The sequence below is a fragment of the Methylobacterium carpenticola genome (assembly GCF_042748905.1).
GTDB lineage: Bacteria > Pseudomonadota > Alphaproteobacteria > Rhizobiales > Beijerinckiaceae > Methylobacterium > Methylobacterium carpenticola.
The window spans coordinates 6,286,237-6,509,136 of the sequence record NZ_JBHZEO010000001.1; the positions used below are offsets into that span (position 1 = coordinate 6,286,237).

General features: G+C 69.8%; 206 protein-coding genes, 1 tRNA gene and 3 pseudogenes (2 of these 210 cut by a window edge). 120 read left to right on the plus strand and 90 right to left on the minus strand.

Annotated elements, in window-relative coordinates:
- The 4 genes from ACE101_RS29085 to ACE101_RS29100 form a co-directional block, all read right to left on the minus strand.
- Positions 1-508, minus strand: partial view of an aldehyde dehydrogenase family protein gene (locus tag ACE101_RS29085; RefSeq protein WP_379137341.1) — the start only. 902 nt of this gene lie to the left of the window's left edge; 508 of the gene's 1,410 nt are visible here — the first part of the coding sequence; its start codon is at positions 506-508; its stop codon lies off the left edge, out of view.
- A 112-nt stretch (positions 509-620) separates the two neighbouring features.
- Positions 621-1,226, minus strand: coding sequence for a TetR/AcrR family transcriptional regulator (locus ACE101_RS29090; RefSeq protein WP_379137344.1), 606 nt, complete (start codon positions 1,224-1,226; stop codon positions 621-623).
- A gap of 127 nt (positions 1,227-1,353) precedes the next feature.
- Positions 1,354-2,586, minus strand: coding sequence for a cytochrome P450 (locus ACE101_RS29095; protein WP_379137347.1), 1,233 nt, complete (start codon positions 2,584-2,586; stop codon positions 1,354-1,356).
- 94 nt (positions 2,587-2,680) lie between these two features.
- Positions 2,681-3,562: an SDR family NAD(P)-dependent oxidoreductase gene (locus ACE101_RS29100; protein ID WP_379137350.1), complete on the minus strand. Its 882-nt coding sequence runs from the start codon at positions 3,560-3,562 to the stop codon at positions 2,681-2,683.
- A gap of 705 nt (positions 3,563-4,267) precedes the next feature.
- Here ACE101_RS29100 and ACE101_RS29105 point away from each other — a divergent pair.
- Complete coding sequence (locus ACE101_RS29105; protein WP_379137352.1) at positions 4,268-5,317, plus strand: phosphotransferase family protein; 1,050 nt, start codon at positions 4,268-4,270, stop codon at positions 5,315-5,317.
- A 132-nt stretch (positions 5,318-5,449) separates the two neighbouring features.
- Positions 5,450-6,751 (plus strand): acyl-CoA dehydrogenase family protein, encoded by a 1,302-nt coding sequence (locus tag ACE101_RS29110; protein WP_379139021.1) that lies wholly within the window; start codon positions 5,450-5,452, stop codon positions 6,749-6,751.
- Positions 6,752-7,317: 566 nt separating this feature from the next.
- Here ACE101_RS29110 and ACE101_RS29115 read toward each other — a convergent pair.
- Entirely contained in the window at positions 7,318-9,030 is a 1,713-nt protein-coding gene (locus ACE101_RS29115; RefSeq protein WP_379137355.1) for an AMP-binding protein, read from the minus strand.
- Between the two features lie 425 nt (positions 9,031-9,455).
- On the minus strand, positions 9,456-9,755 hold the full coding sequence (locus ACE101_RS29120) for a hypothetical protein (RefSeq protein ID WP_379137357.1): 300 nt from the start codon (positions 9,753-9,755) through the stop codon (positions 9,456-9,458).
- A 355-nt stretch (positions 9,756-10,110) separates the two neighbouring features.
- Between ACE101_RS29120 and ACE101_RS29125 the strand changes: the two genes are divergently transcribed.
- The 7 genes from ACE101_RS29125 (at position 10,111) to ACE101_RS29155 (ending at position 19,141) form a co-directional block, all read left to right on the plus strand.
- A complete protein-coding gene (locus ACE101_RS29125) occupies positions 10,111-11,319 on the plus strand; it encodes an acetyl-CoA C-acetyltransferase (protein WP_379137359.1) in 1,209 nt (402 codons plus the stop codon).
- 11 nt (positions 11,320-11,330) lie between these two features.
- Positions 11,331-13,481 (plus strand): 3-hydroxyacyl-CoA dehydrogenase NAD-binding domain-containing protein, encoded by a 2,151-nt coding sequence (locus tag ACE101_RS29130; RefSeq protein WP_379137361.1) that lies wholly within the window; start codon positions 11,331-11,333, stop codon positions 13,479-13,481.
- An 82-nt stretch (positions 13,482-13,563) separates the two neighbouring features.
- Positions 13,564-14,730, plus strand: coding sequence for an acyl-CoA dehydrogenase family protein (locus ACE101_RS29135; protein ID WP_379137364.1), 1,167 nt, complete (start codon positions 13,564-13,566; stop codon positions 14,728-14,730).
- An 11-nt stretch (positions 14,731-14,741) separates the two neighbouring features.
- Positions 14,742-15,518 (plus strand): SDR family NAD(P)-dependent oxidoreductase, encoded by a 777-nt coding sequence (locus ACE101_RS29140; protein WP_379137365.1) that lies wholly within the window; start codon positions 14,742-14,744, stop codon positions 15,516-15,518.
- Positions 15,519-15,541: 23 nt separating this feature from the next.
- Entirely contained in the window at positions 15,542-16,783 is a 1,242-nt protein-coding gene (locus ACE101_RS29145; protein WP_379137368.1) for an acetyl-CoA C-acetyltransferase, read from the plus strand.
- 2 nt (positions 16,784-16,785) lie between these two features.
- A complete protein-coding gene (locus ACE101_RS29150; protein ID WP_379137370.1) occupies positions 16,786-17,928 on the plus strand; it encodes a CaiB/BaiF CoA transferase family protein in 1,143 nt (380 codons plus the stop codon).
- 424 nt (positions 17,929-18,352) lie between these two features.
- Positions 18,353-19,141 carry an enoyl-CoA hydratase/isomerase family protein gene (locus tag ACE101_RS29155; RefSeq protein ID WP_379137372.1) on the plus strand — a complete coding sequence of 263 codons (789 nt, stop codon included), beginning with the start codon at positions 18,353-18,355 and terminating at the stop codon, positions 19,139-19,141.
- Positions 19,142-19,231: 90 nt separating this feature from the next.
- On the opposite strand, the gene ACE101_RS29160 is transcribed toward ACE101_RS29155, so the two are convergent.
- Entirely contained in the window at positions 19,232-20,311 is a 1,080-nt protein-coding gene (locus ACE101_RS29160) for an alpha/beta hydrolase (RefSeq protein ID WP_379137373.1), read from the minus strand.
- A 193-nt stretch (positions 20,312-20,504) separates the two neighbouring features.
- Here ACE101_RS29160 and ACE101_RS29165 point away from each other — a divergent pair, with 193 nt between their 5' ends.
- From ACE101_RS29165 to ACE101_RS29180, 4 genes are all read left to right on the plus strand, one after another.
- Positions 20,505-22,322, plus strand: a complete 1,818-nt coding sequence (locus ACE101_RS29165; protein WP_379137376.1) for a flavin-containing monooxygenase — start codon at positions 20,505-20,507, stop codon at positions 22,320-22,322.
- 41 nt (positions 22,323-22,363) lie between these two features.
- The gene (locus ACE101_RS29170; protein ID WP_379137378.1) at positions 22,364-22,660 is read left to right on the plus strand and encodes a hypothetical protein; all 297 of its coding nucleotides are present in this window, start codon (positions 22,364-22,366) and stop codon (positions 22,658-22,660) included.
- Positions 22,661-22,750: 90 nt separating this feature from the next.
- Positions 22,751-24,382, plus strand: coding sequence for a class I adenylate-forming enzyme family protein (locus ACE101_RS29175; protein WP_379137381.1), 1,632 nt, complete (start codon positions 22,751-22,753; stop codon positions 24,380-24,382).
- Positions 24,383-24,530: 148 nt separating this feature from the next.
- Positions 24,531-24,854, plus strand: a complete 324-nt coding sequence (locus ACE101_RS29180) for a 2Fe-2S iron-sulfur cluster-binding protein (protein ID WP_379137384.1) — start codon at positions 24,531-24,533, stop codon at positions 24,852-24,854.
- Between the two features lie 474 nt (positions 24,855-25,328).
- On the opposite strand, the gene ACE101_RS29185 is transcribed toward ACE101_RS29180, so the two are convergent.
- On the minus strand, positions 25,329-26,261 hold the full coding sequence (locus ACE101_RS29185; RefSeq protein ID WP_379137386.1) for a transporter: 933 nt from the start codon (positions 26,259-26,261) through the stop codon (positions 25,329-25,331).
- Positions 26,262-26,467: 206 nt separating this feature from the next.
- On the minus strand, positions 26,468-27,355 hold the full coding sequence (locus tag ACE101_RS29190; RefSeq protein WP_379137388.1) for an alpha/beta fold hydrolase: 888 nt from the start codon (positions 27,353-27,355) through the stop codon (positions 26,468-26,470).
- 237 nt (positions 27,356-27,592) lie between these two features.
- Here ACE101_RS29190 and ACE101_RS29195 point away from each other — a divergent pair, with 237 nt between their 5' ends.
- A complete protein-coding gene (locus ACE101_RS29195; RefSeq protein WP_379137390.1) occupies positions 27,593-27,985 on the plus strand; it encodes an exopolysaccharide production protein YjbE in 393 nt (130 codons plus the stop codon).
- 54 nt (positions 27,986-28,039) lie between these two features.
- Here the strand turns inward: ACE101_RS29195 and mutY are convergent, their stop codons facing one another.
- Positions 28,040-29,266: an A/G-specific adenine glycosylase gene (gene mutY, locus ACE101_RS29200; protein WP_379137393.1), complete on the minus strand. Its 1,227-nt coding sequence runs from the start codon at positions 29,264-29,266 to the stop codon at positions 28,040-28,042.
- A gap of 132 nt (positions 29,267-29,398) precedes the next feature.
- On the opposite strand from mutY, the gene ACE101_RS29205 reads away from it, so the two are divergent.
- From ACE101_RS29205 to ACE101_RS29245, 9 genes are all read left to right on the plus strand, one after another.
- The gene (locus ACE101_RS29205; RefSeq protein ID WP_379137395.1) at positions 29,399-29,887 is read left to right on the plus strand and encodes a DUF721 domain-containing protein; all 489 of its coding nucleotides are present in this window, start codon (positions 29,399-29,401) and stop codon (positions 29,885-29,887) included.
- Between the two features lie 208 nt (positions 29,888-30,095).
- Positions 30,096-30,740 carry a DsbA family protein gene (locus ACE101_RS29210; protein WP_379137397.1) on the plus strand — a complete coding sequence of 215 codons (645 nt, stop codon included), beginning with the start codon at positions 30,096-30,098 and terminating at the stop codon, positions 30,738-30,740.
- Between the two features lie 54 nt (positions 30,741-30,794).
- Positions 30,795-34,238, plus strand: coding sequence for a chromosome segregation SMC family protein (locus ACE101_RS29215; RefSeq protein ID WP_379137400.1), 3,444 nt, complete (start codon positions 30,795-30,797; stop codon positions 34,236-34,238).
- A gap of 158 nt (positions 34,239-34,396) precedes the next feature.
- Entirely contained in the window at positions 34,397-34,777 is a 381-nt protein-coding gene (locus ACE101_RS29220) for an AtpZ/AtpI family protein (protein WP_379137402.1), read from the plus strand.
- A gap of 90 nt (positions 34,778-34,867) precedes the next feature.
- Positions 34,868-35,623, plus strand: a complete 756-nt coding sequence (locus ACE101_RS29225; RefSeq protein WP_379137405.1) for a F0F1 ATP synthase subunit A — start codon at positions 34,868-34,870, stop codon at positions 35,621-35,623.
- A 111-nt stretch (positions 35,624-35,734) separates the two neighbouring features.
- Positions 35,735-35,962 (plus strand): F0F1 ATP synthase subunit C, encoded by a 228-nt coding sequence (locus ACE101_RS29230; RefSeq protein ID WP_012336551.1) that lies wholly within the window; start codon positions 35,735-35,737, stop codon positions 35,960-35,962.
- A gap of 180 nt (positions 35,963-36,142) precedes the next feature.
- Complete coding sequence (locus ACE101_RS29235; protein ID WP_379137407.1) at positions 36,143-36,706, plus strand: F0F1 ATP synthase subunit B family protein; 564 nt, start codon at positions 36,143-36,145, stop codon at positions 36,704-36,706.
- A gap of 19 nt (positions 36,707-36,725) precedes the next feature.
- Positions 36,726-37,211 carry a F0F1 ATP synthase subunit B family protein gene (locus tag ACE101_RS29240; RefSeq protein WP_379139024.1) on the plus strand — a complete coding sequence of 162 codons (486 nt, stop codon included), beginning with the start codon at positions 36,726-36,728 and terminating at the stop codon, positions 37,209-37,211.
- A 322-nt stretch (positions 37,212-37,533) separates the two neighbouring features.
- The gene (locus ACE101_RS29245; RefSeq protein ID WP_379137410.1) at positions 37,534-37,791 is read left to right on the plus strand and encodes a DUF6894 family protein; all 258 of its coding nucleotides are present in this window, start codon (positions 37,534-37,536) and stop codon (positions 37,789-37,791) included.
- Between the two features lie 3 nt (positions 37,792-37,794).
- Here the strand turns inward: ACE101_RS29245 and ACE101_RS29250 are convergent, their stop codons facing one another.
- Positions 37,795-38,559: an alpha/beta fold hydrolase gene (locus ACE101_RS29250; RefSeq protein WP_379137413.1), complete on the minus strand. Its 765-nt coding sequence runs from the start codon at positions 38,557-38,559 to the stop codon at positions 37,795-37,797.
- Positions 38,560-38,663: 104 nt separating this feature from the next.
- Between ACE101_RS29250 and ACE101_RS29255 the strand changes: the two genes are divergently transcribed.
- On the plus strand, positions 38,664-39,515 hold the full coding sequence (locus tag ACE101_RS29255) for an FkbM family methyltransferase (protein ID WP_379137416.1): 852 nt from the start codon (positions 38,664-38,666) through the stop codon (positions 39,513-39,515).
- Positions 39,516-39,732: 217 nt separating this feature from the next.
- On the opposite strand, the gene sfsA is transcribed toward ACE101_RS29255, so the two are convergent.
- The gene (gene sfsA / locus ACE101_RS29260) at positions 39,733-40,443 is read right to left on the minus strand and encodes a DNA/RNA nuclease SfsA (RefSeq protein ID WP_379137419.1); all 711 of its coding nucleotides are present in this window, start codon (positions 40,441-40,443) and stop codon (positions 39,733-39,735) included.
- A gap of 213 nt (positions 40,444-40,656) precedes the next feature.
- Here sfsA and ACE101_RS29265 point away from each other — a divergent pair, with 213 nt between their 5' ends.
- The 7 genes from ACE101_RS29265 to soxA all read left to right on the plus strand — a co-directional run bounded on the left by ACE101_RS29265 (position 40,657) and on the right by soxA (position 45,235).
- Positions 40,657-41,409 carry a competence/damage-inducible protein A gene (locus ACE101_RS29265; protein ID WP_379137421.1) on the plus strand — a complete coding sequence of 251 codons (753 nt, stop codon included), beginning with the start codon at positions 40,657-40,659 and terminating at the stop codon, positions 41,407-41,409.
- Positions 41,410-41,421: 12 nt separating this feature from the next.
- On the plus strand, positions 41,422-41,928 hold the full coding sequence (gene gpt / locus ACE101_RS29270; protein WP_379137423.1) for a xanthine phosphoribosyltransferase: 507 nt from the start codon (positions 41,422-41,424) through the stop codon (positions 41,926-41,928).
- A 100-nt stretch (positions 41,929-42,028) separates the two neighbouring features.
- Positions 42,029-43,027, plus strand: a complete 999-nt coding sequence (locus ACE101_RS29275) for an SDR family oxidoreductase (protein ID WP_379137426.1) — start codon at positions 42,029-42,031, stop codon at positions 43,025-43,027.
- Between the two features lie 79 nt (positions 43,028-43,106).
- Positions 43,107-43,679 (plus strand): sulfur oxidation c-type cytochrome SoxX, encoded by a 573-nt coding sequence (gene soxX / locus ACE101_RS29280; RefSeq protein WP_379137429.1) that lies wholly within the window; start codon positions 43,107-43,109, stop codon positions 43,677-43,679.
- The gene (locus ACE101_RS29285; RefSeq protein WP_379137432.1) at positions 43,676-44,137 is read left to right on the plus strand and encodes a SoxY-related AACIE arm protein; all 462 of its coding nucleotides are present in this window, start codon (positions 43,676-43,678) and stop codon (positions 44,135-44,137) included. Before soxX ends, ACE101_RS29285 begins: the two co-directional genes overlap by 4 nt.
- A gap of 4 nt (positions 44,138-44,141) precedes the next feature.
- Positions 44,142-44,462 (plus strand): thiosulfate oxidation carrier complex protein SoxZ, encoded by a 321-nt coding sequence (gene soxZ, locus ACE101_RS29290; protein ID WP_379137435.1) that lies wholly within the window; start codon positions 44,142-44,144, stop codon positions 44,460-44,462.
- Positions 44,459-45,235 (plus strand): sulfur oxidation c-type cytochrome SoxA, encoded by a 777-nt coding sequence (gene soxA, locus ACE101_RS29295; RefSeq protein ID WP_379139026.1) that lies wholly within the window; start codon positions 44,459-44,461, stop codon positions 45,233-45,235. Before soxZ ends, soxA begins: the two co-directional genes overlap by 4 nt.
- Before the next feature lie 259 nt (positions 45,236-45,494).
- Here soxA and corA read toward each other — a convergent pair whose 3' ends face one another.
- A complete protein-coding gene (gene corA, locus ACE101_RS29300) occupies positions 45,495-46,499 on the minus strand; it encodes a magnesium/cobalt transporter CorA (RefSeq protein ID WP_379137438.1) in 1,005 nt (334 codons plus the stop codon).
- Between the two features lie 121 nt (positions 46,500-46,620).
- Here corA and nthA point away from each other — a divergent pair, with 121 nt between their 5' ends.
- From nthA to ACE101_RS29315, 3 genes are read left to right on the plus strand one after another with little or no spacing between them, the layout of a single operon-like run.
- Positions 46,621-47,271 carry a nitrile hydratase subunit alpha gene (gene nthA, locus ACE101_RS29305; protein WP_379137440.1) on the plus strand — a complete coding sequence of 217 codons (651 nt, stop codon included), beginning with the start codon at positions 46,621-46,623 and terminating at the stop codon, positions 47,269-47,271.
- On the plus strand, positions 47,268-47,948 hold the full coding sequence (gene nthB, locus ACE101_RS29310) for a nitrile hydratase subunit beta (protein ID WP_379137443.1): 681 nt from the start codon (positions 47,268-47,270) through the stop codon (positions 47,946-47,948). The genes nthA and nthB overlap by 4 nt, the downstream gene beginning before the upstream one ends.
- Complete coding sequence (locus ACE101_RS29315) at positions 47,945-48,253, plus strand: nitrile hydratase accessory protein (RefSeq protein ID WP_379137446.1); 309 nt, start codon at positions 47,945-47,947, stop codon at positions 48,251-48,253. Before nthB ends, ACE101_RS29315 begins: the two co-directional genes overlap by 4 nt.
- An 84-nt stretch (positions 48,254-48,337) precedes the next feature.
- Here the strand turns inward: ACE101_RS29315 and rpsT are convergent, their stop codons facing one another.
- On the minus strand, positions 48,338-48,604 hold the full coding sequence (rpsT, locus tag ACE101_RS29320; RefSeq protein ID WP_379137447.1) for a 30S ribosomal protein S20: 267 nt from the start codon (positions 48,602-48,604) through the stop codon (positions 48,338-48,340).
- A gap of 275 nt (positions 48,605-48,879) precedes the next feature.
- Between rpsT and speB the strand changes: the two genes are divergently transcribed.
- From speB to recF, 4 genes are all read left to right on the plus strand, one after another.
- Entirely contained in the window at positions 48,880-49,884 is a 1,005-nt protein-coding gene (gene speB, locus ACE101_RS29325; RefSeq protein WP_379137450.1) for an agmatinase, read from the plus strand.
- 635 nt (positions 49,885-50,519) lie between these two features.
- Positions 50,520-52,019 carry a chromosomal replication initiator protein DnaA gene (gene dnaA / locus ACE101_RS29330; RefSeq protein ID WP_379137452.1) on the plus strand — a complete coding sequence of 500 codons (1,500 nt, stop codon included), beginning with the start codon at positions 50,520-50,522 and terminating at the stop codon, positions 52,017-52,019.
- 143 nt (positions 52,020-52,162) lie between these two features.
- Positions 52,163-53,284: a DNA polymerase III subunit beta gene (gene dnaN / locus ACE101_RS29335; protein WP_379137454.1), complete on the plus strand. Its 1,122-nt coding sequence runs from the start codon at positions 52,163-52,165 to the stop codon at positions 53,282-53,284.
- A gap of 439 nt (positions 53,285-53,723) precedes the next feature.
- Positions 53,724-54,869, plus strand: a complete 1,146-nt coding sequence (gene recF, locus ACE101_RS29340) for a DNA replication/repair protein RecF (protein WP_379137458.1) — start codon at positions 53,724-53,726, stop codon at positions 54,867-54,869.
- Here recF and ACE101_RS29345 read toward each other — a convergent pair.
- Positions 54,851-55,279: a type II toxin-antitoxin system VapC family toxin gene (locus ACE101_RS29345; RefSeq protein WP_379137461.1), complete on the minus strand. Its 429-nt coding sequence runs from the start codon at positions 55,277-55,279 to the stop codon at positions 54,851-54,853. The genes recF and ACE101_RS29345 overlap by 19 nt on opposite strands.
- Positions 55,279-55,521, minus strand: coding sequence for a type II toxin-antitoxin system VapB family antitoxin (locus tag ACE101_RS29350; protein ID WP_379137463.1), 243 nt, complete (start codon positions 55,519-55,521; stop codon positions 55,279-55,281). Before ACE101_RS29350 ends, ACE101_RS29345 begins: the two co-directional genes overlap by 1 nt.
- Before the next feature lie 102 nt (positions 55,522-55,623).
- On the opposite strand from ACE101_RS29350, the gene recQ reads away from it, so the two are divergent.
- From recQ to ACE101_RS29405, 11 genes and pseudogenes are all read left to right on the plus strand, one after another.
- Positions 55,624-57,483 (plus strand): DNA helicase RecQ, encoded by a 1,860-nt coding sequence (gene recQ / locus ACE101_RS29355; protein ID WP_379137466.1) that lies wholly within the window; start codon positions 55,624-55,626, stop codon positions 57,481-57,483.
- 204 nt (positions 57,484-57,687) lie between these two features.
- Positions 57,688-59,832 carry a TonB-dependent siderophore receptor gene (locus tag ACE101_RS29360; protein WP_379137468.1) on the plus strand — a complete coding sequence of 715 codons (2,145 nt, stop codon included), beginning with the start codon at positions 57,688-57,690 and terminating at the stop codon, positions 59,830-59,832.
- Between the two features lies 1 nt (position 59,833).
- Positions 59,834-60,976: a PepSY-associated TM helix domain-containing protein gene (locus ACE101_RS29365; protein ID WP_379137471.1), complete on the plus strand. Its 1,143-nt coding sequence runs from the start codon at positions 59,834-59,836 to the stop codon at positions 60,974-60,976.
- Positions 60,977-61,057: 81 nt separating this feature from the next.
- Positions 61,058-63,271 (plus strand): phosphoribosylformylglycinamidine synthase subunit PurL, encoded by a 2,214-nt coding sequence (gene purL / locus ACE101_RS29370; RefSeq protein ID WP_379137474.1) that lies wholly within the window; start codon positions 61,058-61,060, stop codon positions 63,269-63,271.
- Positions 63,272-63,294: 23 nt separating this feature from the next.
- The gene (locus ACE101_RS29375; RefSeq protein ID WP_379137477.1) at positions 63,295-63,531 is read left to right on the plus strand and encodes a BolA family protein; all 237 of its coding nucleotides are present in this window, start codon (positions 63,295-63,297) and stop codon (positions 63,529-63,531) included.
- Positions 63,532-63,549: 18 nt separating this feature from the next.
- Positions 63,550-63,720, plus strand: a pseudogene (locus tag ACE101_RS29380) (DUF29 family protein); the annotation flags it as partial.
- Positions 63,721-63,787: 67 nt separating this feature from the next.
- Positions 63,788-64,063, plus strand: a complete 276-nt coding sequence (locus tag ACE101_RS29385) for a hypothetical protein (protein ID WP_379139078.1) — start codon at positions 63,788-63,790, stop codon at positions 64,061-64,063.
- Positions 64,064-64,076: 13 nt separating this feature from the next.
- The gene (gene grxD, locus ACE101_RS29390) at positions 64,077-64,415 is read left to right on the plus strand and encodes a Grx4 family monothiol glutaredoxin (RefSeq protein WP_379137480.1); all 339 of its coding nucleotides are present in this window, start codon (positions 64,077-64,079) and stop codon (positions 64,413-64,415) included.
- 118 nt (positions 64,416-64,533) lie between these two features.
- The gene (locus ACE101_RS29395) at positions 64,534-65,433 is read left to right on the plus strand and encodes an NAD(P)/FAD-dependent oxidoreductase (RefSeq protein WP_379137483.1); all 900 of its coding nucleotides are present in this window, start codon (positions 64,534-64,536) and stop codon (positions 65,431-65,433) included.
- A gap of 98 nt (positions 65,434-65,531) precedes the next feature.
- A complete protein-coding gene (locus ACE101_RS29400) occupies positions 65,532-65,717 on the plus strand; it encodes a hypothetical protein (RefSeq protein WP_379137485.1) in 186 nt (61 codons plus the stop codon).
- A gap of 523 nt (positions 65,718-66,240) precedes the next feature.
- Positions 66,241-66,414: a hypothetical protein gene (locus ACE101_RS29405; RefSeq protein WP_379137486.1), complete on the plus strand. Its 174-nt coding sequence runs from the start codon at positions 66,241-66,243 to the stop codon at positions 66,412-66,414.
- Between the two features lie 97 nt (positions 66,415-66,511).
- Here the strand turns inward: ACE101_RS29405 and ACE101_RS29410 are convergent, their stop codons facing one another.
- Positions 66,512-67,366, minus strand: coding sequence for a hypothetical protein (locus tag ACE101_RS29410; RefSeq protein ID WP_379137489.1), 855 nt, complete (start codon positions 67,364-67,366; stop codon positions 66,512-66,514).
- 73 nt (positions 67,367-67,439) lie between these two features.
- A complete protein-coding gene (locus ACE101_RS29415; protein WP_379137492.1) occupies positions 67,440-69,497 on the minus strand; it encodes a M3 family metallopeptidase in 2,058 nt (685 codons plus the stop codon).
- 182 nt (positions 69,498-69,679) lie between these two features.
- Between ACE101_RS29415 and ACE101_RS29420 the strand changes: the two genes are divergently transcribed.
- Both ACE101_RS29420 and ACE101_RS29425 read left to right on the plus strand, forming a co-directional pair.
- Positions 69,680-70,423: an extensin-like domain-containing protein gene (locus ACE101_RS29420; protein WP_379137494.1), complete on the plus strand. Its 744-nt coding sequence runs from the start codon at positions 69,680-69,682 to the stop codon at positions 70,421-70,423.
- A gap of 56 nt (positions 70,424-70,479) precedes the next feature.
- Positions 70,480-71,517 carry a L,D-transpeptidase family protein gene (locus ACE101_RS29425; protein WP_379137497.1) on the plus strand — a complete coding sequence of 346 codons (1,038 nt, stop codon included), beginning with the start codon at positions 70,480-70,482 and terminating at the stop codon, positions 71,515-71,517.
- Between the two features lie 291 nt (positions 71,518-71,808).
- Here ACE101_RS29425 and ACE101_RS29430 read toward each other — a convergent pair whose 3' ends face one another.
- Genes ACE101_RS29430 through ACE101_RS29440 form a run of 3 tightly spaced genes read right to left on the minus strand, consistent with a single transcriptional unit; the run spans position 71,809 to position 74,622 of the window.
- A complete protein-coding gene (locus ACE101_RS29430) occupies positions 71,809-72,549 on the minus strand; it encodes an ABC transporter permease (RefSeq protein WP_379137500.1) in 741 nt (246 codons plus the stop codon).
- Positions 72,546-73,679, minus strand: coding sequence for an ABC transporter permease (locus ACE101_RS29435; RefSeq protein ID WP_379137502.1), 1,134 nt, complete (start codon positions 73,677-73,679; stop codon positions 72,546-72,548). Before ACE101_RS29435 ends, ACE101_RS29430 begins: the two co-directional genes overlap by 4 nt.
- A gap of 10 nt (positions 73,680-73,689) precedes the next feature.
- Positions 73,690-74,622, minus strand: a complete 933-nt coding sequence (locus tag ACE101_RS29440; protein ID WP_379137505.1) for a glycine betaine ABC transporter substrate-binding protein — start codon at positions 74,620-74,622, stop codon at positions 73,690-73,692.
- A 194-nt stretch (positions 74,623-74,816) separates the two neighbouring features.
- Between ACE101_RS29440 and ACE101_RS29445 the strand changes: the two genes are divergently transcribed.
- Positions 74,817-75,236: a response regulator gene (locus ACE101_RS29445; protein ID WP_379139029.1), complete on the plus strand. Its 420-nt coding sequence runs from the start codon at positions 74,817-74,819 to the stop codon at positions 75,234-75,236.
- Between the two features lie 274 nt (positions 75,237-75,510).
- On the opposite strand, the gene ACE101_RS29450 is transcribed toward ACE101_RS29445, so the two are convergent.
- Positions 75,511-75,900 (minus strand): YraN family protein, encoded by a 390-nt coding sequence (locus ACE101_RS29450; protein ID WP_379137508.1) that lies wholly within the window; start codon positions 75,898-75,900, stop codon positions 75,511-75,513.
- Positions 75,887-76,840, minus strand: a complete 954-nt coding sequence (rsmI, locus tag ACE101_RS29455) for a 16S rRNA (cytidine(1402)-2'-O)-methyltransferase (protein ID WP_379137511.1) — start codon at positions 76,838-76,840, stop codon at positions 75,887-75,889. The genes ACE101_RS29450 and rsmI overlap by 14 nt, the downstream gene beginning before the upstream one ends.
- A gap of 159 nt (positions 76,841-76,999) precedes the next feature.
- On the opposite strand from rsmI, the gene ACE101_RS29460 reads away from it, so the two are divergent.
- Positions 77,000-78,187: a penicillin-binding protein activator gene (locus ACE101_RS29460; RefSeq protein WP_379137514.1), complete on the plus strand. Its 1,188-nt coding sequence runs from the start codon at positions 77,000-77,002 to the stop codon at positions 78,185-78,187.
- Positions 78,188-78,216: 29 nt separating this feature from the next.
- On the opposite strand, the gene hemW is transcribed toward ACE101_RS29460, so the two are convergent.
- The 5 genes from hemW to ACE101_RS29485 all read right to left on the minus strand — a co-directional run bounded on the left by hemW (position 78,217) and on the right by ACE101_RS29485 (position 80,864).
- A complete protein-coding gene (hemW, locus tag ACE101_RS29465; RefSeq protein ID WP_379137517.1) occupies positions 78,217-79,380 on the minus strand; it encodes a radical SAM family heme chaperone HemW in 1,164 nt (387 codons plus the stop codon).
- A gap of 160 nt (positions 79,381-79,540) precedes the next feature.
- The gene (locus ACE101_RS29470) at positions 79,541-79,852 is read right to left on the minus strand and encodes a YkgJ family cysteine cluster protein (protein ID WP_379137520.1); all 312 of its coding nucleotides are present in this window, start codon (positions 79,850-79,852) and stop codon (positions 79,541-79,543) included.
- Positions 79,849-80,109: a hypothetical protein gene (locus ACE101_RS29475; RefSeq protein WP_379137522.1), complete on the minus strand. Its 261-nt coding sequence runs from the start codon at positions 80,107-80,109 to the stop codon at positions 79,849-79,851. Before ACE101_RS29475 ends, ACE101_RS29470 begins: the two co-directional genes overlap by 4 nt.
- A gap of 103 nt (positions 80,110-80,212) precedes the next feature.
- The gene (yciA, locus tag ACE101_RS29480; protein ID WP_379137524.1) at positions 80,213-80,632 is read right to left on the minus strand and encodes an acyl-CoA thioester hydrolase YciA; all 420 of its coding nucleotides are present in this window, start codon (positions 80,630-80,632) and stop codon (positions 80,213-80,215) included.
- Between the two features lie 91 nt (positions 80,633-80,723).
- The gene (locus tag ACE101_RS29485; protein ID WP_379137526.1) at positions 80,724-80,864 is read right to left on the minus strand and encodes a hypothetical protein; all 141 of its coding nucleotides are present in this window, start codon (positions 80,862-80,864) and stop codon (positions 80,724-80,726) included.
- Between the two features lie 231 nt (positions 80,865-81,095).
- Between ACE101_RS29485 and rpoZ the strand changes: the two genes are divergently transcribed.
- From rpoZ to ACE101_RS29505, 4 genes are all read left to right on the plus strand, one after another.
- Positions 81,096-81,509 carry a DNA-directed RNA polymerase subunit omega gene (rpoZ, locus tag ACE101_RS29490; RefSeq protein ID WP_379137528.1) on the plus strand — a complete coding sequence of 138 codons (414 nt, stop codon included), beginning with the start codon at positions 81,096-81,098 and terminating at the stop codon, positions 81,507-81,509.
- A 232-nt stretch (positions 81,510-81,741) separates the two neighbouring features.
- Positions 81,742-83,955: a RelA/SpoT family protein gene (locus tag ACE101_RS29495; protein WP_379137531.1), complete on the plus strand. Its 2,214-nt coding sequence runs from the start codon at positions 81,742-81,744 to the stop codon at positions 83,953-83,955.
- 119 nt (positions 83,956-84,074) lie between these two features.
- Positions 84,075-84,665, plus strand: a complete 591-nt coding sequence (gene pyrE, locus ACE101_RS29500; RefSeq protein WP_379137533.1) for an orotate phosphoribosyltransferase — start codon at positions 84,075-84,077, stop codon at positions 84,663-84,665.
- Between the two features lie 325 nt (positions 84,666-84,990).
- Positions 84,991-85,650 (plus strand): LabA-like NYN domain-containing protein, encoded by a 660-nt coding sequence (locus tag ACE101_RS29505; protein WP_379137536.1) that lies wholly within the window; start codon positions 84,991-84,993, stop codon positions 85,648-85,650.
- A 141-nt stretch (positions 85,651-85,791) separates the two neighbouring features.
- Here ACE101_RS29505 and ACE101_RS29510 read toward each other — a convergent pair whose 3' ends face one another.
- The 3 genes from ACE101_RS29510 to ACE101_RS29520 all read right to left on the minus strand — a co-directional run bounded on the left by ACE101_RS29510 (position 85,792) and on the right by ACE101_RS29520 (position 89,854).
- Positions 85,792-86,733, minus strand: coding sequence for an NAD-dependent epimerase/dehydratase family protein (locus tag ACE101_RS29510; protein ID WP_379137539.1), 942 nt, complete (start codon positions 86,731-86,733; stop codon positions 85,792-85,794).
- Positions 86,730-87,731: an MraY family glycosyltransferase gene (locus ACE101_RS29515; RefSeq protein WP_379137541.1), complete on the minus strand. Its 1,002-nt coding sequence runs from the start codon at positions 87,729-87,731 to the stop codon at positions 86,730-86,732. The genes ACE101_RS29510 and ACE101_RS29515 overlap by 4 nt, the downstream gene beginning before the upstream one ends.
- A gap of 95 nt (positions 87,732-87,826) precedes the next feature.
- Positions 87,827-89,854: an ethylmalonyl-CoA mutase gene (locus ACE101_RS29520; protein WP_379137544.1), complete on the minus strand. Its 2,028-nt coding sequence runs from the start codon at positions 89,852-89,854 to the stop codon at positions 87,827-87,829.
- A 336-nt stretch (positions 89,855-90,190) separates the two neighbouring features.
- Here ACE101_RS29520 and ccrA point away from each other — a divergent pair, with 336 nt between their 5' ends.
- Entirely contained in the window at positions 90,191-91,486 is a 1,296-nt protein-coding gene (gene ccrA, locus ACE101_RS29525) for a crotonyl-CoA carboxylase/reductase (protein ID WP_379137547.1), read from the plus strand.
- A gap of 124 nt (positions 91,487-91,610) precedes the next feature.
- Positions 91,611-92,009, plus strand: a complete 399-nt coding sequence (locus ACE101_RS29530) for a DoxX family protein (protein WP_379137549.1) — start codon at positions 91,611-91,613, stop codon at positions 92,007-92,009.
- A 147-nt stretch (positions 92,010-92,156) separates the two neighbouring features.
- Here the strand turns inward: ACE101_RS29530 and ACE101_RS29535 are convergent, their stop codons facing one another.
- Positions 92,157-93,266, minus strand: coding sequence for a helix-turn-helix transcriptional regulator (locus tag ACE101_RS29535; RefSeq protein ID WP_379137552.1), 1,110 nt, complete (start codon positions 93,264-93,266; stop codon positions 92,157-92,159).
- Positions 93,267-93,566: 300 nt separating this feature from the next.
- Here ACE101_RS29535 and leuD point away from each other — a divergent pair, with 300 nt between their 5' ends.
- Entirely contained in the window at positions 93,567-94,169 is a 603-nt protein-coding gene (leuD, locus tag ACE101_RS29540; protein ID WP_379137554.1) for a 3-isopropylmalate dehydratase small subunit, read from the plus strand.
- Between the two features lie 109 nt (positions 94,170-94,278).
- Positions 94,279-95,469: a lytic murein transglycosylase gene (locus tag ACE101_RS29545; RefSeq protein ID WP_379137556.1), complete on the plus strand. Its 1,191-nt coding sequence runs from the start codon at positions 94,279-94,281 to the stop codon at positions 95,467-95,469.
- A 101-nt stretch (positions 95,470-95,570) separates the two neighbouring features.
- Here the strand turns inward: ACE101_RS29545 and ACE101_RS29550 are convergent, their stop codons facing one another.
- From ACE101_RS29550 to ACE101_RS29575, 6 genes are all read right to left on the minus strand, one after another.
- The gene (locus tag ACE101_RS29550) at positions 95,571-96,797 is read right to left on the minus strand and encodes a CynX/NimT family MFS transporter (RefSeq protein WP_379137559.1); all 1,227 of its coding nucleotides are present in this window, start codon (positions 96,795-96,797) and stop codon (positions 95,571-95,573) included.
- Positions 96,798-96,974: 177 nt separating this feature from the next.
- Complete coding sequence (htpG, locus tag ACE101_RS29555; protein WP_379137562.1) at positions 96,975-98,810, minus strand: molecular chaperone HtpG; 1,836 nt, start codon at positions 98,808-98,810, stop codon at positions 96,975-96,977.
- Between the two features lie 74 nt (positions 98,811-98,884).
- Positions 98,885-99,556, minus strand: coding sequence for a 3'-5' exonuclease (locus ACE101_RS29560; protein WP_379137564.1), 672 nt, complete (start codon positions 99,554-99,556; stop codon positions 98,885-98,887).
- Position 99,557: 1 nt separating this feature from the next.
- The gene (locus ACE101_RS29565) at positions 99,558-101,375 is read right to left on the minus strand and encodes a DUF294 nucleotidyltransferase-like domain-containing protein (RefSeq protein WP_379137566.1); all 1,818 of its coding nucleotides are present in this window, start codon (positions 101,373-101,375) and stop codon (positions 99,558-99,560) included.
- A gap of 147 nt (positions 101,376-101,522) precedes the next feature.
- Complete coding sequence (locus ACE101_RS29570; RefSeq protein WP_379137569.1) at positions 101,523-101,993, minus strand: MaoC family dehydratase; 471 nt, start codon at positions 101,991-101,993, stop codon at positions 101,523-101,525.
- A 4-nt stretch (positions 101,994-101,997) separates the two neighbouring features.
- On the minus strand, positions 101,998-103,380 hold the full coding sequence (locus ACE101_RS29575) for an MATE family efflux transporter (RefSeq protein WP_379137572.1): 1,383 nt from the start codon (positions 103,378-103,380) through the stop codon (positions 101,998-102,000).
- Between the two features lie 157 nt (positions 103,381-103,537).
- Here ACE101_RS29575 and ACE101_RS29580 point away from each other — a divergent pair, with 157 nt between their 5' ends.
- Positions 103,538-104,044 (plus strand): MarR family winged helix-turn-helix transcriptional regulator, encoded by a 507-nt coding sequence (locus ACE101_RS29580; RefSeq protein ID WP_379137574.1) that lies wholly within the window; start codon positions 103,538-103,540, stop codon positions 104,042-104,044.
- A 231-nt stretch (positions 104,045-104,275) separates the two neighbouring features.
- Here the strand turns inward: ACE101_RS29580 and ACE101_RS29585 are convergent, their stop codons facing one another.
- The 11 genes from ACE101_RS29585 to ACE101_RS29635 form a co-directional block, all read right to left on the minus strand.
- Positions 104,276-105,808, minus strand: coding sequence for an acyl--CoA ligase (locus ACE101_RS29585; RefSeq protein ID WP_379137577.1), 1,533 nt, complete (start codon positions 105,806-105,808; stop codon positions 104,276-104,278).
- 149 nt (positions 105,809-105,957) lie between these two features.
- The gene (locus ACE101_RS29590; RefSeq protein WP_379137580.1) at positions 105,958-106,965 is read right to left on the minus strand and encodes a ketopantoate reductase family protein; all 1,008 of its coding nucleotides are present in this window, start codon (positions 106,963-106,965) and stop codon (positions 105,958-105,960) included.
- Between the two features lie 148 nt (positions 106,966-107,113).
- Positions 107,114-108,505, minus strand: coding sequence for an MFS transporter (locus ACE101_RS29595; protein WP_379139032.1), 1,392 nt, complete (start codon positions 108,503-108,505; stop codon positions 107,114-107,116).
- A 120-nt stretch (positions 108,506-108,625) separates the two neighbouring features.
- Positions 108,626-108,892: a hypothetical protein gene (locus ACE101_RS29600; RefSeq protein WP_379137582.1), complete on the minus strand. Its 267-nt coding sequence runs from the start codon at positions 108,890-108,892 to the stop codon at positions 108,626-108,628.
- A 137-nt stretch (positions 108,893-109,029) separates the two neighbouring features.
- On the minus strand, positions 109,030-110,886 hold the full coding sequence (locus tag ACE101_RS29605; RefSeq protein ID WP_379137585.1) for a S8 family peptidase: 1,857 nt from the start codon (positions 110,884-110,886) through the stop codon (positions 109,030-109,032).
- 264 nt (positions 110,887-111,150) lie between these two features.
- Positions 111,151-111,972 carry an aminotransferase class IV gene (locus ACE101_RS29610; protein ID WP_379137588.1) on the minus strand — a complete coding sequence of 274 codons (822 nt, stop codon included), beginning with the start codon at positions 111,970-111,972 and terminating at the stop codon, positions 111,151-111,153.
- The gene (locus ACE101_RS29615) at positions 111,959-112,564 is read right to left on the minus strand and encodes an anthranilate synthase component II (protein WP_379137590.1); all 606 of its coding nucleotides are present in this window, start codon (positions 112,562-112,564) and stop codon (positions 111,959-111,961) included. The genes ACE101_RS29610 and ACE101_RS29615 overlap by 14 nt, the downstream gene beginning before the upstream one ends.
- 104 nt (positions 112,565-112,668) lie before the next feature.
- Entirely contained in the window at positions 112,669-114,063 is a 1,395-nt protein-coding gene (pabB, locus tag ACE101_RS29620; RefSeq protein ID WP_379137592.1) for an aminodeoxychorismate synthase component I, read from the minus strand.
- Between the two features lie 290 nt (positions 114,064-114,353).
- The gene (locus ACE101_RS29625) at positions 114,354-115,370 is read right to left on the minus strand and encodes an ABC transporter substrate-binding protein (protein ID WP_379137595.1); all 1,017 of its coding nucleotides are present in this window, start codon (positions 115,368-115,370) and stop codon (positions 114,354-114,356) included.
- 59 nt (positions 115,371-115,429) lie between these two features.
- Positions 115,430-116,308, minus strand: coding sequence for an ABC transporter permease (locus ACE101_RS29630; protein WP_379137599.1), 879 nt, complete (start codon positions 116,306-116,308; stop codon positions 115,430-115,432).
- A gap of 26 nt (positions 116,309-116,334) precedes the next feature.
- Entirely contained in the window at positions 116,335-117,105 is a 771-nt protein-coding gene (locus tag ACE101_RS29635) for an ABC transporter ATP-binding protein (RefSeq protein WP_379137601.1), read from the minus strand.
- Positions 117,106-117,240: 135 nt separating this feature from the next.
- On the opposite strand from ACE101_RS29635, the gene ACE101_RS29640 reads away from it, so the two are divergent.
- From ACE101_RS29640 to ACE101_RS29650, 3 genes are read left to right on the plus strand one after another with little or no spacing between them, the layout of a single operon-like run.
- A complete protein-coding gene (locus tag ACE101_RS29640) occupies positions 117,241-117,918 on the plus strand; it encodes a response regulator transcription factor (RefSeq protein ID WP_379137604.1) in 678 nt (225 codons plus the stop codon).
- On the plus strand, positions 117,915-119,297 hold the full coding sequence (locus tag ACE101_RS29645) for a sensor histidine kinase (protein ID WP_379137606.1): 1,383 nt from the start codon (positions 117,915-117,917) through the stop codon (positions 119,295-119,297). Before ACE101_RS29640 ends, ACE101_RS29645 begins: the two co-directional genes overlap by 4 nt.
- Positions 119,294-120,367, plus strand: a complete 1,074-nt coding sequence (locus ACE101_RS29650) for an ABC transporter substrate-binding protein (protein ID WP_379137609.1) — start codon at positions 119,294-119,296, stop codon at positions 120,365-120,367. The genes ACE101_RS29645 and ACE101_RS29650 overlap by 4 nt, the downstream gene beginning before the upstream one ends.
- 84 nt (positions 120,368-120,451) lie before the next feature.
- Here ACE101_RS29650 and ACE101_RS29655 read toward each other — a convergent pair whose 3' ends face one another.
- Positions 120,452-121,543 (minus strand): methyl-accepting chemotaxis protein, encoded by a 1,092-nt coding sequence (locus tag ACE101_RS29655; protein WP_379137611.1) that lies wholly within the window; start codon positions 121,541-121,543, stop codon positions 120,452-120,454.
- 397 nt (positions 121,544-121,940) lie between these two features.
- Between ACE101_RS29655 and ACE101_RS29660 the strand changes: the two genes are divergently transcribed.
- The 12 genes from ACE101_RS29660 to ACE101_RS29715 all read left to right on the plus strand — a co-directional run bounded on the left by ACE101_RS29660 (position 121,941) and on the right by ACE101_RS29715 (position 137,387).
- Positions 121,941-122,234 (plus strand): STAS domain-containing protein, encoded by a 294-nt coding sequence (locus tag ACE101_RS29660; RefSeq protein WP_379137614.1) that lies wholly within the window; start codon positions 121,941-121,943, stop codon positions 122,232-122,234.
- Positions 122,235-122,247: 13 nt separating this feature from the next.
- Positions 122,248-122,613 (plus strand): response regulator, encoded by a 366-nt coding sequence (locus ACE101_RS29665; RefSeq protein ID WP_379137617.1) that lies wholly within the window; start codon positions 122,248-122,250, stop codon positions 122,611-122,613.
- A 200-nt stretch (positions 122,614-122,813) separates the two neighbouring features.
- Positions 122,814-124,058 carry an HD domain-containing phosphohydrolase gene (locus ACE101_RS29670; protein WP_379137619.1) on the plus strand — a complete coding sequence of 415 codons (1,245 nt, stop codon included), beginning with the start codon at positions 122,814-122,816 and terminating at the stop codon, positions 124,056-124,058.
- A 210-nt stretch (positions 124,059-124,268) separates the two neighbouring features.
- The gene (locus ACE101_RS29675) at positions 124,269-126,344 is read left to right on the plus strand and encodes a chemotaxis protein CheA (RefSeq protein ID WP_379137621.1); all 2,076 of its coding nucleotides are present in this window, start codon (positions 124,269-124,271) and stop codon (positions 126,342-126,344) included.
- Between the two features lie 74 nt (positions 126,345-126,418).
- Positions 126,419-126,829 (plus strand): chemotaxis protein CheW, encoded by a 411-nt coding sequence (locus tag ACE101_RS29680; RefSeq protein ID WP_379139035.1) that lies wholly within the window; start codon positions 126,419-126,421, stop codon positions 126,827-126,829.
- Positions 126,830-126,976: 147 nt separating this feature from the next.
- The gene (locus tag ACE101_RS29685) at positions 126,977-129,187 is read left to right on the plus strand and encodes a HAMP domain-containing methyl-accepting chemotaxis protein (protein WP_379137624.1); all 2,211 of its coding nucleotides are present in this window, start codon (positions 126,977-126,979) and stop codon (positions 129,185-129,187) included.
- Between the two features lie 136 nt (positions 129,188-129,323).
- Positions 129,324-131,417, plus strand: coding sequence for a HAMP domain-containing methyl-accepting chemotaxis protein (locus tag ACE101_RS29690; protein ID WP_379137626.1), 2,094 nt, complete (start codon positions 129,324-129,326; stop codon positions 131,415-131,417).
- A gap of 130 nt (positions 131,418-131,547) precedes the next feature.
- On the plus strand, positions 131,548-133,872 hold the full coding sequence (locus tag ACE101_RS29695; protein WP_379137628.1) for a HAMP domain-containing methyl-accepting chemotaxis protein: 2,325 nt from the start codon (positions 131,548-131,550) through the stop codon (positions 133,870-133,872).
- A gap of 127 nt (positions 133,873-133,999) precedes the next feature.
- On the plus strand, positions 134,000-134,470 hold the full coding sequence (locus tag ACE101_RS29700) for a chemotaxis protein CheW (protein WP_379137630.1): 471 nt from the start codon (positions 134,000-134,002) through the stop codon (positions 134,468-134,470).
- Between the two features lie 10 nt (positions 134,471-134,480).
- Complete coding sequence (locus ACE101_RS29705) at positions 134,481-135,326, plus strand: CheR family methyltransferase (protein ID WP_379137632.1); 846 nt, start codon at positions 134,481-134,483, stop codon at positions 135,324-135,326.
- 7 nt (positions 135,327-135,333) lie between these two features.
- Positions 135,334-136,440: a protein-glutamate methylesterase/protein-glutamine glutaminase gene (locus tag ACE101_RS29710; RefSeq protein WP_379137635.1), complete on the plus strand. Its 1,107-nt coding sequence runs from the start codon at positions 135,334-135,336 to the stop codon at positions 136,438-136,440.
- An 89-nt stretch (positions 136,441-136,529) separates the two neighbouring features.
- Entirely contained in the window at positions 136,530-137,387 is an 858-nt protein-coding gene (locus ACE101_RS29715) for an urea carboxylase-associated family protein (RefSeq protein ID WP_379137637.1), read from the plus strand.
- A 69-nt stretch (positions 137,388-137,456) separates the two neighbouring features.
- On the opposite strand, the gene ACE101_RS29720 is transcribed toward ACE101_RS29715, so the two are convergent.
- The 3 genes from ACE101_RS29720 to ACE101_RS29730 all read right to left on the minus strand — a co-directional run bounded on the left by ACE101_RS29720 (position 137,457) and on the right by ACE101_RS29730 (position 139,344).
- On the minus strand, positions 137,457-137,663 hold the full coding sequence (locus ACE101_RS29720) for a DUF3606 domain-containing protein (RefSeq protein WP_379137640.1): 207 nt from the start codon (positions 137,661-137,663) through the stop codon (positions 137,457-137,459).
- Positions 137,664-137,723: 60 nt separating this feature from the next.
- Complete coding sequence (gene gbd, locus ACE101_RS29725; RefSeq protein ID WP_379137643.1) at positions 137,724-138,860, minus strand: 4-hydroxybutyrate dehydrogenase; 1,137 nt, start codon at positions 138,858-138,860, stop codon at positions 137,724-137,726.
- Between the two features lie 97 nt (positions 138,861-138,957).
- A complete protein-coding gene (locus ACE101_RS29730) occupies positions 138,958-139,344 on the minus strand; it encodes a hypothetical protein (protein WP_379139081.1) in 387 nt (128 codons plus the stop codon).
- On the opposite strand from ACE101_RS29730, the gene ACE101_RS29735 reads away from it, so the two are divergent.
- From ACE101_RS29735 to ACE101_RS29750, 4 genes are all read left to right on the plus strand, one after another.
- The gene (locus ACE101_RS29735; RefSeq protein WP_379137645.1) at positions 139,267-140,532 is read left to right on the plus strand and encodes an ABC transporter substrate-binding protein; all 1,266 of its coding nucleotides are present in this window, start codon (positions 139,267-139,269) and stop codon (positions 140,530-140,532) included. The genes ACE101_RS29730 and ACE101_RS29735 overlap by 78 nt on opposite strands.
- A gap of 82 nt (positions 140,533-140,614) precedes the next feature.
- The gene (locus ACE101_RS29740; protein ID WP_379137648.1) at positions 140,615-141,490 is read left to right on the plus strand and encodes a branched-chain amino acid ABC transporter permease; all 876 of its coding nucleotides are present in this window, start codon (positions 140,615-140,617) and stop codon (positions 141,488-141,490) included.
- A gap of 6 nt (positions 141,491-141,496) precedes the next feature.
- Positions 141,497-142,423 (plus strand): branched-chain amino acid ABC transporter permease, encoded by a 927-nt coding sequence (locus ACE101_RS29745; protein ID WP_379137651.1) that lies wholly within the window; start codon positions 141,497-141,499, stop codon positions 142,421-142,423.
- 13 nt (positions 142,424-142,436) lie between these two features.
- The gene (locus tag ACE101_RS29750; RefSeq protein WP_379137653.1) at positions 142,437-143,945 is read left to right on the plus strand and encodes an ATP-binding cassette domain-containing protein; all 1,509 of its coding nucleotides are present in this window, start codon (positions 142,437-142,439) and stop codon (positions 143,943-143,945) included.
- 209 nt (positions 143,946-144,154) lie between these two features.
- Here ACE101_RS29750 and ACE101_RS29755 read toward each other — a convergent pair.
- From ACE101_RS29755 to ACE101_RS29775, 5 genes and pseudogenes are all read right to left on the minus strand, one after another.
- A pseudogene (locus ACE101_RS29755) lies at positions 144,155-146,799 on the minus strand (PAS domain S-box protein).
- A 428-nt stretch (positions 146,800-147,227) separates the two neighbouring features.
- Positions 147,228-149,213, minus strand: a complete 1,986-nt coding sequence (locus ACE101_RS29760) for a putative bifunctional diguanylate cyclase/phosphodiesterase (RefSeq protein ID WP_379137656.1) — start codon at positions 149,211-149,213, stop codon at positions 147,228-147,230.
- A 341-nt stretch (positions 149,214-149,554) separates the two neighbouring features.
- On the minus strand, positions 149,555-150,286 hold the full coding sequence (locus tag ACE101_RS29765; protein WP_379137659.1) for an amino acid ABC transporter ATP-binding protein: 732 nt from the start codon (positions 150,284-150,286) through the stop codon (positions 149,555-149,557).
- The gene (locus tag ACE101_RS29770) at positions 150,283-150,936 is read right to left on the minus strand and encodes an amino acid ABC transporter permease (RefSeq protein ID WP_379137662.1); all 654 of its coding nucleotides are present in this window, start codon (positions 150,934-150,936) and stop codon (positions 150,283-150,285) included. The genes ACE101_RS29765 and ACE101_RS29770 overlap by 4 nt, the downstream gene beginning before the upstream one ends.
- Positions 150,937-150,943: 7 nt before the next feature.
- Positions 150,944-151,711: an ABC transporter substrate-binding protein gene (locus tag ACE101_RS29775; RefSeq protein WP_379137665.1), complete on the minus strand. Its 768-nt coding sequence runs from the start codon at positions 151,709-151,711 to the stop codon at positions 150,944-150,946.
- A 112-nt stretch (positions 151,712-151,823) separates the two neighbouring features.
- Between ACE101_RS29775 and ACE101_RS29780 the strand changes: the two genes are divergently transcribed.
- Positions 151,824-152,453, plus strand: a complete 630-nt coding sequence (locus ACE101_RS29780) for a cupin domain-containing protein (RefSeq protein ID WP_379137667.1) — start codon at positions 151,824-151,826, stop codon at positions 152,451-152,453.
- 438 nt (positions 152,454-152,891) lie between these two features.
- Entirely contained in the window at positions 152,892-154,901 is a 2,010-nt protein-coding gene (locus tag ACE101_RS29785; protein ID WP_379137670.1) for a putative bifunctional diguanylate cyclase/phosphodiesterase, read from the plus strand.
- 10 nt (positions 154,902-154,911) lie between these two features.
- On the opposite strand, the gene ACE101_RS29790 is transcribed toward ACE101_RS29785, so the two are convergent.
- From ACE101_RS29790 to ACE101_RS29815, 6 genes are all read right to left on the minus strand, one after another.
- On the minus strand, positions 154,912-155,763 hold the full coding sequence (locus tag ACE101_RS29790) for an HD domain-containing protein (protein ID WP_379137673.1): 852 nt from the start codon (positions 155,761-155,763) through the stop codon (positions 154,912-154,914).
- 23 nt (positions 155,764-155,786) lie between these two features.
- A complete protein-coding gene (locus tag ACE101_RS29795; protein WP_379137676.1) occupies positions 155,787-156,002 on the minus strand; it encodes a hypothetical protein in 216 nt (71 codons plus the stop codon).
- 185 nt (positions 156,003-156,187) lie between these two features.
- Positions 156,188-157,105, minus strand: coding sequence for a DMT family transporter (locus tag ACE101_RS29800; RefSeq protein WP_379137679.1), 918 nt, complete (start codon positions 157,103-157,105; stop codon positions 156,188-156,190).
- 155 nt (positions 157,106-157,260) lie between these two features.
- Complete coding sequence (locus tag ACE101_RS29805; protein WP_379137681.1) at positions 157,261-158,568, minus strand: erythromycin esterase family protein; 1,308 nt, start codon at positions 158,566-158,568, stop codon at positions 157,261-157,263.
- A 94-nt stretch (positions 158,569-158,662) separates the two neighbouring features.
- Positions 158,663-159,241 carry an LOG family protein gene (locus tag ACE101_RS29810; RefSeq protein WP_379137683.1) on the minus strand — a complete coding sequence of 193 codons (579 nt, stop codon included), beginning with the start codon at positions 159,239-159,241 and terminating at the stop codon, positions 158,663-158,665.
- A gap of 247 nt (positions 159,242-159,488) precedes the next feature.
- Complete coding sequence (locus tag ACE101_RS29815; protein WP_379137685.1) at positions 159,489-160,013, minus strand: hypothetical protein; 525 nt, start codon at positions 160,011-160,013, stop codon at positions 159,489-159,491.
- 221 nt (positions 160,014-160,234) lie between these two features.
- Here ACE101_RS29815 and ACE101_RS29820 point away from each other — a divergent pair, with 221 nt between their 5' ends.
- Both ACE101_RS29820 and ACE101_RS29825 read left to right on the plus strand, forming a co-directional pair.
- Positions 160,235-161,053, plus strand: a complete 819-nt coding sequence (locus ACE101_RS29820; RefSeq protein WP_379137688.1) for an aldolase — start codon at positions 160,235-160,237, stop codon at positions 161,051-161,053.
- Positions 161,054-161,310: 257 nt separating this feature from the next.
- Positions 161,311-162,372 carry a PAS domain-containing protein gene (locus tag ACE101_RS29825; RefSeq protein WP_379137690.1) on the plus strand — a complete coding sequence of 354 codons (1,062 nt, stop codon included), beginning with the start codon at positions 161,311-161,313 and terminating at the stop codon, positions 162,370-162,372.
- A 96-nt stretch (positions 162,373-162,468) separates the two neighbouring features.
- Here the strand turns inward: ACE101_RS29825 and ACE101_RS29830 are convergent, their stop codons facing one another.
- The gene (locus tag ACE101_RS29830; protein WP_379137693.1) at positions 162,469-162,780 is read right to left on the minus strand and encodes a hypothetical protein; all 312 of its coding nucleotides are present in this window, start codon (positions 162,778-162,780) and stop codon (positions 162,469-162,471) included.
- A gap of 1,214 nt (positions 162,781-163,994) precedes the next feature.
- Here ACE101_RS29830 and ACE101_RS29835 point away from each other — a divergent pair.
- From ACE101_RS29835 to ACE101_RS29845, 3 genes are all read left to right on the plus strand, one after another.
- Positions 163,995-164,753 (plus strand): CDP-diacylglycerol diphosphatase, encoded by a 759-nt coding sequence (locus tag ACE101_RS29835; RefSeq protein WP_379137696.1) that lies wholly within the window; start codon positions 163,995-163,997, stop codon positions 164,751-164,753.
- A 279-nt stretch (positions 164,754-165,032) separates the two neighbouring features.
- Positions 165,033-166,193 (plus strand): tyrosine-type recombinase/integrase, encoded by a 1,161-nt coding sequence (locus ACE101_RS29840; RefSeq protein ID WP_379137698.1) that lies wholly within the window; start codon positions 165,033-165,035, stop codon positions 166,191-166,193.
- Between the two features lie 230 nt (positions 166,194-166,423).
- Complete coding sequence (locus tag ACE101_RS29845; protein WP_379137701.1) at positions 166,424-167,506, plus strand: hypothetical protein; 1,083 nt, start codon at positions 166,424-166,426, stop codon at positions 167,504-167,506.
- A gap of 42 nt (positions 167,507-167,548) precedes the next feature.
- On the opposite strand, the gene ACE101_RS29850 is transcribed toward ACE101_RS29845, so the two are convergent.
- Positions 167,549-167,767, minus strand: coding sequence for a helix-turn-helix transcriptional regulator (locus tag ACE101_RS29850; protein WP_379137703.1), 219 nt, complete (start codon positions 167,765-167,767; stop codon positions 167,549-167,551).
- A 465-nt stretch (positions 167,768-168,232) separates the two neighbouring features.
- Here ACE101_RS29850 and ACE101_RS29855 point away from each other — a divergent pair, with 465 nt between their 5' ends.
- Positions 168,233-169,123 (plus strand): hypothetical protein, encoded by an 891-nt coding sequence (locus ACE101_RS29855; RefSeq protein ID WP_379137706.1) that lies wholly within the window; start codon positions 168,233-168,235, stop codon positions 169,121-169,123.
- A 257-nt stretch (positions 169,124-169,380) separates the two neighbouring features.
- Here the strand turns inward: ACE101_RS29855 and ACE101_RS31705 are convergent, their stop codons facing one another.
- Positions 169,381-169,599 carry a helix-turn-helix transcriptional regulator gene (locus tag ACE101_RS31705; RefSeq protein ID WP_502361936.1) on the minus strand — a complete coding sequence of 73 codons (219 nt, stop codon included), beginning with the start codon at positions 169,597-169,599 and terminating at the stop codon, positions 169,381-169,383.
- A 269-nt stretch (positions 169,600-169,868) separates the two neighbouring features.
- On the opposite strand from ACE101_RS31705, the gene ACE101_RS29860 reads away from it, so the two are divergent.
- From ACE101_RS29860 to ACE101_RS29880, 5 genes are all read left to right on the plus strand, one after another.
- Positions 169,869-170,069, plus strand: coding sequence for a helix-turn-helix domain-containing protein (locus ACE101_RS29860; protein ID WP_379137709.1), 201 nt, complete (start codon positions 169,869-169,871; stop codon positions 170,067-170,069).
- The gene (locus tag ACE101_RS29865) at positions 170,059-170,334 is read left to right on the plus strand and encodes a hypothetical protein (RefSeq protein ID WP_379137712.1); all 276 of its coding nucleotides are present in this window, start codon (positions 170,059-170,061) and stop codon (positions 170,332-170,334) included. The genes ACE101_RS29860 and ACE101_RS29865 overlap by 11 nt, the downstream gene beginning before the upstream one ends.
- 67 nt (positions 170,335-170,401) lie before the next feature.
- The gene (locus tag ACE101_RS29870; RefSeq protein WP_379137715.1) at positions 170,402-172,594 is read left to right on the plus strand and encodes a phage/plasmid primase, P4 family; all 2,193 of its coding nucleotides are present in this window, start codon (positions 170,402-170,404) and stop codon (positions 172,592-172,594) included.
- A 168-nt stretch (positions 172,595-172,762) separates the two neighbouring features.
- The gene (locus ACE101_RS29875) at positions 172,763-173,254 is read left to right on the plus strand and encodes a hypothetical protein (protein ID WP_379137718.1); all 492 of its coding nucleotides are present in this window, start codon (positions 172,763-172,765) and stop codon (positions 173,252-173,254) included.
- Between the two features lie 125 nt (positions 173,255-173,379).
- Positions 173,380-173,658, plus strand: a complete 279-nt coding sequence (locus ACE101_RS29880; protein ID WP_379137721.1) for a hypothetical protein — start codon at positions 173,380-173,382, stop codon at positions 173,656-173,658.
- On the opposite strand, the gene ACE101_RS29885 is transcribed toward ACE101_RS29880, so the two are convergent.
- The 3 genes from ACE101_RS29885 to ACE101_RS29895 are packed head-to-tail and all read right to left on the minus strand — an operon-like array spanning position 173,630 to position 179,452.
- Positions 173,630-178,798 carry a phage tail tape measure protein gene (locus ACE101_RS29885; RefSeq protein WP_379137724.1) on the minus strand — a complete coding sequence of 1,723 codons (5,169 nt, stop codon included), beginning with the start codon at positions 178,796-178,798 and terminating at the stop codon, positions 173,630-173,632. The two genes, ACE101_RS29880 and ACE101_RS29885, sit on opposite strands and share 29 nt — an antisense overlap.
- A complete protein-coding gene (locus ACE101_RS29890) occupies positions 178,791-179,000 on the minus strand; it encodes a hypothetical protein (RefSeq protein ID WP_379137727.1) in 210 nt (69 codons plus the stop codon). Before ACE101_RS29890 ends, ACE101_RS29885 begins: the two co-directional genes overlap by 8 nt.
- 35 nt (positions 179,001-179,035) lie before the next feature.
- Entirely contained in the window at positions 179,036-179,452 is a 417-nt protein-coding gene (locus tag ACE101_RS29895; protein ID WP_379137730.1) for a hypothetical protein, read from the minus strand.
- Between the two features lie 362 nt (positions 179,453-179,814).
- Between ACE101_RS29895 and ACE101_RS29900 the strand changes: the two genes are divergently transcribed.
- Positions 179,815-180,495, plus strand: a complete 681-nt coding sequence (locus ACE101_RS29900; RefSeq protein WP_379137733.1) for a recombinase family protein — start codon at positions 179,815-179,817, stop codon at positions 180,493-180,495.
- Positions 180,496-180,642: 147 nt separating this feature from the next.
- Here ACE101_RS29900 and ACE101_RS29905 read toward each other — a convergent pair whose 3' ends face one another.
- The gene (locus ACE101_RS29905) at positions 180,643-180,900 is read right to left on the minus strand and encodes a helix-turn-helix domain-containing protein (protein WP_379137736.1); all 258 of its coding nucleotides are present in this window, start codon (positions 180,898-180,900) and stop codon (positions 180,643-180,645) included.
- A gap of 455 nt (positions 180,901-181,355) precedes the next feature.
- On the opposite strand from ACE101_RS29905, the gene ACE101_RS29910 reads away from it, so the two are divergent.
- From ACE101_RS29910 to ACE101_RS29925, 4 genes and pseudogenes are all read left to right on the plus strand, one after another.
- Entirely contained in the window at positions 181,356-181,616 is a 261-nt protein-coding gene (locus ACE101_RS29910) for a helix-turn-helix domain-containing protein (protein WP_379137739.1), read from the plus strand.
- 1,009 nt (positions 181,617-182,625) lie between these two features.
- Positions 182,626-183,144 carry a winged helix-turn-helix domain-containing protein gene (locus tag ACE101_RS29915; RefSeq protein WP_379137742.1) on the plus strand — a complete coding sequence of 173 codons (519 nt, stop codon included), beginning with the start codon at positions 182,626-182,628 and terminating at the stop codon, positions 183,142-183,144.
- 17 nt (positions 183,145-183,161) lie between these two features.
- Positions 183,162-183,698 (plus strand): annotated as a pseudogene (locus ACE101_RS29920) (IS630 family transposase); the annotation flags it as partial.
- Positions 183,699-183,980: 282 nt separating this feature from the next.
- Complete coding sequence (locus tag ACE101_RS29925; protein WP_379139038.1) at positions 183,981-184,739, plus strand: SDR family oxidoreductase; 759 nt, start codon at positions 183,981-183,983, stop codon at positions 184,737-184,739.
- 181 nt (positions 184,740-184,920) lie between these two features.
- Here ACE101_RS29925 and ACE101_RS29930 read toward each other — a convergent pair whose 3' ends face one another.
- Positions 184,921-187,416: an MFS transporter gene (locus ACE101_RS29930; RefSeq protein ID WP_379137744.1), complete on the minus strand. Its 2,496-nt coding sequence runs from the start codon at positions 187,414-187,416 to the stop codon at positions 184,921-184,923.
- A gap of 241 nt (positions 187,417-187,657) precedes the next feature.
- Here ACE101_RS29930 and ACE101_RS29935 point away from each other — a divergent pair, with 241 nt between their 5' ends.
- The 6 genes from ACE101_RS29935 to ACE101_RS29960 all read left to right on the plus strand — a co-directional run bounded on the left by ACE101_RS29935 (position 187,658) and on the right by ACE101_RS29960 (position 193,305).
- Positions 187,658-188,323, plus strand: a complete 666-nt coding sequence (locus tag ACE101_RS29935; protein ID WP_379137746.1) for a response regulator transcription factor — start codon at positions 187,658-187,660, stop codon at positions 188,321-188,323.
- A gap of 159 nt (positions 188,324-188,482) precedes the next feature.
- On the plus strand, positions 188,483-188,863 hold the full coding sequence (locus ACE101_RS29940) for a response regulator transcription factor (RefSeq protein ID WP_379139041.1): 381 nt from the start codon (positions 188,483-188,485) through the stop codon (positions 188,861-188,863).
- Positions 188,864-189,176: 313 nt separating this feature from the next.
- Positions 189,177-189,926, plus strand: coding sequence for a sensor histidine kinase (locus ACE101_RS29945; protein WP_379137748.1), 750 nt, complete (start codon positions 189,177-189,179; stop codon positions 189,924-189,926).
- 230 nt (positions 189,927-190,156) lie between these two features.
- On the plus strand, positions 190,157-191,134 hold the full coding sequence (locus tag ACE101_RS29950) for a DMT family transporter (protein ID WP_379137751.1): 978 nt from the start codon (positions 190,157-190,159) through the stop codon (positions 191,132-191,134).
- Positions 191,135-191,161: 27 nt separating this feature from the next.
- Complete coding sequence (locus tag ACE101_RS29955) at positions 191,162-192,178, plus strand: zinc-binding alcohol dehydrogenase family protein (protein WP_379137754.1); 1,017 nt, start codon at positions 191,162-191,164, stop codon at positions 192,176-192,178.
- A 14-nt stretch (positions 192,179-192,192) separates the two neighbouring features.
- Complete coding sequence (locus ACE101_RS29960; protein ID WP_379137756.1) at positions 192,193-193,305, plus strand: SMP-30/gluconolactonase/LRE family protein; 1,113 nt, start codon at positions 192,193-192,195, stop codon at positions 193,303-193,305.
- A 166-nt stretch (positions 193,306-193,471) separates the two neighbouring features.
- Here the strand turns inward: ACE101_RS29960 and ACE101_RS29965 are convergent, their stop codons facing one another.
- The 4 genes from ACE101_RS29965 to ACE101_RS29980 form a co-directional block, all read right to left on the minus strand.
- Positions 193,472-193,768, minus strand: coding sequence for a putative quinol monooxygenase (locus ACE101_RS29965; protein ID WP_379137759.1), 297 nt, complete (start codon positions 193,766-193,768; stop codon positions 193,472-193,474).
- A gap of 89 nt (positions 193,769-193,857) precedes the next feature.
- The gene (locus ACE101_RS29970; protein WP_379137761.1) at positions 193,858-194,736 is read right to left on the minus strand and encodes a LysR substrate-binding domain-containing protein; all 879 of its coding nucleotides are present in this window, start codon (positions 194,734-194,736) and stop codon (positions 193,858-193,860) included.
- A gap of 89 nt (positions 194,737-194,825) precedes the next feature.
- The gene (locus ACE101_RS29975; RefSeq protein WP_379137763.1) at positions 194,826-195,530 is read right to left on the minus strand and encodes a L,D-transpeptidase; all 705 of its coding nucleotides are present in this window, start codon (positions 195,528-195,530) and stop codon (positions 194,826-194,828) included.
- 384 nt (positions 195,531-195,914) lie between these two features.
- A complete protein-coding gene (locus ACE101_RS29980; protein ID WP_379137765.1) occupies positions 195,915-196,817 on the minus strand; it encodes a LysR family transcriptional regulator in 903 nt (300 codons plus the stop codon).
- Between the two features lie 90 nt (positions 196,818-196,907).
- Between ACE101_RS29980 and ACE101_RS29985 the strand changes: the two genes are divergently transcribed.
- Positions 196,908-197,744, plus strand: coding sequence for an SDR family oxidoreductase (locus tag ACE101_RS29985; protein ID WP_379137768.1), 837 nt, complete (start codon positions 196,908-196,910; stop codon positions 197,742-197,744).
- Positions 197,745-198,025: 281 nt separating this feature from the next.
- Here ACE101_RS29985 and rclC read toward each other — a convergent pair whose 3' ends face one another.
- The 8 genes from rclC to ACE101_RS30025 all read right to left on the minus strand — a co-directional run bounded on the left by rclC (position 198,026) and on the right by ACE101_RS30025 (position 204,753).
- Positions 198,026-198,661 (minus strand): reactive chlorine resistance membrane protein RclC, encoded by a 636-nt coding sequence (gene rclC, locus ACE101_RS29990; RefSeq protein ID WP_379137770.1) that lies wholly within the window; start codon positions 198,659-198,661, stop codon positions 198,026-198,028.
- A gap of 15 nt (positions 198,662-198,676) precedes the next feature.
- Positions 198,677-199,024: a carboxymuconolactone decarboxylase family protein gene (locus ACE101_RS29995; protein ID WP_379137771.1), complete on the minus strand. Its 348-nt coding sequence runs from the start codon at positions 199,022-199,024 to the stop codon at positions 198,677-198,679.
- Between the two features lie 134 nt (positions 199,025-199,158).
- Entirely contained in the window at positions 199,159-199,425 is a 267-nt protein-coding gene (locus ACE101_RS30000; RefSeq protein ID WP_379137774.1) for a hypothetical protein, read from the minus strand.
- Between the two features lie 858 nt (positions 199,426-200,283).
- Positions 200,284-201,036: an IS6 family transposase gene (locus ACE101_RS30005; protein ID WP_379137777.1), complete on the minus strand. Its 753-nt coding sequence runs from the start codon at positions 201,034-201,036 to the stop codon at positions 200,284-200,286.
- A 186-nt stretch (positions 201,037-201,222) separates the two neighbouring features.
- Positions 201,223-201,861 carry an HAD-IA family hydrolase gene (locus ACE101_RS30010; RefSeq protein ID WP_379137781.1) on the minus strand — a complete coding sequence of 213 codons (639 nt, stop codon included), beginning with the start codon at positions 201,859-201,861 and terminating at the stop codon, positions 201,223-201,225.
- A 17-nt stretch (positions 201,862-201,878) separates the two neighbouring features.
- Positions 201,879-203,108 (minus strand): dicarboxylate/amino acid:cation symporter, encoded by a 1,230-nt coding sequence (locus ACE101_RS30015; RefSeq protein ID WP_379137784.1) that lies wholly within the window; start codon positions 203,106-203,108, stop codon positions 201,879-201,881.
- Between the two features lie 85 nt (positions 203,109-203,193).
- Positions 203,194-203,586 (minus strand): RidA family protein, encoded by a 393-nt coding sequence (locus ACE101_RS30020; protein ID WP_379137787.1) that lies wholly within the window; start codon positions 203,584-203,586, stop codon positions 203,194-203,196.
- A 9-nt stretch (positions 203,587-203,595) separates the two neighbouring features.
- Entirely contained in the window at positions 203,596-204,753 is a 1,158-nt protein-coding gene (locus ACE101_RS30025; RefSeq protein ID WP_379139044.1) for an alanine racemase, read from the minus strand.
- Between the two features lie 122 nt (positions 204,754-204,875).
- Between ACE101_RS30025 and ACE101_RS30030 the strand changes: the two genes are divergently transcribed.
- On the plus strand, positions 204,876-205,829 hold the full coding sequence (locus tag ACE101_RS30030; RefSeq protein ID WP_379137789.1) for a LysR family transcriptional regulator: 954 nt from the start codon (positions 204,876-204,878) through the stop codon (positions 205,827-205,829).
- Between the two features lie 333 nt (positions 205,830-206,162).
- Here the strand turns inward: ACE101_RS30030 and ACE101_RS30035 are convergent, their stop codons facing one another.
- The gene (locus ACE101_RS30035; protein ID WP_379137791.1) at positions 206,163-207,134 is read right to left on the minus strand and encodes a LysR substrate-binding domain-containing protein; all 972 of its coding nucleotides are present in this window, start codon (positions 207,132-207,134) and stop codon (positions 206,163-206,165) included.
- Positions 207,135-207,251: 117 nt separating this feature from the next.
- On the opposite strand from ACE101_RS30035, the gene ACE101_RS30040 reads away from it, so the two are divergent.
- Complete coding sequence (locus tag ACE101_RS30040) at positions 207,252-208,574, plus strand: aspartate aminotransferase family protein (protein ID WP_379137793.1); 1,323 nt, start codon at positions 207,252-207,254, stop codon at positions 208,572-208,574.
- A 43-nt stretch (positions 208,575-208,617) separates the two neighbouring features.
- Positions 208,618-209,529, plus strand: coding sequence for a transporter substrate-binding domain-containing protein (locus ACE101_RS30045; protein WP_379137796.1), 912 nt, complete (start codon positions 208,618-208,620; stop codon positions 209,527-209,529).
- Positions 209,530-210,421: 892 nt separating this feature from the next.
- On the opposite strand, the gene ACE101_RS30050 is transcribed toward ACE101_RS30045, so the two are convergent.
- Positions 210,422-210,497, minus strand: a tRNA-Thr gene (locus ACE101_RS30050).
- Between the two features lie 165 nt (positions 210,498-210,662).
- Here ACE101_RS30050 and ACE101_RS30055 point away from each other — a divergent pair.
- From ACE101_RS30055 to ACE101_RS30070, 4 genes are all read left to right on the plus strand, one after another.
- A complete protein-coding gene (locus tag ACE101_RS30055) occupies positions 210,663-211,145 on the plus strand; it encodes a tellurite resistance TerB family protein (RefSeq protein ID WP_379137798.1) in 483 nt (160 codons plus the stop codon).
- On the plus strand, positions 211,142-211,876 hold the full coding sequence (locus ACE101_RS30060) for a glutamine amidotransferase (RefSeq protein ID WP_379137800.1): 735 nt from the start codon (positions 211,142-211,144) through the stop codon (positions 211,874-211,876). Before ACE101_RS30055 ends, ACE101_RS30060 begins: the two co-directional genes overlap by 4 nt.
- A 215-nt stretch (positions 211,877-212,091) precedes the next feature.
- Positions 212,092-212,463, plus strand: a complete 372-nt coding sequence (locus ACE101_RS30065; protein WP_379137803.1) for a CidA/LrgA family protein — start codon at positions 212,092-212,094, stop codon at positions 212,461-212,463.
- Positions 212,460-213,176, plus strand: a complete 717-nt coding sequence (locus ACE101_RS30070; RefSeq protein WP_379137806.1) for an LrgB family protein — start codon at positions 212,460-212,462, stop codon at positions 213,174-213,176. The genes ACE101_RS30065 and ACE101_RS30070 overlap by 4 nt, the downstream gene beginning before the upstream one ends.
- Before the next feature lie 45 nt (positions 213,177-213,221).
- Here the strand turns inward: ACE101_RS30070 and ACE101_RS30075 are convergent, their stop codons facing one another.
- Positions 213,222-215,015 (minus strand): ABC transporter ATP-binding protein/permease, encoded by a 1,794-nt coding sequence (locus tag ACE101_RS30075; RefSeq protein WP_379137807.1) that lies wholly within the window; start codon positions 215,013-215,015, stop codon positions 213,222-213,224.
- 241 nt (positions 215,016-215,256) lie between these two features.
- Here ACE101_RS30075 and ACE101_RS30080 point away from each other — a divergent pair, with 241 nt between their 5' ends.
- The 4 genes from ACE101_RS30080 (at position 215,257) to ACE101_RS30095 (ending at position 218,395) form a co-directional block, all read left to right on the plus strand.
- The gene (locus ACE101_RS30080) at positions 215,257-215,889 is read left to right on the plus strand and encodes a 2OG-Fe(II) oxygenase family protein (RefSeq protein WP_379137809.1); all 633 of its coding nucleotides are present in this window, start codon (positions 215,257-215,259) and stop codon (positions 215,887-215,889) included.
- Positions 215,890-215,991: 102 nt separating this feature from the next.
- Positions 215,992-216,744, plus strand: a complete 753-nt coding sequence (locus ACE101_RS30085) for a hypothetical protein (protein ID WP_379137812.1) — start codon at positions 215,992-215,994, stop codon at positions 216,742-216,744.
- Positions 216,745-217,041: 297 nt separating this feature from the next.
- Complete coding sequence (locus ACE101_RS30090) at positions 217,042-217,944, plus strand: ParA family protein (RefSeq protein WP_379137814.1); 903 nt, start codon at positions 217,042-217,044, stop codon at positions 217,942-217,944.
- The gene (locus ACE101_RS30095; RefSeq protein ID WP_379137816.1) at positions 217,934-218,395 is read left to right on the plus strand and encodes a hypothetical protein; all 462 of its coding nucleotides are present in this window, start codon (positions 217,934-217,936) and stop codon (positions 218,393-218,395) included. The genes ACE101_RS30090 and ACE101_RS30095 overlap by 11 nt, the downstream gene beginning before the upstream one ends.
- Before the next feature lie 140 nt (positions 218,396-218,535).
- Here ACE101_RS30095 and groL read toward each other — a convergent pair whose 3' ends face one another.
- Positions 218,536-220,176 carry a chaperonin GroEL gene (gene groL, locus ACE101_RS30100; RefSeq protein WP_379137817.1) on the minus strand — a complete coding sequence of 547 codons (1,641 nt, stop codon included), beginning with the start codon at positions 220,174-220,176 and terminating at the stop codon, positions 218,536-218,538.
- A 115-nt stretch (positions 220,177-220,291) separates the two neighbouring features.
- A complete protein-coding gene (groES, locus tag ACE101_RS30105; RefSeq protein ID WP_379137819.1) occupies positions 220,292-220,579 on the minus strand; it encodes a co-chaperone GroES in 288 nt (95 codons plus the stop codon).
- 174 nt (positions 220,580-220,753) lie between these two features.
- Between groES and ACE101_RS30110 the strand changes: the two genes are divergently transcribed.
- The 3 genes from ACE101_RS30110 (at position 220,754) to ACE101_RS30120 (ending at position 222,732) form a co-directional block, all read left to right on the plus strand.
- Complete coding sequence (locus ACE101_RS30110; protein WP_379137822.1) at positions 220,754-221,731, plus strand: CorA family divalent cation transporter; 978 nt, start codon at positions 220,754-220,756, stop codon at positions 221,729-221,731.
- Between the two features lie 142 nt (positions 221,732-221,873).
- The gene (locus ACE101_RS30115; protein WP_379137825.1) at positions 221,874-222,188 is read left to right on the plus strand and encodes a hypothetical protein; all 315 of its coding nucleotides are present in this window, start codon (positions 221,874-221,876) and stop codon (positions 222,186-222,188) included.
- 106 nt (positions 222,189-222,294) lie between these two features.
- Complete coding sequence (locus tag ACE101_RS30120) at positions 222,295-222,732, plus strand: CBS domain-containing protein (protein ID WP_379137826.1); 438 nt, start codon at positions 222,295-222,297, stop codon at positions 222,730-222,732.
- 4 nt (positions 222,733-222,736) lie between these two features.
- Here the strand turns inward: ACE101_RS30120 and ACE101_RS30125 are convergent, their stop codons facing one another.
- Positions 222,737-222,900, minus strand: partial view of a DMT family transporter gene (locus ACE101_RS30125; RefSeq protein WP_379137828.1) — the end only. It continues 739 nt past the right edge of the window; the window shows 164 of its 903 coding nt (coding positions 740-903); its start codon lies off the right edge, out of view; the stop codon is at positions 222,737-222,739.

Here is a 222,900-nt window from a genome sequence, read left to right on the forward strand (position 1 = left end):
GCGACGGCTTCAGAACGACGGTGCAGCCCGCCATGAGAGCGGAAGCGAGCTTCCAGACGGACAGCAGCAGCGGAAAGTTCCACGGCACCACCGCGCCCACGACGCCGACCGGGACGCGATGCACCTCGATCCGGCGGGCCGGATCGTCGTCGATCACCTCCACCGGCAGGTCGAGGCCGGCCAGTCCCTGAGCCCATTGCGCGGCAAGGGCCGTCACCGCCCCGGCCACCGCGCGGGGCTTGCCGCCCTCGCGCATGTCCAGCTCGGCGAGTTCGGCGGCGTTGGCGGTGATGACGTCGGCGATGTGCAGCACGAGCGCGCGGCGCTCGGCGGCGGGCGCGTCGCGCCAGGACGGGAAGGCGCGCCGCGCGGCCTCGACAGCCAGGTCGAGTTCGGCAGCGCCCGCATTCGGCGCCCGCGCGAAGGCCAGGCCGGTCGAGGGATCGACGACGGCGATGGTGGCCGCCGTCGTGACGCCTGCACCGTCGATCGTGAGGTCAAAGGTCATGGGGCCAGCTCCCTTCCGGCGCAGCATGGCCTGCAGGACAGCAGGACAGGTTGCCCGGTTCCTCTCGCGTGCCGGCGGGGAACCGCGGCCGCGCGAGCGGGCCGGCCGGGTCCTACCGCCTGTGCTTCTTCGGCAGGCGCGTGTTCAGCGCCCGCGTGTGCCAATCCCTGAGAACCTGCCGCTCGGCCTCGATGCGGTCGGGGGTGTGCGAGAGCGAGCGCCGCGCCGCGAGCCCCTGCATCGCGTCGTTCACGATCCCCACATCCACGAGATAGCCGGCGACATCCGTCATGCCGTAGCGCCGCGCCAGCGCCTGGATGCTGTTCTCGATCGTCAGCTCGGCTTCGAGGATCTCACCCTTCAGGCCCTCGAACAGCTCCTGATCCCAGCGCGACGCCATCAGAATCTCGTAGAAGGCGAGGGCCGGCGGCTCGGTCAGGACATCCCAGAGGATGTCCGGATAGTGGAAGAACCCTTCCAGCGGCCCGCCGGCCTCGGTCATCCTGACGGTGATCGAGGCGAGCATCTTGTGGACGGCCTCGTGGCCCGTGGTCACCATGAGTTCGTGCCGCGTGCCGAACTGGTGGAGGAGGGAGCCGCGGCTGACCCGGGACCGGTCCAGGATCGCCTGGGTCGTGGTATTGGTGTAGCCGACCTCGGCGACGAGTTCGATGGCGCAATCCAAGATCTTCTGCCGAGTGACCTCGCCTTTCCGCATCAAGGTCTTCTGCGCCTTCACGACCATCCACGCCTCCGCTTGTACACGCGGTGGTTTTAGGTCGGCGCGACCAATCTGACAAATCTTCCGTCATCCATTGCACGGGAAATTCAGAGCTGCCGGGGCCTCAGTTCTTTCTGAGCCAGAACGTATCCAGCCCGCGAAAGCCCGGATTGGGATCGTAGGCATGGGGCCGGTCGGCGGCTGACAGGTTCGGGAAGCGTGCGACCATGGTCTCGAGCAGCACCTCGCATTCGAGCTTGGCGAGCGGCGCCCCGATGCAGCGGTGGACGCCTCCGCCGAAGGCGAAATGCCTGATCTGACTGCGCCGGATGTCGAAATCGTCCGGGCGCTCGTTGAGGATCGGATCGTGATTGGCCGCGGTGAGCATGGCGGCGATCACGTGCCCCTTCGGAACCGTGGCGTCCTTGATTCGGTACTCCTCGGCGGTGATCCGCTCGGTGCTGAAGATCGGAGGCTCGAAGCGAAGGGATTCCTCGATCGCCTTGGGAATGAGCGCGGGCTCGGCGACGATCTGGCGGTAGCTGTCGTTGCGCGTCGTGAGATTCTTGACGAGCGTTCCCATCACGTCCGTCGTCGTCTGGTTTCCGGCGATCAGCAGGAGCTGGGCGTGCTGCGAGATCTCGTAGACCGAGAAACGCTGACCGTCGGAGGTCTCGGCATCCATCATGCCGGAGATCAGGTCGTCGGGCCGCTCGCCGGTCTCCAGGCGGCGCATGACCTCGCCCGTCACCGTGTCCTCGACGGCCGTCATCGCCGCGGCCCCGGCGATCCGGGTCTCCTCGTCGGCGATCGGATTCAGCTTGTCGGCGATGATCCTGTCCGACCAGACCTTGAAGTCGTCATGCTTGCTCTCGTCGATGCCGAGCAACTCGGTGATGACGATGGTCGGCATCGGCCGGGCGATGTGCTTGACGAAGTCGAACTCGTCCTCGGCTTCGACCGCGTCGAACAGCGCGTTGCAGATCTCGCGGGTACGGCCGCGGAAGGCTTCCAGGCGACGGTTGGTGAAGGCCTTCAGCATCAGGGAGCGCAGGCGCTTGTGACGGGCGCCGTCGGCGTGCAGCAGCGACGTCTCGACGGTGAGGTCCTCCCCGCGCATCATGCGGGTGGAGGTCGGCGCCATGCTCCTCGGATCGACCAAGAGCTTGGGATCGGACAGGACGTGCTGGACGAGGGTTGCGGGGAACACCACGTGGTCGCGCAACTGGGCGTCCTCCAGCACGGGCGCTTCGTCGCGCAGCCGGTTCAGGATCGCGTAGGGATCGTCGCGAAACAGCGGTGAGAGCGAGGTGAGCTCCAGCCCCCTGGGAAGCGCGTCGGTCTTGTCGTCATGCATGGCTGATCCTCGAAAGTTCTGGTGAGTCACGATCGAGCGAAGCGGGCTTGCTTCTGGATGCTCGGGAAAAATCTGGAAAAGTCCCGGATCGGCCCTAGGTTAGCGGCTTGAGCGCCAGCATCGCCCTGGCCATGGCGAGCAGCCCGACATCCGTCTCCGGCTTGCCCTTGATCGCGTCCTCGATCTGGCGGTGACGATGGATGATCTCGTCCCGGTATTCGGGATGGGTGATCACGTAGGTCCGCTTCTCCGCGAGAGCGGCGAAGGTACGGGCGGCAACCTCGTCCGGGGAGAGGCCCTGCGCGATGCTCCGGTTCGAGAAGGCGCGCTCGTCAGGGATGGCTTGGCTGATCGCGTCCGACGTCACGCCGCCCGGGAGGTTGCGGTCCGAGTTGCCGATGTTGGTGGCGACCTGGCCGGGGCACACCACCGCCACGTGGATGCCGTAGCTTCGCAACTCGTGCGCCATCGCCTCGGAGATGGCGACCACGGCGTGCTTGGTCATGGCATAGACGGCCGGGGTGCCGACGACTGTGATCAGGCCCGAGATCGATCCCGTATTGACGACATACCCGCCCTGATCGGCGTCGATCATCTTGGGGACGAGCATGGAGACGCCGTAGCCGAGTCCCAGGACGTTGACCTTGACCATCCATTCCCAGTCGCTCGCCGTCGCCTGGATCGCGGGGGCCTTCCAGGCCACGCCGGCATTGTTGAAGAGGAGGTAAGGCGCGCCAAACTCCGCGGTCGCGGCCTCCGCCACCGCCCGGTAATTCTCACGGTCCGACACGTCGAGCCGGTAGGCCCTCACCGTCGCGCCCGATCCGGATAGCTCGGCTGCCGCCTTGTCGAGGGCGGCTTCCTCGATATCGGCCAGCAGAACCGTGGCGCCGCGTCGCGCGCAATGCCTGGCCATCGCGAAGCCGATGCCACTCGCCGCCCCGGTGACGAAGGCGACCCTGCCCTGCAGGTCCATGCGTCTCTCCCACTGCGATCTTATCGCGCCGAAGCGCGGCCCCCTTGTTGGAGGCGTCGATGGGGCATCATGGCATTATTAGTACATGCTGACTAGTCTTATTCGACGGATTCATGCGAGAAATTTCGCCCACGCGACCGGCGGCCGGCGCACCCGGGGGCGTCGGAAAAATGGTCATACATGACTAAAAAGCAATGACAGGGCCCGGCGCGCATCCTAGGATGGCGCATGCCCGCCGGTGCGCTCGCGGAGGCCGGCGCCGCGGACCCGAGACGACCAACGGCCCGCGATGCCGAGGCATGGTCCACCGATCTCGGGCCGGCCCGAGATCGACGGGGCCCCTGGTCTTGCATCGCCGGCACCGCGCCCGGAGATCCGGGACCTCGGGCTCGGTGAGGATTCGCAAGCAGACCCTGCGGTCATCGGTGATGGCGGCCGCGATAGGAACGGGAGGCGCTCGGTGGGAGACGGCAATCGGCTTGAACGAGGGCGGCCGGCTGGCGGGTGCGGCGATCGCAGATCGTCCGCTCCGGCGGCGCCACGGAGCAAGGACGCCGCCCCGCCGGAGCGCATGGCGGACTGATCGACCGCGCCCGCCAGCCCCGAGATCCGCCTCGCCGAACCGGCGCCGGCCGCCGTGACGCCCTGCCTCGTCACGGCCGCAACCGCGCCGCCCGGGACGGCCCCACATTCATGCGAGGATCCATGTCGTCTGCCGAACCTGCCGTCGCGCGTCCCGCCGCCGGCCTCGACGCCGCGGCGCTCGAACGCCATCTCGCCGCATCGATCCGCGACTTTTCAGGGCCGCTCGCCCTGACGCGGATTTCCGGCGGGCAGTCGAACCCGACCTTCTTCGTCGACACTCCCACCCACCGGCTCGTCCTGCGCAAGCAGCCGGACGGCGCCGTCCTGCCGTCCGCGCATGCCATCGATCGCGAGTACCGGATTCAGGCGGCCCTCCTCGGCCGCGGCGTGCCGGTCCCGCGCGTGATGTCGTTCTGCTCCGATGCGACGGTCATCGGCACGCCGTTCTACGTCATGGAGCGGGTCGAAGGCCGCGTGCTGGCGGATTGCGGCCTCGGCCCGCTCCCCAAGGCGGAGCGACGCCACGTCTATGGCGAGGCGGCCCGCATGCTCGCCCGCCTGCACGCCGTGGATTGGCGGGCCGCAGGGCTGTCCGATTACGGGCGTCCGGACGGCTATTTCGAGCGCCAGATGGCACGCTGGACCCGCCAGTGGCAGCAATCCCGCACCCGCGACCTGCCGGCCATCGACCGCCTTCTCGACTGGCTGCCGCGCCATCTCCCGCAAGGCGGCGTCCCGGGCATCGTCCACGGCGATTACCGTCTGGGGAACCTGATGCTCCATCCCACGACGCCGAGGCTGGCCGCGGTGCTGGATTGGGAATTGTCGACCATCGGCGACCCCATGGCGGATCTCGCGCATTTCTGCCTCGCCTGGGACATGCGTGTCGATGAATCGGGGGGGCTGCTCGGACTCGACCTCGACGCGGAGGGCCTGCCGACCCGGGAGGAGGTGGTGGCCGCCTACGCGGCCGAGGGAGGGAGGACGGAGGGCTTCGGGCTCTTCCACCGCGTCTTCGCGCTGTTCCGCTTCGCCGTGATCCACGAGGGCATCGCCGCCCGCGCGAAGGCGGGCAACGCCGCGTCCGACGAGGCCGCGCAAGTGGGCAAGCTGTCGGAGAATTTCGCGCAGCGGGCCGTGGACGTCATCGCCGGCGCGGCCGCTCCTTGAGCCGAGCCTCGTGTGAGCGTGAAACGGATTCGGCGGCGGCTTCGCGCCTCTGCCGGTGTTTCCAGCACGATCGGCGAAAAGATATTCGCCAGACATGCTCCGGCGCCCCGTTTGCGACGAGGATCAACTGATATGGACTTCGCTTACTCACAGAAGGTCGAGGCACTGCGCGCCCGCCTGACGGAATTCATGGACACGCAGGTTCTGCCGGCCAATGTCGCGTGGCACCGCGCCGCCGAGGAGGGGCGCTACCCCCTCGAGATCATCGAGCGCTTGAAGGGGCGGGCCTTCGCCGAAGGCCTCTGGAACCTCTTCCTGCCGCATCTGCGCGAGGACGAGCCGGGGACGCGGCTGACCAACCTCGAATACGCGCCGCTGGCCGAGATCATGGGGCGCATCCCATGGGCGTCCGAGGTGTTCAATTGCAGCGCGCCCGACACCGGCAACATGGAGCTCCTGCACATGTTCGCCTCCCCCGCGCAGCGTGCGCGGTGGCTGGTGCCGCTGCTGGAAGGCCGCATCCGCTCCTGTTTCGCCATCACCGAGCCGGACACCGCCTCCTCCGACCCGACCAACATCCAAACCACGATCCTGAGGGAGGGAGACGACTACGTGATCAACGGGCGCAAGTGGTTCACGACCGGGGCCAAGCACCCGAACGCCCGGTTCGTCATCGTCATGGGGCTGTCCGATCCGCGGCCGGAGGCGGATGCGCATGCACGCCACTCCATGGTGATCGTGCCGCTCGACACGCCCGGTGTCGCGGTCCTGCGCGATCTGCCGATCATGCACCACCATTCCGCGGAGGGGCATTGCGAGGTGCTGTTCCGCGACGTGCGGGTGCCGGCGCAGAACCTCCTGGGCGAGGAGGGCAAGGGTTTCGCTCTCGCCCAAACGCGCTTGGGGCCGGGGCGGGTGCATCACTGCATGCGCAGCATCGGCCAGTGCGAACTCGCGCTCGAGCTGCTCATCGAGCGGGCGCTCGAGCGTCGGACGTTCGGGCGCCATCTGGCCGACTACGCCAACATCCAGGACTGGATCGCCAAGTCCCGCATCGAGATCGACCAAGTGCGGCTCCAGGTGCTGCGGGCGGCGTGGATGATGGACCAGGCGGGCAACGCGGCCGCGCGCATCGAGGTGTCGGCGATCAAGGTCGCCGCGGCCCGGCTGCAGACCGAGGTGGTGGACCGGGCGATCCAAGTCTTCGGCGCCATGGGTCTCACGCCGGACACACCGCTCTCGGCCTTGTGGACCTGGGGCCGGGCTCTGCGATTCGTCGACGGCCCCGATGAGGTGCATCTGCGCACGATCGCGCGCGACGAGGTGAGAAAGGCCAAGGCGCGGCGCGGCGCAACCGCCGCCTATCTGGTGCCGCCCCGGAACCGCGAAGCCGTGATTGCGCCTCGGAGGACCACCGCGGCTTCCTCCGACTGAGGGAGCGCGCCCGCCCCGCCCGATCGGCCTGCTCGCAGGCTGATCGGGGGCGCCTCTCCGTGGAAGGCCCCTCGCTGCATGAGCCGTCTGCCGTCCGGAGCCGCTGCGACATCCTCGGGCGCCGGGCTTCTCCCCGCATCGAGAAGGCGCATGGCGGTCGCGGAGGAGCGCGGCCCCCCGGCCCGAGCCTCAGCGCGATCCCAGGGGCGGCATAGCATGCGGCGGGGCGCAGCAAGAGCCGCGGCGCGGCCATCTCGCCCGTCACACCAATGGCCCAAGATGCCAACAGGCTGAGATACTGACGCATCGGACCCTTGGTCCATCTCGAATTTCCGTTTTCAAGCCAGAGGCTTGGCGGAGATTCGAGAACGGACCCGAAGGTCGTTCTCAACGGCCGTTGGCATCAGATAGGTCTTGGACAGGGGTGGACGCTGGTCGGGGGGATGGGGCTCGTCCCCGATCAGGGTGATCCACCCCGCGAGGCCCGCGCTCCGAAGCCGCGCAACCAGGGCGGCGCCCGCTTGGCCCGCACCGACGGCGAAACGGGTCACGCTCCCTCCGCCCCGTCAGGCGAGACATTCCACGAGGATCTGCTTGCGCTCGGCGGCTTCGCGAGCCAGCTCTCGGGCCCGTTCGCCGTATTCGGTCTCCACGCTGTCGCGCTTGATCTTGAGGGTCGTGGTCAGGAACCCGTTGTCGATGGTCCACTCCCGCAAGCTCACGATCACGCCGCCGAGATGGGCGTGCTTCTCCGCGCCCGCGTTGACCGCTGCGGCGCGCGCCTTCAGCGCTGCCGCCAAGCCCTCGCGGTCGGCGGTCCGGCCGGCGGGAGACAGAGTGCAGACCATGACGGTTTTGGAATAACCCCGGCCGAGAAGGCAAAGCTGGTCGATCTCGGGGAGGCCGGCGAAGGCGTCTTCGAGAGGAACCGGGGCGACGAACTTGCCGTGAATGGTCTTGAAGTATTCCTTGATGCGCCCGGTGATGTAGTAGAAGCCGTCGGCGTCGACGCGCGCCCGGTCGCCGGTATGGACCCATCCGTCGACGAAGGTGCGCGCGGTCTGCTCGGGATCCTTGAAATAGCCGGGGGAGAAGCCTTCGGCCCGGATCAGCAGCTCGCCCTCCGCGCTCAGCTTCGCCTCGACCCCCGATACCGGCTTGCCGATGGAGCCGAGGCGCCGCTCCTCCATGCTGTTGCACATGACGCCCATGGCCTCGGTCTGGCCGAATCCTTCCAGGATGACGAGGCCGATGCGCGCGTAGAAGGCGAGCAGCGCGCTGGAGATGGGCGCCGATCCGGACAGGAGGAAGTCGACGTCGTCGAAGCCGAGGAAGCGGCGGGCCCGCCGCGCGGTTTCCGCGGGGTCGTCCGCGAGCGCGGCCGCGAAGGCGTCGGGGCCGCCGAATTCGAGCAGGATGGCGTGCTGGAGCTGCTCCCAGATCCGGGGGGCGCCGAAGAAGAAGGTCGGCCGGGTCTCGCGCAGGTCGCGCAGCAGCGTCTCGCGCCGCTCGAGGAACCGGACGCTGCCGCCTTGCAACAGGCTCATGACGAAGATCTGCTCGCGCTCCGCGAGGTGAGACAGCGGCAGATACGAGATGAAGCGCGGGAACATCGGCATGCGCAGGGGCTCGCGCGCCCGGATCATCGGCACCACGAGGGAGCGGTGGGTGTGCATCACGCCCTTCGGCAATCCGGTGGTGCCGGAGGTGAAGATGATCGATGCGAGGTCGTCGGCGTCGGGGACATGGGCCGGCTCGCGCCCGCGATAGGCGCCGGCGATGTCGTCCCAGTCGAAGGCGGCCGCGATGGCGCGCGCCCCCGGGAGCCGCATCGCCGCGACCCGGTCGGGCAGCACGGCGCGGACCTTCTCCTGATTCTCCGCCGCGCCGAGAATCAGGATGTCGACCTCCGCGAAATCGAGGATGTAGCGGGCGATGTCGGCCGATTGCGTGGTGAAGATCGGGACCGTCACGTGGCCGGCCGCGGTGATGGCGAGGTCGGCGAGCATCCAGTGCGCACAGTTGCGCGACAGGATCGCCACCCGCTTGCCCCGGCCGCCCAACCGCTCTTCCAGCCACGCGCCGATCGCGAGCGCCTCCTGGGCCGCCTCGGCCCAGGTCCAGATCCGGATCCCACCGCCCTCCCGCTCGCTCAGCCAGATCCGGTCCGGATGGTCCCGGCGCCAGCGCTTCAGCAGGCCGGGCAAGGTGGCTGCGACGAGCGCCGGGTCCGCGCCGGTCCGCCCGGAATCAGGCTTGCTGGCATCCGCGTTCACCATGGCATCCTCCTCCGGCACGACGAGCGTCTCGACTCCGGCGCTCGCCCAGCGGCAGCCGTGCCGATGGGTGAGCGTTGAACGGCAGGGATTCCGGGCGCGGCCGCGTTCCCGGCAATGGGCCCGGCCGCCCGACGCGGGGGCCGCCTCCGCGCAGCACCGTCCGACATGCGCCCACGGGCAGCAGCCCCGCTCCCTGGTGCGGCCGCGATGAGCCAACGCCGTGCCGGTCGCGGGCGCGAAGGGGAGCGGGGCTGGTCCGCCGACGCCGGAGGAGGTGCGCGTCGGTGGAAGGGATCAGCGGACCTGCATCGAGCAGGTCTGCCGAGATCCTCGGTTTCGCATCACCGCCGCCGAACCGGCGACCGCCTCGGCCGGCGGAACGATGCTCAGGCCGTCCGTGACGATCCGCCGCCCGGCCCGAACCTTCAGATCGGCTTGCCCGTCATCGCGGCATTGCCGAACGGGCCGAGCTTGACGGTCCCGGACAGGGAGTTGTCGTCGGCGATGTGGGCGGTGAATTCCAGCGTCGCCGGCACGGGCTTGGTGACGTTGTTGGTCCAGGTCACCGTGGCGCCATCGACCTTCGGATTGTCCATCGGTCCGGTGCCGTCCGGGCTCGATATGGTCCCCGTGACGGAATCGCCCACTTGGCTGATCTCGATCACGGGCGTCTGAAGCCCGGTCGGCGTGCGGATCGACAGCTGCCACTTTCCGTTGATCGTCATTCGTTCCTCCCCGTCCGATTTCGCTGAGGACATTCGTCCTGGCGGAATGGTCAGCAATGACCAGTTTTTGTCAAGTGCCGAGATCGGCCGCGCGGTCCGCACAGACCGCATCGCATGGCGTTGACTAGTCACTATCGACTAATTATGGTCCGGGACACGACCCAGCCGCAGCCCGATCCGATGAAACGAGATCCGGGACGGCAGGACGATCCGTCGGGAGGAACGAAGGCGGGAACGGCCCTGGCGGCGCCGTTCCGCGAGGGCGGAATCCGCCCGAAGCCCCTTGCTCCGACCGCATCCGCAATCCGCAGGAGCCGGCGCGTCCGGATTCCGCGCTTCGCACGGGAGGCCGCCGATGGCGGAAGCCGCATTCGTCTACGAGGCGATCCGCACGCCGCGGTCGCGGGGCAAGCCCAACGGCGCGCTGAACGAGGTCAAGCCGATCAACCTCGTGACCACCCTGTTGCGGGAGATGCAGGGGCGCCTCGATCTCGACACCGCGCGGGTGGACGACCTCGTCATGGGCTGCGTCAGCCCGACCCGGGAGCAGGGCGGCAATCTTCCGAAGATCGCGCTGCAGAAGGCCGGCTGGGCCCAGCAGGTGCCGGCGGCGCAGCTCAACCGCTACTGCGCGTCCGGGCTCGACGCCTTCAACGCCGCGGCCGCGCGCGTCGCCTCCGGCTGGGAGGATCTCATCTGCGCCGGCGGCTTCGAGAGCATGAGCCGGGTGCCGATGGGCTCCGACGGCGGCCCCGTGGCCGAGGACCCGGAGACCAGCTTCGCCACCCGTTTCGTGCCGCAGGGCATCGGGGCCGACCTCATCGCCACCATCGACGGCAACGACCGCAGGCGCGTCGACGAGGTCGCCCTGGCGAGCCAGCGCAAGGCCGCGCACGCGCAGGCGGCGGGATGGTTCGACCGCGCGGTGGTGCCGGTGCGGGACGAGAACGGCCTCGTCATCCTCACCAAGGACGACTTCCTGAAGCCGGAGACCGACCTGTCGACGCTCGCCGCGCTGAAGCCGAGCTTCGAGCAGCTGGGCGCTCTGGGCTTCGACGCCGTCGCCCTCGCCCGGTACATGGGCGTCGAGCGCATCGACCACGTGCACACGCCCGGCAATTCGTCGGGCATCGTGGACGGGGCCGCCCTCGTCCTCGTCGGCAACGAGCGGGTGGGGCGGGACCTCGGCCTGGAGCCGCGGGCGCGGGTCCTCTCCGTCGCCGTCACCGCGACGGAGCCGACCATCATGCTCACCGGCCCCGGCCCGGCGGCGCGCAAGGCGCTCGGCAAGGCCGGCCTCACGGCCGAGGACATGGACCTCGTGGAGATCAACGAGGCCTTCGCCTCCGTCGTGCTGCGCCTCCAGAGCGACCTCAAGGTGCCCGACGAGAAGCTGAACGTCGTCGGCGGCGCCATCGCCATGGGCCATCCGCTCGGGGCCACCGGCGCGATGCTGGTCGGAACCGTGGTGGACGAGCTTCACCGCCGCAAGGCGAAGCGCGCGCTCATCTGCCTGTGCGTCGGGGGCGGCATCGGGATCGCCTCGGTCATCGAGCGCGTCTGAAGGAGGTCGGGGTGGCTGAATATCACTGGGACAAGGACGCGGACGGCATCGTCACCGTCACCTTCGACGCCTCCGGCAAGTCGGCCAACACCATGAATGCGGCCTGGGTCGAGGCGATGGAGGAGATCGTCGCCCGGCTCCGCGCGGAGACGAGGCTGGCCGGCGTCGTCCTCGCCTCGGCCAAGCCCACCTTCTTCGCCGGGGGCGATCTCTCCGACATCGTCGCCAACCGGCTCGGGGCCGATGGCCTGTTCGCGATGATCGAGCGCAACAAGGCGCCGTTCCGCGCCATCGAGCGGCTGCCGGTGCCCGTCGTCGCGGCCATCAACGGGGCGGCGCTGGGCGGCGGCTACGAGATGTGCCTGTCGGCCAACCGCCGGATCGTCGTCGATGCGCCCAAGGCCGTGGTGGGCCTTCCGGAGGTGACGCTGGGGCTGCTGCCCGGTGCCGGCGGCATCGTGCGCCTCACCGCCCTGATCGGGCTGGAGCGGGCTCTGCCCCTCCTGCTGGAGGGCACCGCCCTCGCGCCTCAGGCCGCGCTGGCCGCGGGGCTGGTCGACGAGATCGTCCCGACCCAGGCCGACCTCGTGCCGGCCGCCAAGGCGTGGATCCTGGCCCATCCGAAGGCGGGCGCGCAGCCTTGGGACCGCAGCGACTTCCGCTACCCCGGCGGCGACGCGACCTCGCCGAAGATCCGCCAGATCGCGATGCTCGCGCCGGCGCAGCTCGTCGCCCGGACCCGGGGCCTCCAGCCGGCGCCCGAGCGCATCCTCGACCTCGCGGTGAATTCCATGCGCATGGGTTTCGAGAGCGCGCTGCGGGCCGAGAGCCGCGGCCTTGCCGGGCTGATTCCCTCGCGCGAGGCGAAGGCGGCCATCAGCCTCGGCTTCTTCGGCATGCAGGCCGTCAAGTCGGGCCGGACGCGACCGGAGGGCGAGCGCACCGCCTTCGCGCGGGCCGGGGTGATCGGCGCGGGCATGATGGGCTCCGGCATCGCCTGGGCGCAGGCGAGCCGCGGCCTCGCGACGGTGCTGAAGGACGTCTCGCTCCCGGCCGCCGAGAAAGGCAAGGCCGTCTCGGCGCGCCTCGTGGCGAAGGCGGTCGAACGCGGGCAGATGAGCCCGGAGCAGGGCGCCGGCCGCCTGTCCCTCATCGCGCCGACGCAGGACGACGCGGATCTCTCCGGCTGCGACATCCTCATCGAGGCCGTGTTCGAGGACATCGACCTGAAGCGTTCCGTCATCGCCGAGATCTTCCCGCGCCTGCGCGCCGACGGGATCTTCGGCTCCAACACCTCGACCCTTCCGATCTCGGTCCTGGCGGATTTCGCCCCGGATCCGTCCCGCTTCATCGGGCTGCATTTCTTCAGCCCGGTCGACAAGATGAAGATCGTTGAGATCATCGTCGGCAGGAAGACGAGCACGATAACCCTGCGTAAGGCCTACGATTACGTCCAGCAGATCGGTTATCTGCCCATCGTCGTCAACGATTCCCGGGGCTTCTTCACCAGCCGGGTGTTCGGCACCTTCATGGACGAGGGCCTGCAACTGCTTCGGGACGGCGTCGATCCGGTGGTGATCGAGCGCGCGGCCTGGGCGGTGGGGATGCCGGTCGGCCCCCTCGCGGTGCATGACGAGGTCTCGCTCGAACTCTCCCGCAAGGCCATCGCCACCCACCGGACGCTCGACGCGATGCTGGGCGTCGAGAGCGGCTTCGGCGCGCAGAACACCGCCACGGCCTCCATCGTGCCGCAGATGTGCGAGCTCGGCCGGCGCGGCCGGAACTGGGACGGGCGCGGCTTCTACGATTACCCGGCCGGGGGCGCCAAGACGGTGTGGGGCGGCTTGTCCCGCTTCGTCGCGGCGGCCCGGAACGTTCCCGTCGAGGACGTGAAGGACCGGCTGATCTACCGGCAGGCGGTGGAGACCCTGCGCTGCCTGTCCGAAGGCGTGCTGCGCACCGAGGTGGACGGCAATATCGGCTCCGTCCTCGCCATCGGCTTTCCCCGCCATACCGGCGGCGCGCTCCAGTTCATCCGGGGCGTCGGCCGCGACGTCTTCAAGGCGCGCTGCGACGCCCTCGCCGCCGCCTACGGCGCCCGCTTCGCCGTGAGCGCCGCGGATCTCGACCGCCTGGACGGGAGCGTCAGGGCGGCGGCGTGAGAGCGCGTGAGCCCGAGCACGGGTGAGCGGGGCGGCCCCGGCCGGGACCGCGGCGAAGCTTCAGGGACGGTGGAACAGCCGCATGATCACCAGAGAGTTCACCGAGGAGCAGACCCTCTTCCGGGACGCCTATCGCAAGTTCATCGAGGCCGAGGTGAAGCCCCACATGCCGCGCTGGCGCGAGGAGGGCATCGTCCCGCGGGAGATCTTCCGCAAGGCGGGCGAGCGCGGCATGCTGATGGTCTGGCCCGACGAGCAATATGGCGGGCTGGGCGAGAGCGATTTCCGCTACGAGCAAATCATCATCGAGGAAACCGCCCGCGCCGGGTGCAGCGAGTGGTACAACACGCTCCACAGCCGCCTCGTCGGGGCGTATTTCAAGAATCTCGGGACCGAGGAGCAGCGCGCGCGCTTCCTCCCCGCCTGCGTGACCGGGGAGACGATCCTCGCCGTCGCGATGACCGAGCCGGGCGCCGGCAGCGATCTCGCCGGCATCAAGTCCACCGCCCGCGACGGGGGCGACCACTTCCTCCTCAACGGATCGAAGACCTTCATCTCCAACGGCATCAACGCCGACGTGATCGTGACGGCAGCCAAGCTCCACGGTGCCGAGGGGCGGCACGCCATGGTGCTGCTCATCGTCGAGCGCGGCATGGAAGGCTTCAGCCGGGGCCGCAACCTGAAGAAGATCGGCCTCCATGCCCAGGATACGGCGGAGCTGTTCTTCGACAATGTGCGGGTGCCGAAGGAGAACGTGCTCGGCACGCCCGGAAGGGGCTTCCACCACCTGATGGAGGGCCTCGCCGAGGAGCGGCTGATCGCGGCCTGCGGGTATCTCGCGGTCGGCCGGCGGGCTTTCGACATCACGCGGGACTACGTGATGCAGCGCCATGTCTTCGGCCGTCCGCTCTCCGAGCAGCAGAACACGCAGTTCCGGATGGCGGAGATGGATGCGGAACTCGATCTGTTCCAAGTCTACGTCGATTACTGCGTCAAGGAGCACAATGCCGGCCGCCTCACCGCCAACATGGCCGCCAAGGCGAAGATGATCGGCTCGGAACTCGAATGGCGCATGGCCGATCTCGGTCTTCAGCTTCACGGCGGCGCCGGATATATGGAAGAATACGAGATTTCCAGCATATTCACCAATGCACGCATGAGCCGCATCTACGCGGGTAGCTCGGAAATCATGCGATACATCATCGGTCGGGACGTCTTCTCGCAGAATTACCAGAGCATTCTTTCCTGAAAGGCAGCACGATGAATCTCGAGGGAGAAACCGCGGTCGTCACCGGCGGCGCATCCGGCCTCGGCGCCGCCACCGCGCGGCTTCTGGCCCGGCGGGGCGCGCGCGTGGGCATCTTCGACCTCAACGAGGCCGCCGGCACGGCCCTCGCCGCGGAGATCGGCGGCGCCTTCGCCAAGGTCGACATCACGCGCGACGCGCAGGTGGACGCGGCCTTCGCCACCATCCGCGCCGCCCTCGGGCAGGAGCGCGTGCTCATCAACTGCGCCGGGATCGGCAACGCCATCCGCACGGTGGTGCGCGACAAGGAGAGCGGCGCGCTCAGCCATTTCCCGCTCGCCGATTTCGAGACGATCATCCAGGTCAACCTCATCGGCACGTTCCGCTGCATCGCCAAGTCGGCGGTCGGCATGGCGGCCCTCGAACCCGTGGCCGGGGAGCGCGGCGCCATCGTGAACACCGCCTCCGTCGCGGCGGAGGATGGCCAGATCGGGCAGGCGGCCTATTCGGCCTCCAAGGGCGGCGTGGTGGGCATGACCCTGCCCGTCGCGCGCGATCTCGCGCGCGAGCTGATCCGCGTGAACACCATCCTGCCCGGCATCTTCAACACGCCGCTCCTCCACTCGGCGCCCGAGCCCGTGAAGGCGGCGCTCGCGGCCCAGGTGCCGAACCCCTCGCGCCTGGGCGATCCCGCGGAATACGCGGCGCTCGCCGTCCACATCTGCGAGAACGCCTATTTCAACGGCGAGGACGTCCGCCTCGACGGCGCCATCCGCATGTCACCCCGCTGACCGGCCGCCCGAGGACACCGCACATGAGCGAAGCCTACATCATCGACGCCTGCCGGACGCCGCGCGGCATCGGCAAGCCGGACAAGGGCGCCCTCGCGCACCTGCATCCGAGCTATCTCGGCGCGACCGTCCTGAAGGCCCTGGCGGAGCGCAACCATCTCGACACGGCGCTGGTGGACGACGTGATCTGGGGCACCTCCGCCCAGGTGGACAAGCAGGGCTGCGATCTCGGCCGGATGGCGGCGCTCAATGCCGGCTACGACGTGCGGGCCTCCGGGGTGACGCTCGACCGGTTCTGCGGCTCGGGCATCACCGCGGTGAGCCTCGCCGCCGCGCAGATCCGCGCCGGCTTCGAGGATTGCGTCGTCGCCGGCGGCACGGAGATGATGAGCTTCACAGGCACGATCGCCCTGCCGCCCGTCGTGGATGCCGGCAACACGGAGCTGCGCAAGCTGCATCCGCAATCCCAGCAAGGGGTGTGCGCCGACGCGATCGCCACGCTCGAAGGCATCACCCGCAGCGACGTGGACGCGCTCGCCGCCGAGAGCCAGAGACGCGCCGCCATCGCCATCGCCGAGGGGCGCTTCGAGCGCTCCCTGGTGCCGGTGCGCAATCCCGACGGGTCGGTGGCGCTCGATCGGGAGGAGTTCCCGCGCCCCGGCACCACCGTGGAGACGCTCGCCGCCCTCAAGCCCGTCTTCGACAAGGTCCGCGACCTAGTCGCCGACGCCGCGACGGGGGACACCTACGGGATGTTGATCCAGCGGCGCTATCCGCAGATCGCCGCGTTCGATCACGTCCACCATGCCGGCAATTCCTCCGGCGTGGTGGATGGCGCCGCCGCCCTCCTGATCGCCTCCGGGCCGTTCGCGGAGCGGCACGGGATGACGCCGCGCGCCCGCGTGGTGGCGACCGCGAACATGGGCGACGATCCGACGCTGATGCTCAATGCGCCGGTGCCCGCGGCGCGCAAGGTGCTCCGGAAGGCCGGCCTCGCGCTGTCGGACATCGACCTGTTCGAGGTCAACGAGGCCTTCGCGGTGGTGACCGAGAAGTTCATCCGCGACCTCGGGCTCGACCGCGACAGGGTGAACGTCAATGGCGGGGCCATCGCGCTCGGCCACCCCATCGGCGCGACCGGCGCCATCCTGATCGGCACCCTGCTCGACGAACTGGAGCGGCGCGACCTCCGGTACGGCCTCGCCACCATGTGCGCCGCGGGGGGCCAGGCGCCGGCCATCATCATCGAGCGGCTCGGCCACTGACCATGGGCGCGCATGCAGGATTGCCACTCGCCGGCTACCGTGTGGTCGAACTCGCCGGCATCGGGCCGGGCCCGCATGCCTGCCAGCTTCTGGCGGATCTCGGCGCGGAGGTTCTGGTGGTGCACCGGCCGGGCCCGGACGTGCCCGCCGTGGACAGCCGCGGCAAGCGCTCGCTCGTGCTCGACCTGCGCAGGGACGGGGCGGCCGAGGTCGTGCTGGCGCTGGCGGCGCGGGCCGACATCCTGGTGGAGGGCAACCGGCCGGGGGTGGCGGAGCGGCTGGGCGTCGGGCCCGACGCCTGCCGCGCGCGCAACCCCCGGCTCGTCTATGCCCGGATGACGGGCTGGGGGCAGACCGGCCCCTGGGCCGGGATGGCGGGGCACGACATCAACTATCTGTCCATCACGGGCGCGCTCCTCGCCATGGGGCGGGCGGACGAGCCGCCACCGCCGCCGCTCAATCTGGTCGGCGACTACGGCGGGGGATCGCTCTTCCTGGCGCTCGGCGTCGTCAGCGCCCTCCTGGCGGCGCAGGCGACGGGACAGGGCGCCGTGGTGGACGCGGCCATCGTGGACGGGACCGCCTCCCTGCTCGGCATTCTCCACACGCTCACGGCGGCCGGGCATTGGACGACGGCTCGCGGCGCCAACCTGCTCGACGGCGGCGCCCCCTATTACCGCTGCTATCGCACCAGCGACGGCCAGTTCATGGCGGTCGGCGCCATCGAGCCGCAATTCTTCCGGACGCTGCTGGAGGTGCTCGGCATCGAGGCCGCGGCCTTCGGCCTCCAGAACGACCGGGCCCGCTGGCCGCAACAGCACCGCCTGCTCGAAACCGCCTTCGGCGCGCGCACGCGCGCCGCATGGGCCACGCTCTTCGACGGCGTCGATGCCTGCGTCACGCCGGTGCTCGACTATGCGGAGGCCACGGCCCATCCCCACAACGCCGCGCGGGGCTCGCACGTCGTCTCGGACGGCCTCGTCCATCCTCGGCCGGCCCCGCGCTTCTCGGGTGGGGAGAGCGCCTGGACGCCCGGCCCGGTCCGCCCCCGTGGCGCGGACAGCCGGGACATCCTGGGCGAGGCGGGGCTCGACGCCGACGCCATCGAGGACCTTTTCCAACGCGGCGTCGTTTTCGGCGCCTGATGCCAGCGGTCGTTGAAGACGCCCTTTGGTTCCGTTCTCGGATTTCCGCCAAGCCTTTGGCTCGAAATCGGAAATTCGAGATGGATCAAGGGCCCGGTGCGTCGGCATCTTGGGCCGTTGCTACGAGCTTCGCCCGACCCTCACCTCGCGGGATGATACGGTTTCCGGACGATCACTTTCGGAAACCGTATCACGAGCCCGCGCGGCGCCTGAGCGAGGCCGGTTTCCGCATCGCGAAGCGATCATCCGGAAACCGTATGAGGCTGGGACGAGAGCTTTGCTGGGAGAGATGGCCGGAGAGCCATCAAACAGGCTCCGAGCCAAGCGGTCGATGGCAGCGCGATCGGGCGCTGCTCCGGATCCCCTTCCGTTCGCCGTGGCCGCGGGCCGCAGACCACCCCGCAAAGCCTTCAGGGAGACGCCCATGCCGGATCAGAACACGGTGCTCTACAGCGCGGACGGGCCGGTCGCCCTCATCGCCTTCAACCGTCCGGATGCGCTCAACGCGTCGAACCATGCATTGCGGACGGAGCTGTCGCAGGCCATGGACAGGGCCGAGATGGATCCCGCGATCCGCGTGGTCGTCCTGACCGGGGAAGGCCGTGGCTTCGCCGCCGGCGCCGACCTCACGGAAAGCTTCACCGCGCGCCGCGGGACCATCAACGAGCACATCCTGAAGGATCATGCCCGCCTGATCGACAACATCGTGCAGTCCGACAAGGCCTATGTGGCCGCGCTCGCGGGCGCGACGGCCGGCGTCTCTATGGCCTACGCCCTGGCCTGCGACATGATCATCATGGCCGAGAACGCCTTCCTCTATTCGCCCTTCGCCGCCATCGGCCTCGTCCCGGACGGCGGCACCACCTGGATGCTGGTGCGCGCCTTCGGTCACCAGAAGGCGTTCGAGATCGTCGCCGACTTCGCCCGGGTGAGCGCGGCCGAATGCCTGCATGCCGGCCTCGCCAACCAGGTCGTGCCTGCCGAGGACCTGCGCCGCACGGCGCTGGAGCGTGCCCGGACGATCGCCACGCGGGCCGCCCCGCTGAGCATCAAATACGCCAAGAAGCTGCTGCGCCACGCCGCGACCGCCGGCCGGAACGAGATCACCCGTCTCGAAGCGGACTTCCAGTTCGTCTGCGACCTGTCCGAGGACAGCAAGGAGGGGGTCCGCGCCTTTCTCGAGAAGCGCAAGCCGGTCTTCCGGGGGCGGTGAGGGCGACGCGGACCCGCACCCCGGCACCGGACCGGGCCTCGCGCGACGACGACCGGACGGCGCAGGCCGCCAGTCGCCGGATGGCCGGATCTACGCGCCGGCGCGCTCCTTCACGAAGCGGGCGATCGTGGCCCAGCCGTCCGTCGCCGCCTGCGCATCCAGATCCATCAGCAGCCAGACATGCGGCAGGCCGGTCCAGCTCTGGAGGCGGATGTCGGATCCGCTCGCGCGCGCCTTGTTGGCGTAGCGGACGCTGTCGCCGTAGAGCAGCTCCGAGCTGCTGGCGAGGATCAAGGTCGGCGGCAGGCCCGAGAGGTCGCCGAACAGCGGCGAGATCTCCGGATCGTTCGGCCAGACCTTGAACTGCGCGAGCGCCGCGAGACGCCAGAGCACGGGGTGCATCGTCAGCACCGGATCGAGCATGGGGCCGACGAGGAGGTCGTGCTCGCGGTTGGCGCGCGTGAGCGAGGCCATGGTCGCGTCGGTGGACGGTGCCAGCGCCACCACCCCGGCGGGGTGCGGCAGGCGGCTCTGCCGCGTCGCCCAGCGCGCGGTGACGAGGGCGAGATTGCCCCCGGCGGAATCGCCCGAGAGCACGATCGGGACGACGGTTCCGGCCCCCGGCACGCTGGCCTGCGCCAGCCAGGCATAGGCACGCCGGCACTCCTCGATCATCGTCTTGCGCGGGTTCTCCGGCAGCAGCGAGTAGCGCAGGGCGAAGACCGCGGCGTCGCAGTCGCGGGCCAGCCGGGTGGTGATCGCCCGGTGGCTGAGCGGACTTCCCATCATGAAGGAGCCGCCGTGCAGGTAGAGGATCTTGCAGCCCACGCGCCCGAACGCCGGACGCACCCACTCGCCCGCGACGCCGGGCTCGGAGACGGGAACGATCGTCCCGTCGAAGGGCTTGCTCGCGCCGATCCCGTCGAGGCCCTCGCGCACGGTCTTGAGGCGCTCGGCGGGCGGCAGGGCATCGAGCGCCCGGCCCATCTCCGCGAACGCCGTGGCGGTGGCGGTGTAGGCGGCGAGCGAGGCGTCGTCCGTGACGAAGCGCTGACCGACCTGATGATCATAGGCGTCGAGGTTTTCCGGCCGCGAGGCCACGACGAGATACGCACCCGCGAGGACGAGTGCGGTCACCAAGCACGCAAGAACCATGACCGGCATGGGCATCTGAGGTCCTCCCTTCCGTCGAGCACCGATCCCCGCAGCGCCGCTTGCCACGGTCTCGCTCTCGTCGGGGATCGCGGGGAGGATAAGCCCGAGTAGTACGCATTGACTAGTATGATGTGATCATTTAGCGTCCGGGAAACAGCAAGAATCCGGCCCGCACCGGGTGCCGGGCCCCATGCCGGAAGGAAACCCCATGCCGATCTCGGTCGAGGACAGCGCATCCGCCGCTCAGGCCATCGATCTCGATGCGCTCCGCCGCCGCTACGCGGAGGAGCGGGACAAGCGCCTGCGCGAGGAGGGCGTCGGCCAATACATCCCGGCCGAGGGCGATTTCGCGTATTTCGTCGACGACCCCTACGTGGAGCCGGTGAAGCGGGCGCCGATCGTGCGCGCGCACCGGGCGGCCGTCATCGGCGGCGGGTTCGGCGGCATCCTGACGGCCATTCACCTCAAGAAGGCCGGCATCGACGACGTCCTGATCATCGAGAAGGCAGGTGGGTTCGGCGGCGTCTGGTACTGGAACCGGTTCCCGGGCCTCGCCTGCGATATGAAATCCTACGTTTATCTGCCGCTTCTGGAAGAGGTCGGCTACATGCCGCCGCGCAACTACGCGAGCGGCGAGGAGATCCGGCAGCACGCCGAGCGGCTCGTCGACCATTTCGGATTGCGTGACCACGGCCTGTTCCAGACCGAGGTGACGCAGCTGCGCTGGCTGGCGGAGGAATCCCTCTGGCTGATCTCGACGGCCCAGGGCGACCGCATCAAGGCGAAGTACGTGGTGACGGCCACCGGCGTGTTCTCGCGGCCCAAGCTGCCCGGCATCAAGGGCATCGACCGCTACAAGGGTCACACCTTCCATTCCGGCCGCTGGGATTACGCCTATACGGGCGGCAGCCCGGAAGGCGGGCTCACGGGGCTTGCCGGCAAGACCGTCGCCATCGTCGGCACCGGCGCGACGGCGGTCCAGGTGATCCCGCACCTCGCCGCGGCGGCCGATCATCTCTACGTGGTGCAGCGGACGCCGTCCGGCGTCGACATCCGCGAGGAGAAGCCGACCGATCCCGAATGGGCGGCCTCCCTCGCGCCGGGCTGGCAGCAGCGCATGGTGGAGAACTTCACGGCGCTCACCTCGGGGGCGCCCGCGGAGGAGGATCTCGTCAATGACGGCTGGACCTTCCTCTTCACCCGCATGGGCGCCCTCGGGGCGGGCGGCGCCAGCCGCTCGCTCGAGGAGATGATGCTCGCGGCGGAATACGCCGATGCCGAGAAGATGAACGAGATCCGCGCGCGGATCGACGCCATCGTTCAGGACAAGGCCACCGCGGAGCGGCTCAAGCCCTGGTACAGGCGCTTCTGCAAGCGGCCGGTCTTCCACGACGGCTATCTGGAGACGTTCAACCGCGACACCGTCACCCTTCTCGACACCCACGGCAGGGGCATCGACGAGATCACGGAGAACGCCATCGTCGTCGCCGGCCAATCCTATCCGGTGGACTGCATCATCTTCGCCTCGGGCTTCGAGATCGGCGCGGATTCGGTCCTGCGGAACGGGTTCGGCATCATCGGCCGTGACGGACGAAACCTGGCGGAGAGCTGGTCGCGGACCGGCATCCGCACCTTCCACGGCATGCTGGTGGCCGGCTTTCCCAATCTGTTCATCCATCAGGTCGCGCAGGGCGCCCTCTCCGCCAATTTCTGTCACGGCCTCAATGAGATGTCCCAGCACATGGCCCATGTGATCGGCCATGCGGAACGGGCTGGCGCGAAGGAGGTCGAGGTGTTGCCGGCCGCGGAAGAGGAGTGGGTGGGGCATTGCGCGGCCGTGGGCGGCCTGATCATGGATTTCCTGAAGAGCTGCACCCCCGGATACTACAATGCCGAGGGCAAGATCGATGAGGAGGGCATCAAAGGCTACGGCTACGGCCTGGGTCCGGTGATGTTCTTCAACATCATCAAGAGCTGGCGGGATGACGGCGGCCTGCGGGGCCTGGACTTGCGAAGCGCCGCCTGACGGCGCCCACCCCCGTCCGCATCACAGTCCAGGAGCCAGCCATGCTGCGCATCACCGTCGCCTACGCGGTCGGTCCCGATGGGAGGTTCGACCTCGACTATTATGCCAGCGCGCACGCGGCGCTCGTGCATCGGCTGTACGATCCCGTCGGCCTCAAGCGGTTCGAGATCGATCGCGATCCGAAGACCAACGACGTGGCGGCCCATCTGGTGTTCGCGCCGTCCGCCACGCTCATGGACCAGCTGGAGGCGGCCGCCCCCGAACTCATCGCCGATGGCCCGAACTTCACCGACATCACGCCCCGGATGACGATCGCGACGATCGTCCATCAGAGCTGACGCACGGGGGACGAGATGGCGAAGACCAAGACGGCGCGTGATGCCGTCGCCTCGGATCGACCGTGGGAACGGATCCATCATCGTCTCGGCGTGTCCGCGCCTGAGCCGGACGACGTTCCCCTGGGCCAGCGGATCGCCGAAGCGGCCACGCGGATTCCGGACAACGCGGCGCTCCGCTTCGAGGGACGGCGCCTGTCCTATGCCGAGCTCGATCGCGCGGCCAACCGCCTCGCCAACGCCCTGGCCGCCGCCGGGGTGGGGAAGGGGGACGTGGTGGGGCTCTATCTGCCCAACACGCCCCAGATGGTCGTCGGCCTGGTGGCCGCCTCGAAGCTCGGCGCGGTGGCCTCCGGCTTCTCGACCCTGCTCTCGCCCCGGGAGCTGCGCGACCAGCTCATCGATTCCGGGGCGACGGTGCTGCTGGCGCTCGACAGCTTGGTGCAGCAGAAGCTGGCCGCGATTCCCGATCTCCCGCCGAGCCTCATGAGCGTCGTGGTCACCGGCGCGATGGACTTCGTCGCGTCGGCGGCGCCAATCGTCCCGTCGCTGAACGGGCCGGCGATCGTGCCGCTGTCCGATTTCGTGGCGGGCCACGCCGACGTCTTCGAGCAGGTGCCGGTCTCCGGCGACGACCTCTTCCTTCTTCAATACACGGGGGGGACCACCGGTCATCCGAAGGGCGCCATGCTGACGGTGCGGGCCGTGATGACCAATCCCCGGATGACGAACGTCTACCAGCCCTACGTGTACGGCGCGGAGCGCATGGCCTCCCCGTTTCCCTTCTTCCACATCGGCGGCGTCGCCGGCCTCGCCGGAAGTCTGGCGATGGGCGCGGAATTCCTCGTGGTGCTCGACCCCCGCAACATCGACAAGTTCATCGACCACGTGATCGACATGCAGCCGACGCGGCTCGGCGCCATTCCGACCTTCTACCAGATGCTGATGAAGCATCCGCGCGCGGGGGAGATCGACTTCAGCGTCCTCAAGCTCGCCATCACCGGGGGCGCGCCGATCACGAGCGCGGATCGGGAGCGCGTGGATGCGCTGCTCGGCGCAGGCAAGCTCGCCGATTATTTCGGCATGACGGAGACCGCGTCCGCCTATGTCTGCAATCCGCCTGCCGCCAGCAGGCCCGGCGCCTTGGGTATCCCGGTGCCGGGCGCGGATGTGCGGATCGTCGATGTCGAGACCGGCCGCAGGTCCCTTCCGGCCGCGGAAGCGGGCGAGATCATCACCGCGGGCCCCCACCTGACGCGCGGATACAAGGGCCGCGCGGAGGAAACCGCGAAGGCGCTTCGACCGCTGGACGGCAAGACCTGGATGTATACCGGCGACGTCGGCTACATGGATGAGGATGGATACATCTATCTGTGCGACCGCTCGAAAGACATGCTCATCGTGGGCGGGTTCAAGGTCTTCTCGCTGGAAGTCGAGGACGTGGTGCGGCAACTGCCCGTCGTCGCGGCCGCGGCCCTGGTCGGCACGCCGGACACCGAGCGGCCGGGCAACGACGTCGTCCATCTCGTCGTCCAGCCGAGCGAGCGCGGGCGGCTCCGCGACGAGTGCGAATTGCGGCGCTCGATCCTGGCCTTCTGCCGGGACAATCTCGCGCCCTACAAGGTGCCGAAGACCATCTCCCTCGTCGCTTCGCTTCCGCTGACCAGCGTCGGCAAGATCGACAAGAAGACATTGAGGACGATGGTCGGGCGCGACGCGCCCTGAGCATCACGACGCGACTCGGCCTGGGGTCGGTTCGACGCGGCGCGCGGGCGACTGCGAAGCCACTCCTCGTCCGCTGCACCGCGCGATGCCGGGAGATGCGGGCTCCAGCCTACAGCCCACGGACACGCGGCAACGGGATCAAGCAGCAATGCCGAAGATCATCTACATCGAGCACGGCGGCAGAACGCACGAGGTCGAGGTCGAGACCGGGCGCACCCTCATGGAGGGCGCGCGGCAGAATAACGTGCCCGGCATCTTGGCCAATTGCGGCGGCGGCTGCGCCTGCTCCACATGCCACGTCTATGTGCGCGTCGACTGGGTGTCGAAGCTGCCTCCCATGGACGACATGGAGGCGGAAATGGTCGACTTCGCGTTCGCCCGGGACATGGAGCGCTCCCGCCTCGCGTGCCAGTTGCGCATCACCGACGAGATGGACGGCCTCGTGGTCGAGCTGCCCGAGCGGCAGGCGTGATACGGTTTCCGGAAGATCACTTTCGGAAACCGTATCAGGAGCCCGCGCGGCGCCTGAGCGAGGCCGGTTTCCGCATCGCGAAGCGATCATCCGGAAACCGTATGACATCGCATGACCGACGAGCCCTGGGACGGCTTCGACCTTGGATGTCGGCCGGCCGTGACGGGCTCGTGGGCTATCCCCACGGCGGCACCTTGATGCGCCTGCCGTCACGGCGACGACGGGGGTGCGCTGGATTGGAGGTCGCGCCAGCAGCCCCTGCCGCGGCGGATCTCCTGCCCTGGCCCGCGGCCCGGCGATGCCAGCCGAGGCGGTCCGGTCCCGGGTGAGCGCCGACCGGCCCTGTCCTTCACCTCGCGCAGGGCCGATGCCAACGGCAGCCGCGTGGCCTCAACCGAGACTCCGATCGTCCACGATGCGCGAAGCCGGGTCGCGCATCGGGTCCGGGGCTTTCCAGAAAACGAACGGAAATTTCTAGAACACCCACACGAACCGGGTTTGGATGCGAAGCTCCTCGAAGGATCCGCCCTTCACCGCGATGTCGCGCGAGACTTCGACGAGGGCCTGCGTCGTCGGAGAGAGCATCTGAGCGACGGAGAAGCGCAGCATGTGCTCGTTGGTTTGCAGGCCGTTCCGGATGCCCGACACGTACTGATTACCGAAGAAGTGGCCCATATACCCGATCGAGATGCGGGTCCCGTCCATGGGAAGGTAGGACAGGAAAGCCTGCAACTGCAGGCTCGGATCCTGACGCAATGTCAGATGATAAGCGCTGTAATTCTGATTTTCTGTGTAGAACAAGCCGGCCGCAAACAGGTCGACCGAGAACTTGTCGCTGATGATGTTCTGGGTATAGGCTGCCGTGATGTCGAACTTGTAGCGGTTCGCCCCGATATTGATCGCGTCCCGCGCGTCGTAGGTGCCGAGGGGGACGTTGACGAAGCCGTAGAGCGAGAAGTAGCGCCCTTCCGTTGGATCCTTGTAGAGGTAGACTTGGGCGCCGACGGAGGGATCGCCGAAGCCGGTGGCGCCCGGAATCCTGACTCCTCCCAGTTCGACATCATATTGGCCGGCGACCGGGATGAAGAAGATCGGCACGATCGTGAGATCGCCGACCTCGTAGGAGCGGAAGCAGCTCAACACACCGGCCTGGACCTGCTGGCCCGTTTTCGTTTTGATGTCACCGATACCTTTGATGTTTATTTTGCCGAATTTGCCATAATAATAGTAAGTTGCGCATCCGGTGATGCCGTCCGGGATGGCAATATTGTCGCCTGCGTCCCGCTCAAGAGCAGCTGCAGGCCGGCCCAGCAGGAATAACCCCGCGAGGACATGGCCGATCTTCCAAGCCTGGCTTTTCATTTTCCTCACCCCTTCGAGATCACGCTTTCCTCTGCCGTCCGGCATCGGACGGTGGTGCGCGTTTCGTTATTCAGGTGAGCCTAGCATATTATGGTCGAAGCATACTAGTACGTGAATTGCGGAAGCCGCTGAATCGGTGCGGGCTGGTGCGCACCCGATCGTCGACCGGGCGGACAGCGCGGACCGCGTCACGCAGAGGAAGCACGGGCACGGATCGCGATCGGGGGAGCGCCGCGCGGTGGGAGCCGCGCTCAGCCCAGGAAGTCCCGAAGGGCGGCGAGCACCGCGTCCGGCCGCTCCTCCTGCAGGGTGTGGCCGCAATCGAGGGCATGCCCGCGCACATCGAGCGCCTTCTCGCGCCACGTCTCCAGGACGTCGTAGGTGCGCCCGACGGTGCCCTTCGCGCCCCACAGCGCGAGCAGCGGCACCGCGATCCGCGCCGAGGCATCGGCGGCATCGTGGTCGAGGTCGATCGTGGCGGCCGCCCGGTAATCCTCGCAGATGGCGTGCCGCGTCGCCGGATCGCGGTAGACGCGCAGATATTCCGCGAACAGCTCCGGGCTCGGCGAGCCGGGCGTCTTCGACTGGCCGTCGACATGCGTGCGCAGGAAGAATTCCGGATCGCCGGCGATCAGGCGCTCCGGCAGCGGCGCGGGCTGGATCAGGAAGAACCACCAGAAATAAGCGGTGGCGAAGGCCTTGTCGGTGCGCGCGTACATCGTCGCGGTCGGCGCGATGTCGAACAGCGCGAGCCGCGTGACGGCCTGGGGATGATCGAGGGCCATCCGGTGCGCGACCCGCCCGCCGCGATCATGCCCGACGACGGCGAAACGCGCGTGGCCGAGGCGGCGCATCACCGCCACCGCGTCGGCCGCCATGGCACGCTTGGCATAGTTGGCGTGGCCCGGACCGCCCTCGGGCTTCGCGGAATCGCCGTAGCCGCGCAGGTCCATCGCCACCACGCTGAAGCGTCCCGCGAGCGCCGGGGCCACCGCGTGCCACGTGGCATGCGTCTGAGGATGGCCGTGCAGCAGCAGCACCGGCGGTCCCGAACCGCCCACCGCCGCCCGGATCCGCGTGCCGTCCGCATCGATGTCGTGCAGGGTGAAGCCCCTCAGGAACGGATCCGGAATGGACATGGCGGCCTCCAGGGCGGGGCTTCCCGGTCGGCTCGCCCGACGCGGGCGACGGCCCGCCTTCGATCTAACGCAGGCGCGGCGCGGGACGAAGGCGGCACAGGCGGCGGGAGCCTGCGCGTCGACCCGCGTTTCGGACCAAAGTCCGGTTCCGAAGCCTGCGAGTTATGGTTGCGGCCAGGAACCGCAACCACGGTTCATAACTTCTCCTTCCCGACCAAGATGGGAGGAGATTCCACCATGAAGGCTTCCACTCTCTTCACCACGGCCGCGATGCTGACGTTCACCGCCAGTGCGGCGCTCGCGGGCCCCTGCGACACCGGCTCCACCAAGGCCAAGAGCCCCGAGCAGCACGCGACGAACACCACCCGCTCGGACGTCGACCAGGGCAGCAAGAACCTCGCGGGTGGGCAGCAGCCCGCCTCCCCCGGCACCGTCGGCGCGATGAACAATGTCGGCGCCAACCAGATGGCCGGCGGCCAGGGCGGCTCGACCGACGGCAGCCGCGCGGGTCAGACCGATCCGGCGGCCAAGAACCTCGCGGGCGGCCAGCAGCCGGCGGCCCCGGGAACGGTGGGCGCGATGAACAATGCCGGCGCCGACCAGAAGCTCGGCAAGAAGGACGATTGCTGAGCCGTCGGGGACGGATGAGAGGCCGGCCGCCGACGCAAGGGCGGCCGGCCCGCCTCACCGGCGCCGCGGCGCGCCCTTGCGGATCGGCGCCGCCGAGGCCGGGCGGCGCGACAGCACCTTCGGCAGAGGGGCCCGTCGCGCCGCGGGCTCGGGCTCGGGCGGCGTCGCCAGATCCGGCTCCGGCCGCGGCTTCGGCGCGACCGGTACGATCGGCAGCGCCGGCTCGAGGGCGTGGGCCAGCACCTTCTTCATCGCGCCGGGCAGCGGCTCCGCGTCGAGTTCGGCGCGCGGCGTGAAGCGCATGCCCTCCGGGGCCACCGTGCCGGCCGCGACCCGCGCGGAAAAGACCGTCAGTTCCAGCGGAAAATGCGTGAAGGTGTGGCGCACCACGCCCGGCAGGCGCTTCCAGCGCGCGTCGAGCGGCGCGTCAAGAAGGCCGTGGGCCGGATCGTAATCCGGGCTCCAGGGGCTGGTCGGCGGCTCCGCCATGCTGCCGAGGAGCCCCTCCGGCGGGCGCGTGCGCAGCAGGATCGCATCGTCCCCGGCCCGCACCGCCACGAAGGCCGCGCCCCGCCGCAGCACGCCCGGCTCCTTGCGCAGCTTGCGCGGAAAGGTCTCCTGCAACCCCTCGGCCCGGGCGCGGCAGGGCGCCATCCAGGGGCAGAGGGCGCAGGCCGGGCGCTTGGGCGTGCAGAGCGTGGCGCCGAGATCCATCACGGCCTGCGCGAAATCCCCGGGCCGCCCGGCCGGAACCAGCGATTCGGCGAGGCGTCGGATCTCGGGCTTGGCCGCCGGCAGCGGCGTCTCGATGGCGAAGAGGCGCGTGACCACCCGCTCCACGTTGCCGTCCACCGCCGCCGCCCGACGGTCGAAGGCGATGGCCGCGATGGCGCCCGCCGTATAGGCGCCGATGCCGGGCAGCTTGCGGAGCCCCTCCACCGTGTCGGGGAACCCGCCCGCGGCCACCACCGCCTTGGCGCAGGCGTGCAGGTTGCGCGCCCGGGAGTAGTAGCCGAGCCCCGCCCAGGCGCTCATCACCGCCTCCTCGGGGGCCGCCGCCAGGGCCGCGAGGGTCGGGAAACGCTCCAGGAAGCGCGCGAAATAGGGTTTGACCGCAGCGACGGTGGTCTGCTGCAGCATGATCTCGGAGAGCCAGACCCGGTAGGGATCCGCCACGACGCCGGGCTCGGCGCGCCAGGGCAGCGCGCGGCGATGGCGGTCGTACCAGACCAGGAGGTCGGCTGCGTCCGGCCTTGAGTGCGACGCGGCGGGCGCTACCATGGCCCTCCGCTTAGCCCGTTTTCAGGCCGCTGAGGAGCGGTCTCGCGCAGGCCGCCTCGGTGAACGGGACGTTAAGCCGGCTGCGGTGTTCTCGCGCAACGCGCCCCGCACGTTCTGAGGACGACAGCCCCGATGGCCCGCCCGAAACCCTTGAGCGAACTCATCGAGCGCTCCCTCGGCCCGGTCTTCGCGGCGCAGGGCTTCGCCTCGACGGACATCCTCGCCTCCTGGCCCGAGATCGTGGGCGAGCGCCTCGCCCGTTTCTGCCAGCCGGAGAAGTTCGAGTGGCCGCGGCGGCGCGGGCGCGGGGGAGAGGCCCGGCCCGATCCCGGAACCCTGATCGTGCGCGTGGAGGGGGCCTTCGCCCTCGAACTCCAGCACCTCGCGCCGCTGGTGATCGAGCGGATCAACCGCCATTACGGCTGGGCCTGCGTCGGCCGGATCAGCCTGCGCCAGGACCGGGTCGGGCGCGGCGCCAAGCGGGCGGTGCCGAAGCCGGTCATCGACCCCACCCGGCGGGGCGAGGTGGCGCAGGCCGTGGCGGATATCGGCGAGGAGGGCCTGCGGGACGCCCTCGACCGCCTCGGCGTCGCGGTGATGACGACGCGCGGGCGAGGGTGATTCGGTTTCCGGACGATCACTTTCGGAAACCGTATCACGAGCCCGCGCGGCGCCTGAGCGAGGCCGGTTTCCGCATCGCGAAGCGATCATCCGGAAACCGTATGACACGGCATCCTGCGGCGACACCCCGGCGGCTTGCCACGGAGCGGCCGTGATTCTACCGCTCCACCTCATGAACTTCCGTTCGGCTCGTCTCGGAGTACGTCCCATGATCACCCGGCGCGACGCATTGACGCTCACCGGTTCGGCCCTCGGCGCCGCCCTCCTCCTGCCCCGCCTGTCCCTGAGCGCCCTGGCCCAGAGCCCGTCCGTGGACGCCCTGCTCCAGCCCGGCCCGCTCGGCGACGTCTGGCTCGGCCCGGCGGATGCCAAATGCACCATCATCGAGTACGCCTCGATGACCTGCTCGCATTGCGCGGCCTTCCACAAGACCACCTGGCCGACCCTGAAGGAGCGCTGGATCGACACCAACAAGGTGCGTTTCACGCTGCGCGAGTTCCCCCTCGATCCCCTCGCCACCGCGGCCTTCATGCTGGCGCGGGCGGACAACTCGGCCCGCTACTACCCGGTCACCGACCTGCTCTTCGACCAGCAGCCGGCCTGGGCCTTCGTGCAGAAGCCCCTCGACGCCCTCGAGCAGATGATGCGCCAAGCCGGCTTCTCCCGCGAGAAGTTCGAGGCCACGCTCAAGGACCAGACGCTCTACGACGCGATCAACACGGTGAAGGAGCGCGGCATGACCGTGTTCAAGGTCAACGCCACGCCGACCTTCTTCATCAACGGTCAGAAGTTCCAGGGCGAATTGTCGATCGACGGGATGGAGAAGGTGATCAAGCCGATCGTCGGCGCCTGACGGCGGCGGCGCGGCCGCCGCGCCCTGCCCGGACCCGCGACGGGTGCGCGTCCCATGAAGCTCACCCGCCTGCGCATCGTCGGCTTCAAGACCTTCGTGGAGCCGAGCGAGTTCCTGATCGAGCCGGGCCTCACCGGCATCATCGGCCCCAACGGCTGCGGCAAGTCGAACCTCGTCGAGGCCCTGCGCTGGGTCATGGGCGAGGCCTCGCACAAGAGCCTGCGCGCCTCCGGCATGGACGAGGTGATCTTCTCCGGCTCGGCCGGGCGGCCCGGCCGCAGCCACGCCGAAGTCACCCTGACCCTCGACAATGCCGCCCGGACGGCGCCCGCCTCCTTCAACGGGGCGGACGTGCTGGAAGTGATGCGCCGCATCGACCGCGGCGCCGGCTCGACCTACCGGATCAACGGCCGCGAGGTGCGCGCCCGCGACGTGCAGCTGCTGTTCGCGGATGCCGCGACGGGCGCGCGCTCCCCGGCCATGGTGCGCCAGGGACAGGTGGCCGAGATGATCGCCGCCAAGCCCCAGGCCCGCCGCCGCATCCTGGAGGACGCGGCCGGCATCGGCGGCCTGCACGCCCGGCGCCACGAGGCGGAGCTGCGCCTGCGCGCCGCCGAGGAGAACCTCGCCCGCGTCGAGGACGTGCTGGGCGCGATCACGGCGGGCGTCGAATCCCTGCGCCGGCAGGCGCGGGCCGCCCAGCGCTACCGGGCGCTCGCCGCCGAGATCCGCCGCCACGAGGCGCTGCTCTTCCTGATCACCCACGACACCGCGCGCGGCGAGGCGCGGCAGGCCGAGCGGGCGATGGCCGACGCCCTCGACCGGGTCGCCGCCGCGCAGACCGCGCAGAGCGCCGCCGCCACCGCGCAGGGCCTCGCGGCGGCCGCCCTGCCGCGCCTGCGCCAGGAGGAGGCGGAGGCCGCCGCCGCTCTCCAGCGCCTCACTCATGCGGCCGCCGCCCTGGAGGCCCGGGAGCGCCGGGCCGCCGAGCGCCTGCGCGACCTCACGCGGCTGATCGCGGATCTGCGGCGCGACACCGCCCGCGAAGCGGCCTCCCGGGCCGATGCGGCGGCGAGCCTCGCGCGTCTCGACGAGGAGGCGGCGATCCTCGCCACGGAGAGCGAGGACTTTGAGGAGCGCGGCGAGGCCGAGGCCCGCCTGATGGCGGCCGAGGCGGCGCTCGCAGCGGCGGAATCCGCCCTCGCCGCGGCGCAGAACGCGGCGGCCGAGCGGCAGGCCCGCCGCGCCGTCCTGGAGCGGGACCTGCGCGACGAGCGCGCCCGGGCCGAGCGCCTAGCCACCGAGCGGGCCCGCCTCGCCCGCGACCGCGCGGCGCTGGGGGGCAGACCGGATCCCGCCGACCGGCGCGCCGCCTTCGCGGAGGCACAGGCCGCCGCCGAGGCGGCCGAGGAGGAGGCCGCGGCCGCCCGCGAGGCCCTCGATGCGGCGCGGGAGGCGGAAGCGCGCGAGCAGTCCGCCGCCGCCGCCGCGGAGCGCGCGGCGGCCCGCCTCGACACGGAGGCCCGCACCCTCGCCACGCTGGTGGCCCCGGCTGCCGAGGCGGGCTTCCCGGCCCTGGTCGATGCCCTCGCGGTGGAGCCGGGCCATGAAGCCGCCCTCGCGGCGGCCCTCGGCGATGACCTCGATGCCGCCATCGATCCCGCCGCGCCTGCGCATTGGGCGGGAAGCTTGGCGGCGCCCGACGACCCCGCCCTGCCTCCCGGTGCCCGGCCCCTCGCCGAGGTGGTGCAGGGGCCGGACCGGGTCGCGCGCCGCCTGCGGCAGATCGGCATCGTCGCGCGGGCGGAGGCTCCGGCCTTGCGCGACGGCCTGCGCCCCGGTCAGCGCCTCGTGACGCCGGACGGCGATCTCTACCGCTGGGACGGCTTCACCCGGCTCGCCGACGCGCCCTTGCCGGCTGCCCGGCGGCTCGCCGAGCGCAACCGGCTGGAGGCGCTGCGCGAGGAGACAGCCCTCGCCCGCAAGGGCGCGGAGACGAGGCTCGCGGCCCTGGCGCGGATGCAGGATCGGGTGCGCGCCTGCGCGGCGGCCGAGACGCGGGCCCTCGACGGCGCCCGGCTCGCCCGCAGGAGCCTCGACGCGGCCCGCGAGGCGCTCGCCACGTCCGAGCGGCAGGAGGCCGAGGCGGCGGCGCGCCGGACGGCCCTCGCCCAGGCGGAAGACCGCCTCGGCGACGAGGCGCAGGAGAGCGCGGCGCGGATCGAGGCGACCGTGAAGGCGCTCGATGCCCTGCCGGAGGATGCCGCGACGGCGGAGACGCTGGCCGCGGCGCGCCGCGAGGCGGAGCTGCGGCGGGCCGGGATCGCCGAAGCGCGGGCCGCGAGTCTCGCGCTCGCGCGAGCGGAGGAGGAGCGCCGCCGCCGCCGGGAGGCCGTCGCCGCCGACGAGGCCCGCTGGCGCGAGCGTGCCGCCCGCTCCGAGGCGGCTCTGGACGATCTCGCCGAGCGGCAGGCCGCCGCCGAGGCGGAGCAGGCCGAGCTCGCCGAGGCGCCGGACGGTTTCGTGCTCGAACGCCGCCGCCTCGCGAGCGCGACGCAGGCGGCGGAGGCCGCGCGGCGCACCGCCGCCGACCGCCTCGCCGCGGCCGAGACGGATCTCTCGGAGGCCGACCGGCGGGCGCGGGCGGCGCTTGAGGCGCTCTCGGCGGCCCGCGAGACCCGGGCCGCGGCCCAGGCCGCCCACGAGGCGATGGCGCGCCGGCTGGCCGAGATCGTGCGCGGCATCGCCGACGCCCTCGGCACGCATCCGGAGGGGCTGTTCGCGATGAGCGGCCTCGCGCCGGGCGATCCCCGGCCCGCCCCCGGCGCCGTCGAGGAGCGGCTCGCCGGTTTCAGGGCCGACCGCGAGCGGCTCGGCGCCGTCAATCTGCGCGCCGAGACCGAACTCGCCGAGGCCGAGGGCCGCCGCGACGATCTCGGTCGGGAGCGCGACGAGCTTCTGGAGGCGATCCGGCGTCTGCGCGGGGCGGTCGCCTCCCTCAACCGGGAGGGGCGCGAGCGCCTGCTCGCCGCCTTCACGGCGGTGAACGGGCATTTCGAGCGCCTGTTCACCACCCTGTTCGGCGGCGGCACCGCCGCGCTCACCCTGGTCGATTCCGAGGACCCGCTCGAAGCGGGCCTGGAGATCCTGGCCCGACCGCCCGGCAAGAAGCCCCAGACCATGACGCTCCTCTCCGGCGGCGAGCAGGCGCTGACTGCAACCGCCTTGATCTTCGCGGTGTTTCTCACCAATCCGTCGCCGGTCTGCGTGCTCGACGAGGTCGACGCCCCCCTCGACGACGCCAATGTCGAGCGTTACTGCGACCTTCTCGGACGGATGGCGCAGGACACCGACACCCGCTTCCTGGTGATCACCCACAACCCGATCACCATGGCGCGGATGGACCGGCTGTTCGGGGTCACGATGGCCGAGAGAGGGGTGTCGCAGCTCGTCTCCGTCGACCTCGCCGGGGCCGCCGCCTTCAGCGAGGCCGTGTGACGCCGCAAGGCGTAGCGGTTCCTATTCCATAAGGCAGAACAACGACTTATGGCGAATTCACGGATCCTTGACTCCCAAGGTGGGCGAAACTATGGTGCGCCCGCTCGAAGGGGGCACCCGGGCTGGAACTCTTCGCCCAACCGACGCGGGGTCGCGCCATGACCGGCACCGACCCGCGGGACGAGGGCGGCATCGGCCGGGACCCTGCCTCCGACAGCGATCTCTCCGCGAGGCTCAGGCGTCTCGAAATGCAGATCGACCGGAAGCGGCCCCCCGCTGCTCCCGATCCTTCGTCGCGTTCCGGAACGTCCAGCGAACCCTCGCCCCTCGGCCGCGCGCTGCGTCTCTCGACGGAGTTCGTCTCGGGTGTGGTGGCGGGCGGCCTGCTCGGCTGGGGGTGCGATCGGCTCCTGGGCACCAAGCCCTGGGGGATGATCGTGCTCATCATCCTGGGTTTCGGGGCCGGAATTTACAACGTGATGCGCGTGTCGGGATTTTTTCGGCCCGCGGACACGAAGAAAGACCAATCGGGGACTTGATCATCCGGTGGATGCCGTGCATCCGCCAGCGCGGATCAGGCGCAACGCGAGACCCGCGGGCGCCGACAAGGATAAAGGGGCGGGACCGGCATGGCCGTGAAGTTGGATCCGATCCACCAGTTCGAGCTGAACCCGCTGGTTTCGTTCGGACATATCGGCCATCAGCAGATCGCCTTCACGCAGTCGGCGCTGTACATGTTCGCCGCCGTCGGCGTGATCGCGCTGATCACCATCGCGGCGACGAGCCGCCGCTCCCTCGTGCCGGGGCGGATGCAGTCCCTCGCCGAGACCTTCTACGAGTTCATCGCCTCGACCGTGCACCAATCCGCCGGCCACGGCAGCGAGCGCTTCGTGCCGCTCGTGTTCTCGCTCTTCATGTTCATCCTGGTCCTCAACCTGTTCGGGATGATCCCCTACACGTTCACGGTGACGAGCCACATCATCGTGACCTTCATGCTGGCGCTGATCGTGATCCTGACCGTGGTGATCTACGGCTTCATGGCGCATGGCACCCACTTCCTGAACCTGTTCGTGCCCCCCGGCGTGCCGGGCTGGCTGAAGCCGCTGATCGTGGTGATCGAGGTGGTCTCGTTCATCTCGCGGCCGATCAGCCTCTCGGTCCGTCTCTTCGCGAATATGCTGGCCGGCCACATCGCGCTGAAGATCTTCGCGGGCTTCGTGCCGGCCCTCCTCGCCGCCGGCGCCTGGGGCATCCTCTCGCCGCTGCCGCTCGCCCTCTCGGTGGCCGTCACCGCCCTCGAGATGCTGGTCGCGGTGCTGCAGGCCTACGTCTTCGCGACGCTGACCTCGATCTACCTCAGCGACGCGCTGCATCCCGGCCACTGACGGCCGGGGCGCCCCGGCCCGGCGCCGGGGCCGCCGCCTTCCCACCCCGGTTCGCCGTGTCGCGGCCGGATCCCACCCGCCAGACGACTAGACGACCTCAGGAGTACTCAGATGGATCCCGTTGCTGCGAAGTACATCGGCGCCGGTCTCGCCTGCCTCGGCATGGCGGGCGCCGCGGTCGGCCTCGGCAACCTGTTCGGCCAGTTCTTCGCCGGCGCCCTGCGCAACCCCTCCGCGGCCGACAGCCAGCGCGCCAACCTGCTCCTCGGCTTCGCGCTGACCGAAGCGCTCGGCATCTTCTCGCTGCTCGTCGCGCTGCTGCTCCTGTTCGCGGTCTAAGCGCCGCGCCCTGAGGGCGCCTCGGCCTGGCGCGCGGTCCGCCCGCGTTCCATCAGGCGCCGCTCACCGCCGCGGATGCCGCGCCCCGAGACAAAGGGGTGCGGCGATCCACTGCCCCCTCGCCGGCCGATGGCCGGCGCGGTGGTCTCAATCCCGGCTCCCGCACACCCGGACGACACGATGGCGCAGCCCACCCCCCATGCCAACCTCCAGGAAGGCCTGATCCACGAGCCGGCCTCCGAGCACGGCGGCGGGTTCCCGCCCTTCCAGAGCAGCACCTTCGTGGCGCAGATCCTCTGGCTCGCCATCGCGTTCGGGCTGCTCTACTACCTGATGTCCCGCGTCGCGCTGCCGCGCATCACGGCCATCCTGCACGACCGCCAGACGCGGCTCGCCGGCGATCTCGATGCGGCCACCCGCATGAAGACCGACGCGGACGCCGCCCGCGAGTCCTACGAGACCTCCCTCAAGGAGGCGCAGGCCAAGGCCAAGGGCATCGCCCAGGCCACCCGCGACAGCCTCGCCGCCGAGGCCGAGACCCGGCGCAAGGGCCTCGAAGCGGACCTCGCCGCCAAGCTCGCCGATGCGGAGACGCAGATCCGCAGCCGCACCGTGAGCGCGATGAGCAACGTGCGCGAGGTCGCCGCCGACGCCGCCACCGCCATCGTCGAGCGCCTCACCGGCCAAGCCCCCGAGCGGGCCGCCGTCGAGGCCGCCTACGACCGTACCCAGACCGCCCACTGACCCGGAGAACCGACCGATGCTGATGACACCGGAATTCTGGGTCGCGGTCGCCTTCGTGGTGTTCTGCGGGATCGTCTGGAAGGCGGGCGGCTTCGACCAGATCATCAAGGGCCTCGACGGCCGCGGCGAGCGCGTGCGCCGCGAGCTCGAGGAGGCCCGCCGCCTGCGCGAGGAGGCCGCCGCCGTCCTCGCCGACTACCAGAAGCGCCGCGCCGAGGCGGAGCGTGAGGCCGAGGCCATCGTGGCGAATGCCCGCGAGGAGGCCGAGCGCGCCGCCGCCGAGGGCCATGCCCGCCTGAACGAGTTCGTGGCCCGCCGGACCAAGGCCGCCGAGGCGAAGATCGCCCAGGCCGAGGCGCAGGCCGCCGCCGAGGTGCGGGCCGCCGCCGCGGAGGCCGCCGTGCGGGTCTCCGAGACGATCCTGCGCGAGAAGGTCAGCGGCGAGGCCGGCCAGGACCTGATCCGCCGCAGCCTCGGCGATATCCGGACCCGTCTGCGGGCCTGATCAGCCCTCGGACGTGGGAGCCGATTGAGAAAGCCGCCTTCGGGCGGCTTTCTTTTTGCTTGGAGGGCGGGACGCGAACCGGAGAGCATTCGACTTAGGCCAGATGACCGGGATTGCAGGAAGACAGTCCTACGCAATTGATTGGAATAGACTTTTCGGGTCGGAAACGACCCGCCGGCCGAGCGGCGCCAATCCCCGCCTCGCCTTGTCGGCGGTTAACCTATGGTATAAGACCTAAACAACCACACGATGATCAACCGGAACGCGAAGCATCACCGTTCGCCGTGCCGTACGGATCCTTCAATGAGGCCTAAAAAAAGCAATGGCCCTCTACTTCTTTCATTTCCAGAACGGCTCCCGGCTGGTGCGGGATGTCGACGGCGTCAATCTGGACAGCCCGGCCGATGCCCTCGAGCGGGCGGCCCGGCTGGCCACCGGCCTGCTCGGCGAGCGCAAGATCGTCTGCGATCTGCGCCATAGCGCGATTCAGGTCGAGGATCTGCACCACCGCCGCGTGCTCAACCTGTCGATGACGAGCGTTCAGGCCCGCGAGAGCCGGCAGCGCGCCCGGGCGCAGTGAGGATCAGGGGCGCTCGGCCAGGAAGGCCAGCACGCCCTGCTTGTGCACCTTGTCGCCGACGGCGAGGTTGTGGTCCCGGTTGGGAATGTCCAGGGCGCGGGCATTGGGAATGAGGGCGGCGAGCGCCGGTCCCGACCCCGCGATGTGGTCGGTGGTTCCCACCGCGACCAGCGTCGGCACCTCGATCTGCGCGACCTCTCCCCGGGACAGGGTCTGCCGCGAGCCCCGCATGCAGGCGGCGAGGGCATGCAGGTCGCTGCGGGTCTGCTCGGCGAAGATGCGGAAGGACCGGGCGACCGGATCGGTGACCTCGGCGCTCGACGGCGCCTCCATGGCGTCCGAGATGCCGCTCGGCAGCCCCCTCCCCTCGACCAGATGGATCCCGAGCCCGCCGAGCAGGGCTGAGCGCACGCGCTCGGGGCGCATCAGCGCCAGGAAGGCGGTGATGCGTGCGCCCATCGAGTAGCCCATCACGTCCGCCCGGGGCAGGCCGAGATGGTCGAGGAGGCGGCAGGCATCCTCCGCCATCAGGTCCGACGCGTAGGCGTCCGGCTCGTAGAGCTTGCCGCTCTCGCCGTGCCCGCGATTGTCGAGGGCGATCACCCGGTAACCCGCCTCCGTCAGCGTGCGGACCCAGCCGGTGCTGACCCAGTTCACCTTGTGGTTCGAGGCGAAACCATGGATCAGCAGGACCGGATCGCCCGCTCCGCCCTCCGGCGCGACGTCGATATAGGCGATCGGCACGCCGGCGGAATCGAAGGTCTGCATGGGCGAGCGGCTCCGAAATGGCTGCCCCGCCTCTATCGGGCCCGCACCCGCACCGCAATGCCCGCCCGTTGCGGGCGGCCCCCGCGGATGGCATGAGGCGCGCGATGGCGACCACAACCGATGCGATGACCCAACCTCCCCAGCCCTTCGGGACCTACGCCCCCACCGGCCTCGTCCGCTGGATCGTGGCCCGAACCCAGCGCCTGCCAGACGAGGATTGGGGCGCGCGCCGCCTCGCCCTGATCCTGCGCCGCTGCGCGATCCGCCTCCTGCGCGGCCGGCCCCTCGACGTGGAGCGCTACGGCGCCCGCATGCGCCTGCACCCCTACAACAACAACTGCGAGAAGAAGGTGCTCTTCACCCCGCAGTTCTTCGACCCGGCGGAGCGCCGGCTCCTGGCGGAGCGGCTGCGCCCGGACTGCGTGTTCATCGATGTCGGCGCGAATATCGGCGCCTATGCGCTGTTCGTGGCGGGCCTCAGCGGCCCGGCGGCGCGGATCCTCGCGGTGGAGCCGCAGCCCGACATCTTCGACAAGCTCGCCTACAACATCGCCCAGAACCCGTTCGGCACCGTGAAGGCGGTGGCCTGCGCGGTGGCCGACAAGGCGGGCGAACTCACCCTCTTCGTCGATCAGCGCAACAGCGGCGAATCGAGCCTCAAGGTGGTCGGCACCAACGAGGGCGCGGCGATCCGGGTGCCGGCCGTCACGCTCCTCGACCTCGTGCGCGGCGAGGGCATCGACCACATCGACGCGATCAAGCTCGACGTCGAGGGCGCCGAGGACCTGATCCTGGAGCCCTTCCTGCGCACCGCGCCGCGGAGCCTGCATCCGAGCCTGATCATCCTGGAGGACGGCACCGACCTCTGGCAGACCGACCTCTCGGCCCTGCTCACCAGCCACGGCTACCGCCAGGTGGCGCGCACCCGCCTCAACCTGATCTTCGAGAAGGCGTGACGGCGTCTCATACGATTTCCGGTTGATTGCTTCGCAATGCGGAAATCGGCTTCGCTCAAGCGCCGCGCGGGCTTGCTGATACGCAATCCGCTTCGATCAAGCGGATTGCGTCTCATACGGTTTCCGGATGATCGCTTCGCGATGCGGAAACCGGCCTCGCTCAGGCGCCGCGCGGGCTCGTGATACGGTTTCCGACAGTGATCTTCCGGAAACCGTATCACGCCGTCACGATCGGGATCTCCCGGTCGATCGCGACCTCGGCCGGGTCCAGGCGGCACGCATAGGCGAGCGTCCGGACGCCGGCCGCCCGGGCCCGCCGGAAGGCGGCGGCGAAGGCCGGGTCGATGTCGCCCGCCACGTCGAACCGCTCGGCCCGCATCTGCACCACCACGATCAGCAGCGCCCGCCCGCCGCCCCGCACCACTTCGGCGAGTTCGTCCATGTGGCGGGCGCTGCGGGCCGCCGTGCAGTCGGGGAACTCGGCGAGGCCGGGCTCCCGCATCATGTGGCAGTTCTTCACCTCCACATGGCAGGGGCCGGCGGGGCCATCGGCCAGGAAGTCGACCCGGCTCGCCCGTCCGTAGCGCACCTCCGGCCGCAGGGTGGCGGCCTCGCGCAAGGGCGGCAGGCGCCCCTCCCGGAAGGCCTCCGCCACCAGCTGGTTCGGCCGCAGGGTATTGATGCCGACCCATTGCGCCCCGCCCGGCAGCTCGGCCTCCACCATCTCCCACGACCATGCGAGCTTGCGGGCCGGGTTGGTCGAGGCGGAGAGCAGCACCGGCCGGCCCGGGGTGACGAGCCCCACCATCGCGCCCGGATTGGCGCAATGCGCCGTCACCACCCGGCCGTCCGCGAGTTCGACGTCGGCGAGGAAACGCTTGTAGCGGCGCACCAGCCGCCCCTCGGTCAGCGGATGGGCGAAGCGCACGGGTCAGGGCTCGGCTGCGGCATCCCGCCCGCTTAGAGCAGGATCCGCTCGCGTTGCAATCGGATCCCGCTCTAGACCTTTGTGTTTGCCGCATTTTCTGCGACGAACCGGCATCCGCTTCGTCGGACGATGCTCTCGCGGGTAACGGCGCGCGGCGCGACGCTTGAGCCCGGCAGATGGTCACGATACAGCGGGGCGATGGCCGGAGGCATGATGAGCGACGAGATTGCGACCCAGGTGACGGCCGCCGTTCTGGTCATCGGCGACGAGATCCTCTCCGGCCGGACCAAGGACAAGAACATCGGCTACATCGCCGAGTATCTCACGGCCATCGGCATCGACCTGCGCGAGGTGCGCGTGGTGCCGGACGTGGCCGAGGAGATCGTGGGCGCGCTGAACGCGCTGCGCGCCCGCTACACCTACGTGTTCACGACGGGCGGCATCGGGCCGACCCACGACGACATCACGGCCGATTGCGTGGCCGCGGCCTTCGGCGTCGGCATCGACGTCGATCCGCGCGCGCGGGCGATGCTGCTCGAACGCATCCCCGAGGCCGACCTCAACGAGGCCCGCCTGCGCATGGCGCGCATCCCCTTCGGGGCGGAGCTGATCGCCAATCCGATCTCGAAGGCGCCGGGCTTCGTGATCGGCAACGTGATCGTGATGGCGGGCGTGCCCGCGATCATGCAGGCGATGCTCGACAACGTGGCACCGACCCTGCGCACCGGCGCGCGCATGCTCGCCGAGACCATCGAGGCCGGCGCTCTGCCGGAGGGCGCCTACGCGGCCGACCTCGCCGGGGTCGCCGCGCGCTTCCCGGGCGTGTCGGTGGGCTCCTACCCGTCGATGACGCCGCAGGGGTTCCGCAATCAGATCGTGGCGCGGGCCAAGGACGCGGCCGCGCTCGCCGCCGCCAGGGCGGAGATCGAGGCGCTGGTCGCCCGGCTCCAGGCGGCGCGCGGTTAGGGAGGAGCCGAGATGGCAACGGCAGGCGAGAAGGCCTTTCCGGTCTCCTGGGACCAGTTCCATCGCGACGCCCGGGCACTGGCGTGGCGGCTCGCCGGGGCAGGCCCGTTCGAGGCGATCGTCTGCATCACCCGCGGCGGCCTCGTGCCGGCGGCGGTGGTGGCGCGCGAACTCGGCATCCGGCTCATCGAGACCGTCTGCATCGCGAGCTATCACGATTATCAGGAGCAGGGCTCCCTGACCGTGCTCAAGGACGTGGCCCCGAGCATTTGCGCCATCGGCGACGGCAGCGGCCGGGGCGTGCTCGTCCTCGACGACCTCACCGATACCGGCAAGACCGCGCAGGTGGTGCGCACCATGCTGCCGAGCGCGCATTTCGCCACGGTCTACGCCAAGCCCGCCGGCCGGCCGCTCATCGACACCTTCGTGACCGAGGTGAGCCAGGACACCTGGATCTACTTCCCCTGGGACATGGGCCTCGCCTACCAGGCCCCGATCCATCCGGGCACCTCCGGCTGACCGGACATGGATGGATGCAGCGCATCCATCCACGTGAACGGAAGCGTCCCACGATCGTTGGGGAGGGCGAAGCACACTCCCCAACAGTATGGAGACGCAGATGGCTCACGCCCACAAGCCCCTCGATCAGCAGGTGATCGTGATCACGGGGGCATCGAGCGGCATCGGGCTCGCGACGGCGCGCATGGCCGCCCGCCAGGGCGCGCGGGTGGTGATGGGCGCCCGCAACGCCGAGGCCCTGGCCGCGATTCAGGAGGATATCGAGCGCCAGGGCGGACAGGTCACCCATGCGGTCGGCGATGTCGGCCGGCGCGAGGACGTGCAGGCCCTGGCCGACAAGGCGATCCAGCGCTTCGGCGGCTTCGACACCTGGGTGAACGACGCCGGCATCTCGATCTTCGGGCGCCTGGAGGAGGTGAGCGACGAGGACAGCGAGCGGCTGTTCCAGACCAATTTCTGGGGCACGGTCTACGGTTCGCTGGTGGCGGTGCCGCACCTGAAGCGGCACGGCGGCGCGCTGATCAATGTCGGCAGCATCGCCTCCGACCTGACGATCCCGCTCCAGGCCATGTACTCGGCGAGCAAGCACGCGATCCGCGGCTTCACGGACGGCTTGCGCGCGGAGCTGGAGATGGACGGCGCGCCGGTCTCGGTGACGCTGATCAAGCCCGGCTCGATCGACACTCCCCTGCCCCAGCACGCCCGCAACTACATGGACCGCGAGCCGCAGCTGCCGCCGCCGGTCTACCATCCGGACGAGGTCGCCCGCGCCATCCTGCACGCCGCCGTTCACCCGCACCGCGAGATCTATGTCGGCGGCGGGGGCCGGGCGATGACGGGCTTCAAGAAGCTCGCGCCGGAGGCCTTCGACCGCCTCGGCGCGGTGGCGGCCCGGGCGCAGCGCGCCGCGGAACCCCCGCGCGACCCGCAGGGCGCGCTGCACCAGCCCGGCTCGGACGGCCATGTCCGCGGCGTCTATCCGGGCTACGTGCGCCGCACCAGCACCTACACGCGGGCGCAGCTCCATCCCCTCACCACGGGCGCCGTGATGGCGGGCGTCGGCCTCGCCGCGGCGGCGCTGATGAAGCGGCGCGCCTGAGGGCTGCCGATCGTCGCACCCGGCTGCGCGGCCCGGCGGCTGCATCATGTATCCGCCGAGCCGCCGGTTTCGATGCTGCATGTCGATCGACGCCCACCCCGTTCGGGAATCGAACCACGGGAGCCCCGTTCCGGTGCGGGCGGCGATGGTCGCGGGGTGGCCGGGCTCCCGGATCCGGTTCCTTGGCGAGGGTGTCCGACACCCCTGCGCGGAGCGCGGGCGCCGCGTCCTCGCCGCCGTCCTGATCCTCACCCTGCTCCCGGCCCTCGCCCCCTATGCGATCGTCGGCGACGCGATCCCGGTCCCCCTCGCGGGGGCGCAGGGCGATCCCGCCCGCGGCCGGGCCATCGCCAGCGATCCCCGGCGCGGCCTCTGCACCCTCTGCCACGCGGGCCTCGGCGGCCGGGCGGAGGGCGATGTCGGGCCCAACCTCGCCGGCATCGGCGCGCGGCTCTCGCCCGGCCAGATCCGCCTGCGGCTCGTCGACGGCCGCGTCTTGAATCCCGACACCATCATGCCCTCGTATTACCGCGTCGAGGGGCTCGACCGGGTCGGCGCGGCGTGGCGCGGCCGGCCGATCCTGGAAGCGGACGAGATCGAGGACGTGATCGCCTATCTGGCGACGCTCCGCGGCGGGGAGGAGACCCGATGACGAAGCCGGATCGGCGCAGGGTCCTGACGGGAGGCGCGGGGCTTCTCGCCGTCGCTCTGGTGCGTCCGGCCCGGGCCGTCGAGCGCCCGCCGCGCGAGCCGACCCAGGCCGCGATCCGGCGCTTCGCCGGCGATGCCCCGATCCACCCCGGCCGCGTCACCCTCGACGTGCCCCCGCTCGTGGAGAACGGCAACGCCGTCCCGCTCACGGTCGCGGTCGACAGTCCGATGACGCCGGCCGACCACGTACGGCGCATCGCGATCTTCAACGACAAGAACCCGCAGCCCAACGTGCTGACCGTCCATCTCGGCCCCCGCGCCGGCCGGGCCGCGGTCTCGACGCGCATCCGGCTCGCGGATTCCCAGACCGTGACGGCGATCGCCGAGCTGAGCGACGGCACCTACTGGTCCGCCACCGCCGACGCCATCGTGACGCTGGCCGCCTGCGTGGAAGGGTGACGCCATGGCCCGCAGCCTCATCAACGTGCCGAAGACCGCCCGGGCCGGCAGCGTCATCGAGATCAAGACGCTGATCTCGCATCCGATGGAGACCGGCTACCGACCCGGCCCGGAGGGCCGCCTGCTGCCGCGCAACATCATCACGACCTTCGTCTGCCGCTACGCGGGCGAGGAGGTGTTCCGCGCCGAACTCTACCCGGCGAGTTCCGCCAACCCCTACCTGACCTTCACCACCCGCGCGACGCAGAGCGGCACCCTCACCTTCACCTGGAGCGGCGACAACGGCTTCGAGCAGACCGAGAGCGCGACGATCGAGGTGACCTGAGGGTGGCGTCCCGCTGGTCCGCCCTGGCGCTCCTTGCCCTCTGCGCACCCCTCGCCGCGCAGGAGATCGCGTCCGGGGCGCGACGCTCGGGCTTCGACCAGATGACGCCGGAATTGCAGGCGATGCAGCGCGACGATGCGGCCAATCCCGGCCTGCTCTGGGTCGCGGACGGGCTGGATGCCTGGGAGGCCGCCCCGGCCACGGGCCGCCCGGCCTGCGCCGGCTGCCACGGGGCCATCGAGAGCCTGCGCGGAGTCGCCGCGCGCTATCCGGCCTGGGACCCGGCGGAGGGCCGCGCGGTCGATCTCGCGGGCCGCATCGATCTCTGCCGCACGCGCCACCAGGGCGAGGAGCCCCTCCCTCGCGAGAGCCGCCCGCTCCTCGCGCTCACGGCCGCGGTGGCCCTGCAATCGCGCGGGCTGCCGGTGGCACCGCCGGCCGACCCGCGCCTGGACCCCGCCCGCGCGGAGGGGCGTGCGCTGTTCACCCGCCGCATGGGCCAGCTCGGCTTCTCCTGCGCGGCCTGCCACGATGCGCGCTGGGGGGCGCATCTCGGCGCGGCGGCGATCCCGCAGGGCCATCCCAACGGCTACCCGCTCTACCGGCTCGAATGGCAGGATCTCGGCTCCTTCCAGCGCCGCCTGCGCAACTGCCTCGTCGGAATGCGGGCGGAGCCCTACCCGGCGGGCGCGCCGGAGACGGTGGCGCTCGAACTCTCCCTGATGCAGCGGGCGGCGGGCCTGCCGATCGAGGCGCCGGCCGTGCGGCCGTGAGGCAGGACCCTTGTGCCGATGACAGGCGTGGCAGGCACCACGATCCTCATGCCGAGGTGCGGGCGGAGCGAGCCTCGCAGCACCCCGGAACGGTGTGCCTGAGGCGCTCATCTCTTGGATGAACGGTCCGGGGGGCTTCGAGGCTTGCTCCGCAAGCAACTTGGCATCAGGAACGATCTGCGTGCCAAACAGGATAGTCGGCGACGAGGGGGTCACGAGCCGGTGAGCGAACAACCGGCCCTCCCCGCCAGGGCTCGCCTCACAACCACCCGACCGCCCGGAAGCGCCGATAGAGAATGAGGCACACCATGAGGATCGCGCCCAGCGCGAAGAAGTAGCCGTATTGCAGCTCCAGCTCCGGCATGTTCTTGAAGTTCATGCCGTAGATGCCCGCCACCGCCGTGGGCACCGCCAGGATCGCCGCCCAGGCGGCGAGGCGGCGGGCGATGTGCGTCTGCTGCGTCTGGCCGATCATCAGGCTCGCCTCGAAGGCGAAGGCCAGCACCTCGCGCAGGGAATCGATCTCCTCCTGAACGCGCCGGATGTGGTCCGAGACGTCCCGGAACAGCACCTGCATGTACTCGTCCACGGCCACCGTCTCGGCGTGTTCGAGCCGGCGGCAGACCTCGACCAGAGGAACGACCGCCGTGCGCAGGCGCAGGAGGTCGCGCCGCAGCATGTAGAGCCGCTCGATCTCCGCCTGCTCCAGGGAGCGGGCCAGGACCGTGTCCTCGATCGCCTCGACCTCGTCGTGGATCGCCCCGATCACCGGCCCGTAATCGTCCACAATGTAGTCGAGCAGGGCGTAGAGCATGTAATGCTCGCCGTGGGCGAGCGTGGAGGGGCAGGCCTCGCAGCGCTGGCGGACCGCCGCGTAGGAGCTCGACGGCCCGTGCCGGACCGTCACCACGTAGCCGCGGCCGAGGAAGACGTGGGTCTCGCCGAAGGCGATGCGCCGCTCGACGAGCTGCGCGGTCCGGGCGACCACGAAGAGCCCGCTGCCGTACTGCTCCATCTTGGGGCGCTGATGCGCGTTGCCCGCATCCTCGATGGCGAGGGGATGGAGGCCGAACTGCTCCTGAACCTGATGCAGCAGGCTGTCGGAGGGGTCGTAGAGTCCGATCCAGACCACGTGGCCCGGCTTGCGCGCCCAGGCGCCCGCATCGGCGATGGATGTCTCGGCGATGCGCCGGCCGGCCGCGTAGACGCCGGCGGCGACGACGCCCGGAGCCGGGGGCGGGACGGGTGGCGAGGGAGCGAGCATGGACGGCCTCCCCGATCATGAGCCGACAACAGGATGACCCGCGATTGCCCGCCGCACAATGGGCATCGGATCGTGACGAGGCGCTCCGGCCGGTCTAATCCTGTGGCCGAGGAGACCGGGAATGGCCGATCACGATCATCACGATCACGCTCACGATCATCCGCACGACCACGGCAGCGAGCTGTCGCCCATGGAGTTGCGGGTGCGGGCCCTGGAATCGATCCTGGTGGAGAAGGGCTACGTCGATCCGGCGGCCCTCGACACTCTGATCGACACCTACGAGACCAAGATCGGCCCGCGCAACGGCGCCCAGGTGGTGGCCCGGGCCTGGATGGATCCCGCATACCGCGCCCGGCTCCTCGACGATGCCACGGCGGCGATCCGCGAACTCGGCTTCGGCGGGCGCGGCGGCGAGCACATGATGGTCGTCGCCAACACCCCCGAGGAGCACAACATGGTCGTGTGTACCCTGTGCTCCTGCTATCCCTGGCCCGTGCTCGGCCTGCCGCCGGTCTGGTACAAGTCGCCGCCCTACCGCTCGCGGGCGGTGATCGACCCGCGCGGCGTGCTGCGCGAATTCGGGGTCGACCTGCCCGCCACCACGCGGATCCGCGTGTGGGATTCCACCGCCGAACTCCGCTACATGGTGCTGCCGATGCGGCCCGCCGGCACCGAGCAGCTCGACGAGGCGGCCCTCGCCGACCTCGTCACCCGCGATTCGATGATCGGCACGGGCCTTCCCCTCTCTCCCGAGCAGGGGGTGCGCGCATGAACGGCGGTCAGGATCTCGGCGGGATGCAGGGCTTCGGGCCGGTCGGTTTCGAGGCGGACGAGCCCTGGTTCCACGCCCCCTGGGAGCGGCGGGTCTTCGCCCTCGCGCTGGCGATGGGCTACACCGGCACCTGGAACCTCGATGCCAGCCGCGCGACCCGCGAATCGTTGCCGCCGGGCGAATATCTCACCTCCAGCTACTACGCGATCTGGTTCAAGGCCCTGGAGAAGCAGGTGCTCCGGCACGGCCTCGCGAGCGCCGAGGAGCTGGCGGCTGGCGCGGCCCTGACGCCTCCGGCCCCGGTAGCGCGGGTGCTCCAGGCCGAGCAGGTGGCGCCGCTCTTCGCGAAGGGCTTCCCGAGCGACCGCCCCTCCCCGCACCAGGCCCGCTTCGCGGTCGGCGACGAGGTGACGGCGAAGACCATCAACCCGGTCGGCCATACCCGGCTGCCGCGCTACGTCCGCGGCCGCACCGGCACGGTGGAGCAGGTGCATGGCACCTTCGTGTTCCCGGATTCGAACGCCGAACTCGCCGGCGAGGCGCCGCAATGGCTCTACACGGTGCGATTCGCGGGGGTGGAGCTGTGGGGCGAGGATGCCGATCCCGGTCTCGCCGTCTCGGTCAACGCCTTCGAGAGCTACCTGGAGCCGGCCCGCTCCCGGTCGGACGCCGCATGAGACCGCAGGATCCGCCCACCTTCGCCGCGCCCTGGGAGGCGCAGACCTTCGCCCTCGTCGTGGCCCTGCACGACCGCGGGCTGTTCACGTGGAGCGAATGGGCCGAGGCCCTCGGGGTGGCGAGCCGCCGGGGCGAGCGCCCGGCCGATTACGCCCTTTGGCTGGAGACGATCGAGGCGCTGCTCGCCGCGCGCGGCGTCACCACCGCCGCTTCCCTGTCCGACCGCCGGGACGCCTTCGCGCGCGCCGCCGCGGCGACGCCCCACGGGCAGCCGATCCTGCTCGCCAACGATCCGGGCGCCTGACGAGGGCGCCGATCGCAGGCGGAAGCGGCGCATGAAAAAGCCCGGTCGGAACCGGGCTTCATCCGTTCGGCCATGCGGCCGTGATCAGGCCTGGAGCGCCTTCACGCGGGCCGCGAGGCGCGACACCTTCCGGGAGGCCGTGTTCTTGTGAACGATGCCCTTCTGCGACGCGCGCATGATCTCCGGCTCGGCGGAGCGCAGGGCGGCCAGGGCGTTGGTGGCATCACCCGAGGCGATGGCCTCCTCGACCTTGCGGACGAAGGTGCGCATGCGGCTGCGGCGCGAGCGGTTGATCGCCGTGCGCTTGGCGATCTTGCGGGTCATCTTCTTGGCCGACACGGTGTTGGCCATCGGCTGTCCTCATCTCGATTGCGCGATGCACGAGGGCCCGGAGGCGTGGCGGCGTCGCGTGGTATGGCGCTGGAAGCACGGAAAGCCGCCGGGGCGATCCGGCGGGTTCGCGAGGCGCTGTCTATACGCGGGTGACGGAGCATCGTCAACGCAAGATCCGGGGCGGGGATCCGGGGCAAGATCCCGACACAAGACTCGGGGGCAGGACTGAGGAGCAAGACTCCGGGCGCCGTCATCGTCCATGATCGCGCGAATAGGTTTCACGGAGGTTCCGCATGACCCGCCCGGCCGACGACACGACCCGCGCGGAGCGCCTCGCGCGCTTCCAGCCGCTGTCCGGCATGGCCATGCCGCGTTTCGCGGGGCTCGCCAGCCTGATGCGCCTGCCGGTGCTGACGCCCGCGGCGGCCATGGCCGAGCCGATCGATATCGGCCTGTTCGGCATCCCCTTCGACAGCGCCACCACCAACCGTCCGGGTGCGCGGCTCGGGCCGCGGGGCGTGCGCGAGCAATCGGCCCTGATGCGCCTCGTCAACCACGCCACGGGCGTGTGCCCCTACGAGCTCTGCGCCTGCGCGGATCTCGGGGACGTGCCGGTCAACCCCGTGGACGTCGCCGACACGCTGTCGCGCATCGAGACTTTCACGGCGCCCCTGCACGCGGCCGGCCTGACCCTGCTGGCCATCGGCGGCGACCATCTCGTGACCTATCCGCTGCTGCGGACGCTGGGCCGGGACGGTCCCGTCGGCCTGATCCACATCGATGCCCACAGCGACACCACCGACAGCTATTTCGGCGGCGCGAAGCTCACCCACGGCACGCCGTTCCGCCGGGCGATCGAGGACGGCGTCCTCGACCCCAGGCGCATGGTGCAGATCGGCATCCGCGGCACGCTCTACGCCCGCGACGAGCGGCAATGGGCCCTCGACCAGGGAATCCGCATCATCGAGATGGAGCGCGTCATCGCCGAAGGGCTGCCGGCCGTGGCGACGGAGGCCCGGGCGGTCGTCGGCAGCAATCCGACCTACCTGACCTTCGACATCGATTCGATCGATCCCGCCTTCGCCCCCGGCACGGGCACCCCGGAGATCGGCGGCTTCACCTCGCGCGAGGCGCTGTTCCTGGTGCGCGCCCTGCGCGGCCTCGATCTCGTCGGCGCCGACGTCGTGGAGGTCGCCCCGCCCCTCGATCCGTCCGGCACCACGGCGCTGGTGGGCGCGACCTTCGCCTTCGAGCTCCTGTGCCTGCTCGCCGAGGCCCGGGCGCGGCGCCGGGGCTGAGACGCTGGCCGGGACGGGCCCCTCCCGCGCGGGGGCGCTGCGGTCGTCTGTCAAGGCCCCGCTCCGCTCCCGGGTCCTTTCCACCGCCATGTCCCCGGCGCCCTCCCCGTTCTCGACACATCTCCCGGCTGGTCCGCCGCCGGCCCGCCATGATTCGCGCCGCCGCCCGAAGGATCCGGGATTCCAACCCGTTGCACCGGGAAAACCTGTGCGCGGGGCGTGAGTCGACGACCGGGTCAACCGGGCGTTAACCACCGCGCCAACGCTTCCTGTTGCGAAGCTTCACCAGGAAAGCGTAACGTTTCGCCGTTCCCGCTGGGGCGCGGAACACCGTCCCGTCCTTCCGAAGTCACGATTCGCATCGCCGGCCCGCACAGGGCCGGGTGGTGAGTCGTGCCCGGCGCGGTCCCCGGCCCCGGCCCGGGTTCTCAAGGAAGTTCAGGGGCGTGACGCTTAAGGAAAACGAGACTTCTTGTTGATAGACCGGTGAGGAAGGCGGGGGAGACGCTGGGGGTAGTTGACTCTTGGTTCCTCACCGGGGCCGACATGGTTCGAACTGGGACATGTCGGGAGTTGCGTATCGGCGTACGGGCCGCGAGCGGGCAGCCGCGGACGGTTCGAGAGAGGACCCATCAATGCGTGTGGATGGCGGCTTGGCGGAAGGGTTCGATCCGGGCGGCGGTGGCGGCGGTGGCAGCGGCCGCGGCGATCTCACGGCCGCGTGGCAGCGCGTGAAGCGGCGCCTGCGGGCCGAACTGGGCGAGGACGTGTTCGCGAGCTGGTTCGCGCGGCTGGAGCTGCAGGAGGTCTCGGGCGGCGTCGCCCGCCTCACCGTGCCGACGCGCTTCCTCAAGAGCTGGATCGAATCCCACTACCTCGACCGGGTGCTCGCCACCTTCCGCAGCGAGGCCGAGGGCGTCGAGGGCATCGAGGTCGGCGTGCGCGGGCCGATGGCGCAGGCGCGCCCGGCCGTCGTCGGCGCCGTGCCCGCCCCGCCCAAGGCGGCGATCCCGGTGCGGCAGGCGGCGACCGCGCCGGCCGCCATCGACATGACGGAGGCCGACAAGGCCGGCCGCGGCGGGGAGGCCGGCGACCTCAGCGGCGCCCCCCTCGATGCGCGCCTGACCTTCCAGAGCTTCGTGGTCGGCCGCTCGAACGCGCTCGCCCACGCGGCAGCCGAGCGCGTCGCCGCCCATGACGGCGGCGGGCCGGTCTACAACCCGCTCTACTTCCACGCGGGCGTCGGCCTGGGCAAAACCCATCTCCTGCACGCCGTCGGGCACGCGGCCAAGGAGGCCGGCCGGCGGGTGATCTATCTCACCGCCGACCGCTTCATGTACGGCTTCGTCAATGCCCTGAAGACGCAGAACGCGCTCGCCTTCAAGGAGCGCCTGCGCGCCATCGACGTGCTGATCCTCGACGACGTGCAGTTCATCCAGGGCCGCTCGATCCAGGCGGAGTTCGGCCACACGCTGAACGCCCTGATCGATGCCGGCCGGCAGGTCGTCGCCGCCGCCGACCGGCCGCCGACGGAGCTGGAGAGCCTCGACGAGCGGGTGCGCTCGCGCCTCGCGGGGGGCCTCGTGGTCGAGATCGGCACCCTCGACGAGACCCTGCGGGCCACCATCCTGCAATCGCGCCTGGAGGCCGTGCGGGCCACGCATCCGGGCTTCGAGGTGGGCCCGGCGGTGGCCGAGTACGTCGCCAAGGCCATCACCGCGAACGGCCGCGACCTCGAAGGCGCGGTGAACCGGCTCCTCGCCCACGCCACCCTCACGGGCGCGCCGGTGACGCTGGAGACCGCCGAGACCGCGATCCGCGACCTCGTGAAGAACCGCGAGCCCAAGCGGGTCAAGATCGAGGACATCCAGAAGCTGGTGGCGAGCCGCTACAACGTCTCGCGCTCCGACATCCTCTCGGAGCGGCGCACCGCCGCCGTGGTGAAGCCGCGCCAGATCGCCATGTACCTCTCGAAGGTGCTGACGCTGCGCTCCCTGCCGGAGATCGGCCGCCGCTTCGGCGGGCGCGACCACACCACCGTGCTGCATGCCGTGCGCAAGATCGAGAAGGCGATCGGCGAGGATACCGCCCTCTGCGACGAGGTCGAACTCCTCAAGCGCATGCTTCAGGACTGATCCCCCTCATCGCCGTGGGGATGCGGGCCGGGCCACGACTTGCGTTCGGGGTCCGGCTTCGCCAAAGTTTCGCCCCCGTGCGGGGCACGGGAACGATGTGGTGCCGGCCCTCCGGCCGGAGTGTTTGAGACGGCGGACCCCCCATGAGAGTCACAGTCGAGCGCGCGGCCCTTCTTCGGTCGCTCGGCCACGTGCACCGCGTCGTGGAGCGGCGCAACACGATCCCGATCCTGTCGAACGTGCTGCTGCGCTCCAGCGACGAGGGCCTGCAGCTCAAGGCGACGGATCTCGACATCGAGGTGACCGAGACCATCCCCGCCGACGTGGCCGACGGGGGCGCCACCACGGTTCCGGCCCACGTCATCTACGACATCGTCCGCAAGCTGCCCGACGGCGCCCAGGTCTCCCTGGAGACGACCGGCGATACCGGGCAGATGCTGATCCGCTCCGGCCGCTCGCGCTTCACCCTCGGCGCGCTGCCGGAGGCCGACTTCCCGGATCTCGCGGCGGGCGAGCTGCCCCATCGCTTCCAGCTCCAGGCCGCGGAGCTGAAGAAGCTGATCGACAAGACGCAGTTCGCGATCTCCACCGAGGAGACGCGCTACTACCTCAACGGCATCTTCTTCCACGCCATCGAGGCGGAGGGCGGCCTGAAGCTGCGCGCCGTCGCCACCGACGGCCACCGCCTCGCCCGCGTCGAGATGCCGGCTCCCGAGGGCAGCCAGGGCATGCCGGGCATCATCGTGCCGCGCAAGGCCGTGGCCGAGATCCAGAAGCTGGTGGAGGATGGCGGCGACAGCGTCGGCGTCGAGATCTCCTCGGCGAAGGTGCGCTTCACCTTCTCGACCGGCGTCACGCTGATCTCGAAGCTCATCGACGGCACCTTCCCGGATTACCAGCGGGTGATCCCGACCGGGAACGACAAGCTCCTCACCGTGGAGCGCGAGCAATTCGCCAAGGCGGTGGACCGCGTCTCGACCATCTCCTCCGAGCGCGGCCGCGCCGTGAAGCTCGCGGTGGCCGGCGGGCGCCTCTCGCTCTCGGTGAACAACCCGGATTCGGGCAGCGCCACCGAGGAGCTGGACGCCGACTACGAGGCCTCGCCCCTCGATATCGGCTTCAACGCCCGCTACCTCCTCGACATCACCGCGCAGCTCGACGGGGACACCGCCCTGTTCAAGCTCGCCGATCCGGGCTCGCCGACCCTGATCCAGGACAAGGACGGCGCGCCCGCGCTCTACGTGCTGATGCCGATGCGGGTGTGATACGGTTTCCGGACGATCACTTTCGGAAACCGTATCACGAGCCCGCGCGGCGCCTGAGCGAGGCCGGTTTCCGCATCGCGAAGCGATCATCCGGAAACCGTATGAGGCGATCGCCGGGGCGGGCTCTCGAAGCCCGTCCGATCCTCATGCTGAGGTGCTCGGCGATGGCCGAGCCTCGCAGCACCCCCCATCGCGGCTCCCCTGACACCGCCGAGTCGGATCGCCGGTCAGGGGTGCTGCGAGGGCGCTGCGCGCCACCGCAGCATGAGGGCTGCCGCGACCTCCAAACCCGTCCCGCGCCGGGCGCTCGCGGTTTCGGCGCGGCCCGCATGCCATGGACATCGCGTGTGATGCCGCCGTGGCGATCGATCGCGCGATTTGGGACGCGCGGGATCTTGCAACCATCCACGACGACGGGTGATTGGGTGGCTCAGCACCCATGGCCGCTCCCGATCCCTTCCGCGTCACGCGCCTCATCGCCCGCGACTTCCGCAACCACGCCAGCCTCGATCTCGGCGTGAGCCGGCCCTTCGTCGCGCTGGTGGGCGAGAACGGCGCGGGCAAGACCAACATCCTCGAGGCGCTCTCGCTCTTCGCTCCCGGCCGCGGCCTGCGCCGGGCCGATTTCGCCGCCATGGCCCGCGAGGACGGCCCGGGCGGCTTCGCGGTGTCGCTGAGCCTCGCCGGGCCGCATGGCGAGCACCGGGTCGGCACCGCCTGGGAGCCGCAGGGCCGGGAGGAGCGCGGCGGCCGGCTCTGCCGCGTCGACGGGGCCGGCGCGCCCTCCCCCACGGCCTTCGCCGAGCACATGCGCGTGGTCTGGCTCACGCCGGATTTCGACGCGCTGTTCCGCGGCCCGGCGGGCGACCGGCGCCGCTTCCTCGACCGCCTCGTCCTCGCGGTCGATGCCGGCCACGGCACGCGGGTGAGCGCCCTGGAGCGGGCCCTGCGCTCGCGCAACCGGCTCTTGGAGGAGCGCCCCGACGACGGACCCTGGCTCGACGCGGTGGAGCGCGAGGTGGCGGAACTCGCCATCGCGGTGGCGCTCGCCCGGCGCGAGACCGTGGAGCGCCTCGACCAGCTCATCCTGGCGACGCGCGACGACTCCTCGCCCTTCCCCTGGGCGGGCGTGCGGCTCGAAGGCGACATCGACGATCTCGTGGCGGTCTGGCCGGCGGTCGACGCCGAGGATCGCTTCCGCACCGTGCTGCGCCAGAACCGCTTTCGTGATCGCGCCGCCGGCCGCACCCTCGCCGGCCCGCAGGCCTCCGATCTCGTGGTGCGCCACGGGCCCAAGGACGTGCCGGCCGGCACCGCCTCGACGGGGGAGCAGAAGGCGCTGCTGATCGGCCTCGTGCTGGCCCATGCCCGCCTCGTCGCCGGCATGAGCGGGCTGCCGCCCCTCGTCCTCCTCGACGAGGTCGCGGCCCATCTCGATCCGCGCCGCCGCGCCGGCCTGTTCGACGCGCTCGAAGCCCTGCCGGGACAGGTCTGGATGACCGGGGCGGACCCGGCCCTGTTCGCGGAACTCGGCGACCGCGGCGACGTGATCGCGGTCGCGGATGGTCACGTCGAGCCGGGCTGATCGGGTCCGGGCAAGGCCGGCGTGATGTCGGTATGGATGAAGTCGTCCCCGACGAAGAGCAGCGGCACGCCCCGCGTCTTGGCGCAGGCATAGGCGAAGCAGTCGCCCAGAGTGAGCTTGGCGGGATGCCCGCGCTCCGCCCCGAAGCGCCGGTAGGCGTCCAGGGCCGCCCTCGTCTCGTCCTCGGCGATCGGAACGGCCCTGATGCCGGCTGCGACCATGAACGCGTCCAGCAGCCGCTCGACGTCCTGGGGCGGCAATCGCGTTTCCCGAGCAACCGCGGCAACGGCCTCGAAAACGGCGAGGCCGCTGATCAGGCGGAGGGGAGCGGCATGCAGGCATCGCTCGACCTCGGCGTGCCCCGGCTCACGCAGGACGAGGGCGACGAGGGCCGATGCGTCGACGAACATCAGATCTCGCCGCTCAGCTCGTCGAAGAAGGCCTTGTCGGCCCTGAGGCCGGTTCTGGAGGCCGCCGCCAGCGCATCCTGGATCGGCCGGATGCGCGCGCGGAACGCGCAGAGCGACTGTTCGCGCCGTTGAATTTCATTCTCCAGCGCAATACGCACGGCCTCGGTCTTGCTCACGCGCGCGACGGACGCCAGCGTTTCGGCGAGGCGATTCACCTCCTCGCTGCGGATGTTCAGGGGCATTGCAAGCCTGCCGTGTAGACAGCACAAAGGTAATGTCTACACAGCGCGATCACAAGCACCGGACCTTATCCGCCTTCGTTCCACCACCCCCGCAGGGATCCGATGACCTCACGCCTCGACGAGGCCCGCGCCGCGCTCCAGACCACCTTCGGCTACGAGGATTTCCGTCCGGGCCAGGCCGAGGTGATCGGTGCCGTGCTCGACGGGCGGGACGTGCTCGCCGTGATGCCGACCGGCTCGGGCAAGTCGATGACCTACCAGCTGCCGGCCCTGGTCGAGCGCTCGCTCACCGTCGTGGTCTCGCCGCTGATCGCGCTCATGCACGATCAGGTGCAGCAGATGCGCGGCTTCGGCGTCGCCGCCGCCACCCTCAACTCGACGGTGGACGAGGCCGCGGCCAAGGCCGCGTGGCGCCAGATCCGGAACGGGGAGCTGCGCCTGCTCTTCGTCTCCCCCGAGCGGCTGCTGATGGATGGGCTGATCGAGGCGCTTCAGAGCGCGGGGGTGCGCCGGCTCGCCGTCGACGAGGCCCATTGCGTCTCGCAATGGGGGCATGATTTCCGCCCCGAATACCGCGACCTCGCCCGGGCCCGCGAGGCGCTCGGCGGCGTGCAGATGGTGGCGCTGACCGCCACCGCCGACACCGCCACGCGCGCCGACATCACCGAGCGGCTGTTTCCCGCCGGCCGTGGGCCGGAGACCTTCGTCCACTCCTTCGACCGGCCGAACATCCGCCTGACCTTCGCTCCCAAGGAGCAGGCGACGCGGCAGATCAGCCGCTTCCTGCGCCCGCGCCGGGCGGAGAGCGGCATCGTCTACTGCTCGTCGCGCAAGCGCACCGAGCAGATCGCCCAGATCCTGCAGGAAGACGGCTTCAACGCCCTGCCCTACCATGCGGGCCTCGACCAGGGCACGCGCATGCGCAACCAGGACGCCTTCCTGCAGGAGGACGGCATCGTCATGGTGGCGACCGTGGCCTTCGGCATGGGCATCAACAAGCCCGACGTGCGCTTCGTCTGCCACGCCGACATGCCCTCCAACGTCGAGGGCTACTATCAGGAGATCGGCCGCGCCGGCCGCGACGGGCTGCCCGCCGACACCCTCACCCTCTACGGCCTCGACGACATGGCGCTCCGCCGCCGCCAGATCGACGAGAAGGACATCTCCGACGAGCGCCGCCGGGTGGAGCGCCGCAAGCTCGAGGCGATGATCTCGCTCTGCGAGGGCGCGGCCTGCCGCCGCCAGTCGCTGCTCGCCTATTTCGGCGAGGCGAGCGCCCCGTGCGGGCGCTGCGACCTCTGCCGGGGCGGCGTCTCGCTCGTCGACGGCACGGTGGCGGCCCAGAAGGTCCTCTCGGCCATCGTGCGCACCGGCCAGCGCTTCGGCGCGGCCTATGTCTGCGACCTCGTCCACGGCAAGGAGAGCGACCAGATCCGCCGCAACGGCCACCAGCAGCTCAAGACCTTCGGCGTCGGCGCCGACAAGCCGGTGGCGGCGTGGCGCGCGATCCTGCGCCAGCTCTTCGCGGCCGGTGCGGTGGCGGAGAACCAGGACGGCTATGGCGGCCTTGCCATGACCGAGAAGGGCGAGGCGATCCTGTTCGGCCGCGAGACCGTGCAGCTGCGCCCCGATCCCGAGCCGCGCACCCCCAAGGAGCGCCGCGCGAAGGGGGCGGACCGCGACGACACGCTCGGGCTCTCCCCCGACGACGAGGCCCTGTTCCAGCATCTGCGGGGCCTGCGCGCCACCCTCGCCCGCCAGGAGGGCGTCGCCGCCTACATGATCTTCCCGGACCGCACGCTGATCGAGATGGCGCGGGCCAAGCCCGTGGATCTCTGGGCGCTCCGCTCCGTGCACGGGGTCGGCGAGCGCAAGCGCGAGGCCTATGGCGAGGCCTTCACGGGCGCCATCGCGGATTTCCTCGCCGACGCCGCCAAGCGCGCCGGCCGATCGGCATCATGATGCCGGAGACCCGAATTTCCGGCATGAAAATTCACGACTTCCCGCCATCCTTGCGTCAGATTAGAACCGTTTCAATTTTATCGTCGTGAATTCAAAGACTTACCGCGTTGACAGCGGCTCCGCCGTTTGATTGACAGCGCGTCAGTCTAATCCCGCCAGGCGCGCTGCCGCGTCGTCGCAGCGTGGGGTGCGGAGTTTCAGGACATGGCGAAGGGTCGGGTCGCGCTGCTGGTCTGCGCGGCACAGGCGGCGTGGATCGGCGGCGCCGTCACGCAGGGTGCTCGCGCCCAGGGGGCGAGCGATCCGATCATCGCCCTCGACGAGATCTCGGTGGCGGGCTCCTCGCCGGAGGGCGCCGTGGTGGCGCGGGGCTACCAGCCGGTGCGCAGCAGCCTCGTGAACGGCACCGAGACGCCGATCATCAAGATTCCCCAGGCGGTGAGCGTCGTCACCGAGCAGGTGCTGCGCGACCAGCAGGTCCGCACCCTCGATCAGGCGCTCTACAACGTCCCGGGCATCACGCAGGCCAACACGCTCGGCGGCACGCAGGACGCGGTGCTGCGCCGGGGCTTCGGCGACAACCGCGACGGCTCGATCCTGCGCGACGGCCTGCGCACGGCGGTGCCCCGCAGCTTCCTGCCCACCACCGAGCGGGTGGAGGTGCTCAAAGGACCGGCCTCGGCGCTCTACGGCATCCTCGACCCGGGTGGCCTCGTCAACATCGTCACCAAGAAGCCGCGCTTCGAGCAGGCCGGCGTGTTCGAGACCACCGGCTCCAGCTTCAGCGGCGGCAGTGCCTCTCTCGACCTGACCGGGCCGATCGCCGGCACCGACCTCGCCTACCGCTTCGTCGCCGAGCACCGCAACGAGGAATACTGGCGCAACTTCGGCACCCAGAACCAGCAGGTGCTCGCACCCTCGCTGACCTGGCGGGGCGATTCCACCACGGTGCGGCTGTTCTACGAGTTCTCGCACTACAAGGCGCCGTTCGACCGCGGCACCATCATCTATCCGGGCACCCACAAGCCGGTGCCGGTGCCGCGCGACCGGCGCTTCGACGAGCGCTACAACATCACGGCGGGCGAGAACCACGTCGCGGGCATCGAGGTGAACCAGGATCTCGGCGAGACCTGGAAGCTCGATTTCAACTACGCCTACAGCCACAATTTCTATCAGGACGACCAAGCCCGGGTGACGGCCTTCAACGCCCGGACCGGACAGCTGACCCGGCGGGCCGATGCCACCCAGGATTCGAATTTCGACGTCCACGCCGCCCGCCTCGACCTCACGGGCAAGGTCGAGGATCCGCTCGGCCTGACGCACGAACTCCTGTTCGGCGCCTCCTACGATTCGAGCGATGTGCTGCGCACCGACCTGATCCGCGGGCCGACGAACACGCGCTTCAACATCTTCGCGCCGGTCTACGGCACCCTGCCGGCGAGCCGCGCCGTCTCGGCCGCCGACAGCGACCAGACCGAGCGCATCGAGACGGCGGCCGTCTACGCGCAGGACACGGTGGCGATCACCGAGCAGCTCAGCCTCGTCGGCGGCCTGCGCTACCAGGATTTCAGCCAGCAGGCCGGCAAGGGCCGCCCGTTCAACCTCAACACCGACGTCTCGGGCGGGCGCGTGGTGCCGCGGGTCGGGGCCGTCTACCTCCTCACGCCGGAGACCTCGGTCTACGCCGCCTACAGCGAGACCTTCCGGCCGAATTCCTCGATCGCGAGCTATATCGGCGCCCTGCCGCCCGAGACCGGCGCGGCGATGGAGGTCGGCGTCAAGGTTCAGACCGGGGGCATCACGGCGACGGCGGCCTTCTACGACATCACCAAGAACAACGTGCTCTATACGGAGTTGGTGAACGGCATCAGCGTGAGCAAATCGGCCGGCCGGGTCGGCTCGCGGGGCTTCGAGATCGACATCGCCGGCCAGATCGCCGACGACTGGAGCGTGATCGCCACCTACGCCTACACGGACGCGGTGGTCCTCGCCGATCCGCTGCTCACCGGCAAGCGGCTCACCAACGTCGCACCGCAGACCGCCTCGCTCTGGCTCACCCACGATTTCGGCATCGTCTGGGACGGGCGCCTGCGGGCGGGCGCCGGGGCGCGCTACGTCGGCTACCGGCCGGGCGACGCGGCCAACAGCTTCAAGCTGCCGGACTACGCGGTGATGGACGCCTTCATCGCCTACGACACCGTCGTCGCGTCGCTGCCGACGACGCTCCAGCTCAACATCCGCAACCTGCTCGACACGACCTACTACACCTCCTCGATCGGCACGAACAATCTCGGGGTGGCGGTCGGCGAGCCGTTCCAGGTGCTCGCCTCGGCGCGGATCAGCTTCTGAGATGATCCGCCTGCGCCCGCTCCTGTTCCAGCTCCACTGGTTCCTCGGCCTCACCGCCGGCTTCGTGCTGATGGTGTGCGGGGTGACCGGCGCGCTCCTCACCTTCGAGGAAGAGATCGTCGCGGGCCTGAGCCCCGGCATCGTCACGGTGGCGCCGCGGCCGGAATCCCGCCTCACGCCGGATGCCCTGCTGAGCCGGCTCCAGGCGCAGGCGCCGGCCCGGCGCGTGGCGCAGCTCGCCCTGTCGGGGGAGCCGGGCCGGGCGGCGCGCATCCGCTTCGCGCCCGAGGGCGGGCGGGGACGGGGCGAGACGGTCTATGCCGACCCCTATGACGGGCGCATCCTGGGGTCGGGGCGGGGCGAGGCCGTCTTCGGCGTCATCCTGCGCCTGCACCGCTGGCTCCTCGTCCCGGGCGAGGGCAATGGCTGGGGCCGCACGCTCACCGGTACGAGCCTGTTCGGGCTGATCTATCTCGCGCTCTCGGGGCTCTACCTGCGCTGGCCGAGGCGGCTCGGCGACTGGCGGATCTGGCTGAAGCCGGCCCTGAACCGCCGCGGCCGCCCGCTCTACTGGTCCCTCCACTCCGTCCTCGGCACCTGGGTGCTCGTGATCTACCTCGTGATCGCGCTGACCGGCCTGTGGTGGTCCTTCGGCTGGTATCGCGACGGCGCGACACTGCTCCTCACCGGGCGGGTGCCGCAGGCCGAGGCCGCCGAGCCCCGCCGCCCGGACGGCCCCGCCGCCCTCGACCCAGCCTTCGCGGCCTTCGAGGCGGCGTCCGGCGGACGCTACGCCCTGGCCACCCTGGCCCCGCCCCGCGGCGCGGAGCCGATCCGCATCCGCGCGGTCATGGCGGATGCCCCCCACCGGCAGGCCCGCGACGACTGGCGCATCCGGCCGGACGGCACGATCCTGTCGAGCGATCGTTACGTCGCGCGCCCGCTCGGCGAGCGGCTCGCCGGCAGCATGCTCGCCGTGCACGAGGGCCGCTTCTTCGGCTGGCCGGGCACGATCCTGTTCTTCCTCGCGGCCCTCGCGATGCCGCTCTTCGGGGTGACGGGGCTGCTGCTCTATCTCGGGCGGCGCCGGAGCCGCCGTCGGGCCGCGCTCGCGCGGGGGGAAGCGATGCCGCAGCGGGGATAGGATCGCAGCGCCGAGTTGCCATCCGGTCCCGCATGGCATTAAGCGCATCGCGAGGCCGCAGGACGCCGGAGAGGGTGCCGCATGATCCGCAACGACATTGCCATCACGCCCGAACTGGTGCGCCAGCACGGCCTGACCGAGGAGGAGTATGCCCGCTTCAAGGGGCTGATCGGCCGCGAGCCGACCATCACCGAACTCGGTATCGTCTCGGCGATGTGGAACGAGCACTGCTCCTACAAGTCCTCGCGCATCCATCTGCGCACGCTGCCCACCAAGGCGCCCTGGGTGATCCAGGGGCCGGGCGAGAACGCGGGCGTCATCGACATCGGCGACGGCCTCGCCTGCGTGTTCAAGATGGAGAGCCACAACCACCCGAGCTTCATCGAGCCCTACCAGGGCGCGGCGACCGGCGTCGGCGGCATCCTGCGCGACGTGTTCACCATGGGCGCCCGGCCGATCGCGGCGCTGAACGCGCTCCGCTTCGGCGCGCCGGATCATCCGCGCACCCGCCACCTCGTGGCGGGCGTCGTCGCGGGCATCGGCGGCTACGGCAATTCCTTCGGCGTGCCCACGGTCGGCGGCGCGGTGGGCTTCCACACGCGCTACGACGGCAACATCCTCGTCAACGCCATGGCGGTCGGCCTCGCCAAGGCCGACGCGATCTTCTACGCGGCGGCGACCGGCGTCGGGAACCCGATCGTCTATCTCGGCTCCAAGACCGGCCGCGACGGCATCCACGGCGCCACCATGGCCTCGGCCGCCTTCGACGAATCCTCCGAGGAGAAGCGCCCGACCGTGCAGGTCGGCGATCCCTTCGCGGAGAAGCTGCTGCTCGAAGCCTGCCTGGAGCTGATGGCGTCGGGCGCCGTCATCGCCATCCAGGACATGGGTGCGGCGGGCCTGACCTGCTCGGCGGTGGAGATGGGCGCCAAGGGCAATCTCGGCGTCGAACTCGACCTCGACGCGGTGCCGACCCGCGAGCCCGGCATGACCGCCTACGAGATGATGCTCTCCGAGAGCCAGGAGCGCATGCTCATGGTGCTCAAGCCCGGCATGGAGGAGGAGGCCAAGGCCATCTTCGTGAAGTGGGGCCTCGACTTCGCGATCATCGGCCACACCACCGACACGCTGCGCTTCGTGATCAAGCACGGCGGCGAGACGGTGGCGGACCTGCCCATCAAGGAACTCGGCGACGAGGCCCCGCTCTACGACCGGCCCCACCGCTCCAACATGCACCACCCGGTCCTCAAGGCCGAGGAGGTGCCGGCGCCGATGGCCAATGTCGAGGCCCTGCGGAAACTCGTCGGCTCGCCGGACCTCGCCTCGAAGCGCTGGGTCTACGAGCAGTACGACCACTTCATCCTCGGCAACACCGTGCAGAAGCCGGGAGGCGACGCCGCGGTGGTGCGGGTCGAGGACGGGCCGAAGGGCCTCGCGCTCACCACCGACGTGACGCCGCGCTACTGCGAGGCCGATCCGGTCGAGGGCGGCAGGCAGGCGGTGGCGGAAGCCTACCGCAACATCTGCGCGGTGGGCGGCCGGCCGCTCGCCGTCACCGACAACCTCAACTTCGGCAATCCGGAGAAGCCGGAGGTGATGGGCCAGTTCGTCGGCTGCATCCAGGGCATCGGCGAGGCTTGCCGGGCCCTCGACTTCCCGGTCGTGTCGGGCAACGTCTCGCTCTACAACGAGACCAACGGCATCGGCATCCTGCCGACCCCGACCATCGGCGGCGTCGGCGTGGTCGACGACGTGGCGAAGATCGCCACCATCGCGATCAAGCGCGAGGGTGACGCCCTGGTGCTGATCGGCCGCACGGAGGGCTGGCTCGGCCAGTCCGTCTACCTCGCCGAGATCGCCGGCCGCGAGGAGGGCGCCCCGCCCCCGGTCGATCTCGCGGCGGAGCGCAAGAACGGCGAGTTCGTGCGCGGGCTGATCGCCGCGGGCCTCGTGGACACCGCCCACGACCTCTCGGATGGCGGCCTCGCGGTGGCGCTCGCCGAGATGGTCATGGCCGGCCGGATCGGCGCCGCCCTGCCCGACTGCCCGCTGCCGATCCCCTGCCACGCCTACCTGTTCGGCGAGGACCAGGGCCGCTACCTGCTGGCGGTGGATCCCGAGACCCTGCCGGACCTGCTCTACAGCGCCTCCGCGCAGGGGATCGACGCGGCCGTGATCGGCGTCACCGGGGCGGATTCGTTGACCCTGCCGGGGGACGAGATCATATCCCTGGAGGAATTGCGTGCGGTCCACGAGGCGTGGCTGCCCGACTACATGGCCGCTCCCGCCGCCTGACCCATCGACGGAGGTTCCCCACCATGCCCATGGACGCCCGCGAGATCGAGACGATGATCCGGGAGGCCCTGCCGGACGCGCAGGTCGAGATCCGCGATCTCGCCGGCGACGGCGACCACTACGCCGCCACCGTCGTGTCCTCGGCCTTCAAGGGGAAGTCGCGGGTGCAGCAGCACCAGATGGTCTACGGTGCATTGCAGGGTCGCATGGGCGGCGTGCTGCACGCGCTTGCGCTGACGACGGGCGTCCCCCAGGATTAAGATCCCGGGGAGTTCGCCATGGACCAGCCCACGCTCTACGAGGAAGACATCGTCACGTGGGCCGAGCAGCAGGCCTCGGCGTTGCGGACCCTGGCCGTGCGGCCGGAACTGTCGAACGCGCTGGACTGGGACGCCGTCGCCGAGGAGATCGAGGCGGTGGGAGCGTCGCGCATCCGGGCGACGGAGAGCGCCCTGTCCCTCGTGCTGGTCCACGTCCTCGGTACATCTCGGCACCGATCGCGCAGTCGACACGGTCGTGCGGGCCGAGGTGGTCACCTTCCAAACCGCCGCGCGCCGATTATACACTGCCTCCATGCGGCAGCGGATCGATTGGAACGATCTGTGGCGCGCGGCGAAGCGGAATGCCGACGAGTCCCTCAGCATCTACGGCGACAGGCTCATCGAGGGGCTGCCCGACGGGATGCCCGTCACGCCCGACGAGCTGGTCGCGCCGGATTTCGACATGGATGCGGCGCTGTCACGCTTGAGCCCGCTCCTGGCGCCATCCGGCGGTCGTCGTCGCTCATCATGAAAAGGAAGCAAACATGACCGACATCAACACCCGCATCGAGACCGAGATCAAGTCGCAGGACGTGGTCGTGTTCATGAAGGGCACGCCGCAATTCCCGATGTGCGGCTTCTCGGGCCAGGTCGCCCAGATCCTCAACTACCTCGGCGTGCCCTACAAGGGCATCAATGTGCTGGAGGACATGGAGATCCGTGAGGGCATCAAGGCCTATTCGAACTGGCCGACCATCCCGCAGGTCTACGTGAAGGGCGAGTTCGTCGGCGGCTGCGACATCACCCGCGAGATGTTCCAGTCGGGCGAGCTGCAGCAGATGCTCTCCGAGAAGGGCATCGCGGTGAAGACCGCCGCGGCGTAAGCGACGGCATCCGGACGAACCGCGAGAGGGCGCGCGAGCGCCCTTTTTCGTGCGCCGCGTGAACCCTCCGCCCCACCCGCGCCTTGTCGGGGAGACAGGGAGCGGCGGATTCTCGCGAATGCATGACGTGATCATCGTGGGCGGCGGCCCCGCGGGCCTCAGCGCGGCCCTGGTGCTCGGCCGCTGCCGCCGCTCGGTCCTGCTCGTCGACGCGGGCCGGCCGCGCAACGCCGTGACGGAGCGGATGTACGGCTATCTCGGCCATGACGGCCGCCCGCCCGGCGAGCTGCGCGCGCTCGCCCGGACCGAGCTGGAGCAGTACCCGACCGTGGAGTGTCGCGACGGCGAGGTGACCGATGCCCGCCGCGAGGAGGATGGATTCGCCGTCGTCCTCGCCGATGGCCGCACCGAGCGGGCGCGTCGCCTCATCCTCGCCACCGGTCTCGCCACGGCTCTGCCCGACGTCGAGGGCTTCTCGGAATACTGGGGGCGCGGCGTGCATCACTGCCCCTATTGCGACGGCTTCGAGAACCGGGACGGCCCCCTCGTCGTCTACGGGAAGGGCGAGGGCGGCAAGGGGCTCGCCCTCGAACTCACCGCCTGGAGCCGTGACCTCACCCTCTGCACGGACGGGCGCGCGGAGGCCTTGTCGGACGGCGACCGCGACCGGCTCGCGCGCCAGCGCATCCGTCTCGACGAGCGGCCCGTGGCGCGCCTCGAAGGCGCGGAGGGGCGCCCCGCGCGGCTGCGCTTCGCGGATGGGGAGGCCCTGCCCTGCCGGGCGCTGTTCTTCGCCCCGGCCGCCTGCGCCCCCTCCTCCCTCATCGAGCGGCTCGGCTGCACGCTGACGCCGAAGGGCACCGTCCCGACCCGCGAATACGAGCAGTCGAACGTGCCGGGCCTCTACGTGGCGGGCGATGCCTCGCGCCGCGTCCAGTTCGCCATCGTGGCCGCAGCCGAGGGCGCGATGGCCGCCTTCGCGATCAATACCGAGCTTCTTCAAGAGGATACGCGATAGGCCGGCAATCCTAGGGCGCCGAATCCCACCTTCAAGAATGTCGGAAACCGCAAAGCTTTGTTAGCCTTAACGGACTGATTTGCACCGGGGATTCGAGCATGAGGGCATTGGCGCGGGCGTGGCGGGGTCGGACGTCCCGGGAACCGGAGGACGCGACGCGCAAGGACGCCGTGCCGCCCGCTCCCCTGGCGGCGCGGCCGGTCGAGCGGGAGCAGGAGCATCGCGGCCTCACCGCCCGCGAGCTGATTCGCATGGCCCAGTCCGCCCGCATCCAGCGCCACTGACCGGAGCGGCGGCAGTCCCGCCGCCGCCATCGATTCGAAGCCCGTCCAACGCCAAATTCAGGGCTACGCCCTGCGAGAGCGGCAGCGGCTCTCCACTCCGCGAGAGCCTGCCGAAGCGACGGCCAAGCTCCCCCGAGGCGACATTGCGGCCCGCGCGCGACGACCGGGCCCGCTTCGGACACCTCGTCAGCCCTCCGGTCCGGGGATCCGCGGCCGGCGACGGCGAACGGATCGCGCCGACACCGCACCCGGACGGCGCAGCCTCGCGTTTTCGTGACTCCCCCTTTTTCGCAGCGCGCTGCCGACCTCGCGTGCGTTGCCGCACTCCGATACTTGGGGGATAGTCTTAGAACTTGCGAAACCAAGCGGGCAGCCGCTTCCGGACTTGGCGCAGCGCGGCAAAACTTTTTGTTGTCCGCCACCGCCCAGCCTGGAACTGTTCAGCTCGCCGCCGGTTCCTCCTGTATCCTGTATGCGTGTGCGTATCCCCATCAGCCACGGGCGTTCCGCCCGGGGGACCATCATGCCCGATTTCGACGCCCGCCATCTCGACGACGCCGACGCTCTCGCCCGCCTCGCCGAGATCCTTCATCCGACCAAGACCCTGCGCACGCAGGCGAAGACCCGTGGCCGCCGCCGGGTGCGCGAGGGGCTGAGCGACATCAAGCCCGCGCCGAAATCCGACGAGGCCGCCTGAAGCGCCACGTGCCGATCGGGGTCGCCGGTTCGGCGGCGGCGATGCTGCGGGACGGACAGCCGAGCAGAGCGGCCTTGAAGCAGGTTTGCTTCGAACCTCACCACATCTGCGAGGTGATCAGGCCGCTTTTCGTCACCACGACCCAGGTCTTGCCCCGGCGCTCGATCGTCTCGACCCGCCCGATCCCCGGAACGGTGTCGCCCGGCCCGACCTCGACCAAGCGGCGGTTGCGATTCTCGATCATCGCCACGCCGTCGTAGACGTCGCGCAGCACCCAGCTGTCCACCACGGCCGGCGCGGGCTTCGCCGCCGGCTTGTCGGGCAGGCTGCCGGTCAGGGCCGGCTCCGCCGAAGCCGTCTTCGCGACCGCCGCGGTGGGGGCCGCAGGAGCGGCGGGCGCCGCCGCGGCGTGCTGGCGTCCGATCGTCTCGCCGAGGGCCGCCAGACGCGCGGATTGCTCGCGGTCGAGATGATCGAGCTTCTCGGTCAGGGCCGCGAGCTTGGTGCCCGCGTCGCCGCCGAGCTTGGCCACGCGATCGATGCGCTCCGCGAGCTGGCCGAACCGGGCGCCGCTCTCGGTCCGCGCCCTCTCGGCGGCCTCGTGCGCCTCGCCCGAGCGATCCTTGAGCAGCTTGAGATCCGCGGCGAGGCGGGCGGATTCGGCGGCCTGCGCGTCGAGGCGCGTGGCGAGCTTGCGCCATTCCGTCTGGCCGATCGCGGCGCGATGGACCTGGGCGCCCCGCGTGAGCAGGGCGACGGAGGCGCCGCCGAACAGCGAACCGATGCAGAGGCCGCCGAGCAGCGCCACCGCGATCGGCAGGCGCAGCTTGAGGCGGAAACCCGGTGCCTTCGGGCGCGCGGCCTTGGCGCTCGTCACCGCCTCCCTGAGGCTCGCCTCCGCGGAGGCCGCCGTGCCGGGCGCGGACCCGGCCTGTTCCTTGCCGTCGCTCATGACGCAAAAGCCTCCCAACTCATCAGGAAGCTTTTGGTTAAGGATGTTTGTTTACCGAATGGTTAGCGGCCGCTTAAGCCGCGAGCAGCCCGCGCTTGCGCAGGAGCGGCTCGATGCTCGGCAACCGGCCCCGGAAGGCCGTGTAGGCGCTGCGGGCGTCGCGCAGGTTCCCCGCCCCGTAGACGTAGGCGCGCAGGCGGCGCGCCGTCTCGGGGTCGAAGATGTCGCCCGTCTCCCGGAACGCATCGAAGGCGTCCGCATCCAGCACCTCGGACCAGAGGTAGGAATAATAGCCGGCCGCGTAGCCTTCGCCCGCGAAGATGTGGGCGAAGTGGGGCGAGCGGTGGCGCATGCTGATCTCCGCCGGCATGTCGATCCGGCGCAGGGCCTCCGCCTCGAACCCGTCGATGGCGATCCCCTCTTCGGCCAGGGGCGAGAGGTGCAGGTCGAGATCGACGATCGCCGAGGCGGTGTATTCCACCGTGGCGAAACCCTGGTTGAAGGTGCGGGCCGCGAGCAGCCGCTGGAGCAGCGCCTCCGGCATCGGCTCGCCGGTGCGGTAATGCCGGGCATGGGCCCGCAGCACCGCCGGCTGCTCCAGCCAATGCTCGTAGAGCTGCGAGGGCAGCTCGACGAAATCCCCCGCCACCGCGGTGCCCGCGAGCAGCGGATAGGTCACGTCCGACAACAGCCCGTGCAGGGCGTGGCCGAATTCGTGGAACAGGGTGCGGGCATCGTCGAAGGAGAGGAGCGCCGGCTCGCCCTCGCCGCCCTTGGCGAAGTTCATCACGTTGACGATGATCGGCGTGACCTCGCCCGTGAGCCGCTCCTGCGAGCGGAAGGCGCTCATCCAGGCGCCGGAGCGCTTGCTCGGCCGCGCGAAGTAATCGCCGAGGAACAGGCCGATGACCGTTCCGTCGCGGTCCTTCACCGCCCAGGCCCGCACGTCCGGGTGGTAGCGCGGGACGTCCGCGAGTTCCTCGAAGGCGAGGCCGAACAGACGCGAGGCGGTGTCGAAGCTCGCCGCGATCACCCCGTCGAGGGGCAGGTACGGCTTGATCTCGCCCTCGTCGAGGTCGTGCTCGGCCCGGCGCAGCTTCTCGGCGTAGTGGCGCCAGTCCCAGGCGGCGAGGTCGAAATTCCCGCCCTCCTGGCGGATCAGGGCCTGCAACCGGTCGCGCTCGTCCGCCGCCCGCGCGCGGGCCGGCGTCCAGACGTCGCGCAGGAGTTGCATGGCGGCGTCCGGCGAGCCCGCCATCGTGTCGGCGAGCTTGAAATCCGCGAAGGTCTCGTAGCCGAGGAGCCGCGCCCGCTCGGCCCGCAATTGCAGGGTCTCGGCGATGATCGCCCGGTTGTCGGTCTCGCCCCCGTTCTCGCCCCGGCGGGTCCAGGCCGTGTAGGCGCGCTCGCGCAGGTCGCGGCGCGTCGAGAAGACCAGGAAGGGCTCGATCAGCGAGCGCGCGAGCGTGACGATGTGGCCGTCGAGTCCCCGCTCCGCGGCCGCCCGCGCCGCGGCCGCCCGCAGGAAGGGCGGCAGGCCGGCGAGATCCTCCTCGGTCTCGAGGGGCAGCACGAAGCTGCTCTCGTCGGCGAGCAGGTTCTGCGAGAAGCGGGTGCCGAGTTCGGCGAGCCGCGCCGCGATGGCGGCCATGCGCTCCTTGGCGGCCGGATCGAGATCCGCCCCCGCCCGGCGGAACAGGGTGCGGTAGCGGTCGAGGACGCGGGCCTCCTCCTCCGTCAGGCCACCCGCACCGATCGCGGTCACGCGGGCCCAGAGCGCGCCGTTGAGGAACAGCGCGCTGCGGTGCCGGGCGAGGCGCGGCGCCATGATGCGCTCGACGGCCTGGAGTTCGGGATTGGTGTGGCTGCCCGCGATGTTGAAGAACACGCCGCTGACGCGCTTGAGCGCCTGGCCCGAGCGCTCCAGCGCCGCGATGGTGTTGGCGAAGGTCGGCGGCTCCGGATCGTCCGCGATGGCGGCGATCTCGGCCCCGTGCGCGGCGAGCGCCGCCGCGAAGGCCGGCTCGTAATGCGCGGGCAGGATCCGCTCGAAGGGCGGCAGGCCGTGGGGCGTCGTCCAGACCGGCTCCGCGAGCGGGTTGTCCGGGAGTGTCGCCGTCGTGCCAGCCATGCGCGTCGATCCTGTGCGGGTGATGCCGTCGCGCGACGATAGAGGGCGCAGGATCCGGCGCAACCCGCCGCGAGGCCGCGTCTGGCCGCGGCGCGGAACGGTCACGCTCGCGAACCGTTGAGGTCGGCTTCCCGGACGCATCCGGCGGGGCCCGGGGGAGCCTCCAGGCAGCGGGGCAGATCGTGGCACATCGTCTCTTCCTCGCCGTCCTCCTCCTCGCCGGGCCGGCCCTCGCGCAGGCACCGCCCGTGCCGCTGCCGCCGCCGCGGCCCGACACCGCGCCTCCGGTGACGGAGCCCGCTCCGGCCCCGCCTCCGGCCGAGCCCGCTCCCCTGCCGCCCGAGCGGCCCGCCGACCTGCCCGCGGGTCCGGCCGCCCCCGTGATCCCCGACGACACCGCCTGCCTGCGCCGGCTGGAGCGGCTCGGGGTGAAGGCCGAGCCGCTGCCGCCCCTCTCGGACGGGCTCTGCGGCGCGCAGAAACCGCTGCGGATCACCGAATTGCCGGACGGGCTCCAGGTGACGCCCGCCGCCACCCTCACCTGCCCGGCCGCCGAGGCCCTGGCGCGGTGGAGCACGGAGGTGCGGGTGCTCGCCGAGCGCGGTCTCGGCCGTGCGCCCCGCATCGTGCGCATCGCCACGTCCTACGAGTGCCGCGGCCAGAACCACGACCCGGACGCCAAGCTGAGCGAGCATGCCTTCGCGAACGGCGTCGATGTGATGGGCTTCACCTTCGAGGGCCGCGAGCCGGTGACGATCGGCGCGGGCGCCGCCGGCACGCCCGAATTCGCCTTCCAGGCGGCCGTGCGGGCGAAGGCCTGCACCTTCTTCCGCACGGTACTGGGCCCCGGATCGGACGCGGCCCATGGCAACCACCTCCACCTCGACGAGCGCGAGCGGCCGGCCGGGCACCGCCTCTGCCAATAACGTGGAACGAAAGCCGTCCCGGCGGCTTGAGGCGGGCGCGATGGCGGAGGCGAACGATGCGACGGGTTTTGTGCGGAATGGCGGCGCTGGTCATGCTGGCCGGAGCCGCGGCTGCGGCCGAGACGGCCCTCGACCGCGACACCGTCAACGCGGCGCGCTTCGAGCCCGGCCGCAAGCCGGCCACCAAGGACGGAAGCAAGCGGCCCGATCCCCTGCTGATCAAGGCGCAGGTGCTCCTCGACCGGGCCCGCTTCTCGCCGGGCGTCATCGACGGGCGCGACGGCAGCAATTTCGACGGCGCGCTCAAGGCCTTCGCCGAGGCCCGGGACGAGGGCAAGGGCAAGACGGCGACGGGCCGGCTCGACGGCGCGCTCTGGGACGCGCTGGCGGGCACGAGCCAGGATCCGGTGCTCACGGATTACACGATCACCGAGAAGGACGCGGCCGGCCCCTTCGCGGAGACGATCCCCGACAAGATGGAGGAGCAGGCCGACCTCAAGGCCCTGTCCTACACGGGCCCGGCCGAGATGCTCGCCGAGCGCTTCCACATGAGCCGCGCGCTGCTCGAGGCCCTGAATCCCGGCAAGGCCCTCGACAAGCCCGGCACGGTGATCACCGTGGCGGCCCTGCCTCCGATGAGCGTGGGCAAGCCGGATGCCAAGAGCCTCCCCGAGGAGCCGAAGGTCCAGCGGATCGTCGTCGACAAGGAAGCGCTCCAGCTGCGGGCCTATGCGGGCGACGGCACCCTCGTGGCGGTCTATCCGGCCTCCGTCGGCAGCGAGGAGAAGCCCGCGCCGGAGGGCACCTTCACCGTGAAGGGCATCGCCTTCGACCCGGACTACACCTACGACCCGAAATACGGCTTCAAGGGGGTGGGGGCGAAGCACAAGTTCACCATCCGGCCCGGCCCCAACAATCCGGTCGGCGTCGTCTGGATCGACCTCTCGGCGGAATCCTACGGCATCCACGGCACGCCGGATCCGGAGAAGGTCGGCAAGGCGGCCTCGCATGGCTGCATCCGCCTGACCAACTGGGACGCCCGCGACCTCGCCCGTCACGTGGCCCGGGGCGCGACCGTCGAGATCGGCGGTTGAGCCGAACCGCCGCCCGGGCGCAGGACGCGTGAGCGGAACGCGACCCGGGGGATCCCAGGCAGGACGCTGGTCGCACCGTCAGGTCCGTGGCGAGCCTGGCTGACTGCTCGTGGCGCTCCCAGGCGTCACATAGTCCCTCATACGGTTTCCGGATGATCGCTTCGCGATGCGGAAACCGGCCTCGCTCAGGCGCCGCGCGGGCTCGTGATACGGTTTCCGAAAGTGATCGTCCGGAAACCGTATCACCCGTGTCCTCATCCTCAGGGCGCGGGTGGGATGGACGGCCAACGCTCACGGAGGATCCTCCGGCCGCCGCAGGGCCGCCATGAGCGCGAGAACGACGGCGTCGGACAGGAAGGCGAGCGCGGCCGCGGCCGCGCCCCCCTGCAGCAGCGGCAGGCCGTTCTGGTTCTGCAACCCGACCACGATCGGCGTACCGAGAGTCGGCGCGCCGGCGAGGGCGCCGACCGCGGCGGTCGCCACCGCCAGCACCATCACCACCCGCAGGGCGGCGAGGATCGGGCCTGCCGCGAGGGGGAGGTCCACGCGCCAGAACACCTGCGCGGGCGTCAGGCCCATGGCGGTCGCGGCGGCGCGCACTTCTTCCGGCACGGTCTCCAGGGCGTCGCTGGTGGCGCGCAGCACCGGCATCAGCCCGTAGGCGGCGAGCGCCAGCAGCGTCGGCGGCGCCCCGAAGCCGAGCACCGGCAGCGCGAGCCCGATCACCGCGACCGGCGGCGCGGCCTGGGCGGCGGCGGCGAGCGCGTCGATCGGCCCCCGCAGCCGTCCCCCGCCCGCCCGGGCGGCGAGAACGCCGAGCCCCAGGCCGAGGCCGCCCGCGAGCGCGAAGCCCGCGAGCGCGAGGAGCAGGTGGTGCTCGGCGAGCCAGAGCAGCCGGTCGACCGGCACCGGCGCGCCCGCCGACAGACCGACCCATCCGGCGATGCGCCCGGCAACGATCGGATGCGCCGCCCCGGCGAGAAGAAGTCCGGCCGCCGCGCTGCCGAGGGCGGGTGACCAGCGCGGGCTCATGCGGCACCTCCCGCGCGGGAGCCGAGGGCCGCGAGGCCGCGATCGGCCGCCAGCGAGAGGGCGATCACCGGCGCGGCGCCGAGCACGATCAGGTCCGGCGCGAACTGCGCCATCCCGTCGAAGACCACCGCGCCGAGCCCGCCCGCGCCGACGAGGCCGCCGAGCGTCACCAGCCCGATGCTCTGCACCGCCCCGACCCGGACGCCGCCGAGGAGGATCGGCGCGCCGAGCGGAAGGCGCACCCGCAGCAGCACCTGCGCGGGGGTGAGGCCCAGGGCGCGCGCGGTCTCGACGACGGTCGGATCCGCGGCGGAGAGGCCGGCCGCGAGGCTGCGGACCAGCGGCAGGGCGAGATAGGCGGCGGTGCCGATGACGGCCGGGGTCGGGCCGATCGCCCCGAGGCCGATGACCCGCAGACCGGGCAGGAGCGCGAGCAGGCCCGAGAGCAGCGAGACCAGGGCGGCGAAGAGCGCCAGCGCCGGCACGACCTGGATCCCGTTGAGCGCCGCATCGATCAGGCGCGCGGCGAACCCCCGGCGCAGGTGGAGCAGGGCGAGCGGGACGCTCGCCACGGCGGCGAGCGCCAGCGCGCCCCCGGCGAGCGCGAGATGGTCGAGGATGGCGGTATTCACCGTCCCTGCCCGGGCCCGGTACTCCACCACCAGGGAGAGGGAATCGAACAGCCCGAGCCGGACCGCCGCCGCGAGGGCGAGCCCGGATGCGACGAGCGCCAGCGCACCGGCCGCGTGCAGGAATGCCGCCGCCCGCGCGGCGACGACGCCGAGCGCCAAGCCGGCGATCCAGGCGCCCGCTCCCAGCGAGGCCCGCGCCGCCGCCGGCTGCCCGGCGACGAGCGCGGCGGTTCCGAGCCCCACGCCGACGCTCAGGACGGCGAGGCCCGCGAGCGCGGCGGCGAGCGCCAAAGCCGCGTGGCGGCGCCAGAGCAGCCCCGCGGCGAGGAAGCCAAGGGGTGCGGCGATGCCGGCCCAGCCGGCGGCGGCCGGCGCGCCCGGCACCAGCCGGTTCGGCGCCAGGGTCAGGAAGGGCAGCCCCGCGAGCGCCGCCGCCGCGCAGGACGCCGCCGCGAGGGCGAGGAGCGGGAGCGATCGTCGGTCCTGGGCAGCGGGCATCGTGCCGGCCTCACCCGAGATGGCGCCGCGCCACCGCCTCGGGGGTCTCGCCCTCGACGGTGATCGCCGCGTTGAGGCGGCGCAGGATCGCCAGATCGAGCCCGGCGAAGACCCGGTCGAGGGCCGGTGCGATGGCGGGATAGCGCGCCAGGGCGGCGTTGCGGAAGAGCGGCGCGGGCTCGTAGATGATCTGGGCGCCCTTCGGATCGGCCATCACCACCACGTCCAAGGCGGTGATGGCTCCATCGGTGCCGTAGACCATCCCCGCATTGATCCCGCTGATGCCCTGGGCGGCGGCGCGCAGGGTGACTGAGGTATCACCGCCGGGCAAGGTGACGATGCGCTCCCGCGGCAGGACGAAGCCGTAGGCCCGCTCGTAGGCGGGCAGCGCCGCCGGGCTCTCCACGAACTCGGCCGAGGCGGCGAGTTCGATCAGCCCGCGGCCCACGGCCCGGGCGAAGTCGTCCATGCTAGCGAGGCCCTCCGCCCGGGCGAGGCTGCCGCGCACGGCGATCTGCCAGGAATTGTTGGCCCGGGCGGGCGTGAGCCACGTCAGCCCGTGCGGGGCGTCGAAGCGTCGCGCCGCGGCGGCGGCGCTCGGCGCGCGGGTCCAGGCCGGGTCGGTCTCCGTCCCGGAGAAGAACGCCGCATTGCCGGTATATTCCGGGTAGCCGTCGATCTCGCCCGCGAGGAGCGCGGTGCGGACGATCCGCGTCGGGCCGAGCTGCAGCCGGTTCACGGTCGGAATGCCCAGGCGGCCCAGCGTCTGGAGGATCATCTGGCCGAGCAGCGTGCCTTCCGCATCACCCTTCGAGGCCACGGTGACGGGCGTCTCCGCGGCACCCGCCGCCCGCCCGCCGAGAGCCGCCGCGGCGGCGCCGAGAAGCAGGCCGCGGCGGGCCGGCATGATGGGCCGGAAGAAGGGTGCGGGCGGTGTTTTCATCCGGTCATCCGCGCGACTTGAAGCGACGGGAGATCGACTGCGGCGACGCTTGACATAGGCCCCGTTCCGGGCGACGCCTCAACGGCCGCCGCGGTGCGCGGGGGCATGGTTCCGCGGCAAGCGCGGGCACGCGGATACGCCGCCCGGCGGTCGCGGGTGATCCAGACCATCCGCAGGATGACAGCGTGGCCTCGATGCGAGGCGTTGAGGAAAGAGCCTCCGGCGTGAGCACGGAAACAAGCGACCAGATTCTGAATGGGGCCCGCGTTCTCGTCGTCGAGGACGAAGCGGCCATCTCGATGCTCCTGGAGGACATGCTCCTCGATTTCGGCTGCGATATCGTGGGCCCGGCCGCCCGGCTGAGCACGGCTCTCGAAATGGCCGAGAAGGAGAGCTTCGCGGTCGCGATCCTCGACGTCAACGTGGCGGGCGAGCCGATCTATCCCGTTGCCGAGGCGGTGGTGCGCCGCGGGCTGCCGATCGTCTTCTCGACGGGCTATGGCGGAGCCGGCATCCGCGAGCCGTTCCGCGACCGGCCCGTGGTGCAGAAGCCCTTCAGCCAGCAGGACCTCAAGCGCACCCTGATCGCGGCGATCCAAGGCAGCCGGGGCTGAGCGCAGCCCCCTCCTCGCCGGGCTCGCCGTCCGGCGTCGTCGCCGCCTCGACGCGCCGCTTGAAGGCTCCCCACGCCATCAGGGTGCAGCCGCAGCCATCGCACTGAATCGGCGCGTCGTCGTGCAGCACGGCCGGGAACCGCACCGCCGGGCTGCCGCAGGCCTCGCAGCCGAACCCACTCCGCATGATGTCCTCCGGACGGTTCCGGGCAAAACCGTAGCCATGCTGCGCTGCACGGAACATGAACGGTGCGGGATGGTTTGCCAACTGGCCTCAGGGCATCTCAAGCTCGAAAGCCGAGACGAGGTGGCGCGGCCAGCGCCGCGGCGCCACGAAGACCGCATCGGCCCGCAGGGTGAGGCCGGCGCTCCAGGGATGCCGGCCGATCCAGGCGCGTGCGGCGCGCGAGAAGGCGCGGCGCTTGCGCGCGTCGATCGCGATCGCCGCCTGATCGAGGGTCGGGCGGGCCTTCACCTCCACGAAGGCGACGACGTTGCCGCGCCGCACAACGAGATCGATCTCGCCGCCCCCCGCCGCGAAGCGCCGGGCGAGCGGCCGGTAGCCCTTCAGGAGAAGCGCCAGCAGCGCCAGCCGCTCGGCCCCGTGCCCGCGCAGGTAGGTCGCCCGGCGGCGGCGCGCCGCCGCATCCTCAGGTCTCGTCATCGGCGCGCCGCGTGAGGGCGAGCGCGCGGGCATAGACGTCGCGGCGCTTCTGGCCGGTCTCGTCGGCGACGAGCGCCGCCGCATCCTTGATCGAGTGGCGGGCGAGGGCCGCGAGGAGCCGCGCGTCGAGTTCGGCATCCGCCTCCGGGCCGGGCGCGCCCTCGACGGCGGCGCCGATCACCACCACCACCTCGCCCTTGGGCGGGCCGGAGGCCGCGAATTCCGCCGCGAGGGCGGCGAGGTCGCCGCGCCGCACGGTCTCGAACAGCTTGGTGAGTTCCCGGGCCACCGCGGCGGGGCGCTCGCCGCCCAGGGTCTCGGCCGCATCGGCCAGCATCTCGGGCAGCCGGTGCGGAGCCTCGAACAGCACGAGGGTGCCGGGCACCCCCGCCAGCGCCGCGAGGCGGTTGCGCCGCGCCCCCGCCTTCTGCGGCAGGAAGCCCTCGAAGAAGAACCGGTCCGTCGGCAGGCCCGCCGCCATGAGCGCCGTGATCGCGGCGGAGGGGCCGGGCACCGGGGTGACGGCGAGCCCGGCGGCGATGGCCGCCTGCACGAGCTTGAAACCGGGATCGGAGACGAGCGGCGTGCCGGCATCGGAGACGAGGGCGAGCGCCTCGCCGGCCCGCATGCGCGCCACCATGCGCTCCCGGACCGACTCGCCCGAATGCTCGTGATAGGACAGGAGCGGCGTGGTGATGCCGTAATGCGCGAGCAGCGTGCGGGTGACGCGGGTATCCTCCGCCAGAACCGCATCCGCCGCCGCGAGGGTGCCGAGCGCCCGGAAGGTCACGTCCTTCAGGTTGCCGATCGGGGTCGCCACCACGTGCAGCCCCGGGCTCAGCCGCTCGGCCTCGGCGGCGAGGCCGAAGGCGGTGAACACCGCCGGCCCTCGGCCGGGTGCGTCGGAACGGCGGGCGGAATCGTCGGCGCGGTCGCTCATGGCCGGTATCTCGCACGATTGCGGCCCCGCTGACCATGGGGATCACCCGGCCCGCGACCCTCGTCATCCTTCACGGCGCGATGTGCGATCGTTACCATGCGCCGGGGAGACCAGATGCGGCCGGCCGATCGCCGGTGCTGCGGCGGGGGAGCGGGGGCGATGGCGGCGATGCGCACGGGGCGACTGATCGCGAGCCTTGCGCTCGCCCTCGGCTTGGCGTCCTGCGGCCGCGGGGTCAGTCCGGTGATGGCGACCCGGCCGGTGGCGGAGGCTCCGCCTCCGGCGGCCGGCGATGCCGCGGCGATCGGGTCGGGCACCGTCAAGGTGGCGCTGATCCTGCCGCTCACCGGGCCCGGCGCCACCGCGGGCGCGGCCATGCGCAACGCCGCCGACCTCGCCGTGCAGGAATTCCAGAATCCCGACCTGAAGCTCCTGGTGAAGGACGACCGCGGCACGCCCGACGGCGCCCGCGAGGCGGCCGCGGCGGCCGTCGCCGAGGGCGCCGAGCTGGTGATCGGCCCCCTGTTCGCCGGCAGCGTGCAGGCGGCCGCTGCGACCGCGCGCAGCGCCGGCAAGCCGGTGATCGCCTTCTCGACGGATGCCAGCGTGGCCGCGCGGGGCGTCTACCTGCTGAGCTTCCTGCCACAGCCCGAGGTCGACCGCGTCGTCGACGAGCTGGCCGCGGCGGGCCGGCGCTCCTTCGCGGCGCTGATCCCCGAGACGACCTACGGCACCGTGGTCGAGGCGCAGTTCCGCGAGGCCGTCGCCCGCAAGGGCGGGCGCGTGGTCGCCCTGGAACGCTATCCGGCCGGAAACCCGGCGGCGGCGGTCGGGCGGCTCGCGCCGCTCATCACCGGACCGGGCGCCCAGGCCGACGCCCTCTTCCTGCCCGACACGCCCGAGGGCCTGTCCGGCACGGCGGGCGCGCTGACCCGCGCGGGCTTCAATCCGGCCCGGGTCCGACCGGTCGGCACCGCGATCTGGAACGACCCGCGCGTCTTCGCGCTGCCGGCCCTCCAGGGCGGCTGGTTCGCCACCGTCGATCCGGCCGGCTACGCCAATTTCGCGCAGCGCTACCGGGCGCGGTACGGAGCCGAGCCGGTGCGGGTGGCCTCGCTCGCCTACGACGCGGTGTCGCTCGCCGCCGCGCTCAACCGGCAATACGGGTCGCAGCGCTTCAGCGAGACGACGCTCACCAATCCCTCCGGCTTCGCGGGGATCGACGGCACCTTCCGGTTCAGGACCGAGGGATCGAGCGAGCGGGCGCTCGCCGTGTTCGAGATCCGCAACGGCAGCACCACCATCGTCAGCCCCGCCCCGCGGGCGCTCGGGCCATCGGGGACGTAGCGCCCGGGATGGAACGGCGGAAACGCCGGTCAGGCGGCGAGTTCGGCCACCAGGGCGTTCAGCACCGGGGCGCCCTTCGGGGTCGCGGCGATCCGGCCGGCTTGCGTCACCCGCACCAGCCCTTCCCGTACCAGCCCGCCGAGCCGCTCCGGATCGACCGGCCGGCCGGACAGGGCCGCGAAGCGCGCGGGATCGATGCCTTCCGTCAGGCGCAGGCCCATCAGCAGGAACTCGTCCCCCTCTTCCGCCGGACCGAGCGGCTCCGTCGCCACGATGCCGTGCCCCTCGCGGGCGACCCGGGCGAGCCACGCCTCCGGCGCGCGCTCCGTCACCGTCCCGGTGCGGCCCTCCGGCAGGACGAGTCGGCCATGGGCGCCGGGGCCGATGCCCGCATATTCACCGTAGCGCCAATAGAGCAGGTTGTGCCGGGATTCGGCGCCCGGCCGGGCATGGTTCGAGATCTCGTAGGCCGGCAGGCCCGCCCCCGCGCAGACCTCCTGCGTCACGTCGAACAGCGCCCGGGCCGTGTCCTCGTCCGGCGTGACGAGCTTGCCCGCCGCCGCAAGGCCGTGGAACGGCGTGCCCTCCTCGATCGTCAGCTGATAGAGCGAGAGATGCTCGGCCGCCCGGGCGATCGCCTCGCGCAGCTCGGCCGCCCAGGCGGCGGGCGTCTGCCCGGGCCGGGCGTAGATCAGGTCGAAGGAGGTGCGCGCGAAGTGGCGCGCGGCGGTCTCCACCGCGATCATCGCCTCCGCGGCGCTGTGCAGCCGGCCGAGGCGCTTGAGCGAGGCGTCGTCGAGCGCCTGCACGCCGAGGGAGACCCGGTTGACGCCCGCCAGCCGGTAGCCGCGGAACCGCTCGGCCTCGACGCTCGTCGGATTGGCTTCGAGGGTGATCTCGATGTCGGGCGCGAGGCCCCAGGCCCCCGCCACCGCGTCGAGGAGCGCGCCGACCGTCGCGGGCTGCATCAGGGACGGCGTGCCGCCCCCGAGGAAGATGCTGGTCACCGTGCGGCCGGGCGTGAGGCCGGCGACATGCGCGATCTCGCGCGCGAAGGCCTCGCGCCACGCCGTCTCGTCGGGCGGCGCGTGGCGCACGTGGCTGTTGAAGTCGCAATACGGGCACTTCGCCGCGCAGAACGGCCAGTGCAGGTAGACCCCGAAACCGACGTCTCGGGTGGGATGATCGATCATGGGCCGGATGTGCCGCCGCGCAGGCTCCGGCACAAGAGCTCAGGACGTCACGGCCTCATACGGTTTCCGGATGATCGCTTCGCGATGCGGAAACCGGCCTCGCTCAGGCGCCGCGCGGGCTCGTGATCCGGTTTCCGACAGTGATCTTCCGGAAACCGTATCAGAGGGCTGCGGGCTCCGGCACCGGCAGGCCGAACCGCCGCCGGGCCATCAGGCATTCCGGGTCGCCCGGCTCGCAGGTCCGGCAGACCTCGGGCCGCACCGCGTAGACGCGGCAGGCCACCGAGCGGCCGATCTCGCCGGCGAGCGCGCTGCAACGGTCGCCCTCGCAGCGCATGCGCCCAGCCGGGTCGTCCACGAAGGCCGCCGGGATCGCCGCGATCGCCGCGTCGTCCTCGATCGAGAAACGCGGCCACTCGGCCGAGTAGGCGCAGCAGGCCCCGCAGGCCTGACACGCGAAGGGCGCGCTCACTCGACTGGCGGCGGCAGGGCGAGGCGCGCGGCGTTCGCGGCGACGTGCTCGCGGTAGCGGACCAGCACGGCGCCCAGGCTGCCGCCCGCGAGCAGCGTGCCCGAGGCCTCGATGCCGGCGAGCACCTTCTCGCTCACCATCTGGTGCGCCTCGGCGACCGCCGCGACGTCCCAGGCGGCGAGCTTCACGAGGCGTTGCGCGATCACGCCCTGCGCCTCCACGGAGAGCAGGACAGCTTCGACCCAGGTTTCGAACATGCGGGACTCCGGGAACCGCATCGCGCGGCCGACCTCATCAATGCGCCAAGACCTGAAAGGTCCCTTGCCACGCCGGCATGCCTGCCCTGCCTTGACGGCCCCATCATGGCCGCGCGGTCTGCGGCGCGGGCGGCACCGGGCGCGGACGGCCCTCGTCGTCGATCGCCACGAAGGTGAAGGTCGCCTGCGTGACCTTCTCGCGATGCCGGGTGCGGAAGCGCCGCGCCCAGGCCTCGATCGCGATGCGCATGGAGGTGCGGCCGACCTGGATGACCTGCGTGTAGACGCAGAGCACGTCCCCGACCCGGACGGGGCGGATGAAGTTCATCCCCTCGACCGCCACCGTGACGACGCGCCCCTGCGCCCGCTCCACGCCGGCGATGCCGCCCGCCTGATCCATCTGCGACATCACCCAGCCGCCGAAGATGTCGCCGTTCGCGTTGGTGTCCGCCGGCATCGCGATGGTGCGCACGGTGAGGTCGCCGGACGGCTGCTCGGTGGTGGTGTCCGCGGTCGTGGCCATGGATCTCGTCCCCTCCCCTTCACGTCTCCGCGCTCACCATAGCGCGAACCGGAGCCGAGGTGACGCGGCGATATCCACCGCGCATCGGCCATCAGGCCGGCATCGACCGGCCGATCCGCTTCACCTCGACCTCCGGGTGCGAGAGGCAGATCGGGCGCGGTCCCCGCCCGTGAACGACGATCGCATCGGCGACGCAGAGCAGGGCGAACAGACACAGGGAGCGGCGGGCCATGATCGCGAACCTCGAGCATGGCCGGATTGTGATCGGATGGCGGACAGCGGACTGTGACCCACCGCACTCCGACGCGGGAGGCCGCTGCGCTTGCCGCAACGCGCCGTCACCTTGGCTTCACCATGATTCCTCATCCTGTCCGGGCGAGGAGCGGTGCTTGTTGCATAATGGCATCTCGTGTAGAGAGGCGCTTTCCCGACACGCCGACCGTCTTGAAGGAAGGAGCCGCGCATGGCTCGCGTCACCGTTGAAGATTGCATCGACAAGGTCGAGAACCGGTTCGAGCTCGTGCTGCTCGCCGGCCATCGGGCCCGGCTGCTGTCGTCCGGCGCGCCCCTGACCGTCGACCGCGACCGCGACAAGAACCCGGTCGTGGCCCTGCGCGAGATCGCCGACGAGACCATCACCCCGGACGATCTCAAGGAGCAGCTGATCCACTCGCTCCAGAAATACGTCGAGGTCGACGAACCGGAGGCCGAGGCCGTTCCGCTGCTGTCGAGCTCGCCCGCCGCGGCGGCGGTGGCCCCGCAGGCGTCCGGCGGCGACGACCGCGACATCCAGTTCGACCGCATGAGCGAGGAGGACCTGCTCCGCGGCCTGGAGAACCTCGCCCCGCCGACCGAGACCGAGGAAGAGGGCGACTGACGCCGTCATCCCCGGGATGCACAGGACTGAACAGGAACCCGGCCCTTGCGCCGGGTTCTTGCGTTTCGGGCAGGGCTGTTCCGCGGCCTTGCGACGAGAAGGATCTGGCGCGAAGGCGATTTCCCCCCGATAGTCGGGCATCCCCTCAAGCGTCGTCCGCGAGGTCTGCTCGGCTCCCTCTGCGCGACGGCGCGCCTTGGAGAGAGGCTGCGTGTCAGGAGATCACCGGCGGATGATGCGCCAGTACGAACTCGTCGAGCGGGTGAAGGCCTACAATCCAACGGCCGACGAGGCGCTGCTCAACCGGGCCTACGTGTACGCCATGCGGGCGCACGGCTCGCAGATGCGCGCGTCCGGTGACCTGTTCTTCGCGCACCCGCTCGAAGTCGCCGCGATCCTGACCGAGCTGCGCGTCGACGACGCCACCATCGTGGCGGCGGTGCTGCACGACACCGTCGAGGACACGGCCGCGACGCTGGAGGAGATCGACCGCATCTTCACGCCCGAGATCGGCACCCTCGTCGACGGGCTCACCAAGATCAAGCGGCTCGATCTCGTCTCGAAGCAGGCCGCCCAGGGCGAGAACTTCCGCAAGCTGCTGCTCGCCATCGCGGCGGACGTGCGCGTGCTCCTGGTCAAGCTCGCCGACCGGCTGCACAACATGCGCACCCTCCAGCACATGCCGCCGGAGAAGCGCGTCCGCATCGCCCAGGAAACCCTGGACATCTACGCGCCGCTGGCGAGCCGCATGGGCATGCAGGAGATGCGAGAGGAGTTGGAGGATCTCTCCTTCCGCAACCTGAAGCCCGATGTCTACGCGACGATCAGCAAGCGGCTCGACGACCTCACCGCCAAGACCGAGCGCCTCGTCGAGAGCATCGAGCGCGACCTCGTCCAGCGCCTCGCCGCCACCGGCATCACCGCGCTGGTGAAGGGCCGCCAGAAGCGGCCCTACTCCATCTGGAGCAAGATGGAGCGCAAGTCGGTCGCCTTCGAGCAATTGTCCGACATCTTCGGCTTCCGGGTCATCGTGGATGCGGTCGATACCTGCTACCGGGCGCTCGGCGTGGTGCACACGACCTGGCCGATGGTGCCGGGACGCTACAAGGATTACATCTCGACGCCCAAGCAGAACGACTACCGCTCGATCCACACCACGGTGATCGGTCCGAAGAGCCAGCGCGTCGAGTTGCAGATCCGGACGTCCGAGATGGACGAGGTGGCCGAGTACGGCATCGCCGCGCACGCCCTCTACAAGGACGGCTCGCCCCACCTCGCCACCGAGAGCGGCGCCTACCAGTGGCTGCGCCGCACCATCGAACTCCTCGCCGAGGGCGACAGCCCCGAGGAGTTCCTGGAACACACCAAGCTCGAGCTGTTCCAGGACCAGGTCTTCTGCTTCACGCCGAAGGGCCGGCTGATCGCCCTGCCGCGCGGGGCGACGCCGATCGACTTCGCCTACGCGGTCCATACCGAACTCGGCAACGCCGCGGTCGGCGCCAAGATCAACGGCCGCATCGCCCCGCTCCTCACCGAATTGCAGAACGGCGACGAGGTCGAGATCGTGCGCGCGGACGGCCAGACGCCTCCCGCCGCCTGGGAATCCCTCGTCGTCACCGGCAAGGCGCGGGCGGCGATCCGGCGGGCCACCCGCTCGGCGGTGCGGCGGCAATATGCGGGGCTCGGGCGCCAGATCCTCGACCGCGCCTTCGAGCGCGCCGGCAAGAACTTCTCCGACGAGAAGCTGCGCGGCGCCCTCCCCCGCCTCGCCCGCACCTCCGCGGAGGACGTGTTCGCGGCGGTGGGCCGGGGCGAGATGTTCTCCGGCGACGTGGTGAAGGCGGTCTATCCCGACTACAAGGACGAGCGCCGCAGCCAGCCGGCCGCCACCGGGCCGAAGCCGCACGTGAACGGCGCCGGACGCCTCTCCCTCGACAAGGACCAGACCGTGCGCCTCACCTGGCCGGGCAAGGGCCGCGCGGAGGGCGGCGGGGGCGCGATCCCGATCCGCGGCCTCGACCGCGACCTGCCGGTGCGCTTCGCCCCCGAGGGCGGCGCCGTGCCGGGGGACCGCATCGTCGGCATCCTCACCCCCGGCGAGGGCGTGACCATCTACCCGATCCAGTCGCCGGCGCTGGCCGACTTCGACAACGAGCCCGACCGCTGGCTCGACGTGCGCTGGGACGTGGATGGCGGCGCGAACCAGCGCTTCCCGGCCCGCATCGCCCTGCAATCGATCAACGAGCCCGGCAGCTTCGCGCAGATCGCCCAGGTGATCGCCGACCACGATGGCAACATCGACAACATCTCGATGAAGCGGCGCAGCCAGGACTTCACGGACGTGCTGATCGACCTCTCGGTCTGGGACCTGAAGCACCTCAACGCCATCGTCTCGGAATTGCGGGCCAAGCGCGTGGTGAGCCGGGTCGACCGGGTGAACGGATGAGGATCGAGGGACGGGGCCATCGCTGAAGCGATGGCCCTGGACGGCGGGAGGGGCCCGTTGCGTGCCGCCCCGGCCCCTGTCACAAGCCGCCGGATGCCGACCCGGAGGAGCCCTGCGCGATGACGCCCGACGCCCTGCTCGAAGAATTCCGCGCCGCGGGCGCGTTGCTCGAAGGCCACTTCGTCCTGTCCTCGGGCCTGCACAGCGCGGTCTTCCTGCAGAAGATGGCGATCTTCAGCGACCCGGTGCGCACCGCGCGGGTCTGCGCCGGCCTCGCCGCGCTGATCCGGGAGCGCTACGGCGCCGTCGACATCGTGGTCTCGCCGGCCATCGGCGGCATCGTGCCGGGCTACGAGACCGCCCGGGCCCTCGGCGCCAAGGCCATCTTCGTCGAGCGCGATCCCGGCGGCCCGTTCCAGCTGCGCCGCGGCTTCAGCATCCCGGCCGGCTCCCGCGCGGTGATGGTCGAGGACATCGTCACCACGGGCCTCTCGTCCCGGGAATGCCTCGCCGCGCTCCGGGCGGAGCCGGGCGAGATCGTGGGGGCGGCCTGCCTCATCGACCGCTCGGGCGGCCGGGCCGATCTCGGTGCCCCCTTGGTGGCGCTCGCCACCCTCGACATCCCGAACTATCCCGCCGACCAGCTCCCGCCGGAACTCGCCGCGATCCCGGCCGTGAAGCCGGGGAGCCGCGCCATCACGGTGGCGTAGAGGGGCCGTTGGCTCCCCTCCCGGACGCCTTCAGCCCGGGGCCGATGCGCGCCCGGGCACCCGATGGAGACGCGATCGTCGATCACGTGTGCCATTTCGGAGTGTTCAATCGGATTTCGCGTCATTCTTCCGCGTGAATCGCGTCTCGTCAGCTTGACACCGGGCGGCAGCGCTCCTTACCTCGAACGTATTGCAAGACCGCAGGCCGGCGCGCCGCCAGCGGTGGATGTTTTAAGGATCATTCCACCATTTATCGTAGCGCCAAGTTTGCGGAGCCGCGTCGCCGTTGTTGCGCCCATCACTTTCGGGCGGTCAGGAATAACAAATGACATATCAGCGCAGCGCCCTCTTCATCGATGGCGCTAACGTCTACGCCACCACGAAAGCGCTTGGCTTCGACATCGATTATCGGAAACTTCTGTCAGACTTCAAAACACGCGAGCAACTTGTCCGCGCCTTCTACTATACAGCACTTGTCGAAGACCAAGAATATTCCTCGATCCGCCCGCTGATCGACTGGCTCGATTACAACGGCTACCGCGTGGTGACGAAGCCCGCCAAGGAGTTCACCGACTCGAGCGGCCGCCGCAAGGTGAAGGGCAACATGGACATCGAGCTGACGATCGATGCCCTCGAACTCAGCCCCTATATCGACCACATGGTCCTGTTCTCCGGCGACGGCGACTTCAAGCCGCTGGTGGCCGCGATGCAGCGGCGGGGCGTGCGGGTGACCGTGGTTTCCACCATCCAGACGCAGCCGCCGATGGTGGCCGACGACCTGCGCCGCCAAGCCGACGACTTCGTCGACATCGTGCACCTGATCCCGCGGATCGGCCGGGACCAGGGCGACCGCCCGACCCGCCCGCTGCGGCCGGGCCCGGCCGGCGAGGCGCCCCCGCGCGAGAACGGCGAGCGCGCGGTGCGGCCCTCCGTGAATCTCGAGCAGCGCTACGGCATCCGTCAGGACGATCTCGACGAGGAATGATACGGTTCACTGCGTCGCGACGCGATTGCGCAGCGATCAACCGGAAACCGGATGATACGGTTTCCGGACGATCACTTTCGGAAACCGTATCACGAGCCCGCGCGGCGCCTGAGCGAGGCCGGTTTCCGCATCGCGAAGCGATCATCCGGAAACCGGATGAGACGCGTGATGCCGGGCGAGGGCTTCGAGCCCTTCCCGGCTGCCATGCGGGGGCGCCCAGCCGAGGGCGGCGAGCGCGTCCGCCCGCGCCATCAGCGAGCCGGCGAGGCGCTCGCTGAACTCCGCCTTCCCCGCGAGGCGCAGGGCCGCCGAGACCAGGCCGGCCGGCACCGGCAGCAGGCCGGCGGGGCGCCCGAGGCCGGCTCGCAGGGCGGCGAGCATCTCCGGGACGGTGAGCGGATCCGCCTCCGTCACGATGAAGGGCCGGCGCAGCTCGCCCGGCGCGCGCAGCACCGCATCGATCGCCCCCGCGAGGCTCTCCACCGAGACGATGGAGCGGCGCCCCTTGAGCCCGCCGAGCGGCAGGGGGACGGGTCGCGCCGCCAGCGCGAGGAGGGCCGCCATGTTGCCCTTCACGCCGGGGCCGTAGACCAGAACGGGACGCAGGGCGGCGAAATCGATCCCGACCTCCGCGAGCGCCTCCTCGGCGGCGAGCTTCGAGCGGCCATAGGCATCGGTGGGGGCCGGCGCAGCGGCCTCGGTGAGCACGCCGGGTGCCGAGGGCCCGCATTGCGCCCGGATGGAGGACAGGAACACGAAGCGGCGCACCCGCGCCTTCGCGGCGGCCTGGGCGAGGCCGCGCGTCGCCTCGGTGTTGAAGGTCCGGTAATCGTCCTCCGGCGCCCCCGACATGGCGTGGGCGAGGCCGGCCGAATGCACCACCGCGTCGACGCCCGCGAGGGCCGCCGCCATGTTCTGCGGCCGGGCGAGGTCGCCGACCACGGCGCCGCTCGCTCCGGGCGGCAGCTCGACCGGACGCCGCAGCAGGACGCGGACCCTGTAGCCGCGCGCGGTGAGATCCCGCAGCAGGTGGCGGCCGATGAAGCCGGTGGCGCCCGTGAGGGCGATGAGCGGGGCGGTCATGCGGTCACCGGGATGGGGCGGGGCGTGGCGAAGCTGCGCAGCACCCGGGCGACGAGGGCTGCACCGAGCGCGAGAGCGGACAGGGCCACGGGCCAGGACGGCCAGAGCAACGTGGCGGCGGCGAGCAGCGCCAGTCCGAGATTGAGCGCGAAGACGGTGCCGACCACCGCCGGCACCCGGTGGCCGTTCGTTGTGGCGCGCTGGTAGTAATGCGTGCGGTGGGCCTGCCAGACCGCCTCGCGCGCCAGCAGGCGCCGCGTCAGGGTGAGCGTCGCGTCGGCGAGGTAGTAGAGCGGCAGCAGGATCGCGGCGGCGAGGCCCCCCTGCCCCGCGAGGCGGTAGAGCAGCCATGCGAGCAGGAGGCCGATCGGCAGAGAGCCGACATCGCCGAGGAAGAGGCGCGCCACCGGCCGGTTGAACGGCGCGAAACCGAGGATTCCACCGAGGAGCGCCGCCGCCGCCAGTGTCGGGGCCGGCGGCAGGAGGCCGGCGAGGCCGAAGGCGACGAGCGCCCCGAGGACCGGCACCGCCTCCGCGACCGTCATCCAGTCGAGCCCGTCCATGAAGTTGACGAGGTTGACGAACCACAGGCCGGCGAGGAGGGAGAGCCCCCATTCGAGGCCGGCGGGCAGGTCGGGCCACAGGCGCGGCCCCGACGCGGCAATCACCCCGCCCACCGCGACCGCTTGGAGCAGGAGCCGCGGCAGGGCGGGCAGCGGCCGGATGTCGTCGACGGCCCCGACGAGCGCGAGCCCCAGCGCGGCGAGAGCGACGGTGGCTGCCTCCGCCCCGAGGGGCTGCGGCCACAGGACGGCCGCCACGGCGAGCGCCGCGGCGATCACCGCGATGCCGCCGCCCTGCGGAGTGGGCACCGTGTGGCTCGACCGCGCGTTCGGGCGCGCGAGGGCGTAGCGCACGAGGAGCGGATGCAGGGCGAGGATCAGCGCGGCGGCGGCGAGCGCGGCGAGCGGAACGGCGGCGAGCGGCAGGAGCGTCATGCCCCCGGTTTAGCCGGAGCGCCCCGCCCTGGGGAGGGCCTCACGGCCGCGCAGGACGAGAGGGGCAGCGAGCGGCTGCCCCCCCGACGCCGCGGTCAGAACACCTCTTCGCGGTTCGGCAAGGCCGCATCCGCCTCGCGCTTGGCGATCGCCCTCTCCACCACCTTGGCGAGGCCCACCATGATCGTGTCGATGGCGTAATCCTTCGGCGTGTAGACGGCCGCGACGCCCATGTTCTTGAGGACCAGCTCGTCCTCCGGCGAGATGATGCCGCCGACCACCACCGGGACGTGATCGAGCCCCTCGCGGCGCAAGCGCGCCTTCACCTCGCGCACCAGCGGCACGTGGGAGCCGGAGAGGATCGACAGGCCGATGACGTGGGCGCCGCGCTCCTTCGCCTTGGCGACGATCTCGTCCGGCGTCTGCCGGATGCCGTCGTAGGTCACGTCGAAGCCGACGTCGCGGGCGCGCAGGGCGATCTGCTCGGCGCCGTTGGAATGGCCGTCGAGGCCCGGCTTGCCGACCACGAGCTTGGGCGTCTCGCCGAGCCGCTCGCCGAGATCGGCGATCAGGAGGCGCGCCTCCTCGGCGGCGCCGGAGGTGGAGGTCTCCGGCGTGACGCCGGTGGGCGCCCGGTACTCCCCGAAGACCTCGCGCAGCCGCTGGCCCCACTCGCCGGTGGTGACGCCCGCCTTCGCGCAGGCGATCGAGACCGGCATGATGTTGGCGCCCGAGCGCGCGGCCGCCTCCAGATCGTCCAGGGCCCTGGCCACCGCCGCCGCGTCGCGCTCCGCCCGCCACGCGCGGATGCGGCCCTGCGCCTCCATCTCGACGGTCTCGGCCACGGTGAAGATGGCGCCGTCCCCGGCGGTGAGCGGCGAGGGCTCGCCCGTCTCGAAGCGGTTGACTCCGACCACGACCTGCTCGCCGCGCTCGATCGCCGCGATGCGCCGGGCATTCGATTCGACGAGGGCGCGCTTGAGGGCGCCGGTCTCCACCGCCGCCACCGCGCCGCCGAGCGCCGCGATCCGCTCCAGCTCGGCCCGGGTCTGCGCCTTCAGCTCCTCGACCTTGGCGTCGATCACCGTCGAGCCGTCGAAGATGTCGTCGAATTCGAGCAGGTCGGTCTCGTAGGCGAGGATCTGCTGCATGCGCATGGACCATTGCTGGTCCCAGGGGCGCGGCAGGCCGAGCGCCTCGTTCCAGGCCGGCAGCTGCACGGCGCGGGCGCGGGCGCGCTTGGAGAGCGTCACCGCCAGCATCTCGATCAGGATGCGGTGGACGTTGTTCTCCGGCTGCTGCTCGGTGAGGCCGAGGGAGTTCACCTGCACCCCGTAGCGGAAGATGCGCTTCTTGGGATCCTTGATGCCGTAGCGGTCGCGGGTGATCTCGTCCCAGAGATCGCTGAACGCCCGCATCTTGCAGATCTCGGTGATGAACCGCAGGCCCGCATTGACGAAGAAGGAGATGCGCCCGACCACCTCCTCGAAGTTCGCCTCGTCGAAATCCGGATCGGCCCGCACGGTGTCGAGCACCGCGATGGCGATGGCGAGCGCGGTGGAGAGCTCCTGGACCGGCGTCGCCCCCGCCTCCTGCAGGTGGTAGGAGCAGACGTTCATCGGGTTCCACTTCGGCACGTTCGCGGTCGTGAACAGGATCACGTCCTTGGTCAGCCGAAGGCTCGGCGCGGGCGGGAACACGTAGGTGCCGCGCGAGAGGTATTCCTTGATGATGTCGTTCTGGGTGGTGCCCTGCAAAGCCGCGATCGGCGCGCCCTGCTCCTCCGCCACGGCCAGGTAGAGCGACAGCAGCCAGGGCGCCGTCGCGTTGATCGTCATCGACGTGTTCATCTGCGCGAGCGGGATGTCCTGGAACAGGGTCCGCATGTCGCCGAGATGCGCGATGGAGACGCCGACCTTGCCGACCTCGCCGCGGGCGAGTTCGTGGTCCGGGTCGTAGCCGGTCTGGGTCGGCAGGTCGAAGGCCACCGACAGGCCGGTCTGCCCCTTGGCGAGGTTGCGCCGGTAGAGGGCGTTCGAATCCGCGGCGGTGGAATGCCCCGCATAGGTGCGGATGATCCATGGCTTGTCGCGTTGCGCCGTTCCCATCGCCTGATCGCCCATGGCGCCCTCGTTCCCTCAGTCTCGCGTCGCCCGCCGGCCGCGCGGATCCGCCCGTCGCGGCGGACCCGCATGGTAGACAAGCCTCCGGAACGCGTCACCCTTGACCTAAGCAGCATCCCGGACGGTGGTCACCCTGGGAAAAGCCTCGCCCGGCCAACAGCATCGATCGGAAATGGCAGACTTCCGGCGCCGGTCAAGGCCGAGCAGGAGTGACGCCGGGGCACGCCGGACATTGCTTGCCTTTTGATCGCGCGGTTGCCCTGCTTTTGGTCTATTTGACCCGATCCTGATCGCCGTTAGGATCGGTGCAGTGCAATATCAGAGGGAGGGTCCGCAATGGGTGCGGGCGCTGCGGTGCAGCCGATCGCCGGGGGTGCGGCTCAGCTGAAGGATCTCTACGAGATCGGCGAGATTCCGCCGCTCGGCCACGTGCCGGCCAAGATGTATGCTTGGGCGATTCGCCGCGAGCGGCACGGGCCGCCGGAAGAGTCCATGCAGATCGAGGTGGTGCCCACCTGGCCGATCGGCGACGACGAGGTGCTGGTCCTCGTGATGGCGGCCGGCGTGAACTACAACGGCGTCTGGGCCGGCCTCGGGGAGCCGATCTCGCCCTTCGACGTCCACAAGGGCGAGTACCACATCGCCGGCTCGGACGCGTCCGGCATCGTCTGGAAGGTCGGCGCCAAGGTCAAGCGCTGGAAGGTCGGCGACGAGGTCATCGTCCATTGCAACCAGGACGACGGTGACGACGAGGAATGCAATGGCGGCGACCCGATGTTCTCGCCGTCGCAGCGCATCTGGGGCTACGAGACGGGGGACGGCTCCTTCGCGCAGTTCTGCCGGGTGCAGTCGCGCCAGCTCATGCACCGGCCCAAGCACCTGACCTGGGAGGAGGCGGCCTGCTACACGCTGACGCTCGCCACCGCCTACCGGATGCTGTTCGGCCACGCGCCGCACACGATCAAGCCGGGCCAGAACGTGCTGATCTGGGGTGCCTCGGGCGGCCTCGGCGTGTTCGGCGTGCAGCTCTGCGCGGCCTCGGGCGCCAACGCCATCGCGGTGATCTCGGACGAGTCGAAGCGCGACTACGTGCTCAGCCTCGGCGCCAAGGGCGTGATCAACCGCAAGGACTTCAACTGTTGGGGCCAGCTGCCGAAGGTCAACTCGCCGGAATACAATGAGTGGCTGAAGGAGGCCCGCAAGTTCGGCAAGGCGATCTGGGACATCACCGGCAAGGGCAACGACGTCGACATCGTCTTCGAGCATCCGGGCGAGGCGACCTTCCCGGTCTCGTCGCTGGTGGTGAAGCGCGGCGGCATGGTGGTGTTCTGCGCCGGCACGACCGGCTTCAACATCACCTTCGACGCCCGCTACGTCTGGATGCGCCAGAAGCGCATCCAGGGCTCGCACTTCGCCCATCTCAAGCAGGCGGCGGCGGCCAACCAGTTCGTGATCGACCAGCGGGTCGACCCCTGCATGAGCGAGCTGTTCCCCTGGGACAAGATCCCCCAGGCCCATACCAAGATGTGGAAGAACCAGCACGCCCCGGGCAACATGGCGGTGCTGGTGAACGCCCAGAAGGCGGGCCTGCGCACCTTCGACGACGTGCTGGAACTCTCCGGCTCGCGCTGACGACCGACACCGCGGCGGCGCGCGCCGCCGCGGCCTCTTCGCCGAGGCTTGAGTCCTGCCGTTCGGGCAGAGATAAAGGCTCGGCCATTCGGACTAACCCGGTGGCCACGCCGCCGGAGCCGCCATGTCCCTCGCGACCCTCGACCGCTACGCCCCCCTCGCCCTCAGCGTCCTGCGCATCGTGGCGGCGTTGATCTTCATGGCCCACGGCACCCAGAAGGTGCTGGGCTTCCCGGCCCATCCGAATCCGCCGGCCCTCACCTCCCTGTCCGGCATCGCCGGCATCTTCGAACTCGTCGGCGGCGCCCTCCTCGCCCTCGGCCTGTTCAGCCGGCCCGTGGCCTTCATCCTCTCGGGCGAGATGGCCTTCGCGTATTTTCTCGCCCATGCGCCGCGCAGCTTCTTCCCCGTCCTCAACGGCGGCGACGCGGCGATCCTGTACTGCTTCGTCTTCCTGTACTTCGTCTTCGCGGGGCCGGGACCGCTGAGCCTCGACGCGGTGCGGGCCCGGCGCGGGCTCTAGAGCCTTGTCCGACGAAGCGGATCCCGGTTCGTCGCAGACAATGCGGTGAAATCAAGGACCTAGAGCAGCACCTGGTCGATCGGTTTTGCAACCGGCCACCCTCCTGCCTCGTCCCGAGGTCGGAGGGCGGGACAATGAGGCCGGGCGTCAGCGCCGGAGCCGCGCGAGCAGCGCGACGAGTTCCGGCTGGCGGTGCGTGCCGGTCTTGGCGAACACCGCCTTCAGCTGCGTGCGCGCCGTCGCCACGGTGATCCCGTGCGCGGCGGCCACCGAGGCGAGGTCGGCGCCGTCCGCGAGGTCGTGGGCGAGCCGCGCCTCGGCGCTGGTGAGCCGGTAGGCCTGCCGCAGCAGCGCCTCCCCGGGCCTCAGGCCATCCTGCGGGTCGGTCACCAGGATCACCGCCTTGCCGCGCTGGAAGAGGTCGCCCGCCGCCCCCGCGAGCGGGGCGGCATGGAGCACCAGGGGCGGCGCCTCCGGCCGCGGCACCGCCACCGCCCCGTGCGCGGCGGCCTCATGCGGCTTGCCCGGATGGAGGACGCTGGCGATCAGGCGCCCGAGATCGGCATTCGCCGCACGGTTCTGGGCGAGCAGCGCGCTCTTCACCACCACGAGACCGTGGCCGATATGGCGCTCCGCCCGGGCATTCATGCGCAGCACCGCGCCGTTTCCGTCGAGGAGGATGCCGCCGCAGCGCAAAGCCTCGAAGGCGTCGAGGGTCGCGTCGGCCCGTGCCTCCGCCAGGCGGACGGCGATCCGGCCGGCGCGCTGAAGGTGCGGCACCGCCCGCTCGATCGCGGCGATCTCGCGGTGGGAATACATCTCGCGCTCCCGGCGGCGCTCGGCCGAGAGGAACACGCTGCGGCTGCCTTCCGCGACGAGGTAGATGCCGGCGAACCAGCGCAGCCCGTGCCGGTCGACGTAATCCGCGTTGAAGGGGATGTGGTCGAGTTCGTGGGCCGTGAAGATGTGGGATTCGGTCAGCACGCCCTGCGTGTTCTTCAGGGCCGGAATGCCGCGGGCGATGCGCGGATTCTCGGCGAGCCAGCCGTCGCGCAGGCCGGTCTCGACCACCTCGGCGATGTCCTCGGACATGGTGGGCGCCAGCGGCGCGGCCGGTGCGGGCAGCAACAGCGCCCCGTCGGCCCCGAGCGCCCGCCCGTAAGCCTCCAACGCGAAAGACCAGAGTTCCGGCCGCGCCGCGGCCTCGTAGAAGAGGTCGATCGTCGCCGCCAGACGATCTTGCCGGACGTCCGCCATGCTCCCCGAATCCGGACCGTAACCGAGATAATTTGAGCAATATCCGTTCGGTCGCACAACGTCCATTATCGGAAGTATCGTCCCGATGTCTCGGGTCGGGCGGGACGGGTGTCATCAACCTAAAACTGCATCGGTCTGGCGCCGGACAAACCGGAGACCGGGCCGCGGCCCGGAGGCGTGCGCGAGCTGCGCCGCCGGGACGGTCCGGCGCGAGACACCGCAGGGTTTGCGCGGCCCTCCCCGCTTGTTAGAAGGGTTCGAGGGCACGCCCCCGGGTCGGGCGGCCGGAAAGCTCGCACCATGGAAAAGTTCACCGTTCTCGAAGGCGTCGCGGCGCCGCTGCGGATCGTCAACGTCGACACCGACCGCATCATCCCCAAGCAGTACCTCAAGACCATCAAGCGCACGGGCCTCGGCAAGGGCCTGTTCTCGGAGATGCGCTACCGCGACGACGGTTCGGAGAATCCCGACTTCGTCCTGAACCAGCCCGCCTACCGCAACGCCAAGATCCTGGTGGTCGGCGACAATTTCGGCTGCGGCTCCTCGCGCGAGCACGCCCCCTGGGCGCTGGCGGATTTCGGCATCCGCTGCATCATCTCGACGAGCTTCGCCGACATCTTCTTCAACAACAGCGCCAAGAACGGCATCCTGCTGATCACCGTGGCGCCGGAGGATCTGGAGAAGCTGTTCGACGATGCCGGGCGCGGCGCCAATGCGACGCTCACCGTCGACCTGGAGCGCCAGGAGATCCGCGGCCCGGACGGCGGCGTGCTGCATTTCGACATCGATCCGGCGCGCAAGCACAACCTGCTCAACGGGCTCGACGATATCGGCCTGACCCTGGAGAAGGCGCCGGCCATCGAGGCCTTCGAGCAGAAGCTCGCCGAGCGCCCCTGGGCCTGATTCTCCGGGCTTGGAACCCCGCGCTGGCCACCGATCCCGGCAGGACTTCGTTAACCCTCGTCCTGCCCTATTCGGGTGATTGGCTGACGGCACACGGAGTTCTCCCCCGATGACGCTTCGCGCGCGGACGACGGTCGCGACCCTGCTCTGCCTCGGCAGCCTCGTGCCCGGGGCGGCGCGGGCGGATTTCCGGTCCTGCCTCGCCGGCCTCGGCCAGGAGGCGGCGGCGAAGGGGATCTCGTCGGCGTCCTTCCAGGCGGCGACGGCCGGGATCGTCTACGACGAGAAGGTGATCGAGCTCTCGCAGGCCCAGCCCGAGTTCAAGACACCGATCTGGGACTACATCGCCGCCCTCGTCGACGAGGAGCGGGTGGAGGACGGGCGCGCGGCCATGCGCCAGCACGCCGCCGCCCTCGCCCAGGCCGAGGCGCGCTTCAACGTCGACCGCTACACGATCGCGGCGGTGTGGGGCGTGGAATCGAATTTCGGCAAGAACCTCGGCAAGATGCCGCTGGTGCAGTCCCTCGCCACCCTCGCCTGCAGCTCCAACCGCCGCGCCGCCTTCTTCAAGGGCGAGCTGATGGCGACGCTGAAGATCATCGACCACGGCGACATCGATCCGAGCCGGCTTACCGGCTCCTGGGCCGGCGCCTTCGGCCAGACCCAGTTCATGCCCACCACCTACCAGCGCCTCGCCGTCGACCTCGACGGCGACGGGCGGCGGGACGTGGTGGATTCGGTGGCCGACGCGGTCGGCTCGACGGCGAACTTCCTGCGCGTCGCCAAGTGGCAGAACGGACAGCCCTGGGGCTACGAGGTGCGCCTGCCCTCCGGCTTCAACCTCGCGGCGGCCGGGCGCAAGAACAAGCGGCCGGTGGGCCACTGGGCGAGCCTCGGCGTCACCCGCATCGACGGGCGGCCGCTCTCCGGCGAGGGAGCGGCGGGCATCATCGCGCCCGCGGGGGTCAACGGGCCGGCCTTCCTGGTGACGAAGAACTTCGACGCGATCTATTCCTACAACGCGGCCGAATCCTACGGGCTCGCCATCGCGGTCCTCTCCGACCGCCTGCGCGGCCGGCAGGGCATCCAGACCGCGTGGCCGACCGACGACCCGCCCCTGTCGCGGGCCGAGCGCCGGGCGCTTCAGAGCGCGCTCGCCTCGCGCGGCTACGATGTCGGCGAGCCGGACGGGCGCGTCGGGTCGAAGACCCGCGACGCCATCAAGGACATCGAGCGCCAGCTCGGCTGGCCGCAGACCGGTCGCCCCGGCGCCAAGGTGCTCGAGGCCCTGCGGCGATGAGCGAGAGCATCGCCCGATCGCGTTGCCATCGGGCGCTGCTCTCGATTCTTCGATAGGACGCGCGTCCCGCCGAACCGGGATCCGCTTCGGCGGGACGCGCTCTAGCGGGCCAGCACGAAGCGGTTGCGGGCGGCGAAGAGCCCCAGCACCGCCGCGGCGAGGCCCAGCCCGAGATAGAGCGCGGCCGGCAGGCTCCAGCCGCCGCTCGCATCGTGCGCGATCCCGATCAGGAGCGGCCCGAGCGCCGCCAGGGAATAGCCTACCCCCTGCGCCATCGCCGAGAGGTCGCCCGCGACCTGTGGATCGGGGGAGCGCAGCACGATCAGCGTGAGGGCGAGGCCGAAGCAGCCGCCGAGCCCGAGGCCGAGCAGCAGGGCGAAGAGCCAGACGAGGCTGCCCGGCCCGACCAGCAGCCCGCAGAAGCCGCCGATCGCGGAGCCGACCACCACCAGCACCCAGGGGCGCTGGTCCCGGCTGCGCCCGGCGAGCACCGGCACGATCAGGGCCGGCACCGACTGGGCCATGGCCGAGAGCGAGGCGAGGAGGCCCGCCGCGAGCGGATCGAAGCCCCGGTCGACCAGGGAAGCCGGCAGCCAGCCGAACACGATGTAGGCGAGGGAGGATTGCAGGCCCATGAAGCCGGTGACCTGCCACGCCAGCGGATCCCGCCAGAGCGCGGCCACGCGCCCCCGGCCGCTGCCCGCAGGGGTGGCGGGAGCCGCGCGGACCAGGGGCAGCCAGGCGAGGGCGGCGAGGAGGGCCGGCAGCGCCCAGATCATCATCGGCCCCTGCCAGCTCGAATCGAGGGCGCGGGCGGCCGGGATGGTGAGCCCGGCGCCAGCGGCCGCCCCGAGGCAGAGCGTGGCGGTGTAGAGGCCCATCATCAGGCCGGGCCGGGTGGGAAAGTCCCGTTTCACGATGCCCGGCAGGATCACGCCGACGACTCCGATGCCGCCGGCCGCGAGCACGGATCCGGCGAACAGGGCCGGCACGCCGCCGAGCCCCCGCAGCACGAGACCGGCGGCGATGACGAGGAGGAAGGCGAGCACGCCGGCATCCGGCCCGAGGCGGCGCGTCACCGGCGGGCCGAGCCGCCCGAACACGCCGAGGCAGAGCACCGGCAGGGTGATCAGCGCCCCGGCGAGCGCGCCGCTCATCCCCGTCTCCGCGCGGATGCGCGCGAGCAGCGGGCCGACGCTGGAGAGGGCCGGCCGCAGGTTGAAGGCGATCAGCATCAGGCCGAGCACGATCCAGAGCGGACGGCGCAGCCGCACGACCGCCGCGGCCTTCAGCCCATCCGCCTGCCGGCGCTCCCGAATCGTCTCCAAGACGGCCCCTCCCCGCTGCGTCGTTGCGCAATCGGGAGGCACTTAGACCATTTCGGCGGCGGGAGAAGGCGGCTCAGCGCGGGTGCGCGTTGCGTGCGGAGATCCCCTTGTCCCGAAGGAGGAGATCTCCGCACCGGAACCCGCGGCCTCCAGAGTTCCTGCAGGCCGTGCCGGGTCTCAGGCCTGCGCGGCCAGGGCCGCGGCGATCCGACGCGCGAAGGCCACCGGATCGCGGGGCGCGTCCCCGCCCTGCACGTGGGCGAGGTCGAGGAGCGTCTGTGCCGCCTCCGTCAGGTCCTCGCCGGCCTTGGCCCGCTCGGCGAGGCGGTGGACCAGCCCGTGGCGCGGGTTCAGCTCCAGCACCGGAAGGCCGGCGCCGAAGCCGCGGCCCGCCCGGCGCAGCAGGCGCTGCATCTGAAGGTCCGGTCCGCCCGCGGAGGCGGAGAGCAGCACGGCGCTCTCGACGAGGCGCTGGCTCGCGCGCACGTCGGTCACGTCGTCCTTCAGGATCTCCTTGAGCTTCGGCAGCAGGTCGCCGAGATCGGCCGCCTCGCCCGCGGCCTCGCCCTCGGGGGCGAAGGCCGAGAGATCGTCCGCGCTCTGGGTGATGCTGCGGATCGGCTTGCCGTCGAACTTGTCGAGGCGCTCGGGCCAGAAGGCGTCGACATGGTCGGAGAGGAGCAGCACCTCGATCCCGCGCGCCCGGAAGCCCTCGATCTGGGCCGAGGCCGCGAGCTTCTCGGTGTCGTCGCCCACCAGGATGTAGATCGCTTCCTGGTTCGGCTTCATCCGCGAGACGTAGTCGGCGAACGAGGTCCAGCCCTCCACCGCCGAGGAGCGGAAGCGCAGCAGGGCCGCGATATCGTCGCGATGCTCGGCATCCTCCCAGATGCCTTCCTTCAGCACCGGCCCGAAGGCCTGCCAGAAGGTGGCGTAGGAATCCGTGTCCTTGGCCCGGGACTTCAGCTCGGAGAGCACCTTGCCGGTGACGGCGCGGCGGATGCGGGCGAGCACCGGGGTCGCCTGCAGCATCTCGCGCGAGACGTTGAGCGGCAGGTCCTCGGTATCCACGACGCCCTGCACGAAGCGCAGCCAGGAGGGCAGCAGCCCGGCCTCGTCGGTGATGAACATGCGGCGCACGTGCAGCCGCACCTTGCTCTCGCGCTCCTCCTCCACCGCCATGAACGGCTTCATGCTGGGCACGAAGAGCAGCGCCGAGAATTCGAGCGCGCCCTCCGCCCGCCAGTGCAGCGTCGCCCAGGGCGTGTCGAAGTTGTGGCTGAGGTGCCGGTAGAAGTCCGTATAGGCCTCCTCGGTGACCTCGGCCTTCGGCTTGCGCCAGAGGGCGGTGCCCGCATTGCCGGAAACCTCCTCGCCGTCGCGCAGGATGGTGACCGGCACCGTGACGTGGTCGGCCCACTTGCGCACGATCGTCTCGATGCGCAGGGGCTCCAGGTACTCGTCCGCATCGGCCTTCATGTGGAGCACGATGTCGGTGCCCGGCTCCTCGCGGCTGGCCGGGGCGAGGGTGTAGTCCCCCTGGCCTTCCGAAGCCCAGGTCCAGGCCTCGTCGCTGCCCGCGCGGCGGGAGGTGACCTCGACCCGGTCGGCCACCATGAAGGCCGAGTAGAAGCCGACGCCGAACTGGCCGATCAGGCTCGGCCGCTCGTCGGGCTTGGCATCCGCCAGGGACTGGCTGAAGGCGCGGGTGCCCGAGCGGGCGATGGTGCCGAGGTTCTGCGCCAGATCCTCCTTGCTCATGCCGATGCCGGGGTCGGAGATGGTCAGCGTGCGCGCGGCCTTGTCGGGCCGGATGCGCACCTTGGCCTCGGCGGGCAGCGCCAGGGCGGCGTCGGTGAGCGCGCCGAAGCGGCGTCGGTCGACCGCGTCCGCGGCATTGGCCACGAGCTCGCGCAGGAAGATCTCGCGCTCGGAATAGAGCGCGTGGACGACGAGATCCAGGAGGCGCCCGACCTCGGCCCCGAAGGCATGCCGTTCCAGAGTCTCGCTCACGTCTGACCGTCTCCATTCATCCGGGGATTGACGGCGGCGATATGCGAAGTCCGGCCGCGCTTTTCAACCGGCCATCACGCCCCGAAGGCGGCGCTCTCGACCGGCTCGGCCGCCCGGCGCGGGATCGTGGCCCGGCGCTCCAGCATGTCGCTGAGCTGCACGTACATCATCGCGGTCATCAGCGCGTCGTTGAAGGCGTCGTGCTGGGGCAGCGGCGGCAGCCCGAGATCGGCGGCGATCCGCGCGAAGCTCAGGTCGATCTTCACGTAGTCCGGGGCTCCCCGGTACTTGCAGGCGTAGTAGAGGGCCGAGACGTCGATGCGCGGGTTCGGCAGCCGGATGCGCAGCATCCGCCGCGCGTGCCGGTCGAGGAGGCGCACGTCGAAATCCGTGTAGTAGCCGACGATCGGCCGGCCGCCGATGAAACGCAGCAGCTCCGGCAGCATCGCGGCAGGGTCGAGGCCCTGGCGGATCTCGGCGCCGAGCAGGCGGTGGACCTTGATCGCCGCCGGCGACGAGGGCCGCGCGCTGCGCAAGGTGGCCCGGAAGCTCTCGCTCGCGAGGATGCGGCCGCCCCGGATGCGGATCGCCGCCACGGCGAGGATCTCGTCCCGGCGCGGATCGAGCCCGGTCGCCTCGCAATCGAGGGCGACCGCCTCGTCCGGCGGTCCCTTCTCGAACAGGAAGGCGAAGCGCGGATCGGTCAAGCGCGCCCGGTCGAGGCGGCGGATCAGGCCCCGCCACATCTCAGAACTGCCCGAGGGAGTAGCGCAGGTGGATCACCTCGCGGAAGCGGCGCACGATCCGCAGGGCGTCGCGCAGGAGATCCCGCTCCAGGGTCGGCATGGCGTCGAAGTCGAGGATCACCGGGCCGAGATCCTGGCCCCGCTCGGCCGCGACCAGCTGGCGGTCGAGGCGCACCGCCATGAAGGTGCGCAGCGCGCTCGCGAGATCGGCCCCGAAGCCCTCGTCGAGGAGGCCGCGTTCGGCGAGCGCGCGGATGCGCGCGGTGGTGCCGGTCTGGTCGAGGCCCGCCTCGACGGCGAGCACCCGCACCCCGTGCACGAGCGGGAACAGGCCCGCGCGCTTGAGGTCGAGGTCGTGCCGGCGCAGGCCGACCCGCGAGAAGACCGTGTCGAACAGGCCGCCATTCGTCCCGTCGCCCGCGATGTTGATCAGGTTGGCGATCTGGGCGAGGAGGCGCGTCTCGCCCCGCACCACGTCGGCGAGGAAGGCCCTCGCCCGCCGCAAGGGGGCGGGATCGCCCGCGACGGGCGTGGCATCGGCGAAGATCGAGAGGTTCATCGCCGCGTCCGGGTCCCCGGCGATCGCCCAGAGCCGCACCTGATCGATGACGTGATCCACGTCCTGCGACCAGAGCGGGTTCTCCACCATGATCGCGCCCGGACAGGGCGGGTAGCCGAGATCGCCGAGCGCTGCGGAGAAGGCGCGGCGGAAGGTGGCGAGATCCTCCGGCGGCACAGGGCGGGCGAGGATCAGGCCGTTATCCTGGTCGGTGCGGTAGGTCTGCTCGCCGCGCCCCTCCGACCCCATCAGGTACAGGCAGCCGGCCTCGCGGATCGAGGCCGGGGCCAGGATCTCGAACAGCTTGGCGTAGAGGCGCCGGTTGAGGTCGGAGACGACCTGCGCCACCGCATCGACCCGCACGCCCTGGCGGTGCAGCTGCCGGGCCTGTTCCTGGATGTCGCGGGCGGGCTCGCGCAGGTCGGCGAGGCCGGCGGCCCGGTCGATGCGGCCGGGGACCAGCTGGGCGTTGCCCGCGAAGGCGCCGAGGAGGTCGATGTCGCGCAGCCAGCCCACATAGGCGCCGTCCCGGCGCACGGCGATGCGGCGGTTGCCGTGCCGCGTCATGACGAGGAGCGCGTCGAGCAGGAGCTGGTCGGCCTCGACGGCGGTGACGTCGAATTTCGCGAGGTCCCGCACCGGCGTCTCGAAGGGCCGGCGCTCGATCACCGTGGCGCGCGTCACCTTGTGGCCGGTGAGCAGCCCGGTGCGGGCGCCCTCCTCCACGAAGACCGCGTCGACATCCGCCGCGAGCATCCGGTGGGCGGCCTCCTCGGCGGTGGCGGAGCCGGGAAGGAACACGGCCGGCGCGTGGCGCACGTCGCGGATGCGCAGGCGCAGCACCGATTCCATGCCCTCGCCCCGCTGCCACGCGGCGAGCTCGTCGAGCTTGCGCGAGATCTCCGCGTAGAAGAAGGCCGCGAAGGCGCTGTTGGCCTGCACGAGGCGCACCACCACCTCGCGCGGGATCAGGAAGCAGAGGGTCTCCTCGGCGGCGACGAAGTTCTCGCCCGCGGCCCCGTGCACCACCGCGCGGGCGTCGAAGGTGTCGCCGCCGCGCAGCACGGCGAGGAGCGCGCCGTCCGTGCGCGCCTCCACGGCCCCCTTGATGACCACGTGCAGGAGATCCGCGGCCTTGCCCTGCGCCACGATCACCGCGTCGGGTGGGAAATAGCCGATATCGACGTGGCGGCGCAGGTCGTCCGCCTGCGCGGCGGTGAGCCGGTCGAAGGGCGGGTTGAGGACGTCGAAGCTCTGCATGGGCCGCCCCCCGCAGGGACCGGGAGCCTCGGCAGACCTGCATGGGGCAAGTCCGCTTCGGCTCCCTGCTTCCGCATCATCGTCGCCGCCGAGCCGGTGACCAGTGCGGCGAATGATGCTTAGCCCGCGCGGGCGGAGCCGGAAAGGTTAGGTGTCCCGCCTCTCGCCCGGCTCGCGCCGCAGCACCACGAGGTTCGCCACCAGCACCTGAACCGGCTCGCCGTCCTGGTTGAGCGTGGTGGTCCGCACTTTCGCGAGCCCCTGCATCGGCCGCGAGCGGGAGGGACGCACCTCCAGCACCTCGCTCTCCAGGCGGATCGTATCGCCGGGGCGCAGGGGGCGCGGCCAGCGCAGCTCGTCCATGCCCGCCCCGATGATGCCGCCCGCGAGCGGCAGCCCGTCCTCGACCAGGAGGCGCATGGTCAGGGCGGCGGTGTGCCAGCCGCTGGCCGCGAGCCCCCGGAAGAACGAGGCCTCGGCCCGCCCCTCGTCGAGGTGGAAGGGCTGCGGATCGTACTCGGCCGCGAAGCGCTTGATCGCCTCCGCCGTGACGGTCAACTCGCCCGAGCGGTGGATCTGCCCGGGAACGAGGTCTTCGAGATAGAGCGGCGGTGTCATGAGGTCAGGCTCCCGAGCGGACCGTGAGGGGTGAGGCGGGAAGCGGGCGGTCGCGGAACCAGACGCCCGCGGCCACCGATCCGGCATTGATCAGACCGAGCGCCACGAGGCCCAGCGCCTGCGCGAGGAAGATGCCGTCGAGCCCCGCCCCCGCCCGCAGGGCGAGCCAGCCGCCGCCGACCGCGAGGGTCAGGCGCGTGATTCCGGCGACGAGGGGCCACGCGACGCGGCCGGCCCCCTGCGCGGCGAAGTAGAGGGCGAGGCCGAGGCCCGCGAAGCCGTAGAACGGGCCGACCTCGCGCAGGTAGCGGGTGCCAATCGCGAGCATGGCCGGGTCGGTCGCGAAGGCGCGCAGGAACAGGTCGGGCCACAAGGCCGCGGCGATCCCGATCGCCTCGGTGAGTCCGACCGCGATGGCGGCCCCGATCCAGGCGACGCGCAGGGCCCGCGCCCGGTCGCCCGCGCCGATGCTGGTGCCGACCATGGCGGAGATCGGCGCGCCGAGGCCGAAGACCAGGGGCACGAGCAGGTATTCGAGGCGCGCGCCCGTGCCGTAGCCCGCCACCGCCGAGGGCCCGAAGCGGGCGACGAGACCGGTCGCGGTCGCGATGGTGACGTTGGTGGTGAGGCTCACGAGCGACGAGGCGGCGCCGACCCGCAGGATCTCCCGGGCCGGCCCCCAGGCCAGGGCCGGCGGGTGGCCGAGCCGCAGCACGCCGCGGCCCGCGCGCAGATAGGCGGCGAAGACCGCCGCGCCGGCCGCGTAATAGGCGAGCACGGCCACCCCGCCCCCGATGATGCCGAGCCCCGGCAGCGGGCCGAGGCCGAAGATCAGCACGGGCGAGAGGGGCACCAGCACGACCGCCCCCGCGCAGGTCACCACCGCCGGCAGCGCCATGTTGCCGGTGCCGCGGATGATCGCCGCGAGCGCGTTGAACAGCCAGATCAGCACCGCCCCCGCGAAGACCGCGCCGCCATAGGCGCTCGCCGCCGCGAGGGTGGCACCCTCGGCGCCCATGGTCCGGTAGAGGGCGGGCCCGAAAGCGAGGGCGAGCAGCGTGGTGAGGAGGCCGAGGGCGAAGGCGATCGCCACCGCGTGCCACGCCACCGCCTCGGCGGTCTCGCGGCGGCCGGCGCCGAGCGTCCGCGCCACCGCCGAGAGGATGCCGCCGCCCACCGCGCCGGCCGAGATCATCTGCACGGTCATCACCAGGGGGAAGACCAGCGCCATGCCCGCCAGCGCATCGGTGCCGAGGCCCGCCACGAAGGCGGTCTCGATCAGCCCGACGCCGGCCTGGACCAGCATGACGAGCACGTTCGGCACGGCGAGGCGCAGGAGCGTCGGGCCGATCGGGCCCCGCAGCAGGCGGCGCGTGCGGTCGTCCATGGGGACCTCGCGATCGGGCCTCGACGGGAGCCGGGCGGATCCGGCACCCTTGCGGATGGCCCGGCGACGAAATTGGTGGCATATGCCAGTATTCGTCAAGAGGCGGATGCGGGGACGGCCATGCGGCCGGCGCGGGGCACGCGAGGATGAGGCGGCGATGAGCGAGGAGAGACGGGAGCCCGGCCCGTGCAGCAACGCGGGCCTGCGGCGGGCGACGCGGCGGCTGAGCCAGCTCTACGACGACGCCATCGCGCCCTCGGGCCTGCGGGCGACGCAGTTCGGCCTGCTGGCACAGCTGCGCCAGCTCGGCGCGCCGACCATGGGCGAACTCGCCGAGGCGATGGTGATGGACCTCTCCGCCCTCGGCCACACGCTGAAGCCGCTGACCCGGGACGGTCTGGTGGCGTTGCAGATCGATCCGAAGGACCGGCGCAGCCGGCGCGTGGTGCTGACGGAACCCGGTCGGGAGCGGCTCCGCGCGGCGGCGCGGTTATGGCGGGAGGCTCAAGCGCGTTTCGAGGCCGCCTTCGGGACCGAGAAGGCCGCGCAGCTGCGGGATCTCCTGGACGAGATCGCCTCGCCGGCTTTCGTCTCGGCCTTCACGGGGGCCGGAGGCTCGCATCCCCACGGCACGGAACCCCGCACGACGACGGAGGACGGGTGACGATCCTTAAGTCGGTGCGGGGGAGGTTCGTGGGCTGGATGAGCCTGGAGGGCGCCGCCGCGCCTCATGGTGAGATGCGCACCGGCTCATCGACCCTGAAGAATGAAAGCCACACCGGCCTTGGCGATCATCCTGGTGGATCGGGCTCGTGAGTTCAGATCCGGGCGCGGGATCTCCTCTCCCGGGTGTGAGAGGAGATCCCGCGCCAGAGTGGCCGACCGTCGGCGGCCCTCACGCCAGCCCGAGCTTCGCCGCCAGCCCGATGCGCTGCAATTTGCCGGTGGCGCCCTTCGGGATCTCGTCGAGGACCATGATCCGGCTCGGCACCTTGAAGGCGGCGGCGCGGGCGGCCACGAAGGCGCGCAGCTCCTTGTCGTCCACGTGCTGGCCCTCGCGCAGCACCACCGCGGCGCCCACCTCCTCGCCGAGCTTGTCGTGCGGCACCGCGAAGGTCACGCACTGGGCCACCGCCGGATGATCCATCAGGATCTCGTCCACCTCGCGCGGCGAGATCTTCTCCCCGCCCCGGTTGATGATCTCCTTCAGGCGGCCCGTGATGGTGAGGTAGCCCTCCGCATCCATCACGCCCTGGTCGCCGGTGCGGAAATAGCCCTGCGGGGTGAAGGCCTCGGCATTGGCCTTCGGGTTGTTCTCGTAGCCCGCCATGACGTTGTCGCCGCGGATCACGATCTCGCCGGTCTCGCCCGCGGGCAGCGGGTTGCCGGCCGCGTCCACGACCTGGATGTCGGGACCGGCGGGGATCCCGACCGAGCCGGCCTTGCGGGCGCGCGGCGGCAGCGGGTTCGAGGCCATCTGGTGGGCGGCCTCGGTCATGCCGTAGGCCTCGATCAGGGGCGCCCCGAACACCGCCTCCAGCTCGCGCAGCACCTGCGGCGGCATCGAGGACGAGGACGAGCGCAGGAAGCGCAGGGGATGGCGCGCGATGATCTCGCGGTTGCGCCCGGCGCGGCCGAGGATGGCCTGATGCATGGTCGGCACGGCCGTGTACCAGGTGGGGCCGACCTCATCCATCCAGGCGAAGAACTTCAGCGCGTTGAAGCCCGGCGTGCAGGAGACGGAGCCGCCCGCCGAGAGCGGCGCCAGGATGCCCGCGATCAGCCCGTGGATGTGGAACAGCGGCATGATGCTGAGGCCGCGATCCCCGGGCGTGAAGGCGAGCGCGGTGCGGATGTTGCGGGCCGAGGCGCAGACATTGGCCTGGCTCAGCGGCACGATCTTCGGCCGCGAGGTGGTGCCCGAGGTGTGGAGCACCAGCGCCACGTCGTCGGCCTCGGCGGGCCCGCCCGTCGCGGCCGGCGCGGCCGGATGAGGGAAGGCCAGCGTGAAGGAGCCCGCGCCCGCCTCGGGCGTCTCGCGCAGGCGCACCACCGGCACGCCGAGCTTCTCGGCCACCGCGACCGCGGGCGACTCGCTGCCCTCCGCCGCCACCAGCACGCGGGCCCGGAGGTCGGTGAGGTAGAACTCGAACTCCTCCGCCCGGTAGGCGGGATTGAGGGGGGCCGAGGTGGCGCCCGCGGCGATGGCGATGAAGGCCGCCGCCATGGCCGGGCCGTTGTCGAGCACGATCGCCACCCGGTCGCCGCGCCCGACGCCGTGGGCGTTGAGGTCCTCGACCGTGCGCCGCATCAGGGCCCGCAGGGCCCCGAAGCTCAGCGGCCGCCCCCCGGGCGCGTCGAGCGCCGTCGCGGCCTCCGCGCCCGCCCGCATCAGGGCCTCGATCGTGCGGCCCGTTTCCTCGGCCATCCCGGCCTCTCCTCGTCGCGTCATGAGTGGGGAAGATGATGGATCATCCGGCATCCGCTTGATCGATGCGGATGCCGGATGATGAAGCCCGCGCGGCGCGTGAGCGAAGTCCAAATCCGCCATCCCGAAGGGATCACGCGGATCCGGTATCAGAGCGGCTGAACCTGCAGCCGGCCCTTCTGCTGTTCCAGCGTGCGGGCGAGCAGCCGCATGCAGGCATAGACCGCGTCGATATGCGGGGTCGGCGTCTTGGTGAGCCGCCCGAGTTCGATCACCGAGCCGACCAGCGCTTCGAGCTCGATCGGCCGGCCCGCCTCGACATCCTGCAACATCGAGGTCTTGTGGGCGCCGACCTTCTCGGCCCCGGCGATGCGCCGGTCGATGCCGAGCCGGAAGGTGATGCCGAGCGTGTTGGCGATGCTCTCGGCCTCCCGCATCATCTCGGCGGCGAGCGCCCGCGTCTCCGGGAACTGGCAGATGTCGACCAGGGTCGCGTGAGTGAGCGCGCTGATCGGGTTGAAGCTCAGGTTGCCCCACAGCTTCAGCCAGATCTCGGCCCGGATGTCGGTGGTGACCGGCGCCTTGAAGCCGGCCTTGATCAGGAGCTGGGCGAGGCCCTGGACGCGCGCGGACATCTCGCCGGAGAGTTCGCCGAGGCCGAAGCGCGAGCCCTCGACCACCTGCACCACGCCGGGCTCGGTGAGGATCGCGGCCGGATAGACCACGCTGCCGATCACCTGCTCGGGGTCGATCGCCGCGGCGATCAGGCCGCCCGGATCGGCCGTCTCGAGCTGCGTGCCCGCATAGTCACCGCCGTGCTTGTGGAAGTACCACCACGGGATGCCGTTCTGCATCGTCACGACGACGGTCTGCGGACCGATCAGGTGCTTGAGATCCTGCGCGATCGGGCCGACCTGATGCGCCTTGAGGGTGAGCAGCACCACGTCGTGGACGCCCGCCTCCTGCATCGAGGCGGTGGCCCGCAGGTCGCGGACATGGACCTCGTGCCCGTCCTCCTCGATCAGGCGCATGCCGTTCCGCCGGATGGCCTCGAGATTGGCGCCCCGGGCGATGAAGGTCACGGCCTCGCCCGCCGCGGCGAGCCGGACGCCCAGATAGCCGCCGATGGCCCCAGCCCCGACGATCGCGATGCTCATGGTCCTGCCTCCCTCGGGCGCCTGCGCGCACTCTCTGGTCAGGACAGTCACCGCATTCGGCGCGGTTCCACAAGCCCCCGGCAGGTGTACATTATGCCTGTGTGCGGCCGGCGGCCCGCGAGCGTGCCTTCCCTCAGCGCGCCTTCCCTCAGCGCGCCTTGGACAGCGGGTCGGCGATGCTCTCGAGGGACTTGCCCTCCGCATCGACGCCGAGGCGCCACTCGGTCACGGCGGCGACGAGGAGCAGCAGGGCGGCGCCCGCATAGCCCGCGGCGAGCGCCCCGTGCAGGCCGGACTCGATCAGCCGGGTGAACAGCCAGGGCGCGACCACCCCGCCCGCCGCGGTGCCGAGGGCGTAGAAGACCGCGATGGCGAGCGCCCGCGTCTCCAGGGGGAAGATCTCGCTCGCCGTGAGATAGGCCGAACTCGCCGCCGCCGAGGCGACGAAGAAGATCGCGATCCAGGCGAAGGTCTGGGTCCAGGCGGTGAAGAGGTCGAGGCCGAACAGCAGGGCCGTCACCCCCAGCATCACGCCGCTCACCGCGAAGGTGCCGGTGATCATCCGCCGCCGGCCGATCGTGTCGAAGAAATGCCCGAGCAGCAGCGGCCCGAGGAAGTTGCCGATGGCGAGCGGCACGAGGTAGAGGCCCACCCCCGTCTCGGGGATGCCGTAGAACTTCGCCAGCACCAGCCCGTAGGTGAAGAAGACCGCATTGAACAGGAAGGCCTGCGCCGACATCAGCACCAGGGCGAGCAGGCTGCGGGAGCGGTGCGGCCCGAGCATGGAGCCGAAGATCTCACCGAAGCCGAAACTCGGCCGCGGATGGACTTCGAGGAAGCCCTCCGCCTTCGGCAGGGGCTCGCCCCGCTCGGCCTCGATCCTCCGCTCGATCGTGGCGACCGTGCGCTCCGCCTCCTCCTGCCGGCCGTGCACCACGAGCCAGCGCGGGCTCTCGGGCACGTGGCGGCGCAGGAACAGGATGAACAGGCCGAGCACCCCGCCGATTCCGAAGCCGAGGCGCCAGCCGAGTTCGGGCGGGACCAGCGCGGGGTCGAGCAGCAGGAGCGATCCTGCCGCCCCGGCCGCCGCCCCGACCCAGAAGCTGCCGTTGACGATGAGGTCGACCCGGCCCCGGTACTTGGCGGGGATGAGTTCGTCGATGGCCGAGTTGATGGCCGCGTATTCGCCGCCGATGCCGAGCCCGGTGACCAGCCGGAAGAGGGCGAAGCTCCAGAAATTCCAGGCGAGCGCGCTCGCGATCACGCCCGCGACGTAGATCATCAAGGTCGTGTAGAAGACGACGCGGCGGCCGTAGCGGTCGGTGACCCAGCCGAAGCCGAGGGCGCCCACCACCGCCCCGACCACGTAGAACGAGGCGGCGAGCCCGATCTCCTGCACGGTGAGGCCGAGCGCCCGCTGGTCCTGCAACATCGGACCGATCGCGCCGACGATGGTGACTTCGAGCCCGTCGAGCACCCAGGTGATGCCGAGCGCCACGACGAGGAGCAGGTGGAAGCGGCTCCAGGGCAGCCGGTCCATGCGGGCGGGGATGTCCGTGCGGACCGCCTCGCCGGCGGGCCTCGTCGTCGCGATTCCTGCTGCCACGGCCGGCCTCCCGCTGATGCGAGAGGCTAAACCTCAAGCTTGCCGCGCTGTTCCCTAGCGAATCAGCCGCATCGGCCGCGATACGGAAACCGACACAACCTTCGGATCTTTATCCAGCTCCGGCAGACTTCCCGCCTCGGTCTCCGCCGTCAGCATCAGGTCATCGATACGCGTCCGAAGCTTGACGGTTGGAGGGACGTAGCCCGGCTCAAGCACCTTCACGATCGCTTCCAAAAGCACGTCCGGTTGCTCTGCCGATTCTTCCAGAGCCGCACTTCCTCGCACTTTCGAGAACGGCGCTCGCGTGATCGTGAAGGCCATGGGGCAGGACTTTCTGAGCGACGTCGGAGCCAACGCTTATCCTACATGGAACGTTCCGGGCCGAAGCACTCCAGCCGTCATGTATAGGAGATACCCAAAGAATTCTCCAGCCTGCGGCCAGGATGCCGCGGGTGGGATCAGACGGTGGCGATCGGCGGCGCGCGCCGGATCACCTCCTCGATGGCCCGTCGCGCATGGGCCCGGCCGAAGCCGTAGCGATCGTGCCAGCCTGCCGCCTGCGGCGGCTGGTGACGCACCGCCGCGATCATGATCGCCCGGATCTCATCGGCCGACAGATCGAGACCACGCGCCCGCGCTTCGCTCAGAAGCAGAGCGACGATTCCCGCCACGGCCGGTGCGGCCATGCTGCTTCCGCTCTTGGCGATCACCCCCGTTCCGGTTTGCGATCGGGCCGCGAGTACGCCATGCCCGGGTGCGGAAATCTCCGGCTTCTCCCGGCCGTCGCGGGTCGGCCCGGCGCTTGAGAACCATGACAACGGACAGAGCGGATCGTGCGCATCGTAGGATCCCACGGCCAGGGTCAGATGCCCGCAGGAGATCGAGCCGATCGTGACGCTCGGATCGACCGGCGACCGGAAGGATGATTGCGAGGCATCGTCCCGCTCGATCCATGCGTGGAACGCGCCGGATCTGACGACCCTGCCTCTCAGCCGAACCGTCCAGTCGCCCGCCTCGACACGGCCGCCGAGCACGACGCCGATCATGTTGTCACCGTTGTTGGGCTCAGCAAGCCGGTTCGCAGCGAAGATCTCGCCATGCTCATCGGCATCGGCACCGTTCTGCCCCGGCATCAACGTTCCGAGACTTTTTCCGGATGGGGCGATCACCTCCACGGAGAAGCGGTCGTCCGCGGCGTACCAGATTTCGAGTTCCCGGACCGCTTGGCGTCCAGCCGGAACCCGCCAGAGCAGATCGAGAGCGCCGTCCTGCGTCAGGCGGCCCGTCGCATGGATGCCGTCGGCATAGGCGTTGGCCACCGCGATGGTCACCGCGCGATTCGGGGCGGCGCGCAGCAGACGGTCGATGCCCTCCTCGACAAGACTCGTTCCGTCATGCGGGCCGCCGTTGGTGCCCAGACTGATATTGATCACGCAGGGACGCGCACCCGCTTTCCCGAAGATGTACTCGACAGCTTCGAGCAGCAACGTGGAGTCGCCGAAGAAGGACCCCACCAGATCCGGGCCGGAGATCGGCAAATCCTTGTGGGACACGTCCACGAAGACCAGATCGGCCTGGGGAGCGAAGCCGGCGACACCCGATCCGCGGCCATTTCCCGCGGCGATATCCATCACGTGGGTGCCGTGAGTCCCTTTCTCCCGAGCTGTATCCGGCAGCGGACCATACCCGAGATCAGCGTAAGGGTCCGCAGCGCCCAAGGCGCGATTGATGGCCGCCGCGTCGAATTCGCGCCCGTACTTCACGCGCCCCTGCGCATCGATGACGCCGTTCTGCTGCCAGATCGCGAGCAGACGCGTGGTGCCATCATCGTTGAGGAAATTCCGGTGAGCAAAGTCGCAGCCGTAATCGATGATGCCGATGACGACGCCCTGCCCGCCCTCACCGATCCGGTCCGTCGGCAGCGAGGCGGGATTCGCCTCTGTCTCCGCGATCCCATCGGCCAGCGCAGGCCTCAACGGCTGCGCCGCCTTCAAGCTCCGCACGTAGTCGAAGCGGCGCACCACTTCGATCCGCGTTGCCGGGATTCGACCGGTGACGATCGCCGTACCATCGGCCTGATCCACGGGTCCGATCTGAGTGCTGGCCCGAACCTCGCTCGCACGCCGCCAAGCATCCGGATCGGTGACCTTGGCGATGACCGGCACCTCATCGAAATCGACGGAGGCGGGAACCTGCAGAATGACGCCACGCTGACGCAGCGCGAGCAGGCGCTGCAACCGGAAATCCATATCTGCGTCGATATTTGTTGGTAACAGCTCTCCACTCTCGATCGAAATCTCGGGACCCTGCGACATGACGCTCATCTCAAATATTTGACCGAGTCGCCCCAAAATGCAGCGGGATAGTCCAAGCTGTCAAGATTTCCTTTGAAGATAGATATATCAATAAAGTAGTCAATATTCCCGCTTCAAATGCTCAGATATTATTATATACTTGCCACAAATACCCTTAATATCATGTAAAGTAGGTAATTCTGATGCATAGATTTAATATATTGATCGAGGGCGAGAAAGATCTCCCCGCGCTGCGGGGCCGGACGCAGCGCAATCGCCGTCGGTCTACTTCTCGATCACTGCCCGCAAAGCCCCGACGAGGCGGCCGACCACGGGGTGTTCCGCGCTCTCGAACGAGCGCTCGCCCAGGGCCCGGACCGGCGCGATCAGGCGCAGCGAGTTGGTGAGGACGAGGGCCTCGGCGTGCATGAGTTCGCCCGGATCGAGGGAGCGCTCGGCGACGGCGAGCCCGAGGCCGGACGCCTGGGCCAGGATCCAGGCCCGGACGATGCCGGCGAGCACCCCGTCCGCGAGCGGCGGGGTGACGAGCCCGCCGTCGATCACCGCGAAGAGGTTGCCGGTGCCCGCGCAGGCCACCCGCCCGCTTGTGTTGAGGAACAGCGCCTCGTCGCAGCCGGCGCGGGCCGCCTCCTCGGCGGCGAGGACGGCGTCGAGATAGCCGAGGGTCTTGTGGCGGGAGGCCGGCGAGGTGTCGTTGCGGCGGATCGCCGTGAGGTGCAGCGCGAGGGGCGCGAAGGCTGGCCCCGGGTTCAGCGGGGCCGCGGTCGCGAGCAGCGTCGGGCGGGGCTGGGCGGGCGGGCGCAGGCCGCGCGGGCCGCTGCCGCGCGTGGCCGTGGTGCGCAGGGCCGCCCGCGCCTGCCCCTCCGCCATCGCCCGCATGGCCGTGGTGACGGCGCCCGGGTCGAGCGGGAAGCCGAGGGCGGCCGCCGCGCCGACCAGCCGGGCGACGTGCGCCGCCTCGAACACCACCCGGCCGTTCAGGACGAGGGCGGTGTCGAAGACGCCGTCGCCCAGGAGCAGGCCGCGATCGGCGAGGTCGAAGGGCGCGACCGATCCCTCGACGCGCCGCCCGTCAAGCCACGGCATGGGCCGGAGCCTCCCGCCAGGACCGGGCGAGCGCGAGGAAATTCGCGAAGAGCGCGTGCCCGTTCTCGGTCAGCACCGATTCCGGGTGGAACTGGATGCCCCAGGTCGGGTGGTGGCGGTGGGACAGGGCCATCACCTCGCCCTCCGCCGAGACGGCATCGACGCGCAGGACCCGCTCCATGGCGGGCTGGGGCGCCACGATGAGCGAGTGGTAGCGCCCGACCCGCATCGGCGAGGGCAGGCCCCGGAACAGGCCGGTGCCGTCGTGGTCGATGGGCGAGGCTTGCCCGTGCAGGGGCCGCCCCGCCCGCGCGACGCGCCCGCCGAAGGCCGCCCCGATGCATTGATGCCCGAGGCAAACGCCGAGGAGCGGCAGCTCGCCGGACAGGGAGCGGACGGCATCGAGGGAGACGCCGGCCTCCGCCGGGCTGCACGGCCCCGGCGAGATCACCACCGCCTCGGGCGCCCGCGCCCGGATGCCCCGCACGTCGAGGGTGTCGTTGCGCGCCACCTCGACCGGGGCGCCGAGCTCCTCGAAGTAGCGCACCACGTTGAAGACGAAGGAATCGTAGTTGTCGATGACGAGGATCATCCGGGATGCCTTGCGCCGCGGGGCCCCGCGGCCTGTGATGCCGGACGCGGAGACCCCGCACGGCCTTGGTGCGAGGATCGTGCCGCGGCCCTCCTGCCTAAGACCTATGTGGGGTCTCCGGCTGCCGCCGGGAACGCGGCGAAGACGCGCTCCGCCTTGGTCAGGGTCTCCTCGTATTCGGCGACCGGGTCGGAGAGCAGCGTGATGCCGCCGCCCGCCTGCAGCACGGCCTGATCCGCGTCCATGAACACCGTGCGGATCGCGATGTTGGTGTCGAGGCTGCCGTCGAAACCGATCCAGCCGATGCTGCCGCAGAACAGCTCGCGGGCATCGCCCTCGATCTCCGTGATGATGTCCATGGCGCGCAGCTTCGGCGCCCCGGTGATCGAGCCGCCCGGGAAGGTGGCGGCGATCAGGTCGAGGGCGTCGGCGCCGTCGCGCAGGCGGCCGCTGACCACCGAGACGAGGTGGTGGACGCTGGCATAGCTCTCCAGGCCGCAGAGCACCGGCACGGTGACGCTGTGCGGCGTGCTGATCCGCGACAGGTCGTTGCGCAGGAGATCGACGATCATGACGTTCTCCGCCCGCTCCTTGTCGCTGGCCAGCAGCGCCTCGGCGCGCGCCCGGTCCTCGGCCGGATCGGGGGAGCGCGGGGCGGTGCCCTTGATCGGCCGCGTCTCGATCCGCCGGCCGTCGAGGCGCAGGAAGCGCTCGGGCGAACTCGACGCCACCTTGAGGTCTCCGCAATCGAGATAGGCCGCGAAGGTCGCGGCGTTGCGCGCCCGCAGCCGGCGGTAGAAGGCGAAGGGATCGAAGTCCGGTGGCAGGGCGGCGGTGAAGCGCTGCGCGATATTGGCTTGGTAGATGTCGCCGGCGCGGATGTAATCGCGCACCCGCTCCACCGCCGCCGCGTAGGATTCCGCCGTGAAATTCGAGCGCCACGCGAGCGGCGGCACGTCCCGTGCCGGGTCGGCGGGCTCGGGGCCGGCGAGCCGCGCCTCCCAGGCATCGAGGCCGGCGAGGGCGTGCCGCGCGCGGGCGGCGGGCTCGGTCTCCGGGAAACCCGAGGCGATGAGGTGGCAGGTCTCCGCCCGGTGATCCCAGGCGATCACCGTCCCGTAGAGGCTGAGCGCGACGTCGTCGCAGAGGCCGGCGCGGCGCGGCGGCACCGTCACGCGCTCCAGCGCCTGTCCGAAATCATACGCGAAGTAGCCGATCGCCCCGCCCTGGAACGGCGGCAATCCGGGAAGCGGCGCGGTGCGATAGGGAGCCAGGAGATCCCGCAGGACGGCGAGGGGCGCCCCCTCGCGGGGCTCGCCGTCGCAGACGGTCCGTCCGTCCCGGATCCGGATGCTCAGGAAGGGATCGGCCGCGAGGTAGGAGTAGCGCCCGAGATCCGGGTGGCGCATGGCGCTGTCGAGGAAGGCCAGTCCGGGCCGGCCCTGCAGGCGCGCGGCTGCGGCGATCGGATCGCGATACGGGATGGGCCGGGTCCACATCGCGCTCTGATAGCCGAGGGCGGGTGGCGGGGGGAAGGCGGCGGAAGGTCGGGGATGCGGGCCGGCCCGCCGCCGATGACGGCGCTCGACGCGAGCGCGGGATCCCCTCTCCCGCGCGGGCTGCGCCATGCACCCATGGCCGGATGAGGCGCGGGGACCTCCTCTCCCCGCCTGCGGGGAGAGGCGATGCGCACGCTGCGATGCGTGAGCCGGCAAGCCCGCACGGGAGAGGTGTTCCGCGCTCCCGATCCGGAGACCGGCGCCCCGCGGAACACGCCCTGAACGCACCGTCAGCTCCCGGCCCGCTCGCGCAAGGCCGGGATGAACAGGTCCGTCCACACGGCCGGCTTCGTCTTGATGATCCCGGCCCGGTGCATGAAGGTCGCGAATTCCATGATCCCGGTCGGCGTCGCCGAGAACCGGCTGTCCGGATCGTCCAGCATCGGCCGCACCTCCTCGGGGGTCACCTTCACCTTCGAGGCGCGGGCGAAGATCTCGGCCGTCTCGGCCTTGTTCTCCTGGATGAACCGGGTCGATTGATCGAGCGCGTCGAGGAAGGCCTGCGTCATCTTCGGGTTGGCCTCCGTGAAGCGCTTGAGCGCGAAGACCACGTCGAGGGTGATCGGCCCGAACACCTCCGAGGCCTTCAGGATCGTGCGCACCTTCGGGTCGGCGCGCTCCACCTGGGTGAAGGGCGGCGAGGCGAAATGGGCGACGATCTCGGTCTTGCCCGAGAGGAGCGCCGCCACCGCCTCCGGATGCGGCAGCCCGACCGTGCTCGCATCGAGCTTGTTGTAGTTCTCCGGCCCGAACTGCTTGGCCACCGCCATCTGCAACACCACCGCGGCGAGCGAGGTCTTGATGCCGGGGATGGCGATCTTGTCCTTGGGGGTGAAATCGGCGAGGGACTTGATCCCGGGCTTGTTGACGTTGAGGTCGAGCGCCGTGGCGGACATGCCCGAGATGCCGATCACCTCGGTCTTGGCGCTGCCGCGGCCCTTGGACCAGAGCGCGAGGAAGCCCGGCGCGCCGGTCCCGGCGATGTCGAGGCTCCCGGCGATCATCGCGTCGTTGATGACGTTGCCGCCGTCGAGGGTGAGCCACGTCACCTTCACGTCCCCGAGGCCGGCCTTGGCCGCCTGCGCCTCCAGGAACTTCTTCTCCTGCATGACGAAGAGCGGCAGGTAGAGGATGCCGTAGCCCTTCGAGACGCGGACCTCCGAGACCTCCGCCCGCAGCGGCATGGTGGCAAGGCCGAGAGCGAGCGCGGCCCCCGCCACGCGGGTGAGCCAACCCTGTCCGAACATCGGTCGTTTCCCCGTGAATCGTCGTGATGAGGTTGTGGGAGAGGACGGAGAACCGCCGGTCAGTGCTGCATGCCCCAGCGGCGGATGGTGCGCTTCTCGATGTTGGCGAAGATCACGTTCTCGACGAAGAGGCCGATCAGGATCACCGTGAACAGGCCGGCGAAGACGTTGGTGGTCTCGAGCGCGTTGCGGTTCTCGAAGATGTACCAGCCGAGGCCGCCCGAGCCCGAGGAGACGCCGAAGACCAGCTCCGCCGCGATCAGGGTACGCCACGCGAAGGCCCAGCCCACCTTGAGGCCGGTGAGGATCGACGGGAAGGCCGCCGGGATCAGCACCGCCTGCACCAGCCGCAGGTTGCGCAGGCCGTAGTTCAGCCCGACCATCCGCAGGGTGTTCGACACCGAGCGGAAGCCCGCATGGGTGTTGAGGGCGATGGCCCACAGCACCGAGTGGACGAGCACGAAGACCACGCTGCCCGTGCCGAGGCCGAACCAGATCAGCGCCAGCGGCAGCAGCGCGATGGCCGGGAGCGGGTTGAACATGGCGGTGAGCGTCTCGAGCAGGTCGGTGCCGATGCGCGAGCCGATGGCGATGGTGGTGAGAATCGCGGCGAGCGCGATGCCGATGCCGTAGCCGATGGCCAGGGTCTGGAGCGAGATCAGGGCCTTGGCCGGGATCTCGCCGCTCAGGATGGCGGCCCCGAACGCCTCGATCGTGGCCGAGAAGGTCGGGAACAGGAGCGGGTTGTCGAGCCAGCGCCCGTAGGCCTCCCACATGACCGCGAGGACGGCGAGCACGGCACATTTGCGCAGCCAGCCCTGACGGTAGAGGAGTTCGGGCAGCGACAGGCGCTGCTCGACCGTGACGGCGCCGGAGGTCGAGGTCTCGCGGACGATCTCGGGCCTCTGGTCGAGGCCGAGGGTAGCGGCGGTGTGCATGGCGTCTCTCCCGGAATTTCTGGTTGTCAGGCGAACAGCATGTCGTTGATGCGCGCTTCGAGGGCGCCCTGCGCGTCGGTGCCGAGCGCGTCGGGGGCGAGGCTGTTCAGCTCCGCCTTTACCTGCCCCGGATGGGGGGAGAGCAGCAGGATGCGGGTGCCGACCTTGATCGCCTCCTCGATGGAATGGGTGACGAACAGCACCGTGAAGCGGGTGTCCTCCCACAGGCGCAGCAGCTCGTCCTGCATCTTGCGGCGGGTGAGCGCGTCGAGGGCCGCGAAGGGCTCGTCCATCAGCAGGATGTCGGGCTCCATCGCCATGCCGCGGGCGATCGCCACGCGCTGCTTCATGCCGCCCGACAGCATGTGCGGGTAGGAATCGGCGAATTTCGCCAGCCCGACCTTCTCGATATAGGCCATCGCCCGGTCCGTGGCCTCCGCCCCGGAGGCGCGGCCGCTCGCGGTGAGCGCGAAGGCGACGTTCTGCTTGACCGTCTTCCAGGGCAGGAGCTGGTCGAACTCCTGGAACACCATCATGCGGTCGGGACCGGGCTCGGTGACCTTGCGGCCCTTGAGCCGGATCTCGCCCTCGACCGGGGTCAGGTAGCCGCCGATGGCCTTGAGGAGCGTGGACTTTCCGCAGCCCGAGGGCCCGAGCAGGATGTAACGGTCGCCGGGCAGCACCTCGAAATCGACGCGGTAGGTCGCGGTGACGAGATGATCCGCGGTCTTGTACTGGAGCGTGACACCCTGGACCGTGAGCAGCGGCTCCGGCACGAAGTTCGGGCGTGCGTTCATCAGGTTGCCTCCCTAGGCGATATGGCGTGCCCGCTTGGCCGGGCCTTGACGCGTGCTGTAGGCTGCGAACCTGTTACCAACCTGACAAAACAGGTGCGGGCACACCAGGCGTCGGGGAAGGGAGCGCGCGGTCCGATGCGGATCCTGCTCGTGGAGGATACGCAGGACGTGGGCGAGGCCATCGCGGCGCGCCTGCGGGCGCTCGGCCACGCCGTCGACTGGGAGCGCGACGGGGAGACCGGCGACGGGGTGCTCGCCGTCCAGACCTACGACCTCGTCATCCTCGACGTGAACCTGCCGGGGCTCGACGGCTTCACCATCCTGAAGCGGCTGCGCGCCCGGCAGGGGCGCACGCCCGTGCTGGTGCTGACCGCGCGCTCGCAGGTGGACGACCGCGTCGGCGCCCTCGATCTCGGCGCCGACGACTACCTCGTGAAGCCCTTCGACTTCCGCGAGTTGGAGGCGCGGGTGCGGGCGCTGCTGCGGCGCCATTCCGGGCATGCCGACAACGCCATCGCCTGCGGCAACCTCGTCCTCGACCGGGCGGCGCGCAGCGCGAGCGTGGGGGGCCAGCCCCTCGACCTCACCCGCCGCGAATGGACGCTGATCGAGATCCTGGCGGCGCGGCCCGGGCGGATCTTCGGCAAGGCGGAACTCCTCGACCGCGTCTCGTCCTTCGACGACGAGTCGAGCGAGAACGCCGTCGAGCAGATCGTCGCCCGCCTGCGCCGCAAGCTCGCCCAGGCCGGCGCCCGGCCGGAGATCCGCACCCTGCGCGGCCTCGGCTATCAGGTCGTGTGTCCCGAGCCGTGATCCTCCGGACCCCCTCCCTCTTCCTGCGCCTCGTCACCGTGCTCGGCCTCGTGCTGGCGGCCGGGGCGGGCCTGCTCCTCGCCACCGCCTGGACCTCGGCCCGGCTCGCCGCCGACCAGGCCTACGACCGGCTCCTCGTCGGCGCCGCGCTGCAGATCGCCGAGACCATCGCCAGCGACGGGCGCGAGATCACCGTCGATCCCCCCTTCTCCGCTTTCGAGACGCTCGGTCTCGCGCCCCGGGACCGCATCTTCTACAAGGTGGTCGATCCCGCCGACGCCCTGCTGACCGGAAGCGCCGACCTTGCGGTGCCGGTGGACCGGAGCCGGCTGGCCGAGGGGCCGCTCCTCCTCGACGCCGCGCATCGCGGCGAGCCCGTCCGGGTCGTGGTCACCGGCCGCTACGTGCCGGACGGGCCGAAGCCCGGCTGGGCGGCGGTGGTCCTCGCCCAGACCCGGGAGGCCCGCAGCGCCCTCGCCGGAGACCTCACCGCGCAGGCGAGCCTGCTCGTCCTCACCATGACGGTCCTCGCCCTCGCGGCCGTGACCGTGGCGGTGCGCGCGGCCCTGCGCCCGCTCGCCGCCATCGAGGGCGTGCTGGCGGGGCGCGGCCCCAACGACCTCGATCCCCTCGACGTCGCGGTGCCGCGGGAGATCCATCTCCTCGTGACCTCGATCAACCACTTCATGGGCCGGCTGTCGGGGCACATGGCGATCATGCGCCGCTTCATCGCCGACGCGGCCCACCAGATCCGCACGCCGCTCGCCGCCCTCTCGGCCCAGATCGACCTCCTGTCCTCGGAGGCCGACGCGGTGCGGCAGCGCGCGCTGGTGGCGCGGGTCCAGGAGCGCAGCGCCGAACTCGGCCGCCTCACCAACCAGCTTCTCAACCACGCCATGGTCATCCACCGGGCCCGCGCCGTGGCGCTCGCGCCGGTGGATATCGGCGCCATCGCCCGCCGCACGCTCATCGACGCGATCCCGCTCGCCGGCGAGCGCGTGCTCGATATCGGCTACGAGGGGCCGGAGGAGCCGCTGCCGATCCACGGCGATCCGATCGCCCTGCGCGAGGCGCTGGCGAACCTCATCCACAACGCCATCAAGCACGGGGCGCCGGGCCGGCTGACGGTGCGGGCGCGGCGCGAGCCCGGCCGGATCGTCGTCGAGGTGGTGGATGACGGCGCCGGCATCCCGGCGGCGGAGTGGAAGCGGGTGCGCGAGCCGTTCCAGGCCGCCACCGGCGGCGCCATCGGCTCCGGCCTCGGCCTCGCCATCGCGGCGGAGGTCGCGGCGGCCCATCGGGGCGAGATGCGCTTCGAGACGCGCTCGCACGAGGGCTTCGCCGTCGTGCTCTCCTTCCCCGCCGCGGAGGCGGCATGATCCGCCGGCTGCTCCTCGGCGCGCTTCTCCTCGCGGCCGGATCCGCCGCCGCCATGGAGACGACGCGCTTCCCGGCGCCCGAATGGCAGCGGGTGGAGCTGACGATCAGCGCGGCGGCGGACACGTCCGCGATGGCGCCGCTGATCCGCGACTACCAGACCCTCTCCCCGGACGTGACGATCGTCTACGTCGAGTACGACACCGCGGATCTCTACGCGCAGGCCGCCTCCGCCTGCGCGGCCGGGCGCGGCGCGGGCTTTTCCGCCGATCTCCTGATCACCTCGTCGGTGGATCATCTCGTGCAGCTCGCCAATGACGGCTGCGCCCGCGCCTACCGTTCCGCCGAGACCGCGCGGCTGCCGTCCCATGCCGCGTGGCGCGACGAGGTGTTCGGCTTCACGACGGAACCCGCGGTGATCGCCTATCGGCCGGACCTGGTGCCGCCCGAGGACCGACCGCATAGCCGCGCCGCGCTGATCGACCTGCTGCGCGAGAAGGCGGACCGCTACGCCGGCCGCGTCGGCTCCTACGACGTCACGGCCTCGGGCATCGGCTACCTGCTCGCGGCCTTCGACGCGCGCAGCGCCATGACCTACGGCCGGCTGGTCGAGGCCTTCGGGCGGGCGCGGCTGCGGGTGCGGTGCTGCACGAGCGTCCTGATCGGGGATCTCGAAGCCGGCCGGATCGCGATCGGCTACAACCTGCTCGGCTCCTACGTCTACGCGGCGATGCGGCGGGGAGCCAAGCTCGGCCTCATCGTCCCGCGCGACTACGCGCTGGTGCTGAGCCGCGCGGCCCTCATCCCGAACACCGCCGGCTTCGCCGCGGAGGGCTTCGCCTTCCTCGACTATCTCCTGTCCGAGCGCGGGCAGCGGGTGAGCCGGGAGCAGGCCTTCTACTTCGACCTGAACGGTCCCCTCCCGGCCGGGGCCGAGGGCCCGCCGAGCCTGGCCGCCGCCGGGGCTTTCCGGCCGATCCCCCTCGGACCGATCCTGCTCGCCGTGCAGGACCGCGCCAGACGCGCCCGCTTCCTCGCCGAGTGGCGCCAGTCGATCGGCCCCGCGCCCTGACGGATCGCGCCGAAGCGGCGAAAGGCGGCGTGTTCGATCAAAGACCGGGAGCGGCCACCGATGGCCCTGCGATCGGACGCCGCCCTAGAACAGCTCCATCCCCGTATCCTCGTCGACGACGCCGGCTCCGGCCACCTGCCCGTCCGGCACCCGGCCGAGAATCTGGCTCGCCAGCCGCGTGCGGATCTCGTGCAGGGTGACGGATCCGATCATCCGCTCGACCCAGGCCTCGTCGATCGCCGCACCCGCATGGTCCGGACCGGCTTCCGCCGTTTCGCGCTCCAGCCCCTCCAGGGAGCCGGCGAGGGCGGCGAGGCAGCGGGCGACGTTCTCCAGCCGCTGGCGGGTGAGGTCGTGGAACTGCATGCCGACCACCGCCGCCGAGACGTCGGAGGTGATGGCATTCGTGGTGCGGGCGGTCTCCTGCAGCACCTCGGCGAAGCGCCCGCTCTGCTCGACCAGGGTCCGCATCACGGTCCGCACCTGCGCCGTGGCCGTGACGCTCTCGTCGGAGACGTCGATCGCCGCGATCTCGCGCAGCATGGCGTGGCTGCTGCGCAGGCCGCCCGCGATGGTGCCGATCTGCTCCTTGATCACGCTGGAGAGCGTGTTCACCGCCTTGGCGAGGTCGCGCACCTCGTTCGCCACCACCCCGAAGGCGCGTCCGGCATCGCCCGCCCGAGCCGCCTCGATCTTGGCGTTCAGGGCGAGCAGGTTCGTCTGGCGATTGATCTTGTCGATTTCCCCGACGCTCGTCTCGACATGGGCGAGATTGTCGAGGACGGCGTTGAGCGAGCCCAGCATCGCGCCGCCGCGGGACGACAGGGTGGAGACCTTGTCGACCAGGGACGCGAAGGTCGCCTCGAACCCGGAGGAGACCTCCGACAGGGCGACGCTGCGCCCGTCGAGCGTCACCGTCTGGATCGACTGCACGAGCCCTTCCACGATCGAGGCCTGCTGATGGGTCGTGGCGGCGATGCGCTGGAACCGCGCGGAGAGGTCCTGGACATGATGCTCGGCGTGAGCGGAGGTCCCCTCGATCTCACCGATCAGGGCGGCGAGGGTCCTGCGCTGCAGGGTCGAGAGGCCGACCCAGCGGCGCATCAGGTCGGCGACCTCCGGGTCGAGAACCGCGGCGTCGGGCGCGGGAGCGCGTTCCGGGACCTGCATGAGCATCGTCGGTCATTCCTTCCAGCCGGGCCCCCTTTCCGGAGGGGTGCTCCCTGTCTTCCGCCTCGTTCGCCCGAGGGGCGTCCGCCCCGCCTGCGGCGACAACCGATCCGCCGAGAGAGAGTCCAGCGTGCACGCCAGATGTTCGATATCGGCGCAAGTTGAACGAACCGTTATGGGCCCGCCGCTTTGCTGCGGATGCCGCAGATCCCGCTCGGGCCCGCCGGTCCTGCATAACCGTATCGAGCTAATCCGGTCCGCGTAGGCAATTCGCCAACGGCGGATATGTGGATAATGACACCCGCACATAATTCTTAAGCGAATTTTTACCTGACAGATGTCTTTCCTTTTACACGCGTGAGCTATAGCCGCACAAGCTAACGCTGAGGCATGGACGAAGAAGATGGCAGATAAGACGACACTGACGCTGCCGGACGATTGCCGGGTGAGAGCCATTCGATCCGTCCACGACGAGATGACGAAGTCTCTTGCTGCGGCCCGGCACGTTGAGATCGACGGCACGGGGGTCGTCCTGTGCGACATCGCGCTCGTGCAGCTCGTGATCTCGGCGGCGCAGACGGCGCGCCGGACGGGCAAGCAGATCCGTCTCGTCAACCCGTCCGCCGAGGTCGCCGCGACCTTCGCGCGCGCGGGCCTGCCGCTCGACGGCCCTCACGCCGATCCCTTCAACTTCTGAGGCAGCCCGCGCCATGGCCACCATTCTCACGGTCGATGATTCCCCGAGTATCCGCCAGATGATCCGCGTGGCGCTCGAGCCGGTGGGGCATTCCGTCGTCGAGGCGGGCGACGGGGCGGAGGGGCTTCGCAAGATCACCGGCGCCTCGATCGATCTCGTCATCACCGATCTCAACATGCCGGTGATGGACGGCATCGAGATGATCCGGTCGATGCGCGAGATGCCCGCCCTCACGGGCCTGCCCATCGTCTTCCTCAGCACGGAATCGAACGAGGGCGTCAAGCAGAAGGCCAAGGCGGCCGGGGCGACCGGGTGGATCACCAAGCCCTTCAAGCCCGAGCAGCTGGTCAGCGTGGTGACCAAGCTCGTCCGGCGCTGAGGCCGGCCCGCCCGAACCCGGCCGCGGACCGGCGCGGCCTCTCGCCCGAGCAGGATCACGGACGGGGAATGCGCGTTCCCGCGCCCGTGCGGCGGCGCGGCTTCGGCCGATCCCGTGCGGGCGGCGGCTCCGGACGAACCTTCCGCCGATGATCCCCTCACCCCTTCTTGCGGGACCACCCGGGTCCCCGGAGCGCGCCCATGAAGGCCCTCCTGGTCGATGACAGCCGATCGAGCCTCGAACGATTGCGGGCTCTGTTGGAGGCCACCAGCACGCTCACCTGCTGCTGCTACACCGATCCGCGGGAGGCGCTCGCGGCCGCACGCCGCGAGGTCTTCGACCTGCTGCTCGTCGACTACGAGATGCCGGGCATGAACGGCGTCGCGCTGACGCGGAACCTGCGGGCGCTCGCCGCCTACGAGCAGACGCCGATCGTGATGATCACCACCTCGGCGAGCGAGCGGGTCCGCCTGAAAGCGCTCGCGGCCGGGGCCACGGATTTCGTCACCAAGACGGCGCATCCCTCCGAGATGCGCGCGCGGCTGCGCAACATCATCAACCTGTCCACCGCGCTGCGCACGCTGAACGACCGCGCCTCCTGGCTCGCCCGCGCGGTCGATGCCGCCACGCAGGTCCTGCTGGCCCGCGAGGAGGAGATGATCATGCGTCTCTCGCTCGCGGTGGAGTACCGGGACCACGACACCGGCGGCCATACGCTGCGCGTCGCCCGCTACAGCCAGATCATCGCCGAGACGATCGGCCTCTCTCCCGCGGTCTGCCGGTCGATCTACCTCGCCGCGCCGCTGCACGACGTCGGCAAGGTGGCGATCCCGGATGCGATCCTGCTCAAGCCCGGCCGGCTCGATCCGGACGAGTTCGCAGTGATCAAGAACCATTCGGTGATCGGCGAGCACATCCTCGGCGGCAGCAGCTCCGACCTGATCCAACTCGCGGCCGAGATCGCCGGGGCGCATCACGAGCGCTGGGACGGCACCGGCTATCCGAACGGCCTCTCCGGCCCAATGATCCCCCTCGCCGCGCGCATCGTCGCGGTCGCCGACGTCTTCGATGCGCTGACCTCCGCCCGGCCCTACAAGGAGGCGATGTCGGTCGACGAGGCCTTCGCCTATGTCGAGCGGGAGCGGGGCCGCCACCTGGATCCGACCTGCGTCGACGCCTTCCTCGCCGCCAGGCCCCGCATCCTCGAGGCGCGGGAGCACAACGAGGATTCGCCGCTGCCCAGCCCCGTCCCCATCGGGCTGCGCCATTCCGGCCTCGCCGCGGCGGTCGCGGAGCGCCAGCACGGCGTGCGCGTCGAGACGCAGCAGGCCGCACCGCCCCGCTTCCACGATCCGCGCAGCGGCCGGGTCGCCCGGACGGGATCGGCGCCCGAGCCTCAGGCAGCGCTTCAATCCCCACGCGCTGCTTCCCAGAAGTTAGGTTAACCAAATCAGACGAACCTTCGGCGAAGTCGGCTGGCTTTACGTCACGTTATAAATTGCCGGTCTAATAATACACTCGCAAAGAAGCGGTGGCTTCGGAGAAGGATCCGGTCACGGAGACGGCCCCGGACATCGCCGTTCCTCTGCGCGCACCCAGACCGGCGGTGCAATCTCCGAAGCCCGCCTGCCGCCGCTCCTCCAGCCGGTGACGCCATGACCAGTCTCGACCCCGCCGAGGTCTTCCGCACGGAAGCCGCCGAACTCCTCGACCGCCTCGAAGCGACCCTTCTCGATCTCGGCGACCGCCCGGACGATCGGGCGCTCATCGACACGGCCTTCCGCGCCCTCCACACCATCAAGGGCTCGGGTGCGATGTTCGGCTTCGACCACGTCGCCGAGTTCACCCACGATTTCGAGACCGCCTTCGACCTCGTCCGGCAGGGCACGGTTCCGGCCTCCCGGGATCTCGTCAACATCTCGCTCTCGGCCAAGGACTACATCCGCACCCTCATCGAGGATCCGGCCGGCACCGATCCGATCATCGGCACCGCCATCCTGGAGGAACTCCGCCGCCTCGTCCTGCCCGGCGGCCGTCCGGCGGAGAGCGCCGGGGCCGAGCCGGCGCCGGCCGCCCCGGCGGCGGTGCCGCAGGGCTGGCGCGTCGCCCTCGCCTTCGATCCCGACATCCTGCGCAACGGCACCAACCCGCTCGCGCTCCTCGACGATCTGCGCGACCTCGGCGCCACCGCCCTCGTGCCCCGGCTCGACGCGGTGCCGGAACTCGACGCCATCGACCCCGAGCGGCTGGCCCTCGGCTGGGATCTCCAGCTGCCCGGAACGGTCTCCCGCGAGGCGATCGAGGACGTGTTCCTCTTCGTCGCCGACGAGATGACCCTCGGCCTGACGCCGCTGGGCGAGGCGGCGGCTCCCGCCGCTGAGCCGGCGCCCCTCCTCGCCCCTGCCTCTGCCCCGCAGGCCGCCGCGGCCCAGGCTCCGCTTCCTCAAGCCCCCGCGCCTCAAGCTCCCGCCCCTCGCGCCGCCGGCCCTCAGCCCGAGGCGCCCGCCCGCCCGGCGCCCGAGCGGCCCGCCCCCGCCCGCCGGGCCGAGGAGAAGACCGGCTCCACCGTGCGCGTCCAGGCCGAGCGCCTCGACGCGCTCATGGACCGGGTCGGCGAACTCGTGATCGCGCAGGCCCGCCTGAGCCAGCTCGCCTCGCAGCGCGCCGACGGGGCGATCACCGCCATCTCCGAGGAGATCGAGCGCCTCGCCGCGGCCCTGCGCGACACCACCATGGGCATCCGCATGGTGCCGATCGCCTCGCTGTTCAGCCGGTTCCGCCGCCTCGTCCACGACCTCTCGCGCGACCTCGGCAAGCCGGTCGAGTTCGTGACCGAGGGCGAGGAGACCGAACTCGACAAGACCATGATCGAGCGGCTGGCCGATCCGCTCGTCCACCTCATCCGCAACGCCATCGACCACGGCATCGAGTCGCCCGAGCGCCGGGCGGCGGCCGGCAAGCCCGCGACGGGCCGCATCGCCCTCACCGCCGAGCATGTCGGGGCGCAGGTTTTGGTGACCGTGCGCGACGACGGCGGCGGCCTCGACACGGCGCGCATCCGTGCCAAGGCCGAGGAGGTCGGGCTGGTGGCGCCCGGCGCCGTCCTGAGCGAGGCCGAGATCCACCAGTTCCTGTTCGCGCCGGGCTTCTCCACGGCGCGCGAGATCTCCGCCCTGTCGGGGCGCGGCGTCGGCATGGACGTGGTCAAGAAGACGATCGAGGCCATGCGCGGCACGATCGACGTCGCCACGATTCCGGGCGCGGGCACCGCGATGACACTGCGCCTGCCGCTCACGCTGGCGATCATCGAGGGATTGCTGATCCGCGTCGGGGAGAGCCGCTACGTCATCCCGCTCTCGGCGGTGGAGGAATGCGTCGAGCTGCCGCCCGCGGACGCCGCTCTGCAGGGGCGCAGCGTCCTCAACATCCGCGGCGAGATGGTGCCCTACCTGCGGCTGCGCGAGCTGTTCGCCAGCACCGGCACGCCGGACCCGCACCAGAAGGTGATCATCACCGCGATGAACGGGGACCGGGTCGGCTTCGTCGCCGACCAGATCATCGGCAGCCACCAGACGGTGATCAAGTCGCTGTCCAAGCTGCACGCGGACGTGACGATGTTCTCGGGGGCGACGATCCTCGGGGACGGCAGCGCGGCGCTGATCCTCGACATTCCCCAGCTCATCGCGGCGGGCCAAGCGAAGACCGGCACCGCCCTTCCGGAGGCCGCCTGATGACCGAGCACGCCGACATCCGCGAGCCCACGACGAAGGGGCGGCCCGACGACGCGCTGCCCCGGCAGGTGCTGATGCTGGGGATCGCCGACGAGGTCTTCGCGATCGATGCGGGCATGGTCCGCGAGATCATCGATCCGATCCCGACGACGCAGGTCACGGGGGCGCGCCCCCACCTGCCCGCCGTCGTGAACGTGCGCGGCAACGTGATCCCGCTCGCGGATCTGCGGGTGCGCTTCGGCATGCCCCCGCGCGCCCAGAGCCCGGACACCCGCATCGTGGTGATCGAGCTCCCGATCGACGGCGATCCGGTCTGCGTCGGCATCACCGCCGACAAGGTGCACGAGGTCACCGAGATCGCGGGCGCCACGAGCCAGCCCATCCCCCGGGTCGGGCTCGCGATCCGGACGGAGTTCATCCGCTCGATCATCAGCTGGAACGGCCAGTTCGTGATCGTTCCGGACATGGAAATCATCCTCGCCTGACGCCGCTCGGCCCGGACCGCCCGGGCCCCCGGCCGCCGTCCCCCCTGCATGCCGGGCCTCCCGGGCCGCAAGCCCGCGGACAATCATCCGGTGCGCCCGTCTTCCACCGATCCTTCCGCAGCAACCCTCCGACCAAGGGGTCGACAAATGAAGTTCACGGTGAAAGTCAAGCTCGCAGGAGCGTTCGGGCTGGTGCTCCTGCTCGCGGCGGGTGCCGGCGGCATCAGCTACGTCAAGCTGTCCGACTTGGCCGCGACCCAGCAGGATCTCGCGCAGCGCGGGATCCGGGTCGGGGTGATCTCGGACCTGCAGAACGCGCTCTCAGCGGCGGCGCGCATCGAGAAGAACATGGTTCTCGAAAGCAACCCGGTTCAGATCGAGAGCCTGAACCAGGATCTCTCCCGCCGCGTCGCTGACGTGATGCGGCTCAAGGCCGAGTTGGAGCGGGGCGCCTCCGAGGAGGCGCGGCGGATGCTCGGCGAGGCGAGCGAGAAGCTCACGGCCGCCCTGAAGACCGAGGCCGAGACGGCGCGGTGGGCGACGCTGAACTCGAACTTCCGCGCCTTCCAGCACTTCCAGACCGAGACGGCCGGCCTGATCCAGCGGCTGAACGGCCTGTCCAACAAGCTCACCGCGGAACTGTCCAGGCCGGGGGCGAGCGAGGAGCAGCTGCGCGGCGCCATCGCGTTCGACCATGCCCGGGAAACCTGGCTGCGCTACACGCGGGCCTTCACCTTCATGCTCTCGGCCGGTTCGCTCCCCGAGCTGGAGCGGTACGCCCAGGACGCCGAGGCGGCACGCGCCGCCTTCGAGGCGGGGTTGGCCGGGGCGCGGCCCTCCGCGGGCCTCGCCGGCACGCTCGGCTCCGACGTGCTGGCGCAGTACGACGCGGCCGCCGCGTCGATGAAGCAGGCCATGAAGATCGCGGCGGAGGGCGGCAACCTGCGGGCCCAAACGCTGACGATGGGCGATGGCCGCACGCAGCTCAACGCGGTGCTCAAGGCGTATGACGACTATGCCGACCTGATCAAGCGGCAGATGGCGGAGGCCGCCCGCGACGGCGCGGTCGCGGCGGACAACGCCAAGCTGTTGCTGATCGTCATCCTGCTGACCTCGTTGGCAATCGGCATCGGCGCCGCGACTTGGATCGCGCTGGCCATCAGCCGGGGCCTGAGCCGGGCGGTGGGCCTCGCCAACGCGGTCGCGGTCGGCGATCTCAGCCAGACCCTGCCGGTCACGTCGCGGGACGAGGTCGGCGACCTGATCACGGCCCTCAACGCCATGACGGCGAACCTGAACGCCACCGCGGCAGCGGCCGACGAGATCGCCTCCGGCAACCTCACGATCACCGCCAAGCCGATGTCCGAGAAGGACAGGCTCGGCATCGCCCTCCAGACGATGCTGCACCGCCTGCGCGCGGTGGTCTCCGAGGCGCTGACGGCCGCCGCCAACGTCTCGGCCGGCAGCCAGGAACTCTCGGCCTCCGCCGAGCAGCTCTCCCAGGGCTCCACCGAGCAGGCCGCCTCCACCGAGGAAGCCTCCGCCTCCATGGAGGAGATGGCCGCCAACGTGAAGCAGAACGCCGAGAATGCCGGCCAGACCGAGACCATCGCCCGCCAGTCCGCCCGCGATGCCGAGGCCAGCGGCCAGGCCGTCGGACGCGCCGTCGAGGCCATGCAGACCATCGCCCAGAAGATCACCATCGTGCAGGAGATCGCCCGCCAGACCGACCTGCTCGCCCTCAACGCCGCCGTCGAGGCCGCCCGGGCCGGCGAGCACGGACGCGGCTTTGCGGTGGTGGCCTCCGAGGTGCGCAAGCTCGCCGAGCGCAGCCAGGCGGCCGCCGCCGAGATCGGCACCCTGTCGAGCGACACCGTGAAGGTGGCCCAGGAGGCCGGGGCGATGCTGGGCCGCTTGGTGCCCGACATCAAGAAGACGGCGCAGCTGGTGGAGGAGATCTCGGCGGCCTGCCGCGAGCAGGATGTGGGTTCGACGCAGATCAACCAGGCGATCCAGCAGCTCGACAAGGTGACGCAGCAGAACGCCAGCGCCTCCGAGCAGGTCTCGGCGACCTCCGAGGAGCTGGCCGCCCAGGCCGAGCAGCTCCAGACCACCATCGCCTATTTCCGCATCGACGCGGAGGGGTCGGCCACGCGGCTGGAGAAGCCCCGGGCGGTCAAGCGCGCGGCGGTCCGGGAGACGGATGCGGCGGTGTCGCAGCTGCGGGGCGCGGCGGCGCGGATGGCGGCGCCGGCGAACCCGGGCAAGGCCAAGCCGGCCCGGCGGGCGGATACGGGCGGCTTCGCCTTCGACCTGGACGGCGATGAGGACGACGCCGCCTTCAAGCGCAGCGCCTGATTTATCCAAGCAATTCACTCCCTCGGCTCAAAGCCGAGGGAGTGAATTCATTCAACAAATCCCGGCATAGTTTCGCCGAGGTCGCAGCGATGGCCCCACCCACTCCAAATATTTTTTCCGACAAACGGAGAGAACCGTGCGACTGACGATCAAAGCGAAACTGGCTTCCACCTTCGGAGCGATCATCGCACTGTCGGTCGTCACAGGAGGCATCGCGTATTACCAACTGTCCGAGATGGCCGCCGCCGAAGCCGTGATCATCGATCAGGGCAAGCGGGCCATCAAGGTCGGAGAATTGCAGGAGCAGATCAACGCCCAGGCCCGCTCGGAGCGTAACATCCTCCTGGCGACCAGCGACAAGGAGCGGGATGGCTTCATCGGCACGCTCCAGGAGCAGCGCGCCACGGCGCAGCGCCTGTACGGCGAGATTTACGAGGCGGCGAGCGAGCAGGGCAAGCGCCTGCTCGAGCAGGCGAATACGAGCTTCCGGCGGCTGAATCAGCTCCAGGACGAAGCGCTCGGCTTCGCGCGGCTGAACTCCGCCACCCACGCCGTCGCGCTCTGGAAGAGCGAGGGCCTGCCGGCCGTCCTCGGCTTCAACACGGCCCTCAGCGAGGCCGCGGCCGAGATCGCGAAGGCCCCGTCCTCGGCGGATCGGGAGAAGGCCGCCCTCCTGTTGCAGACGCTGCGCTATCAGGGGGCCCGCGTCGTGAGGGTCAGCCTCGAGATCACGAGCGCCACCACCCTGTCCGAGGTCGAGGACAGCCGTCGCGCCGTCTCCACCGAGCATGGCGCCGTCCAGGGCGCGCTGAAGGAGCTGTCGGCGGCCCTGGGCGCGCTCGGCATCAACGGCAGCGAGGTCCGCAAGCAGACGGAGCGGCTCGTCGGCATCGTCGACCGCGTCGTGGAGACGGCGGCGGCCGCCGGCGACATCCGGGCGAAGGAGATCACGACGGGCGAGGGACGCAAGGCGATCCGCGAGACGACCGCGGCCTTCAAGCAATACGCGCAGTTCACCGGCACGCGGATGGACGAGACGGCGACGGCGGCGCTCAAGAGCGCGGACTTCGCCAAGTCCCTGATGCTCGCCATGATCGCGGCTTCCGTGCTGGTCGCGATCGCCTCGGCTCTCTGGATCGCCATCAACATCAGCCGCAGCCTCGCCCGGGCGGTCGGCCTCGCCGACGCGCTGGCGGGTGGCGATCTGACCCGGAAGGCCGAGATCGGCAGCAACGACGAGATCGGCGATCTCGTGGCGGCGCTGAACGGAACCGTCGACCGCCTGCGCGCGGTGGTGACCGAGGCGCTGACGGCCGCCGCCAACGTCTCGGCCGGCAGCCAGGAACTCTCGGCCTCCGCCGAGCAGCTCTCCCAGGGCTCCACCGAGCAGGCCGCCTCCACCGAGGAAGCCTCCGCCTCCATGGAGGAGATGGCCGCCAACGTGAAGCAGAACGCCGAGAATGCCGGCCAGACCGAGACCATCGCCCGCCAGTCCGCCCGCGATGCCGAGGCCAGCGGCCAGGCCGTCGGACGCGCCGTCGAGGCCATGCAGACCATCGCCCAGAAGATCACCATCGTGCAGGAGATCGCCCGCCAGACCGACCTGCTCGCCCTCAACGCCGCCGTCGAGGCCGCCCGGGCCGGCGAGCACGGACGCGGCTTTGCGGTGGTGGCTTCCGAGGTGCGCAAGCTCGCCGAGCGCAGCCAGGCGGCCGCCGCCGAGATCGGCACCCTGTCGAGCGACACCGTGAAGGTGGCCCAGGAGGCCGGGGCGATGCTGGGCCGCTTGGTGCCCGACATCAAGAAGACGGCGCAGCTGGTGGAGGAGATCTCGGCGGCCTGCCGCGAGCAGGATGTGGGCTCGACGCAGATCAACCAGGCGATCCAGCAGCTCGACAAGGTGACGCAGCAGAACGCCAGCGCCTCCGAGCAGGTCTCGGCGACCTCCGAGGAGCTGGCCGCCCAGGCCGAGCAGCTTCAGACCACCATCGCCTATTTCCGCATCGACGCGGAGGGGTCGGCCACGCGGCTGGAGAAGCCCCGGGCGGTCAAGCGCGCGGCGGTCCGGGAGACGGATGCGGCGGTGTCGCAGCTGCGGGGTGCGGCGGCGCGGATGGCGGCGCCGGCGAACCCGGGCAAGGCCAAGCCGGCCCGACGGGCGGATACGGGCGGCTTCGCCTTCGACCTGGACGGCGACGAGGACGACACCGCCTTCAAGCGCAGCGCTTAAACACTCTTCACCCCAACCTGGCTCTCGAACGACAGGACCGGGGGCCGACGCAAGAGCAGGACAGATCACCTCACCCTCAGAATCGAACCCGGCTCGCGGAAAGAGCGAGCCACAATCTTGGGGTCCTACCGTGCGCTTAACGATCAAGGCCAAACTCGCGGGCGGATTCGGCGCCGTTCTGCTGCTCGTGGGCATCGCCGGGGGAGTCGGCTATCAACGGCTGACCGCCTCCGACGAGGCGATGCAATTCATCGTCGCCCGCTCCGACGTGCAGAATCACGTGCTCGAGGCCAAGGCCCACGCCATCCGCGGCATGTCGAACATCCGCGCCATGGTGATCAGCACCGACGACGCCCAGACGGCCGATTTCGCCAAGCGGGCCGAGACCAATCACACTGACGCCGTCGCCGCCCTGGCCCGGGCCAAGAGCCTGATGGTCTCCGAGGAGGCCAAGCGCCTTCTCGAGGATCTCACCGTCAAATACGAGAAGCAGCACGTCCTGGCCGGACAGATCCACGACTTGGCGCAGTCTCACGTCGTCGTGAAGTCGTGGGCGGAAATCAACGCGGTGGGCCGCCCGGCCATGAACGGGCTCCGGCAGGAAGCCGACGCCCTGATCGACCGGTCGCTCAACCAGGGTGCCGCGAGCCTCACGCGGGCTGTCACCACCTTCCAGCTCCGCGCCGAGCGCGCCTGGGGGCAGATCCTGGCCGCGGCCGGCGCGATGACCGCCCCGGTCCTCGCCGAGCGGGTCGCTGCCGCCAAGCAGCTGCGCGACGAGGCGGTCGCGGCCCTGGACGAGACGGCGAAGCTGAGCGCGGCGCAAGGAATCGCAATCGACGCCCTGCGGGCCAAATTCGGCCTGTGGCTCGGCTCTCTTCAGAAGACGCTCGCCCTCGTCGAGACGGGCAGCACGATCAAGGCCGTCGATCTCACCTCGGGCGAGTACGCGGTCGTGAGCACCACGGCGAACCAGGCGTTCGACGCCCTCGTGGCGCACGAGAACCACGTCATGGACAAGGCGGAGGCTCGGGCCAGGGCCGACTCGATCGAGGGCCGGACGATCCTGTTCGCCACCGTCGCGGCGGCGCTGCTGATCGGCCTCGCCATCGCCACCTGGCTCGCCGTCACCATCTCGCGCGGCCTCGGCAGAGCCGTGGCGCTGGCCGATGCGGTCGCCGTCGGCGATCTCAGCCAGCGGATCGAGGTCTCGTCGCGCGACGAGGTCGGCGATCTCGTCACCGCCCTGACCCGCATGACCGCCAACCTCAACGCCACCGCGGCTCTGGCCGACGAGGTCGCCCGCGGCAATCTCACGGTGGAGGCCAAGCCCCTCTCCGACAAGGACGCGATGGGCCTCGCCCTCGGCCGCATGATCGCCAACCTCAACGCGACGGCGGTGCTCGCCAACGAGATCGCCTCCGGTGACCTCACCGTCGAGGCCAAGCCCCTTTCCGACAAGGACGCGATGGGCCTCGCCCTCGAGACGATGCTGCACCGCCTGCGCGCGGTGGTCTCCGAGGCGCTGACGGCCGCCGCCAACGTCTCGGCCGGCAGCCAGGAACTCTCGGCCTCCGCCGAGCAGCTCTCCCAGGGCTCCACCGAGCAGGCCGCCTCCACCGAGGAAGCCTCCGCCTCCATGGAGGAGATGGCCGCCAACGTGAAGCAGAACGCCGAGAATGCCGGCCAGACCGAGACCATCGCCCGCCAGTCCGCCCGCGATGCCGAGGCCAGCGGCCAAGCCGTCGGACGCGCCGTCGAGGCCATGCAGACCATCGCCCAGAAGATCACCATCGTGCAGGAGATCGCCCGCCAGACCGACCTGCTCGCCCTCAACGCCGCCGTCGAGGCCGCCCGGGCTGGCGAGCACGGACGCGGCTTTGCGGTGGTGGCCTCCGAGGTGCGCAAGCTCGCCGAGCGCAGCCAGGCGGCCGCCGCCGAGATCGGCACCCTGTCGAGCGACACGGTGAAGGTGGCTCAGGAGGCCGGGGCGATGCTGGGCCGCTTGGTGCCCGACATCAAGAAGACGGCGCAGCTGGTGGAGGAGATCTCGGCGGCCTGCCGCGAGCAGGATGTGGGCTCGACGCAGATCAACCAGGCGATCCAGCAGCTCGACAAGGTGACGCAGCAGAACGCCAGCGCCTCCGAGCAGGTCTCGGCGACCTCCGAGGAGCTGGCCGCCCAGGCCGAGCAGCTTCAGACCACCATCGCCTATTTCCGCATCGACGCGGAGGGGTCGGCCACGCGGCTGGAGAAGCCCCGGGCGGCGGTCAAGCGCACGGCGGTCCGAGAGACGGATGCGGCGGTGTCGCAGCTGCGGGGCGCGGCGGCGCGGATGGCGGCGCCGGCGAACCCGGGCAAGGCCAAGCCGGCGCGGCGGGTGCCGGAGGCGGGCGGCTTCGCCTTCGACCTGGACGGCGACGAGGACGACGCCGCCTTCAAGCGCAGCGCCTGAGCCGACCCAAGCCTGCGCGGGGCCGCCCCGCGCAGGCACCGCGCCCGGCCGTCCGGCGCCGCCCCTGCCCTCACGGCCCATCCCTCCCCTCTCGCCTCGCCCCGCTGGCGGCGCAGGAGTTGCCCCGATGTCGAGTTCCGCGCAGTACCTCACCCTCGGTCTCGATCGCGAAACCTTCGGGATCCCGATCGAGCACGTCCACGAGATCCTCGACCATCAGCCGGTCTCGGCCCTGCCGCAGGCGCCGGACTTCCTGGTCGGCATGATCAACGTCCGCGGGCGCAGCTACCCGGTGGTGGACCTGCGCACCAAGCTCGGCCTGCCGCGCGTCGACCCGACGCCGGCCACCCGCATCATCCTGCTCAACGTGCCGATGCGCGGGCGCGCGATGAGCGTCGGCTTCATCGCCGACCGCGTCTTCGAGGTCACCGATCTCGACAGCGACCGCATGGAGGGTCCGCCGGAGGTCGGCGGGCGCTGGCGCTCCGACTACATCGCCGCCATCGGCCGCAAGGGCGAGTCCTTCGTGGTGGTGTTCGATCTGGAGCGCCTGATGTCCCGCGACGATCCGGCGGATTTCGCCGCCGCGGCGGCCTGAGGAGGCGACCGTGCCCGCGTCCGAGCGTCTGGACGAGACGCATTTCCGCTCGATCGCCGACCTGATCGAGCGGCAGGTCGGTATCCAGCTTCCGCCGGTGAAGCGGACCATGGTCGAGGGGCGGCTGCGCAAGCGCGTGCGCGCCCTCGACCTCGACGGGCTCGATACCTATGCCCGCCTGCTGTTCGAGGAGGGCCATCTCAAGCAGGAACTCACGCATCTCATCGATTGCGTGACGACCAACAAGACCGACTTCTTCCGCGAAGCGGAGCACTTCACCTTCCTGCGGGAGGCGGCGGTGCCGCGGCTGCTGGCGCGCGCCCGGCGCCCGACGCATCTCAAGGTGTGGAGCGCCGCCGCCTCGATCGGGGCGGAGGCCTACACGATCGCGATGGTGCTCGACGACATCGCGCGCGAGATCCAGGGCTTCGCCTACTCGATCCTCGGCACCGACGTCTCGACGGAGGTGCTGAAGGTCGCCGCCCGGGGCATCTACGGCCTCGACATGCTGGCGGCGGTGCCCCCGCCCTTCCGGCGGCGCTACGTCATGGAGGCGCGCGACGCGCAGCGCCGGGAGGGGCGCATCGTGCCCGAGCTGCGCCGGCGCGTCCGCTTCCGGCACATGAACCTGATGGACACGCGCTACCCGGTCGATCAGGACGTCGACATCATCTTCTGCCGCAACGTCCTGATCTACTTCGACAAGCCGACGCAGCGCATGGTGGTGGAGCACCTCGCCCGGCACCTGCAGCCCGGCGGCTACCTCATCCTCGGCCATTCCGAGACCATGGCGGGCGTCGGCGCGGCCGGCCTGACCCAGATCTCGTCCTCGATCTTCCAGCGTGCGGGAGCATAAGCGCATCATGACCGGCCCGCGCCCTCCCATCCGCGTCCTGATCGTCGACGACTCGGCCTCCGTCCGGCAGACCCTCTCCGCCATCCTGCGCGACGTGCCGGACATCGAGGTCCTGGGCACGGCCGCCGATCCCTACGTCGCCGCCCGGCGCATCCAAGACGACATCCCGGACGTGATCATCCTCGACATCGAGATGCCGCGGATGGATGGGCTCACCTTCCTGCGCAAGATCATGGCGCAGCGGCCGATCCCGGTGATCGTGTGCTCCGGGCTCACCGAGCAGGGCTCCCGGCTGCTGTTCGAGGTGCTGGAAGCCGGCGCCGTCGACGTGCTGCCGAAGCCCCGCGTCGACACGCGGCAGGCGCTGATGGAATCCTCGGTGCGGGTCTGCGACGCGGTGCGGGCCGCGGCACGCGCGCGGCTGCGCGGCGTGCGCCGCTCCGTGCGCACCGTCGAGGCCAAGCTCTCCGCCGACGTGATGATCCCGCCGCCCGTGCTCGGCCGGGCCGTCTCGGCGACGGAGCACATCGTCTGCATCGGCGTCTCGACGGGGGGCACCGAGTCGCTGCGCGACGTCCTCGAGCCGCTCTCCGCGGACTGCCCAGGCCTCGTCATCGTCCAGCACATGCCCGAGCGCTTCACGGCGGCCTTCGCCAAGCGGCTCAACGGCCTCTGCACCATCGCCGTGAAGGAGGCGGAGGACGGCGATCTGGTACAGCCGGGCCAGGCGCTGATCGCGCCGGGCGGCCGCCACCTCCTCGTGCAGCGCCTCGGCAACCGCTACAAGGTCGCGGTCAAGGACGGCCCCCTGGTCTCGCGCCACCGCCCCTCGGTGGACGTGATGTTCCGCTCCGCCGCCCAGGCCGCCGGCCCGAACGCGCTCGGCATCATCATGACCGGCATGGGCGACGACGGGGCGACCGGTCTCCTGGAGATGCGCAAGGCCGGCGCCCACACCATCGCGCAGGACGAGGAGAGCTGCGTCGTCTTCGGCATGCCCAAGGAGGCGATCGAACGCGGCGCGGCGGCTTCGGTGCTGCCCCTCGACCGGCTCTGGTCGGAGGTCTCCCGCTTCGGGGCCGCTCCGGAGGGAATGCGGGCGCGCAGCGCCTGAGCGGGACCCTCGCGGCCCGGCGGTTTGACGAACCCCGCCGGGTCCGGTCCGATGCGGCCGATCGGTCAGCCACCCCGTCCAGAGGTTCCATGAGCCGCCCCCTTCCCCTCCATCGCCCGCCCCCGGACGCCGCAGACCGCCGCGCGATCCGGCCGGTCGTCTGCTACCCGGTCGAGGCGCTGGCACCGCCGGATCTCGACGCCTACCGGGCCGCCCGCGCCGGCTGGGCGTGCATCGCCACCGTGACGGTGCCGCCCCGGGAGGCGGAGGGCTTCACGGTGCCGGCGGGCTGCTTCTTCCGCATCGTCAGCGTCGAGGGCCCGCAGGTCGGCGACCTGAACCTGTGGTCGGCAGCGGATCTCGGCGAGCGCTTCTTCTCGGGCAAGACCCGGGCCCTGCACGGCACCCACGTCACCACGGGCCACCGGTTGTGGTCGAACCTGCCCCATCTGCGCCCGCTCGCGACGATCACCGACGACACCCTCGACTGGTACGGGTTCGACGCGCATGGCGGCGGCGTGCACGACGTGATCGGCACGCGCTGCGACCCCTACACGCACCGATTGCTCTCGGGCGGCATCTACCACCATTGCTGCCATTCGAACCTGACGCGGGCCCTCGCGGCACGGACCGGGCTGTCCTGGACGGAGGCCGAGCCGCACGTGCACGACGTGCTCAACGTGTTCATGTGCACGGGCTTCACGCCCGACACGCACCAGTACTTCATGAAGGCGAGCCCGGTGCGGCCGGGGGATTACCTCGAGTTCTTCGCGGAGGTCGATCTCCTGGGCGCACTCTCGGCCTGTCCGGGCGGCGATTGCGGGGCGGAGCATTCGAGCGATGCCGCGCGCTGCCATCCGCTCCGGGTCGAGGTCTACCGGCCGGCGGCGGCGCCGACCGGCTGGGCGCCGCCCCGGCGGAGCGACTACGTGGCGCCGGAGGCGTGAGCGCGCCGCGTTGCGGGGCCGCTCGACGGATCGTCGGCCGAACGACCCTGGAGACCCGGCCGGGAGATCTCAAACGATCCCGCTCTCCTCGTAGGGCCACGGCTTGCCGAGATGCGCCGCGACCCGGGCCGGGTCCGTCCCGACCGCCTCGACGGCGGCCTGAAGCGTCTCGACCGGAACCTGAAGGCGCCGGGCCCAGAAGGCGCGCGTCGGCGCGCTCTCCAGCACGACCCGCTCCGGATCGCCGGTCGGATGATCGTCGGGGGTCTTCGCCATGTCGCTCCTCCTCGTGTCCTCCGATGGAGGAAGTGGATCGACCGGCGGCGCGTGACACCCTCAGCCGCCGAGCGCTTCGGCGAACAGGCGCCGGAAATCCTCGGCGCCGACCAGCCGCCCGTTCGTCGCGGTGGAATGGTCCTCCACCGCCCAGGGGATCAGCGCCTCGCATTCCTGCGCGGTGACGCCCATCTCGCCGAGGGTCCGCGGCAGGCCGAGGTCGCCGTTCAGGGCCTCGATCGCGGCAGCGAGATCCGCACCGGGCGCGAGGCCCATCGCCCCGCGCAGGGCCTCGTACTTCTCCGTACAGGCCGGCGCGTTGAAGCGCAGGACGTGCGGCAGGATCACGGCGTTGAGCGTGCCGTGATGCAGGGGCCGCGTCTGGCGGCCGCCCAGGGCGTGCGACATCGAGTGGACGGCGCCGAGCCCCTTCTGGAAGGTCATACCGCCTTCGAGCGCGGCCATCATCATCGCCTCGCGGGCCGCGATGTCGCCGCCGTCGCGGAACGCCCGCCGCAGCGCCCCGCTCGCGCGCCGCAGGCCGTCGAGGGCGATCGCCTCGGCCGGCGGGTTGTCGCGCGGGCTGAGGAAGGTCTCGATGCAGTGGGTCACCGCGTCCATGCCTGTGGCGGCGGTGAGGCCGGGCGGCAGGCCGAGCGTCAGCTCGGGATCGCAGATCGCCACGTTCGGGATCAGGTGCGGTGCGATGAAGCCGAGCTTGCGGCCGTCCGAGAGGGTGATCAGCGCCGCCCGACCGACCTCGCTGCCGGTGCCCGCGGTGGTCGGCACCGCCACCACCGGCGGCTGGTCGGCACGGATGCGCGGCAGGCCGCCGAGGATCGCGGCGTATTGCGCGAGCGGCCCGTCATGGGTGACGAGGAGCGCCACGCCCTTGGCGAGGTCGAGCGGCGAGCCGCCGCCGAGCGCCAGCACCGCGTCGCAGCCCTCCGCCCGGAACAGGTCCCGCGCCGACAGCACGGCGGCCTCGGTCGGGTTCTCGGGCGTCGCGTCGAAGACCGGGGCCGCGGCCACGAGCCGGCTCGCCGCGGCGAGGCGCCCGACCAGCCCGGCCGCGACCACGCCGCGATCGGTGACGATCAGCGGCCGCTTGGCGCCGAGCAGACCGAGTTCCTCGTCGATCAGGCGGATCGCGCCGCGCTCGAACTGGATCCGCGTGAGATAGGTGATGAGGCCCATCGTGCCTGCTCCTCCCGGTGCGTCGCGCCTGTCCGGCGTCGATTGGTCGGCATCCGCTTAGAGCAGCACCCGATCGCGTTGCAATCGGCCGCGGCTCTCAGCCCTCGATTGAGCGCGCTTCCTTGCGCCGAGCCGGAATCCGCTTCGGCCGGAAGCGCTCGCGCACCGGGACGCGCCCGCAGGCCACGCCGCCGGGCATGAACGCACCGCATCGTGCCTGCGCGCGGGACGGTCCACCACCCGGCCGGCAGGCCGGCGAGCCATCGAAAATCTGCATGGCTTGCGCGGCGTGGCGCGGTTCGTCGCCCAAAGCGCCGGCGGACCGCTTGTTGTCGCGGACGGGCTTGCTACACTGATGGCAGCGCCGCCACGCCACAATAACAGCGGCACCGGAGAGGAAATTGCCATGAGGAAACTCGTGCCTGCCGCGACGCGGCGGCTCGTCCCTGCGCTTCTCGCCTCGACCATCCTTCTCGGCAGCCATGCCGTGACGTCAACGGTCCAGGCCGCAGACCCGATCCGCATCGCGGTGATCGCCGAGGCTCAGGCGCTGGCCGGCGCCTCGATCCCGCAGGCGGCGCAGCTCGCGGCCGACGAGATCAACGCCAAGGGCGGCATCGACGGGCGCAAGGTCGAACTCGTCACCTACGACAACAAGAGCTCCGCGGCGGACTCGGTCCGCGCCTTCCAGCGGGCGGCGAGCGAGGACAAGGTCCACGCGGTCATCGCGAGCTACATCAGCGAGGTGGTGCTCGCCCTCCAGCCGTGGTCGGCCCGGCTGAAGATGCCCTTCATCACCCCGGGCGCAGCCTCGAACGAGATCCCGCTCAACGTCCACAAGGACTACGCCCGCAACAAGTACTCCTTCCACGGTTACCTGACCTCCAAGGCCCAGTCGCAGGCGGTCTGCGATGCCGCCAAGGCGATCCTGGTCGAGGGCCGCCAGATGAAGACCGCCGTGATCATGAGCGAGGACGCGGCTTGGACGAAGCCCCTCGACGAGGGCTACAAGGAGTGCCTGCCGCAGGTCGGCCTGAAGGTGCTCGACCACATCCGCTTCTCGCCGAGCACCACCGACTTCAACCCGATCTTCAGCCGGATCGAGGGCGCCAAGCCCGACGTGATCGTCACCGGCATCTCGCATGTCGGCGTGCAGCCCACCGTGCAGTGGAAGAGCCAGCAGGTGCCGATCCCGATGATCGGCATCGCCTCGCAGGCCACCAACGCCACCTTCTGGAAGGAGACGAACGGCGCCACCGAGGGCGTGCTGTTCGAGATGTTCGCGGCTCCCGGCACCAACGTGACGCCCAAGACCGCCCCCTTCGCCGAGGCGTTCAAGGCCAAGTACGGCAATTATCCGAGCTATGCCGGCTACACCGCCTACGACGAGGTCTACTACATCGCCGACGCGGTGAAGCGGGCAGGCTCCACCGATCCCGACAAACTCGTCGAGGCGCTGGAGAAGACCGACTGGGAGGGCACCCTCGGGCGCATCCAGTTCTACGGCCGCGACGACGACTTCACCCACTCGATCAAGTACGGGCCGGGCCTCGTCTCCGGCATGATGATGCAGTGGCAGGACGGCAAGCAGCTCGCCGTCTGGCCACCGCAGGTCGCGAACGGCAAGCTCACCTTCCCGAGCTTCGTGAAGGCCGGCAGCCCGGCGAACTGACCGTGCGGCCGGGCCCGGGGGGAGATCCCCCGGGTCCGCCCCGGCAGGACCCCCTCGCTTCGTCCTTCAGCCCGCGGATCCCATGACGGCCCTCCAGATTCTCATCGACGGCTTCGCCATCTCGGCGCTCTACGCGCTCGGTGCCACCGGCTTCACCCTGATCTTCGGCGTGTCCGGCGTCCTCAACCTCTCGCACGGCGCCCTGATGGTGACGGCGGCCGTCGTCGCCTGGGCGGCGTCGAGCGAACTCGGCCTCGGCGCCTATGCGGGCGCCCTGGTCGGGGTCGCGGTGTGCACGGCGCTCACGCTCGCCACCTACGGCCTCGTCGTGAAGCCGATCGACCGCTCGAAGGCGATCCCCCCCGAGGAGAAGGAGATCTTCATCCTCACCGGCACGCTCCTGTGGGGCATCATGATCCAGGAGTTCATCGCCTACCTGTTCACCAGCAACGCCAAGACGGTGATGCCCCTCGTCGAGGGCGTGGTCACCATCGCGGGGGTGCGCACCCCCTGGAACCAGATCGTCACGGCTTTGGTGTGCTGGGGCACGATCGGGCTGCTCTGGCTCCTCGTGAACCGCACCCGCACCGGCAAGGTGGTGCTCGCCGCCTCGATGAACCCGCGCGGGGTCACGCTGCTCGGCTTCGAACTCTCGAAGATCTACGTGGCGATCTGGCTCATCTACGGAGTGCTCGCCGGCATCGCGGGCGTGCTGCTCGGCCAGTTCCTCGGGGTGTCGTCCTACAGCGTGGGACCACTCACCGCGAGCGCCTTCTCGATCGTGGTGCTGGGCGGCCTCGGCAGCGTCTCGGGCTCGCTCATCGCGGCCTACGTGGTCGGCTACCTCGAAACCATGACCGCCTACCTGATCTCCCCGGCCTACCGCACCATCCCGGCGCTGCTGCTCCTCGTCGCCGTGATGTATGTGCGCCCGCAAGGCCTGCTCGGACGCCGCTGAGGCCCCATGCTCGCAAGAACCCTGCACAATCCCCTGTTCTGGCTCGTCCTGATCGGTCTCGCCCTCGCCTGCGTGCTGCCGCTCTGGGTCTCGGGCTACATCCTGGGCCTCCTCACGATCGCCTATTACTTCGGCGTGTTCTCGATGGCCTGGGATCTCCTGTTCGGCTTCGCCGGGGAGGTGAATTTCGGGCCGACCTTCCTGATCGGGCTCGGCGCCTACTCGGCCGGCATCCTCAACGGGAACGGCGTGCCGATCCCGGTCTGCCTCGCGGCCGGCGCCGTCGCGGCGGTGATCGGCGGCGTCGTGCTGGCGCTTCCGGCCCTGCGGGTGCGCGGCCCCTATTTCGGCCTCACCACCGTGGTGGCGGTGCTGATCCTGCAGAACCTCATCGTGGTCTTCGCCGAGACCACGGGCGGCGAAATCGGCCTGACGGTGCCGGACGTGATCAGCATCGACGCGGCCACCAATTACTGGATCGCGCTCGGCTTCATGACCGTGGCCGGGCTGATCCTGTTCGCCATCGCGACCTCGCCGGTCGGGCTGATCCTCCAGGCGAGCGGCCAGGACCCGGTCGAGGCCGGGGCGCTCGGCTTCAACGTCGCCAAGCACAAGCTCGCGGCCTTCTGCGTCAGCGCCTTCTTCTCCGGCCTCGCGGGGGCGCTCCTCGTCTTCTACATGGGCACCGCCTCGGTGGGCACGCTGATCGACGTCTCGGTGGGCGTGCAGGTGATCATCGGCGCCGTGCTCGGGGGGCGGCGCACCATCGTGGGCGGCGTGCTCGGCGCGGTGTTCCTGATCGCGGCGGGCGAACTCCTGCGGCCGCTCGGGGCGCTGTCGACCTTCGTGGTCTCGGCGGCGGCGCTGGCGGTGATCCTGTTCGTGCCGGCGGGGCTCCTCGGCATCCTGACCCGCCAGGGTCAGCGGGCGTGAAGGAGGTCTGATCATGACAGCTGCCGTCCGGCCGATGCCCCCGACAGCCGCGCACGCCGCGGCCCGGCCCCTCCTCGCCGTGGAGGGCCTCCAGAAGCGCTACGGCGGGCTCGTCGCCGTGAAGTCGATCGGCTTCACGGTGGCCCCCGGCGAGATCCTCGGCCTGATCGGGCCGAACGGCTCGGGCAAATCCACCGTGATGAAGCTCATCATGGGGCTGGAGCGCCCGAATGCCGGCAGCGTGCAGCTCGACGGCGTCGAGATCGCCGGCTGGCCCTCGCACCGGGTGGCGCGGGCCGGCATCGGCCTCGTCTTCCAGCATTCCCGGCCGCTGCACCGCCAGACCGTGCTGGAGAACATCAAGCTCGCGCTCCTGCCCGACAACCTGCTGCGGCTCTTCGCCGATCCGCACGTGGAGGCGCGGGCCCGGGCCATCGCGGAGCGGGTCGGCCTCGGGGCGGTGATGGACCGGCGCCCCTCCACCCTCCCCTTCGCGGATCTGCGCCGGATGGAGCTCGCCAAGGCCATCGCCCGCGACCCCAAGGTGGTGCTGGTGGACGAGCCCTTCGCCGGCCTGACGCAGGGCGAGGTGGCCGACTTCTCGCAGCTGATCCGGGGCTTCCGGGACGAGGGCAAGGCGGTGCTCCTCGTCGACCACAACGTGAAGAGCGTCTCGGCCCTCGTCGACCGGGTCTTCGCCATGTATCTCGGCGAGCGCGTGGCCGAGGGCTCGGCCGCGGAGGTGATGCGCAACGAGACCGTGCGCCGGGTCTATCTCGGCGGCAGCATCGAGACGGCGGCGCGTCCGGCCTCCGCCTTCACGGGCGCGCCGCTCCTGAAGATCGAGAACCTGAACGTGCTCTACGGCAAGGCCCAGGCCCTCCAGGGGGTCAGCCTGCACGTGCACGAGGGCGAGTTCGTCTCCGTGGTCGGCCTCAACGGGGCGGGCAAGACCACGCTGTTCAACGCGGTCTCGGGCTTGGTGCCGCATACGGGCGCGATCAGCTATGGCGGCGAATCCCTCGCCCGGCGCAGCCCGGCGAGCATCGCCCGCGCCGGCATCGTGCAGGTGCCCGAGACCCGCGAGCTGTTCGGCGAGATGAGCGTGCGCGAGAACCTCGACCTCGGCGGCCAGCACCTGCCGAAGGCCGAGGCGGCGCGCCAGCTCGATTGGCTGCTCGACCTCTTCCCGATCCTGCGCAGCCGCAGCGGCCAGATGGCCCGCACGCTCTCGGGGGGCGAGCAGCAGATGCTGACCATCGCCCGCGCGCTGATGATGCGCCCGCGGCTCCTGATCCTCGACGAGCCGACGCTCGGCCTCGCGCCGGTCATCCTCGAACAGCTCTCGAAGGCCCTGGAGCGCCTGCGCCAGACGACGCCGATCACCGTGCTGCTCGGCGAGCAGAACGTGACCTTCGCGCTGCCGCATGCCGACCGGGTCTACGTGCTGGAGCACGCCCGGATCATCTGGGAGGGCTCGCCCGACCGCTTCGCGGCGGAGGCGGGGACTGGGTATCTCTGATACGGTTTCCGGAAGATCACTTTCGGAAACCGTATCACGAGCCCGCGCGGCGCCTGAGCGAGGCCGGTTTCCGCATCGCGAAGCGATCATCCGGAAACCGTATGAGAACCATTTGCCAGCGTCGTCACGAACACGGCTTATCCAGCCTCCCCCTTTCCGGGCCCGAACGGGCCCGGAAAGGGGGCGCTCAAGCGAGGGGCGGTGCCGGTTCAGTCCGGCCCGCCCTCGCGCCCCTCCTGCATCGCGGCGAGCGGCGCTTCGAGGCAGCAGACCAGGCCGGCCGGCGCGTAGGTGAGCCTGACCGCCCCGCCGGATTCGGCCGAGAAGCTGCGTTCGATCAGCCGCGAGCCGAACCCCTTGCGCGTCGGCGGCGCCAGGACCGGGGGCCCGCCCTGCTCGGTCCAGGTCAGGGAGAACCACGGCTCACCCGCGCGATGCACCATGTGCCAGCGCAGATCGACGAAGCCGGTCTCGTTGGAGAGGGCGCCGTACTTGGCGGCGTTGGTGGCGAGTTCGTGCAGCGCGAGGGCCAGCGAGAGGGCGGCCTTGGCGCCGAGCAGCATGGTCGGCCCCGCCGCGCGGATGCGCGGCGTGCCCGCGTGGCGGTGGACGCTGAGCGCGCCCGCCACCACCTCCGCGATCGGCGCCGCGGTCCAGCTCGTCTGCGTGAGGATGTCGTGCGCGCGTCCGAGCGAGATCAGCCGCGCCGCGAAGGCCTCGCGGGCGGCTTCGAGATCGGTCGCGTTGCGGAAGGTCTGGCTCGCGATCGCCTGCACCAGGGCGAGGCTGTTCTTGACCCGGTGCTGCAACTCCTCGGTGAGGAGCTTGCGGTGCTCCTCCGCGCGCTTGCGGGCCGTGATGTCGAGCATGGCCCCGATCATCCGCACGGCCCGGCCCTGCGGATCCCGGATGACGTAGCCGCGGTCGAGGATGTCCGCGTAGCTGCCATCCGCGCGCAGGAACCGGTACTCGTCGCTCCAATGCTCCCCGCCGCCGGCGATGACCGCATCGATGTCGCGCGAGACGCGGGCGCGGTCGTCGGGGTGGATCCGGCTCTTCCACCACGCGCCCGAGGGGCCGACGCTCTCCGGCGCGTAGCCGAACAGGGTCTGCACCGCCTCGTTCCACAGGATGTGGTCGGTGGCGAGGTTCCAGTCCCAGATCGCGTCGTTGGTGGCGCGGGCGGCGAGGCGGTAGCGCTCCTCCGTGGCGCGCAGATCCTGCTCCGCCCGGCGCTGGGCGGTGACGTCGAGCACGGTGCCGACGAAGCGCACCGTCCGCCCCCCTCCCGGATGGCCCGGCCATGTGCCGCGACCCAGCGCTCGATGCCGTCCTCCAGCCCGACCGTGCGGTAGGACACCGCGAACTGGCCGCTGCCGGCGGGATCGAGGGCCGTGCGGACGGCGGCATCCACCCAGTTCCGGTCCCCGGCGTGCAGGCCGGAGAGGAAGACGTCGTAGCTCACCGGTTTCCCCGCCGAGAGCCCGAACAGGGCCCGCACGCGATCGTCCCAGACCAGCATGCCGGTGCGCAGGTCGTAGTCGAAGATGCCGATATCGGTCGCCTCGACGGCGAGGCGGAGCTGGTCGCGCGCCTCCTGCAAAGCCGCCTCGGCCTGCCGGCGCTCGTCGATGTCGACGGCGATCCCGATCCAGCCCTCCACCTCGCCCCCCTCGCCTCGCAGCGGCTTGCCGCGCGCCAGGAACCAGCGATGGGCGCCGTCCGCACCGCGCCGGAAGGGGATCTCCAGCTCGTAGGGCTCGGCCGCCCGCACGGCCTCGCGCCGCGCGCCGAGGACACGGGCGCGATGCTCGGGATGGATGGCGGCCAGCCACGTCTCGGTGCAGGCCGCGTCCGGGCTCGCGCCGGTGTAGTCGTACCAATAGGGGTTGAAGTCGGTGATCGCCCCATCCGCCCCGGCGAACCAGACGATCTGCGGGCTGACCTCCACGAGGGAGCGGAAGCGCCGCTCGCTGGCGCTCAAGGCCTCGGCGGCGCGGCGCTGGGCGGTGCGGTCGCGCAGGATGGTGAGGAAGCCCGCGGCCTCGCCGCCCTCGGTGCGCAGCGGCATGGCCTCGGCGCTGGCCCAGAAGCGGTCGCCGTTCCGGCGCCGATGCCAGGCTTCCCGCGGCGCGCTGCCCTGCCGTGCGAGGGCGCACCGCATCGCGGCCGTTCCGTCCTCGGGGTTGAGGATGGTCTCGATCGGTCGGCCGAGCACCTCCTCCTCGCGCCAGCCGAGGATGCGGCGGGCGCCCTCGGTCCAGCGGGTGACCCGGCCCGCCGGATCCGTGGCGACGATCGCGTAGTCGGTGGCGCTGTCGAGGATCTGCGCCTGCAGGCGCTGCTGCTCGCGCAGCTCGCGCCCCAGGCGGCGCAGTTCGAGCTGCCCCATGGCCTGCCGCGCCAAGCGCCGCAGCGCCGCGATCTGCCGCTCGCTCATCGTCCGCGGGGCGGTGTCGAGGACGCAGACGGTCCCGATCGGGTAGCCGTCCGGGGTCTTGAGCAGGGCGCCGGCGTAGAAGCGCAGGCCCGGCGCGCCGGTGACCAGCGGATTGCCGGAGAAGCGCGCGTCCCGCGTGGCGTCCGGCACGTACAGGAAGTCCGTCTGCAGGATGGCTTGGCGGCAGAACGAGGTGTCGAGGGGCGTCTCGCGCACCCCGAGCCCGACCTCGGCCTTGAAGAACTGGCGACCGTCGCCGATCAGGTTCACCACGGCGATCGGCGCATCGCAGATCGTGGCCGCGAGTTCGGCGATGTCGTCGAATTCAGCCTCGCGCGGCGTGTCGAGCACCGCGTAGCGGTCGAGCGCGCGCAGCCTCTCGGCCTCGTCGCAGGGTGGAGCGGGATCGCTCATCGGATGATCCGTTCCGCCCGGATCCGCCCGCCCGCCCGTCTCATACGGTTTCCGGATGATCGCTTCGCGATGCGGAAACCGGCCTCGCTCAGGCGCCGCGCGGGCTCGTGATACGGTTTCCGAAAGTGATCTTCCGGAAACCGTATCACGCCGCCCCGGCCGGCCCCCTCGCAGCGCCCCCTGCGCGCCCCGCGACCGATGCCGCCGCGCATCCGCGGCGCATCGGCGGGGATCCGGGTCGGGGCGAGGACGAATCTGCGGGGCATGGGCGATGGAAAGTCGGCATCGGGAGTTGTCCGCCCCTTCTATCGCAGGGTTGGACCGCCTGTCCGTTCGCAAGGCAAGGTTTTCGGCGGCATCCGCAACTTTCCGCGGCCGGCTTCCGCAGATCCGTCATCCGGCTTGCGCAGCGCGAGCGGCCGGCTCACTCATGCCGCATCCGCGTAGGAGGCCAGCACGCGCGCCAGGGTCTCCGGCGCCGGAGCCGGCCGGGCCAGATGGTAGCCCTGCATGAAGGGGCAGCCCATGGCCTGGAGCGTGGCGAGATCGTCCGCCGTCTCGACGCCCTCCGCCACGACCTCGATGCCGAGGGAGCGGCCGAGGCCGAGCACCGCCTGGACCAGCCCCCTCTTGTCGTCGGAGGTCGAGAGCCCGGTGACGAGGCTGCGGTCGATCTTCACCCGGCCGGCCCGCAACTGGCGCAGCGAGGCGAGGGACGAGTAGCCGATGCCGAAATCGTCGAGCGCCACCCGGACGCCGATGCGCGAGAGCGCCAGCAGCTTGCCCTGCACCGCCTCGATGTCGAGGGCGGTCTCCTCGGTGATCTCGATCTCCAGCATGGCGGCGGGCAGCGCGAGGGCCTGCAGGCGTTCGAGCACGATCTCGTCGACGGCGGTCTGCGCCATCTCCCGCGGCGAGACGTTCATGGCCACCTGGAGATGGGGCAGGCCGTGATCCTGGAGGGCGCGCATCATCGTGCAGACCTGTTCGAGGATGAAGCGCAGCAGGGACTCGGTCAGGCCGGCGGTGGCCGCCGCGGCGATGAGTTCGCTCGGCGGGACCCAGCCGTGGACCGGGTGCCGCCAGCGCACCAGCGCCTCCAGACTGGTCACCACGCGGCCACCCTGCCCGAAGATGGGCTGGAACCACACTTCGAGGCTGCCCTCGGCCAGGGCCTGCGAGAGGTCGCGCTCGCTGTCGCGGCGCATCTCCAGACGGCTGCGCAGGCCTTCGTCGAACAGGCGGAACCGGCTGCGGCCGGTGGCCTTGGCCGCGTTGAGGGCCTCGTCGGCGCAGCTCAGCATGTGCGTGAGGCTCACCGCCGGCGCGTGATAGATGCCGATGCTGATCCCCAGCCGGCCCGCGTCGAACCCCTCGAAGGGCTCGGCGACGGCCTCGATCAGCCGGGCGGCGAGCGCGGCGGGCGCCTCGCCCCCCGCCTCCGGGTCGCGCAGAAGGGCGAATTCGTCGCCGCCGAGGCGGGCCACCAGGCAGCCGGGCGGCATCGCCGCCTGCAGCCGCCGCGCGACCTCGACCAGGACGAGGTCGCCCATCTGGTGCCCGTAGACGTCGTTGACGGATTTGAACCCGTCGAGATCGAGCAGCATCAGGCAGCATTCCTCGCCGCGCCCGGCAAGCCGCTCCTCGGCCATCTGCACGAAGCCCGCGCGGTTCAGCAGGCCGGTCAGGCCGTCATGGGTGGCGCGGCGCTGCATCTCCTCGGCGAGGGCGCGGGCGCTGGCGCGCGCCGCCTCGCGCGCCTCGGCCAGCGCGGTCGCCGCGTTCTTCAGCCGGCTCGTCTCGCGAAAGACGGTCTCGGTCTCGACGGCGCTGCGGGCGAGCGCCGCGAGGTAGAGCAGGACGGTGGCGGCGAGGCAGGTGCGCTCGAACCCGCCCGCGGCGAGGAGGCACCCCGCCACGGACAGGAGCGGCGGGGTGATGAAGCCGATGGGGATGCGGGCGAAGGCGATGCCGTGGGTGACGGCGCCCGCGGTGATGCCGCAGGTGACCGTGAGGTAGAACAGCGTCTGGGAGGAGGTGTATCCCTCGCAGAGGACGGGAACGAAGGCCCAGACCAGCCCGGAGAGCAGGGCGGCGAGCGTGGCGAGCCGCAGGTGCCGATCGATGGACCGGGCCGCGGCCGCGGCCATCTCCGCCGGCATGGACGCGGTCAGCGACAGGCCCAGGCACGGCGCCCGGCAGAGGCTGATGCGCAGCAGGTTCGCCGCGCTCGACAGCCCGAGCCAGATGAGGCCCGCCGTGCCGTGCCCCGCCTCCCAGGCGACGAGGGTCCCGGTCACGCCGAGGATCATGTTGACCGGGATCGCGTTCCGCACGCTCTGGCGCACGGCTTCGAGCTGGTCCCGGCGGATCAGGTCACCGAGGTTCGGCGCTGCGGACTCGGAGAGGGGCATGTCGCTCACCAACCTCGGACTGACGCCTCTCGCGAAGCGGCCCAACGCTACTGGCAAGGGGTTACGGATCGTTGAAGCCGAGGATGCCCGTCCGGCAGTCAGGCAAAGCCGTCACTTCGTCGCCCGCCGGCCTCGTCGGCGAGCGTTGATTCCGGCGTGCGGCGCCAACACGCCGTCAATTCGGCCGCGATCCAGCTACGGCTGCACGCCGCGCAAGCGGACGGCACAAGGGAACCACGCGCAATCCGCCCTCCGTGCGGGTGGAATATCGATCCGACACCGGTGGCCGGGCGGATCGCGGTCGCCGAGACGGAGGATCGGAGCCGACCAGGGCGGGAACCTTACAGGGGATGAAGGACGCGGCGCAGGAAGTCGCGGGTGCGCGGATGCTCGGGTGCGGTGAGGACCGAGCGGGCCGCCCCCTCCTCGACGATGACGCCGCCGTCGAGGAAGAGGACGCGGTCCGCCACCTCGCGGGCGAAGCCGATCTCGTGCGTGACGACCGCCATCGTCATGCCCTCCTCGGCCAGCGCCCGCATCACGGCGAGCACCTCGCCGACCAGTTCCGGATCGAGCGCCGAGGTCGGCTCGTCGAACAGGATCGCGTCCGGCCGCATGGCCAGCGCCCGGGCGATGGCGACCCGCTGCTGCTGCCCGCCCGAGAGCTGGGGCGGGCGCGCCTCTTCCTTGCCGGAGAGCCCGACGCGGGCGAGGAGGTCCCGGCCGCGGGCGAGCGCCTCGGCCCGGTTCTCGCCCTTCACGTAGATCGGCCCCTCGACCACGTTCTCCAAAGCCGTGCGGTGCGGGAACAGGTTGAAGCGCTGGAACACCATCGAGACCTGGATGCGCACCGCGCGGATCGCCCGGCCGGTGCGGTCGACCCGCCGGCCGTTCACCCGGATCTCGCCGCCGTCGTAGCTCTCGAGCCCGTTGATGCAGCGCAGGAGCGTCGACTTGCCCGAACCGGAGGGGCCGAGGATCGCCACAACCTCGCCGCGCGCGATGCGCGCCGTGATGCCCTTGAGCACCGGCACTGCGCCGTAATGCTTCCTCACGCCGTCGAGTTCGATCATGGACGCCCCGCACGCTTCTCGAAGTGGCGCACGATCAGGATCAGCGGCAGGCTCAGGGTCAGGTACATCAGCGCCACCAGGGTGAACACGCTGGTGTTCTTGAAGGTCGCGGAGGCGATGAGCTTGCCCTGGAGCGCCAGCTCGGCGACCGTGATGGTCGAGGCCTGGGACGAATCCTTGAGCATCATGATCATGACGTTGCCGTAGGGCGGCAGGGCGCTGCGCAGGGCCTGCGGCAGCACCACCCGCCGCATGGTCAGCCCCCAGCCCATGCCGATGGTCTGGGCGGCCTCGATCTGGCCCTTGTCGATCGCCTCGATCGCGGCCCGGAAATTCTCCGCCTGATAGGCCGAGTAGGCCAGCCCGAGCCCGAGCACGCCCGCCTGCACGGCGCTGAGCGAGATGCCGAAATCCGGCAGCACGAAGTAGATGTAGAAGAGCTGGACGATGACCGGGATGCCCCGGATCACGTTGATGAACAGGGCGCTCAGGCCCGACAGGACGGCGATGCCCGAGACCCGCATCATCGCCCAGACCAGCCCGAGCGCCGTCGAGACCACGAGGGAGCCCACCGTGATCAATATGGTGAGCTGAACGCCCTGGAGCAGGATCGGCAGGAACTCGCGGGCATCGGCGAGGAAACTCTCCATGGCGGGTTCAGGACGGGTTCACGGCCGGCTGGAGGCCCCACTTCTCCAGGATCTTGGCGAGTTCGCCGCTCTGCTTGATCTTGGCGAGACCCGCATCGATCTTCTCACGCAAAGCCGTGTCCTCCTTGCGCAGGCCGATGCCCACCGAGCCGATCACCACCGGCTTGTAGGCCTGGACGAGGCGCAGGTTCGGATAGGTGCCGAGCTTGACGTTGTAGGCGAGGACCGGCGCATCCGCGAAGGCGCCCTTGATGCGGCCGGCATTCACGTCGCGCATCAGGTCGGGGCCGGTATCGTAGACCTTCACCTCGGCGAATTGGCCGGATTTCTTCAGCGGCTCGACGAAGGCGGTGCCGACCTGCGCACCCACCGTCTCGCCCTTGAGGTCGGCGAAGGAGGCGTAGTCGCGCGTGTCGGACTTCGCGACGATCAGTCCCTCGCCGTAGCTGTAGACCGGCTCGGAGAAGGCGATCACCTCCTTGCGGGCCGGCGTGATGAACATGGCCGCCGAGATGACGTCGATCTTCTTGGCGGTGAGGGCGGCGATCAGGGTCGAGAATTGCAGCGGCTCGATCTGGACGGCGAAGCCGGCCTCGCGCCCGACGGCGGTGATGACGTCGACCATCACGCCCTGGATGGTGTTGGTCTTGGTGTCGAGGAAGGTGAAGGGAATGCCCGTGGGCGTGGAGCCGACCTTCACGGCCGTCTGGGCCATGGCGGGCCCTGCGAGGCCGAGCGCGGCGGCGGCGCAGACGGCCTGGATGAAACGCCTCATCGCGATGCTCCTGGTCGAGACGATGCCCCTGATGCAACCGGGGCGACACAAATTTCATTGACATGAATATCTGGGCATATTCTGCTGTCCAAAGCAACCAGATTTCATGCATATGAAAAAGGCTAGCAATTGGCGCAACAATGGGCACGCGCCCGTCCCGGAGGGCGAGGCCGCGGCGGATCTCACCGTCGGGCGGCACCTGCGGGCCTTGCGCCATGCAAGGGGATTGCCGCTCAAGGCCCTGGCGACCCGCACGGGCCTCTCCATCGGCTTCCTCAGCCAAGTGGAGCGGGGCCTGTCCTCGCCCTCGCTGCGGGTGCTGACGCTGATCGCGGACGTGCTGGAGGTCGGACTGTCGAGCCTGTTCGGCTCGTCCTCCGCCTCGGCCGAGCCGATCGTGACCCGGTCGCACGAACGGGCGGAGCTGACGCTCTGGCGCTCCGGCATCGCCAAGCAGCTCCTGACGCATCCGGGCGGGAGCGGCCATCTCAGCCTGTTCCTGATGCGGCTGGCACCCGGCGCGAGCACGGGCGACGAGTACTTCACCCATGACGGCGAAGAGGCCGGGCTGGTGCTGGAGGGCCGCCTGCTCCTCGCGGTCGAGGACACCGCCCTGTCGCTCGACGCGGGCGACAGCTTCCGCTTCGCCAGCCGGCGCCCGCATCGCTACGGCAATCCGTCCGACACCGAGGATACGGTGGTGCTGTGGGTGAATGCGACACCGCCCGAGCGCGGTGAATGACGAGGCCCGAGATTCGAGGGTGACGGCTCCGGCATCGGACGGTTCCCAAAGAAGAGGCGCCCTTCGCCGATGATCCGTCGGCGGGGCGAACTCCTTCGGTCCAGCCGCCGCGCCACCGGATCAGGCCGGCGCGATTTCGATGACTACGCCTGACGCAATACCCATGCCTGTTCGCCGCGTCCCGCGACCTCACGTCGCCAGCGTTCTCAAGCAGGGCGGCCACCCGAATCGGTCAAATTCTCCTTGATGGTCCATTAGTATCTGCGAGGCATTTTCCGCATGCGAACACATGTCCAGGGAGGGCGTCCGTGACGTCCAGACAACACGCGTGACCTTGAGGATGCTCTGGCCGTCTCGAAACGCTCTGCACCGGCCCGCCCCGCCCGAAGGGACGGCGACGCGCCAGCCGTCCTGCACCCGGCCGGATCCGCGCACGGCATGACCGGATCCTGGCGCGACCTCATCGCGAGCGGCCTCGTCCACCCCGCGAGGGAGCCCGACGAGGGCTCGGGCCGGACCGGAGATCCGGGCGCGACGCCGGTGTCGGATCGGATCGTGCTCGCGCAATTCGCGGAGCTGAAGAAGCAGATCCCGGCCCTCTATGCCAACCTGGCCGTGAACGCGCTCGCCGTCGCGTTCACGCACCTGCACCTCGCACCGCGCTGGCTCACGGTGGGGGCGCTCGTCGTGCTCCTGCCGATCTGCATCTTGCGCGGCCTGCACTGGCATCGGCTCGATCTCAGCGGGATCGATGCGGCGGAGGCCGTGCGCCGCATGCGCACGACCATGTGGCTCACGGGCGTGCTGGCCGTCGGCTACGTATCCTGGGCGCTCATGCTGGACGGCTACGGCGACCTCCACGAGCGTGTCCATGTCGCCTTCTTCATCGCGATCACGGTGATCGCCTCGATCTCCTGCCTCACGCACCTTCCCGGAGCGGCGCTGCTCGTCGCCGGGTTCGGCACCACTCTCTTCGTCAGCTACTATCCGGCGATAGCCGACGACATCGTCTTCATCGCGATCGCGCTCAATGTCGGGTTCGTGACGACCGTGATGGTGCGCATGCAGCTGAACGCCTTCCGGACGTTCGTGCGGCTGATCCACTCGCAGGCGGCGGTGACCGGCAAGCGGGCGAAGATGCAGCGCCTGTCGGAGGAGAATTTCCGCCTCGCCCACACCGACAGCCTGACGGGGCTCCCCAACCGGCGCTACTTTTTCGCCGAACTCGACGCGTGGCTCGCGGGGACGCGGCCGGGCGGACTGGCGCTCGCCATCTTGGATCTCGACCGTTTCAAGCTCATCAACGACACCTACGGGCACAGGGCCGGAGACCGCGTGCTGATCGAGACCGGCCGCCGGCTGGCGACGCTGGCGAGCGAGACGGTGAAGATCGCCCGGCTCGGCGGCGACGAGTTCGGCCTGCTGATCAGGATCGACAGCCTCGACGCGGTCGATGTCTGCAAGGGCGCGGCGGCCCTGATCCGGCAGCCGGTGCGCATCGGCGATGCCACGGTGTCGGCCGGCTGCTCCGGCGGCGTCGCCCTCTCCGGAGAGGTCGAGCGCGACGGCGACCTGTTCGACCATGCCGACCACGCGCTCTACTACTCGAAGGAACATCAGCGCGGCACCGTCACGCTCTACGCCAAGGAGCACGACGACCTGATCCAGGCCGAGCGCGCCATCGAGGCCGGACTCCAGGCGGCGGCGCTGTCCGACGAACTGCAGCTGCACTACCAGCCGATCATCGACCTCGCATCGAACCGGGTGGTGATGGTCGAGGGGCTCGCCCGCTGGCTCAGCCCCAGGCTCGGCATGGTCCCGCCGGGCCAGTTCGTGCCGGTGGCCGAGCGCTGCGGCATGATCCACGCCCTGACCCTGCTGCTCCTCGACAAGGCCCTCGGCGACCTCCCGGCGCTCCCGACCGGGATCGACCTGTCGTTCAACCTGTCATCGCACGACCTCACATCCTCCGAGGCCGTGCACGACATCATCGCGGTCATCCGGCGCAGCGGCATCGCACCGAGCCGGCTGACCTTCGAACTCACGGAAACCGCGCTCCTGGCCGACCTCGACGCGGCCAGCCGCTCGATCGGCCTGCTCCGGTCGCTCGGCGCGAAGGTCGCCCTCGACGATTTCGGCACCGGCTATTCCAGCCTCGGCTACGTGCACCGGCTCGGGCTCGACAAGATCAAGATCGACCGCAGCTTCGTCGCCAGCCTCGACACGCCGACTGGCGAGGGCATCGTCAAGACGATCCTGCATCTGTGCGAGAATCTCGGCCTCGAATGCATCGCCGAGGGGGTCGAGACGGAGGCGCAGCGCGAAGCCCTGCGAGGCTTCGGCTGCCGGTTCCTGCAGGGCTACCTGATCGGCCGGCCGGTCCCGATCGGGGCGCTGACCGGCGAGGCGTGGGCCCGACCGAAAGGCGATGGGGTGAGCGCGGCGTGATCCCGCGCGCTCACGACAGCCCGCGCGGCGCGCCGCCGCGCGGGCGCTCGGCCCGGAACACGTTCGCTTCCAGGCCGGCGATCCACTGACGTCCGCTCACCGTCACCTCCAGGTACTTGAGCGCGCCGTCGAGATGCGTCGAGACGCTCTGCCAGAAGAAGTCGGGATAGTGCTCGATCAGATCCGCCGGCGAGGTGTAGCCGAGGCGCGCGTTGGTGCCGGTCTCCTCGAATTCCCGGAACAGGGCGTTGACCTTGCGCAGGTAGAGCGGATCGCCCATCTGGCCGATCAGGTCGGCCGCCCGCACCAGGCTCGCCTCCGGGTTCAGCCCCTCCTCCGGCCGCTCCGGCTGGGCCGGGAAGCGGGTATGCTCGATGGCCGCCGCGATGCGGTCGGCGTCGAGGAGCGCCGATCCGCCGAGCCGCGCCTTCACGAAGAGCTTCGAGCGGTCCACGTGGTAGGGCGTGAGGGCGGCGTCGGAGGCACCGCGCGCCAGCACCACGCGCCCGCCGCTCTCGTCGGTGACGTAGCCCCTCACCGGACAATCCTCCCGGATCAGCCCGCGCACGTAGCCGATGTCGTGCATCAGGCAGGCGACGAGGAGATGCGCCCAATCCCCCGGCGTCACCGGCTCCAGCAGCGTGCGGCCGCGCAGAATGTCGAGTCCCACCTGCGTGACGAGGAGCGTGTGCTCCAGGTCGTGGTAGAGCGCGTCGGAATTGGCGAGGCATTCGAGGGCGAGGCGCGCCACCGAACTCACCGTCTCGGCGAGCGGTGCCTGCGAGGCCCCGAAGGTGCCCTGCAACTCCGCCGTGAGGTGGTCCCCGAGCGCCTTCGCGGCGAGATGTGCGGTCGTGATCATGGCCGATCCGGTTCGCCCGGGCGTCACGTGCGGGCGGCGCGGGTCGGCGGGTGGCGCAGCGCCCCCGCCCTCGCCTCGCGGGACTTGCCGCGCAGCTCGCAACCCATGGCCTGGAGGCGGTCGACCGGCGACGGGCCCTCCTCCGCCGAGGCCGCGGCCCCGGCGGGAAGCCGCCCGTTCGGGGTCGCGAGATCCGTCGAAGGCTCGTCGGTGCGCGGGAGGTCGGTGGTGGTCGTCATGCGAAGGCGCCTCGTCTCGAAGCGAACCGGCGCCGCGGTGCCGGATCTCCGCGAAGCCAACGCGCGACCCGGCGTCACGGTTACGTCATGGGCGACGAGGCTCCTCAGCGGCCGAGACGTGCGGGATCAACCGGGTGATCGCGCCGGCTCGCGGTGGATGCGCAGGCCTGACGACATTCAGCACGTCAGGACGACCGCGATAGCGCCTTCCGTCTCTCGGTGAGCGCGAGGGCGGTGGCGGCCAGCATCACGCCCATCCCGAGCGCCTCCGGCCGGCCGAACACCTCGCCGGCGGCCGCGACCCCCACCGCCACGGCGACGACCGGGCTGACGAAGGCGTAGAGCCCGGCCCGGAAGGCGCCCCATTCGCGCAGCAGCCACAGATAGATCGTGAAGGCGCCGAGGGATCCTCCGAGCACCAGCACGGCGAGGCAGAGGAGCGTGCGCCCGTCGCCCAGGGCCGCGAGGCGCCCGGGATCGTAGCCTTCGATCAGGAGCGAGACGGGCAGGAGGCCGAGCGCGCCGAGGCCGGTCTCCCAGAAGGCGAGCGCGAGCGGATGCATGCTGCGCATCAGCGGCCGGCTGATCACGGCGCCCCAGGCGTAGCTCAGCGTGCCGGCGGCGACGGCCGCGAGGCCGAGGGCCGCACCGTCCCCGCCCGCCCCCGTCCTGCCCGAGAACAGCAGCAGGAGGCCGGCGAGGCCGAGGGCGATCGCCCCGAGCCGGCGCCCGGTGACGCGCTCCTGCCCGTAGAGCGCGCCGACGAGGATGACGAAGATCGGCAGCAGCGCGAGGTTGACGACCGCCGAGAGGCCGGTGGGGGAATGGGCGACGCCCCAGAACAGCAGGCTGTAGCAGCCGGTGGTGATGAGGAGCGAGGCCGCGACCACGCGGCCCGGCTGCTCCAGGCGGAGGGAGATGCCCCTCGGGAGGATGATCAGGAGATAGAGGAGGGCCGCGAGCGCGAAGCGCACCACGGCGAGGAAGATCGGCGACATGACCTCCGCGGCGACCTTCGTGGGGAGCCATGTCAGCCCCCAGATCAGCGCCATGACGAGGAAGGCCGCGATCCGTCCGCCTTCGCCACCGGGCTGGCCTGTCATCGCGCTGTCCTGGATCTCGGCCGGGCCTGCCCCGAACCGGGGCCCCGAAGCAAGGGAGGGGCCGGGCCGGCGACGGCATCCGCGCGTCCGGCCGCAGCGGGGCAGAGCTTACGGGAGCGGCCCCGCGGGCGCGAGCGGAAAGGCGGGCTGCGCGCTCACAGGCCGGTCGGATAGGTCTCGCTCTCGCCCGCGCGGGCCTTCGCGGGCGGCAGCGGGGTGACGGCCGTGGTCTCCTCGAACCAGACATAGGCGTCGAACTGCTCGGGCAGCACCGCCTCGAAATAGTGGCTCTGGAGTTCGGTCCGGGGCCGGTAGACGACGCCGATCGCCCGCTCGCGGCGCGGCTGCGCCCAGGCCTCCCGCAGGCCGCCCGATTGCGGATCGCGCAGGTCGAGGAAGGCCCGGGGCATTCCCGCCGCACGGAACAGGGCTTCGTGGCTGTCCTCCCGCACCGGGCGCACGGCCATGACCTGCATGGGCGCATCCCAATCCTCGGCCGCCGCCACGGTGCCGCGGTCCGTTCCGAAGCCGACGAGGACGGCCTCGTCGCCGAAGGCGGTCCGGGCGAGTTCGCCGATGTTGAACTCGCCCTCCCAGCCCATCGCGGTCGCGCCGGCATGCCCGATATGCGAGTTGTGCGCCCACACCACCGCGCGCGCCCCCTCCGCCATCAGGTGCCGGAGCGTGTCGAACATGTGCCGGTCGCGGATGTTCCAGGATTCGACCGAGCCACGATACATGATCCGGTAGTATTGCTCGGCCGCCCGCACGATGCGGGCGTTCTGGGCCGCGTCGAGATAGGCCTCCGGATCCTGCGCCGCGTAGGCGAGGCGCTGATCCTGCAAGCCGCGCAGGATCTGCGTGACCGCCGCCTCGCAGGGATGCTTGGCCCCGAACATGACCTCCCGCCCGTAGCGCTCCGGCTTGGCGTGCCAGGGCGAGAGACAGCCGTAGCGGTCGCGGGCCTGCCGGGCGGCAGCGGGGTCGATCGCGTCGAGATAGTCCAGCACCGCCCGCATGGAGGCGCCGAGGCTGTAGACGTCGAGGCCGCGGAACCGGACCTGATCCTCCGATGGGCGCCCGGCATTGAAGGCCCGCAGGTCCTCCGCGAGGTCCAGGATCTCGCGGTTGCGCCACATCCAGCTCGGGAACCGCGCGAAGGCCTCCTCCGGGAAGGCCGCCTCGGCCCGGCGGCGCAGGAAGCGGTCGATCGCGGCGGCATCCGGCCAGTCGGCCTCCACCGCCACCAGCCGGAAGCCGTGACGCGCGACGAGCCGCCGCGTCATGGCGGCCCGCGCCCGGTAGAACTCGGCCGTGCCGTGGGTGGCCTCGCCGAGGAGCACCAGCCGGGCCGTCCCGAAGCGGTCGATGCAGGCTCCGAAGGCGGGATCGGAGGGATCGGGCAGCGGTTCGAGGCGGGGCCGCAGGCAGTCGACGAGGGCGGAATGGGTGGAACCGGTCATGACGAGGGTCCCCGTGCGGCGGCGTCCGGCTGCGCGGCGCGCCGTCACGCCGCTTGCACGGACAACTGCCCGAGGGCCCGGAAGGTTGGCCTCTTCAGCGCTCGTTCGCCTGGACCCACTTGACGACCCGCGGTGGCTCGTAGGCGCGGATGCGCGTGAGGAGCTCGGCCGGATCCTGCGCGCAGATCAGCATCGCCCGGTGCGGCTCGCGCACGAAGCCCTGTCCGACCACGTGGTCGAGGAAAGCGAGGAGCCCGTCGTAGAAGCCGCCCACGTTCAGGAGGGACACCGGCTTCGGGTGGTAGCCGAGCTGGGCCCAGGTCCAGACCTCGAAGAGTTCCTCGAAGGTGCCGAGGCCGCCGGGCAGCGCGACGAAGCCGTCCGCAAGGTCGGCCATCATCGCCTTGCGCTCGTGCATCGAGCCGACGACGTGGAGGGTGGTCAGGCCCGCATGCCCGATCTCCTTCTCGACCAGCGGGCGCGGCATGACGCCGATGACCTCGCCGCCCGCTTCGAGGGCGGCATCGGCCACGGCGCCCATCAGGCCGACCTTACCGCCACCGTAGACGAGGCCGACGCCGCTGCGGGCGAGGTGCCGGCCGAGGGCCTGAGCCCCCTCGCGATAGAGCGGGGCCGCGCCGTCGCTCGATCCGCAGAACACGCAGAGCCGCATGGCCCGTCTCCCCTCCCCGCGCGATCCTTCGCCGCGGCGAGGGCGTGCCCCGCCGGATGCGCAGCGTCAATCCCCGGATGGAGGGCGAAGGACCGTCAAGGCAGCGCCGGCGACAGGGAATTCTCGTCGGTGCCGCGCGTCACCCGCCCAGAGCAGCGCCCGATCACGCTCCGACCGGGCGCTACTCCAGGTTCCTGATTCTACCGCATTGTCCGACGAACCGGGATCCACGTCGTCGGAAAACGCTCTAATTCTGGCGCACGATGTCCTCCGCGCGCTTGAGTTGCACGAATTGCGACTGCGCCGCGGCGACGTGATAGCCGAGGGATTGCGCCGTCCCGCGCAGATCGCGGACGGCGGCCTTGCCGGCCTCGGCCCCGTGGCAGATCGAGAAGTACAGGGCGACGAAATTCGCGTTCTTGCGCACCGTCTCGCGCGTGTCCTGCCCCGCGAAGGGCGCGATCATCAGGGCGGTGGTGCGGCCGTCCTGCTCGGAGAGGATGGCGGGGCGCGTCGCCGAGCAGAAGACGTAGCCGTTCTCCTCGGGCCCCTCCGTCCGGCCCTGGCCGCTGGCGTGGAAGGTCTTGACCCGGGTCCTGTTGAGCACCCCTTCGCCGGTGCGCGTCACCGGCTCCACCTTCGCCACGCTGAACTCGTCGCAGCCGTCCTTCTGGCACAGGCCGCGGATCAGGTCGGTGCGGTTGTAGTCCTGCGCGAGGGCGGGGCCGGCCAGGAGAGCCGAGAGCGCGAGGGCGGCGGAGCGGACGAGCATCGGACCTCTCGATGGGATGAACCGGTGATGGAGCGCGTGATGGCCTGCCAACCCGACCAGAAGATGACCGTCATCCGCGCCCGTGCCCGGTCCCGCTTTCGCGCTTTCGCGCGGGACGCGCGCATGACAGCCTGCTGGTCCTCGCACCCCCTCCGCCTGTATCGGGTGCGTGTCCAGGGCGCCGCGGGCGCCCACCTCCGGAAGAGCGAAGAGGACGCACGATGGCACACGCATTCACGCAATCCGGGGGAGATCAGCCCGGGGCCGGGACCGAGGCGGCGCGTCCGGGCTCGAACCGGCCCGATCTCGACGGCGAGGCGGTGTGGGAAGCGCGGCGGGATCTCGCCGCCTGCTTCCGCATGGCGGCGCGCCACGGCTTCGAGGAGGGCATCTGCAACCACTTCTCGGCCCTGGTTCCGGGCTGCGACGACCTCTTCCTCGTCAACCCCTACGGCTACGCCTTCCGGGAACTCACCGCGTCGCAGCTGCTGATCTGCGATTTCGACGGCACCGTCGTCGCGGGCGAGGGCCAGCCGGAGGCCACCGCCTTCTACATCCACGCCCGCCTGCACAAGGCCCTGCCGCGGGCGCGGGTCGCCTTCCACACCCACATGCCCTACGCCACGGCGCTCAGCATGACCGAGGGCGAGCCGCTGATCTTCGCCGGCCAGACGGCGCTCAAGTTCTACGGCCGCACCGCCATCGACCATGATTACAACGGGCTCGCCCTCGACGCCCGCGAGGGCGACCGCATCGCCGCCGCCGTGGGCGGTGCCGACATCCTGTTCATGAAGCATCACGGGGTGATGGTGACGGCCCCGACCATCGCGGAGGCCTGGGACGACCTCTACTACCTGGAGCGGGCCTGCGAGGTGCAGTGCCTCGCCCTCTCCACCGGGCGATCGGTCCATCCGGTCGATCCCGCCGTGGCCGCCGCCGCGGCCCACCAGATGCGCGAGGGCGATCCGGAATCGGCCCGGCTCCATCTGGCGAGCATCCGCCGCATCCTCGATGCGGAAGAGCCCGCCTACCGCGCCTGAGCCGGGATCGGCCGGACGCGCGAGGCGCTCGTCCGAACCCGCGCGGAACCCGCGCTGGTCCGGGACGCTGACGCGTCCCGGCCACCGGCCGGGAGAGCCGCCCTCCATCGGAGCGAGCCGATGGAGGAACGTCCGATCCGTCGTCTCTTTCAGTATAAAATATCTACCAGCATTCATTAACCGGAAGATTAATCCTTCCATCACGCCCAGTCAGCGACCCATTGTCATGGCCTGCCGCAACGGCTTAGAGTAGAGACATGCCGTTCGACATTGGCAGATTGCGCAGCCCGTCCGCGCTCGGGACAGCCGACCTCGCCTTCGCGTCATCGGGATTTCTCGGGCTGATCGAGAATCTCGGCCTGACCGGGTGCTGGAGTTGGCGCTTCGACACGGACGAGCACCGGTGGTCGCCCGGCTTCTTCGCACTGCTCGGCCTTGATCCCCGGCAGACGACGCCGAACTACACGCACTTCATCAATCTGATCCACCCGGAGGATCAGACGAAGATCGCCTCGGCCCTCGATGTCCGCCGGGGCCACATGGTCTCCGACCAAGTCGTCCGCGTCATCCGCCCGGACCTGACGACGCGCTTCCTCTCGACCCGCTACGACTTCTACGTCGCCCCGGACGGCCGGCCGGTCGCCGCCTCCGGCATCGTTCTCGACGTGACCAGTCGCGAGCGCCTGATCGCCGCGCTCGCCAACCACGAGCGCCAGAGGCGCGCCCTGTTCGAGAGCCATCAGATCTGGATCCATTATTCGCCCTACACAACGACGAACAGAACCGCGTCGCGCGAGCTGCTCGGCCTCACCGGGATCACGCAGGAGGAATATCTCGCCGACTGGGCCCGCATCGTGGTCGCGCGCGACCGCAACTTCATGCGCCAGCATACGCGCAGCCAGATCGAAGCCGAGCGGCCGTTCCGCAACAAGGCCACCATCCTGCTGGCCTGCGGCGGCGAGGGGCAGTTCGAGGGCTTCTTCGTGCCCCTGCGCAGCGCGAGCGGAGCCGTCGAGATGTGGGCGGCAGCGGGCCATCGCATCGGGGGGCTGGGCATTGCGGCAGAAGGGCTGCTCCGCCAGGGGTTGGAGCAGGCCGTCGAGGGGCGTCACCTGCGAGCGGCGCGGGCCCTGCTCGACTGGTCGATGAGCGACCTCGCCAAGGCGAGCGGCCTGTCGCTGTCGACGGTCCGGCGTCTGGAGGAGAATGGCGAGGCGGTCGCGTCACCCTCGCGGCACCGGGCGATCGCGGCGCTGCGGCAGGCCGGGGTGCGGTTCTCGCTGACCGAGACCGGCGCCATCGCGATTTCGGTCGCGTAGGCCTCGCATCGGTTCGCCCCCGCTGAAGCCGGGGCTCGCGAACCCGGCATCGGTGCATCGGCCGGGTTCAGCCCGCGATCAGGGCTGCGCAACGCCTCACGCGATGCGGCGCGCCTCCCGGGCTGCCGGCTCGGCGGGCAGATCCGGCGACGTCCCGCGCTCGGTGGCCTGGGCGGCGACGTCCCGCAGGGTGGCGACCATCATGTCGGTCTGCGCATCGAGATTCGCCGACGCAGCGTGGCCGCGCCTTGCCGCCAGGAAGCACGCAGCCCCGAGCGCGGCGGTGCTGCCGCCCAGCGGAGCCGCCAAGCTCGCCCACAGCATACCATGGCCTTGCATGAGCGCGGCCGTCGCGATCCCGCCGCCCAGGGCGGCTGCGATGAGAACAAACACGCGATGTGCCTCCATCCCGACGGCCTGTTCTGCCAGCCTGCCGGCCCCGAAATGTAAGCGGGATGGCGATTAGGAATCAATGAAGACGATCGCGAGAATACACGGCATGTTCGCAGGTGCAGCAACGCGCTCGCAGCGCTTCGCATCTGCACCTGACTCTCAATTTGTGCGTAAGGTTAAGGGAGAGTGGTGCGGTATCAGACAATATGGGCTTCCCACGTCGGGGAATGTCCTGTGGAAGTGGCTGAACTCGATCAAATACAATGCCAGATTGTAAAAACTACGCCTCGCCACCGCACAGGACCGTGATCGCGCGCTGATCCCGGCGAATCGGCGGATGATCGGCGGTAAAGCGCGCCGGAAAGAGATCCGGCTCCGCTTCCGCTGTCGCCTCAGCCGGACAGGCCCGCCCCCTGCGGCGGGTGGCGGGCCGTTCCGCGACGCATCGGCGGCCTCGCGCTCCCGCGTGCCGGCGTCGCGAGCAAGGTTCGCCCCGGCCGGCACCGCGGGCTTCTCCCTCAGGCGACGTCGACGGCGCCGACGAGCCCGGTGAAGCCGGCGACGGTGTCGAGGGTGCCGGTGAGGTCGTCGGCGAGGAGGCGCAGGCCCGGCATGACTGGCTCAGCTCCGGGATGCCACGTCCGGGTCGGCGACCGGCAGACCGGTCGTCTCGTCGTCGCCGGAACGGATCATGGTCCCGTTCTCGGATGACACCTTGACAACCTGGGAGATCGCCTTGGTCGAGCCCGGGCGAGCCAAGACGAGGGCCTCGCCGCGACAGCCGACGGCGCACGGCTCCGGATATCGCCGGGCGGGAATCCATGCCGATGGCCGGCGACGGCGGTCAGCTTGTCCAGGACCGCATCGGCATTGCCGATGACCGCCTCTCCCGGGCCGCGGCCTCATCACAGACTGCGGATTTGTTGTAGAGTTGTCATGGAAGTACGGGAGAGCCTGCACACCTCGCCCCCCGCATGTCGGGTACCATCCGGGCCCATCGGCCGCGCGACGTCGAGTCGCGTGCGTCCCACGCGGCACCTACCCACGATGAGCCGATTGCGCGCTGGTGAGACGCCATGCGATGGCCTATCCGGCCCCGCTTCTCGCCCGCACGCCGCAGCCAGTACCGATCACCGTGATCTGATTTCGCAGGCGACATCCGACCTCACGCCGGAGCCCGTCCCGTGAACTCAGTCAGGATCTCGAACCGTCGACCCAGGAGAGGCCGCGTGTCCATCTGCATCCGCATCGTTCTCGCGCTGCTCGCGGCCCTGGGTCCGGTCCGCGAAGCGCAGGCGGTGTCGCGCAATTCCCTCTGGCTCGTGGTCCGCACCTGCATCGAGGCCGAGCGCTTGGCAGGATTGTCGTTTCCCTGCCTGCGCGTGAAAGCGGGGGACGCCGCGAATCCCGGCTACGCCCTGGTTCGGCCGCCCGGGGCGCAAAGCCACCTCCTCCTCGTGCCGACCACGCCCGTCAGCGGGATCGAGGCACCGGCGCTCCAGCGCGACCCGGGCGCCGCCTACTGGCGCGACGCGCTGGAGGCGCGCCAATCCGTCGTCGACGCCCTGAAGGGGCGCGTGTCCCTCAACGACGTCGCCCTGGCGGTGAATTCGAAGGGCGGCCGCTCCCAGGACCAGCTGCACATTCATCTGGATTGCGTGGCGCCCCGGGTTCGCACGGCCTTGAACGCGCAGGCGGGGACGATCGATCGCCGCTGGACGCGGCTGCCGTTCATGCTGGAGAAGGACTACTACTACGTCATGAGGGTGAGCGCCGTGGAGGCCCGCAGCTTCAATCCGTTCGCGACCCTGATCAATCCGCCTTTCGCGGCCTCCCGCCTGAGTTCCGCCAGCCTCGCGGCCGTGGCGACCTCACCCAACGATCCGAATGCGGGCTTCTACATCCTGGCCTTCCAGGCCCCCTTCGCACATGCGGAACGCCTCCTCGATCACCAATGCGAGATCGCCGCGAAGGTCGTCGCGCAATGAGATGAGGCCGGCGCGTGACGTCGCGGCGGAGCCGAAGGCCGAGGAGTTCGGTTGCGGGGATGATGAGGTGTGATGGTGCCGCAAGAGGGATTCGAACCCCCGACCCTCTCATTACGAATTCTAGAACAGATAGTGTCACCGCTTACCAGTAAGCACCAAACGGCCCTCTAGTTCTTGAAGTTCTTCTGTGGCAAAGCCCTGACCACGTCATTATAGTATCTCGGGTCACCACCTGCACCTGCGTTCCTGCTTACCAGGTGCTTACTGGAAAGGCCCCTCGTGAAATTCACAAACCAGTCCGTGGCGGCCATCAGGGTGCCCGCCGGCAAGCCCTACGTGCTCGTATTCGACGAGGTGGTCCCGGGCTTCGGGATCCGGGTCAGCGCGGGCGGCTCGCGCCAGTGGGTCGTCCAGTACCGCGACCTGAAAGGCAAGAGCGCGCGGATGACGCTCGCCCGGGTCGAGCACATGCCGCTCGGCCAAGCGCGGGACGCCGCCCGCGATCACTTGGCGAAGGTCCGCCTCGGCGAGGATCCCCGGGCGGCGAAGGCCGAGGAGGAGAAGCCCGCTCCTGTCACGGTCGGCGAGCTGGTGCCACGCTACATCGCGCACATCGAGACCCGGCTGCGGCCGTCGAGCGTGGTGGCCGCGCGGCACCACCTGGAGCGCCAGTTCGCCGGCCTGCACGCCGTGGACGTAACGGCGGTCCGGCGCGCCGACGTGGCGGCGGCGGTCGGGACGGTCTCGGCCGAGGTCGGGCCGCAATCGGCGCTCCGCGCGCGGGCGGTGCTCTCGGGCTTCTTCAGCTGGGCGATCGGCGAGGGCATCGCGCATGCGAACCCGGTGATGGGCTCGAACCGCCCTGCCCCACCCTCTCAGCGCGAGCGGGTGCTGACGGACGATGAGCTGGCAGCAATCTGGCGCGCCTGCGAAGGTGACGGCGACGATTTCGGCCGCGTGGTGCGGTTGCTGATCCTGACAGCGGCGCGGCGTGATGAGGTCGCGCAGCTGGCATGGTCCGAACTCGACCTAGCTGGCGCGCTGTGGACGCTGCCGGCGGCCCGGTCGAAGAACCGGCGGGCTCACGAGGTGCCGCTGTCGCGGCCGGCGCTGGAGATCCTGCAGGGCAAGCCGCAGCTGCCCGGCCGCGACTTCGTGTTCGGCGTCCGGGCAGGCGGCTTCCAGGGCTTCAGCAAGTCGAAGGCTCGCCTCGACGAGCGGTCCGGGGTGACGGACTGGGTGATCCACGACCTGCGGCGGACGGCGGCCACCGGCATGGCCGGTCTCGGCGTTCTGCCGCACGTTGTGGAGGCGGTGCTGAACCACGTCTCGGGCTCGCGGGCGGGCGTGGCCGGCATCTACAACCGGGCGAGCTACGCGGCCGAGAAGCGGGCCGCGCTGGATCTATGGGCTCGCCATGTGGTTGGACTGAGGATTTGACACTTATAAGAAGATAAATATCGCCACACTACAATCTCCCGATACTCTATTTTGCGGTGTAGTTGAAATTTATCGCACTCCCCCGAAATCGCAAGCAAGAGATCTATATGAACTGGCATTAAATTGATAAATTTACTTTATAAGATTTCGGAATCCTTCTGACACTCACCGGTGGAGAACGACCGCTCGACCACTCCACAGGCTGACAGTTCCAATGCTATCTACCCCGCATGTCCATGCTCAAACGATTTTTCGATAGAACCGACGCACCAGTCGGGCGCGTGAGTGATTGGAGCAGCGTCCTCTCCATCCTGGCAGCCACCGGCTTCTTTTCGTGGTTATGTGGCTTTTTTGAGCCAGTAGCGCGATACGGGTGGGCCGGCATAATTCTATTCAGCATAATGTTTGCATGCATTTTTTGCTCAGCGTCCGCATTAATACTAATTGCTTGGCGAAAATTTCGCCCTCTTCCCGAAGATTACCTTCTCCAACATTCGAAATTTTCAGAGATTCTGAACGAAAAAATTCATGCCATGTTGCAACATGAATTTTCGAACATTCGCAAAGACGTAAATGACACATCAAAAATGGTCGCAAATCTCTACGAGGTGCGCAGGAGCGGTACAAATTTAGATAATAAAAGAATTACTAGTATGCTGGACAGATTGGCAAATATTGAGGATGTGCTTCAGCCAGAACAACAGGCTGTCAGCCTATTAGCAAAACTAGGCAGGCCGGAAGAACCGACGCCAAAGAACCGATTTGACTCGATGCAGCTGTCTATCAATCGGCTCAAAGATGACGTCGAGGATAATTTTGAAATTTTAAGGAATAGCATCTCCGATTTACGCGAAAAAATTTCAGAAACGACTGACGATTTAGGGTCGTTTGTCGACCGAGTTCGATCTACGCTGTACGCGGAACGAACTCTCGAAGCTTTCAAAGAAATGGATAGTGCAATCAAAAACATAATCATGGATCTAAAGGACCCGGCATCCAGGCTCGAGAGTGATGGAAATTTGAATGAATGGACAGCGCAATACAATGAGCTAGAAAGTCGAATTAGGGGTATATGCAGATTTGTAAAGCCCTACAAAGACGTCGAAAGCGATATATTTGATTTTTCGCCAGAATTATTCAAGAGCCAGAACTGGAGTTACAATTTCAGAAATTTGAGCGACGATCAAAAGCACGACTACAAGACATATCGGATCATTGCACACAATTACGAGCATGCTTCTTCAAGCGTATTGTCTCATTTAATTGACGCCACTCATGCGATATTCAATGCCCCCAAGTCGGGTCGCTACTAAGTCGTTCACGTCAGATATTCAAAATTGGTGTAAATCTTTTTGCTAAATCGCTACGTGGCCCGGCTGACGGGAGGCGAGCCACTGCCGCAGGTCGCCGCGGCGGACGCCTAGGCAGCGGGCGCTGAGCTTGATGAATTTCGGACCGTCGCCGGCATCCATCCGGCGACGCATCGTGGAAGGCGAGATGCCGGCCTCGCGGCAGGCGTCACGGAAGCGGACCACGACGTCGTCGTGGAGGGCGTGGAGTTGCGCGTTGCTCATGACGATTGGATGCCATGAGCGGAGGCGGCGCGCTCGCGACCATACCCTTGGTATGATCGTGAATCTTGGTGACACCTTTTGACGCAACTTGGGGTGCTGAGAGCGAGGCTTGTTCCCCGTTCGTCCGGCCGTAGCGTGCCGGGATGCCGCGCCCTCCCCGCCCGCCGATTCTCCTCCACGAAGTTCGAGCGGCCCAGCTGGCGCTCTTCGTGTGCTGCCCGATCTGCAAGCGGAAGGCTGAGATCCCGGCCATCGAGTTGCGTCTACCCGACGACCTGGACATGAACCAGGTGGGGCATCGGCTGCGCTGCACGGAGTGTGGCCGGCGCGGCGGGATCAGCGTCTACCCGGACCAGCAGGGGTGGGTGCGCTACCTGCGCCAGACTGGGCAGAAGGACCGGGAGCCCTGGTGGGCTCCTATGGTACGATAGATCGGCAGCAGCCGTCTACATAAAGGCGCATTCAATGAAAGCTAAAGACCCGTTTTCAAAACTTACACGACAAATAGCATTCGAGATTGTTGCCTTGATCGGTGCGTTGCTGTCGTTCGTATGTACATTAATTCTATCGTTCCAGGACAAGCCGATAACGGCAGGGATATGCGCTAGTCTGTTTATTATTACATTAATCATCAATCAAATACCGATTCTCGACAGCATCGAGGCGTTCAGCATCAAAGCGAAATTCAACAGAAAAATACAAGAGGTAGACGACGTCCTCGAAAAAGTCAGAAGCCTGGCTAATACTTTTGCAGCTCAGGCATACACGCAGATCAGCGCACAAGGTCGGCTAGGAACAAGTGAAATTTCTGAAAAATCTAAGATTATCGGAGATATAAATGATTTGCTTAGGGATCTATCTGTGCCAGTTGATCAATTGAAAAGAAACCAAGAAAAGCTGATGAGATATATGAGGATCGATTTTGTATTGGAAATAGATTCAATAGTGAGACGTAGAATATCAGAAGTTGCAGATGAATATTACAGAATGGCGCAGAATCAGCCTGCTTATACCGATGAACCTGAAAGCCCCGATCGGCTTATTACACTAAATGATTACGTAGCAAAACATGAAAGGATGAAACGGACGATTTACCTCAAAGATGAAGCTGTTGGCTCTCTGACGGACGACAACTTCGTTAGAATACTAACAGACTCTCTCCCGAGAGAGCACCTTTCCGAAGAAGATATTGTAAAATTAGAATCATTTATAGCAGAATCACACGCCGCCTACCGTAAGAGCTTGGAAATTTGCAATTATTCTCAAGAAGCTTCACAAATATTGATGACACACGGAGAAAGACAAAGAAAAAATATACCAACAAATTATGAACGTTACTTTCCTAAAATCGCCTAAATAGAAGCGGCAGGCGAAATAACTCAATACGCAATGACGTCCGTGCGGTCTCCTGCTCCGCATACTGCGACCCGAGCCCGCCATATGGCGGGCTCGGGTCGCATCACTCAGTCGTGCTCAGTCCAGCTGCGGCCACACCTGGGGCAGTGCATGTACCACCCGGGTGAAGGCGTCGAGCCGGAGGAAGCGTGGGTCGTCCGCGCCGGGCGCTTCGGGTATTCGATGAGCGCCGGGGGGCACCCGATCTATTCACACCGCTACACACCCGGCCCACGCGACGCGAGCCACGCCCGCAAGTCGCCGCGACGGACGCCTAGGCAGCGGGCACTAAGCTTGATGAACTTCGGACCGTCGCCAGCATCCATCCGGCGGCGCATCGTAGAGGGCGAGATACCGGCTTCGCGGCAGGCGTCACGGAAGCGGACCACGACGTCGTCGTGGAGCGGATGGAGTTGTGCGTTGCTCATGAAGAGCATGTTGCATGCTCACAGCAATCAGGCAGCAATTAGTTTTGATACATACCAATGGTATGTTGGTAATTTTTCTAATGCTTCATGAATCGATGTGATGCACGTTGAACCTACGTGAGGGCACAGCGGCTTCAATTTCAAGACAGCCGCTCAAGTCCGCCGTTAGCACCCTAAGTCCTCCCAAAACCTCCTAACTCCTATGAGGTCGTTGCTTGTCCCCCTAAGCCTTTACCTCCACCTCTGCAGGGCGGGACAGTCCTGCACTGAGGTTCAACATGAAAGTCGGCAAGAATTACGATCCCGCAGCGGATCTGAGAAGCACTTACCTGACCCGCTGCGAGGCGGCCGCGGCAACGGGTTTCAGCAAGAACTTCGTGGATCGTCACTTTCCCAAGGTGCGGATCGGTCGTCGGGTGCTGATCCCCGTCGCTGCTCTTCAGAAGCTGCTGGCCGGGGGGGGTCGGGATGTCGCTTAGCCCCGAGCGCCCCAACGGCCGCGTCCACGCTTGGGAAGCAATGCGTGTCTGGTTTGTCAATGAACGCCGGGCGCTCTGCGATCACAAGGCGGACCTACTCGCCAGCACCGCCAGTGCTTTTCTGCTTGAGCATCCGAACGGCGATACAGAGTCCGATGCTTTTGTTGCCTACGCTCTCGCTCATCTGCCTCTAGGAGGCGGAAAGATCGGAAAAGAACTGCGTGCCGACATTATTGCCGAGGCAATTGCCCGCCGCCTCATCTGACAAACGAAACCCCGACCTGCGCCAACAGGCCGGGGCTCAGAATTTCGCAACAACAGAAAGCTTTAGCATGGCGAATATGGACCTTTCGGTTGCCTCTGGCAACCTCCTTCCGGCCGAAGCTGCTAGGATTTATCTCAATCTCGGTATGGAGCTGCTCCCGGTTCATCCGCTGAGCAAAGCTCCGGTTGGAAAGGACTGGCAGACACGTCCCGGCGTCAGCAATCCCGATCAGGCCGGTATCATGTTCTTGGACCCGGAGCAGAACATCGGTCTCAAGCCCGGTGATAAGTTCGCGGTGATCGATATCGACACCAAAAAGGGCGGCAAGGGCCAGGAAAGCTGGAACGAGCTGAACGAGCGCCTTGGTCCGCTCCCTGACACGGTGGAGGCGATCACCGCGAGCGGGGGTGGATTGCGCGTCTATCGCCTGCCGGCTGCCACTGGCCTGACGTATCAGCCGGAGATGCTCGGCTTGCCCAATCTGGAGTTCCGCGTTGGCGCTATCAACTGCCTCCTCCCTCCCTCGCGCGTCCGCTACAAGCCGGGTGAACTCGCCCCGGGGGAGGTGATTGGTCAGCACAAGTGGAAAAAGGGTCGCGCGCCTAGAGAGATCGAGATTGCTGAGTTGCCGATCACCGTGATCGAGGCGTTGCGGGCCTTCAATCCTAAGAAGCCTGCCAAGAAGCTGACTGTCAGCGGCGGTGCCAACAGCGGCGTGAAGGAGGGCGGCCGGAACGTCGCCCTCACCCGCGAGGCGGGCCGCCTGCGGGCGCGTGGTGCCGGCGAGGACGAGGTCCGCTCGGCCCTCATCGCCCGGAACAGCACCTTCCTGCCGCCGCTCGACCCCTCCGAGGTGAACACGGTGGTGTCGTCGGCCATGAAGTGGCCGGCTGGCACCCTGCGGTACACCGCCAACGACCACGGGCTCGCGACCCGGTTCGTGGACGAGCTGGGCGACGACGTGCGGTTCGTCGCCGACGAGAACCAGTGGCTCATCTGGAACGGCAACATCTGGGAGCGCGACGAGACAGGCCGGGTGGTGCAGCTCTTCCTGGAGATGGCTCAGGCCATGCTCGCGGAGGCCGAGGCCATCCTGGCTGCCGAGGACGACAAGAAGGCGTTCAGGGCCAAGGAGAAGGCCATCGGCTGGGCCAAGCAGGCGGGTGAGAACAGGCGGATCAACTCGGCCCTGAAGGTGGCGCAGACGGACCCGCGGGTCGTCGTCACGCTCGATCAGCTCGATAACTTCCCGGGCTTCCTCCCGGTGGCGAACGGCATCGTGGAACTGGCGACCGGCGAGTTGCTGCCGAACGCCAAGGAGAAGCTGGCGACCCGCGCTTCCCCCTACACCTACACGGCAGAGGCAGCGTGCCCGCGCTGGGAGGCGGTGATCGCGCGGGCGCTCCCCGGCGAGCTGGGCCCGTTCTTCCAGCGGGTCCTGGGCTACAGCCTGATGGGCAACCCGTGCGAGCAGAAGTTCTTCATGCTGCGGGGCGAAGGGGCGGACAGCAAGTCCACCATCGCGCGGGTGATGTCCGGGCTGCTGGGCTCGCTCCTCATCCGTCCCGCGGGAGAGACGTTCCTGGCCTCGGATAACGAGATCACCGGCAACGCGCCGCGGGCCGACCTGATGGCCTTCCGCGGTGCCCGCGTGGTCTTCGCCCCCGAGCCGGACAGCCGCCGCAAGCTCGACAAGGAGCTGATCAAGCGCCTCACCGGCCAGGACGGCATCCAGGCCCGCGCGCCCTACGGCCGCGCCATGGTGGAGTTCGAGATGACGGGAGTGGTGCTGATGTTGGCCAACCACCTGCCGGGTTGCGACGAGGCCGACGAGGCTGCATGGCGGCGCCTCACCCTCATCCCGTTCGACCACACAGTCCCCGAGGCCGAGCGCGACGCGACGCTGGTGGAGACGCTGCTGACGAATGAGGCGGAGGGCATCCTGGCGTGGCTGATTGAGGGCGCGCAGGCCTACGCCCGCGATGGTCTCCAGGTGCCGGAGGTGGTGCGCCAGCGGACGGCCGCCTGGCGCCGCCAGGTTGGCCGGATCGAGCGGTTCGTGGATGAGAGCTGCATTCGTGAGGGCTCGGCCCTGCTGAAAGACCTTCACCGAGCGTACCGGAATACCTGCATGGGCGAACAGCCTTCGTACTACCCGCTCGGGCTCGACAAGTTCAGCGCCCGCCTCAAGCAGCTCGGCTTCACCATCGAGGTCGCGCAGGCGGGCGAGACCGTGATCGGGCTGCGGCTGCGTCGCTAAGATCTTGGAGAAAGGGGGGAGGGGGTAACTTTCATCTGGAGAAAAGGGGAAAATATTTTGAGGAAATGAAAGTTACCCCCTCCCCCTTTCTCCAAGAGCCTGGACATTGTTTTCGCCCGGCCTGCCCCCCGGTGGTGAGAGCCGGATGACGCTGTAAGGACGATCGTCATGATGCGCTGCGAGTTGAGGTCAACGGCTGCCCCGAACGTTATTATTACGAGGAAGCCGACGACGCCCTTCAGGGCACTGCCGGCGGCCTCTGAGGTGACCTTTCCGGGCGTGTTCGCGTGGTCAGCGGTCACCTCCGCCTCCGTCACGACCGCACTAGGTGTCGATCCCGGTGCTTGGAATGTCTGGCGGAACCGCCGTCTGACGCCTGCACCACTGCCCCCTGCCTGGTTTCGGCGCACCTGCGGCCGTCCAAACTACTACCTAGTTTCCGACGTGCTGATGTGGCTCGCGACCCGGCGCGAAGAAGAGTTCGACACCATCACCGCCTGGAGGCTCGGCCTCCTCCGCGACTTCGGACAGGACGTGTCCGACCCCAACGAGGTGCGCAAGCTTGTGCGCGTGTTCACCCAAGCTGGTGGCCCTGCCGGGGGTGTGAGCTTCACGCCGCACGGCTGGACCGCCTACCTGGACAGCCTTGCTGCTGATTGAGCTATCAAGCAGTTATTAACTACCGTTGTCCCACCCTATCTCGGCGCTCACTTGCGCCTTACCCTTCCCGGCAGTCGAAGGGCAACCCTCTGCGGGTCGTTTTGCACTAAGCAGGGGTACTGCGCATGACGCCGAGAACCATTATCAACTTTGAGGAAGAGCTAGTTGCGGTATCGCATGGCGCTTTCTATGACGTTCCCTGTGTTTTTATCAAGACTAAAAATCGTCGATATGTCTTACTTCTGCGCCTTCGCGAGCAAGCGGAAGATTTGATTCGTCATATAGACTACGCAATACCACCGGAGTGGCATCCGGACGATATGAGGATATCTGATATTTATTACTCTTCTGAGGAATACAGAGAATCGCTCAAAACTACTGATGGCCCGCCGCCACACGCTTGATCAACGTCCGAATGGCACCCCCGCGCTGGATGTTGTCGCCGATGGCCGCGACGAAGTCGTTGGGACCCGGCTGCGGCACGGCCTCCGGCGCGACGACGTAGACGTTGGCGTTGGCCTCGGCCCGATTTCCTCCGAACCGCGACGGCTCCACCGGGGGAGCCTTCGCCATCACGCCAGCGCCCATGGCGTTCATTCGGTCCAGGGTCTCCCGGCCGATCACGTCCACCGCCGACCGCTTCAGGACGAACTCACCCGGCATGAGGGTCCGGGGCACGCTATCCCGGTTCGGCACCCCGCCTGTGACCAGGCCGCCAGTGGCCATGCCAGGCGCGGCCGGCGCTCCGGTGAAGGCGCCGAGGATGCTGCCGAGCAACCCGCCGCCCGAGCTGCCGCCCATCAGGCCGCCGAACAGCATCTTCATGACCTCGTTCGACAAGGCTTTGGACGCGATCGACGCCATGTCGGACAAGATCGACGTAGCGAAGGTCCGAAACGCGTCCTTCCCCTTCACCGTACCGGTGGCGAGCCCCTGGAACAGGTTGGCCATCGAACTGGACATGCCGCTCATGGCCTGCTGCCAGTAGCCGGCCATCTCCTGCGCCGCCGTCTTGAACTCCCCGGTCTTGCGGTCGATCATCCCGGCCGACGTGAAGAAGTCGAGGGACCCGCGGCTGAGCGCGGCCCCGAAATCGTCCCGGCGAGCCTCCACCCCACGCTGGAGGTTCGCGTTGGCCGCGTAGTCGGCCTCCTTCTTCTTCAGCTCGGTGATCCGCTCCTGAATCGCGGCACGCCCAGTCTCGCTGAGCAATCCGCGCTCGCGGAGCTGCGCGAGCTGCTGTTCAAGGGCCAGCTCCTCCGCCCGGATGGCCGCGGTCTGGCCCTCCAGCTTCAGCCGGTCAGCCGCTTGGCGCGCCGCGGTGTCGGCCGCCTGCACCTCGCCGGCCGAGACCTTGCCCGAGGTCTCCTCACCCTTCAGGTAGTCGGCCCGGGCCTTGGTGCGCTCGGCCTCCTCCCGGTAGGTCTTTAGCGTGGCCTCACCTATGGCCTTTGCGTTCTCCTCCACCAGCTTGGCGGCTCGATCGGCATAGCTGCGCTGGACCCGCGCGAGCTGGTCCGACTTCTCGTCGGGCGCCAGCGCCGAAAACCTGTCGCTGGCCTTTTCCCGCTCCAGATCCTTGTCGCGCTGGGCAGCCAGATCATCGATCGTCCGGCGGGCTGGCGCGAGGTCGGCCGTCCGGCCCACGGCCCGGCGGTCCAGGGCGAGCTGGTCGGACAGGGCCTGTTCGTCACGTGCGAGCTGCCGTTGCTCCAGCGCCAGCCGCTTCTGGCGGATGGCTCGGGCGTTGGCCTCCTCCGTCGTCGCGGCCTCTGCCCGCGCCTTCCGGCCGGCGGCCTCGCCCTCATCGAGCGCGTCTCCGGTAGGGGTGACCAGCCTGTCAGCCCTGACAGCTTTGCTGTTGAACGCGGCCAGCATCCGGGTGACGAACTCGGCCGACGTGTCGTCGGCCCGGCCACCGTTGGCGGTGATGGCCTGCCGCGCCCGGCCTGCCTCCACCCCGGCATCAATCAGGGCCTGAACCGCACCCTTGCCGGGGTTGCTCAGCAGCGCCGAGCCGCCGCCCTCGCCCTGGTTGTAGAGCACGTACCTGTTGTCGTCGGACAGGTTCAGGCCCTTCGAGCGAAGGGTCTTGTCGATCTGGTCGAAGTAGCGGATCGCGGCCAGGGCCGACTGAGCCACGTTGGTGGGGTCGGACAGCCCGAAGTCCTGCGCGGTCCCGCGCGTGAACTGGAACACGCCCCGGGCTCCGGTGGGGCTGACGACCTGCGGGTTGAAGTCGCTCTCGAAGGAGCCGAACCGGAGGAGCGTGCGGAGCCGGTCGTTCCGGCCGGCCCCCTCCGCCGCGTCCGCGATCTGGCGCGCGACGGCGTTGCCTTCCTCGCTCAGGGCGGGTGCGCGGTTGAACCCGACCGGGGCGCTCACCGCCTCCCGAGCCAGGCGGAGCTGGCCTTGCTGGTCCACGATGCCGATGGCCTGCTGCAACAGCTCGCGCACCTTGGCGGCCAGCTCGGCCGCCTTGTCCACCGTGGTGGCCGGGTCGCGGATCTGCTTATCGAGCTGCGCCACCTGCGCATCGATCACGGCCTTCTGCCGGCCGAGCGCCCGTTCCTGCGCGGTGAGCACCGCTTCGGTGACCCGCTTTCGTACCTCGGAGATGCGATCCACATAGCCGGCCAGCCGGGCGTCCAGCTCCTCATTCGCGGCGGCCAGGCGCTCGCGCAGCTCGGGCCGGTTCGCCACCTCGTCCGGGTTCGGCACCTGCGCTTCGATGAGCTGGCGGGCGATGGCGCGTTGGCGCTCCACCAGAACCTTCACCTGCGCCTCGATCTCGCCCGGCTCGGCCGTGTCCCGGGTCACCCCCGCACGCTTCATGAGCGTATTGATCTGCGCCGCTGTGGCCTTCCGCTCGGCCTGAAGCTCGCGCGTCAGGTCCGGCCGGATGCTGGACGCGATCTCGTCCAGCTCCTTCGTGACGCCGCGCCGGAGGCTCTTGAGCTGGTCCGCGATGCGAGCGCCGGCCTCAGTGACTGTCTTGTCGGCGGCACCGGCCGCCTTCAGGCCGTCCAGGTAAGTCTGGAACTGAGCCTCCAGGGCGGTGGCGTCGGCCTGCGTCTCCCGGATCGCGGCTACGATCCGGTCCTTCTTCTCGGTTCCGGTGAGCCCCCGGTCGGTGTCCACGGCCCGACTGCGCTCGGCCAGCCCTGCCTGGAGGTCGGCGGCCCGCTGGCCGAAGGCCTGGAACTCGGGGGCCTGCTGGAGGCGTGACACGTCGGCCCGGGCCGACAGCTCGGTGAGCTTGCCCTGCGCCGCCACCGCGTTGCTGTTGGTCTTCACCGCGTCCGCGAACAGGGTCGCGATCTTGTCGAGCCGGTCGAGAGTATCAACGATCCCTGCGAGCCGGCGCGGGTCCGATGCGTCCAGCCGCAGCGGCGCGGCCTCGCGCTCCAGGCGCTGGCGCTCATCAAGGATGAGCTGCTGGTAGCGAGACATGCCCAGCGGATCGTCTTGGCCGAGCGAGGCCGGGTTGCGGATCACCTCCAGCAGGGGCTTCAGCGCGGTGAGGCCGGCGCGGGCGAGCGCCGTGTCGTCCGAGATCGCGGTCGGCAGCGGAGCGATGGCGCCCTCGATGTACTCCGAGGGGCCAGAGATCGCGCCGAGCGCGTCGGCGATGCGCTGGTCGGCCGAGCGCCGGTCCACGTTGCCCTTGGTGACCAGGGCGTCCAGCTCCTTCGCCGTCACCGCGAACTGGCGCTGCAACAGCTCGGTGTTCTGGGACTGAAGCTCGGTGCGGAGCCGCCGGTAGGCCGCAATCAGCTCATCGATGCTGGCCGCGTTGGACGAGATGGACAGCCCGAGGTCGCCGAACGCCTTCTGCGCCTCCAGGATGGTGTTCCGGCGGAGCACCGGGTCAGCGTTCAGCTTCTCCCGGCGCTCCAGCAAGAGGCCGAGCTGCTGGTCCACGCCCGAGATGCCGGTCTCGATGGACTGCTGTTGGGCCAGCACCTCGTTGCGCACCGCGCGCACCTGGTCCAGAGCCTCCTTCGCGCGCTCGGTCTCTGAAAGAAGCCTGGCCAAGTACGCACCACCGCCGATCGCCGCGCCGGTCGCCGCGATGGCGAGCACCGCCGGGTTGGCGAGACCCGCCAGCAGCGGGGCGAGGCTGGCCGCGAGCGCCCCGAGGCGCAGGCCGGCGGCGGCCACCGCGATGGTGCCGAGCCCAGTGCCGACGATAGGGAGCACCACCCCGAGCTTGTCGGCCGCGGCGGTGAGCGCGGAGGCCCCGTCCACCGCGCTGGTGAGCCCGGTGACCATCGGCCGAAGGCTCTTGTCCAGCAGGGCGAACGAGACATTCCCGAACCGCGTCAGCGATGCGGACAGGCTCTCGTTAGCCTTGGCAGCACCCTCCGCTGCCGCGCTGGACAGCGTGAGGTCGCCCCCGAGCCGCTTGATCGTGTCGAGCTGGCCGAGCATGGCCGAGAAGGCGGAGGCCGCCCGGAGGTCCAGCGAGCGCAGGGCCTCGGACGTGCCGAAGCCGGCCCGCCGCAGGTTCTCGATAACGCCGATGAGGCCGTTGGCCCGCAGGTCCACATCGGCGAGGCTGAGCCCGACCTGGCGCAGGCCCTCCTTCAGCTTGTCGGTGGGGGCGGTGAACTCCTGGAAGAACTGCCGGAGGCCGGTGCCGAGCGTGGACCCGGACTTGATGCCGGCCTGCGCCATGCCGCCGAGCGCCGCCGTCAGCTCGGTGAAGCTCACGCCGCTGTCGCGGGCGACATTCGCCGCGTAGCTGATACCAAGCTGGAGCTGGTCCATGCCGAGCTTGGTGCGGTTCAGGGCACCTACGAACACGTCGGCCACGTCGCCCGAGCGGCTGGCCTCCAGGTTGTAGGCCCCGAGCACCGAGGTGATGGCCTCCACCGACTGCTGGAGGGTGGACCCGGACGCGGCGGCGAGGTCCAGCACCGGCTTCAGGGTCTGGCCGACGCCCTTAGCGGACAGGCCGATCTGGCCGAGCTGGATGGAGACGTTGGCCAGCTCGGTGACGCTGAAGCGCGAGGTGGAAGCCACCTCCAGCAGCCGGTCCCGGAAGCCGGCCATCTCGGTGTTGGTGGTCTCGGTGATGGCCTGGAACTGGCGAAGCCGGTCATCGAACTCGGCGAGCTGCTGGAGCCCGGTCCGAAGTACGGTGATGCCAGAACCGATGGCGGCGTAGTTGGCCGCGATCAGGGCCTGAAGCTGGAACAGGCCGCCAGGGGCGGCACTAGCTGTGCCAGAGCCCGGGGGGATGCCACCACCGCTACCCACGCCCCCCGAGGCCGAGGATGAGACCGCCGCCCGTGCCGCCGTCAGAGCCGCGGTCGCGGTGCGCAGGTCCGCCACCGCCTGCTGGATCTGCGAGGCCCCCCCGCTGGCGGCCTTTGCCGAGATCGGCTCCAGGGCTTTGGCGGCACCCCGCAGCTGCTCACCGAGCCGACTTGCCGTGTCGAGCATGTCGCGCAGGGTCCGGGCGGATCGCTCGAACCCCTGTTCCAGGGGTGAGGCATCGACGTTCAGCGGAATGTCGATCTGGTTCTCGTCAGCCATTGATCGCCCGGGCAAAAGCCATCATGTCGGACACGCTGTCGAGGCGCTGTTCGTCTTGCTTCGTGCCCGATTTCGACCCGAAGACTTGGCCTGCCGTGTAGAGCAGACTTTCCGTCGTGCTCATGGCCTTGACCATCTCGAACTGCACCCGGACATCGGCGAGGCGCCGGAGGTCTTCGAAGGTATGGGACCAGTAGACCACCGGCAGGCCACTCGGCTTGACGCCAAGCGCAAAGATCAGGGTGTCTTCGAAGCTGAGCCCGCCAAACCACTCAGCGACGACCCGACAGCCGTCAGTCGCGCCCCGTTGGTCTGAAGGCCGTCCAGGTGCTTCTCCAGCCGCCTGAGAAAAAAATCTGAGAGGTGCTCCTTCACGAAGTCCAGCACCGCTTCGGCGTCGGGAACGCTGAGATCGGTCGGAATGAACCACTCGGCGTCGGTGCGCCGGCCGCGCTCGTCCCGGGGCGCGAGGCAGATTTCCAGAGTGGCGGCGCTGGTGTTCGGGTTGAAGTCGATCTCCGGCAGACGCTCCATGCCACCCACCAGTTCGGCCAACTCGTTCAGGCGGCCGAAAGACATCAAGATTTCAGTGGGCTTGTCGCCGACGTTGACGGTGATCGACGGGGCGGGGCTGGTGCTGCTGGACTTCTGCACGATTGCTCTCCTGTTGGCGCAGGAGAGAATATGGTCACGGCGGTGGGTGGATTGTAGGCCCGATACTTCAATAGCTAGATTTATTTGGCATGAAAAGTTGAAGTTACAGGAAGACCGTGTTGTAATCATCGGGAAAACCGAAAATTTACTCCGAAAACAATTCGCATAATGTGATCGATTAGGCTAAAAATCCACAGAAAAATTGGGGGTCATGGTCTTCACATGTTGGATATTTCGTCAAGAGATTTATCTTTATATTTGAGAGATAAAGCTATGCCGTTCTCCCGCTGGTTCGTGCGAAGGTGTGTCATTAGCCAGTACGGTCGTACAGGCAAATGATACAATAGAGCACGGTACCATCCATGGCTGGAGGTCGGTTCGTCAGCTACCTGCGGGTGAGCACCGCTAAGCAGGGCGCATCAGGCCTTGGGCTGGAGGCGCAGCGCAAGGCGGTGACCGACTTCCTGAACGGCGGGCGGTGGACCCTGGTCACCGAGGTGGTGGAGATAGAGAGCGGCAAGCGGGCGGACCGGCCGAAGCTGGCTGAAGCCCTCCGCCTCTGCCGCCTCCACGGTGCTACACTGGTCATTGCCAAGCTAGACCGGCTGTCGCGTGATGCCCACTTCCTGCTTGGCCTCCAGCGGGCAGGCGTGCGCTTCGTCGCGGCCGATATGCCCGAGGCGAACGAGATGGTGGTCGGCATCATGGCGGTGGTGGCGCAGGCCGAGCGGAAGATGATCTCGGCCCGCACCAAGGCCGCGCTCGCTGCCGCGAAGGAGCGAGGCGTGAAACTCGGTGGCCCGACACACCACCTTCCGGCTCAGGCCGGCCGGGCAGCCGCCGCCAGCGCCTCGGTGCGATCGGCCGGGGCGAGGCACCGAGCGGAGGATCTGGCGCGCGACATCGCTGAGCTGCGGGCGGAGGGGGCCAGGTCCTTGCGCGATCTTGCGACCGGCCTCGACCGGCGAGGGATCACCACCGCGCGGGGCTCGGCCTGGACGGCAACGGCGGTTCGGCGGGTGCTGGAGCGGATCGGGGGATGAAAGCGGGCGGGCCATGCCAGGCTGCTGGCAGTACAGCATTCTGGCATTCTGGCTGGCATTCTGGCAGCCAGCTTTCTGAACAGCAACACAGCACTCCAGCAGCACAGCCAACTGGAGTGCTGTGTTGCTGGGCTGCCAGCAGAAGCCTCACACCTCCTCAACCGCGCGCGTCCACTCGTCTTCATCCGCCTCCAGCAACTCCGGCACCTCGCATCCGATAGCGACGCTGATGCGCTCTAGGTCATCAAGCCGGATGTCGTCGGCGCCGGCTTCGATGGCCGTGAGGCGGTCCGCCTGAATGCCTCCGACCCGGCTGGACATCTCGGCCAGGTTAAGCTTATGCGCGGCTCGGAAGTCGAATACCCGCTGACCGACGCGGGCGTGCCAGTCGCTGATCGTGATCATCGGGTCTCTCCGGTTGATCGATGTGGCAGCGCGGCGGGCGGCCTGGGCGGCGGCCCACCCGATCTTGAGCCCGTGCGCCATGGCGGCGCGCCAGCAGCCTCGGGCGAGGCAGCCATTCGGGACGGCCTGGGCGTGCTGGACAGCGCAGGCCATGAGGGCCCGGCGATCGAAGCCACCTACCGCCGTCCAGAGGCGGGCGCGGTTGCCGCTTGCGGCTCGCAGGGCCTCGGCTCTGGCGGCCCGGACGCTCGCCAACTGGGCGCTCCGGGCTACGGCCGGCCGGCGCTCGGCCTGAAGCTCGTGCATAGTGGCGGACCAGTTAAGGGAGCGGCAGGCTAACACGGGTTTCGCTTTCCGTCGTTTTTCGACAGTTCAAGCGATATACGATATTTTAAGCTACTTCAATCACTTTTCGCTTGTCTTGTCGTTTTTCGACAGCTGTGAGATACGGAAGCATGATCACCGCAGCACAATGCCGGGCCGCCCGCGGCCTCCTGAATTGGACGCAAGCTGAGCTGGCCGCCGCTGCCTCTGTGGGTGTAGTGACCGTCCGTCAGCTCGAAGGACAGGGTGCCGAGCCGCGTCCTGCGACCCTGACGGTGATCCGTCAGGCGTTCGAGAAAGCCGGAGTGGAGCTTATCCCGGAGGACGGCACCAGTACCGGCGGCGGGGCCGGGGTGCGGATGCGCGATGGCGGCAAGAGTTCTGATGATTGAGGCCCTGGTCAGGACGCTGTTCGGACCGGGAGTGAACTCTAAAACGCGCTTGGCCGTCCTCCTGAACTGGACCACGCGGCACGGCTCTGAGCTTAGTTCACAACCGGCGCTTTTCTGGTCTGCCCTCCATCGCGCATGGAGCGGCTGTGATGATACTTGGCATCAGTGCGATGAGCTGTTGCACCTGACGCGAGAGTTCCGCCACTATTTGGCCGATCTGGATGAGCGACCTTGTGACCACCTGGTGGAAGCGGAGGATCGTGCCTTCTACGCGGCCCCGCCGGAGCGGATCCAATCTACCGCGGGTACCACATGGACAGGGTGATGGGCCTCGCCTGGACCACAGAGAGGTCAACGGCCCTCACGTTCACCAGTGGGCATCGAGGCATGGCGATCCCCGATCCGGTCCTAGTCGCGGCTACGGTCGCGAAGGCTGCGATCCTTGGGGCCTACCAAGACCGGCAGGAGAGCGAGATCCTGGTGGACCCACTCGACCTCAAGAACCTGCGTGTTCGATTCACCTAAGGTCAAACCCCAATCAGCTTGACTATGTGAACGGCCGCTGAGGGTGGGATCTGTCATTGGACCGTCGCCCAAAAGCCGACATTCGAATTCGTGCCCGTTTCAGCCGCTCAGCAGACTCTGGTGGCTTCTCCGAAGTGGACGCTGCAGAAGCTCAACTTGTACGTCTCAGTTGCGCCACTTCCGGACCTTAAATCAGGGCGACCAGAATATCCGCTCATCCCCCGGGAGCAGCCGCTGGTGCCGTTAAGGCGGTTTTCCAAGTGCCCTCATGCGCGACAGTGTGCAGATGCGTCCGAAGGCGACCAAACCTTGGTTTCCGTGGCTCGCAGCCAATCCGTTCCATTTGCGCCGAAAATCCGGCTGGCGAACGCCGAACGATTGGAGGCGGGTGCCTGATACCGCCGCGCTTTGGCGTTGACTCGAACGTGAGTTGGTTGTGCAGCGCGTCTGTGCTGGCCTGCGGCCTGTGCAGCAGGAGGCCGCGATGGCACGACCGGGCCTGACGATCCGCACCGATCTCGCCAGCGCCGCCGAGTTGCGTCGCCTGGCCCGGCGCGAGCCCCGCCGACGCACGATGCAGCGCCTCCTAGCCGTCGCCAACGCGCTGGAGGGCATGAGCCGCGCCGAGGCGGCGCGGGCGGCCGGAATGGAGCGCCAAGCCCTGCGCGACGCGGTGATCCGGTTCAATGCCGAGGGGTTGGCCGGGCTGGTGGATCGTCCGCACGGCCACAGGCGGGAGATCCTCAGCGAGGGCGAGCAGGCGGTGCTGGTGCAGCGCATCTTGGTCGGGCCGGATCCCGAACGAGGGGAGCCGTCGAGTTGGACGCTGCCGGACCTCTGCCGCTTCATCGAGGAGCGGTTCGACAAGACCATGTGCCCGCAATCCATGTCACGGGTCGTGCGTCGGCTCGGGCTGTCGAAGCAGAAGGCCAGGCCCGTTCACCCGAAGCGGCACGCCCGTGCCGCTGCCGCTTTCGCCAAAAGGGGCTTCGCACCGCCGTAGCGGCGGCGGCCCAAGCCCATCCGGACAAGACGATCGCGCTCTGGTTCATGGATGAGGCGCGCGTGGGCCAGAAGGGCCGGACCGGCCACCGCTGGTGGGTGCGCGGCCAACGCCCGCCAGGGTTGTGCGACAAGCGCTTCGCCTCAGCTTACATCTTCGCGGCCGTGCGGCCCGCCACAGGCGAGGAGTTCGCCCTTGTGCTGCCGCGGGTCTGCACTCAGGCCATGGATCGCTTCCTGGCCGACTTTGCGGCCAGCATCCCAGCCGACACCCACGCTGTGATGGTGCTGGACGGTGCGGGCTGGCACGATCCGCGCGCGGTGACGCTCCCGCCCAACCTCACCCTCGTGCCGCTGCCGCCCTACAGTCCCGAGTTGAACCCAGTCGAGCGTGTCTGGCTCTACCTGCGCGAGCGCTACCTCTCCCATCGGCTTCTGGCCGACTACGAGGCCGTCGTCGAGGCGTGCTGCCGGGCCTGGACTGCGCTCGCGGCAGAGACCGGCCGCATCAAGTCCCTCTGCGCCTACCCCTACCTGCAACAGATCAGTTCATAAGCGCGGCGGTATGACACCTTCGTATGGGAGCGTTTGCGAAAGGTGTGATCGCGCTCAGACTTCCCGTCGATATGGCGGCCGAATCGAACTGTTAGATTGATCCTCGTCGCTGAACCCCGGGGTCAAACCAGGGGTAAGCCTGCCTCGAACCAGCAGCACGACCGATCCGCTTCGTCCGGCGCCACCCGCCGGCAATCGCAAGAGCGTGGGCAACGCAACAGCCCATGCGCGCCGTTCGGCGCGGGTTCGGTCGTCTGCCCCCCCTCGCATGGAGACGAAACGATGCAACTCACCGGCAATACCATCTTCATCACCGGCGGCACCTCGGGCATCGGCCGCGGTTTTGCCGAAGCGTTTCACCGGCTCGGGAACCAAGTGATCGTCGCGGGCCGCCGTCAGGCGCTCCTGGACGAGGTCACGCGGGCCAATCCCGGGATGCGATCGATCACCCTCGACATCGCCGACCCGACGGCGATCAAGGCCGTGGCTGCCACGCTAACGGCCGAGTTTCCGACGCTCAACGTGCTGTTCAACAATGCCGGCATCATGCCGTTCGACGACGCGTCGGGCGTCATCGACGATGCGGTCGCGCAGGCGATCCTGACCACCAACCTGCTCGGGCCGATCCGGATGACCTCTGCCCTGATCGAGCACCTGAAGGCACAGAAGCGGGCGACGATCGTCAACAATACCTCGGTCCTCGCCTTCCTGCCGCTGGCGAGCACGGCGGTCTACTCGGCCAGCAAGGCGGCCCTGCACGCCTACACGCTCTCCCAGCGCTTCATGCTGCGCAACACCCGCGTCACGGTCCAGGAGATCGCGCCGCCGTGGGTCGATACCGACCTGATCAAGAAGAGCGGCGATCCGCGCGCCATGCCGCTTGATGCCTTCATCGCCGAGACGATGGTCGGGCTCGGCACCGATGTCGAGGAGGTTGTGGTCGAGGCCGTGCGCTCCGTGCGCGACAATCCCGGCGCCGGCGAGCACGCGATGGTGAACGCCTTCAACACCGCGCTCGTCGCCAACCCGATCCCCGTCTGAGCCTTGTCCCGGGCGGGTCTCTGCGGCCCGCCCGTCACCGATCCACTTCGAGGAGGATATACGATAAGCAAGTCATACGACGCCGTGGTGATCGAGGCGGACGATCGCATCCTCGGCTTCGCCATGCTCGGCGCGGATGTCGGCGAGATCATGGCGGCCGCTGCGGAGGCCTGAGGGGTCGTCAGGCCTCCGCGGCGGCCGGCTCGGCAGCGACGGCATCGCGGGGAGTGCCATCGCAGACCGGCAACTCGACGTCGAAGATCGCTCCACCCTCATCCTTGTTGCCGCCGGTCAGCGTTCCGCCATGGGCCTCGACGATGGCCTTGCAGATGGACAGCCCGATGCCCATTCCTTCGCGCTTCGTGGTGAAGAACGGGCTGAACAGCTTCGGCAGCTGGTCGGGCGCGATGCCGGTGCCGCTATCGCTCACCGACAGCCGGACCCGGTCCGGCGACGGAGCGGAGAGCGCGACCTGAAGCTCCCGCCGGGCCTCCGGCACCGCCCGCATCGCGTGCAGCCCGTTCGTGACCAAATTGACGACGACCTGCTGCAGCTCGACCCTGTCGGCGAGAACGCGGGCCTCGGGTACCGAGACGAGCGTGCGCAAAGTCGCCGAGGCGCCGGAGATTTCCCGTTCAAGGAGGTTCGCGGCCTCGGCGATGACGTCGCTGAGGTCGACGATCTCGGGCTCGCGCCGGTCGCGCCGGAGCTGCTCGCGCGTCCGCTGGACGATCTGGCTCGCCCGCATCCCGTCGCGCACCGCCCGCTCGGCCGCCCGCGCAGCCGCCTCGAGATCGGGCGTCGCACGCCTGAGCCAGCGCAGACAGGCCTCGGCGCTCATCACCATGGCGCCGATCGGCTGGTTCACCTCGTGCGCGATCGAGGCCGAGATCGCCCCGACCGTCGCGACCCGGCCGGCGCGTGCAAGCTCGCTCTGCGCGGCGAGGAGCGCCTCCTTGGCGCGCTCGCGCTCGGTCACGTCGATCATCGCGCAGGCGACGCGGTCGTAGCCCGAGGGCTCGTCGGGCAGCGCCATGACGAGAATCACGATGACGTCCCGGCCGTCGGCTCGGACGAGCCGCCCTTGCCTCTCGAACCGGCCGCTGCCGTGGACGAGCCTTGCGAGGAGCGGTTCGAGGAGGTCGTGGCCCAGCGGCAGGAAGCGATCGATCGGGCCGAGCACCGCCTCCCGCGAGGCGCCACCGAGGAGTTGCACCGTCGCCTCGTTCACGTCGATCAGGGTGATGAGCCGCGCGAAAGTCCCGAGACGGTCGGCCTCACGGGTATCCGCTCCCTTCAGGGCCTCCACCTGCTCGTGCGCGGCAGCGAGGTCGATCTCGCAGAGCGCGACGTGAGTCTGCTCGAACAGCGCGCGGTAGCGCCGCTCGCTGCGGGCCAGGGCGCCCAGGGCGCGCTGGCGGGCGCTCACGTCGAAGGCGATCAGGCTGATCCCGCCGGTCAGGGCGAGGTAGAAGCCCACCGCGACCAGACCGCTGCGCTCGGCGAGCGCTTGGGCGATCATCGGCGAGAACGCGCCGCCGACGATGCCGCCCACGTTGAAGGCGACTGAGGTGCCGGAGTAGCGCACCCGCGGTGGAAACAGGCTCGGCAGCCACGCTCCGAGCGGCCCGTTCACGAAGCCCATCACCCAGAGGGCGAAAGCGAGGAATACGAAGGTGGTGACGAGGGACCCGCTGCCGAGCATCGGCGCCAGCAGGATGCCGGAGACGATCGTCCCGGCGCAGCCGACGATGAGCACGCGGGTCGGGTCGACGCGGTCGGACAGCCAACTCGCGGTAACGATCGCAGCGGCCATGAACAGGATCGCGCCGAGCTCGACCATGAGGAACGACGCCCGCGAATGGCCGAGCATCGTCGTGCCGTAGCCGAGTGCGAAGGCGGTCGCGGTCCAGAACAGCGAGAAGCAGGCCACGACCCCGAAGATCCCGGCGACCACCTGGCCCGCATGTAGGCGCAGCAGTTCCACGAGCGGCGCGCGCGGCGGTTTGGCCTCCTTGAGTGACGCGGCGAATTCCTCGGTCTCGCCCAGATTGGTGCGCACCCACAGCCCGAGCCACACCAGCGGAACGCTGAGCAGAAACGGCACTCGCCAGCCCCAATCGGCAAACTGCTCCGGGGTCAGTGTCAGGGTGAGGATCAGGAACAGCCCATTGGCGACGAAGAAGCCGAGGGGCGCACCGAGCGGCGCGAACATGGCGTAGCGCGCCCGCCAGCCCGCCGGGGCGTTCTCGACGGCAAGGAGGGCGGCCCCGCTCCACTCGCCGCCGAGCGCCAGGCCCTGCCCGAACCGCAGAAGGCAGAGCAGCACGGGCGCGAGCCAACCGGCGAGCGCGAAGGTCGGCAGGAGGCCGATGGCCGAGGTCGAGAGCCCCATCAGGAGGAGCGAGCCGACCAGGGTCGCCTTGCGGCCGACGCGATCGCCGAAATGCCCGAAGACTGCGCCCCCGAGCGGCCGGGCCACGAAGGCGAGGCCGAAGCTCGCATAGGCACTGATCAGCTCGGCCGATTGCAGCGCGGCCGGGAAGAACAGCGGCCCGAAGATCAGGCTCGCGGCGGTCGCGTAGATGTAGAAGTCATAGAACTCGACGGTGGTGCCGATCAGGCTAGCCAGGAGCACGCGCGCCGTGGTCTGCCCGGGAACCGGTCTCCGGGACATTGTCATGCGCTCGCCTCGTCCTTGCGATACCTGTGCGGGCTGCCGTCTGCGGCGCGGTCCCGATGGGGGTCGCTCCGCCAAGTGACGACATCCAGCAGGTGTTAGCTCATAGCTCGGCAGTACGTCGAGGGGTGCTCGCTGCAGTGCACAACCAGCGCGGCCGCGCTTGATAGGCTGGCGACGAAACTTGTAAGCACAACCATTGGGGGTGGGGGCCGGAGAGGCACGCAAGGGCTCGTCGATGACGGTGGCAGGCAACATCCGAGGCCCGGGGAAAGGGGCCGCCGACGCGACGACCCCGCTGGTGGTTATCGTCGAGGACGACGAGGGGATTCGCGAGGGCCTCCAGGACCTTCTGCGGTCGGTCGGCCTCGACACCCTCGCCTTCAGTTCGACGGCCGAGCTGCTCGCGACGACACTGCCGGACCGGCCGAGCTGCCTCGTGCTCGACGTCCGACTGCCCGGCGCGAGCGGTCTCGACCTGCAATCGCGGCTGGCCGCGACGGGCAACCGTCTGCCGATTATCTTCATGACCGGCCACGGCGACATACCGATGAGCGTGCGGGCCATGAAGGCCGGCGCGCTCGACTTCCTGACCAAGCCGTTTCGCGATCAGGACATGCTCGACGCGATCGCCGCCGCGATCGCCCGCGACGAACTCCGGCGGGCCGAGAGCGCCGGCACGGCCGAGCTCGCCAAGCTGGCCGCGACCCTGACCGCCCGGGAGGCCGAGGTGATGCAGCACGTCGTCCAGGGGCTGCTCAACAAGCAGATTGCCCACGCCCTTGGCATCAGCGAGATCACGGTGAAGATCCACCGTGGCAACGTCATGCGCAAGATGCAGGCGGGTTCCGTGGCCGACCTCGTGCGCAAGGCCGAGGCGCTGAAGGCCCTATCGGGGGGCTGAGCAGCGCCGCGCCCGGCCTCGCGCGGATGCGAGACCGGGAGGAGGTCGCGCGGGCCGTACCACACCATCGTATGATTCCGCCCGCGCGGCGGCCGGCCCATGTCAGGCGGCAGAGAGCGTGCCCAGATAGGGCACCGGAAAGGACGCCCCTTGTCGATCGTGAAGAGAACGGTCGCGGTGGTCGACGATGACGAGGCGGTGTTGGACGCAACGTCCGGCTTCATCGAGTCGCTCGGCTACGACGCCGTCGCGTTCAGCTCGGGCGCGGCGTTCCTCGCGTCCGAGGCGTTCCTGGCCCACGAGCCGATGGACCGCGCGACCTGCCTGCTGACGGACGTGGACATGCCGGGCCTCAACGGTCTGGAGTTGCAGGAGCGGGTGCGGCAGGTCCGTCCTACGCTGCCGATCATTATGATGACGGCCTTGTCCGACGACGCGATCCGCCGGCGCGCGCTCGCGGGCGGGGCGCGGGAGCTCCTGCGCAAGCCGCTCGCGGCCGACGCCCTGATCAGTTGTCTCGAAGACACGATCGGGTCCTGACGGACTGGTCCTCGTCTCGACCGGTAGGTCATCTCCGTTCGGCGAGGAGGCGGATGGATCGGACGGCGCACCGCAGCGCAGTCGAACCCGTGTCGTCGCCTTCGTGACGACCGACGTTTTCCCCATTTCGCAGTACGGGTGGGCGAAGGCCTGCACCCGGCGAATGACGCCCGGAAGATTTCCGGGGCGGGACGTCCCGGATGAGCCGAGGCAAACTTCCGTATGATTTCTCTCTCTACGGCCAAGATGCACCGTCCAGCCATGGATGACCGCCGTGGATGACCCTTGGCGGAGTCGGTCGAGGAGGCTGGAGATGGGAGTGACGATGGCGATCCCGGTAGCGGGCGATGCCCTCACCCGCGCCGAGGCCGCCCGAAGTGCCATGTCCCGGCTCCTCGCCGTGGCTGGGCACGATCTCAAGCAACCGCTGCAGGTCGCCCTCATGGCAATCGAGCGCGCCGTCTCCGACGGCATCGCGCCCCGTGCCGCCGCCCGCTTCGGCTTGGCCAGCGACGCCCTGGTGCGGCTCGGCCGCGAACTCGACGACCTCGCCCGCTCGTCCCAGGTCGGCCATGCGCCGCGCCTCGGTCCAGTGCACCTTGGCCCCCTCCTCGCCACGGTCGCGGCGGAGTGGCAGCCCTATGCCGAGGCCGTCGGAGTCCGGCTCCTGGTGCACGGCTCGCGGCTGTTGGTGGAGAGCGAAACGGCAATGCTCACGACCATCCTGCGCAACCTCGTCGGCAATGCCGTGAAGTACGCAGGCCGGGGCGGCCGTGTGGTCGTCGGATGCCGGCGCCGGCGCGGCCGGGTCGCGATCGAGATCCACAATGACGGGCCGGGAATAGCGCCGGATCGTCTCGCCAGCATCTTCGAGGCCTTCGACCGGGCCGGACGCAGCGACGGGGCTGGGCTCGGCCTCGGACTCCACATCGTGCGCCAAACCGCCCAGGCGCTCGGCCATCAGGTCGGCGTGCAATCCCGCTGCGGCTGGGGATCGGTCTTCGGCGTGACGGTGGGGCGGTCAGCCCACGAGGAGCCGGACGGGATCGCCTCGCAAGGGTGACTCGGCATCCACGGCCTGGGACAGCCGCCCGCCCACCTGTCGAGCCCCAGGATCCGTCTCCCGCCGAGGGCGACTGTCTCAGAAGAAAATCCGATCACACCGATCTGAACTATGCGCTTATCGGATTATTTCCGCGTCGGCATTCTCGCCTCGTCCCGAACGACGCGCCGCTGAGCCTCTGGGCCGCCGGGCGTATCCGACACTCGACCTCATCCCTGACGAGGCCCACGATGTCCGCCACAGCCATCGACACGCCGCCTGTTTCCGATGCCCTCCCGGCCGCACCGCGGACCGGAACCTCCGTCGCCGCGACCGGGCGATCCGTGCCGGGCGGCCTGCGGGAGCGGTACCGCCCTGCCGTCCTGCTCGGCGGGGCGATCCTGCTCTGGGGCGCCAACTGGCCGGTGATGAAGGTGGGCCTCGGCCATGTCTCGCCGCTGTGGTTCTCCGCCTCGCGCTTCGCCCTGGGCGCCGTCTGCCTGTTCGCGTGGCAGGTCTCACGCGGGGAGCTGCGGCTGCCCGAGCGTGCCGACCTGCCCGTCGTCGCCTCGATCGGCCTCCTGCAGATGATGCTGTTTACGGCTCTGGGCGCCTTAGCGATGACCCACCTGCCGGCCGGCCGCTCGGCAATCCTGAGCTATACCACGCCGATCTGGGTTCTTCCAGCCGCGCTCCTCATGTTCGGTGAGCGGATCGGACGGCGGCGCTGGGCCGGCATCGGTCTGTCCGCCCTCGGCGTCCTCGTGCTGCTCAACCCACACGCGATCGATTGGCGGGACGCGCAGGTCGTCGGCGCCAACGCGATGCTGCTCGCCGCTTCGGCCGCCTGGGCCCTGTGCATCCTGCACCTGCGCTACGGACGCGCGCGCTCCCCGGCGATCCGGCTCGCGCCCTGGCAGATGCTGTTGGCGGCGGCGGTGCTGACGCCGCTCGCCCGCGCGGTTGAGGGGCCGTTCACCGGCGACGACTCGGGCACGCTCTGGGCCTGCCTCACCTTCGTCGGCCCAGTCGCCACCGCCTTCTGCTTCTGCGCCGTCAACGCGGCGAGTGCCCGACTGCCGGCGAGCGCGATGTCGACTCTGATGCTGGCGGTGCCGGTTGCGGGCCTCGCCTTCTCCATGGCGGCCCTGCGCGAGAGCCCGAGCGCGGACTTGATCCTCGGCGCCGCCGCGATCGTTCTCGGCGTCGCGGCGAGCGCCCGCTCCTGATCCCCTACCGAAGAGAGGACCACTCCCATGAAGGCCGTCGGTTTCCACATCTCCCTGCCGATCGACCACGATCAGGCGCTCGTCGATCTCGACCTACCGACCCCCGAGCCGGGGCCGCACGACCTGCTCGTGCGGGTGCAGGCCGTCTCGGTCAATCCGGTCGACACGAAGGTCCGTGCCCGCGCCACGCCGGCGGAGGGCCGTCCGCAGATCCTCGGCTACGACGCGGCCGGCGTGGTCGAGGCGGTGGGCAGTGCGGTGCGCCGGTTCCGGCCGGGCGACGCGGTGTTCTACGCCGGGGATCTCGGCCGACCGGGCACGAACGCCGAATTGCACTGCGTCGACGAGCGGATCGTCGGGCACAAGCCGGCCTCGCTCTCCGTGGCCGAGGCCGCCGCGCTGCCCCTCACCGCGATCACCGCCTGGGAGACGTTGTTCGACCGGCTCGACGTGCGCAGGCCCGTGCCGGGGGCCGCGAACGCGATCTTGATCGTCGGCGGAGCCGGCGGCGTCGGCTCGATCGCGACGCAGCTCGCCCGCCGGCTCACCGACCTCACGGTGATCACCACTGCCTCGCGCCCGGAGACACGGGAATGGAGCCGGGAACTCGGCGCCCACCACGTGGTCGACCACGGCAGACCGCTCGCGGCCGAGGTGGCGGCCCTCGGGCTAGGCGCGCCGGGCTTCGTCTTCTCGACCACCAGCACCGACCGGCACCTCGCCGAGATCGTCGCGCTGATCGCGCCGCAGGGCCGATTCGCGCTGATCGACGATCCGGCGAGCCTCGACGTCCTGCCGTTCAAGCGCAAGAGCGTCTCGACGCATTGGGAGTTCATGTTCACTCGCTCGATGTTCGCGACCGCGGACATCGCCGAGCAGGGTCGGCTCCTCGAGGAGATTGCGCAGCTCGTGGATGCGGGCACGCTGAGGACTACCTTTGCGGAGGGTTTCGGCCCGATCTCGGCCGCCAATCTCCGCCGCGCCCACGCGCTGATCGAGAGTGGGCGCGCCAAGGGCAAGATCGTTCTGGAGGGGTGGGCGTGAGCGGCGAGGCGACAATGGATCGGCGCGCGTGGCTGGCGGGCGCCGCGACCCTGGTCATGGCGGGCCCCGCCCGCGCGACCGCACCCGCTCACCCGGCCGCGCCCGAATTGACGCTCGCCTTCGCGCTGCCGGATGCCGTCACCAACGGCGTCGCAGTCACGCCGGAGGGCCGGATCTTCGCCGCGCTCGCGCGCATCGACGGCAGCGCCGGTCCCCGCGTCGTCGAGATCCGGGACGGCCGGCCTGTGCCGTTCCCGGACGAGGGCTGGAACACCTGGGCCGAGGGCGCCGACCCCACCCGCACCCTGGTCTGGGTCAACTCGCTCAGGATCGGTCCCGATGGCGACCTCTGGCTCGTCGATACCGGCTCGCCCGGGTTCGGGCGGTCGATGCGTCCTGGCGGGTGCAAGCTCGTGCAGGTCGACGTCGTCGGCGCGCGGGTGCGGCGGGCGATCCCGCTTGACGGCCTGGTGACCCCGACGAGCTTCATCGACGACGTACGCTTCAACGGCTCCCTCGCCTATCTCACGGATGCCGGGGCGCCGGCCCTCGTGGTGCTTGATCTCGCGACGGGCCGGGGCCGCCGTGTACTCGAGGGCCACGCCTCGGTCACGGCCGCGCGGCCGATCTCGGCCGAGGGACGCATCGTGCGCGGGCCGGACGGCGTCCCGGTTCTGGTGCATGCCGACCAGCTCGAAGTCTCGCCGGACGGCGCCGTCCTCTACTACCAGTCCTGCACCGGCCCGCTCTGGCGCGTGCCCACGCGGCTGCTCGACGATCCCGGGACGGCACCGGCGAGCTTGGCCGCCTCCGTCGCGATCGTCGCCGACACGCCGCCGACCGGCGGCACGGCGATCGCCGCGGACGGCACCCTGTTTGTCAGCGACACGGATGCGCAGCGCATCCTCCGCATCGCGCCCGACGGCACCGCCTCGACCCTGATCCAGGACCCGCGCCTGCTCTGGGTCGACGCGATGTGGATCGATGCCGGCGGAAAGTTGTGGATGCCGGCCGCTCAGCTCAACCGCCTCGCCCTCTTCCAGGAAGGCCGGAGCCGGGTGCGCTTCCCGGTCGAGGTCTACACGCTCCAACTCGGCGTTAAGCCGGCACCCAACGACCACCGCTGAGGAGAGAGGTCGTGGCCACCGGCATCGCGTTCGTGAACCTGCAGGACGGCACCCCCGAGACTTCGGAACCCGCAACGCGCCGGATCGCTGAGCGCCGCGAATGGTTCGGTTCGCGGAGGTCGGCCAGGGTGGAGAGCCCCGGGCCCGCGCTGCAGCCTGCAACGAATCAGGCGATCCTGCGCAGGAGTTCGATGGCGAGCGGCTCGCCCAGGAGCTCGTCGAACCGGGCGGCGAGCGCACGGAAGTTCGCGCCGTCGGCGTGAACGTCGAGGGCGGTCCCACTCTCCCAGACCTCGTACATCACGATCGTACCGGGTCGCTCGCGGCTCTCGTGGGCCGTGTAGACGAGGCAGCCGGGCTCCTCGAGCACGGCCGGTACGATCGCTGCCACGGCCTGCGCCAGCGCCGCCTCCTTCCCCTCGCGAGCCACCAGGCGGGCGATCAGATGCACGTGTTCGGACATTGTCTGTCTTCCTTGTCGTCAGGAGTAGTCCGGCACCGCCGGACGCCGTCAGGACGCGCAACGCGCGAACGCGCTGAGCCGCCGGACGGTCAAGCCGCGATGGTCAGTGCGTCATGGCCAGCGAGGCTCTGGCTCAGAAACGTGATCAGCGGCTCCACGAGATCGGGCGCCCTGTCCTCGCCCAGAACCGTCACCTCGGTCATGGGAAGAGCGGGCCAGAGCTCCGGCGCGCGCAGGATCTGCATCCCCTCCTGCACGAAGGAGCGGCCGAGCAGGGTCACGCCGAGCCCGCCCGCGACCGCGGCCTGCACGCCCATCAGGCTGCTCGCCGTGCACGCGACGACCCATTCGCGGCGCACCGAATCGAGGGCGGAGATCATCGACTCGCGGTAGCTGCAGGGCGGTGCCAGCATGACGAGGCGCGCCGGCCGGGTGAAATCGAGGTGGTAGTCCGCCGCGGCGAGCCAGACGAGCGGCTCGCGCCAGATCACGCGCCCCCTCGCCTGCCCACCGCTGCGCTTGGCAATCACCGCGTCGAGCCGGTCGGCGTCGTAGGCGTCGAGCAAGGTGCAGCTCAGGCCCGTCATCAGCTCGATGTGGACGTCCGGGTGGAGCCGCCCGAACCGGGCGAGCAGCTTCGGCAGCTGGCCTGGGATGAAGTCCTCCGACACGCCGAGCCGCAGCGTGCCGCTGGCGGGAGGCTCGCGCCAGGCGCGCAGGAGGCGATCGTTGAACTCCAGCATCTGGCGGGCGGCGACGAGCAACCGCTCGCCGTCCGGCGTCAGGCCGAGCGTACGGCTGGTGCGGTCGAAGACGCGCCGCCCCAGGATCTCCTCCAGCCGCAGCACCTTCTGGCTCACCGCCGATTGCGAACGGTGGACCACGTCGGCGGCAGCGGTGAAGCTGCCGGTCTCGGCCACCGCCACGAAGGCCCGCAGAAGGTCGATCTCCAGGTCCGGGTAGCGCATCGTCCCCACCTGCTCCTCTGCCGCGACGTCGGCTCGGTCCCGCGCAACCGCACCGCCCGTCAAGATCCGCACCGGGCTGCCGCGGCGGCTCAGCTGCCGGTTCCCCGGGAGGCAGTCCGCACGACGGATGGTTGCGCGGGTTCGACATGCTCGTCGGCCGGCAGGACGACGACCCTGGTCTCGACCGGAACCCGGCCGTAGAGGTCGATGACGTCCTGGTTGAACATCCGTATGCAGCCCGAGGACACGTCGGTGCCGATCGTGTGCGGCTCGGTGGTGCCGTGGATCCGGTAGAGCGTGTCGCGCGGGCCGTCGAAGAGGTAGAGGGCGCGCGGCCCGAGCGGGTTGCCCGGGCCGCCGGCCATGCCGTGGCGCCAGGGGCCATTCCGCTCCGGCTCGCGAGCGATCATGTCCGACGTCGGGGTCCAGCGCGGCCATTCGGCCTTGCGCCCGACCCGCGCCGTCCCGCTCCAGGCGAGCCCGGCTCGGCCGACGCCGACCCCGTAGCGCAGGGCCCGCCCGTTCTCGCGCACGAGGTAGAGGAACTTGTTGCCCGGATCGACCACGAGGGTGCCGGGCGACTCCGGCCGCGCATAGGCGACCTCCTGGCGGAAGTAGCGGGGGTCGACATCTGCGACATCGGTCGCCGGCAGAGCGAAGCGCTCGGCGGGGCGCGCTCCGTACATGGCCGCGAAGGCCGCGTTCGGCTGCGGTACGACGGCCGCGCGCTGGGCGTCGACGGCCACGCAGCCGCTCCCGACCAGCGCGAGCGGTGCGAGAATGAAGAGAGCCATGAACCTCGAGCCACCGCCGTTCGGGCTCGTTGAAGGGACGGTTCCGCGCTCGGCCATGATGCTCTCAGCTCTTCCGCAGCGACCCTACGGCGACGCCCGAACGTCGCCCTCAGGCCTGCTGGACACGTTGCACGGGCACAGGCACTGAAGGAAACGCATAGTTTCGATCGATCCTAGCAGCAAATCGAATGGATGAGCCGGTCGGGTCTCATTCGCATCCCCTTCAGGGCGCATCGACCGTCCGAGGACGGGCGCGCCTTGTGGCAATCGTGCCGCCCTGGATGGCTGATGCCGTCGTGACCGTCGGGGCACCGCGGGCCGAGCTGTCGTCAACTCCCCTCGATCGGCACGTTCAGGCCGACGGCGATCCATCCGCGCTCATGCTCAGGTTTCGTTCGGAAATACCTTGAGGACGTCGATGAAGGCACGAAGACCGGCAGGAACATGGCGATGCCCCGGGTAGTAGAGGAACAGACCGGGGTAAGGCGGGCACCAGTCGTCCAGGAGAGACGTGAGCATGCCGGCTTCAAGATGGCGTCGGGCAACCAGTTCGGGAACGAGGGCGATGCCGAGGCCGCGAAGCGCGGCTTCCGTCATCAACTCCGTTCTGTTCAGGACGAGAGGGCCTGGGACGTCGATGGTTACGGCTTGACCGTGCCGCTCGAACGCCCACTTGCTGGGCCGTCCGTTCGGCGTCCGCGTCCGAATGCAGCGATGACCCGACAGGTCGTCAGGGGTCCGCGGCCGGTCCCGCCCCGCGAGATAGGACGGCGATGCGACCGCCAGCATACGCGACGGCCCGCCGAACCGGACCGCGATCATGTCGCGGGGAACATCCTCGCCGAGCCTGAAGCCCGCGTCGAAGCCTTCCGCGACGATGTCCACGAAAGCCGGCTCGGCCACCAGGTCGACTGCCATATCGGGAAAGCGCTTCAGAAAGACCGGGATCACAGTCTGAAGGAGGAGCAGGGAGACGGTATCGGATGCCGTGACGCGAAGTGTCCCCGTGGGACGAATGCGAGAGGCATCGATCTCGGCCAGTGCTCCGTAGAGATCCTGCAGGATCGGCCGCAGGCGCTCGACCAAGCGCTCACCAGCCTGGGTCGGCGCGACGCTGCGGGTGGTTCGATTCAGCAGCCGCATGCCCAGCCGCGCCTCAAGGCTGGTCATCATGTGGCTCAGGGTCGACGGCGCCACCTCCAGTTCGTCGGCAGCCTTGCGAAAGCTCCTGTGCGTCGCGATCGCGGCGAGCGCCTTCAGCTCGGTCAGGGACGGCAGATCATTCATGGCAAAACGTCATCAAGGCATGCGGAATTGCGCGGCTTACAGCCAGCAATGAGGCGGGTTAATCCGTACCGGGACAATCTGGAGGCGAATATGGCTCGGACGTGGTTCATCACAGGCGTGACGAGTGGCTTCGGTCGGGAGATGGCAGCGCAGTTGCTCGCACGCGGCGAGCGCGTGGCGGGTACTGTGCGGCACTCGGCAGGTCTTGCTGACCTGAAGGCCAAATACGACACGAGCTTCTGGACCGCACAGCTCGATCTGAACGACCCCGCCGCAATCATGAGCGTGGTCAACCGTGCCTTTCGTGACCTCGGCCGGATCGACGTCGTGGTCAACAATGCCGGCTACGGGCAATTCGGGGCCGTTGAAGGTTTGACCGACGTGCAGATCGCGCGCCAGATCGATACCAATCTGATCGGCCCGATCCACGTCGTCAGGGCAGCCCTTCCGCATCTGCGCCGACAGGGCGGCGGGCGCCTGATCGCCATGTCGACTTACGGCGGACAGGCTACCCATCCGGGTGCCTCCCTCTATCACGCAAGCAAATGGGGCCTGGAAGGGTTTTTCGACTCGGTTGCGGCCGAGGTCGCCTCTTTCGGCATCGGCGTCACGATGATTGAACCCGGTGCCGCGCGCACCGGATTCCGAACGACGGCCGGAACGCTGTTGGGCGCAGACGTGGATGCGTACCGGAGCACGCCGATCGGCGCGATGCGCACGATGCTCTCGGATCCGGCCGCTGTCGCGAAGGGTGATCCGCGCAAGATGGTCCAGATCATCATCGACAGCGTAGACGAGGAACCAGCACCAAAGCGGATCGCGTTGGGCGGAGATGCCTATACGATGATCGAACGAGCGCTGGCCGAGCGCTTGGCCGCTCTGCGGGCGCAGAAGGACATCGCCTTCTCGACCGATGGCACACCATGAAGCCGATCGTGTGCCAGACCCGAGCGATGCAGGAGAACGGGTGATGCGCTCGGCGCGAAGGGCAGCGTATAGGGGGCGGGTGCCGAGCCTGCCAGAACGTCTCGAGCCGAGCGCGTTGCGCCATGGGCAGCCCCTCCGCCGTCGTGCGGCTTTGAAAGCCCGTGGTCTCGATGCACGCGTGAGATCGCACCAATGTACGGTCGAGTCGCCCGAATGATGTTGACCCACTCTCGGGGTCAACATCATCGGTCGGTCCCGGTGACCCTGGAGCGGCGGAGCCCTCAGTGCGAGCCGAGTGTGGCCGGAGGCCGGGTGAGCGAAGCAAAACCGCCACGCGCGGCGGCCCGGGGCTCCAGCACCGCGCGGGCGCTGTCGACCAGCACGAGCCACGCCCCTGCCAGCAGGACCACGTCCTTGAGGACGAGGCGGCCGGCTCCCGAGAGGTAGGGGAAGCCGTGCTGCGCGTCTCCGAGCGCTGGCACCCAGGCTTCGGGCGTGGTTGCCAGGAACGAGAGCGTGACGACGGGAGTGAGGAAGGCGACCGTCGCTCCCGCGAGCCCGAGGCGGCGCGACACGAGGCCGAGGAGCATCAAGCCGCCGATGAGCAATTCCACCACACCGAGCCCATTCGAGAAGCGGTAGGTGCCATTGGCCGCCTGCCACGAGCGCTCGTCCGGCTTCAGCTCGCCCTCTCGGGTCATGTGCTGCCGGTAAGCCTCGGGGTGCGCGTAGAACAGCCGCATCACCGGGTTGTTCGCCACGAACGGCGTGATGCTGTCCGCCTCGTAGGGCGCGAACTTCACGCCGCCGATCCAGAGAAAGATGATCGCGACGGCGACGCGCATCCCGTGCAGGCCGATCCGCTGAGAGCGTGCGCTCGCCACGACGGCGAGCGCGGCGCGAAGGCGAGTCCTCATCAATGCTTCCCTCCCTCAGACGTCCGAGGACGCGTCGTACGCCTCGAGTGCGCGCGTCGAGTAGGTGACCGCCGCTCCCGCGTTTACGCTGACCGCGACACCGAGCGCCTCGGCGAGTTCCTCCTTGCTGGCGCCGAGACGGCGGGCTGCATCCGAATGCACGGTGATGCAGCCGTCGCAGCGAAGGCTGATAGCGACCGCGACGGCGATCAGTTCGCGCGTCTTGGCGTCGAGCCGTCCGGTTTTCTGTCCGGCACTGCTGAGGGCGCCGTACCCTTTCACGGTCTCTGGGCTGAGCTTGGCGAAGCCGCCAACGCCTTCGAGAAGTTGCTTGCGATAGGTGTTCCAGTCGAGCATAGGCATCGTTGGGATCTTCCCGTTGAGGCGTGCCCCTGACGACCATCGGAGGTCTCGATGGCCGAAGGGTGAGGATGAATGAGAGGAAGCCGGTCCGCTGCAGGACGCGGCCGAGTCGATCGGGATCTCGGGTAGGAGCATCACCGGGTGGAGCGGAGCACCCGATTGCCCGGCTTGGCGGCCAACGAGGTGGGCGCGAAGCGGACACTGCTCTGGGTCGTGTCCGCGACGGTGCCAGTCGTCAGCACGGTGTCGGATCCCAGCGCACCAGCGAGCAGGCCGCCCGGCCCCCGGGCCGGCACCTCAAACTCCTGACCCCAAACGTTGATCACGCGTGTTTCTTGCGCCGAAGCGGGTGCAGCGCCCCCAGTAAACAGGGCGAGGGCGATGAGTAGCTTGCGGGACATTCTATTCTCCATCGGCGGATCGGCGCTTCGCGTATCGTACGCTGATGGATGTATTTTAGATTTAAATTCATATTCCGGTATTATGGGCTGGTCTTATTGAGATTATATTATCGTTTATGCCCGTATACCAAGGTTTGCGTTGCTGGGCCGAGGGGTTGCCGCACGGCGACGCAGCCTGGGCAACGCGAGCGATGTCATTAGGGACGGGAGGGAGTGGGAGTTGGGGTCGGAGCGACTTGGGCGACCTCCACGCCGAACCACCCTGCACCCCAACTCCCGTTTCTGGGACTCGCCGCCAGTGACCGCCCCTTTCCGGGCGCGCCCGGCGCACCATCTGGCCTGACGCCCGAGCCCATCGGAGGCGCGGATATCAAGGAAACCGTGTCACGCAATCGAGTGGCCGGAAAACCCTGGCAACCGGACATTCCTGGCATCAACCGCGAAGGACCGCTCAGGGTCAGGAGTTCGCGTGCGCCTTATTCGGCAATGCGCCACTCCCAGACCTCCGACCCGTGCCGCCGGAATAGCCGCTCGACATCCGACAGCAGCCGTTCGAAGTCGGCAATCGCCTTGGGGCACTCCCGTCGATTCGCGTAAGGGCGGCCTATGGAACCAGGTCTGGACCTGTCGCCCATGAGCGGCGCGGTTCGCATAAGCGCCTGTATGGGACAGAAGAGCCCGCGACAGCGGCAGCTAGGCCAGGCCGTCGAGGCTATCACCCACTCGCGTGAGTTCCTCTCACGGCCCGTCTATGTATCCTTCCAGGCCTACACGAAAGCCGTAGACGTAGAGGGGCGTTGAGGGGGGCCTGTCGCAAACTCGGGTTCGGGCCGCAGAAGGGCCTCTGCCATCGCACTTTCATGCTTTGTTCGCGACGGCAAGTCCGAAGCAGGAGGCGAGCAACTGGTTCTGCTCCTGCACGGTCCACGCCCCTGAGAACCCGAAGCCCTTGCGCAGCCACAGCATGGCCTCGAAGCCCTGGATCGTGCGCCGGGCCGTGTGGAACGACCGGAAGCCGCCTACTCGGGGCATGGCCCTCTTGACCCGAAAGTGGTCGCTCTCGATCCCCTGCTGCAAGTGCTTGGTGCCGTAGTGGGTGGGCGTGCGCGGCAGCAGGCCCTCCTTGCGGCTCTCAGCGATCGCCAGCGGGTACGGGCCGGCGCCATCCGTGCCGATGCGGTCGGGTGCGAGCAGCGGCTCGGCCGAGAGCATCTTGCGGAAGAAGCGCTTGGCGGCATCGGGATCGCGGTTGGCGGTGAGCAGGAAGTCGACGGCCTCGCCATGCTTATCGATGGCCCGGTACAGGTAGCGCCACTGACCTCGAACCCGGACGTAGGTCTCATCCACGCGCACGGAGCCGCAGTGCGGTTTGCGGAACCGGCGCAGGCGCCGCTCGATGGCGGGTGCGTAGGCGAGCACCCAACGATTGGTGGTGGAGTGGTCGACCGTGAGGCCTCTCTCCAGGAGCATCTCTTCGATGTCGCGGTAGCTTAGCGCGTAGCGCAGGTACCAGGAGACGGCCTGCACGATCAGGGTGGCTTCGAAGTGCCGGCCCCGGAAGTCGCTTCGGGCTTGCCGCTTCAGCTTGAGGGCGAGGGCGTTCAGGATCATGGGCCAGCTCCGAGGCGGAGCCGCAAGCTGGGTCGGTATGGCTAGCGACCCGTGAACGCGAACCCGTTCGCGCTTGCGACACGCCCGGAGGCCGGCGCCGATCAGGAGGGTGGGAGCCACGTGCTCTCGCAACGCGTCCAGCTCACGGAACCCTGATGCAGCGGGCGATGCTGGAACATAACATCCTCATCGCTCCTCATCGAGGAAGGCTGGCAGCAAATCCAGTGTCGCCTCATGCGCGAGCGGAGACGACGAGCCGGCCGGCGCCGCCATCCCGACGCGGTCATGCCAGTACGTCGCCAGCCCAACCTGTGCCGTTCCAACTAGATCGTATGGTGAGCCCGCGACGAACAGGCAGCGAGACGGCTCCACTCCGAGAGCCTGCAACCCCAGCCTGTAGGGACGAGGGTCGGGCTTGTAGAACCCGGCTTTTTCCGCCGTGATGACGGCGGTGAAATCGACCCCCGCGCAAGCGGCCGCGATGCGCCCCAGCCGTTCAGAGCAGTTGGTCACGACGCCGAGCGGCACGGACCGGGCGGCGAGGGCCTGAAGGGTCCGTGTCACGCCCGGCCACGGCTGCAACTCGCCGTAGCGGTCCTCGAGATCCCCCGCCAGCCGGCGCGGCATCCCGACCGCTTCGGCGGCTTCGGCGACGAGATCCTCATAAGGCCGGTACGCACCCGTGCGATAGGTGATCCGCAGGTACTCTGCCCGCCAGCGTCGGCCAGCATCCTCGCTGCCCGCGACCGCGTTCCACAAGGACCAACTGTCGAGCAGGGCGGTCAGGAGGTCGAACAGGACGGCGTCGAAGCGATGGGATGTCATCGTGGGTGTCTCCGTTCTTACGCTGCAGGTGACGCCGGGTGCGAGACCAAGCCGTGCGCCGACGCTTCGACGGAAGCGGGCGCACCGTCCGGCAGGCCGCCGAGGCGGCGGACCACGAGGACGGCCGCGGTGTTGCCGAAGACGTTGATGCCGGCGCGGCCCATGTCGAGCACCGCATCGATGCCCGTGATGACCGCGATCGCCTCCACGGGCAGTCCGATCGCGGTCAGCACCGTGGCGAGTGCGACGAGGCTGGAAGCCGGGACGTTGGCCACGCCCTTGCTCGCGATCAGCGTCGTGACGAGGATGGTCAGCAGGGCCGACCCGGACAGGTGCAGGCCGTAGGCTTCGGCCAGGAACGTCACGGCCGCCCCAAGGTAGAGGGCCGAACCGTCGAGGTTGAAGCTGTAGCCGAGCGGGAGCACGACAGCGACGATGCGCTCCGGCACGCCCATGCGTTCCAGGCACTGGATGTGCGGCGGAAGGGCGACTTCGGACGAGCGCGTCGCGAACGCGAGAAGCACCGGCCCAATGACCTGACGAGCCGCCCATAGAGGGCGCTCGCCCGTGAGGCGGATGACGATGAGGAAGAGGCCGAACAGGAGTGCGTAGCCGAGGTACAGGGTACCGGACAACTTCGCGAGGGCTATCAGCGCGCTCAGTCCCTGCGTCGCGGCGAGCCAAGCCGATATGGCGAACACCGCGAGAGGGGCTACGGCGACCACCCATCTGGTGATGCGGAACATCGCGCTGAGCACCGTTTCTAGGGCGGCCGTCACCGGCCGAGCACCCTCGCCGAGCGCGCCCAACGCGAGACCGAACAGCATCGCGAAGACGAGAGTCGGCAGGACTTTCTGTGCCGCCATCACGGCGACGATGTTGGACGGGATGAGGTCGAGCACGAACTTCACCCAGTCGACCCGCAGGGGCAGGTTCTGCGGGATGTGCCCCGAGGCGACGAGGCCGGCGCCGAGGCCTGGATGGAAGACCGCGTTCAAGGCCAGCGCGATCGCGATGGAGGCCGCGCTCGCGAGGTAGAACCAGCCGAAAGCGACCAGCGCCGTCCGCCCGAGACGGCCGGCGTCGTCCGCCATCCGGCTTGCGCCGAGAGTGACGGCGCAGAACACGAGCGGGATGACGACCATCCGGATCGCCTCGATGAACGCCGTGCCGATCGGCTGAAGGGCAGCACCGAGATCCGGCCAGAGGGTTCCGGTGGTGAGGCCCACCCCGATGCCGAGTGCCATCCAGAGGACCAGCGGGACGCGTATTCGCCGCCGCGGACCGGCTTGCCCGTGATCCATCCTTGCCTCCTCTGCGTTTCAGTGCGCGTCAGATCTCGCGTGCGGCGACCGCCTCGATCTCCACTAGGTAGCCGTGGTGCAGCTCCGGCACCGGCACCACGGCGCGCGCCGGCTTCGCCTTCCCGAACAGCTCGGCATAGATCCGGTCGAAAACCGGCCAGTTCTCGATCCCGACGACGTAGGCCGTCACGCGCATCACGCGGTCCGGACGAGACCTCGCCGCGTCCACGATCGCCAGCAGGTTGGCGAGCGCCTGGCGGGCCTGGACCTCGAAGGTCTCGTTGGCCGCGTGGGTCCCGTCGGCGCGAAGCGGGAGCTGGCCCGAGACGAAGACGAGGTCGCGCCACGCGGTCGCCTGGGCGTAGTGGCCGGCCGGAGCCGGGGCTCGGGCGGTCGAGACACGCTCGATGGGTGAGGTCATCGTCAGCTCCTACCAGCCGTTGATGCGCGGCCACACGGCCCCGATCCGCCCGGCGGCGTCGAGCACGTGGTAGCGGTCGTGCTGAGCGCCGGTGGCGCAGGCGTGGTTCGGCAGGATGCGCACGCGCGCCCCCGCGGGCAGGTCGGGCAGCTCGGCGCCGGAGCCCGGACGCAAGGCCAGGATGCCGTGCTCCTGGTTGGCGTCGGCGACGATGAGGTCTCGGTAGGGGCGGCCGGTGAGGTCGCAGACCACGCCGTAACCCTGATCGACCGCTTGCCGGGCCGTCCCGCGGTCCCGCGACAACGCCATCCAACCGGCGTCGGTGATGATCCAGCCCTTGTCGCGGCGATGGCCGATGACGGTGGCGAGCACGCTGAGCGCGATGTCGTCCACCGCAACGGAGCCGACGCCGGCCTGAAACAGGTCGCCGAACATGAATACGCCGGCGCGGACCTCGGTGACGCCGGTTAGGTCTCGGGCGTAGCGTGCGGTTGGGGTCGAGCCGATGCTCACCACCGGGCAGAGCAGGCCTGCCGCCCGCAGCGTTTCCGCCGCCGTCACCGCCGCCATGCGCTCGCGCTCGGCGGCCTCAGCGAGCGCCTCGGGGGCGCTCAGGCCGTAGCTGTCGCCCGCGTGCAGCAGCACGCCTCGCAGCACCGCGCCTGCATCGAGCGCGCGCCCGATTGCGACCAACGTCTCAGTGTCACCAGGCTTCACACCGGAGCGATGCCCGTCGGCATCAACCTCGATGAGCGCGGGCAGGCGATCTCCGGCCCGCTGGCTCCAGGACGCGACCGCATCTGCCTGCTCGATGGAGTCCAGCACCACGGCGAGATTCGCACCCCAGCGCTGCCGGACCGCGCCGACGCGGTCGAGCTTCTGCGGTGCGATGCCTACGGCGTAGGTCATGTCCCGCACGCCGCCCTCGGCGAAGTACTCCGCTTCGCGCAGGGTCGAGACCGTCGCGGAGCCGGACGGGGCGGCCATGGCGAGGCGGGCGACGTCGATCGACTTCGCGGTCTTGAGGTGGGGCCGGAAGGCGACGCCGAGCCGGTCGAGATGTGCTCGCATCCCTGCGAGGTTCGCCCGGAGTCGCTCCTCGTCCAGCACGAGGCATGGTGTCGTCAGCATCGGTGATGCCAAGCCGCTTTCCGCCGGCTGAAGCATGGCCCCGGGTTCGGTAGCGAGCACGTCCGCGGACTCCTTGGGTGGTGACGTGCCTCAGAAAGCCATCATGGGGCGCGAAATGCCATTAACGCCTCATGCATTCTAAATTAAGGTTCTGCTTAATGGTCGATATGGATGATCTCCGCTTCTTCGTTGCCGTCGCCGCTGCCCCGTCTCTGGCCGCTGCGGCGCGTGCGTTGAACGTGTCTCCTCCAGCTGTGACGCAGCGGCTCCGCGCCCTGGAAGCAAGGCTAGGAGTCCATCTCTTGGACCGTTCCGGTCGTGGCCTCACCCTGACCGACGAAGGCGAGTTGCTGGCCGAGCGTGGCAGGGACCTTCTCGCTGGCTTCGACGATCTCAGCAATGCCTTGGCCGAGCGACGTGGGCAGGTGATCGGACATCTGCGCGTTGTAGCGCCGCTCGGCTTCGGACGCCGCCACGTGGCACCTGTCGTGGCGGCGTTCCGGGCGCAGCATTCAGGTGTCAGGATCGACCTGCTGCTCTCGGACCGCCTCGGCCGCATACCATCTGAAACCTGGGACCTCGCCGTCCACGTGGGCGAGACGAGGGAAGTAACGCCAAGTCTGACTGTGCGCAGTCTTGCGCCGAACGAGCGAATTCTCTGTGCTGCACCCGCCTACTTGGCTCAGCGGAGAGCGCCGCGCTCGCCCGCCGAGCTGAGGGATCACACCTGCATCGCGCTGCGCGAGAACGATGAAGACGTGACTCTCTGGCGCTTCCGTTCGGGTAGTGGTGCTGAGGAGCGCGTCAGGATCGAGCCGGAACTGGCCAGCAATGACGGTGAGGTCGCGCGTGGCTGGGCGCTCGCTGGGCTCGGCGTGCTCGTGCGATCCGAGTGGGACGTTACGGAAGACCTAAAGGCAGGGCGGCTGATCCGCCTGCTCGAGGGTTACGCCCTGCCCTCGGCTCCGGTCGTCGCCTTGCTGGGCTCAGGGCGGCGGGCGCGTGCGGCCAGGACCGAGAGGTTCCTCGAGGCGCTCAGGCAATCGCTCGACCCGCTCCCTTGGCGTGACCATCAGCGCCCCGCCGGCATCACGCAAGGCTCCGCCTGTTAAGATATGCCCTTCTGAAACACTGCGTGAGACACCGAAACCGGCGGCACTGAACATGGGCGGACCCTCGGCTACCCCGTCAGGTTCTTCTCAGGGCTTAAGCGAGACACACCTGCGATCGGCCGCGGAGGAGCATGTAGAGAAAACGACGGTTTTTCAGCCACTTAAACCTATAGGATTTGCGTGTCAGGAAATCAAACGGGTACTCCTGCGGGGCCGGTACAAGTCGTTTTAAGAAGCGCCGCAACAAGGTGTCCTGTGGGGTGGAGCGCTGTTCAGGACCGCTGAGACCGGCCTCGATGCACCGGAGGTTGCGTCGGGTGCCTACGTGAATGGCTAATCATCTGCGGACGCGGCCAAATTCTCAGCCGCAATCGCCTCCCGGAGCCAGGCTTCGAACACGTTGGCGATCGATCCTCGTCTCACCCCGCGCGGGCGCACGAGGAAGTAAGACGTCGTCTCGATTTTATACATATCATCTTTGAAGGGTGCGATCAGGCGGCCGTCGCGCAGCTCCGCTGCCGCCAGCACCTCGCTTTCGAGGACCACGCCAAGGCCCGCCACCGCGGCCTCCACTGCCATTGTCGAGCGGTCCAGCCACATCTCGTTGCACGGGCGCAAGGCTGCCTCCCCCACGCGCCGCAGGTAGTCCGCCCACGTCAGCGCATTGGCGGAGTGGATCAGAGTCGTTCCGGCCAGGTCCCGCGGTGTCTGAAGTTCTAGCGATGCGGCGAGGGCGGGGCTGCATAGGGGGCGGAGCCGTTCAACCAGGAGCGGCTCGACGCGCATCGCCGTCCGCGGCGGTCGCCCATAGGTGATCGCGAGATCAAACCGTTCGGTCTCGATGTCGTCCCGGTCCGACAAAGTCGACAGGCGGATGCGCAGGCCGGGATGGGCGCGCAGGAAGTCCGCCAGCCTGGGCTGGAGCCACTTTGCCGCAAAGCTCGGCCCGGACGCGACGACCAGGGGCTCGCGCTGCGACTGCGGAGCGACCCGTTCCGTCGCCCCGGCGATGACGCCGAAGGCGTGCTCGATCTCGGCCGCGTAGATCCGTCCAGCTCCCGTCAGGACGGCGCGCCCGGCGTGCCGCCGGAACAGTGGCACGCCGAGGAACTCCTCCAGCTGCTGAACGTGGTGGCTGATTGCAGACGGCGTGACGCCGAGTTCTTCGGCGCCCTTCGCGAAGCTGCCATGCCGCGCCGCCGCCTCGAACGCCGCGAGCGCCCGCAGCGGCGGCATCCGGCGCAGTGCCGGGCCCGCCGGTGAGCCAGCCTCAGCGGCCGCTGAGTTTTTTGCGTTGGCGCCCATTCGAAGCCTGAGCCTAGTCTTGCCCCCGATACCTCGCAACTCCGGTGCCGAATTGATGGTCGCCGCAGGTCGTCCTGCGCGCTGGCTCGGCCCAAGACCTTGCTGACGGAGCGGACGATGAGCGCATCTCTCGATGGAGCGGCGAAGGAGTTTCTGGTTCGCTACGGCGGCGACACCTTCCCGAACCTGTTCACCAAGGCCAGGGGCACCGTTGTTGCGGACAGCAGCGGGCGGGAGTACCTCGACTTCACCTCCGGCCAGATGTGCGCCACAATCGGTCACAACCACCCGGCCATTGTCGAGGCCGTCCACCGGGCCGGCGAGAAGGCATTCCACTTCTTCAGCGGGATGATCCCGGAGTCGATTGCCGCACTGGCGCAGGTGCTGGCGCGCGACTGGCTGCCCGGCGATCTCAAGAAGACGATCTTCATCAACACCGGCTCGGAGGCGACCGAGGTCGCCCTGCGCATGGCCAAGATGTACACCGGCGGCTACGAGGTCCTGGCCCTCGGCGGCTCTTGGCACGGCATCACCGGAGGGGCGAGCTCCGTGTCGATGGCTAGCGACCGCAAGGGCTACGGTGTGCCGGCACCCGGCGTGTTCGTGATCCCCGAGCCTAACCCCTACCGGCCCTACTTCCCGGGCCTGGACGAGGAGGCGGCAGCGCTCGCCAACCTCGACCTCGCGCTCAAGCTCTACGACATGCAGTCAGCGGGCAAGGGCGCGGCCATCATCGTCGAGCCAGTGATCAGCGCGGGCGGCGTGCTGGTGCCGCCACGCGCCTTCATGCAGGCCCTGCGGGAGGCGGCCGACGCGCGCGGCATGCTCCTGATCTTCGACGAGGCGCAGACCGCCTTCGGCCGGATCGGCAAGCGGACAGGGGCCGAGCACTTCGGCGTCGTGCCCGACATCATGACGATGTCGAAGACGCTGGGCGGGGGCCTGCCGGTCGCGGCGGTCGCCACGACCGCGGCGATCGAGGAGGACATCCACGCCAAGCACTTCACCTACTACACCAGCCACGTCTCCGATCCGCTCACTGCCGAGGTCGGCCTCGCCGTGCTGGAGGTGATCGCGCGCGAGAACCTCGTCGCGCGAGCCAACGAGATGGGCGCCTATCTGCGGGAGCGCCTGGAGGGGCTGCAGCAGCGCTTCGAGGTGATCGGCGATGTGCGTGGCCTCGGCCTGCTCCTCGGCGTCGAGCTGGTGACGGATCGGGAGTCGCGCACGCCCGCGCATGCTCTTGGCGCCCTGACGACGCGCAAGTGCTTCGAGAAGGGGCTGAGCATGAACATTCGCCGCCGGCCCGAGCGCGGCTCGGTCTGGCGCATCGCGCCGCCCCTAACCGTTTCCACCAGCGAGATCGACCAGGCGGCCGACATCTTGGAAGCGGCGCTGCGCGAGAGCCTCGACGAGATGGCAGCCGGGCGCGCCGTCTGAGCCCCGAGCTCGCCGCAATTCCCCTTTCGTTGGAGACACAGGGATGATGCCCAGGCTCGCGCATGTCCTCCTCCTGCCGCTGGCGGTCCTGGGAATAACCGGCCGCGCCTCGATGGCCGTCGCCGGGAGCCCGACGCTGGACAAGATCCGGACCCTTGGCACGATCACGCTGGGGTACCGGGAAGCGTCGATCCCGTTCTCCTATCTCGGCACGGCTCAGAGCCCGACCGGAATGTCGCTCGATCTCTGCGCGGCAGTGGCGCAGCACGTGAGCGCGGCCCTGAACCTGCCCGACCTGAAGTTGGCCTACGTGCCGGTGACAGCGTCGAACCGGATCCCGCTCCTCCAGAACGGGACGATCGACATCGAGTGCGGCAGCACCACGAACACCGTGGAGCGGCAGAAGCAGGTCGCCTTCACGGTCGCGACCTTCGTGAGCCAGCCGCGCTGGCTCACCCTGCGCACGTCCGGGATCGCAGACGTGAAGGACCTGCGCGGCCGGACGGTCGTGATCACGCAGGGCTCGCTCAACATGCTGCTGGCGCAGAAGCTGAACGCGGCGGAGGGGCTCGACCTCAAGATCATTCAGGCACGGGACCACGCCGAGTCGCTGCTGATGCTGCGCACGGGCCGGGCCTCGGCCTGGTACGAGGACGACGTGCTGCTTGCCGGCGCGCGCGCGACTGCACCCGAGCCGGACTCGCTCAAGTTCCTGCCAGCCGCATCCGGGGGCAACTTCTACTATTACGGCCTCATGCTTCGGCGTGAAGACCCTGAGTTCAAGGCGCTGGTCGACGATGTCCTGAAGCAGCAGATGGCCTCTGGTGTCTTCACGAAGTTGTACCAGCGGTGGTTCATGAACCCGATCCCGCCGCACGGGCTGAACCTCGACCTCCCGATGAGTGAGGCGCTGCAGACTCGCATCAAGGAACCGAGCGACGTGCTGGCGCCTTGAGCAGGCAAAATCTTAGCCGCGGTCCTGTCAACAAAACGACCGAAAACCTTACAGGCCGGTGAGCAGCTTCGGTTCACGTGCATGGCGCAAGAGGCACCGGCAGCGGTGGATGTCGGAAAACCGTGTCACGGAATCAAATGTCCGGAAAACCCTCGCAACCGGACATTGCTGACATCCACCGCGAAGGACCGCTCAGGGTCAATCTGAGGCATTCACCTGAGCTGAGCTGAACGTCCGCTTACCCACTACCCGAGCCTCAAGACGGACGGGCAGCTCTCGGCCAAGTTCGGTCGTTCTGGGCCAATCAGACTGCCAATGAGCGGATCTTCGGAAGGCCCGAGAAGGGTCGAGGCTGTGTGAAAACGCGGACGCATGCCGAAGTCGTAGAATTGTGTGCTATGGGGAGACGCTCCAGGCCGCCAAACGCCGCTTCTGAATGCCGACAGAATGCGTATTTCGGCTCTACCCAGAGCGTTTGAGGGAAAATCCTTCTACCGCTTCCGTGTTTTCACACAGGCTCGCAGCAGGCCGCCTGCCGCCTGCCCCGTGGTCTCCACTGTCCGAGCGTGCGTGTTCGCGAAGCTCGCCGCCGACCACGCGTTAGGCGTACCGCCCGTGAAATTGGTCCGCGCCGGGTGGCCACCATCGACAGCGGCGCCGGGTATTCCGCTTCGATGATCTGACGCGAATCGCTGAGGCGATCGTCGGCGACTCGGAGGAGAACCTGGGTCGGGAGCGGGACTTGGAAGCTTGACGCCTTCAGGAGCGGCAGAGCCTAAACCCGCTTACCGGTCGGCGGTCGCTGCTTACTATGTGCTTACCAGCGTCCAACGCTGGTAAGCAGCGCGGCCCGCGTCTCCGGCCTAACTAGCTGATTTTTTAGGGGAATTAGTGGTGCCGCAAGAGGGATTCGAACCCCCGACCCTCTCATTACGAATGAGATGCTCTACCAGCTGAGCTATTGCGGCGACCCCGGCGTTCGAAGCGTCGGCGGCCGGATGGGGGCTCTCATACGCGGGACGATCGGGCTTGGCAAGCCGAACTTGGCAAGCCGGAGATCGCAGGTCTTGCATGGCGGCACGGGGAATGCTTCACCGGAGGTTCACCCGTCATCCGTCCCCCCTCTCTCATCGATGCCCATCATCCCCCGTCTGATCGCCTATGCCGCCGAGATGTTCGGCGCGCCGCCGCCGCGGGAAGAGGCCACGGCGAACGACGAGCCTCTCGCCGCGGTGGCCCTCCTCGTCCACGTGGCGCGCGTCGACGGCACGCTCGCTCCCGTGGAACGCGAACGGCTGGCGCGCCTGCTCGTCGGGCGCTTCGCGCAGACGGAGGCCGAGGCCGAGGCCGTGATCGCGCGGGCGATCGATGTCGACGACGAGATCCGCGACGTCGCCGATCTCGTCGCCATGATCGGGCGGGACGCCTCCGAGACCGAGCGGCGCAACCTGCTCGGCATGGCCTGGGCCGTGGCGGCGGCGGATGGGCGCGTACACGAATTCGAGGACGATCTCGTCTGGCGCCTCGGCCAGCTCCTCGGCTTCGACGAAACCCAGATCGCCGGCGCGCGGGCCGTCGCCCTCGCCGCCCTGCCCGGCCGCGAGGCGACGGCGTGAGCGCAGGCGACGCCTCCCACCCGGCGAAGAAGCCGGTGCTCGTCGTGCTGCATCAGGAGCAATCGACCCCCGGCCGGGTCGGCCGCCTGCTTCAGGAACGCGGCCACGCCCTCGACATCCGCCGCCCCCGCTTCGGAGACCCGCTCCCCGGCACGCTCGCCGAGCATGCGGGCGCCGCGATCTTCGGCGGACCGATGAGCGCCAACGATCCCGACGCCTTCGTGCGCACCGAGATCGAGTGGATCCAAGTCCCCCTCGCCGAGAAGAAGCCCTTCCTCGGCCTCTGCCTCGGCGCGCAGATGCTCGCCAAATGCTGCGGCGCGACCGTCTGCGCGCATCCGGAAGGCCGGGCGGAGATCGGATATTACCCGCTCCTTCCCACCGAGGCCGGCCACGGCTTCGCGGGCGAGATCGGGCAGCCCTGGCCCTCGCACGTCTACCACTGGCACCGCGAGGGCTTCACCTGCCCGGCCGGCGGCGAGATGCTGGCGACCGGGGACGATTTTCCCACCCAGGCCATCCGCGTCGGCCCGGCCGCCTTCGGGCTGCAATTCCATCCCGAGGTCACCCACGCCATGCTGTGCCGCTGGACCGTGCGGGCCGCCGAGCGCCTCGCTCTGCCGGGCGCCCAGGATCGCGTGCGCCAGCTCGAAGGCCGCTACATGCACGATCCCCAGGTCGCCCGCTGGCTCGACGCCTTCCTCGATCACTGGCTCGCCATCGGCGCCTGAGCCGCAGGATCCATGGCAGCCCGTCCAGGGGCACGCGCACCGGACGAATTTGCAATATAATGCTCGATTTCGACCGAGAACGGCGCGATATTCCCTAGGGTCGTCGCGAGCGCAATCAATCCGCCCCGCGTTCATCGATCATTGATTTATGATCTGCCCGGGGGGACAATCGCGCTCCGTTCCACCCGTTCCCGCCCGGCGGGCTCAATCTCGCGATGATCATCAGCCTCACGCTTCTCCTTCTCTGCCAGCTCCTCGGCGAGATCATCGCACGGGGCGGCGGCCTGCCGGTGCCCGGCCCCGTGATCGGCATGGCGCTCCTCCTCCTCGTCATGATGCTGCGCGACCGTCAGCCGGGCGGCCTGCCCAAGCCCCTGGTGGACGGGACCCTCGAGAGCACCGGCAAGGGCATTCTGGCGAATCTCTCGCTCCTCTTCGTCCCGGCCGGCGTCGGGGTGGTCGGGCGGCTCGACGTGCTGGCCTCCCAGGGTCTCGCCTTCGCGGTGACCCTCGTCGTCTCGACCGCGGCGGCCCTGGTCGCCACGGCCCTGACCTTCACCTGGATGGTGCGCAAGGTCGGTCGATGAGCACGGATTTCGCCCTCTGGGTCTTCCTCGCCCACTCGCCGCTGCTGTGGCTGACGGTCACGCTCGTCGCCTACGTGGTGGCGGACCGGATCTCGCTCGCCAGCAACCGGCATCCCCTCGCCAACCCGGTGCTGCACGCCGTCTGGATGATCGGGCTCGTGCTCTACGCCACCCGCACGCCCTACCCGGTCTATTTCGAGGGCGCCCAATTCGTGCACTTCCTGCTCGGCCCGGCGACCGTCGCCCTCGCCATCCCGCTCTACGAGCACCGGGCAACGGTGCTGCGGGTGCTGCTGCCGATGCTCGCGGCGCTGGCGGTGGGCTCGATCGTCGCGGTCGTCTCGGCCCTCGTCACCGCGCGGCTCCTCGGCGTGCCGCACGACATGCTGGTGACGCTGGCGCCGAAATCCGTGACCGCGAGCGTCGCCATGGGCATCTCGGGCGCCCTCGGGGGCGATCCGGCGCTGACGGCGGTGCTCGTCATCCTCACCGGCATCATCGGGGCGGTGCTGGTCACCCCGCTCTTCGACCGGCTCGGGCTCACCGATTGGCGGGCGCGCGGCTTCGCGGCAGGCCTCGCCGCCCACGGCATCGGCACCGCGCGGGCCTTCCAGGTCAGCGAGGTCGCCGGCACCTTCGCGGGCATCGCGATGGGGCTGAACGCCCTCCTCACCGCCGTGATCGTGCCGGTGGCCCTCGGCCTCCTGCGCTGACGGGACGGGGGCGGCCCCGCCGCCCCTTCGCCCCCCCCTTCGCCGCTACTGCGCCGGCACGGTCTCGCGCAGCACGTCGAGCGGCTCGAACACCCCGTCCGGGCGGCGCGTCATGTCGAGGCGGCGCTGGTGGAAGGCGTCGAGGGTCGAGCGGTGGCCGATCGAGACCAGGGTCGTGCCGGGAAGCTGCTGGCGCAGCATCCGGTAGAGCGCCGCCTCGGTCGGCTCGTCGAGAGCCGCGGTCGCCTCGTCGAGGAACAGCCAGTCGGGCTGCGCGAGCAGGGCCCGGGCGAGGGCGAGGCGCTGCTGCTCGCCGAGCGACAGGGTCTGGGCCCAGGGCGCCTCCTCGTCGAGCCGGTCGGCGAGATGGGGCAGGCGCGCCGCCTCCAGCGCCGCGCGGATCGCCGCGTCGTCGTGGCGGCCCGTCGCGTCCGGATAGGTCGTCGCTTGGCGCAGCGTGCCCATCGGCAGGTAGGGCCGCTGCGGCAGCAGCATCAGGGAGGCGCCGGCCGGCGTCCGCACCATGCCCTCGCCGAAGGGCCAGATGCCGGCGAGGGCCCGGAACAGCGTCGACTTGCCCGAGCCCGAGGGGCCGGTGAGGAGCGTCGTCTCGCCCGGCCGCAGGGAGAGGTCGCGCACGCTGGCGATCCGCCGCCCGTCCGGCAGGCCGAGGGCGAGGTCGAGCACCTGCAGGGCCTCGCCCGAACCCGGAGCCACGAGGAGGCGCGTCTCGGTCCGCATCGTCTCCGCCCGGGCCATCGCCGCGTCGAAGCTCGTCAGACGGTCGACCTGCGCCTTGTAGTCGGCCAGCGTGACGTAGAAGGTGATGAAGAACGACATCGTGCTCTCGACGCGCGCGAAGGCGCCCGCCGTCTGCGTCATCATCCCGAGCTGGATCTGCCCCGCGAAGTAGTAGGGCGCGACCAGGATGTAGGGGATGACCACGTTGACCTGCTGGTAGCTGACCGTGAAGGCCGAGAGCTTCTTGCGGCGGTCGACGATGGCGTAGAAGTTGGCGATGAGCGCGCCGAAGCGGTCGCGCAGGGAGGCCCGCTCGGCCGCCCCCCCGGAGAGCAGGGCCACCTGCTCTCCATATTCGCGCAGGCGCGCCAGCGAGAAGCGGAAATCCGCCTCGCGCCGCTGCTGCTCGAAGTTGAGCCGGATCAAGGGCCGGCCGATCAGGTGGGTGAGCCAGGTGACGAGGCCCGAATAGATCAGCGCGCCCCAGACCAGGAAGCCCGGCACGTGCCAGTCGGTCCCCGGCACCGTGAAGGCCGCCGAGATGTTCCACAGGATGACGGAGAACGACACGAGGTTCGAGACCGCCGACAGGAAGCTGATCGCCAGCGTCTGCGTGGTCTGGGTGAACTGGTCGATGTCGTCGGCGATGCGCTGGTCGGGGTTGTCGGCCTGCGCGCCCGCGAAGCCCATGCGGTAATGGGTGTCGTTCCCCAGCCAGCGGTCGACGTAGTGCCGGGTCATCCAGGCCCGCCAGCGGATCCGCAGGAACGACTGGATCACGTACTGGACGATCGCGCTGGTCACGTAGATCGCGGCCCAGAAGCAGAACACCGAGAACAGCAGCGCCCAGAAGGCGACGGAGTCCTTGTTCTGGATCGCGTTGAACCAGTCGCGATTGAAGTAGGACAGCCGCACGTTGATCGCGACCTGCGCGAATTCGATGCCGATGACCAGAACCGCCATGCTCACGGCGACCCAGCGCTCCTGCATCCGGAAGGTGCCGAAGGGCCAGATGCGGATCTGCGTTTCCTCCCGCGTGGCGTAATACGGGTAGGTGAGGCGCCAGATCTGCAGGAGGGCCTGCTTCAATCCTTGCATGCGTGTCTCCCGGGCCGCAGGACCGATCGCGGCGGGCCTTCATGTCGCCCGCCCGGCCGCGCCGCAAGAGGGCGCCGCCGCACGAGGCCGCGACCGATCCGCCCCGCATCGTGTCGGAAAACCGTGGCCGTTCCGTGGGATTCCGCGGCGCGAACGCCCCGGGCTCGCCGCAATCCGGGCCGAAGAACGCCGGACGGCCGGCCTCACGGACCGGCGCCCTCATCTGGACCAGACGGACACCATGTCGGGCCTTTCGATCCTGAACGTCGACGCCGTGCGTGCGGCCCCCCTCGCGCGCGAGCCCTATTCCTACATCCTCGGCGAGGGCGTGCTGCGTCCCGAGGCGGTGGAGGAATTGCAGCGGGACTTCCCCGACATCGGCAAGCCCGGCTACCTCACGGTCGACGAGGTGCAGCTCAAGGGCCGCTTCAAGGATCTCATCGAGGAGCTGGAGAGCGACGCCTTCTCGGCGGTGATGAGCGAGAAATTCGGCATCGACCTCGTCTCCTGCCCGCGCCTCACCACCATCATGAAGCGCTCGCAGCCCAAATACGGCGCCATCCACACCGACGGCCCGTCCAAGGTGATGACGCTGCTCGTCTACATGAACGACGCCTGGGAGGCGCCCGCGGGCGGGCGGCTGCGCGTGCTCTACGACGGGCAGAACTTCGAGCCCTACGCCGTCGAGGTGCCGCCCACGATGGGCACCCTGTTCGCCTTCCTGCGGGCCGACAATTCCTGGCACGGTCACCGGCCCTTCGACGGCGAGCGGCGCGTGGTGCAGGTCGCCTGGGTGCGCGACGCCGCCGAGCTCGAGCGCAAGAAGAAGCGCAACCGCACCGCCCAGTTCCTGAAGGGCATCTTCGGGCGCTGAGCGCCCGCGAGGCCGGGCCGTACGGGAGGACGCCACCGCCGAGCCGGTGACCCCTTCGGCGAATGATGCTTAGATTCGACGGCGTGGCATCGGACGCCGCCGATGGGCTTGACGGGGGCTTCGGGCGTGACCAAGCGGCAGCGCGGCGGATGGGCAACGGCCACGGGACTCGTCGTCCTCGCGGGCGCTTTCGCGGCGATCGCCGGACCGGTCGCGGCCCAATCCGATCTCGGCGGGCCGCCGCCCGGCGAGGAGCCGGTGCTCTCCAAACCCTACCGCTCCTCCGTGCCGCAATTCCGGCGGCGCCAGAGCGAGCCGTGGCGGGAGCCGCCCGCCCGCGAAGCGGGCGCGCGCGAGGCGGGCAGCCGGGACGCGCCGATCCGTGACGTCGCGGCCGAGCCGGAGCCGCGGCAGCCGCCCGTGGCGGTCGTCGCCCCCGAGCCGCCTCCGCCCGAGCCGCAGCGGCCGGTGCGGGTGATCCCGGTGCCCCCGGCCCAGTCGGCCGCGGCGACGCCGCCCGCACCCCGACCGGACGACGATGCCGAACCGGACGAGGCGCCGGCCGCGAGCTACGTGGGCGTGTGGGGGCCGACCACCGCCGCCTGCGCGGGCCGGCAGGCGCGGCGCCTGGGCTACCTGCCGGCGGTGATCCGCGACGGCGCCGCCCGGGCCGGCAAGACCTCCTGCATCTTCCGGGACACGAAGCGCACCGGCAATTCCTGGACGATGGCGGCGACCTGCCGCAACGCGCGCCAGCGCTGGACCTCCCATGTCCGCCTGTCGGTGAACGGGAACCGGCTGACATGGTCGAGCGAGCGCGGCGCGGCCGTCTACGTGCGCTGCTCGAAGGCGTGAGCCCGCGGGCCGTCCGCTTCGGCGCGGTCGAGATCTCGCGCACGGGCCGGACGGCCCGATATCTCTGGCTCATCTCGGGGGCTTCGCCCGACGTCTTCGGAAAATCCTCCGGGAAAATCCTCTGGACGGCCGCCCACGCCGTCCTTGACGCCGCATCGTCGGCGATGATGGAAGGAGCGCGACGACCGAGCCTCCGATGGTCCCTGCTCCGCACGCCTGCCGCGATACGCCGTCCGACCCGCGCTCCGGCCTCGGAGCCGGCGGGAGCCCGTCCCCGTCCCTCACGGGAACCGGCCGATGACGGGCAAGCTCGTCGCCGTCGCCAACATGAAGGGCGGCGTCGGCAAGACCACCACCGTGGTGATGCTCGCCGATGCCCTGGCGGCGAGCGGGGCGCGCGTGCTCGTGGTCGATCTCGATCCGCAGGCGAGCGCCTCGATCTGCTTTGCCGGCGACGACATCCTGGCCGGGCTGATCCGGAGCGGCCGCACCCTCGACCATTATCTCGGGCTGCGCATCGTCGACCGCGACAAGGCCGCGCTCCCCGCCTTCGTCCGCGACGCGATCAGCACCACGACGCATCTCGGCGAGCCGCTCGCCGTCTCGCTGCTGCCCTCGGGGCCGGATCTGCGCATCGTGGAGCGCGAGATCATCTACGCGCTCACCACCCGGCAGCTCTCCATGCACGCCATCGAGAGCCACCTCTGGACCCTGTTCCACGAGGACTTCCTGCCCCTGCGCGAGCACTACGACTACGTGCTGTTCGACTGCGCGCCGGGCATCTCGCCGATGACGGAGGTGGCGATCCGGGCCTGCGACCTCGTGGTGGTCGCCTGCATCCCGGACTTCCTGTCGACCTACGGGCTCAAGGGCTTCTACCGGATGATCTGGGGGACGCCGGGCGGCACCGACAGCATGCTGCGCCCCCGGCGCCTGCCGCACGTGCTGATCACCCGCCTGCAGCAGAGCGTGAAGCAGCACCAGACCACCCTGCAAACCCTGACGCAGGGCGCGGCGGCGGCGAACCCGGTCTTCCGCCTGTTCGCGACCCGGGTCCCGCAATCGGCCACGCTCGCCAACGCGCTCACCCGGCAGCACACGACCTATCGGAACAAGTATCGCGACAGCTATCATGACCTCATCGGGGGAACGATCGTCCCCCTGATGGCCGAGCTGAAGGAGGTGCTGCATGGCGCTTGAGATCGACGGTCTCGCCATCCTCTGCGCGATCGCCGAGGCGCCGCAGGCCTTCCCGGCGATCCGCCAGGACGTCGCCAAGGTCGCCCAGAGCCTCGTGACGAAGCAGCTCAAGGCGAAGGATCTGACCCTCGACGCCCTGCGGCAGGTTCACGGCGCCCTCGGGCCGCAGCCGCTGGCTCTGGTGGTCGAGAGCCTCGGCGACGGCGAGGTCAAGGCGCTGGTCACGCGTCTCGACCGGGCCAACGCGGCCCTCAGGGCCGCCGCGCCCGTGGAGCATCGCCGCCGGCTCCTGGGGCTCGCGGCGGGTGCCGAGCCGGAGGCGCCGAAGGCGGCGCCCCCCGCCCCGCGCGCCCGCAGACGAGCCGCGCCCGCCGAGCCGCCGGCCGACCACGCCCTCGCCTCCCCCGCCATGGCGGCCGTCCCGCCCCGCCGGCGCCGTTCGCAAGCGTGATCCGGGGCGGCCGCTCGATCCGATCGCCGCGGGTCCGCTGAACCGGCCCCCGAGCCCTGATCCCGATACGGCCGGCCCCGAACGCAGAAAGGCCGCCTCGCGGCGGCCTCTCCGTTTCGCGTGAGCGCGGATGGCTGGACTTAGAAGTCCATGCCGCCCATGCCGCCGCCCGGCATCGCCGGCGCAGCCGCTTCCTTCTTCGGGGCGTCGGCGACCATCGCCTCCGTCGTGACGAGCAGGCCGGCCACCGAGGCAGCATCCTGCAGCGCCGTGCGCACGACCTTCGCCGGATCGACGATGCCGGCCTGGATCATGTCGACGTACTCTTCGGTCTGGGCGTTGAAGCCGTAGGTCTGCGAAGAGGTGTTGTCGGAGATCTTGCCGATCACGATCGAGCCCTCGACGCCGGCATTGGCGGCGATCTGGCGGATCGGGGCCTCAAGCGCCTTCAGGACGATCTTGATGCCGGCCTGGACGTCCGAGTTGTCGCTCTTCAGGTCCTTGATGGCGTCGCGCGCACGCAGCAGCGCGGTGCCGCCGCCCGGAACGATGCCCTCTTCCACGGCCGCGCGGGTCGCGTGGAGCGCGTCGTCCACGCGGTCCTTCTTCTCCTTCACCTCGACCTCGGTCGCGCCGCCGACGCGGATCACCGCGACGCCACCCGCGAGCTTGGCCAGACGCTCCTGGAGCTTCTCGCGGTCGTAGTCCGAGGTGGTCTCCTCGATCTGCGCCTTGATCTGCGCCACGCGCGCCTCGATGTCCGCCTTGTCGCCGGCGCCATCGATGATCGTGGTGTTCTCCTTCTCGATCCGGACGCGCTTGGCCCGGCCGAGCATCGGCAGCGTCACGTTCTCGAGCTTGATGCCGAGATCCTCCGCGATCATCTGACCGGCGGTCAGGATCGCGATGTCCTCGAGCATGGCCTTGCGGCGGTCACCGAAGCCCGGCGCCTTCACGGCCGCGACCTTCAGGCCGCCGCGCAGCTTGTTGACCACCAGGGTGGCCAGCGCCTCGCCCTCGATGTCCTCGGCGACGATCAGCAGCGGCTTGCCGGTCTGAACGACGGCCTCGAGCACCGGCAGCATGGCCTGGAGCGACGAGAGCTTCTTCTCGTGGATGAGGATGTAGGGATCCTCGAGCTCGGCCGTCATCTTCTCCGCGTTCGTGACGAAGTACGGGGAGAGATAGCCGCGGTCGAACTGCATGCCCTCGACGACGTCGAGCTCGGTCTCGGCCGTCTTGGCCTCCTCGACCGTGATCACGCCCTCGTTGCCGACCTTCTGCATCGCCTGGGCGATCATCGCGCCGATGTCGGTGTCGCCGTTCGACGAGATCGTGCCGACCTGGGCGATCTCCTCGGAAGCCGAGACCTTCTTGGCGCGGCCCTTGATGTCCTTCACGACGGCGGCGACCGCGAGGTCGATGCCGCGCTTGAGGTCCATCGGGTTCATGCCGGCGGCGACGTACTTGGCGCCTTCCTTCACGATGGCCTGGGCCAGCACGGTCGCCGTGGTGGTGCCGTCACCCGCGAGGTCGTTGGTCTTCGAGGCCACTTCGCGCACCATCTGGGCGCCCATGTTCTCGAACTTGTCGGCGAGCTCGATCTCCTTGGCGACCGTCACGCCGTCCTTGGTGATGCGGGGAGCGCCGAAGCTCTTCTCGATCACGACGTTGCGGCCCTTCGGGCCGAGCGTCACCTTGACCGCATCCGCCAGGATGTCGACGCCGCGCAGCATCTTCTCGCGGGCGTCGGAGGCGAAACGAACGTCTTTCGCTGCCATGTTGAATCCTCTCTGAACGATTGTTGCCGGGTGATCGTCCGCGCGGTGCCGGCGGGGCGGCGCTCCGGCGACGGACGCCTCGAGGAGCCCCCTCGCGGAGCCTCCTGGTCCGTCCTCAGGCGAGGACGCCCATGATGTCGGATTCCTTCATGATCAGGAGGTCCTGACCATCGATCTTGACCTCGGTGCCCGACCACTTGCCGAACAGCACCCGGTCACCGGCCTTGACGTCGAGCGGAGCGACCTTGCCGGACTCGTCGCGGGCACCCGGGCCGACGGCGACGATCTCGCCCTCCTGAGGCTTCTCCTTGGCGGTGTCCGGGATGATGATGCCGCCCTTGGTCTTCTCCTCGCTCTCGATGCGACGGACGACCACGCGGTCGTGCAGCGGACGGAATTGCATGTGCTGCCCTCTTGCTTCCCACAAGAACTTGCGGTTGGTGCGGCGGCGCGGCGCCGACCGGGCTGTTAGCACTCCCTAACCGTGAGTGCCAGCGCCGGCGGTGAGTTAGGCGTCCCCGCGGAGCGAGTCAAGACGTTCTGCCGGATCGTCGCGGCCAAACAGGATTCTTCCCCGATGATCACTCTGCATGGTCCCGGCGGCGTGGTCGCCGAGGGTCGGGCCTGCCTGGCGCCTCCGCCGCACGCCACCTGGCTCGATCTCGTCGATCCGAACGAGACCGAGATCGCGCTCGCCGAGGAGGCGACCGGCCTCCAGGTGCCGTCCCGGGCGGCCTTGAGCGAGGTGGAGCGGTCGAGCCGCCTGCGGCGGCGGCGCGACGCCCTCTATCTCAGCACGCCGATGGTCTCCTTCGTGCCGGGCGACCTGTCCCTGCGACCGCTCGGCTTCGTGCTGACCCGCGAGCGGCTGGTCTCGATCCGCTTCCAGCCGCTCGCCGCCTTCGATGCGGTCAAGCAGCGCCAGACGGAGCATGACGGGCCGGAGACCAGCATCGGGGTGTTCGGGGCGCTGATCGCGGAGCTGGTCGACGCCATGGCCGACGGCCTGGAGGCGATGAGCGACGCCCTCGACGCGCTCTCGACCCGGGTCTTCCACTTCGACGGCGCCCGGGGCGAGGGCTCGGCCCCGAAGCGGCGCGACCTCGCCCTGCGCCGGATCCTCGGCGAGATCGGGCGGCGGGGGAAGGCGCTCTCCAAGCTGCGGGCGACGCTGGTCGGCCTCGACCGCATGGTGCCTTACGTGGCGAGCGAGGCCGAGGCGTGGCTCAAGCCCGAGGACCGCGCGCATCTCGACACGCTGCGCCTCGACATCGCCTCGCTCGAGGAATTCGAGACCCGGCTCTCCGAGACCGTGCAGTTCCTCCTCGACGCTGCTCTCGGGCTCATCAACATCGAGCAGAACAACACCTTCCGGGTGCTCACGGTGGTGTCGATCATCGGCATCCCGCCGACGCTGATCGCGTCGCTCTACGGCATGAACTTCAAGCACATGCCGGAACTCGACTGGGCCTGGGGCTATCCTTACGGCCTCGCCGCGATCGCGCTCAGCGCACTCGCGCCGGCCGTGTGGTTCAAGCTGAAGGGCTGGTTCTGAGCGGCGCCCCATCGCCGGGCCGGCCGCCACGCGGTTCCCGGACTGCTCGCCTCCCTGGCAGCAGAACCCCGGGGCGGTCCCCGATGTTGCCCCTCGTCACGGCGTCCCCGCCGCAGCGGGGCGTCGTCATCGGGAGACCGCCATGACTTCACGGATGATCGGCAGCGCCGTCGCCGTCGCGCTGCTCGTCGCCGGCACGGGGAGTTCCGCGCTGGCGCAGGGTGCGGGCGGAAGCACCGGGACCGGCGGCAGCGCGGGCACCGGCGGAGCCGCCAGCACGGGGAGCACCGGCAATGCCGGGTCGGTAGGCGGCGCGCCGCGCTCCAGCCCGGGCGCCGGCCACGACAGTCTGAGGACGGGAACGACGGGCAACGCCTCCGCGCCGCCCAACGCGGCGGGCGGCCCGACCGGCGCCGGCACGCCCGGATCGGGCAGCGCTGGCGGCAGCGGACGCTGACGGCGCGGCTTTGACCCAGGTCAAGGCCGACCCCGGCGGATCGGCCAGGGTGGGGGCGGATCAGGGGCCGGAGGTCCGCCCCGGCCGCGCCGAGGAACCCAGCCCCATGCCCGACCGCACCGTCAGCGCCGTGATCGCCGACCACCCGCTCCATGCGGTCACCGGGAGCTTCACGGTGGCGAGCGTCTGCCACCGCATGCGTGCGCTCGACATCGGCGCCCTCGCGGTCGTGGAGAACGGGCGTCTCGCGGGCATCGTCAGCGAGCGGGACATCGCGCGGCGGGTCATCGCGGGACACCGGGACCCGATGCTGACCTTGGTGCGCGAGGTGATGACGCCCGACCCGCTCACCATCGCCGCCGACGCCACCCTGGCCGAGGCCCACGGGCTGATGGAGGCGCACGGCGTGCGCCACCTGCCGGTGCTGCGGGGCACGGAAACGATCGGGATGATCTCGCTGCGCGACATTCCAGCCGTCCCTCTGCCGGCCGCTCTCCCGCCGGCCGGCACCCCGCCGGCCGCGGCCACGCCGGCGCTGGGCTGACGATCTACCGCCGCGCCGCGAGCGCCGAGCCCGCCAGGATCAGGCCGGTCCCCGCCGCCGTCGCGAGCCCCGGCACCTCGCCGAAGGCGAGGAAGCCGAGCGCCACCGCCCAGATCAGTGCGGTATATTCCATCACGGCGAGCCGCGCGGCCTCGGCCCCCGCATAGG

What these genes read in the sequence shown, in the direction of transcription:
- ACE101_RS29520 (WP_379137544.1), bottom strand. Translation starts at nt 89,854, where the DNA reads ATGGGCGATCAGGCGATGGGAACGGCGCAACGCGACAAGCCATGGATC.
- ACE101_RS29605 (WP_379137585.1), bottom strand. Translation starts at nt 110,886, where the DNA reads ATGTCGCAGGGTCCCGAGATTTCGATCGAGAGTGGAGAGCTGTTACCA.
- ACE101_RS29505 (WP_379137536.1), top strand. Translation starts at nt 84,991, where the DNA reads ATGACATATCAGCGCAGCGCCCTCTTCATCGATGGCGCTAACGTCTAC.
- ACE101_RS29980 (WP_379137765.1), bottom strand. Translation starts at nt 196,817, where the DNA reads ATGAATGATCTGCCGTCCCTGACCGAGCTGAAGGCGCTCGCCGCGATC.
- ACE101_RS29855 (WP_379137706.1), top strand. Translation starts at nt 168,233, where the DNA reads ATGAAAGCTAAAGACCCGTTTTCAAAACTTACACGACAAATAGCATTC.
- ACE101_RS29125 (WP_379137359.1), top strand. Translation starts at nt 10,111, where the DNA reads ATGGCGGAAGCCGCATTCGTCTACGAGGCGATCCGCACGCCGCGGTCG.
- ACE101_RS29135 (WP_379137364.1), top strand. Translation starts at nt 13,564, where the DNA reads ATGATCACCAGAGAGTTCACCGAGGAGCAGACCCTCTTCCGGGACGCC.
- ACE101_RS29440 (WP_379137505.1), bottom strand. Translation starts at nt 74,622, where the DNA reads ATGAAAACACCGCCCGCACCCTTCTTCCGGCCCATCATGCCGGCCCGC.
- ACE101_RS29960 (WP_379137756.1), top strand. Translation starts at nt 192,193, where the DNA reads ATGGATCGGCGCGCGTGGCTGGCGGGCGCCGCGACCCTGGTCATGGCG.
- ACE101_RS29405 (WP_379137486.1), top strand. Translation starts at nt 66,241, where the DNA reads ATGCCCGATTTCGACGCCCGCCATCTCGACGACGCCGACGCTCTCGCC.
- ACE101_RS29915 (WP_379137742.1), top strand. Translation starts at nt 182,626, where the DNA reads ATGGCACGACCGGGCCTGACGATCCGCACCGATCTCGCCAGCGCCGCC.
- ACE101_RS29110 (WP_379139021.1), top strand. Translation starts at nt 5,450, where the DNA reads ATGGACTTCGCTTACTCACAGAAGGTCGAGGCACTGCGCGCCCGCCTG.
- ACE101_RS29565 (WP_379137566.1), bottom strand. Translation starts at nt 101,375, where the DNA reads ATGCAGAGCTTCGACGTCCTCAACCCGCCCTTCGACCGGCTCACCGCC.
- ACE101_RS29740 (WP_379137648.1), top strand. Translation starts at nt 140,615, where the DNA reads ATGACGGCCCTCCAGATTCTCATCGACGGCTTCGCCATCTCGGCGCTC.
- ACE101_RS30025 (WP_379139044.1), bottom strand. Translation starts at nt 204,753, where the DNA reads ATGCTTCAGCCGGCGGAAAGCGGCTTGGCATCACCGATGCTGACGACA.
- ACE101_RS30065 (WP_379137803.1), top strand. Translation starts at nt 212,092, where the DNA reads ATGATCATCAGCCTCACGCTTCTCCTTCTCTGCCAGCTCCTCGGCGAG.
- ACE101_RS29510 (WP_379137539.1), bottom strand. Translation starts at nt 86,733, where the DNA reads ATGACCGCCCCGCTCATCGCCCTCACGGGCGCCACCGGCTTCATCGGC.
- ACE101_RS29655 (WP_379137611.1), bottom strand. Translation starts at nt 121,543, where the DNA reads ATGCTCATGCAGGTCCCGGAACGCGCTCCCGCGCCCGACGCCGCGGTT.
- ACE101_RS29795 (WP_379137676.1), bottom strand. Translation starts at nt 156,002, where the DNA reads ATGACGACCACCACCGACCTCCCGCGCACCGACGAGCCTTCGACGGAT.
- ACE101_RS29560 (WP_379137564.1), bottom strand. Translation starts at nt 99,556, where the DNA reads ATGTGGCGGGGCCTGATCCGCCGCCTCGACCGGGCGCGCTTGACCGAT.
- ACE101_RS29600 (WP_379137582.1), bottom strand. Translation starts at nt 108,892, where the DNA reads ATGGCCTTCACGATCACGCGAGCGCCGTTCTCGAAAGTGCGAGGAAGT.
- ACE101_RS30120 (WP_379137826.1), top strand. Translation starts at nt 222,295, where the DNA reads ATGCCCGACCGCACCGTCAGCGCCGTGATCGCCGACCACCCGCTCCAT.
- ACE101_RS29285 (WP_379137432.1), top strand. Translation starts at nt 43,676, where the DNA reads ATGACGAAGCCGGATCGGCGCAGGGTCCTGACGGGAGGCGCGGGGCTT.
- ACE101_RS29400 (WP_379137485.1), top strand. Translation starts at nt 65,532, where the DNA reads ATGAGGGCATTGGCGCGGGCGTGGCGGGGTCGGACGTCCCGGGAACCG.
- groL (WP_379137817.1), bottom strand. Translation starts at nt 220,176, where the DNA reads ATGGCAGCGAAAGACGTTCGTTTCGCCTCCGACGCCCGCGAGAAGATG.
- ACE101_RS29900 (WP_379137733.1), top strand. Translation starts at nt 179,815, where the DNA reads ATGGCTGGAGGTCGGTTCGTCAGCTACCTGCGGGTGAGCACCGCTAAG.
- ACE101_RS30010 (WP_379137781.1), bottom strand. Translation starts at nt 201,861, where the DNA reads ATGACATCCCATCGCTTCGACGCCGTCCTGTTCGACCTCCTGACCGCC.
- nthA (WP_379137440.1), top strand. Translation starts at nt 46,621, where the DNA reads ATGGCCGATCACGATCATCACGATCACGCTCACGATCATCCGCACGAC.
- ACE101_RS29700 (WP_379137630.1), top strand. Translation starts at nt 134,000, where the DNA reads ATGTCGAGTTCCGCGCAGTACCTCACCCTCGGTCTCGATCGCGAAACC.
- hemW (WP_379137517.1), bottom strand. Translation starts at nt 79,380, where the DNA reads ATGATCGATCATCCCACCCGAGACGTCGGTTTCGGGGTCTACCTGCAC.
- ACE101_RS29235 (WP_379137407.1), top strand. Translation starts at nt 36,143, where the DNA reads ATGGCGCAGCCCACCCCCCATGCCAACCTCCAGGAAGGCCTGATCCAC.
- ACE101_RS29375 (WP_379137477.1), top strand. Translation starts at nt 63,295, where the DNA reads ATGCCCATGGACGCCCGCGAGATCGAGACGATGATCCGGGAGGCCCTG.
- ACE101_RS29635 (WP_379137601.1), bottom strand. Translation starts at nt 117,105, where the DNA reads ATGAACGCACGCCCGAACTTCGTGCCGGAGCCGCTGCTCACGGTCCAG.
- ACE101_RS29485 (WP_379137526.1), bottom strand. Translation starts at nt 80,864, where the DNA reads ATGGCCCGCCGCTCCCTGTGTCTGTTCGCCCTGCTCTGCGTCGCCGAT.
- ACE101_RS29195 (WP_379137390.1), top strand. Translation starts at nt 27,593, where the DNA reads ATGAAGGCTTCCACTCTCTTCACCACGGCCGCGATGCTGACGTTCACC.
- ACE101_RS30045 (WP_379137796.1), top strand. Translation starts at nt 208,618, where the DNA reads ATGATGCCCAGGCTCGCGCATGTCCTCCTCCTGCCGCTGGCGGTCCTG.
- ACE101_RS29925 (WP_379139038.1), top strand. Translation starts at nt 183,981, where the DNA reads ATGCAACTCACCGGCAATACCATCTTCATCACCGGCGGCACCTCGGGC.
- ACE101_RS30085 (WP_379137812.1), top strand. Translation starts at nt 215,992, where the DNA reads ATGGGCTTGACGGGGGCTTCGGGCGTGACCAAGCGGCAGCGCGGCGGA.
- ACE101_RS29585 (WP_379137577.1), bottom strand. Translation starts at nt 105,808, where the DNA reads ATGGCCGAGGAAACGGGCCGCACGATCGAGGCCCTGATGCGGGCGGGC.
- ACE101_RS29630 (WP_379137599.1), bottom strand. Translation starts at nt 116,308, where the DNA reads ATGCACACCGCCGCTACCCTCGGCCTCGACCAGAGGCCCGAGATCGTC.
- ACE101_RS29595 (WP_379139032.1), bottom strand. Translation starts at nt 108,505, where the DNA reads ATGGACCGGCTGCCCTGGAGCCGCTTCCACCTGCTCCTCGTCGTGGCG.
- ACE101_RS30080 (WP_379137809.1), top strand. Translation starts at nt 215,257, where the DNA reads ATGTCGGGCCTTTCGATCCTGAACGTCGACGCCGTGCGTGCGGCCCCC.
- ACE101_RS29650 (WP_379137609.1), top strand. Translation starts at nt 119,294, where the DNA reads ATGATCCGCCGGCTGCTCCTCGGCGCGCTTCTCCTCGCGGCCGGATCC.
- ACE101_RS29590 (WP_379137580.1), bottom strand. Translation starts at nt 106,965, where the DNA reads ATGAGCATCGCGATCGTCGGGGCTGGGGCCATCGGCGGCTATCTGGGC.
- ACE101_RS29665 (WP_379137617.1), top strand. Translation starts at nt 122,248, where the DNA reads ATGGCCACCATTCTCACGGTCGATGATTCCCCGAGTATCCGCCAGATG.
- ACE101_RS30030 (WP_379137789.1), top strand. Translation starts at nt 204,876, where the DNA reads ATGGTCGATATGGATGATCTCCGCTTCTTCGTTGCCGTCGCCGCTGCC.
- ACE101_RS29095 (WP_379137347.1), bottom strand. Translation starts at nt 2,586, where the DNA reads ATGCATGACGACAAGACCGACGCGCTTCCCAGGGGGCTGGAGCTCACC.
- soxZ (WP_379137435.1), top strand. Translation starts at nt 44,142, where the DNA reads ATGGCCCGCAGCCTCATCAACGTGCCGAAGACCGCCCGGGCCGGCAGC.
- ACE101_RS29790 (WP_379137673.1), bottom strand. Translation starts at nt 155,763, where the DNA reads ATGATCACGACCGCACATCTCGCCGCGAAGGCGCTCGGGGACCACCTC.
- ACE101_RS29670 (WP_379137619.1), top strand. Translation starts at nt 122,814, where the DNA reads ATGAAGGCCCTCCTGGTCGATGACAGCCGATCGAGCCTCGAACGATTG.
- ACE101_RS29345 (WP_379137461.1), bottom strand. Translation starts at nt 55,279, where the DNA reads ATGTTCGTCGACGCATCGGCCCTCGTCGCCCTCGTCCTGCGTGAGCCG.
- ACE101_RS29545 (WP_379137556.1), top strand. Translation starts at nt 94,279, where the DNA reads ATGACGCTTCGCGCGCGGACGACGGTCGCGACCCTGCTCTGCCTCGGC.
- soxX (WP_379137429.1), top strand. Translation starts at nt 43,107, where the DNA reads ATGTCGATCGACGCCCACCCCGTTCGGGAATCGAACCACGGGAGCCCC.
- ACE101_RS29495 (WP_379137531.1), top strand. Translation starts at nt 81,742, where the DNA reads ATGATGCGCCAGTACGAACTCGTCGAGCGGGTGAAGGCCTACAATCCA.
- ACE101_RS29140 (WP_379137365.1), top strand. Translation starts at nt 14,742, where the DNA reads ATGAATCTCGAGGGAGAAACCGCGGTCGTCACCGGCGGCGCATCCGGC.
- ACE101_RS29145 (WP_379137368.1), top strand. Translation starts at nt 15,542, where the DNA reads ATGAGCGAAGCCTACATCATCGACGCCTGCCGGACGCCGCGCGGCATC.
- pabB (WP_379137592.1), bottom strand. Translation starts at nt 114,063, where the DNA reads ATGTGGACCCGGCCCATCCCGTATCGCGATCCGATCGCCGCAGCCGCG.
- ACE101_RS29165 (WP_379137376.1), top strand. Translation starts at nt 20,505, where the DNA reads ATGCCGATCTCGGTCGAGGACAGCGCATCCGCCGCTCAGGCCATCGAT.
- ACE101_RS29205 (WP_379137395.1), top strand. Translation starts at nt 29,399, where the DNA reads ATGGCCCGCCCGAAACCCTTGAGCGAACTCATCGAGCGCTCCCTCGGC.
- ACE101_RS29750 (WP_379137653.1), top strand. Translation starts at nt 142,437, where the DNA reads ATGACAGCTGCCGTCCGGCCGATGCCCCCGACAGCCGCGCACGCCGCG.
- ACE101_RS30070 (WP_379137806.1), top strand. Translation starts at nt 212,460, where the DNA reads ATGAGCACGGATTTCGCCCTCTGGGTCTTCCTCGCCCACTCGCCGCTG.
- ACE101_RS29185 (WP_379137386.1), bottom strand. Translation starts at nt 26,261, where the DNA reads ATGCCGGACGGCAGAGGAAAGCGTGATCTCGAAGGGGTGAGGAAAATG.
- ACE101_RS29460 (WP_379137514.1), top strand. Translation starts at nt 77,000, where the DNA reads ATGGCGGCGATGCGCACGGGGCGACTGATCGCGAGCCTTGCGCTCGCC.
- ACE101_RS29880 (WP_379137721.1), top strand. Translation starts at nt 173,380, where the DNA reads ATGACGCCGAGAACCATTATCAACTTTGAGGAAGAGCTAGTTGCGGTA.
- ACE101_RS30110 (WP_379137822.1), top strand. Translation starts at nt 220,754, where the DNA reads ATGATCACTCTGCATGGTCCCGGCGGCGTGGTCGCCGAGGGTCGGGCC.
- ACE101_RS29570 (WP_379137569.1), bottom strand. Translation starts at nt 101,993, where the DNA reads ATGACACCGCCGCTCTATCTCGAAGACCTCGTTCCCGGGCAGATCCAC.
- ACE101_RS29995 (WP_379137771.1), bottom strand. Translation starts at nt 199,024, where the DNA reads ATGCCTATGCTCGACTGGAACACCTATCGCAAGCAACTTCTCGAAGGC.
- ACE101_RS29905 (WP_379137736.1), bottom strand. Translation starts at nt 180,900, where the DNA reads ATGATCACGATCAGCGACTGGCACGCCCGCGTCGGTCAGCGGGTATTC.
- ACE101_RS30040 (WP_379137793.1), top strand. Translation starts at nt 207,252, where the DNA reads ATGAGCGCATCTCTCGATGGAGCGGCGAAGGAGTTTCTGGTTCGCTAC.
- ACE101_RS29935 (WP_379137746.1), top strand. Translation starts at nt 187,658, where the DNA reads ATGACGGTGGCAGGCAACATCCGAGGCCCGGGGAAAGGGGCCGCCGAC.
- ACE101_RS29815 (WP_379137685.1), bottom strand. Translation starts at nt 160,013, where the DNA reads ATGCTCGTCCGCTCCGCCGCCCTCGCGCTCTCGGCTCTCCTGGCCGGC.
- ACE101_RS29865 (WP_379137712.1), top strand. Translation starts at nt 170,059, where the DNA reads ATGTCGCTTAGCCCCGAGCGCCCCAACGGCCGCGTCCACGCTTGGGAA.
- ACE101_RS29720 (WP_379137640.1), bottom strand. Translation starts at nt 137,663, where the DNA reads ATGGCGAAGACCCCCGACGATCATCCGACCGGCGATCCGGAGCGGGTC.
- ACE101_RS29860 (WP_379137709.1), top strand. Translation starts at nt 169,869, where the DNA reads ATGAAAGTCGGCAAGAATTACGATCCCGCAGCGGATCTGAGAAGCACT.
- dnaA (WP_379137452.1), top strand. Translation starts at nt 50,520, where the DNA reads ATGCGTGTGGATGGCGGCTTGGCGGAAGGGTTCGATCCGGGCGGCGGT.
- ACE101_RS29845 (WP_379137701.1), top strand. Translation starts at nt 166,424, where the DNA reads ATGTCCATGCTCAAACGATTTTTCGATAGAACCGACGCACCAGTCGGG.
- ACE101_RS29445 (WP_379139029.1), top strand. Translation starts at nt 74,817, where the DNA reads ATGCGAGGCGTTGAGGAAAGAGCCTCCGGCGTGAGCACGGAAACAAGC.
- ACE101_RS29230 (WP_012336551.1), top strand. Translation starts at nt 35,735, where the DNA reads ATGGATCCCGTTGCTGCGAAGTACATCGGCGCCGGTCTCGCCTGCCTC.
- ACE101_RS29265 (WP_379137421.1), top strand. Translation starts at nt 40,657, where the DNA reads ATGAGCGACGAGATTGCGACCCAGGTGACGGCCGCCGTTCTGGTCATC.
- ACE101_RS29765 (WP_379137659.1), bottom strand. Translation starts at nt 150,286, where the DNA reads ATGATCGAACTCGACGGCGTGAGGAAGCATTACGGCGCAGTGCCGGTG.
- rpsT (WP_379137447.1), bottom strand. Translation starts at nt 48,604, where the DNA reads ATGGCCAACACCGTGTCGGCCAAGAAGATGACCCGCAAGATCGCCAAG.
- ACE101_RS29120 (WP_379137357.1), bottom strand. Translation starts at nt 9,755, where the DNA reads ATGACGATCAACGGAAAGTGGCAGCTGTCGATCCGCACGCCGACCGGG.
- ACE101_RS29780 (WP_379137667.1), top strand. Translation starts at nt 151,824, where the DNA reads ATGAAAAAGGCTAGCAATTGGCGCAACAATGGGCACGCGCCCGTCCCG.
- ACE101_RS29410 (WP_379137489.1), bottom strand. Translation starts at nt 67,366, where the DNA reads ATGAGCGACGGCAAGGAACAGGCCGGGTCCGCGCCCGGCACGGCGGCC.
- ACE101_RS29210 (WP_379137397.1), top strand. Translation starts at nt 30,096, where the DNA reads ATGATCACCCGGCGCGACGCATTGACGCTCACCGGTTCGGCCCTCGGC.
- ACE101_RS30035 (WP_379137791.1), bottom strand. Translation starts at nt 207,134, where the DNA reads ATGGGCGCCAACGCAAAAAACTCAGCGGCCGCTGAGGCTGGCTCACCG.
- ACE101_RS30055 (WP_379137798.1), top strand. Translation starts at nt 210,663, where the DNA reads ATGCCCATCATCCCCCGTCTGATCGCCTATGCCGCCGAGATGTTCGGC.
- ACE101_RS29395 (WP_379137483.1), top strand. Translation starts at nt 64,534, where the DNA reads ATGCATGACGTGATCATCGTGGGCGGCGGCCCCGCGGGCCTCAGCGCG.
- ACE101_RS29955 (WP_379137754.1), top strand. Translation starts at nt 191,162, where the DNA reads ATGAAGGCCGTCGGTTTCCACATCTCCCTGCCGATCGACCACGATCAG.
- ACE101_RS29580 (WP_379137574.1), top strand. Translation starts at nt 103,538, where the DNA reads ATGAGCGAGGAGAGACGGGAGCCCGGCCCGTGCAGCAACGCGGGCCTG.
- speB (WP_379137450.1), top strand. Translation starts at nt 48,880, where the DNA reads ATGACCCGCCCGGCCGACGACACGACCCGCGCGGAGCGCCTCGCGCGC.
- ACE101_RS29425 (WP_379137497.1), top strand. Translation starts at nt 70,480, where the DNA reads ATGCGACGGGTTTTGTGCGGAATGGCGGCGCTGGTCATGCTGGCCGGA.
- ACE101_RS29985 (WP_379137768.1), top strand. Translation starts at nt 196,908, where the DNA reads ATGGCTCGGACGTGGTTCATCACAGGCGTGACGAGTGGCTTCGGTCGG.
- ACE101_RS29450 (WP_379137508.1), bottom strand. Translation starts at nt 75,900, where the DNA reads ATGACGAGACCTGAGGATGCGGCGGCGCGCCGCCGCCGGGCGACCTAC.
- groES (WP_379137819.1), bottom strand. Translation starts at nt 220,579, where the DNA reads ATGCAATTCCGTCCGCTGCACGACCGCGTGGTCGTCCGTCGCATCGAG.
- ACE101_RS30000 (WP_379137774.1), bottom strand. Translation starts at nt 199,425, where the DNA reads ATGTCCCGCAAGCTACTCATCGCCCTCGCCCTGTTTACTGGGGGCGCT.
- ACE101_RS29830 (WP_379137693.1), bottom strand. Translation starts at nt 162,780, where the DNA reads ATGGAGGCACATCGCGTGTTTGTTCTCATCGCAGCCGCCCTGGGCGGC.
- ACE101_RS29970 (WP_379137761.1), bottom strand. Translation starts at nt 194,736, where the DNA reads ATGCGCTACCCGGACCTGGAGATCGACCTTCTGCGGGCCTTCGTGGCG.
- ACE101_RS30095 (WP_379137816.1), top strand. Translation starts at nt 217,934, where the DNA reads ATGGCGCTTGAGATCGACGGTCTCGCCATCCTCTGCGCGATCGCCGAG.
- ACE101_RS29215 (WP_379137400.1), top strand. Translation starts at nt 30,795, where the DNA reads ATGAAGCTCACCCGCCTGCGCATCGTCGGCTTCAAGACCTTCGTGGAG.
- ACE101_RS29820 (WP_379137688.1), top strand. Translation starts at nt 160,235, where the DNA reads ATGGCACACGCATTCACGCAATCCGGGGGAGATCAGCCCGGGGCCGGG.
- ACE101_RS30015 (WP_379137784.1), bottom strand. Translation starts at nt 203,108, where the DNA reads ATGGCACTCGGCATCGGGGTGGGCCTCACCACCGGAACCCTCTGGCCG.
- gbd (WP_379137643.1), bottom strand. Translation starts at nt 138,860, where the DNA reads ATGGGCCTCATCACCTATCTCACGCGGATCCAGTTCGAGCGCGGCGCG.
- pyrE (WP_379137533.1), top strand. Translation starts at nt 84,075, where the DNA reads ATGACGCCCGACGCCCTGCTCGAAGAATTCCGCGCCGCGGGCGCGTTG.
- ACE101_RS29415 (WP_379137492.1), bottom strand. Translation starts at nt 69,497, where the DNA reads ATGGCTGGCACGACGGCGACACTCCCGGACAACCCGCTCGCGGAGCCG.
- ACE101_RS29675 (WP_379137621.1), top strand. Translation starts at nt 124,269, where the DNA reads ATGACCAGTCTCGACCCCGCCGAGGTCTTCCGCACGGAAGCCGCCGAA.
- ACE101_RS29530 (WP_379137549.1), top strand. Translation starts at nt 91,611, where the DNA reads ATGTCCCTCGCGACCCTCGACCGCTACGCCCCCCTCGCCCTCAGCGTC.
- ACE101_RS29640 (WP_379137604.1), top strand. Translation starts at nt 117,241, where the DNA reads ATGCGGATCCTGCTCGTGGAGGATACGCAGGACGTGGGCGAGGCCATC.
- yciA (WP_379137524.1), bottom strand. Translation starts at nt 80,632, where the DNA reads ATGGCCACGACCGCGGACACCACCACCGAGCAGCCGTCCGGCGACCTC.
- ACE101_RS29825 (WP_379137690.1), top strand. Translation starts at nt 161,311, where the DNA reads ATGCCGTTCGACATTGGCAGATTGCGCAGCCCGTCCGCGCTCGGGACA.
- ACE101_RS30005 (WP_379137777.1), bottom strand. Translation starts at nt 201,036, where the DNA reads ATGATCCTGAACGCCCTCGCCCTCAAGCTGAAGCGGCAAGCCCGAAGC.
- ACE101_RS29610 (WP_379137588.1), bottom strand. Translation starts at nt 111,972, where the DNA reads ATGCCGTGGCTTGACGGGCGGCGCGTCGAGGGATCGGTCGCGCCCTTC.
- ACE101_RS29870 (WP_379137715.1), top strand. Translation starts at nt 170,402, where the DNA reads ATGGCGAATATGGACCTTTCGGTTGCCTCTGGCAACCTCCTTCCGGCC.
- ACE101_RS29785 (WP_379137670.1), top strand. Translation starts at nt 152,892, where the DNA reads ATGACCGGATCCTGGCGCGACCTCATCGCGAGCGGCCTCGTCCACCCC.
- ACE101_RS29350 (WP_379137463.1), bottom strand. Translation starts at nt 55,521, where the DNA reads ATGCCCCTGAACATCCGCAGCGAGGAGGTGAATCGCCTCGCCGAAACG.
- ACE101_RS29965 (WP_379137759.1), bottom strand. Translation starts at nt 193,768, where the DNA reads ATGTCCGAACACGTGCATCTGATCGCCCGCCTGGTGGCTCGCGAGGGG.
- ACE101_RS29160 (WP_379137373.1), bottom strand. Translation starts at nt 20,311, where the DNA reads ATGCCCATGCCGGTCATGGTTCTTGCGTGCTTGGTGACCGCACTCGTC.
- ACE101_RS29975 (WP_379137763.1), bottom strand. Translation starts at nt 195,530, where the DNA reads ATGGCTCTCTTCATTCTCGCACCGCTCGCGCTGGTCGGGAGCGGCTGC.
- ACE101_RS29745 (WP_379137651.1), top strand. Translation starts at nt 141,497, where the DNA reads ATGCTCGCAAGAACCCTGCACAATCCCCTGTTCTGGCTCGTCCTGATC.
- ACE101_RS29810 (WP_379137683.1), bottom strand. Translation starts at nt 159,241, where the DNA reads ATGCGGCTCTGCGTGTTCTGCGGATCGAGCGACGGCGCGGCCCCGCTC.
- ACE101_RS29800 (WP_379137679.1), bottom strand. Translation starts at nt 157,105, where the DNA reads ATGACAGGCCAGCCCGGTGGCGAAGGCGGACGGATCGCGGCCTTCCTC.
- ACE101_RS29255 (WP_379137416.1), top strand. Translation starts at nt 38,664, where the DNA reads ATGGCGACCACAACCGATGCGATGACCCAACCTCCCCAGCCCTTCGGG.
- ACE101_RS29775 (WP_379137665.1), bottom strand. Translation starts at nt 151,711, where the DNA reads ATGAGGCGTTTCATCCAGGCCGTCTGCGCCGCCGCCGCGCTCGGCCTC.
- ACE101_RS29365 (WP_379137471.1), top strand. Translation starts at nt 59,834, where the DNA reads ATGATCCGCCTGCGCCCGCTCCTGTTCCAGCTCCACTGGTTCCTCGGC.
- ACE101_RS29475 (WP_379137522.1), bottom strand. Translation starts at nt 80,109, where the DNA reads ATGTTCGAAACCTGGGTCGAAGCTGTCCTGCTCTCCGTGGAGGCGCAG.
- ACE101_RS30075 (WP_379137807.1), bottom strand. Translation starts at nt 215,015, where the DNA reads ATGCAAGGATTGAAGCAGGCCCTCCTGCAGATCTGGCGCCTCACCTAC.
- nthB (WP_379137443.1), top strand. Translation starts at nt 47,268, where the DNA reads ATGAACGGCGGTCAGGATCTCGGCGGGATGCAGGGCTTCGGGCCGGTC.
- ACE101_RS29430 (WP_379137500.1), bottom strand. Translation starts at nt 72,549, where the DNA reads ATGAGCCCGCGCTGGTCACCCGCCCTCGGCAGCGCGGCGGCCGGACTT.
- leuD (WP_379137554.1), top strand. Translation starts at nt 93,567, where the DNA reads ATGGAAAAGTTCACCGTTCTCGAAGGCGTCGCGGCGCCGCTGCGGATC.
- ACE101_RS29275 (WP_379137426.1), top strand. Translation starts at nt 42,029, where the DNA reads ATGGCTCACGCCCACAAGCCCCTCGATCAGCAGGTGATCGTGATCACG.
- ACE101_RS29190 (WP_379137388.1), bottom strand. Translation starts at nt 27,355, where the DNA reads ATGTCCATTCCGGATCCGTTCCTGAGGGGCTTCACCCTGCACGACATC.
- ACE101_RS29735 (WP_379137645.1), top strand. Translation starts at nt 139,267, where the DNA reads ATGAGGAAACTCGTGCCTGCCGCGACGCGGCGGCTCGTCCCTGCGCTT.
- ACE101_RS29850 (WP_379137703.1), bottom strand. Translation starts at nt 167,767, where the DNA reads ATGAGCAACGCGCAACTCCACGCCCTCCACGACGACGTCGTGGTCCGC.
- grxD (WP_379137480.1), top strand. Translation starts at nt 64,077, where the DNA reads ATGACCGACATCAACACCCGCATCGAGACCGAGATCAAGTCGCAGGAC.
- ACE101_RS29770 (WP_379137662.1), bottom strand. Translation starts at nt 150,936, where the DNA reads ATGGAGAGTTTCCTCGCCGATGCCCGCGAGTTCCTGCCGATCCTGCTC.
- dnaN (WP_379137454.1), top strand. Translation starts at nt 52,163, where the DNA reads ATGAGAGTCACAGTCGAGCGCGCGGCCCTTCTTCGGTCGCTCGGCCAC.
- ACE101_RS29250 (WP_379137413.1), bottom strand. Translation starts at nt 38,559, where the DNA reads ATGCAGACCTTCGATTCCGCCGGCGTGCCGATCGCCTATATCGACGTC.
- ACE101_RS29170 (WP_379137378.1), top strand. Translation starts at nt 22,364, where the DNA reads ATGCTGCGCATCACCGTCGCCTACGCGGTCGGTCCCGATGGGAGGTTC.
- ACE101_RS29155 (WP_379137372.1), top strand. Translation starts at nt 18,353, where the DNA reads ATGCCGGATCAGAACACGGTGCTCTACAGCGCGGACGGGCCGGTCGCC.
- ACE101_RS29315 (WP_379137446.1), top strand. Translation starts at nt 47,945, where the DNA reads ATGAGACCGCAGGATCCGCCCACCTTCGCCGCGCCCTGGGAGGCGCAG.
- ACE101_RS29220 (WP_379137402.1), top strand. Translation starts at nt 34,397, where the DNA reads ATGACCGGCACCGACCCGCGGGACGAGGGCGGCATCGGCCGGGACCCT.
- ACE101_RS29715 (WP_379137637.1), top strand. Translation starts at nt 136,530, where the DNA reads ATGAGCCGCCCCCTTCCCCTCCATCGCCCGCCCCCGGACGCCGCAGAC.
- ACE101_RS29615 (WP_379137590.1), bottom strand. Translation starts at nt 112,564, where the DNA reads ATGATCCTCGTCATCGACAACTACGATTCCTTCGTCTTCAACGTGGTG.
- ccrA (WP_379137547.1), top strand. Translation starts at nt 90,191, where the DNA reads ATGGGTGCGGGCGCTGCGGTGCAGCCGATCGCCGGGGGTGCGGCTCAG.
- ACE101_RS29950 (WP_379137751.1), top strand. Translation starts at nt 190,157, where the DNA reads ATGTCCGCCACAGCCATCGACACGCCGCCTGTTTCCGATGCCCTCCCG.
- ACE101_RS29115 (WP_379137355.1), bottom strand. Translation starts at nt 9,030, where the DNA reads ATGGTGAACGCGGATGCCAGCAAGCCTGATTCCGGGCGGACCGGCGCG.
- ACE101_RS29910 (WP_379137739.1), top strand. Translation starts at nt 181,356, where the DNA reads ATGATCACCGCAGCACAATGCCGGGCCGCCCGCGGCCTCCTGAATTGG.
- ACE101_RS29680 (WP_379139035.1), top strand. Translation starts at nt 126,419, where the DNA reads ATGCTGGGGATCGCCGACGAGGTCTTCGCGATCGATGCGGGCATGGTC.
- rpoZ (WP_379137528.1), top strand. Translation starts at nt 81,096, where the DNA reads ATGGCTCGCGTCACCGTTGAAGATTGCATCGACAAGGTCGAGAACCGG.
- ACE101_RS29660 (WP_379137614.1), top strand. Translation starts at nt 121,941, where the DNA reads ATGGCAGATAAGACGACACTGACGCTGCCGGACGATTGCCGGGTGAGA.
- ACE101_RS29515 (WP_379137541.1), bottom strand. Translation starts at nt 87,731, where the DNA reads ATGACGCTCCTGCCGCTCGCCGCCGTTCCGCTCGCCGCGCTCGCCGCC.
- ACE101_RS29730 (WP_379139081.1), bottom strand. Translation starts at nt 139,344, where the DNA reads ATGGCTGCCGAGAAGGATGGTCGAGGCGAGAAGCGCAGGGACGAGCCG.
- ACE101_RS29180 (WP_379137384.1), top strand. Translation starts at nt 24,531, where the DNA reads ATGCCGAAGATCATCTACATCGAGCACGGCGGCAGAACGCACGAGGTC.
- recF (WP_379137458.1), top strand. Translation starts at nt 53,724, where the DNA reads ATGGCCGCTCCCGATCCCTTCCGCGTCACGCGCCTCATCGCCCGCGAC.
- ACE101_RS29225 (WP_379137405.1), top strand. Translation starts at nt 34,868, where the DNA reads ATGGCCGTGAAGTTGGATCCGATCCACCAGTTCGAGCTGAACCCGCTG.
- mutY (WP_379137393.1), bottom strand. Translation starts at nt 29,266, where the DNA reads ATGGTAGCGCCCGCCGCGTCGCACTCAAGGCCGGACGCAGCCGACCTC.
- corA (WP_379137438.1), bottom strand. Translation starts at nt 46,499, where the DNA reads ATGCTCGCTCCCTCGCCACCCGTCCCGCCCCCGGCTCCGGGCGTCGTC.
- ACE101_RS29100 (WP_379137350.1), bottom strand. Translation starts at nt 3,562, where the DNA reads ATGGACCTGCAGGGCAGGGTCGCCTTCGTCACCGGGGCGGCGAGTGGC.
- gpt (WP_379137423.1), top strand. Translation starts at nt 41,422, where the DNA reads ATGGCAACGGCAGGCGAGAAGGCCTTTCCGGTCTCCTGGGACCAGTTC.
- ACE101_RS30090 (WP_379137814.1), top strand. Translation starts at nt 217,042, where the DNA reads ATGACGGGCAAGCTCGTCGCCGTCGCCAACATGAAGGGCGGCGTCGGC.
- ACE101_RS30020 (WP_379137787.1), bottom strand. Translation starts at nt 203,586, where the DNA reads ATGACCTCACCCATCGAGCGTGTCTCGACCGCCCGAGCCCCGGCTCCG.
- ACE101_RS29760 (WP_379137656.1), bottom strand. Translation starts at nt 149,213, where the DNA reads ATGCCCCTCTCCGAGTCCGCAGCGCCGAACCTCGGTGACCTGATCCGC.
- ACE101_RS29090 (WP_379137344.1), bottom strand. Translation starts at nt 1,226, where the DNA reads ATGCGGAAAGGCGAGGTCACTCGGCAGAAGATCTTGGATTGCGCCATC.
- ACE101_RS29685 (WP_379137624.1), top strand. Translation starts at nt 126,977, where the DNA reads ATGAAGTTCACGGTGAAAGTCAAGCTCGCAGGAGCGTTCGGGCTGGTG.
- ACE101_RS29805 (WP_379137681.1), bottom strand. Translation starts at nt 158,568, where the DNA reads ATGACCGGTTCCACCCATTCCGCCCTCGTCGACTGCCTGCGGCCCCGC.
- ACE101_RS29245 (WP_379137410.1), top strand. Translation starts at nt 37,534, where the DNA reads ATGGCCCTCTACTTCTTTCATTTCCAGAACGGCTCCCGGCTGGTGCGG.
- ACE101_RS30115 (WP_379137825.1), top strand. Translation starts at nt 221,874, where the DNA reads ATGACTTCACGGATGATCGGCAGCGCCGTCGCCGTCGCGCTGCTCGTC.
- ACE101_RS29885 (WP_379137724.1), bottom strand. Translation starts at nt 178,798, where the DNA reads ATGGCTGACGAGAACCAGATCGACATTCCGCTGAACGTCGATGCCTCA.
- ACE101_RS29360 (WP_379137468.1), top strand. Translation starts at nt 57,688, where the DNA reads ATGGCGAAGGGTCGGGTCGCGCTGCTGGTCTGCGCGGCACAGGCGGCG.
- ACE101_RS31705 (WP_502361936.1), bottom strand. Translation starts at nt 169,599, where the DNA reads ATGCTCTTCATGAGCAACGCACAACTCCATCCGCTCCACGACGACGTC.
- ACE101_RS29945 (WP_379137748.1), top strand. Translation starts at nt 189,177, where the DNA reads ATGGGAGTGACGATGGCGATCCCGGTAGCGGGCGATGCCCTCACCCGC.
- rsmI (WP_379137511.1), bottom strand. Translation starts at nt 76,840, where the DNA reads ATGAGCGACCGCGCCGACGATTCCGCCCGCCGTTCCGACGCACCCGGC.
- purL (WP_379137474.1), top strand. Translation starts at nt 61,058, where the DNA reads ATGATCCGCAACGACATTGCCATCACGCCCGAACTGGTGCGCCAGCAC.
- ACE101_RS29435 (WP_379137502.1), bottom strand. Translation starts at nt 73,679, where the DNA reads ATGCCCGCTGCCCAGGACCGACGATCGCTCCCGCTCCTCGCCCTCGCG.
- recQ (WP_379137466.1), top strand. Translation starts at nt 55,624, where the DNA reads ATGACCTCACGCCTCGACGAGGCCCGCGCCGCGCTCCAGACCACCTTC.
- ACE101_RS29875 (WP_379137718.1), top strand. Translation starts at nt 172,763, where the DNA reads ATGATGCGCTGCGAGTTGAGGTCAACGGCTGCCCCGAACGTTATTATT.
- rclC (WP_379137770.1), bottom strand. Translation starts at nt 198,661, where the DNA reads ATGAGGACTCGCCTTCGCGCCGCGCTCGCCGTCGTGGCGAGCGCACGC.
- ACE101_RS29710 (WP_379137635.1), top strand. Translation starts at nt 135,334, where the DNA reads ATGACCGGCCCGCGCCCTCCCATCCGCGTCCTGATCGTCGACGACTCG.
- ACE101_RS29930 (WP_379137744.1), bottom strand. Translation starts at nt 187,416, where the DNA reads ATGTCCCGGAGACCGGTTCCCGGGCAGACCACGGCGCGCGTGCTCCTG.
- ACE101_RS29150 (WP_379137370.1), top strand. Translation starts at nt 16,786, where the DNA reads ATGGGCGCGCATGCAGGATTGCCACTCGCCGGCTACCGTGTGGTCGAA.
- ACE101_RS29105 (WP_379137352.1), top strand. Translation starts at nt 4,268, where the DNA reads ATGTCGTCTGCCGAACCTGCCGTCGCGCGTCCCGCCGCCGGCCTCGAC.
- ACE101_RS29625 (WP_379137595.1), bottom strand. Translation starts at nt 115,370, where the DNA reads ATGTTCGGACAGGGTTGGCTCACCCGCGTGGCGGGGGCCGCGCTCGCT.
- ACE101_RS29535 (WP_379137552.1), bottom strand. Translation starts at nt 93,266, where the DNA reads ATGGCGGACGTCCGGCAAGATCGTCTGGCGGCGACGATCGACCTCTTC.
- ACE101_RS29575 (WP_379137572.1), bottom strand. Translation starts at nt 103,380, where the DNA reads ATGGACGACCGCACGCGCCGCCTGCTGCGGGGCCCGATCGGCCCGACG.